The organism is Paenibacillus polysaccharolyticus, from assembly GCF_900102085.1.
Classification (GTDB): domain Bacteria; phylum Bacillota; class Bacilli; order Paenibacillales; family Paenibacillaceae; genus Paenibacillus; species Paenibacillus polysaccharolyticus.
In genome coordinates, this window is sequence record NZ_FMVM01000013.1 from 1 (window position 1) to 230,686 (window position 230,686).

Genomic DNA, 230,686 nt, shown 5'->3' on the forward strand with positions numbered 1-230,686 from the left:
CAGTTTATAAGCAAGGCTTTCTATGCTTTTTGTGAAGAAACCGGCTTGGAGCATGAACGGACGCCCATTCGAACTCCCAATAAGAATGCCTTTATTGAATCATTTCATAGTGTTCTGGAACGAGAATGTTACCAGCGACATTGCTTTGAAAGCTATGAAGAAGCCTTTTCCGAAGTGGATCGATACATCTGTTACTACAATAAAGACCGCATTCACGGCAGCCTGTACGATTGGTCGCCGACAGATTACCTGCGCCTGGTCAACGATGGAATCATAGAGCCCAAATCCATTGCATTATGATGCGTTAATCTGAGAAAAAGCTAGCTTGTGTCCAATATTAAGGGGTTGAACCGGTACGGAGCTTATTTCCTGAAAATGTAGTCTTTTCACCCTGTTTTCCCCGGTTTGAATGGAAATAAGGCTTCTGGTGATCGTTAGAATATGAAATGACTAAAAATTGCACAGATAAGTTTCGTGGTGATCGTTAGCGGTTAGCCGCGAGAGTTACCACTAATTTTTCACAGGACTGTTCCATTGTCTGCAGGAATCATTACGCAAAAACTGAAGCTTCATTTGTTCAATGACTTCTCAGCTATTCCTCAACTACATCCTCCATCTACTTACCTCATTTAATTACCTCATTCAATTACTTCATCTACTGAACTCATCTAGCTCGTACTGCGAATTTCCCAGCACGCAGTGCTCTGCTTCATGCGAGGGTGGTCAGCCACATCCCCACTTACTTGTCTTCATCCATATTGCCCATCTCGGTCAGCACCGTTGGCTGGTATCCATTACGACGGTTCCACAGCCACATGATGGCAAAGCCGGCAGCTCCGATGAGTGAGAAGAAGACACCGATGTTGTACATTACCTCTGCACCGAAGCTCTGGAATAGCCAACCGCCAAACAGCCCGGCAATGACGCCGGAGAGACCACCCCAAGCCATCGTATACACCGCTTGCCCGGAGGAGCGGTAAGGCCGTGGAATAAACAGCATCGTCAGTTGTGTGCCCACATAGAAATAACCGCCAAAGGTGACCGAGTGCATGAGTTGAATAAAGACAACCTCCATCGGGTTGTTAGCCAGTGCCATGAGCTGCCAGCGAAGAGCAAACAACAGGCTGACCAGAATCAGAGAGCCCAGTAGTATGCTCATTTTGCGTTTCAGTAACCGATCCAGCAACAGGAACACACCCACTTCGAGAATAGAGGATGTGAAGATGGCCCAGCCGACCATCTGTTTGTCGCCACCCATCTCTACAATATAAAGAGACATAAATGTACTGTTCATGGCATTGGGTACCGAAACGAGCACCCCAAGGCCGATAAAGATCATAAAATACGGATTAAACATCACTTTGCCGAACCGCCGAAACGTCACAATCGGGGTATCGGAAGCAATGGGCTGCCTTGGCAGAAGTACAGAGAATATAAACGCTACAGCAATCATACATGCAAAAATAATGGACACACTGCTCACGCCAAAGCGGTCAATAACCGGCCCGGCAGCAACTGCAGTCAGCGCCCAACCTAGAGAGCCCCAGAGCCGAAAGGATCCGAATTTCTGACCTGTACCGTCGATATAACCGAGAATCAGGCTGTTGGTTTGAGCGAATAAGGGACTTTGGAAAAAATAAAAGAAAATCATGGCTACATAGATCCAGGCATACGAGGGCGCATAAAATACACCCTGTGCAAGCACAAAGGTGCCTCCCATCATCATCATTAGCACAATACGGATATTGCGCGACTTATCGCTCCAGAATCCCCAGAACGGATTGGCAAACAGAGATACAAAAGGACCGATGGCCATGAGGCTTCCAATCTCCAGTTTGGTCATACCAATCTCTTGAAGATAGAGCTGCAGGAATCCGGCAAAGATCGAAATGGCTCCGTAGATGAAAAAGTTATATAGTTTCAAAGAGGTCAGCGAGGAAGTGCCTCTCACAGGTGCAGATCTGTCCAATTGAGCCATTCCTTTCCGAATCGAATCATATTGTTCAATGTATCATTTGTTGAAAGGGGATTCAACGTATAGAATATATGAATTAAAGGTATGTCCTATCCCATAACGGATGTAACGAAATGTATAATATGGATATGTGCTTTATAAGTTCGGTGTAATATTGCACGAATAGAAAACTCAGGTTCTGACGGGAAGAGGAGAGTGCTATGGACGCTGAAAAATGGACAGGCATTATATTGGCAGGTGGATTATCCAGCCGAATGGGAACGAACAAAGCACTACTCGAACTGAATGGTTCAGCCGTGTTAACTCATATAAACAATGCGATCAGACCCGCCGTATCCCGGGTTGTTGTTGCAGCGGGGCCGAGCGAAGCAATTTACACCGCACTAGGGGATGAAGACTTCGAATGCGTACAGGATGCTTACCCGGGCAAGGGGCCACTTGCGGGGCTCCACGCAGCACTCAATGCCTCCCAGACAGAGTGGAATCTGGTCAGTGCCTGTGACATGCCGCTTCTGCAAACCTCTTTTTTCAATGGAATGAAGAGGCTCACAGTACAGTATCCAACATGCAACGCCATCGTTCCGCGAGTAGAAGGACGCATTCATCCCCTTGCAGGGGTTTACCACATACATGTGCTTCCCGAGCTAGAACAGTGCCTTATTCATGACCGGTTGCGTGTCATTCGCTGGCTGGAAGAGATCGGTTGCCATTTTGCCGAAATAGACGAACTGGAGCAAGTAGGTATTGAACATGCCGCACTACAATTGAGCAATATGAATACTCCCGAAGAATTCGAAATTATACGAATTCATCTTCAGCGTTCGGAGTTTCCTTCTGGAGGTTGAGCAACGGGATTCAGGCTATTCTCTGCATGTTGATTTCGATAGAGTAGAGGGCTTTGGCCTGTCCAGCGTTTGAATTGTCTACTGAAATGAGACAAATGGGTGTAACCAAGTTTGATGGCAATCTCCCCAAGCGAAAGATCAGGTTGCTCGATCAACACCTTGGCCTCTTGCAGTTTCAGGCTGGACAGGTAGGCCCGCGGAGAATGACCAAATACTTTGCGAAAAACCTGTAAACCATATCCCGGACTAATGCCAAACGACGAAATGATCTGCTCGACTTTGACCGAAGATACATTGTCGTCCCGTGATCGTAACTGGGCATGGAAAGCCTGCTTGATCGCTTCAGCGATCGCTCCTGCGTAATGCATGGCGGTCGGAGCAGGGGCATGAGCAGCATCAACCGAGATCGTGGACTCGGGTGTATTCTCTGCTGCTTGAGATAACAGCGCAAACAGTTCGAACATCCGTGCTTGCATGAGTAATTTGTCTGTGGACGAATAAGCCTCGGCTGTATTAATCATGCTCATCCAGCTTTCAAGCACGGCTCTTATTTTCATATTATCTCCCGTACCGGCGGCATAGATTCTGCTACGCTGGGACATGAGTTTTAAGGTGAATACCGGATCATCCACGTTAAAATGTGCGCTAAAATAGGTCATACCCTCCGCAGAAATACATGTATTGGTATGTTTGAATCCGGGCGGAATGAGCAGAATAGAGCCTTCATCCACCGTATACGTGTAGCCATGAATCACACTTTCCTGCGTTCCCTGAATGATCAGAATGATCTCAAAGCCCGGATGTGTCTCCTCAGGCATAGCCCACCTATATGGAACTTGCTGGCTATGAGCGCCATAAAATTTGATGTTACAATCGATAATTGGAAGCCAGTGAGCCAGCGTATGGTATGGCATCTCTCGAAGCTGCGAACGGATATCCATGACATTCACCTCGGAAAAGGGTAAAAAATACTCGCCTTGTGCCATCGGCACTATGCATGTACTTCATTATAATCAGTTTAACACGGACATCCTAATATATCGGGATATGCATGTGTATCAACAGATAATAAACAACGAATAAAACGATACTAGCATTAATGTAAACGCTACCATTAGAAGCGGGAACATGTCAACTTACCTTATGCACTCAAAGGAGACTATTTCATGGACAAATTATTATACGGCGTAGCCTATTATGATGAATATATGCCATATGAAAGACTGGACAAGGACATTCTGATGATGAAGGATGCTGGGATCAATGTTGTACGCATCGCCGAATCAACGTGGAGTACCCATGAACCCCAAAATGGCGTGTTTGATTTCACTTCCGTCGATCGGGTACTGGATGCCATGCATGCGGCCGGAATTCATGTCATCGTAGGCACGCCAACGTATGCTGTTCCGACGTGGATGGTGAAGGAGCACCCGGACGTGCTTGCAACAACCGCACAGGGACCTGGAAAATATGGAGCAAGACAGATTATGGACATCACGCATCCGACGTATCTGTTTTATGCAGAGCGCATCATTCGTAAGCTGATCTCACGCGTGAGTAAACATCCGGCTGTCATTGGATATCAGACAGATAATGAAACGAAGCACTACAACACAGCTGGAGACAACGTGCAGTTACAGTTTGTTAAATATATGCGGAACAAGTTTAGCTCGCTGGACGAGCTAAACAAGGAGTTTGGACTGGACTACTGGAGTAACCGCATCAATAGCTGGGAAGACTTCCCTTCCGTTGTGGGTACGATTAACGGTAGCCTGGGAGCAGAGTTTGCCAAGTTCCAGCGGCAATTGGTCACGGATTTCTTGGCTTGGCAAGTAGGGATTGTGAATGAGTACAAACAGGAAGGCCAGTTTGTTACCCAGAACTTTGACTTTGAATGGCGCGGGTATTCCTACGGCATTCAGGGGGATGTGGATCATTTTGCAGCATCCCGACCTTTTGACATCACCAGTGTAGATATCTATCATCCTTCCCAAGACGAGTTAACCGGCATTGAGATTTCGTTCGGAGGAGATGTGGCGCGTTCCACCAAACAATCCAACTACCTTGTTCTGGAGACCGAAGCACAGGCCTTCTGGCATTGGGTTCCTTATCCGGGCCAACTGCGATTACAGGCATTCAGTCATCTGGCTTCTGGGGCTAACATGGTTGCCTACTGGCATTGGCACTCGCTGCACAATTCGTTTGAGACCTACTGGAAAGGCCTGCTAAGCCATGATTTCGAACCGAATCCGGTGTATAACGAAGCGCAGACAATTGGCCGCGATTTTGCTCGCCTGAGTCCTAAGCTGGTGAATCTGAAGAAAACAAATCGGGTGGCTTTACTGTTCAGTAACGAGGCGTTAACCTCCATCAAGTGGTTTGGCTTTAACTTTACCAGTGACAAGAACTACAACGACGTTGTGCGCTGGATGTACGATGAGCTGTATAAAATGAACATTGGCTGCGATCTTATCGATCCTTCCGTGGAGAGTTATGCAGATTATGATGTGCTAGTGGTGCCTGCTCTGTATGCGGCTACGGATGCGTTGCTGGAAAAATTAAACCAATTTGTACAGGACGGCGGACATATCGTGTACTCGTTCAAGAGCGGTTTTGCCAATGAGCATATCAAAGTTCGTTCTTCACGTCAGCCCGGACTGATCAGTGAAGCATGTGGCATTAGCTACAACTTGTTTGTTGAGCCAAAGCATGTTGGGCTACGCGATGATCCATTTGGCGTAGGTGAGGAGCATAATCAGGTACACACCTGGATGGAGCTCATTACACCGACGACTGCGGAGGTACTCGCTTGGTATGATCATCCACATTGGGGAGAGTATGCGGCGATCACGCAAAATAACTACGGTAAAGGCAAAGCAACATACGTTGGCTGTTATACGAGCGCTGCCGTCATTCGCAAGGTGCTGGAACGTGTGATGAAGGACGCGGGTGTATGGGGGGCGGATCAGGAGCTTGCTTTTCCAATCATTGTGAAGACGGGTTTGAACGATCATGGGCATACCATCCGCTACTATTTCAACTATTCGGATGAGCCGGTTTCCTTCAAGAATCCGTATAGCGAAGGGACAGAGCTATTATCAGGAGATTCGATTGCCGCTGGGCAGGAGATCAAGCTGGAACGATGGGGCGTACGCATTATCGAACAGAACTAGGGAATAATAGAAAAACCTGAAAAAGCGAAGCGTTCGCCTAAAAGCTTTCTGCAAGAAAGCTCCATCGGAAGCATACGCTTATCACCGGATTTTCCCTTTTGGAAAAAGGAATCAAAAAAATTTGGGGATAACCGCTACTCTCCAGGTTATTCTGTCATCGGAGTGGCCTGTGTAAAATCTTGGTTCAACATTCACTTCATATTTTCCGAAAAAAATAACAAGACCATGGCGCCCTCGCTTTGAAGCTGGGGCGTTTGTCTTATTTTAGCTCAGGAGTGGATGCGCTGTGTTTAACGAATTCTACCGTCGGCTGATAGACCCTTTCAAGCGCAGCATTCGTAATAAATTGATACTGACCATGACCCTGGTCGCTGTACTGCCAGTCATTGTGATAACTGCGGTAGCCGCGGAGAATGCGCGTTCCTCCATGGAAGCCGAGGTTATGGATACGAACCGGGTCAATATGAATTGGGCCTCTGTCTATCTGGCAGAACAGTTTACCCGCATGAATAATATCATTTATTCTATTCAGATCAGTGATGAGCTACATCAGTATTTGGCGTTGGGCCAGGAAGCTCCTGCTTCCAGCCGTTTTGACGAACAAAAGGCTGTTTTTAATATGCTGAACAGTGTGTACTATTCTGCTGGCAATTATGTGTTTGGGGTCGAACTGTACTTGAAGGAGCAGGACACCCTGTTCACCTTCAATTCTATGGAATCCCGAATTAAGACGGTTGCGGATATTCCCCAAGGGTATCATAAGCTTTTTACGGAGCATAAAGATTTTACAATTATTAATGATCCGGTAGATCCGCAAAAGTTCCATATGACTCGTAGCATGAACCGTTTTGAGGATCAGGCTCAGATCGGAGCAATCGGTCTGGAGATCAAGTGGGCCGAGTTTAACCAGACGCTTGAACTGCTCGACAGCAGGGGAGATTATACCGCCTATATCGGAGACAGTTCAGGTCATCCGGTATATCAGCCGAACTCCTCCATCCAGCCATCGGATGAAGCGTTGAAGAAGCTGAGCGAAACGAAGAATAACGCGGGTTTTATTCGTACAGCACAGGAATATATTTTCTATCACGATATTGAGTCGACAGGGCTACGGGTGATTAAAATCGTACCGGATCATGTCATTAACGAGAGTGCACTGGAAACGATGAAGTATGGGCTAGTTGTGGGCGGAGTGGCAACGGTCGTGTCTGTTGCTCTGGCGGCACTGGTCGCTTGGCGAACCTCTAAACCTATTGTCAGACTGGCGAATTCAATGAAGGGTATCCAGTTGATCAAGGATCGTAAAGTAGAGCGTAGCGGACGAGTGGATGAGATTGGCCTACTGGAGAAAAATCTGCACGGTATGGCTAGTCGAATTCGGGAGCATATCCGGGATAACTATTTGATGAATCTGGAGAAACAGACAGCCGAGCTCAAAGCACTACAATCCCAGATTCATCCCCACTTTCTGCAAAATACATTACAAATGATCGGTGGCATGGTCTATTCGCAAAAGCCGGCAGATAGCTACAAGGTGATCCGGGCATTAAGCGAGATGTTCCGCTATATTGTACGGGCACCGGACGGCCTTGTCCCTCTGCAATCCGAACTGGATCAATTGGAGCATTATATGCTGATTCAGAAGCAACGTTTTGCCACCCGGCTTGAATATAAGCTGGAAATTACGGGAGAACTCCGAGAGTGTTATATTCCGAAGTTATCCTTACAGCCTATTGTAGAAAATGCATTTTTGCACGGGCTGGAGAAAAAGCCTGGGGAGTGGAAGCTAGGCATCGAAGTGCTCTGTGATCCACAGCAGGGTAGGGTGACGATTCAAATTTGTGATAATGGCATGGGTATGGAGCCGGACAGGCTCGTAGAGATGCAATCCAAACTGGAACGCATTACGCGGTATACCGATCGGGTATGGAACTCAGGCACGAGTATTGGACTGCTCAATGCCGCATCACGAATGGTGATGCATTTTGGACCCGATTACGGTATGCGTATGGAAAGTAAACTTGGGCAGGGAACAAAAGTGATCGTAACGATCCCCTGCACAACAGGAGGCGAGCCCTTGTGAGCAAGGAGATCTATAGAGTGTTGCTGGTGGATGATGAGCCGTGGAATCGCGATATTTTACGTAATCTTGGTGAATGGGATGAGCTCGGCTTGGTGGTCTGCGGTGAAGCAGAGGATGGAGAACAGGCGATACAGATGGTCAAGACGTTGCAACCTCATCTTATTATTACGGACATGCGTATGCCTGGATCGGATGGTGTCGAGCTGATGCAGACGCTGAGCAGTCAGTACCCGGAGATTAAGGTTGTTGTGGTGAGCGGTTATGATGATTTTAATTATGCCAAACACGCTCTGCGGTATCGTGCAGCTGACTACCTGCTGAAACCGGTGAATCCGGATGAACTAAATGCTACGCTGGCGAAATGTAGTCATGAACTGGATAAAGCTGCTACGGCACCGGAAGTGTGGGAAGCTTATCCGGCTTCATTCGCGGGTGAATTCTCTCTGTTCCAGCAGCAAGCACGTCTGCGCTTCAACGACTTGAACCTGACGAGCCTGCGGGAATGGTTTCATCAATTAGAGCAGAAGCTGGAACAAAACGAGGTTCGCAGACCTCGCCAGCTTGGACGTGCGGTTTATGAGCTGCAGAATATACTGGACGAGCTATGTGTGTCCAATGGGCTGTTCGATCGTCCGGAAGAGGGACTATTGCCTCCTGCAGCAGCGCTGGGTTCGATCCGGGCGGCTGTGGAATGGATCTCCGCTTCCTATTATCAGGCGCTGGAACAATTAATTGCCCAGCGTAAGTATAAGAACAAGCTGAACCTCGAAGAGGTAAAGCAATATATGCAGCAACACTGCATGGAGATGATTACGCTGGAGCAGCTTGCCCAGATCTTTTTTGTCAGTAAGGAATATTTGAGCAAAGCTTTCAAGAAAGAATATGACGTGAACGTGACCGATTATGTGGTTCAACTTCGGATGACCAAAGCCAAAGAGTGGGTGATGGATGATCAGATTCCATTCAAACATATCGCCGAGATGACGGGGTATGAAGATGTGTCCTACTTCTATCGGGTATTCAAAAAGCACTTTGGTGTGTCACCCGGAGAGATGCGCAAAGGCCAGCATAAGTTGCCTAACCCATTCCCCGAATGAATCATTCGGGGAATGTTGCTTGAATTAAGGTTTAAAATAATCCAATGGAAGAGTCTAATTTTGTCCAATGGAGCGCTTACATTTGGCGATATATAATGAGCCTATGAAAGACAAACCAGTCACACCGGGAGGTCATAAGAGATGAAAGTATGGAAAAGCGTTGTAAGTGCGGCACTGGTCAGCGTTCTGCTCGCAGGCTGCGGCTCGAATGCAGGCACGGATAATGAACAGAACGAAGTCAAAGCTGGCAGCACCGTAAACCTCAAAGTATTCGTTGCTCAACCAAGGCTGAAAGAACATTACGATAAATATATAGAACAGTTCAAAGCCAAGGAAAAAGCAGACAAAAACATTGAAGTGAATGTGCAACTGGAGATGCCGCCAGCAGATAATGCACCTCAGATTTTGAAAACAAGACTTGCTTCCAATGATGCACCAGACGTATTCGCTCTGCACGCGGTGAATGAGATTCCGCCTTTCAGCAAAGCTGGATATCTCGAAGACTTGTCTAACCAACCTTTTGTAGATAAATTGCTGGATTCGGTCAAACCTTCGGTAACGGATGCAAGCGGCAAAGTCGTTGCGGTTCCACTGGAAACCTTGTCATGGGGTTATCTGTACAACAAAGATATCTTTAAAGAACAAGGGCTTGAGGTTCCAACAACGTTGACAGAAATGAAAGCGGTTGTAGAGAAGCTGAAAGCAGCTGGCATTACACCGTTTGAGCTGTCTTACAAAGAAGCTTGGGTTCCGCAATTATTCCTGCCACTCACTGTAGGGGCGCTGACACAAACGGAGCACAAAGACTTCGTGGAAAAAATGAACAAGGACGAAGCTTCCTTCTCCGATATGAAAGCACTGTTTGATGTGTTTGATCTCGTTAATGCGAACGGAACGGATAAAGCGCTTGAAGTTGGAGCCGATGACGGCGCTGCCGCTTATGCTACAGGCAAAGCAGCGATGTGGATTCAAGGACCTTGGTACGCAGAAACGATTCTGAAGTCCAACCCTGACGTTAATTTTGGTGTAGCTCCAATGCCGCTGAACGATAATCCGGATGATACGAAAATCAACCTGAGCACATCCACTTCACTAGCTGTATCGTCATCAAGTAAAAACAAAGAAGTGGCACTCGACTTTGTAAACTACATTCTCGATGACAAGGATTCAAGTGCATTCTATGAAGCGCTCAAGTTTAATCCGGTTGCCAAAGTGCATACGTTCAAGAGCTTCCCGTGGGTAGACGACGCCCTGAAATATGTTAATGAAGGCAAAGCTTATCAAGATCCAAAGATTCCACAAGCCGTGAAGGATGAGTCTGGTAAAGCTCTTCAAGGGTACTACTCCGGACAGTTGAATCAACAGCAGGTGATCGATGCGCTCGACAAAGCGTGGAAATCCTACAATAAAGTCAATAAATAAGAGCGGGATGCTTAACAAGTAAGCGCCTGAACGATCAACAAGGTTGAGCTGTAAGAAAGCAGTACCTGCGTTTGTTGACAAAATCTCGTTTGGTTCCGTATTAAGCTCGGGGTTTTGTCAACAAATTAGCGGTACTTTATTTCGTAACAGTCTCGAAGCAGATGAAACGGCTGGCTGAACGATCTTCGTTCCCCCGTTAACCTTCATCCGCTGTGCAAAAAGGGGGAGAAGTTATGGCTACGAATGTGTTCAAAAAGTATCTTTCATTGCTCGCGTTCACAGCGCCGGCCTTTGTAATCTATGCGATATTCCTGCTGTACCCGACGTTTAGCGGGATGTTCTACAGCTTGACGGATTGGAACGGGTTAAACCGTGACTACAGCTTTATCGGGCTGGGGAACTTTGTGGAATTGTTTAAGGAAGATCCTGACTTCCTCAACTCGCTGTGGTTTACGATGAAATATGTTATTTTTATGCTGATTTTGCAAAATGTCATTGCATTGCTGCTCGCCGTGTTCATTGAGTCGCGTACACGCAGCAAAGGGTTATTCCGCACATTGTTCTTCATGCCCAATATGATCAGTACAATCATCAGTGCATTCATGTGGACGTTCATCTTTTCCCAGGTGTTGCCGCAGCTGGCTGAGAAATTGGCCGTTTCTTTTCTCGACCAACAATGGCTCGGTGATCCGAAGTTCTCCTTCTACTCGATTCTAATCGTATCGCTTTGGAACGGTGTGGGCTATATGATGATCATCTACCTGGCTGCATTGCAGGGTGTACCGAAAAGCCTCAAGGAAGCCGCGGTCATTGACGGTGCAAATGCATTTCAAGTGTTACGTAACGTCGTACTGCCGATGATTACACACGCTATTACAATCTGTTTCTTCCTGACACTGAACGGTGCATTCAAAGTGTTCGAGGTGGTCTATGGATTGACAGGCGGCGGCCCGGGTCGGGCTACACAGGTCATCACCATGAATATCTATGAAGAAGCTTTCTCGAACAACTTCAGATACGGTTATGCCAGTGCCAAATCGGTTGTATTGTTTGCTATCGTTCTGATCTTTACACTCATCCAGATCACCGTCATGAAGAGAAAAGAGGTGGAAGCATGAGAATGCAGCGACTGAATAACTACCTGATTCGGCTGTTACTGATTCTCGGCTCTCTGGTAGCCATGCTACCGATCTACATGGCTGTGGTGAACTCATTCAAAACACAGGGTGAAATGTTCCAATCCTTTATTGCTCTGCCGACCACATTACATTGGGAGAACTACACGGATGCGTTTAACAAAATCAATCTGCTCGGCAGCTCGCTGAACTCCGCGATTGTGTCGATCCTGGGTATCGGAGGAATTGTCTTCTGTGCTTCGCTTGCAGGATACAAACTGTCACGGACTTCCGGCAGGCTTAGCAATCTGATCTTCTTCATGTTTGTCGCTTCCATGCTGGTGCCGTTCCATTCCATCATGATCCCGCTGACGCGTGTCGCGAAGGGGATGGGGGTGCAGGGAAGCACTTACGGACTGGCTCTGATCTATATCGGACTTGGTGTAAACATGGCGATCTTCCTCTATCACGGGTTTGTGAAGTCCATTCCGCGTGAACTCGAAGAATCGGCTCAGATCGATGGATGTAACGAGTTCCAGACGTTTTTTCAGATTATTTTCCCGCTGCTGCTTCCGATCACAGTGACGATTGCAATTCTGGACTTCCTGTGGATATGGAATGACTTCCTGTTACCGCTATTGATGTTGACGGATGTAAACCGGTACACACTTATCCTGTCCACAAATATGCTGTTTGGTGAGTATAACAAGGAATGGCCGTTAATTCTCTCTTCTCTGGTTTTGACTGCAATTCCGGTTATCCTGATCTATGCATTCTTCCAAAAGTTCATTATGGAGGGTATTGCGGAGGGAGCGGTCAAAGGATAAAAGTTTATAAAAATGGTATAAGAGCTTATAGCCTTGAACTACGGATATATTCCATTAGTTCAAGGCTATTTTTAGTTGACCAACAGGTATTAGAGGTGATGCAACCAGCTATAATCGTTATGCACGAAGCGAAATCTGCAACGCTCCTCAAACGGTTAAATTCATATTCGTGTGATGGTGAAAAACTACTTTTCTATCTGTATCACCATAACAAACTTAATTAAGAGCTGGAATATTGCTGTGAATGTGCTGTCGTTGTTTATATAACATACAAATTTCGACAAGTCTTTTAGCTATATAGTCCTATTTAATCTAAAACAAAGGAAAGGTAAAATTATACATGTATTAAATTTACTTTTTAGTTATTAAATGGTTTTTTTGTGCCATAAAGGGGGGAAGTAAATGACGATAACAACTTTGATTATCCTCGCAGTTATTGTTTTTGTCTTGTTTTTTTTGGTAACTATTAGATTAGTAACAAGCCTAAATCCACTTTATGTATGTCTACTAGGTATACAATTAACGTTACTAGGGATACTTCTTATAATGATTCGAGAAAACATTAATGAGGAATCCACGTTATTGTTATTATCTTCATTGTTTTTAGGTGTTGTTGGAACAGCTATACTTACAGCAGCCGTAATAAAATTCAAATCATAGTACTAGGTTGGTTTTATGTTATTTGAAGTTAACTTTAACAAATGTACGGTTATTTCAATATAGAAGGCTAGGCTTGGGGGTTAAACACACCCCAAAGCGCTGGCCTTCTTTTAGTAAGGTGGGATATGGAAGCACACTCTAAGTTATCAAGCTTCGGGCTACTTCGACAAGGACCATAAGTCCGCGCTCCATCTCATCTTGCGAAGCATAGGCATAAGAGAGCCGGATATGACTCGCATCCAGCCGATCATACAGATAACCTGGATGAATGAGTACATCTGCTTCCAGACAGGCAGAGAACAACTTGCGGGTAGACAAGGGTTCCGCTGTGAAGCGTAGCCAGATATAGAACCCGCCTTCTGGCGTTGCCCATTCTGCAATGTCATGAAAATAGCGATGCAGTAGCTCCAGCATGAAGTCTCTGCGTTTTCGGAGCTCCGGACGTAGCCGCTCCATATGAGTTGTGTGATGGCCATCTGTAAACCATACAGCCGCGGCTTCCTGTGCGAGTGAACTGGTACCGTAATCCGTCTGCATTTTGATATCGGCCAGCCTTCGAATGACGGGCACAGGACCGACAAGCCAGCCAAGGCGAAGACCTGGACTGACCGCTTTGGAGAGAGTGCCCATATGCAGCACCCGACCTTCCTGATCCATTGCCTTAAGTGGAAGAGGAGGAGGGTGATCCAGCCAAAGTTCCTGATAAGCGGCATCCTCCAAGATCGAAATGCCGGACTTGCGGGCGAGGGACATCAATTCATCCCTGCGACGGCAGCTCATCACACTGCCTGTAGGATTATGGAAGCTCGGTATGGTGTACAGTAGCGGGAAGGACTCGCTGTTATTCTCGTCGTTTCCTGAGTGCAACGTATGTATCGCATGTTCTAAATGCCCCAGATGTAATCCCTCTTCCTCCATGGCAATTCCGTTTAGCTTTAGCCCTGCCGATTGGAAGGCGTGGATGGAATATAGATAGGATGGCTTCTCTAACAAGACAGCTGATCCACGAGGCAGCAATCCCACAGAGATTAAATGCAGTGCTTGTAGAGATCCCGACACGATCAGAATCGAATCAGGTGAGGCCTGAATGCCATTAGACTGCAAATGTATGGACAACGCCTCACGAAGCGCCAGGCTGCCTTGAGGTTCGATGTAATTCAGCATACGTGTTTGGCTGGACAGGGTCTGGAGAATTTTATTAAACGCTTCGTTAGGCATCAGCTCTGGCGCGAGCTCACCTGTACCCAGCCGAATAATGCCGGGTCTGAACTCTGCCTGATTAATCTGCTGAATCTCGGGCAAATTCGGATAGTACCAGCCTTCCTGTGCAGCTTCGCTCCAGTTGGGTAAGGCGGCATGGGCCATACTGTGCCAACCGGAACCGGAGACGTAGGTACCGCCTCCGTGTCGGCCTTCAATCATGCCTGCCGCAGTCAGGTTATCCAGAGCGGTGACCAGCGTACTGCGGTTTACACCCATGGATGTTGCCAGTGTTCGCTGAGAAGGCAGACGAGTCCCAGCCGACCACTCGCCTGTTGTGATTTTTTGCCGAATATAGGCTTCAATCTGACGATAAATAGGCAAATCAAGCGCAGGGTTAGGCTGCCAAATTTGTATAGAAGATGTATTGGAATATTGACGTCCCATCAGGTAATTTCACCTCCTGTAGTTATAAAGAAAGAGTCCGTTATCGTGTTTGTATCGTCCACTATACCATTTGGTTGGGCTCCATGCCATCCAAGTGGTTGGTTACGTCTTCCCTAATTTCATTTACGCTGAAGAAAGAGATAAGGGGGATGGGCAATGGACGTTTTTATTCATGCAGTGGTGCTGGCATTTGGCTTGATCTTACCGCTGGGTGTTCAGAATGTATTTATTTTCAATCAAGGGTTAACGCAAAAGAAATACTTGCATGCACTGCCGGCTATAATTACAGCAGGGATTAGCGATACGCTGCTGATTGGAGCCGCTGTAGGGGGCATGTCTCTCATTTTGATTCAATGGCCTATACTCACCCATGTTTTATATGCGGCTGGAAGCCTGTTCTTGCTCTACATGGCATGGGGGTTATGGAAATCATCGGCTTCCTCAGATAAAGCCCCGACAGCGATGTCGGCAGGTCGGCAGATTGCTTTTGCCGCTTCGGTGTCTATTCTCAATCCGCATGCTTTGCTGGATACCGTGGCTGTCATTGGTACAAGTTCCATTCAGTATGAAGGGGGGGAGCGTATGTATTTTACGGTCACAACAATGGCTGTATCCTGGATTTGGTTTCTGGGGCTTGCCGCTGCAGGCAGCATAGTTGGCAATCATGATCGCACAGGGCATCTACGAGTTATGCTGAGCCGCGTATCCGCGCTGATTATGGTCGGAATTGCACTAATGATGTGCTGGAGGCTTTTTAACTCCTAAATCAGGTGTTCAAAGCACATGAGCAAGGTGAATCAATGAAAACTAGGGAATCGTAAAGGCTGGATGGGTGTAAGAAGGGGGCAGCCGTGCACCTGCTAGCTAACACTTCGTAGCAAAAAAGCTCCCCGTCACAGAGTCACGGGAAGCTTGATGTATCCGTTTATTCTGCTTTTAGCAGCATCGATTCAATGAACACTTTAAGATCCTGGCTTGTTGCGTTCAGATGGTCAATAATCTCACTGAACTCCGTTACAAGTTCAGACTGTGCATTGCTGGACTGTGTTATGGAGGTAATTTCCTGTTCCATCTGCTGAATGGAGGACTGCACATCCTTGAGGGAACGTTCAATGTTCACCGTCGCCTCCTTGGTTCCGGTGGACAGTTTACGCACTTCGGCGGCAACTACGCCGAACCCCGCACCTGCCGCGCCCGCGCGTGCGGCTTCGATGGCTGCATTCAGGCCAAGTAAATTCGTTTGTTCCGATACTTCACGAATAAATACGGCAACTTTGTTGACCTCACCGGAGTTCTTCACAGCAAGGCGTGTATTGTCCAAAATTTGCGTAGACGAAGCAGTTAGCTGTTCAGACTGTGCAGCAACCGTCTGCACCATCTCTGATAACCTGCCGCTGATGCCTGTAATCAGGTCGGTAAAGTGCTCCAGCTTTTCTTCGTTCTGGAGTGAAAAACCTATAGCAAGCGTTCCTGCAATCTTTCCTTCATCATCATAAAGCGGAGTGGCGGATGAAATAATGGGTGTGCCATAAAATTTGGCATCAATGCGATTGGCTGAGGTCTCCCCATGCACAAGTGCCCGGCGCAGTGTAGGGTCTTCAAGAGAGATCGGATCTCCGGCTCTGATGCCAAGATCAAGCTCGTTGCTAGGAACGTAATACCAAAACTTCTCGGTATCGGTAACGGCAATCATGATATCGTGTTCTTTCAGCATCATTTTAAAATAAGGACTTGCTGCAGTGAGTGCTTCTACGATGTTCAATAAGTTCAGCTCCTGTAGTATGTGTATATATCATCTGGGTGTATATTATACATCGTCAGATCGATTAGCCTAATTTAGGCCTAAAAAGGGCATAACGTCTATTACATTTTTTTGAAGCGTTTGAATCAAAGGAAGAGAAATATGTCGCTGACATAGGCTTTTCATCATCAAACAACACAAAAAACAGACGGGAACCTGAGGTTCTCGCCTGTTTTCTTCATGAATCATAATGAGTACAGCGATTGTTTATAATAGATGGCGTTATGTTTGCCTTCTATCCACCGATCTGCGACATGCGTCGTACCGTCGGGGTGTGGGATTGCATTTTTTTCTCCAGTGCCAGCGCCATTTCATGATTTTTCGGTTTGGTACCGAGTGCTTTCAGGAAAAGTGCAGCCATCGCATCGGGATCATCTACATAGCGGCGAACATTGTATTCATCTGACCAGTACAGACAAGCCTTGATATGTCCGTCCGCTGTAAGGCGCAGCCGATTACAGTTATCGCAGAAGTGGTCACTGACCGGATGAATAAGACCAAATGTGCCTTGGGAGCCTGTAATTTTCATATTACGTGATGGACCATTCCCGGCAGGGCCTTCGGTATTCTCAACCGTCCAGCCAGCCTCGGCACATACATCCGTTACAGCCTCCAGCGGCAGATAAGATTGGCGCCAGGAGTCGGAAGCCTGCCCGATTGGCATGTATTCAATAAATCGCACATGTAGCGGCTGATCGATCGTCATAGCGATGAAATCCTTGATTTCATCATCATTAATGCCCTTCATCAGCACGACATTCAGCTTGATCGGTGCCAGGCCCACCCCAGTAGCTGCCTCGATACCCTTCAGCACCTTATTGACATCTCCACCGCGTGTGATCATAGAGAATCGGTCAGCATGCAGGGAGTCCAGGCTAATATTAATGCGGTTCAGCCCAGCATCCTTCAAAGCCTTCGCCTGTTTGTCCAGCAGCAAGGCATTCGTGGTCAGTGCAATGTCCTCGATGCCATCAATGGCAGAGATCATGCCCACAAGTTTATGCAAATCCTTACGTACCAGGGGTTCTCCCCCCGTGAGCCGAACCTTGCGCATGCCCATCGGGGCGAGCACTTTTAGCACTTCCGTAATTTCTTCATAACTCATTATCTCATCATGCGGAGCAAACTCCATGCCTTCCGCGGGCATACAGTAGACACAGCGCAGATTGCAGCGGTCCGTAACGGAAATACGGATGTAGTCATGTATGCGGCCAAATGAATCCTGTAGCAATTCCATGCAGACCACCCTTTCAACGGTTCAGATTGGAAATCTTCTATAGTAAATGATACGACAATTGTAAAAGCAACAGTTGCATCAAATTTTAGCTATTTCTCCAATCCGCGTCAATGATGACGTCCCGTGACAGGAATTTAGGCAGGCTGATTCAATTGAAACTGGCCAACGACTTGTTGCAGGAACAGGGTAATGGCCTCCACATCATGGGAGGATTGCTGAACCTTCAACATATCCCGAATCAACGCCATCATCTCGGCTTCCACTTCGGCGGAGGTCACCCGATTTTGGTGGCTGATGGCAGCGATATTTTCCATCAAAAATACGACCTGATCGACGACTTGGGTACGCTCGGCTTCTTCAGAGCTGGCTTTTTGGAGAAGCTCCGACGCTGCTTGAACCAGCGTTGTTCCTTCGGCAAGCACCTGATCTCCTTCGGTGATTTGCTTGGAAGCTGCGCTTGCAGCCGTCGAGATCCGATCCAAAATCTGATGAATGTCCTCTGTGGAGGAGCGGGACACATCGGCCAGCTTGCGAATCTCTTCAGCGACAACCGAGAACCCGCGTCCATGCTCTCCGACACGAGCAGCTTCGATTGTCGCATTTAATGCGAGCAGATTGGTCTGTGCGGATATTTCTTCAATGACCGCCAAGGCGCGGTAGATGTCTTTCATTGTGCCAAGGAAGGAGAGAATCGTCTGGTTAGTATCCGACACGGCACTGGAGATTTGAATCATTTTATCACCGATGCGATCTACTTCCTGTCTGGCTACACCAATCTGTTCATTGGCTGAAATCTCCAGCTGTTGCAGGGTCAGTCGCATATGATCAGCGGCCAGCTTGGCTTGATCCAGGTCTTGTAATTGCATACGGGTAGCTTGAATCATTGAACCAAGCTTGAGGTTGACGCGGTCAGTAGTCACTTGGGTGGTCTCTGTAGATGCGCGCATCAGATGCTGATTATCCATCACGTCCACCGTAGCCCGCTGGACTTTGAGCATAATGCTCTCCAGAGAATCAATCATGTTATTAATCCATTTGGCCAGTTCACCTGATTCATCTTGAGCAAAAGCGTTTGTGTCCAGACGCTGGGTAAGATCACCTTTACCCTCCGCGTTCACCCGAATGAATTGACTGAGACTCCGCAAGTCCCCATGGACGCGGTTGTATTGTTTGCGATTAAGCTGGAATGCACCCAAGAATCCAAAGATGACATGAAAGCCAGCGATTGCAGCAGCGTTCCATCCGCTGCCTGTCAGCACAAAAATCAAGGCGGCAGCAAGAAGGGCCGAGAGCATAATATAGAAGCTATGCTGTTTGAATTGTCGCCATCCGATACTGCGTATGCGGTACACTTCTTCCAGATCACCTTCGCACATCATCCCCCAGCGATCCGGGCAGTGAGGGAGATGAAAGGTGATACCTTTACCGATGACGGGAATATGGCGGTAATCCGAATAACCGGGATAGGACACAAACAGATTGGAGCCATTTTGAATCGTTTTCGATACGCCCGGATGTAATTGGCCGGTAGAGGGATCGGTGAACATCAGCTCAAGCTCTGTATGCTCTTGGACAGACACGATGCCCCAATCGGTTGTTACACCGTCTTTCAGGTTTTCTCCATGTGTGAATGTTCGATCCTCGAAGCGGCTCCGAGATAGAGCAGTACCTGGCTGTAGCTCAGGTCGCAACACAGACTCGGCCATAAACAGATAGTTATCACCTGAGTCCGGATAGATGTGTCCCGATTCACGCTGAATGAGATCACCGAGTACATCGCCGGGAATACGGCTGCATAAAGCACCTGCGTACCTACCTTGTTGCACGATAGGGACAATGAACATCAGGGTAATCGCGTCATGAAACGTGGACGAGCGTGGTCCGATCTCCAGTGTGAGCGGATCAGAATACGGACCATATAGGCACTTCTGACCGTGTATAGTTGCTTGTGCATAGCTCAATCCGGGACCAAAGGACATATTCTCGTGAGGGGTATAACGCTGACCTATATGTTTCTGATATGTAGAAAATACAACTTGATGCTGCTCGTTAAGTATGAACAATTCCGTACTATCCTGGGTGCGTGCGTAGCTCGCCTTAAACCAGGTATCCAGCTTTTCTGCCTGTGCTGATCCGTGCTCCACCTCCTGGAAGTTAACCGATCCGATCTGCTGAAGCAATCGATCCAGATGACTCCAATGATCACTCGCCCAATCTATCAATAACTGTCTTCTTGTCTCCGCGATCCCTTCAAAAATGTGCTCCACATCTTCCTTCCGGTGTGCATTCAACCGATAAGACCACCACAGCGGTAACCCTTTTTTCCATCCCAGCCAATCAAACATGATGACCACCCCGAATTTTGGATTTAAAAAGATTTGAACAGCCCTCAAACATGTTGTTTTTCATGATTTTGTGGTAATTCAAGCTATCGTTGGTACAACTGTATCCCACCATTGCTTTATTACAATCTCTGTCTATATCCAACGTTATACATGAAATCTCATAGCATTACGAGTGGATATGTCATATTTTCCGAATATTTCATCAATTAATACAAATGAATATACGCTGTTTGCAGAAGAGGGCGTGGAGAGGAAATTTTATTTGTGGCAACTGCATGTTATTTCATGTCACAACAAATGTGCAAGAGATATACAACAGATATGCAAAAAAATGCTGAGAATCAATCTCATTTTACAATGTGTCACATGTACAAGCCCATACTGCACACAGTTTGTATAATGTAATTTTCGGCCAAATCGATATAGTAGTATCTAACAAGTCAACCCGTTACGTTTGTGTAGGTTAACCTTCCACCATTCAGCCTTGACGTTTGCTCCAACCATCCCATCCTTCCAAAGGAGAATGCCTATGAACTCTCCCTCTGTTGTATCTCTTCATCCATCCACAAGAGTTACCTCTGAACAACAGCTTATCGAGGTGGATCATGTTTCTGTCATCTTTGGCAGCGGTCCTCAGCAAGTAACGGCGCTATCCGATGTGACGTTCCATATTGCTCCCAATGAATTTGTCTCCTTACTGGGTCCCTCCGGCTGTGGCAAATCAACATTACTGCGAATTGTCGCTGATCTTCTACAGCCAACAACAGGCCGTGTTCGAATTGCAGGAAAGGAACCGAAGCAGGCAAGATTGCAACGGCAGTTTGGTATTGTCTTTCAGACTCCGGCTCTGTTCGATTGGCGAACGGTGCGCCACAATGTAGAATTGCCGCTTGAACTGCTAGGTACCCGGCGAAAAGAGTGTCGACGCATTAGCAGTGAACTGCTGGATATGGTTGGACTGACGAGATTTGCAGATCATTATCCATGGCAACTGAGCGGAGGGATGCAACAACGCGTGTCTATTGCACGTGCACTGGCGCTTGATCCACCCCTTCTATTAATGGATGAGCCGTTCTCTGCGCTGGATGAATTCACCAAAGAAAAATTGCAGATGGAGCTACTTGAGATTAAACGTTCCACCGGAAAAACCTTCCTCTTTGTTACCCATAGCATCCCCGAAGCAGTCTTTTTATCGGACCGCATCATCGTACTCTCTGCCCATCCGGGCCAAGTGCATTCGGTTCATTCCGTGAACCTTCCAGCCGAGCGAGAGAACCAGTTGAGGGAAACCGAACCTTTCTATCAGATGATAACGACAATTCGTAACTGTTTTCATGAGGAGCGTGATGCGACCCATGTTCCTTCGTTTACTTAAACCGGGTTACCGTGCCTGGGTGATGATCTGGATCATATCGATCTTTGTCCTTTGGGAAGGGCTGGCGTGGATGCTACATCTGTTTATGTCTCCGCAGCAGGCCACTTCTCGTTTGCCGTATCTCCACGTTGTTATGGATTCGTTCTACCGTCACTGGAACACGCTGGCGGAGCAAAGTTCGGTTACCTTTGGCAATGCTGCCATCGGTTTTGCCGGAGGAACATTGCTAGGAGCATTACTGGCACTGCTCATGAGCGCCGCAGTCTGGATTGAACGCACGTTGTCTCCTTACGTAGTGTCTTCACAGATGGTTCCGGTGATCGGGCTTGCTCCGATCGTATATGGCATTATTCATAATGCAGAGTGGGCGCGAATTGTCATGGCGGCATATGTTACCTTTTTCCCGGTGATTATCCATACTTTAAAAGGTTTGAAAAGCGCTTCTCCCCAGCATCTGGAACTCATGCGTGCCTACGGCACTTCGTGGAGGGCACGTTACGTAAAGTGTTTACTGCCTTCGGCGCTTCCTGGTCTATTCTCCGGCATGAAAATTGCGGCTCCGCTCGCAGTGACCTCCTCGATTGTCGTGGAACTGATGGGAGCACCTGATGGACTTGGCGTACTGATGGTCAGCTCGCTGTATTATGGTTCAGCACAGGCGGGTATGTTCTGGGCAACCATCATGCTTAGTATGGGCATTGGGCTCATCTCCTATCTGTTCATCAGCTTGGCTGAACACTGGCTTACTCCATGGCAGCCCGAATTCAGACCCAAAGGAGGGGAGTAGCCATGAGCGAAAGTAGCGTATTCCAGCCAAAAAGGGATGAAGGAACCACAAACGGAGTTACAGGGCATGCTCTTCCTGGCGAGAGGGGATCGAGACAACAAGCAGAACATTCGTCCTCGTCTACTGATTATTTCCGCACAAGTACTTCGCGTATTGGCATGAAGGCCGGCATGCTGCTCCGCAACCTGTTGCCTTGGCTCGCAGGAGCGATTTTTCTAACATTGTGGCAACTGCGCTTCTTTCATGTGCTGCTGTCACTGGAAGATTATCAGTTGCCCGTACCCTCCGCCATTGCTATATCCATCCGGGACAATGCCGAGATGCTCTTCCGCTATGCCATCTACAGTGGTACCGAGATGCTGGGCGGGTTTCTGATTGGCTCGCTGCTAGGGGCTCTGGCTGCGATGGGAGCTTCACTTTTTGCAAATTGTGGCAGGGCAGCCGTCACAGTCCTGTCCGCGCTGAATGCTGTTCCGATTGTGGCTCTGGCTCCGATCATGAACAACTGGTTTGGAGACGGGATTTGGTCCCGGATCGCCGTTGTATCGGTCATCACGATGGCCGCGATGGCTGTCAGCCTGTTCAAAGGGCTAACCTCTATTCAGCCGCAGTATGAAGAACTACTGAGCAGCTTGGCGGCGAGCAGGAAACAGTTTTTTTGGAAGCTAAGGATGCCTCATGCCCTGCCATCTCTCTTTGCGGGTCTGAAAATCAACATGTCGACCAGTATTATCGGCGCGATTGTAGGGGAGTTTTTTATCGCATCCCAGGGGCTGGGTTACTTGCTTTCGGATCAGATACGGCTCGCCAACATGCCGCTGGCCTGGTCCTGTATCGTCATCGCAGCGATCCTCGGCATTGTGCTCTATGAGACGGTTGTTCTGGCTGAAAAGCGCCTGCTTCACTGGAGTCGTGCGCATACGTCAGCACAGTAGACAGGTATGTACAGAAAAAGTGAGCACATAGATAAGGATTCGATTATCCCTCCAATACAATTCTGAATGCTCCGTATTCTAGCGGGAGATTCGTTCTCCGTTTCGCGTACCGTTAACAAAATCCATATATAAACAGGGGGTTGTTCTGTACATGTACAAAACGTTGAAGCCGGGTTTAGGGATGTTGATCTTGTGTGTAGTGCTGGTGCTGGCAGCATGTTCTGCAAAAAGCGAACCAGCAGCGCAGCCAGCCGCTGCAAGCTCGGGTGGTTCAGGAACCGCGGAGCAACCATTAACCAAAGTGAAGATTCAGCTTAAATGGGTACCGCAAGCACAGTTTGCCGGAATATATGCCGCGAAGGAACAAGGTTTTTTTGCAGAGGAAGGCATTGATGCGGAGATTATCCCAGGTGGCCCGGATATCGTTATTGAGCAACAGGTCGTTAATGGTGCAGCCGATGTGGGCATTACGGGAGTGGACAGCTTGCTGGTCAGCCGGGATAACGGTCTTCCCCTCGTTTCACTTGCCCAGATCTCACAGAAGAGCAGCTATCGCCTGATCGCGAAGAAGTCAGCAGGTATTACCGATCCGGCACAGATGAAGGGCAAGAAGGTCAGTACCTGGTTTGGAAGTCAGCAGTTTCAGGTGCTTGCTTTTATGGAGAAAAACGGACTTGATCCGAAAAAGGATATTGAACTGGTGAAGCAGGGCTTTACGATGGATCAGTTTTTCAATGATCAGGTGGATGTGGCTACGGCCACGATTTATAACGAATATCACGTTGTACTGGAGAGCGGTACAAAAGAATCTGATCTGGACGTGTTCAACATTGAGGATGCCGGAGTCGGCATGCTGGAGGATACGCTGATTGCCAAGAAGGACTGGGTGGAGAACAATCACGAATTGGCGGTAAAAGTAACCCGGGCTATCCTGAAAGGCTGGAACTATGCCATTGATCATCAGGATGAGACGGTAGATATCGTGATGAATAATGTGACCGAGGGCAGTACGACTCGTGAACATCAAGTAACGATGCTTGAAGAGATTGCCAAGTTGATTCGTCCGGAAGGGTTTAGCGAGAAACAAGTGGGAAGTTTTGTCGATGAATCGTTTACCCGCACGGCAGATATTGCACTGAAATACGGACTGATCAAGAAAGCAGCCAATCTGGATGAAGTACTGGAGAAGAGTATATATGAAGAGGCCGTGAAATAAGCCCGGAGGCCGGGCAGTTTGAAAGAACGGAGGATGTATAGGAGCCTTGAAATAGGCTGAGACATGGGAACATAGACTGAGGGATAAATCGATTGTTCTGGCATAGATCGAGTTGTCGGATGTACATGATCATGTGGATGGGCGTGACGTGGGAACATTGCTACACGCATCACATAGGAGAGGAGCGGGATGGATGAGTTCTGTGGATCAGCAAGCACAACGTCTGGGCGGTACGAAGGAAGAATGGCTGGAGAAGGATCGCAAATATATCTGGCACCACATCTCGCCCCATAACGATCACCCGTTGATTGCCGTTAGCGGTGAGGGGAGCTGGATTACGGATCAGGAGGGTAAACGTTACCTCGATGCCATGTCGGGCTTATGGTGCGTCAATGTAGGGCATGGACGTGAGGAGATTGCCAAACGTGCTTATGAACAGATGAAAACTCTCGCGTACATCCCGATGACACAGAGCCATGAACCGGCGATTTTACTGGCAGAGAAGCTGAATGAATGGCTAGAGGGAGAGTATCGAATCTTTTTCTCCAATTCAGGTTCGGATGCCAATGAGGTGGCTTTCAAAATAGCCCGTCAGTTCCACCATCAGAACGGTGAGCCCGCGCGTCATAAATTCATCTCTCGTCACCGTGCCTATCACGGTAACTCTATGGGGGCACTGGGCGCAACGGGGCAAGCCGCACGCAAGATCAAATACGAGCCGCTCGGTGTAGGATTCTCCCATGTTCCTCCGCCGTACTGTTACCGTTGTCCGTTTGGAAAAAGTAAGGATAGCTGTGGGCTCGAATGTGCTGCCATCTATGAGGAAGTCATTCAATGGGAAGGCCCGGAGACGGTGGCTGCCGTGATTATGGAGCCGGTGATTACCGGTGGTGGTATGATTGTTCCTCCGCCAGATTATATGCGCAGGGTACAGGACATCTGCCAGCGCTATGGCGTGCTGTTCATTGTAGATGAGGTGATCTGCGGATTTGGCCGCTCCGGGCAGAAGTTCGGTCACCAGAACTATGGTGTACAGCCGGACATCGTCACGATGGCTAAAGGCATGACCAGTGCTTATGCACCGTTATCCGCCACGGCGATAAGAGCCGACTTGTATGACTCTTTTCGGGAGCCTGGAACGGATAACCACTTTCGCCATGTGAACACATTTGGCGGGAATCCGGTATCCTGTCAGGTTGCTCTGGCAAATCTGGAGATTTTGGAAAGGGAGCAACTGGTCAGCCGGGCTGCGGAACTGGGTCAGCTGCTTGGAGATAAATTATCACCGCTACTTGAACTTCCTTCTGTAGGCGATATCCGTCTATTCGGATTCACCTGTGGCATCGAGATGATTGAGCCGGACGGTTCACCGGCGACAACGGAGAATGTCATGAAGGTGCTGGCTCATTGTAAACGGGAAGGCATCCTGATCGGCAAGAACGGAGACACGGTGCCGGGCTTTGCGAACATTTTGAACCTATCTCCGCCCTTTGTCACTACCGAAGAAGAACTGGATCTTATCGTAAGTCATTTGTTTACCGCACTTCGCAGTCTGGATGAGGTAGGCATGAGTTGATTTAATGTGTGACAAGGAGGAGAGGAAGGATGCAGGCCATAACCGGGTTATCCATTAATCAGCTGAGGCTGAATGAACATATTGAACAGTTAGCTGAGATCGGCAAGATCGGAGATACAGGGGTATGCAGGCTTGCCCTTACTCCAGAGGACATGGAGGGCATCAACCAAGTCAGATTCTGGATGGAGAAAGCAGGTCTTGTGACTCGAATGGATGCTTTCGGTAATCTGATTGGTCGCCTGGAAGGGACGGATGCAACTAGACCTATTCTGATGGTCGGTTCACATATCGACTCCCAGCCGTATGGAGGTCGTTATGACGGTGCGATCGGTGTACTCGGTGCGCTGGAGGCCGTACAGTGCCTGATTGAACAAGGCATACAGCCACGCATGCCGATTGAAGTGATTGCTTTTTGCGATGAAGAGGGATCACGGTTTAACAAAGGTTTATTTGGTTCACGAGGCATCACAAACCAGTTGGAGGAAGGAGAGCTGGATCGGGAGGATAAAAACGGGGTGACTCGCCGGGAGGCGCTGGCATCCTTCGGGTGTTCGCCCTCAGAATTCACAGCAGCGGTGTACTCTCCCGGTTCCATTGGCAGTTATCTGGAGCTACATATTGAGCAGGGACCTGTACTTGAGGCTATGAATGCTCAGATCGGTCTGGTGACAGGCATCTCGGGTCCCCTCTGGCTCACGGTGACTATGAAAGGAATGGCCGGGCATGCGGGTTCGGTGCCAATGGGGATGCGTCATGATGCACTTGTGGGTAGTGCCAAAGTGATTGCGGCCTTTGATGATCTGGTCCGTGAAGATCCGGGAGCGCCCACTGTCGGTACGGTAGGTAGTCTGAGAGTGTTTCCGAATTCAAGGAATATCATTCCTGAAGAAGTGAGCTTTACAGTAGATTTGCGTGATATGGAGATGGAGCGGCGTAATCGGCTGGAGGCCCGTTTGATGACATTGCTGGATGAAATCAGCTCCCGGTATGGTCTGACATATACGGTCACCGAGGATACCAATAGTGAACCGCGCTATTGTGCGGATTCCATGATGTCCGTCATTCGCTCTTCTGCGGAAGAGATGGGAGCAGTCATGCCTGAATTGATGAGTGGCCCGTTCCATGATGCGCTCGCTCTGTCTTATGTGTGCGATTATGGCATGATTTTTGTCCGCAGCAAGGACGGTATCAGCCATCATCCAAGTGAATATTCCTCTCCCGGGGATATTGCGTTAGGCACGGAGGTGCTCTATCGCACCATCCGCAAGATATGTACCGGTAATCCACCAAAGGAGGCGGGATAACGTTATGGCGAAAATCAGCATTGGTTTGATTCAGGCTTCCCATGAAATCGAAGGTTCGGCCCCGGTTGAAGTGCATAAGGAGGCAGCCATTCAGAAGCATATTACACTTGTACGCGAGGCGGCGGCACAAGGGGCGAAGATCATCGGATTGCAGGAAGTGTTTTACGGGCCTTACTTTTGCACAGAACAAACGCCCAAATGGTATGCATCCGCAGAGCGGGTTCCCGAAGGGCCGACCACCCGGCGTTTTCAGGAGCTGGCGAAGGAGCTTGCTGTTGTCCTTGTTTTGCCTGTGTACGAAGTAGAGGGTATTGCTTCTTATTACAATACGGCGGCGGTGATTGATGCGGATGGAACGTATCTGGGCAAATACCGCAAACATCATATTCCGCATGTCGAGGCGGGAGAGGGCACGAACGGCTTTTGGGAAAAGTATTATTTTAAACCTGGTAATCTCGGTTATCCGGTATTTGATACGGCTTACGCCAAAGTGGGCGTGTATATCTGTTATGATCGACATTTTCCTGAAGGTGCACGTTTGCTTGGGCTGGCAGGGGCAGAGATTGTTTTTAACCCATCGGCTACAGTGGCAGGCACCTCGGAGTATCTATGGAAGCTGGAACAGCCAGCCCATGCGGTAGCCAACGGATACTACGTAGCAGCAATCAACCGTGTAGGCATGGAGGCGCCATGGAACATGGGTGAGTTTTATGGGCAGTCTTATCTGGTGGACCCGAGAGGGCGCATGGTGGCGATGGGGAGCAGGGATCAGGATGAAGTGGTCATTGGCGAGATGGATACGGAGTTGATCCGTGAGGTACGTAATGTGTGGCAGTTTTACCGGGATCGCAGACCAGAGACGTATGAACATCTGGTGAGCTTGTAGATCGGATCTAGAGCGTTGTGGCAGGAAGTATAGGCTTGGCATTTGTCAGGCATATCAATGGATGGTACGGCAGAAATCTTAAATCCGCGGGAGGTGCGTGACATTGATGAACCGTTCTGGAACAGCATGGTCGGATTACGGCTGGGAAAATCGTTTTAGCGAGATGAAACCAGCCATGACCAATAAGGAAGCGATGGAAGAGTCCAACCGCTGTCTGTATTGTTACGATGCTCCATGTATTAAAGCATGTCCTACGGATATCAATATTCCTTCTTTTATCAAAAAAATAGCAACAGGACATCTCAAAGGGTCGGCTCGCACCATCATGGATGCCAATCCGGTTGGCGCGAGTTGCGCACGTGTCTGTCCTACAGAAGAGTTATGTGAGGGGGCCTGTGTGTTGAACGAGTCCTCCAAGCCGATCCGCATTGGTGATCTGCAGCGCTATGCGACAGACTGGGCAATGGAGAGGCATGAACCGCTGTTTCATGCAGCCCCGTCAAACGGGAGAAGTGTGGCTATTGTCGGGGCAGGACCGGCAGGGCTCTCCGCAGCACGCGAATTGGGCCGGGCAGGATATGATGTGACCATCTATGAAGCCAAGGCGAAAGGCGGCGGACTGAATACCTATGGCATCGTATCCTTCCGCCTGCCGGAGTCGGTCCCATTATGGGAAGTCGATCAGGTGGAGTCACTCGGAGTAAAGATTCGATACGGTGTAAGGGTTGGTGTAGATGTAGCAGCCCCCGAATTGCTGGAACAACATGAGGCTGTCATTCTCGCATGTGGGATGGGGTCGGTCCCGATGCTGGGCATTGAAGGGGAGACGCTGGAAGGCGTCTATGATGCGATTGAGCTTGTAGAATCCACCAAACAGGGGGTGCCGCCAGCGCTGCATGGTTTGAATGTAGCTGTAATTGGTGCAGGCAATACAGCAGTGGACGCAGCGACTTGTTCGGTGCGCCTGGGTGCAGAGCGAGTACAGATGTTGTATCGGCGCGGAGAGCAGCAGATGACGGCCTATGCGTTTGAGTACACTTTTGCCAAGCAAGAGGGCGTGGAGTTTCGTTGGTTTACGATGCCGGAGCGTATTCTTGGAGACGAGAATGGCCGGGTTCGAGGGATGGAGTGTGTGAAAATAGAGCTCGTGACCCCACCTGGCGGCGGACGTGCGATGCCTGTGGCGGTGGAGAATTCAACCTTTATTATCGAATGTGACACGGTGATTCGGGCTATTGGACAGAATCGTTTGCTACCACTAATTGAGGCGTTTGAACTGAAGCATCATGGAGGTGTGGTAGAAGTCGAGGCGCATACGTATCGTACCTCTCATCCTCAGGTGTTTGCGGCAGGAGACGTCATTTTTGGTCAAGGCCAAGGAGAAGCGATGGTCGTTTCAGCGGCACAACAGGGTAAATTGGTCGCTGCCACGATCATGAAAATGCTGCCTGGTTGCTCGGAAGAGAGCGCGTAAGGAAGTCTGTACGCTTTCTCAGAAACTCATCTCCACAGGACTTCATACTGGCTCCTAATCGGCTAATGATCTCCAGACACCCTATTTCTGCAAAAACAAGGCATGTGAACTTCTAACGATCACCACGAAGCTTATTTCACCCAAAACCCGCGGATTCAGGCTGGAAATGGGCAAAAACAGCAAAATAACGTTCCTACGGATCGTTAGAATTTCCAAAGGCCGAATTTTAGCTCAATAAGCGCTGTGGGGATCGTTAGATGGCTATCCTTGTTTACGTTCATCCTAACAAGCTAGATTTACTCCAAATCACATCAAGGAGGGTTCGATATGGCTGACTTATCCATCAATCTGGCGGGCATCCGGTCACCTAATCCATTCTGGCTCGCCTCAGCTCCACCAACCAATACCGGATACCAGGTACAGCGTGCGTTTGAAGCGGGCTGGGGCGGTGCGGTGTGGAAGACACTTGGCGAACCGATTATTAACACCTCCTCCCGTTTTGCGGCTGTACATTTTGGCGGTCAGCGTGTGGCAGGCTTTAACAATATTGAACTGATTTCCGATCGCCCCCTGGAGGTCAATCTGCGCGAGATCGCCGAGACGAAGAAACGTTTCCCTGACCGCGCAGTCGTGGCATCGCTGATGGTGGAACCAAAGCGGGAAAAGTGGCATGAGATTGTCAAAAAGGTCGAGGCCGCCGGCGTCGATGGCCTGGAGCTGAACTTTGGATGTCCGCACGGTATGGCAGAGCGAGGCATGGGCGCTGCATCAGGCCAACAGCCTGATCTTGTCGAGCTACAGACGATGTGGGTAAAAGAAGTGGCTACCACACCGGTCATCGTAAAGCTGACACCCAACATTACAGACATTACGGCAACAGCCCGTGCGGCTGTACGTGGTGGGGCAGATGCGATCTCACTGATCAATACAATCAATTCTCTCGCTGGTGTTGATCTGGACTCCTGGAACACCGTGCCGCATGTAGGCGGCAAGGGAGCACACGGTGGATACTGTGGCCCGGCTGTAAAACCCATCGCGCTTAACATGGTGGCAGAGTGTGCCCGTCATCCCGAAGTGGGTGTGCCGATTTCGGGTATCGGCGGCATATCCGACTGGCGCGATACGGCGGAATTTCTGCTGATGGGTGCAACGGGAGTGCAGGTATGTACGGCGGCGATGCACCATGGCTTCCGCATTGTGGAAGACATGATCGAAGGGCTGAACGATTATTTGGATGAAAAAGGACTTCAGAGTGTAGCCGAACTGGTCGGTCAAACCGTGCCGAGATACTCGGATTGGGGCAATCTGGATCTCAACTACAAGGTAGTTGCCCGCATCAATCGGGATGTATGCATCAATTGCAATAAGTGCCACATTGCCTGTGAAGACACCTCTCATCAATGTATTGATATGTTAACCGACCCGTCAGGTGCTTATCTTGAAGTAGTAGAGGAGGATTGTGTCGGCTGTAATCTGTGTTCCATCGTCTGCCCGGTGGACGGTGCGATCGAGATGATTGAGCTTGCACCAGAACAGGAGTCGGTTACCTGGAACGAACGTCAGTCGGCGATTTCCCTGCTGCAATCTGTTCATAATCCATCAGCCAAGGAGGCGATTTCATGAGTAAGCGTACATTGATTCGCGGTGGTATTTTGGTGACGGCATCGGATACCTTTGAGGCCGATATTTTAATCGCAGCAGGGAAAATAGCGCAGATCGGTATCGGGTTAATCCCTGATGATCAGACAGAAGTACTTGATGCAACAGGCTGTTATATCATACCTGGCGGCATCGATCCCCATACTCACCTCGATATGCCGTTTGGCGGCACGGTCACAGCGGATGATTTTGCTACGGGCACAACGGCCGCGGCCTTTGGTGGTACCACAACCATCATTGACTTTTGTCTGACTCAGAAAGGCCGTCGCTTATCCGAATCCCTACAAGAATGGCATCGAAAAGCCCAAGGGAAAGCTGTCATTGACTATGGATTTCATCTGATGATTGGCGAGATGAATGAGCAGGTGCTGGAAGAACTGCCGCAGATGATTGAAGAGGAGGGCGTATCGTCCTTCAAGGTGTTCATGGCTTACAAAAACCAATTTCAGGCCGATGACGGCATTCTCTTTCAGACGTTGCAAAAAGCCAAAGAATACGGTGCACTTGTGATGGTGCATGCCGAGAATGGAGATGTCATTGACCTGCTTGTGAAGCAGGCGCTCGCTGAAGGTCACACAGCACCGATTCATCATGCACTGACCCGCCCATCTATGCTGGAGGGAGAAGCAACGGGACGTGCCGCCCGTTTGGCCGCTTTGGCGGATTCACAGCTGTATGTGGTGCATGTTACTTGTGCCGAAGCCGCCGAGCAGATCGCGCGCATGCGTGAGATGGGATACCGAATCTGGGGAGAGACATGTCCGCAATATCTGACGCTGGATCAGTCCATAATGGATCAGCCGGACTTTGAGGGGGCCAAATATGTTTGGTCGCCTCCGCTCAGGGAGAAGGGACATCAGGAAGCACTATGGAATGCGCTCCAAAGCGGACAATTACAGACCATTGGTTCGGATCATTGCTCGTTTAACTTCAAGGGGCAGAAGGATCTCGGCAAAGATGACTTCAGCAAAATTCCTAACGGGGGGCCTGTCATTGAAGACCGGCTAAGTATTCTATATTCGGAAGGCGTAGCCAAAGGCCGCATATCACTCAATCAATGGGTTGATCTGTGCTCAACCAGGGCCAGCAAATTATTCGGATTATTTCCTCAGAAGGGAACCCTTGCGGTGGGTACGGATGCGGATATTGTTATTTTTGACCCTTCCGTAACCAGGGTGATTTCGGCGGAAACACATCATATGAACGTGGATTACAGCGCGTTTGAAGGCATGCAGGTACAGGGATGTCCAGTGACCGTGCTTTGTCGTGGCGAGTATGTGGTACGGGATCGGCAGTATATAGGCAATGCAGGGGCAGGAAAATATGTAAAGCGTAATAAGTATGATGCAGGAGCACCGATTCCACCGAGGCAACCGGTGACTGCGATTCATGGGGGGCGGAACTAATGTCGAAACAGATGTCGGAGCACGAAGCATTTGAACTGGAGAAGCTGGACATTGAGCGATTGGTTGAACAGGGGTATCGAATCTGTTCGGTCCGGGAACATCTGGAGGGCGCTCATGTGACATGGGCCCACCCTGATTTTCCAGGAGAGAATGTGGAGCAGCATGTGGGTACAGCCTCGGGCCGAAAGTGGTTCAGTCATATTCTCATACGTCAGCTACAGGAACAGCGTAGTGCATAGTGTAGTGTGTGATGGGGACGTTGACGGACGGCTTAGTTGCCATTTACCCATCTTAGTTCCTAAAACGTACAGACGTGCACTCTTTATACAAGTGATCCATGCACGTATTCATAGGCGTAGAGCGCAAGTTCCATGGCAACCCGTTTCTCGGGTAGAAGGTAGTCTATTCCTAAAAGTGATTCAATTTTATCCAACCGATGGTACAACGTTTGTCTGACGATAAACAGTGCACTGGCCGTCTCTTGTTTGGAGCAGCAGAGCGCCAGGTAATGTTTCAGTGTAAGGAGCAGTTGACCTCCCTTCTCCGCATCATACCGGATCAGTGGCCCCAGGTATTCCGTAATAAAATCATTCAAGTTACCGTTCTGTTTCATACTGGCGATGATGCGATAGCAGTGCAGATTACTGTAAAAGGGCTGCTCCATTACTCCGATATCTTTCTGAATACGTAACGTTTCCTTCGCGGATTCAAGACTCTCTCGCAGGCGTGGGTATTCCGAATAGTTCTGACCGATACCATACAGACCGGAGAAGAGCTGGTGAGTCTGCTCCTGCTCGTGTTGCCGAATTTGCTGAATGCAGGACCACAGATTAGATTTACGCAGAGATGCAGCCTGCGGGTCAATGACAATGAGAATGATCTGGAGATTAAGTACAGTGCTGTAGAGGGTGAAACCTTCCCGGGCAAATACGGAGCGGGCAACGATATTACGCTGAATCAGTATCTTTTGCAGTCTGAGACTGTCGTGTTGCGTAGGGTTGCTGTCGAATAAAACAACTGCGGCCTGTCCTGTGCAGAGAGCCGGATGTACGGCTGCAAGATATTCATGAATTTCTTTCGCGGAGTGATGTCCGTTTAACCAGTCAATGACCCACATATCCTCTTTATACCGCCGTTTTTCCTCCATGTACTGGGTACGCATCCAATCCTGGGCTATGGCAGCAGCACATCGCTCCAGCGCATGAAAAACGTACTCGTCGGATGGGTACGGCAGAGCTGGAGTGGGAGGTTCAGGGTCTGTGTGTTTCTGAGGGAAAAGGATAAGATCAGCAAAGGTGTACTCTAGTGCCTGAACAGGGATGCTGATTGGATTCATTGTGAGCCGACCGGAAAAAGGGTCTGATACCTCTACAGTCGAAGGGTTCGCTGTATAACCGTCAAGGGTAGTGTGATCCATCGATTCACGCTGATCCCACCACAGTTGTCTCTGCTTCTCCAGTTGCTCACGTGGGACATGAGGAATGGCCGTCGCTTCACCTTCCAGCGGATATAAGGCGACAGCATACCCGGTATTGCGTGACAGCAGACGCAGTAGCGGCTGTACACCATCCCCATTCAGCAATAGCTGATGAAAGGAGGTGGTGAGCTGATCCAGTTCCGCGACCATACGCTGATGACTGCGAATCAGGGCAAAATGCAAATCCTGTGTAATATCAATATACCGGACTTGTTCATGAAACCAGATCAGCGGGAAATCCTCCGCCTCCGCCAGTTGTTTCATCGCCTCAAGCTGTGATCGTGTATGTTCCCCGAGTTCAATGCATAACCCTGCGGCACCGCAGGCAATCAATTGTTGCAGAAAAGACAGACCATGCGACTTGCCTCCAGGCCAGCCGATCCCTGTTGTCAGCACCAATTCTCCGCCGCTCAGCAAGCCCTCAATCTCAGGAACCTCCATAATATGTACCCAGCGTACATAACGCTCCAATGCACGCTGACTGGCAAGGTACTCGGCCTTGCGAAATACAGGACGTTTCAGCATGTCTCTAATTTGGATATGAAGCGTGGTCTCTCCCACACCATCACCGCCCTTTCCCATGACTCACCTGTAAATTTGATACAAAGGATGCTGGATTCAGGGTGTTTGCTCACTGGATTTTTAAAGATAAGTATACGTGCATTTAGATAAGATGAGATTAAACCTGACGCTCATTTGGTCTGGATGACAAAAATAGTTATCCTTTTTGTTTTGTATCTAAAATGAGCATCAGATATATGTTCGAATTTTTACCATTGACACGATAAAAAATGCCCTTGATCAGGCACGGGAATCACTACAGATTCCAGTACCCGTCAAGGGCAAATTTTTGCTCGCGATCACATCTGAATCGTGGGAATAACGATAGACTGAATTAATCGACGATTTTTTTCTTTTTGAATTTCATCAGGAACTCATACACGATTGGCACGATGACCAGCGTAAGCAGTGTAGAACTGATCAGACCACCGATTACGGTAATTCCGAGTCCTTTCGAGATGATACCTGCACTTTCTTCGAGACCTGTTACCAGTGGCAACAGGGCACCGATCGTTGCGAGAGCGGTCATCAGGATTGGACGCAGACGTGTAGCTCCGGCTTCCAGCAGCGCTTCACGCGTCGTGAGTCCTTCGTTTTCCTTATGAATAACACGGTCGATCAAAACAATGGCGTTGGTAACAACAATACCGATCAACATCAATGCACCCATCATCGCGGATACGTCGAGTGTACCCCCTGCGATGAACAAACCAACCATGATTCCAATCACGGTGAATGGCAGGGAGAACAGAATCGCGAATGGTGCAAGTCCGCCGCCAAATGTCACCACGAGCACGAAGTATACAATCGCAATGGCTGCCAGCATTGCCAGACCAAGCTGTGTAAAGGTGTCATTAATCTGTTCGGTTGTACCGCCAAACTTCACTTCAACGCCATCCGGCAAGTCCAGCTTGTCGATGTTGGCTTTCAGGTTTTGCGAAGCTTTGGTCACATCGGATGCCAGAATGTTCGCTGTCACCTGTACAACCACTTTACCATCAATACGCATAATGGAGTTTGGTGAAGTGCCTTCTTCCACTTTGGCTACATCCTTGATTGGAACCTGGATGCCCAGTGGTGAAGTGACCTTTTCATTTTCAATATCCTTGATGCTGCTGAACGTTTTGTTGTCCGTTTCTACATAGACTTTGTACGTTTTGTTGTCGATATCCACTTCCGTAAGTACCGGACGTTCACGTACAGGGCTCAGTGCCATTGCCAGTTGACCCGCCGTAAGGCCGAGTTTGCTCAGCTTCTCCTGATCGGCAACGAGGGTGTACTGACCGTAGGTGTCGGAGATGGTGGTATCTGCTTTTTCAAAAGAGTCCTTTTCCGCCTGAACCAGTTTCAGGACTTCTTCAGCTACAGGTTTCAATTGCTCCACACTATCCCCGTAGATGGACAGGCTTAAGTTGCTTCCGCCAAATCCGCCGGACATGTCGAGTTCACTCCATGTGCCTTTGGTCACTTCTTTTTGCAAACCTTCAACCAGTTGTTTCTTCACATCGGTAAAATCTTTAGTGTCTTTATTGTATTGAATGTAGAAGAGTGCAGAGTTACCGCCGCCTCCACCCATGCTAGCGAGCGGGTTACCACCGCCGATGGAATATTGCATTTTCTCCAAACCTGGCTGTTTCAGTAACCATTTCTCAGCAACGAGGGCTTCTTTTTCTACATCTTCACGAAGTGAGCCCGTTTCTGGACTATAGGTGATCGTGGCGAATTTATCCTTCTGCTCTGGTAAGAAACTTGTGCCAATGAATGGGTACAGGAACAAGCTGCCGACCAATAGTAGAACCGCAATAAGAACGGTAATGATTTTGTGAGAGAGCGTCCAGTTCAACAGGCGTTTGTAGCTTTCAGCCAGTTTGCCCGGCTTCTCTTCATGGTTTTGTTTATTTTTGATTCCTTTGTGGAACAAGCTGTGTGCCAGCATTGGAACAATGGTGATCGCAACCAGCAGGGATGCGAGCAGGGCGAATACCATCGTCAGGGCGAATGGCATGAACAACTCTCCGACCATACCGCTAACGAGTGCCAGCGGCAAGAATACCGCAATCGTAACAATGGTTGAGGAGAGGATCGGAATAAACATCTCGCGAGTCGCTTCACGAACCAGATCCCGGCCTTTCAGCATCTCGTTTTTGAGTGTCAGTCTGCGGTAGATGTTCTCGATAACAACGATGGAGTCATCGACAACCCGGCCAATCGCAACTGTCATAGCTCCGAGTGTCATCATGTTCAAGGTAATGTCCATCAGATTGAGCGCCGTCAATGCCATGAGCAGGGAGAGCGGAATCGAGATAATGGAGATAATCGTTGAACGGATGTTACGCAGGAAGAGCAGGATAATCAGAATTGCGAACAGGGCACCAAATACAGCTTTGCCCAGCATCGTGTTGACGGAATCCTGGATAGGCTGACCTTGGTCAAGCAGGATCGTTAATTCTGCATTTTTGAATTGCTTTTGCAGTTCTTCGGCTTTACTTTTGACGGCCTTAACCACGTCCACCGTATTGGCATCGTTGGATTTCACTACGGAAATACCAATGGATTCCTTGCCGTTCGTGCGGGAGATGGACTCGGCTTGACCGATGACCTCAATCTTGGCAATGTCGCTCAGCTTCACGGTAGGGATACCAGCTGCATTTGCGGCACCAGCGGTTCCTGATGGGTTCGCTGCGGCAGCATTGCCACTACCCGCTTGCCCTGCCGCAGGATTGGAACCCTGCGCAGCACCAGATGCATCTTGTCCAGCTTGAGCCGATGGATCAGCGGTTTGACCTGTAGCTTGACCGGTTTGAGCACCGCCACCTTGGGAGGCCCCTTGCGCACCGGCACCCTGGCCTGTAGCACCACCAGCACCTTGGTCTGCACCAGCTCCGCTTGGTACGACTGGAATCGCTAGATTTTTCAGATCATCGAGTCCGATGATGTTGCCGTCCACAACAACGGCTTTCTGGGATTTATCCAGTTCAAATAGGCCGAGCGGCACACGAATGGATGAACCTTTAACGATTCCGTTCACCGTATCTTCACTTAGACCGAGTTCAGCCATTTTGGCTTGATCAAACGTTAATTGCACTTCTTTAACGTACTGACCGGACACTTGAACCTGAGCTACACCATCAATATCTTCTAGTGCAGGTTTGATATCCGATTCTACGAGTCGTGTCAGTTCTTCCAAATCCCCGCCGTCTTTGTCAGACAAACTGAGGGATACAACCGGGAACGAGTTAATGCTGAATTTAGAGATGGTTGGTTTCTGCACACTGTCGGGCAATTGCACCTCATTCAGTGCTTCACGAACCGTAGCTGTTGCGTTCGTCAGGTCCGTTCCATAGTCGAATTCCAGCGTGATGGATGCCGCATTCTCCATAGAAGTGGAGGTGACGGTCTTCACACCCTCGAGGTTGCGTAGCTTCTGTTCCAGCGGCTTCGTGACATCTTCTACAATACCTTCTGGAGCCGCACCCGGATCAATCGCCGTGACATTCAGAAACGGTACATTGATGTTCGGAATAGTCTCCTGCTTCATCGTCATTCCGCTGTACAAGCCTGCGAATGAGATGATGATGGTCAGAATCCAGATTGCAAACTTGTTGTTCAGTGAAAAGTTAATAATCCCTTTCATACGTTGGTTTCTTCTCCTCTCTGTTTCTCCTGTTTATGTGTGTGACGAGTCAGCCTGGATAAACCGGTTATACATGGTATCCATAATGTGCTGAAGCTCGGAGTGCATCGGTTCAAGGATAGTTATCCCTTCCAGGTTACGCATCATGCCGAGAATGATGGCACGCCTTGGCGTAAATTCCATGATCTCTTGTCTTAGTATGGCTATGGTCTCAAGCACATCATTTTTTGACTGACCGGCGGGCAGGTCGCTTGATGCGATATCTTGCATCTGTTTCAGAATATGGACGGGATGCCGCAACATGGTTGCATCTAGTTGGGGTTCAGCAATCCAGGCAGGCCACTGATCCAGCGGAATCAGAGGTTCAGGCCGATGCTGGAGGCAGCCCTGTGCTGCATAATCCATCATTTGCAAAAGATGCGTAGCCATCTTATTGACCGTAAGAGAAGGCATTTCAGTAAACCAGATTTTGACGTACGACAGGAATAGTCCATGTGTCAGAAGGATAAGATCAATCGTATAAGGCTCGATCTCGGAGCCGTATAGATCCTCCAGTTTGTTTTTGAACCAATGCAATGTACGTATCTCAATATCTCTTTGCTGAGGAGTGCAGTGCTCTTTGCGCTGTTGTTCATCATCCATCATCATACTGCGTAGTTGGACGCGCAAAAATTCCTTCAATTCCGCAACATGCGTTAGCAGCACCTCAATCTGTTTATGTAGCCGTTCTCTCGAAGTCAGGCTGCTCTCGTGTTCAATTTGGGACATCTCGTCCATAAGAATGTATACACAGTACTCCAGCGTACTGGCTTCCAGTTCCTCTTTGGATTTGAACATCAGATATAAGCTACCTTTGGACATACCACATAACTCGGCAATCTCCTGCATGGAGGTTGCTGCGCTACCCTTAGCGGAAAACAGCTTGAGCGCTGTGGTGATGACCAGTTTTCTTTTTTCATTCATCCCATGGATCGGGTTCATTAAGGGTATGTTCACCTCACTGGGAACTCTTGAGTTCTTGGATTGACTTTGTGGTCAAACTAAGTATAAACGATGTGAATGAGGGATTACAAATGTGCACGGTGTAGGGGTGTAAAAGAGCCGAAGAGTGGACTGAGAAAAGAATCGAGAGGAGAGCCCAGAAAGAATTGAGATAAGAACTGAGAGAGTACAGTACGCAAGCCGTAAAGCTGTACGCTGTACTTTTTGGAGAGGGAATGGAAGAATGTATAAAGGACGTATCGAAAACACATCAACACATCAAGAACGCATAAATCCCGCTTTAAGAACGCTTCAAAAACACATCAAAAACACATCAAAAACACATCAACACCTCAACAACGCTCTTAAGGACGACTCGAGAACATATCGAAAATTTATTCTAACGATCACAGTGGAGCTTATTTGAGCAATATTCATCCTTTTGAAATTCTAACGATCACCAGAAACCTTATTTTGTTGAAAACACAAGCTGGACGTCCATTTTCGCATCAAAATCCTGAAATAAGCTCGCCTGAGATCGTTAGAAATCTAAAACCTGTAATTTGGCCCAAATAGCGTTACTGGTGATCGTTAGAAATTAAATGCATGAACCGCGCTACTTCGGAAAAGGAAAAGAGAGAAAAAGTGAATGAATATCGAATGGAGGGAAGTAAGCCAAGCAAAACAAAGCGCAAATAGAAAGTAAACCAACATAAATCGATATAAACTAAAATAAATCAGAACAAATTAAAGAAGATATAATACAGTTCAATAAAAGAAATTAAAATAAAAAAGGAATAAATGAAAATCCAAGCAAAGCATTGCGAGTCTAAGAAAAAAGAGCAAGTGAAGTAAAGAGAAAGCAGACTATGCCCCTCCCATAAAATCGTATATAGCGATCATAATGATTACTCCCAAGAAAAAGAGATAGAAGAGTGCCAGTGCGATCAAGAACGAATAACCGGTATATGCTCCGATACGTACCAACCATTTTTTCATAAAATGCACTCCCCTTCTTTCCAATGAGCTTAATGACAAGGTCATCTCTTAGATTACATTATATCCCAAATCACCTGTTGTGTTTAAAAAATTCACCTGAAATTTGTACTTACACAAACCTACCTACACAAACCTACCTACACAAACCTACCTACACAAACCTATGTATACGAACGCACTCCACAATCGTATCTCCACAAACGCACCTCGACAAACGTACTTAAAACAATCGTACCTACAAAAAAGACGACTCCCTGAGTGAAGTCGCCTTTCTGCCTGAAGTTAATAATATCCATTATATTGCACGATAATCATTACATTACGTAATGATTTTCAATCCTACCGCTGCTACCAAAATCATTGCAATGAACAGTAGCCGCTTCGCTTCTTTACGTTCACCAAACAGAAGCATTCCCGTCACCGTACTTCCCACTGTGCCAATTCCTGTCCACACCGCGTAAGCTGTACCCATAGGGATAGATGTCATCGCGTAAGATAACAGCGAGAAGCTGAATACGAATGATACCAGCATCAGGACAATATAAGGCCATCCCTTACGCGTAGAAGCACCGTTGATGCCGATGACCCCAAAAATTTCACAAATTCCTGCACCTACAATCGCAAGCCAAGCCATTAGACGGCACCTCCTTTAACCTGTGGTTCCTGCTTCTCTTGCTGATCCGTGACGAGTTTCAGCCCAATGACACCGCAGAGCAGCAGTCCAATCAGTAGCATTTTAGCCAAACGGAACGGTTCACCAAACAGTAGCATTTCGGTCAACACCGTACCGGCTGTACCGATCCCCGTAAACACTGCGTAGACCGTACCCACAGGCAGTCGTTTAGCCGCAGCAATGATCAGGCCGAAACTAATGACAATGGCGAGTCCCGTCAATGCCCATTCCCAAGCATTCGAAGCATGTTTTAGTCCGCTAACCCACACAATTTCAATAATGCCTCCTACAAAAACGTATAACCAGTTGCGGTTCATGATGTTCAATCTCCTTCTGGCACGATAGGGCGTGCCTGTTCATTCAAGCTGTGTATACCATTCCAAAAGACAGGCCAGGAAGCATCCAGCCGTCTCTTGTACCGACGTGAGCTTCCATAGATAATTTCAACAGTAATGCCATCGAGAAAGGTCATAAAAGCAATGGCGGCCTGCTCGGCAGGAATAGGCGGAACATCCCCCTCGCGAATCGCACGTTGCAACAGCCGTGACAATGCACGCTCCATTCCGTCCAGAAATGGATATACCAGATCCATCACCTGGCCATACAGATCGGGCGGCGGATAATAACAGTTGCGTAGCATCAACCTGGCAGAGGCGTGATCCTGATACTCCTGCTCGAACCACGTCAGCAACCCCCGCAGCCGTTGTTCCAGTGGCAAGTGGGCGTGATCTCGGAAATATTCCAAGGTATGTCGCCGTACTTCATCAAATGCATACTCAAGGGTGTGCATAAACAAGTCTTCTTTACCGCTAAAATGTGCATATATCGAGGGTTTCTTAATCCCGACTTCATCAGCGATCGCTCTTAGCGAAGCCCCTTCATAGCCGTCTCTGGCAAAATGAAACAGGGATGCATCCCGGATGGAATAAGCAGTCATTTTGTTCACCTTCCTAACGGTCGTTAGGTAACATCTTTTCACACATTACATCTTCTGTCAAGCCAGGATAGAAAACAGAAAATACACCCGCCGCACATGAAACGTACAGACGGATGTATCTTGTTACAAGGATATATTTAATTATTTTGGAGCCTGGTCAGAAGGTAGTAAACCCAAGAATGAGCTGCAGTTTATACAAAATGCCTTTCAGGAAGGTGGTCTTCTCCTGGAACTCTTCCAGATTCAGAGTGAATTCGGCATCTTCATTTGTCCAAATGCGCTTGAAATAATTCGCAACGTCTAACGTAAACTTGTTGTCTGCCGGAGCTGCAATCCACACATTGTTCTCCAAATTGTAGTCATTCAGATTCCGGGGAGTGAAGTTGGTTGAGCCGCCGAGCACGATATGATCTCCAGCAGCTTTGTCAATATACATCATTTTGGTATGGTACTGTTCCTTGGTCGTGTTATACCAGCGAATCTGGATTTTGCCATTCGATTTACCATGTAATTCCGCTGCTACAGGACGATTAGGAATGCCGATCTTCTCCTGACCAAAGGCGTTTTCGTTAGGGTCAAGTACAAGCCGGATATCGGTTCCTCGCTCCGAGGCATCCAGTAAAGCCTCCAATACTTTTGGTGAAGCGATGTAGAACATCCCCATCCAAATGGTATCCCCTTTTCCCACCTGGCTCAGCTCATCCAGCAAGGCATCATTGACTTTGCCTTCGGTCACATAACGAAGGCGAACAGGCCGATCATTTTCATCGGCTTCCTCGGAAGACGGAGTGTGGGAGATTTCGTCATAGACAGGGAGCTGGCCCCCGCCCGATATATCTACAACAGCTTGCTCCGATTGAATGATATCTCCAATGATCGGGCCGGTAACCTCAAAGCCAATGTTGGAGTGATAAGCGCTAGGATCATGAATGTTACCTGATGATACAATAGCTGTTTTTTCGCTGAGAACAACCTTGCGGTGATTGGCCTTTACATTCAGCAATTTCAGATAGGAACGTAATGTAACATCCGGGCCATCTGTCGCCATCAGGTTAGGAATCCAGCCTTTACCGGACTGACCGAACCACTGGAAGAACGTACGCCAGACTGCGGAATATACCGGTGTAGAATCACGTAGTGGATCAACATTAGTGATGACGACATGAATATCGGCTTGTTTCATCTGTTCCAGTAGCGGATTGGGGGCCGAGTTATAGTTGGTGTTCACTTCATCGGTAATGAACCAGATGTCCATATCGGGATGTTGCATTTTCTTGGCAAGGAGTGCATCAGTAAACTCCTGGCTGACAGGCGGAAAGTTCTGTCCCTTGTGTTGATAATTGTTGAACAGAAACATATCCACCAGGACAAATTGCTCGGCATCCTCAACCACCTGTTTCATCCGCTGAAAAATCTGCTGTTCATGCTGCATCTGTCCGTCGGCAGAAGGGTACGTGAGGTCATGAAGGAACTCGACATTCTTCACCCGATATTCTTGACTTTCATAAGAGATGCCTGGTGGTAGCGGTTTATAGGTCTGGTAGAGCATAACAGCAATAAACCATAGGATAAGTAGTGCAATTGCTGTGCGTATGTATGGGAATTTGCCGCGGGAAGATTTGCGGTCAGAGGTATGGCGGCGCAATGGGAACAATGTTGGACTCCCCCTTTCTGTACTTGCTGACGTTTATTACCACAGGTGTAGCGATGTTGACGCAGGAGGCAGAATTCGGATGTTGTATGAGAATCATGAGAGTTTTACAGGCGAAGCATGCAATTTGGATTGGATGAATCGACAGCTGTAGGGTCGTTGTGTATAATGAACGTATTATTTTTGTAGAACGTTTATGGAGAGAAAGTAGGTAATCACGTGTATTCCATCAAACAAGTCGCTGCCATGCTGGGCATTCAGGCGGTCACGCTCCGGGCTTGGGAAAATCGTTATGATGCGGTTACCCCTGAGCGGACAGAGTCGGGTTATCGCATGTACACGGAAGAGAATGTAGCGGATCTGCGCTGGCTAAAGGAGCAGATTGATCAGCATCAGGCCAATATCTCCGAGGCTGTACGTATGTTGAAGATCAGGAAAGCTAAAAGGCCTGATTCTTCTTCACCTGCGCCGATGGTGCCCCCAGTACCCGTGATGGAAGAAGCTCATGCACAGATGGCCGATCAGATCTATGATTCCCTCTATCATTTTCAGGGCGAGCGTGCCAACGGTTTGATTGATTTTGGTTTCACGATGTACGGATATGACAGCATGTTCTACCATGTACTCGTACCGATCCTGGTTCGGGTTGGAGACGCATGGGAAGCAGGACGTGCAACGGTAGCGCAGGAACATTTCATGACGCAGTTGATCTCCCAGCGGTTTTATCAGTTTTTCCATCTGTTCCCGATCTATCCGCATCTGCCCAAAGTTCTTGCTCTCTGTCCGGAAGGGGAACATCATCAGGTTGGTTTATTGTTGTTCTCTTTATTTATGCGCAAAAATGGAGCGGAAGTCCTGTATCTCGGGGCCAATACGCCGGAAGAAGGGGTATTTCCGATTCTCCGTGAGCAGAAAATCAAACTGGTCTGTCTTTCGATTACGAGCCCCGGACTTGTGGAACCTTGTGATCAGCTGATTGACCGAATTCGGGACGAGTTCCCTCATATCCGTTTTGTGCTGGGCGGTAAAGGGTTTGAACGTGCGAAGCACGCTCGTCACCCGGAATGGATTATGCCTGAAGATTCGGCAGACTGGCAGTCCTGGATTGAACGGGAGTATTTTACGGATCGGCCACCAGGTGCCTAACAAGTGAGAGGATAACAATTGAACATAAGGCGAATGTTGATGGAATAGATTCATATAGGACATCCTTAGATCCAGCGATCAAGGGATGTTTTTTTATGGGATTATATAGATCTTTAACGTGTAAAAAACAATTAATTTGACCCGCGGGTCATTTTATGTTTTACTTGTCGTATAATATTTGTACACGATTTGTATAATGTTTTTGAGTTTACCCGATTAAAGTGTTTCATTGCGGTTTAATAATAGGTTAGGGGCTTGAGAACTAGAGATAGTCCTACATAGAAAGGTGAGTGGCATGATACCGAATCAACAACGCAAACGTGCAGCCGTCATTGGCGCAGGCCCGGGTGGGCTTGCAGCAGCCATGTTACTGTCCGGTCAGGGATATGAGGTTGATGTATACGAGAAACAGCCAGCCATTGGCGGACGATCTTCCCGTCTGGAGCTTGGTGAATATAAGTTTGACCGCGGGGCTACCTTTTTGATGATGCCTCAGTTGATTGAAGAGATGTTTGATGTGGTCGGACGCAAGCTCTCGGATTATGTAGATATGAAAGAACTGACCCCGCTGTACGCTTTGAACTTTGGAGATAAGGTGTTCACTCCTTCACGCAATCGGGAGGATACAGCAGCGCAGATCAAAGAGCTGTTCCCCGGCAATGAAGAGAATTACCTCCGGTACATGCGGGACGAAGAAGTGAAGTTTGGCAAAGTGATGCCACTGCTCCGCCGTCCGTTTGGCAAACTCACCGATTATTTACGTAAAGACGCGATTACGGCTCTACCTAAACTTGATATAAATAATACGGTTTACGGCATTCTTTCCCGGTATTTTACCGACGAACGTCTGCGCTGGGCGTTTACATTCCAGTCCAAATATTTGGGGATGTCCGCATGGGATTGTCCAGGAACATTTACGATCTTGTCATTCATCGAACACCAATATGGACTGTTTCATCCGATCGGCGGCGTGAATCGGGTATTTCAGGCGATGGCGGATGTCGTTGAAGAGAATGGCGGACGCATTCACACCCTTACACCGGTGAAACAGGTTATTGTTCGCAATGGTCGCGCCGAGGGTGTACTGCTTGAAAACGGCGAACGGATCGAAGCGGACCATGTCGTGGTCAATGCCGACTTTGCCCATGCAGTGAACCATTTGTTCGAACCTGGCGTACTTAAAAAATATACACCCGAAAAAATGAAACGGAAAAAATATTCCTGTTCCACAGCCATGTTGTATCTCGGTGTAGATGGTGAGATCGATCTGCCACATCACTCAATCTATTTTCCGGAAGATTACCGGGTGAATGTAGACGAAATTACCAAGCACAAAATTTTATCGGCAGACCCGTCTCTATATGTTCATAACCCATCCAGGCTCGATCCGACACTCGCTCCGGCAGGAAAATCTGCACTTTATGTGCTGATGCCAACACCAAACCTTACGGGAGACATCGATTGGGAGGCGGAACGAGCGAAGGTACAAGAAGACATGTTGAAGCGGCTCGAAGCGATTCCAGAACTGGCAGACATTCGTGGCCGGATCGAAGAAAGTATGCTGTTCACACCGCTGGATTGGCAGAATGAGCTGGATGTATACCAGGGGGCAACGTTTAATATGGCACATAATCTGGGCCAGATGATGTATCTGAGACCGCATAATCAGTTTGAGGAATTGGAACGCGTTTGGCTGGTGGGTGGAGGTACGCACCCGGGTAGCGGCTTGCCGACAATCTTTGAATCGGCGCGAATCAGTGTCAGATTGATTCAGGAAGAGGATGCACGAAGACGTACCAAGCCATCCTCCTACGTGAAGACTGCCCAAGCCGGAGGACAATCATGAAGCGGGCAGCTGTTGTAGGTGCCGGGATTGGAGGGCTTACCTCAGCGTTGCTGCTGAACCGTCAGGGATGGGATGTTACCGTGTACGAGCGAGGCTCTCGCGTAGGCGGACGGATAGCTTTTGAACAGGAAGGGGAATACCGGATCGATCAGGGGCCAACCATTGTCCTCCTGCCCGAGATGTTGCTTGGCATTTTGGAAGAGGCCGGTGTGGATCGCTCCAAAGTCGAGCTGCTACGCTGTGACCCGTTATACCGGGTGCATTATCACAGCGGACGTGTCATGACCAAGAAGACAGACCGGGCAGAGCAGACCGCCGAGATTGAACGGTTGTTCCCGGGAGAAGGCCGAGGATTCAACAGGTTTATGAAGGATATGGACACGTTGTTCCCCGCAGGCCGGGCAGCGTTTCTGGAACAGATGTTTCCGCGCAAAAGGGACTTCTTCACCCCTTCGCTCATGTCGCTTATGGGCAAGCTGCGTGCACACAAGAGTGTGCGGAAGGCCGTTGGGGATTATTTTGAACATGAAGAATTGCTCGATGCGTATTCGCTGCAAAGCTTGTATATCGGTGGATCGCCCTTTGGTACACCTGGGATTTATTCATTGCTTCCTTACGCCGAGCACGAATATGGCATCTGGATGGTGAAGGGCGGTTACGCGGCTCTGCCCGCTATTCTGGAGCAGGAACTGCTCTCTCGCGGCGGGAAGATCAAGCTGAACACGGAAGTCACTGGACTGGAGATCCGCAATGGAATATGCGAGGGGATTGAAACGGCTGATGGTGCTGAAAAGGTGGATGCCGTAATCTATAACGGAGATTTTCCGAATTTGAGCGGGCTGATGAAGCAGGTACCGGAAGCACCCGTGAAACGTAAGCCGTATCGCCCTTCATCGGGGTGTGTGCTGATTTACGCCGGAGTAGATAAACGGTGGGAGGATGCCACAACGCATCAGTTTTTCTTGCCACCAAGCCTGGATGGTAGCTTGCGCCAAGTTTTCAACGAGCGCCGCATTCCCGCGAAGCCATCGTTTTACGTCTTCAATCCGGCTGCAGTGGACGAGACCGCTGCACCTCCAGGGCAGAGTGTACTGTATTTCCTCATTCCGGTACCGGACGCAGAAGGCGTGAACTGGGAACAAGAGAGTGAAGCGCTGGCAGAACGTGTGCTGGAAGAAGCAGAAGAACGAGGATTCCCGGGACTCCGTGCAGCATTGCAATGGAAAAAAGTACGTACACCTGCTGACGCCGCGCGTGATGGCTTATACGGTGGAGGAAGCTTTGGCATTGCACCTGTCCTGTTTCAGTCGGGTGTGTATCGACCGCAGCCCAAGCCGTTCTCGAAGATACAAGGTTTATATGCTGCCGGAGCATCGGTACATCCAGGAGGCGGCGTGCCCATTGTCATGCAAGGCGCTAGGATGGCTGTCAATCAACTCATGAAGGAGATGGGGAAATGAACGAAGCGATTTTAAGCAGGTGTGAAGAGTTGATGCAGAAGGGCTCCTCGTCTTTTTATCAGGCGTTTAAGGGCCTGCCCAGTCCCCGCCGTGAGGCGGTATATGTCATCTATGCGTTTTGCCGCATGATTGATGACAGTGTGGATGAGCCGGAGCAATCAACGTATACGATCCATGAGATTCGTGAATTATTTGAACACCTCGAAGAAGCGGAGGGGCACTTTATTTGGCCGGCACTGAGATGGCTGTTCAGCAGCTTCCCTCATCTGGACAAAGGCCCGTTTTTTCGTCAGATGGAGGGCCAATTAACGGATCTGGAAGTGACCCACTATACAACGCTGGAACAGCTGGAGCACTATTGTTATCTGGTTGCCGGAACCGTAGGCGAGATGCTGCTACCTGTGCTCCGTAATGATAACGGTTCGGAAGTAGCGATGAATGGTATCGCACTAGGCAAAGGCATGCAGATTGTGAACATTATTCGGGATGTGGGTGAAGACCGGGCCAGAATGCGCCGTTATGTACCGCTGGAGATTATGGAGAAACACGGATACTCCGAACAGGACTGGGAAGACGGCATTGTGGATGAACGATTTATCGCCATCATTCAGGATCTGAAAGCAGCAGCGCTGAACTGGTTCCGGATCGGCATGGATCGTTTGGACACCTATCCGGTTGAAAGTGCCTTTTCGATTGAGTTAGCCGCGGCCTTCTATTCAACGATCCTGCACGCCGTGGAGCGTAACGACTACGATGTGTACACGAAACGAGCATATGTCAGCGATGAATTGAAACTGGAGATGCTGGGCGCGATTGTGAAACGGTATCCGATGTTGGCGTATCAAGCTTCCCGAATGGCGGTATCCTGATGGTTCAGTGGGTGTACTGGGTATGGTACGCCATTGGTGCCATCCTCATGCTTACGATTGGTGTGCCTGAGGCGTTATCCTTCTCTAATGGGCTATTTCTTGTATTCTACGCGTTGTATGTGCTTGACCTTATATATCAGCAATATCGCCGATCTGACCTGTCCGACCAGTCAGTCAAGTGGCTACGGCCCGACCTCTGGATAGCGTCCTTTATCATCTGGCTGGGCGGTATGGGTGTGGAATGGATCGGTGTACATACACACTGGCCTTTTGGCGAGTATGCCTATTCCGACTTCTTTGGCATCCATCTGTTCAGTGTACCGGTAACACTTGGATTCGCCTGGATCGCAGTCGTTGGCAACTCGGCGCTGATTAGCGGCGGTGGATCGACCTGGGGTGGGAAGTTGGTGCGAGCCCTCAAAACGGGATTTTGGGCAATTGTGCTGGATTTTGTACTCGATCCTGTAGCTCATGCAAGGGGATTTTGGGAATGGCAGGCTCCAGGAGGGTTCTACGGTGTTCCGTGGACAAACTACATCAGCTGGTTCATTATGGGAGCATTTCTGTCTCTCTTTTTGCCGGCCATGCCAAAGGATCGGCATTCCCTACTGCGGGCAAAATGGCTGTACCAACTGTTTATCCTTCTGTTTGGCCTGCTTGCGTTAAAAGAAGGCATAACAGGCAGTTTCATAATTGCCATCGCAGGTGTGCTGCTTGCCGAGGGGAGCTGGCTGTATGATTCGCGCCGTAAAGTCCAAAGCGTTTGACCGAGTCTTCTCGCTGTACAACCATTATTATTTGTTGCGTAGACGTTTTCGTTCGTTTACGCTCTCGGGTTCGCTCGATCCACAAATCGTAGATCGTAGGGGCTTGGATGGAGTGTTGCCTATAGCGCCGGATCAGCCTGTTGTCTATTTTATGAACCACAGCTCATGGTGGGATGGACTGCTACTGTATCATGCCGCGAAGCAAACTTCGCGCGGGGATCATTATGTGATGATGGAGGAGCGGCAGCTTCGGCAGTATGCTTTTTTTCGCAAACTCGGAGCGTATTCAATCAACAAGGACAGTGCATCGGGTGTGCGGACATCGTTGCAATATACGAATGAGTTGCTGGCTTCTGGCAAAAGGGTCTGGATATTCCCGCAGGGTGAAATTCTGCATCAGGAGGCTCGGCCGATTCAATTTCGTCCGGGCATTGGACTCGTGCTACGTCGTTTTCCGCAGGCTATTGCCGTGCCAGTTACCTTATGTCATGGCATGGTTCAGCATGACCTGCCTGAAATTTCAATGAAGGCTGGCTTGCCGATTGTGGAAGATTGGAAAACGTGGAAAAGTGAAGAGATTGCTCATCGGTTGGGATGTGTGCTGGAGCAACAACTGAATGATCATAGAGCAACGTTAATTCGGCTTGGACAAGGAAGTCTGCCAGATGCACAGCCTCTGATTCGGGGAATTCGCTCCACTAGTGAAAAATACGATGCGGCACGAAAGCGGGTGAACCGATAACATGAGTGAGAGTATGAATGCATCTGAGATATTGTGGATGTGTCTGGTGGGAGGGTTGCTACTGCAATTGCTCTTTGCGGTGTGGAATGCCGCTTGCCTGCCTAAAGTACGATCATTCCGTAAGATGAATATCGTGCCATCCGATCAGCTTGTTTCGGTATTGATACCCGCTCGAAATGAACGAATACATATTGAAGCATGTTTGGAAAGTGTGCTTGCCAGCGATACGAAGGGTTTTCGTATGGAAGTGCTGGTGCTGGACGACCGCTCCGAAGATGAAACCGCCGCTTTGGTTCAGGCGATTGCCGAGCGAGATTCACGCGTACGTTTGCTTCGGGGTACTGAACTACCTGCGGGCTGGATGGGAAAATCCTACGCCTGTCACCGATTGGTTCAGGAAGCCCAAGGAGACTGGTTTATGTTCGTGGATGCGGACGTTCGGGTCAAGCCGGATGCCATTCGGCAGACTTTTGCTGCCGGGTGCGCGCAGGGCGGCGGGCTGGTTACCGGCTTCCCGTATCAGGTTGCGAAGACCTGGATGGAAAAGCTTGTTGTGCCCATGATGATGTTTACGATCATCAGCCATCTTCCTATTTTTATGATACGAAGGTCAGCAAGTCCGATGTTTGTCGCCGCTACGGGGGCTTTTTTGCTCATTCATCGAACAAGTTATGAAGCATCCGGCGGTCATGCAGCGATTCAAGGGCATCTGGTGGACGACATGAGTCTCGCCAAAGCGGTGAAACGTGCCGGTCATCCCATGATGCTGGCGGATGTCCATGATGTGACGAGTACGCGGATGTATCAGAACGGTGCAGAAGTATGGAACGGATATAAGAAAAATATGTATGAAGGCATGGGGCGCAAGGACGTGCTGTTGCTTGGGACGATGCTGATGTACTTTGTGATGTATATTGTGCCGCCATTGGGTCTGGTTATAGGGCTAATAACGGGCAGTGAAACGTCATTTCTCTATGGTTTCATAGGCACATTGCTTGGCATGGCCGTAAAACGGGTATCCGATCATATCGGAGGTCAGCCGTGGTGGCTTGCTCTTTTTCAACCGATCAGCATGGCGTGTGTGATTGCTATTGGTCTGGCCTCACGGCAGGCAGGTCGATCTGGTAAAGGGTATGTATGGAAAGGCAGGCGTTATAGCTGATGCAGAGTGTACAGGAGAATGGAAATGGTGACGGTTCAGAAGATACAGAGAGAGACCAAGGTATAGGAGAAGGTAGTAAAGGGGTAGGAATGTTGCTGGGAAAAGAGATGAAAATGGATAACGGGCACCGGGCGGAGGCCTCAAACGGGAACTTGAAACAGGATGTCATTATAATCGGGGCAGGCTTCGGCGGTCTATCCTGTGCGATTCGCCTTGCTACGGCGGGCTTGCGAGTAACCATTCTGGAGCGTCAGGCGCATGTGGGCGGCAAGTTGCAACAGATCCAGCAGGACGGGTATCATTTTGACCGCGGGCCGAGCACGATTACGATGCCGGATGCGTTTCGCTCGGTTTTTGATCAGGCAGGCGTGGTGATGGAGAACTATGTGCAGTTGTACGAGCTGGAGCCTAGAACACGTAATGTTTTTGCGGATGGAACAGTGGTCGATCTGTCTAGAAATCGCGGCTGGATGAAAGAGCAGATTGCTGTGTACAGTCCGGAGGATGCCTTGCGTTATGATGCGTTTATGGATGAATCTGCCGCATTGTATGCGGAGGCGAATCGTCATTTCCTCGGTAAGTTGCTACTAAATCCGTCTGATAAATACAACCTTCAAATGTTGCGCAGTCTGCTTCGGGTGCGGCCTACAGTCAGGCTGGATAAGTTGTTACGCAGGTATTTCAGCCATCCACACACACTCGCCATGTTCGGGCGGTACGCCACGTATGTAGGATCATCTCCGTATCTGTCGCCTTCTATTTTTGCCATGATGGGTCATGTGGAAGCAGAGGTGGGCATCTACGGGGTCAAAGGCGGAACGTATCAGCTGATTGAAGGCATGACCCGGCTTGCGCAGGAAAAAGGCGTGCGGATTCTGACGGGTGTAGAAGTGCATCAGATCGTGACTCGGCATGGCAAGGTGATCGGCGTGGATACGGATCGGGGCTTTATGGAAGCAGAACAGGTCGTGGCTAATGGAGATGTGCTTAGTGTAAACAGGTTACTGCTCGCGCCGGAGCATCGGAAACGAATGAGTGATGCTCGGATTGCCAAGTACGAACCTTCCATCTCAGGATTCGTAACCCTAGCGGGAGTGCGCAGAAAGTACGATCAGTTATTACATCACACGGTCTTTTTTCCAGAGCAGTATAAGCTGGAGTTTGATGATATTTTCCGTGATCGCAGGATGCCTTCAGATCCAACGATATACATCTGTTACTCGGGTTATTCCGAAGCAGGTATGGCTCCGGAAGGGGCCAGCAATCTGTTCATTCTGGTGAATGCACCGTATTTGTCTCAAGCGTGGAACTGGGAAGAGCAGAAATATCGTTACGGTGAGTTTGTGCTGGAACAATTGGAGGCGCGTGGTATTGGCGGGTTGATGCAATCGGAAGTGTTAATTTGTTACACACCGCAACATATTGAACGGGATACACTCGCTCATCAAGGGTCGATCTATGGCATTTCCTCCAATTCGGTGAAACAGACTTTTATGCGACCAGGCAATCAGAGCAAAGATGTTCAAGGGCTCTGGTACGTTGGCGGTACAACTCATCCTGGCGGCGGAACCCCGATTGTTACGCTGTCCGGCCAGCTTGTGGGGGAGCGACTTGCAACGGAGCTGGGAAGGTAGAGCAAGCGTGTGGAGGAACAGGTTTGCTGGAAATTGATGAATTTGATGAACTGAATAAGGCAGACCGGGGCTGACAAGACCCTAATGAGATAAAATAGATGCTCCGAAACTCTAATGAATTCATGTTTGAGATCATGGGGTTTTGGAGTGTCCTTTCATTAGGTTGAGAGGAACGGTATACTGGATAGAGTTGTCCATTGCAACCGCATTTTACATAGAAAAAAGAGTTACAGAGCAACTCAGCATGGGGTAGGGAACAGGAAGCAACACAACTCAGATGGAGCCTACCCTGCACATCATTCTCACATAGGAGGTCTCATCATGAACGAACAAGAGCGAGCCGGCAGACGGCTGCTGCCCGAAGTGGCAACGGGAGAACGGAAGCTGGAGCACGTGCGCCTCTGTCTGGAGGAGAATGTGGCAGGAGAAGGCATAACGAGCGGACTGGAGAAGTATGCGTTTCGTCATCATCCGCTGCCGGAGTTGGATTTTGAAGATGTGAATCTGGACGCTTCGTTCCTAGGCAAAAAAATGCGTACACCCTTGCTCATCAGCTCGATGACGGGTGGAAGCAAGACCACAGGCGCGATCAATGAGCGCCTTGCACGGGTAGCGAACGCCAGAGGCTGGGCGCTCGGGGTAGGCTCGATCCGGGCTGCCGTGGAGCAGCCGGAACTCGCAAGCACATTTGATGTCCGTAGCTGGGCACCGGACATCCCGGTCATCGCGAACCTGGGCGCGGTTCAGCTGAACTATGGCTTCAGCACGGCTGATTTCCAGCGTGCCGTGGATATCGCCGGCGCGGATCTGCTTGTGCTGCATCTGAACACGCTGCAGGAAGTATTCCAGCCCGAAGGCAATACGAACTTCAGCGGTCTGTACCAACGAATCGAGAAATTGTGTCGTGAGCTGGACGTGCCTGTCGGTGTTAAGGAAGTTGGTTTTGGCATCGATGGCGTGACGGCACAGCGACTGTACGAAGCGGGCGTAGCCTTCATCGATGTGGCTGGCGCAGGTGGTACAAGCTGGGTACAGGTGGAGAAGTATCGCAACAATAACCCGGTACGCCGGGCGGCTGCTGAAGCTTTTGCCGATTGGGGCATTCCGACAGCCGAATGCATCCAGGATGTGCGCGCACTGAACCCCGATGGGGCGCTGATCGGTAGCGGCGGACTGTACACTGGCGTGGATGCTGCCAAAGCATTCGCGCTCGGTGCCGACCTCGCAGGTTTTGGTCGCTCCTTGCTCGAATCCGCCGTCACCTCCGACGAAGCACTGTCCGAGCGGCTGGAGCAGGTCGAATTCGAGCTACGCACCGTCATGTTTGGCATTGGCGCAGGTAGCATCGCAGAGGTGAAGCAGACAGAACGTCTGGTTGAGCGGCGGTAATGTTGTTGGGGTCGGGCGACATGGATGCCGAGGACTCAGAGTGCGGAAGCGAAGGTTGGATAGCGGAGTGGCTGTATTGACTCAGAGGCTCTAACGATCTCACAGAACCTTATTTCGCGCATTTTGCGGTGTTTGACAATCTAACGATCACCAGAAGCGTTATTTGTGTGAAATTCCGCAAAAATGAGTGAAAAACGTAGCTTTTCAAGTAAATAAGCTCCCTGGTGATCGTTAGAATCTCAAAGTGACCAAAAATGGGCAAATAGCGTCGCTGGTGATCGTTAGAATGATTCGAGTCCCATCGTAGTAATCGCAGATCGTTCTAAATCTGCTCAATTAAAATAGGGCGTTTTTTTTTTGCATATTAAAGTAAAATATTTACAAGTTAAATATTGATGATACTTACCAAAATATTGTATGATCGCATTAAGCTTCATTTCATGGGAAGGCGGTGTCCCGTTGAGCGAAAAAGCTACAATTCGTGACCATTTAGAACATTTTTTGAAAAGGAATCGAATGACCATCAATCGCTTTTCCGAGATTTCTGGCGTGAATTCCGGGACATTGAGCGGTACGTTGAAAGGGAATCGTCCGATAGGCTTAAATCAATTGGATCGCATTACGGCTGGCATTGGGATGCCTGAAGGCGAATTATATGAACTATACATACATGAGTATTTAGTAGACTCTACCCTGGATTGGAGAAGGCTCAGACCTTTTTTATATCGTTGTGCAGAGCTAGGCCATATAACACATATGGAGACAGCGGTGAACTATGTGATGGATAACCTTTCCTATGTGCCTCTGTTGTTTGAGCTGGCAGAGCAGTTGCATAGCGAAGGCAAGATGGAGGCTTGTAAACCGCTCTATCGCTGTGTTGCTGAGAGTGAGAAGTTGCAACATTCGGAACGTCTGGCTTTATGCCAATATCGTCTGTTTTCGATAGGACTTTCGAATGACCAGGTTAATAATCTTACGCTAGCCACAAGGTTCGAACTATTTGTAGAACGTCTTGATGAGCAATACCAATTCGATGCGCTGAATGAACTGATCAATGTGTATGCATCCTTGCGCCGCTGGGACAAAGTGAAAGAATTCGCTGACCAGTTACAGATCAAAGCTTTTATTCAATATGATGCCAAGAAAACATTACGAGAAGTAGAGACCAGAACCAAAAAGAAGATTGTGTATTATGCTTTGTATTCGTATCTTGCGCTTGCTGAGGTCAGTTATCAACATGGAAAATACAAGGAAACGCTTCAGTATGTCTCAAAATACGCTGATTACAGCTGGATTAAAGAGCCCACAGAAGAGGAAAAGATGGTAATTCTTCAGTTTCAGGATTGGTCAGAAGGGAATAACTACTATTTCAGATTGCTGTCGGGTGAAACAGAGTTGATTCCAGATTATTTAACGTATATCTCTGATCGCAAAAAAGAAATATTTCCTGCGCTATGCGCCATCGTGACCGCAGCAAATCGATATAATGTCAATATTGACGATGTACTTGAGCAGTATCAATCTCATCTGGATTACGAGGAACAGAGCAGTCGCTTCGGAAAAATGAGCAAACAATACACCAATGATCAGTATGGTATTTTGCTGGCAGGGTTGGGTACGTACTATTTAAGAAATAACCACTATGACAGAGGCGTAGCTTACATTCGCCAAGGCATGGAATTTGCGATTGAAAATATGAATAAAGATGGGCTTCTCGATTGTTTGGGACTTTTTGATGATTTGCAGTACGTGGTCACTGGACTCGGGGTCAAGCCAAGTGCCGAAATGCTTATTCAAAAGATTCAGAGATTATACAGTCCCGAACGATGAGTGGGTACAACAAGGAAAGATTAGATTATGCTAAGTAAAAAGTAACAAGGAACGTATCCACATGTATGTATAGGCCTAGGGGCGATCTCCACAGGTCTAAAGAAATTAGATTTGTTGCATCCTGATGCATCCTCCGTTTTGAAATTCCTTATACGACAGTTGCTTAGATTGTCCAAGGGTGTTTCAGAAAAGGGTGTTTTTTGTCGTTTTCACTGTTGGAGTTTATTTGAATTTATGTTAATTAGCAGGATGTCCTACAATGGTACAGCAGGGAGGGGTGTTATGGAGCAGAACGAACTCAAACTGCGGATCGAAGAAGCGAGGGAGAGACTCCATCAGATCAAAACGGAGTACGGCGAGCTTCTTCACCCTCAGGTGATCCACCAATCTATGGTGCTGGATGAACTTATTAATATGTACAATCATGTTAAAAGGATAAAGCCGATGGAGTAATCCATCGACCTCTGGGCGAGAAACTTTGGCCGGTCGCTCGCCCTTCTATTTTAACATAGGTAGATGTGTAGAATGAGAAACATTCAATTTAAGTACAATTTTCCTTCACAGTTATATTCTCATTAGTTATCGTGATGAGGGAGGTTCCTGACACAGATTCTGTATATCCACAGGCTGTTTTTGTATAGGTTTTGCCGCGACTGTCCTTAAGTATGACGTAGACGGAGCTTTCGCCTAGAAATTGCATCTTTGGAGTAAACTTTACTTTTTTTCCGCTAACGATTTCTTCGCTAAAGGTATAGAGCAGATCGGAATCTTCTGTTTTATCTGCTGTGCTCGCATCGAGAACGGGTTGATTCAAATGGGTTATGCCTGTCTTAATCTGAGTAATGTCATAGTCTGACTGATTATCAATCGTAATTCTGAGTTTGCGGAACGGATCGATGGCATTTAGAAAGCTCATCGCTACAATGGTACCCAGTGCAAGGAACAGGCCAAGGGCAATCATTAGTTTTAGTTTGGAAAAGGGACGACGTGGTTTGGTGTGCATGGTTAAACCGTCCTTTCTATTCGATTGTTGTATACGGGTGTCTCGTATTAAAGATATAAACGCAGGGATGCATGCAAAAGTTGGTGCAGGAGCATTATTTTACAGTGTATGTTCAAACAATAAGGTACAATATGAAGGAGAACGAGCAGAGCAATAAGATAAATGTGTGGAAACGTGTAAAGTCGATTAGGATGAGTGCTCAACATAAGAAGTTGAAGCGCTTGGAATAAGGTTCATTTAATGTGGTTCATGTGATGAGGTACTTGAAGAGGTGCTGATTTGTAAGTGTACTTGAACTGTACATAAAGTTCATACGTAGGCCATCGTAACAATCACACTCAAGTGATCACAACTAGATCAGGAGGAAATAACATGGAACTGTCTCCCATGAATACGGAACAATTTGCGAGTTTTCGCAGACGTTCAATTGAAGATTTTGCACAGGAAAAAGTAGAAGCAGGAACGTGGGCGCCAGAAGAAGCGCTACAACGGGCAGAGGAGTCATATGAACGTTATCTGCCGGAAGGATTAGAGACGCCAGGGGCATATGTGTTCAATCTGATGCATCCGGTGGACGGCATTGTCGGATACCTCTGGTTTAATATTACGGAGAATAACCGGGGGAAAGAAGCCTTTCTGCTGGATATCGTGGTGGAAGAAGCGTATCGCGGCAAAGGATACGGCACAGAAACGATGGATGCACTCGAAAAGACCGCGCGAAGTCTTGGGGTGGATCGCATCGGGCTGCATGTGTTTGGACATAATGAGCGGGCAAGCAGCCTGTATCGCAAGATGGGCTATGAAGTGACAGACTTGACGATGTACAAGGAAATCAAAGGCTAGCAGGAACCAGGGATTTGAAGATGGAGATGGCTGCGGGTGAATCGGCGAAGTTCCTTGATGCCTTGGGGTTTGTCATATATAATGGATAGGATTATCCATACCGAACAAGTAATGAATGAGGAGTTGTCATATACATGGCTTTGAAAGCAGGAATCGTTGGTTTGCCGAACGTTGGTAAATCTACATTGTTTAATGCAATTACACAAGCAGGTGCCGAGTCTGCAAACTATCCGTTTTGTACGATTGACCCGAACGTGGGGATCGTTGAAGTACCGGACGAGCGTTTGGACAAATTGACAGAACTCGTTGTACCGAAAAAAACAGTGCCTACCGCATTTGAGTTTGTTGATATCGCAGGTCTGGTACGCGGAGCTTCCAAAGGTGAAGGCCTGGGTAACAAGTTCCTTGCCCACATCCGTGAAGTGGATGCGATTGTGCACGTTGTTCGTTGTTTCGTAGACGAGAACATCACTCACGTCGATGGCAAGATTGATCCTGTAAGTGACATTCAGACGATTAACCTGGAGTTGATCCTGGCGGACATCGAGAGTGTTGAGAAAAAAATCGACCGTTCCAAGAAAAACATGAAGGGTGGCAACAAAACGGCTGCTCAAGAAGTGGAAGTATTGGAGAAAGTCAAAGCGGTCCTTTATGAAGACAAGCCTGCACGTAGCATGGAGCTGACAGACGAAGAGCGTCTGATCGTACGTGACCTTCACTTGCTTACGCTGAAACCCGTTCTGTATGCGGCCAATGTGGCTGAAGACGAAATCGGTGATGTAGCGAACAATGCATATGTGCAAAAGGTACGTGAGTTCGCAGCTGCTGAAAATGCTGAAGTGGTGCCGATCAGTGCAAAAGTGGAGGAAGAAATCTCCGAACTGGAAGGCGATGATAAACAAATGTTCCTGGAAGAGCTCGGGATCGAGGATTCCGGTCTGAACTTGCTTATCAAAGCGGCTTATAAATTGCTCGGATTGTATACGTACTTTACAGCGGGTGTACAAGAGGTTCGTGCATGGACCATCCGTAAAGGAACAAAAGCGCCTGGCGCAGCGGGTGTCATTCACACAGACTTCGAACGCGGATTCATCCGTGCAGAGGTTGTTTCTTATGACGATCTGGTTGCTGCAGGTTCCATGAACGGTGCCAAAGAGCGCGGTCAACTGCGTCTGGAAGGTAAAGAGTACGTGGTAAATGACGGCGACGTGATGCATTTCCGTTTCAACGTTTAATCTTCAAAAAAGATTCAAGACGGGGTAGCCTTCTGAGGCTTACCGGTTAAAATAAAGAACAGCACCTCTCTGGTTTCTCAGAGAATGGTGCTGTTTTTGTTTGCATTTTACTCCGAAACAACGGTCAGTATATGCAAGGTTGATTCCGTTTTCACTGGATTGTTTACCCATGATGGATATAATAAAAGAAAGAAGGACCTTTGGAGGAGGTGGCAAGAGTGGATATAACGTCCCGGTGTGTTCGATACGATCCTATGCTTGTAGAAAAAGCGAATTTAGCCGAAGAAACACAGGAGTTATTGCTTCATTCTGGCTTGCCACAGCTTACGTTGGACGGTGAAGATGTACTTGGTATTAGGTTTAATCCATTGCCGGATAAGGGGTTAATGAGGACATCGGATGATCTCAAGACGCTCTTCCCCATCGGTTATGAATGGGATGAGCAGACGGTCATTCTTGGGCTGGAAGCTGGAACGGGCATACTGTATAGAGTCGATGTGCAGAGTGGAGAGTATGCTGTAATGAATAGCAGCATCCATCTGTTTCTGGCGTTTCTGAGCAGGTACACGGTAATCGTAGAGGAGCACTCCAAAGCCTATGAGCCCACGGTCATGACACTGGAACAAGCGGAAGCGAAGCTGGAAGCATTTCGACGCGGAGAGATTAAACCTCGTTCAACGCAAAAAGAGCAGTCCGGAAAAGATGAAGCAGTGAAGCAACTCCGTTTATTTTATACAGAGAAAGACCCTGTAAGTTTGCTTGATGAAGAAACATGGTGGAGTGTTGTGCTGGAGCAGTTGGAGGACGAATTGCTCTAGCCAGAGGCATAAGCATATGCTATAATTAAGAGTCGTATACCCATGATAAAATCTTTGTTTTAATCGATGAGATGAGACAAGGGCTTTTGGCGGTAGGCGATTTCTTTATATCACTTTAAAAGTAAAGGATTTGATGACGTTGTAGCGAGGTTATACGTCGATCATATAACACAGAATTCGAATGAGATGCTGCGGTCAGGGGATTCAGAAGAATCCTGTGGTTTGTGGAATTTTGAATGATAGATATATACAGCAAGTGTGCATGTTGTTTCGTTATGAAATACGGCATGTGCAAAGACAAAATAAAACGTGAGGTGACTATACATGTTGGATAAATTGCAGGCATTGGCCGATCGTTATGACAAGCTGAGCGAGCTTTTGTGTGACCCGGATGTAGCTAGTGATAACAAAAAGCTGCGTGAATATTCGAAGGAGCAATCCGATCTTCAGCCGACATACGATGCGTACAATGAGTACAAACAGGTAAGCGAGGATCTGGAAGCTGCGAAGGAAATGCAAGGAGAGAAGCTGGATGACGAGATGCGCGAGATGGTCAAAATGGAAATTGATGAACTGTCTGCTCGCCAGAAAGAACTGGATGATCTGATTCGTGTACTCATGCTACCCAAAGATCCGAATGACGACAAAAACGTTATTGTGGAAATTCGCGGCGCGGCTGGTGGAGATGAAGCGGCATTGTTTGCGGCTGATCTGTACCGGATGTATACCCGTTATGCGGATGCACAAGGCTGGAAAGTCGAGCTGATGGATGTGAACACGAACGATCTCGGTGGATTCAAAGAGGTTGTATTCATGATCAACGGACGCGGCGCGTACAGCAAAATGAAATACGAGAGCGGTGCACACCGTGTACAACGTATCCCGACAACGGAATCCGGTGGACGGATTCATACATCGACTTCAACCGTTGCGGTAATGCCGGAAGCGGAAGATTTTGATATCGAAATTCATGATAAAGACATTCGTGTGGATACGTTCTGTTCCAGTGGTGCCGGTGGACAATCGGTTAACACAACGAAATCGGCAGTACGGGTAACTCACGTGCCAACAGGTATCGTAGCAACGTGTCAGGATGGTAAATCCCAGAACTCCAACAAAGAAAAAGCGTTGCAAGTTCTGCGTACACGTATCTTTGATATGAAACGGATGGAAGAAGAAGCGAAAATCTCCGTAGAGCGCAAAAGCAAAGTGGGAACGGGTGACCGCAGTGAGCGGATCCGTACGTACAACTTCCCGCAAAGCCGTGTAACCGATCACCGCATCGGTCTGACGATGCACAAGCTGGATCAAATCATGAACGGTGAGATTGAAGATATCTTGTCTGCACTGACGATTGCTCAGCAGACCGAGATGATGGATAGAGGAGAATAATCTGTGACAGGCGGACCGTTTGTAATGACGCCGGAGCAGAGTTGCCGGGAAGCCTTCGTAGAGGCTTCCTCTTTTTTGGAGAAGTGCGGCGTGTACGAGCCGCACAACAATGCACGGCTGCTGCTGGAGCATGTACTGGGCGTCTATGGCGCCCAGTATTACATGATGCAGCCGGAGCCGTTCCCCAGCGGGCTGCGTAGCCGCTGGGAAGACGCCGTCACGCGCAAGGCTGCGGGTGAGCCGGCGCAGTACATTATCGGCAGCCAGGAATTCTACGGGCTGCCGTTCGAGGTCACGCCGGCCGTGCTGATTCCGCGGCCGGAGACCGAGCTGCTGGTCGAAGCTGTGCTACGCGCAGCAGACCGTGTGTTTGCCGGCGACGGCGGTGCCGTGTGCGCCGTCGACATTGGCACGGGCAGCGGCGCCATCGCGGTCACGATGGCTTCGCTTCGCCCGCAGTGGCAGGTGTCCGCCGGGGACCTCTCGGCGGATGCCCTGCACGTGGCCGCGCGCAACGCGGCCGCGAACGGCGTGCAGATCGACTTCCGTGAAGGCGATCTGCTTGCACCGTTCGCTGGGGAGCGGTTGGACATCCTGGTGTCCAACCCGCCCTACATCCCGGCGGGAGATATCGCCGGGTTACAGCAGGAGGTGCGCGATCATGAGCCGCGCCTCGCTCTGGATGGCGGTCCGGACGGGCTCGCCCCGTACCGCATCATGATAGAGCAGCTGAATCTGTTGCCTGCGCCGCCGCAGATTGTCGGTTTTGAGCTGGGCATGGGCCAGGCTCACGACGTGGCGGCTTTGCTGGAATCGGCGGGGCACTGGCCGGAGATTATCATCGTTCCCGACCTTGCCGGAATTGAGCGGCATGTCCTGGGTGTTCGACCTTCGGAACAGGTGACAAAAATGTAAGGCACGTAAGTTTTCTTTTTGCCGCGAAATCCTCTACAATGGGGTATGCCGAAGATTTTCTGAATGCTTGGAGGAACATAAAGACATGCTGCACAAATTCAAAAAGATCGACTACTCCATCGTTTTTATTTTGGTGATCCTGATGGTCATTAGTATCATGGCCATTTACAGTACTACGTTTGGTCGTCCAAAGGTTGAGGGATTCTCCAAAAATATGATTGTATTTTATGTTTTGGGTTTTGTTGTTTTTTTCGGAATGTCCATGATCAACTATAAATTTATCGTCAAAAATTATTTATATATCTATGGGCTGGGTCTGTTACTGTTAGTTCTGGTTTTGTTCATTGGTAATGAGTATTACGGAGCCCAAGGTTGGCTTTCGATTGGCGGAATCAGTCTTCAGCCTTCGGAGTTGTTCAAGCTATGTCTGATTGTCATGTTATCGACACTGCTCGCCAGGAAGAAGAACAGGCCTTTGTTTTTTGGGCGAGATGTCATTCCGATCAGTTTGTGTGTGCTGCCGCCCTTGCTGCTTGTATTGTTGCAAAATGACCTGGGTGCGGTACTCAGCTATATTTTTATCTGGATCGGTTTATTATGGATCGGCAATATCAAATTTTCACATGCATTGATTGGTTTTGTACTGGCGGTAAGTGCTATCGTTGCTGGCATACAGGCATACATTCATTATCATGATGAAATTACAAGTTTCCTCAAAGATATTAAACGTGCACACTGGGCAGAACGGTTCGACCCGTGGCTTGTGCCTGAACTGACATCGAGAGACGTCTTGTGGCAAACGTACAATGCCAAACTTGCCATTGGTTCTGGTGGGGTTACGGGTAAAGGCTACATGGAGGGTACCACCATTCAATCCAATCGGGTACCTCTGGCCTATGCAGACTCGATTTTTGTACAGATTGGTGAAGAGTTTGGCTTTGTTGGCGCATCGGTACTTCTTTTATTGTATTTCATCCTGATTCATAGGCTAGTCTTAATCGCTTTGGAATGTAAGGATCGCGTAGGTGCTTATTTGATTGTAGGTATTATTGCGATGATTCTGTATCAGGTCTTTGTCAATATCGGGCCGTTTATCGGACTCATGCCACTGACAGGTATCACCTTGCCATTCATTAGTTATGGAGGAACATCACTGCTCATTAACATGATCAGTATGGGCATTGCCATGAGTATCAAGGTACACACCGAAGAGAATGAAGATATCCTGGGAGCAGCGGAGCAACCGAGTATTACGGAACTGATCTTGAAGCTGTTCAGACGCAAACCTGCGCAACAGGAGCAACCGGAACAGTGAACATGAATGTTTACAGAAATATTGAAAAAGAAGTCAGATCAACCTTGGAATCGTTCTTCCCGGCATTCGCTGAGGAACGGACTTTCAAGGTTTTTTGCTTTAAAATCAACCGGATTTCCATTCTCCCATCCAATTAGGTACAATGGTAATATTGATCATTATTGGTAAAGTGCGATGTGTGAACTAGGGGGATATTCAAACATCATGTGGAAAACGGTAAAGAAGCTGGATGGCGTCATTCTTTTTGTTCTGTTGTTGTTAATGGCGATTAGTATACTTGCGATTTATAGTGGAACACGCTTTGATCCCAAACTCGCGAATCATCATGTGAAAACAATCTATTTCTACGTGGTTGGGTTCATTGCAGTCATCGGGATTGGTTTGTTTAATTACAAATTGTACGTAAAATACGCTTTTCTTCTATATGGTATAGGCATTGTTTTCTTGATCCTGGCCAATGTGCTTGGAAGTACGTTGAATAACGCGAATGGCTGGCTGAAAATCACGGAAAGCATTTCGTTTCAACCTGCGGAATTGTTCAAAATGATCCTTGTTCTATTTCTTGCCCATTTAATTGTGAAGCGTAAACGTGGGGAGCTCGGGTTCTGGAGAGATGTCGTACCGATTGGGCTCTGGACGTTTATTCCGTTCGCACTGGTTATGGCTCAGAATGACCTGGGTAACGCTCTCGGTTATGTGGTCATTCTGGTTGCTATTTTATGGATTGGCAATATAAAGCTGAAACATGCGTTAATCGGGCTGGCGATTGTGGGTGCTTTCTTTATTGGTTTCATCAAATCGTATACCTTCTACCATGATGAAATATTCGCCTTTTTGGAAAAGATCAAACGGGAGCACTGGGCTGAACGGATCGATCCGTGGCTTGTACCCGAGAAAGCTACAGCCAAAGCGATGTGGCATACAAAAAATGCAGGACTTGCCATCGGATCGGGCGGGATTATGGGCAAGGGTTTTTTGGAAGGAACTTCGGTTCAAAGCGGACGTGTGCCGTATACGTATTCGGATTCCATCTTTGTGGTGGTCGCGGAGGAATTTGGTTTTGTCGGAGCTTCGCTCTTAATCCTGTTATATTTTATCCTTATCCACCGGATGGTGTTAATCGCACTGGAGTGCAAAGAAAGGGCCGGACCCATTATCATTGTGGGTATTATCGGGATGTTACTCTATCAGGTGTTTGAAAATGTAGGTGCATTCCTTGGCCTCATGCCTCTAACGGGCATTACCCTGCCGTTCATTAGTTATGGCGGTACGTCTTTGCTGATCAACATGGCCTGTATTGGGCTGGTGATGAGCATTAAGTTGTATGGTGATGAAGACGAGGATGAATGGTTTCCAGAGGAGCAATCACCATCATGGATGCAGCGGATTCGGAGTCTGATGAAAAAGAAAAAAGAGAATAGCGCGATGTAGTTGTGTTTTTCACGAGTTGGAGGAATTATTCAGATTAAAGTAGCATCTAATCCATTACTGTCTTCGAAAGAAAGCTTAGTGGTCACTAAGCTTTTTTTATATGCCCGAGAAGAGATGGTTTAGGGGCATTTCGTAGAATAAATGAGTGCTGAAATCATCTCCTTTTAGTAAGGAATCTCTTTTCGCAACCGGCATAATGAGTATATCTGTGTTTCTTTCCCGATCTATAAAGCCAATTCATCCGTTTCTATGAAAAGTTTTAATAGATTTCTGGTTTGTACTAGGTTTACTTCTTCCTCTACCGGGCATACTGATAGACATGAGAGAGTTGCAGCTGGATATCGGAACCGAGGGGGAGAACGGGATGAACAGACGAATTGGTAAAGAAATTGGACTTATCCTTGTATGTCTTATGATGATCATTATGATGTGGGAAGGTCAGAAAACCGATGCGGCTGTTGCTGCTACTACTATTCCGGAGCAATCGATCCGTTTGCGGATTCTAGCGAATTCCGATGCGGCGGGAGATCAGCTCGTGAAACGTGAGATTCGGGATGCGGTCGTTGCACAGATGGGCGAATGGGTTGGGGCGCTGGAAAATCCGCAAAGTCTGGAGCAGGCTCGGTATGTCATTCGTGAACATCTGTCCGAGATTGAGAATCGGGTAGGAGAAGAGCTAATGAAACGTGGTCTAACTTATGATTATCAGGTGGAGCTTGGCACGGTTCCTTTTCCAACAAAGCTGTATGGGGGTACGGTATACCCTGCTGGCGAGTATGAAGCGGTACGGATTACGCTGGGCGAAGGCAAAGGGCAGAACTGGTGGTGTGTACTGTTCCCGCCACTCTGTTTCATCGATGCAAGTACAGGGGACGCGCTGGCTAAACCAACGACAACGACAGTCTCTGCCTCAGCTGCGGATGCTGTAGAGGTGAAAGCAACTGTGCAAGGTGAAACGCCTGAAGCGAGATTCTTCCTGTGGGATGTGGCTGTGAAAATATGGGATTGGGTAGCAACTTTATTCGCCTAACAACGAATATGAGACATATTAAAAAGCAGTACAATATAGAATAAAAAACTAAGGGATGGAAGTTTCGTTGCAAATGTGCAGGGAGCTTCCTTTTCTACATGAACAGGATATGCGGGAGAAGTACCCTATGGTTGGATCGAACCTGTAACGTTATAGATATGGTATACTTATATGTACTGAAATTGAACCTACTTGAAGTTTAGGGATGATGATATATATGAGCAGAGAGCACGAAAAGGTACAACAACCCTCGTTAGAGGACAAGCATGATCATGCGGCGGTAGAGAGAGCTGAGGTGGAACACAATACAGCCTTTTGGGATGTCAGAGCACTTTTGCATGAGCAGAGTGAGGGCGAGAACATAAATGTGCACGTTCAAGAGATTTCCCCAGTATCGGATGTGAAAAAGGGGAGCGCCGCCCGCGAAGCGGCGCTCGCTGACTTGCAGGCTGCCGCGGCCTGCCTTCGTCAAGGGGGGACGGTTGCCTTCCCGACCGAGACGGTCTACGGCCTCGGCGCAGACGCTCGCAGCACGGAAGCAGTGGAGGCGGTATTTGCCGCCAAAGGGCGGCCATCCGACAATCCGCTGATTGTGCATATCGCGCACCGTGACCAGCTGCATGAACTGGTCACTGAGGTGAATGCAACAGCGGAAGCGCTGATGGCGGCCTTCTGGCCGGGCCCGCTGACGCTGGTGCTGCCGGTTAGGCCAGGGGCGGTGTCCCCGCGGGTCACTGCCGGGCTGGACACGGTGGCCGTGCGCATGCCGGACCACCCGGTGGCGCTGCCACTCATTGCGGCGGCGGCATGCCCCGTGGCTGCGCCAAGTGCGAACCGCTCCGGGCGGCCTAGCCCAACCCTCGCCGCACATGTGCGGGAGGATCTGGATGGCCGCATCGGCGGCATTGTGGACGGCGGCCCCACGGGAGTGGGCGTCGAGTCCACCGTGGTGCAGGCCGGTGACGACGGTACCGTCACCATCCTGCGCCCTGGCGGCATCACGGCGGAACAGCTGTCCGCCGTAGCCGCCCGTGTCGCCACGGACCCGGCGCTTCTCGCCGAAGGGTCCGGTGGCGACAGCACTAGCCCGGCGCCGCGCTCGCCGGGCATGAAGTACACGCACTACGCACCCGCAGGGGCGCTGTGCGTCGTAGAGGGGCCGCCCGCAGCGGTGGCGGCCTGGACCCGCGCCGCCCTGGCGGAGGCGGCACAGCGCGGGGAGCGTACCGCGGTGCTGGCGTTCACCGAGCACGTGGAGCAGTACCGCGCCGATGCCGTATTCTCGCTGGGTAACGCCAGCGAGCTACAGGAAGCTGCGCGCAGGCTATACGCCGCGCTGCGCAGCTGCGATGAGCAGGGAGCCACATATATTGTGGCGGAAGCCTGCTCGCGCGAAGGGCTGGGAGCAGCCGTCATGAACCGGCTGCTCAAGGCGGCAGGCAACCAACTTATTCAAGTTGGCTGAGCCGCCTACCTAAACGCTCCTGCCCACAGGATCAGGAGCGAGCCTCAACTTTTGCAAGCATTCATCTCGCTTGCATGCAGTCGTCACGTTTAACGTCCCAATCTACTATTTTCATATTAGCAAGGGCGCCCTTGATCTGTTTTTTCTCCGAAAGCTGTATCCATACTTCTTAGCTCCGTTTCCCTGTAACCGTCATGTTTGAGTTCTTGTCCGCATATCGTGTACAAGAACCTTATGTGACTTGGGGGTATGAGGATGTGGGATGTGTCTGCCCATGTAGGGCAGTTGGTAACCATTCTGATTATGGCGGTTGCGCTGGGGCTTGATGCATTCTCGCTGGGCATCGGCATTGGCATGAAGGGTATACGGCTACGTGATGTACTGAAAATTAGCACCGTTACGGCACTGTTTCATGTCATCATGCCGCTTGCTGGCATGTATATGGGGAAGTATGTCAGTTCCTTGCTGGGCAATATTACGAATTATGCAGCAGGCGGCCTGCTGGTACTGTTAGGTGCTCACATGATTTTGAATGCATTTCGTGAAGGGGAAACCAAGCTGGTCGATCATCGATCTTTGCTGGGTATTCTTTTGTTTTCGCTTAGTGTCAGCGTAGATTCATTCTCTGTCGGGGTATCGCTCGGTATGTTCAGCAGTGATCTTGTCCTGACGATCTTGGCCTTTGGTTTCTGCGGTGGTTTGATGTCGATCATGGGGCTGCTCCTGGGACGTAGGGTAAGTCAGAATTTGGGCGATTACGGTGAAGCTGTAGGTGGGGCGATCTTGCTTGCCTTTGGACTTTTGTTTATATTTTAAAAAATAAAGCGGTTGAACGATAAGATAGGTAGTTCACATCTTGATTATATGGGGAGGCTATCACAATGAAACATATTTTGTTTGTATGTACAGGAAACACGTGCCGCAGCCCCATGGCAGAAGGGCTTCTGCGGAAACTTGCAGCCGAGCGCGGTATCGAGGTACATGTTCGTTCAGCAGGTGTGGCTGCATCGTCAGGCATGCCGATATCACGTCATGCCGAAGCAGTTTTGAAGGATCATCAGGCAGAGGGTCCATCCCAGTCTACACAGCTTAGTGAAGCGTTGGTCGAATGGGCAGATCTGATTCTGACGTTAACCCGCAGTCATAAGCAACATGTGATGCAGGTGTTCCCGAATTCCATTCAGAAGACCTACACGCTGAAGGAATATGCCGAGAATGATACACAAGTGCTTCAAGATCTGGAGGAATTGGACAGCCTGTTTGCTACACTGGAGATGAAACGGGCCCTGGGCCAGGAAATTCTGGCCTCGGAGAGGGAGCGTGCAATCGAAATTCGGCAGCGTATTCCGAGTTTTGATATCTCTGATCCGTTTGGTGGTAGCCGGGACGATTACAATATTGCGGCAGCAGAGATTCGTACAGCGTTATCCAAGCTTCTGGATAAGCTTGAATAATTCAGCTGTACAGAGACAAGATACAGAAACAGAACATGGAATGTAAATTAACCGTTGATTTTAAAGTGGGGTTGATTTATGATGAAGGGGAAAACAGGGATCCGGTGTAACTGGCGACGAAGTGGGCACAACCACAATGGAGCACCGGAACAAACGGCCGGTCGCCTGGGCAAAAGAGCAATTCTGCGATACCCGCAGACTGCTCTTTTTTTCGTCTTTCATCTGATTTTTCGCTATAATAGTACCTGAAATGCCATGCAACGTATGTGTAGAGCAAACCTTCACTATATAAGTTGAACGATTCTTTTACACTTTAACGGAGAGGACAGAAAAAAACTGGAAAAGCGGAGCGGTCGCCTTTATCACCGGATTTTCCCCTTTAGAAAAGGGAAGCGAAAAAATCTGGGGATAACAGCGATTGGAAGGTTATTCTGTCATTGGAGTGGACTGTGTAAAAAAAGCTTTAGTTCAACTTGTATAGATAGCGGGCATGATTTTATCGGGAGGCGATAGGATGACTATTGAACTGGATTCAGAACAACCCGGATTGCAACAACAGACAGCATCAATCCTGCGCGAACTGGCGACAGCCGGTAAACTTGGCTCTGGCCATGTTGTTGTTATTGGCACGAGTACAAGTGAAGTTGCAGGTCAGCGCATCGGAACAAGTGGTGCCGTCGACGTGGCAGATCAGTTGCTTGCAGGTATTCGCGAGGTGCAGACAGAGTTTGGTTTCGACACTGTATTTCAGTGCTGTGAGCACCTGAACCGGGCGCTTGTGATGGAACGTAGGTTGCTTGAGCGGCTTGGACTGACAGAGGTTGGCGCTGTACCTGTGCCGAAAGCTGGTGGTTCCATGGCATCTACCGCCTATCGTTCACTGTCCGATCCATGTCTGGCTGAGCATGTCCAAGCCCATGCAGGTATGGATATCGGGGAGACTATGATTGGCATGCATCTTCGCCATGTTGCGGTTCCTTTTCGGACATCGCTTCGTTACATTGGAGAGGCTCGTGTTACAGCAGCACTTACACGTCCGAAACTGATTGGCGGCGAACGTGCGGTTTATCGAATGGAAGAACAACCTGATTCGACCTTTTGTGACTAACGTATAAAGTGAAATGATGTTTACACGTAAACGGAGAGTGCAACACCAATCTGGAGAAGCGAAGCGTTCACGTTTATCACCGAATTTCCCCTTTATCAAAGGGGTTCAAAGAAATTTGGGGATAACAGTGATCGTAAGATGGTGATGCAATCGAAGTCAGGAGTGTAACCTGAAGGCTCGCTTTATAACTTCATTATAATTTAGGAGGAATTTAATCATGGAACAATTGCGTAAAAATGACCCTGCAGTATTGGAAGCGATGAATCTTGAACTGAAACGTCAACAGAACAACATCGAGCTGATCGCATCCGAGAACATCGTAAGTGAAGCGGTAATTGAAGCACTCGGCTCCGTTCTGACGAATAAGTACGCTGAAGGTTATCCAGGCAAACGTTACTATGGTGGCTGTGAGCATGTCGATATCGTTGAAGATATCGCGCGTGATCGTGCGAAAGAACTGTTTGGTGCAGAACATGCGAACGTGCAACCGCACTCCGGTGCACAAGCGAACATGGCTGTATATCTGGCAGCATTGAAGCCTGGTGATACCGTTCTGGGTATGAACCTGGCACATGGCGGTCACTTGACCCATGGTAGCCCGGTTAATGCTTCTGGTTTGCTTTACAACTTCGTTGCGTATGGTGTTCAAGAAGATACATTCCTCATTGATTATGATGAAGTTCGCAAAGCAGCATTCAAACATCGTCCTCGTCTGATCGTAGCAGGTGCAAGTGCATACCCACGTACGATTGATTTTGAAAAGCTGGCTTCCATCGCCAATGATGTTGGCGCGCTGTTCATGGTTGATATGGCACACATCGCAGGACTTGTTGCAGCTGGACTGCATCCTAACCCGGTGCCACATGCACACTTCGTTACAACAACAACACACAAAACATTGCGCGGACCACGTGGCGGTATGATCCTGTGCCGCAAGTCATGGGCAGCTGCCATTGATAAAGCGGTATTCCCAGGTTCCCAAGGTGGACCTTTGATGCACGTGATCGCTTCAAAAGCTGTAGCGTTCGGTGAAGCATTGCAACCTTCGTTCAAAACGTATGCTCAGAACGTGGTGAAAAACGCACAGGTGCTGGCTGAAACATTGATCGCTGAAGGATTGAACATTGTATCCGGCGGTACAGACAATCACTTGATGCTGATTGATACTCGTAGCGTAAACATCACGGGTAAAGAAGCGGAACATGTGCTTGATTCCATCGGTATTACAGTGAACAAAAACGCGATTCCATTCGATCCAACAAGCCCGTTCATTACAAGCGGTATCCGTATTGGTACACCTGCTGCGACTTCCCGTGGTATGGACGAGAAAGCAATGGTAGCAATCGGTAAGATCATTGCGAAAACTCTTAAAAATCCAAAAGATACAGCAACACTTGATCAGGCACGCGCAGAAGTGACTGCACTGACGGATCAATACCCACTCTACACCGACCTTAAATACTAGTATTACTTATAAATATTGCTCTGCTGTTTGGTTTTGAAGGTTGTTAAAATGGAATACAGAGGAACGAAGTGAGCAGAATGAGGCCGTAGAAGCGAAGCGCTCGCATTTATTCCCGAATTTTTACCTACCTAAGGTGATTCATAAAATTCGGGGATAACGGCGATCGAAGGAGCATTCTGGTGGCGGAGTGGTATTGTATTACAAAAGAGCATCTTTAGTGTTCACGCGTATTTTGAGCATTCAACTCACACAACAGCACGAGCAAACAGGACCGGATGAATCATTTTCCGGTCCTGTTTTTGTAGGATTTGCTTTTCTGTAATGATTAGGTGCCCTTTGATGGTGTAATTCAGTGTGGGTGATGATATAATATACAGGATTTATCGAGCCTGTGAATGACGGCTAGGTATATTTGGAAATGCTTAACTCATGAAGAACTTACCGGAGGGACAATTTAATGGGAAAATTAGTAATATGTGATCACCCCCTGATTCAACACAAACTGACGTTTATACGCGACATGCGTACGAATACGAAAGATTTTCGTGAATTGGTTGATGAAGTAGCAACATTAATGGCTTACGAGATTACAAGAGATGTTGAGTTGGAATCCATTGATGTACAAACGCCTGTAGCTGCGACACAAGGAAAAGTAATTTCTGGACGTATGCTTGGACTGGTACCGATTCTGCGTGCGGGACTAGGGATGCTGGATGGCGTTGTGAAGTTGTTGCCAGCGGCAAAAGTAGGACATGTTGGTTTGTTCCGTGACCCGGAAACACTGCAACCGGTTGAATACTACACCAAGCTGCCTACAGATGTGACTGAACGTCAACTTATTGTGATTGACCCGATGCTTGCAACAGGGGGATCGGCAATCGCAGCGATTGACGTGCTCAAAAAGCGCGGATGCACTCAGATCAAAATGATGAACCTGGTCGCAGCGCCAGAGGGCGTAAAAGCAGTACAAGATGCACATCCAGATGTAGACATCTATGTAGCTGCGCTTGACGACCGTCTGGATGATCACGGATATATCGTGCCAGGACTTGGCGATGCGGGAGACCGTTTGTACGGAACGAAATAAGCATATTTTCATGCGGATTAGAAAAGGAGCTTTGCTCAAATGTCCAAAAAAATTAAAGTGATGACTATTTTCGGGGTGCGTCCAGAAGCGATCAAGATGGCTCCGCTGATTCTGGAATTGCAGAAACATCCCGACTCTATTGAGTCGATTGTTTGCGTAACTGCGCAACATCGCCAGATGCTGGATCAGGTTCTTGAAGTTTTCGACATTCATCCCGATTATGATCTGGATGTCATGAAAGATCGTCAGACCCTGAACGAAATCACCATTCGTGTTCTTGGCGGTCTGGAGCCGGTTTTGCGTGAAGCCAAGCCAGATATCGTGCTCGTTCACGGTGATACGTTGACTACATTTGTAGCCAGCTATGCAGCCTTCCTGCAACAGATTCAGGTCGGACACGTGGAAGCCGGTCTGCGGACGTGGAATAAGCTGTCACCTTACCCGGAAGAGATGAACCGCCAGTTGACGGGTGTTTTGGCCGATCTGCATTTTGCGCCAACGGACTGGTCTTCTTCCAATCTTGCCAAGGAAAATAAACCGGAGTCTAGTACCTACGTCACAGGCAACACGGTAACAGATGTGTTTCAATATACAGTACGGGAGGATTACAAACACCCGGTACTTGATTGGGCCCAAGGCAAACGCCTGGTGCTGATGACTGCTCATCGCCGCGAATCTCAAGGCGAGCCTCACCGCAACATTTTCCAGGCCGTCAAACGTATTGCTGACGAATTTGAAGATATTGCCATCGTGTACCCGGTGCACCCTAGTCCTGCTGTGAAGGAGCCGGCTCACGCGATTTTGGGGAATCATCCCCGTATTCAGTTAATTGATCCGCTAGACGTAGTGGATTTGCATAACTTTTACCCGCACACTCACTTGATCCTGACTGATTCAGGCGGTTTGCAGGAAGAAGCGCCTTCGTTTGGTGTGCCTGTTCTTGTATTGCGCGATACTACAGAGCGCCCGGAAGGCATCGAAGCAGGTACGCTGGAATTGGTAGGGACAGAAGAGGAACGTGTATATGAACGGACCAAGGCTCTGCTTACGGATGAAGCACTGTATGCAAGCATGAGTCAAGCTGCTAATCCATACGGTGATGGACATGCATCGGAAAGAATTGTCAATGCGATTTTGCACCATTTTGGCGTAAAAAGTGAGCGTCCGGAATCATTTCACAGAAAGTTCAAAAAATAATTCACATTTTCTGTTGGATTTATAGAGGGGATAGCATACAGTTAAACTGTACGGTTTACGCGGGTTTATGGGCTTTCTTAAGCTGTAGACCCGTCGTTTCTCCCTTTAAAACGCTAAAATCAATCAATTGACAAAGGCTCTCATCATTCAGTAAAATTAACTGGGATTGCAAGGGTGGCGTGGAAAATGGCCGATTCGAACAAACCAAATTCATCCCGTAACCATGATGATAAGGTCTGGAAAGCAATGGGACTCGTGACAGCTTTTGGGATCGAGATTGCCTTGCTCGCTGTTGCCGGATATTACGCTGGCTCGTGGTTGGACAGGACCATTGGAGGCAACGGAATATGGATCGCCGTAAGCGTTCTCTTTTTTCTTGCGGCAGGCGGGGTAAGCATTTACTTTATTGCTAAAAAATTCATGGGGGAAAGTGATGAGTGAACTAGCCAGATATCGCAGATGGATGACCGTTTCCGTCATGTACATTCTCATGATTTGTTTTCTGACGGCTGCATTTGCACCTCGTTTGGAAACGATTGCTTTGGGACTGGCCCTGGGTGTTAGCATCAGTTTGATTAATGCATTTTACCTGGGCTACAAGGTGAGGAAGATGTCCGATGATGCGGCAGAAGGTAATCTGAAGCGTGTGAACCTGGGATTTTTGACAAGAGCGGCGCTCGCAGTGCTTGGTATTTACATATCGATGCGCTTTCCGCAGTACTTCAATACATATGCGGTTGCAGGCGGTCTGGCCATTGCGCAATTTTCCCTATTAATTATAGGGATCATCATGTCCCGCAAAGCAGAGTGATTTTGAGTGTGGCAACTTTCAGGTAGAGAAAGGGGTGAGAAAAAAATATGCATGAAGCTCCAGTGATTATGCTTGGTGGATTTCATCTGGACTTGTCCGTACTATTGATGTTGATTGTAACCAGCGCCATTGTCTTCATATTTGCCATCATCGCTACACGGAACCTGTCGGTGGATAATCCGGGAAAGCTGCAAAACTTTATGGAGTGGGCTGTTGAGTTCGTTCGTAATCTGATATCCAGTACGATGGACATGAAGAAAGGCAAACACTTTATTTCTCTCGCACTTACGATGATTTTGTTCATCTTCGTAGGAAATATGCTTGGGCTTCCATTCCAGGCCGTTACCGATGTTAAGGATGTTAATGCAGCTACCGTTTTCGGGAAACCAATCGTTACAGCGGTTGAGGCTTATGAAAAGGCTCACGCGAAGGACCCAGAAGCGCATCCACATATCGAGCTGGCTTGGTTCAAATCACCAACAGCTGACTTGTCCGTAACGATGGGACTAGCTCTTGTAGCCTTCCTCGTAGCACATGGACTTGGACTGTTCAAGAACACTAGAGGTTATCTGAAGCACTATGTGCAACCGTACGCGTTGTTCCTTCCGATTAATATTATCGAGACTGCGTCCAAGTTGCTCACGCACGGCATGCGTTTGTTCGCGAATATTTTTGCGGGTGAGGTGCTGATTGCAACCATCCTCAAACTGACCAGCTTTAAAGTGCTGGGCGCTATTTTCGCAATACCGCTACTTGCAGTGTGGCAAGGTTTCAGTATCTTTATCGGCGGGATTCAAGCTTTCGTTTTCGTCATTCTAATGATGGTGTACATTTCACAGACCATCGAAACGCACGAAGAACATTAAGTTTTAGACCTGCGGGGATCTCTCCATCAGGCTGAACAATAAAATTGATTTATAATTTTAAGGAGGATATACAAATGGGAGCAATGGCATTAATCGCAGCAGCAATTGTTGCAGGATTGGGCGCTTTCGGCGCAGGTATCGGTAACGGTATGGTAATCAGCAAAACAGTGGAAGGGATCGCGCGTCAACCAGAAGCGAAATCCACACTGCAAACAACAATGTTCATCGGGGTAGGTTTGATCGAGGTATTGCCGATCATCGGTGTGGTACTCGCATTCATGTTCTACGGTGCTGCTTAAGACATAACACAGTACGGCGGGGAAGGCTGTAGCCCTCCGCGCCTTCTTTTTAGCTAGGAACTTATCCTGTAAGGGATAACGGTTTAGGATACCTCCAGGAAGGAGTGAACAGATTGAGTTTCTTATGGGAAAATACGCTTCTTGCGATTATCGCATTTTTGGTTTTATACTGGCTGCTTAGCCGTTATGCTTTCGGTCCGTTGTTCTCCATCATGGAAAAGCGTCGTGAACTCGTAATGAGCCAGATGAATGAGGCTGCTCAGACTCGGGAACAGGCGATTGCTTATGTGGAGGAGCAAAAACAGGCTCTGGAACAAGCGCGCAAAGAAGCTCACGACATTATTGAACAATCCAGACAAACGGGTGGCAAGCAGGCTGAATCCATTCTGGCTGATGCCAAAGCTGAAGCAACTCGTCTCAAAGACGATGCTGTACGTGAAATTGAGAGCGAGAAGAACAAAGCGGTTGCCGCTCTTCGCAGCGAACTGGGTACTGCTTCCGTTCAGATTGCTTCCAGATTGATCAAAAAAGAAGTTGAGAACGGTCCAGCACAAGAGGAACTTGTGAACCAATACCTCAATGAGGTAGGGGGCCGACAATGAGCCGCGATACGATTGTTGCCAAGCGTTATGCAAAAGCATTGTTCGAAGTTGCTCTTCAGCAGCAGCAAGTGCTTGAAGTTGAACAGGAACTGCGTGCCGTTGTCAGTGGATTAACCGGAGATCAAGAGATTATCAAATTTATTGTTTCTCCAAACATCTCTGATGAAGCCAAGCGAAATGTGCTTCATGCAAGCCTTGATGGCAAAGTGTCCGAACCTGTCCTTCGCACGGTTTTGCTTCTGATTGAGCGTGGCCGCGTGGAATTGTTGCAAGACCTGTTGGATGATTATGTGAGAATCGAAGGGGATTCCCTTGGAATCGCCGATGCTCGCGTATACTCGACCTATGCATTGAAGGAAGAAGAGAAAGAAGCGGTAGCCCGTGAGTTCGGTGGCCGTGTGAATAAAAAGATCCGTATCGAGAACATTGTTGATCCTGCACTGCTGGGCGGATTGAAAGTCGCCATTGGCGATACGATCTATGACGGCAGCTTGGCTGGCAAGCTCGAACGTCTTGAGCAGTCTTTTAACAGACGAGTACAGTAGATTGGGGTGAGGACACTTGAGTATCAAACCAGAAGAAATCAGTACATTAATTAAAAGTCAGATTGAACAATATAAGACTGATATCGATGTAGTCGAAGTTGGTACAGTTATTGAGGTTGGTGACGGGATCGCCCGTGTATACGGACTCGAGAATGTCATGTCCAACGAGTTGGTTGAGTTCCCAAGCGGTGTAATGGGCCTCGCCATGAACGTAGAAGAAAGCAATGTCGGTGTCGTTATCCTGGGACCTTACTATGATATTCGTGAGGGCGACCAAGTGAAACGGACTGGTCAAATCATGCAGGTGCCTGTAGGCGAAGCATTGATTGGACGTGTCGTGAACCCGCTTGGTATTCCAGTGGATGGCAAAGGGCCAATCGCTACAACGGAATTCCGTCCGGTTGAAGGTAAAGCACCAGGCGTAATGGATCGTAAATCCGTTCATGAGCCGATGCAAACAGGAATTAAAGCCATCGATGCAATGGTACCAATCGGTCGCGGACAACGTGAGTTGATCATCGGTGACCGTCAAACAGGTAAAACATCGATTGCCATTGATGCGATCCTGAACCAAAAAGGTAGCGGCATGAAGTGTATCTATGTGGCTATTGGTCAGAAGCAGTCTACGGTTGCACAAGTTGTGGAAACTCTTCGTCGTAAAGGCGCAATGGAGTACACCATTGTTGTAACAGCAGCAGCTTCCGATCCATCACCACTCTTGTACATCGCACCGTACTCCGGTTGTTCGATGGGTGAGTATTTCATGTATAAAGGCGAGCACGTCCTGGTTATCTATGATGACTTGACTAAACAAGCTTCTGCTTATCGTGAGTTGTCCTTGTTGCTCCGTCGTCCACCGGGCCGTGAGGCTTATCCGGGTGACGTCTTCTACCTGCACTCCCGTTTGCTGGAGCGTGCTGCGAAGCTGAACGATGAACTGGGTGGTGGTTCTTTAACCGCACTGCCGTTCATTGAAACACAAGCTTCCGATGTATCTGCTTATATTCCAACGAACGTAATCTCCATCACGGATGGACAGATCTTCTTGGAAGCTGACTTGTTCAATGCTGGACAACGTCCGGCGATCAACGTTGGTATCTCTGTATCCCGTGTCGGTGGTTCTGCTCAGATCAAAGCGATGAAAAAGGTTGCAGGTTCCCTGCGTCTTGACCTCGCTCAATATCGTGAGCTTCAAGCGTTCTCCCAGTTCGGTTCCGATCTGGATAAAGCGACTCAGGCTCGTCTGAATCGTGGTGCACGTATGATGGAAATTCTGAAGCAAGGTGTTAACCAGCCGTTGCCTGTAGAACAACAGGTTGTCAGCTTGTACACTGCAGTTAAAGGATTCCTTGATGAGATTCCAACAGGTGATGTTACTCGTTTTGAGCATGAGTTCCTTGCGTTCATGGAGAGCAACCACCCGGAAATTCTGGGATCGATTCGTGAAACGAAAGAATTGACAGCAGACAATGAAAATGCACTCAAAGGTGCAATCGAGAAGTTCAGAAAGAGCTTCGCAGTCTCTGTCTAAATAGATGATTGTAGCTGCGGAGTTGTCTAACCGATTCCGCATGTCTGCATGCAAAACTTTGACTCAGTCAAAGCAGGAATATGCTTACGAAGTAGTTTTGACTATGTCAAAACTTTAAGGTGGTGAAATCATGGCAAAAGGCATGCGCGAAATTAAGCGGCAAATTAAAAGCGTACAAAGCACAAAGCAGATCACCAAAGCAATGGAGATGGTTGCAGCTGCAAAACTGCGTAAAGCGCAGGAAAAAGCAGAGGCCGCACGTCCTTATTCAGAGAAGTTGAAAGAAGTTGTGGCGAGCATTGCCTCCAGCACCCAAGGTATTCAGCACCCGATGCTGGAAAGCCGTCCGGTCAAAAAGACAGCGTATCTGATCATTACGTCAGATCGGGGTCTTGCAGGTGGATACAATGCGAACGTTCTGCGTCAGGTGAGTCAGACTCTGAAAGAGCGTCACAACTCCCAGGACGAGTACGAATTATTCGTTATTGGTCGTAAAGGGCGTGACTATTTCAGAAGACGCGAAATAGCTATGGCTTCCACAACTACAGATCTGTCGGACTCACCTTCATTCGCAGATATCAAATCCATCGCTCATGAGGCAGTTCATGGATTTGAACTGGCTGATTTTGATGAATTGTACATTTGTTATAACCGCTTTGTAAATGCGTTGACCCAGATTCCGACAATGGAGAAACTTCTCCCTATGGAAACACCTGAGTTAACTCCTGCGGATGGACCGACTGCGAGCTACGAGTATGAACCGTCAGCTGAGGCTGTGCTGGAAGTTTTGCTTCCGCGTTATGCGGAAACATTGATCTACGGTGCACTGTTGAATGGTAAAGCGAGTGAACTGGGTGCGAAGATGACAGCAATGGGTAATGCAACCAAAAATGCATCGAAACTCATTAACGATCTGTCATTGACTTATAACCGTGCCCGTCAAGCAGCGATTACGCAGGAGATTACGGAAATTGTGGCAGGTGCCAACGCAGCACAAGGCTAACCGTTTTTTATTTAATGAAGGCTTGCACTGCAAAAATGAACGAACGGAATTTTGTTTTTGCCAAAGTAGCAGGCTTGTAGGAGGGGAACGTTAAGATGAACAAAGGACGCGTTGTGAGCATCATGGGTCCGGTTGTTGACGTCGAGTTTGATCGCGGCGGTCTGCCGGAAATCCTCAATGCCATTACGATCACTACAGTAAACGAGAGCGGTGTGAGTGTAAATCTTACACTCGAAGCTTCGAAACATCTGGGTGACAACCGTGTACGTTGTATCGCGATGTCCTCCACGGACGGTCTCGTACGTGGCATGGAAGCCGTAGATACTGGAGCTCCAATCTCTGTACCTGTCGGTGAAGCGACACTGGGCCGTGTATTTAACGTACTTGGCGAAGCGATCGATACTGGCGGTACAGTTGTATCTGAACATAAAAACCCGATTCACCGCTCTGCTCCTGCATTCGATGAATTGACTACCCAAGCGGAAATGCTTGAAACAGGTATCAAAGTTATCGACTTGCTGGCTCCTTACGCAAAAGGTGGTAAGATCGGTCTGTTTGGTGGTGCCGGTGTAGGTAAAACGGTAACCATTCAGGAATTGATCAACAACATTGCGCAAGAACACGGCGGTATCTCCGTATTTGCCGGTGTTGGTGAGCGTACCCGTGAAGGTAATGACTTGTATCACGAGATGAGTGATTCCGGCGTTATCAACAAAACAGCAATGGTCTTCGGACAAATGAACGAGCCACCAGGCGCACGTCTTCGTGTAGCCCTCACAGGTTTGACCATGGCGGAATATTTCCGTGATGAAGAAGGCCGTGACGTGTTGCTCTTTATCGATAACATCTTCCGTTTCACCCAAGCGGGTTCAGAAGTATCTGCCTTGCTTGGACGTATGCCATCCGCGGTAGGTTACCAGCCTACGCTGGCAACAGAAATGGGTCAATTGCAAGAGCGTATCACTTCAACGAAAAAAGGATCGGTTACATCCATCCAGGCGATCTACGTGCCTGCGGATGACTACACTGACCCGGCTCCTGCAACAACGTTTGCTCACTTGGATGCAACAACAAACCTGGAGCGTAAAATCTCCGAGATGGGTATCTACCCAGCCGTAGATCCACTCGCATCCAGCTCCCGGATCTTGTCTCCTGAAGTTGTTGGCGAAGAGCACTATAGTGTCGCACAAGGCGTTAAACGTATCTTGGCACGTTATAACGAACTTCAAGATATCATCGCAATCCTGGGTATGGACGAGCTCAGCGAAGAAGACAGAGCGCTCGTATATCGTGCGCGTAAAATTCAACGTTTCTTGTCCCAGCCTTTCCACGTTGCTGAAGCATTTAACGGTATTCCGGGTAAATACGTTCCGGTTAAAGAAACAGTGCGCAGCTTTAAAGAGATTCTCGAAGGCAAGCATGACGATCTGCCGGAAGCAGCATTCCTCTTCGTGGGTACGATTGAAGAGGCAGTGGAGAAAGCTAAAACACTGGTATAATCTGAGTCCAGGATTGTCCTTATGAAGCGAGCTATCCTTCGGATAGTTTCAGGAGGGATGGAATTGAGCACCTTTTTGTTGGAGATCGTAACGCCTGAGCGTCTCGTCTATTCACAGCAAGTGGATAGCGTCATCGCTCGCGGTATTGAAGGGGAACTGGGGATTCTCCCTGGTCATATCCCGATGGTCACACCTTTACAGATTGCACCGATCACGATCAAAAACGGAAAAGAGAATAAGCAAGTCGCCATCGGCGGCGGCTTTATCGAAGTCCGCAAAGATAAGGTTGTTGTACTCGCAGAGAGTGCCGAATTCCCGGAAAGCATCGATGTGGATCGTGCGCGTGCGGCCAAAGAGCGGGCAGAACGCCGGCTTGCCAGCCAAAGCAACCAGGATCACTTTGATCACCGTCGTGCAGAGATTGCTTTGCAAAAAGCGGTTAACCGGATCAACGTATTTGGCAAATAAAGTAACTTATGGAGCCCGGCGGCATTGTCTGCCGGGTTCTTTTACTCTTTTATGAAGAAATAATGATAGAAATAAAAAAGTGGAATACGATGATGAATTGCCACTACGCTATTTATGGATTTGAACGTTAGAGAGTTTTCTCTTTATATAGTATGAATAGCTTCAAATAATTAGATTCACATTTCAATGATCAGGTGAATAAGATGTAGGACTTAAGTAGTATGGGCATATCACCCTGATAGAACTAATTTTACGAGATTCAGTAGAATTATTTCCGAGGAAATGACAGAATCGATATCGTTATAACGCTATTTTATGTCGTTTTAGTCACCCATTACTGGCGGATAAAAATTAAAATTTTTTTTGAAGTGGAAATCAATGTAGTTGACAAGTAATAGTGAAACAGCCTATATTCCTTAGAGTCAGCAGATGCAGGAAGTAGGGCGCTAGATGTCCATCATCTTGCAGAGTTGAATTGTTGTTGCTTGATCAGGTATGCATCAGAGATCTTGTCAATTCGAGGGGGACCTGACAGTAGAACAGAGATATTTTTCTGGTTTTCGCTCATTCCTGTGTACTAACAAGTTATGGGGGTTAGGCATATGATATGCCGATCGCTGCAACAATCAAGGTGGAGGTAAGAAGATATGGGTAATGATCTGGCGAATCAGGTGAACCAGACATTGAGCACAAACAGCCTGATCTCAATTGTCGTTTCTCTTATATGTATAGCGATTACATGGTGGTCATTGCAAAATCTGAAATTGGATTTAGTGATCAGACAGCCGAAAGGTCCTCAGGGGAGACTGTTACATTTGTTGCTGGCCATTATTCTAGGGCATGCCGTTGCTGGCTTTGTTATTGATTATTTGTCCTGGACTCAAATGTTAAGAAATTTGTTTTAATGTTGAGATGGTTGGTTAATCATCTGTTAGGTTCTTCAAGCGGCTCATTGTCGAATAACATCGATTAATTGTGTTAACAATTAGAGTATGAGCTGTCGGCCAAAATATAAGAAAGAAATGTGAACGTTTAACTGACCAAATTTGAATTGTTTATGTAAAAAATGCTTGTATCGAACAATTCAACAATGTTATGATGGAAGTTAGGGAATTCACAATTTTTCACTAATTATGTAGGTTATAAAGGGGATATCCGGTAGTTACCGGCTAAAAACCATCCCAATTGGTCTGTTCTGATGCTAAGATGGCCTTTTTAATGACTTTTCAAGCCATAAAGCAGGATGTACAGTACACATGGTATCATCGATATGAATTATACAAACCAATTCTTTTCTGATCAGACATCTGTGCTTACATGCCAGAATATGTCGAAATTCCACACACAGCAACAGTCCTTTCTATCACAGTGGGGCTTACGTATTCCGGAATGAGGAAAAGGGAATAAAAGCGCGGAGGGAACCATGATGAGCAAATTTATCGTCCGCGGTGGCAAAAGGTTGACCGGAAGTGTCAAAGTTAGCGGCGCTAAAAATTCTGTTCTTCCGATCATCGCTGCCTCTCTCTTAGGGGAAGAAGGACAAAGCGTTATTATTGACGCACCTCCTCTAGACGATGTGATGACGATTAACAAAGTGTTGGAATCGCTAGGAGCGGGAGTTACATACCGGGACGAAGTGATTACCGTAAATGCGGAGAACCTTACTTCCTGTGAAGCCCCGTATGAATGGGTTAGTAAAATGCGGGCGTCTTTTCTGGTCATGGGGCCTTTGCTGACGCGTTTGGGTAAAACAAGAATCTCATTGCCTGGTGGATGTGCCATCGGTACACGACCGATTGATCAGCATCTCAAAGGGTTTGAAGCCATGGGAGCCGAGATTAGCTTGGGCCAAGGTTATATCGAAGCACGTAGCCAAGGACGGTTGCGCGGGGCGAAAATTTATCTGGATGTGGCTTCTGTAGGTGCCACTCAAAATATTATGATGGCTGCAACTTTGGCCGAAGGTGTTACGGTTCTGGAGAATGCGGCGAAAGAACCTGAGATTGTCGATCTGGCTAACTTCCTGAACGGGATGGGTGCAAAGGTTCGCGGAGCCGGTACGGGCGTTATTCGTATCGAAGGCGTTGAGAAACTGTCTGGTGTTAAGCATACGGTAATTCCAGATCGTATTGAAGCAGGAACGTATATGGCTGCCGCAGCAATCTCTGGTGGTGACGTATACGTTGAAGGTGCGATCTCTGATCACTTGGGTTCCGTTATTGCTAAACTTGAAGAAATGGGTGTAACAGTACAGCCTGACGAGAATGGCGTGCGTGTTATTGCAGACCGTCCACTCAAAGCAGTGGATGTCAAAACGTTACCATACCCAGGATTCCCGACAGATATGCAATCCCAAATGATGGCTTTATTGCTGGCATCCGAAGGAACGAGTGTTGTGACTGAAACGGTTTTTGAGAACCGCTTTATGCATGTTGATGAGTTCCAACTGATGAACGCAGAAATCAAAGTTGAAGGAAGATCCTCCATCATTACAGGCAATGCTAAGCTGAAAGGTGCTAAAGTGACAGCTACAGACCTGCGTGCAGGGGCTGCTCTGATCATTGCTGGCTTGGTCGCTGAAGGCACAACTGAGGTAGGTGGTGTACATCACATCGACCGTGGTTATGTACATTTGGCAGAAAAGTTAAATGGCCTCGGGGCAGATATCTACCGAATTTCGGTGGAGGAGCCTAAGCTGGATGCAGTTAAGGCGCCTAGCGAAAAGGTTGAGGAAGAAGTTCCTATGTTTAAAGTACAACCAACTTGGGTGTAAACCCTCGTTTATATCACATAGCGTTATTTCTGTATAGCTACCCTACTGTGGAGAATACAGGAACAAGATCAAACGTATCGTATCTGTTTGATGAAGCTGAGCCTCCGGGCTTGGCTTTTTTTTGTTCTTTTTACAAGTTCAAACGATATATGAGGATGGTCTGTTAAGGACCTGATTCTATTAATACCTGATCCTAACTTTGTATAACATAACATCTAGGCTTATATCTATTTTGACCATATGAAAGAGCGGGTGTTCCATACCCATTGATCGGGATGCACTGTGTAAACCGCGTAGTAGCAATGCTTTCAGGTATCTACTTATACAAAGGAAGAGGTGCTCATTAAATAACAACGGTTCGCGTTTCTCTTAAATCCGGTTCTATCAGATCGAGTGGAGTCATATCTTAAACTATGGATTTGAGAAAAAAACCAGCCATGACCTGGTCATCGACAACGGAGGGGTATCACGGATGAAAGAAGCTCGTGTACAACTAAAAGTACCTCTTGCCCCGCGGCCCGGAATGCAGGGATCAGAGGAGAATTTAATTCAGGATGCAGAGAAAGACAGGTTGAATCCTGAGAAGAAGAGAGGTGCCCCGTTACAGATGGCAAAGGTGCAAATCGTAATGGGGAGCAAGCAAGAAACGATACATGCTAAACGTAGGGGATTGTCTACGGAGGAACTGAAACAGGAAACTACAGAGCATATAAATATCCCGCTTATTGAGTTGGATGCGTTTCGTAAGGTCAGACGTCGTCGTATGCGTGCATTCGGTCGCCGTCACGGCTGGGGACGCCACCCAGGGCGTTGGCAGCCCGCAGTAGCGGTATCAGTACTGCTTGTTCTAGCGATATGCATTCCGGTCATCCTGGTGTGGCCGCGAGCAGGAGAACAGGTAAAATCTACGCCTGCTTCTACAGGTGTGAACGCTGGTACCGGTCTACAGTCTCCTAATCCTGTGCCCGCATTACCTGTAAGCTATCCTGAGCCGAATGTGCGTGTTTACTTGTCTGCTACCGGGACAACGTTGGAATTACCACTTGAGACATATGTGACGGGAGTAGTTGCTGCTGAGATGCCAGCTGACTTCGAGCTAGAAGCGTTAAAAGCACAAGCGATAGCTGCTCGCACATTTATCGTGAGAAGACTTGCTGCAAACGATACAAGTGGTGTACCTTCAGGCACAGCAGATGTCACGGATACGATTAGTCATCAGGTCTTCATTCCACCCGATCAGGTCAAGGCGGATTGGACAAGGTTAGGTAAAGCAAAGGAATGGGAAAAACTTCAGCAGGCCGTTCGTGAAAGTCGCGACGCAGTTATGACGTATCAGGGTCGTGCGATCACAGCATCCTTTTTCTCAACCAGCAATGGATATACAGAAAATGCAGAGGATGTGTGGGGCAACGTTGTTCCCTATTTGAAAAGTGTAGCTAGTCCCTGGGATAAACAGCTTGCACCAGGTTTTGAAGAAACAATTACGATGAAGCGCAGTGAAATTTTGCAGAAGATGAACCTGGATGCAATTCCGGTGTCAGCAGATAAGAATGGTTCCTGGATCAAAGTGTTATCTACGACCAAGGGGCATCGTATTAAAGAAATGCAGATTGCAGGTGAAACGTTCAGTGGCCCGGAAGTTCGCAAACGCCTCGGACTCAGATCCAGCCAGTTCAGCTGGAGAACAACAGGCGATGAAGTGCAGATTACAACGTATGGTTACGGCCATGGAGTGGGTATGAGTCAATGGGGAGCAAATGGTATGGCGCAGGAGGGGCACACGGCTACAGAGATTCTGAAACATTATTACACGGGAATCTCATTCGGACAGGCATCCAAGATGCTAGCCTCAAAGCAGGGGAAGTGAGTATAGTGAGTGGTTCTCTACCAACCTCCCGTTCCGGAGCTTTTAAGATTTGGCTATATATGTGGAAAGTGAGAGCGTACGGGGAGAGCAGGGGACAGAAAAGACCTGTAGAAGCGAAGCTGAAAGCTTTTTAAAAAAAGCTGCATCGGAAGCATAAACTTGCCTTTACTACCGGATTTCACCTTTGAAGAAGGGGAGATCGAAGAAATTCGGTAGTAACAGCGGTCGGAAGGTTTTCTGGCCCCGGAGCGGCGCACGCACTATCACTTTACGCATATATAGCACTCTTTGAAAGCTGCGTGAAAATTTTTAGAGTCGCGCGTGTATAAAAGAGTTGCACCCGGTAACACTTGTTACTGAGGTGATCAAGATGAATGAAAACAACAAAAAATCAATCCAAGAAGAAACTCCTAAAACAACTCAAGGAGTACCGGCAGCTCAGCCCTCTTCATGGAGAAAAGCAATGTCCAAACGTTGGGTTTTCCCGGCAGTCTACATCGCAGCAGCAGGCATTATACTAACTCTAGTGTGGGTCTATCAGGGAACAGGCGGCAAAGCGCTGAACCCGGACTCTCCTAAAGAATCAGTAGAAACAGGCGCAGCGAGCAACGAGGGAGCCGTTACAGGTGGGGATCAGGAAAGTGTGGAAGTTGTTGCAAAGTCGGAAAATTTTGTTTGGCCAGTAGCATCTCCTTCCGAGATCTCGGTTGTGAAACCATTCTATGACAACGAGGCTTCAAGTGAAGAGCATGAAGCAGCGATGGTCCAGTACAATGACACATTTATTCCGAATACGGGTGTCGATCTGGCACGCGGTGATAACAAATCATTTGAAGTCAAAGCAGCACTCAGCGGTAAAGTTACACGTGTTGAGCAAAATCCGCTTACAGGTCAAGTGGTGGAGATTACTCACAGCGATAACCTGAAAACCGTATACCAAAGCCTTGCGGACGTCAAAGTAAAACAGGACGATGAAGTGAAGCAAGGAGATGCGATTGCATCTGCTGGTGTGAGTGAGCTTGGAAAAAACCTAGGAAATCACCTTCACTTTGAAGTTTATGAAGATGGTCAGCCTGTAAACCCGCAAGGATATCTTCCGGAAAAGTAAATGATTTTTACCGCACTAACATGATGGGCAGGGGTGAATAACCTCTGCTTTTTTTATGCTTTTCAGAAAATAATGGGACCTTCGAAGCTTGTCACACCTCTAAACCGCGAATATATAGGCATGCTCCTCATATAATGTACCAAACTATCCACACAGTAGGGAGGCGGGAGCGTGCACGATTACATCAAGGAACGGACCATCAAAATTGGTCGCTGCATTGTTGAGACGAGAAATACGGTCCGTACCATTGCCAAAGAATTCGGCGTGTCAAAGAGTACTGTGCATAAGGATCTGACGGAGCGTCTGCCGGAAATTAACCCTGATCTTGCTGACCAGGTGAAACACATTTTGGAATACCATAAGTCGATCCGTCATTTGCGGGGCGGTGAAGCGACCAAAATCAAGTACAAAAAAACGAGTGGAAAAAAACGTGAGGTGCTGGCTTCCGCCAAATCATAAGCAAGTTCTTTGAGAACTAGGCCAAAAAGCTCACAGCATGGATTGAATCCCTCCCCTGAAGTATGATATGTTAAAAGCTGGTACAGGATCGAATTATGACATCTTATCAGCCCGATTTTTACATATATATGTTGCACTTTGTCGAACGAGCGGTGACGTGATAAGAGACACTTTTTCACAGGATACGCTGACCAAATAATATCACTTTGGGGGCTCTTTTATGTTTAGCAAGGATATCGGTATTGATCTTGGCACGGCAAACGTGCTTATTCACGTGAAAGGAAGCGGAGTTGTTCTCAATGAACCTTCCGTCGTGACCATTGAAAGCGATACGAAGCGGGTCCTTGCTGTCGGGGAAGAGGCGCGTCGTATGGTGGGGCGTACGCCGGGTAACATTGTTGCCATTAGACCGCTGCGCGATGGCGTTATTGCGGACTTCGAAATTACGGAAGCCATGCTTAGACATTTCATTAGTCGTGTAGGGGCAAGAAGCTGGTACAGCCACCCGCGAATTTTGATCTGTGCACCAACGAATATCACTTCTGTAGAGCAGAAGGCCATCCGCGAAGCAGCGGAGCGCAGCGGTGCCAAAGAAGTATTTCTGGAAGAAGAGCCGAAAGCGGCTGCGATCGGGGCAGGTATGGATATTTTCCAACCGAGCGGCAATATGGTCGTGGATATCGGCGGCGGAACGACTGACGTTGCAGTCCTGTCTATGGGCGACGTAGTCACCGCCTCTTCTATTAAAGTTGCGGGGGACAAGTTCGACGAAGCGATTATCAAGTTTATTAAAGCAAAATACAAACTCATGATCGGAGAACGTACAGCCGAAGATATCAAAATCGCAATTGGTACCGTTAACCCTGCGGGTCTTCAAGCTGAGATGGATGTTCGCGGCCGTGATATGGTAACCGGTCTGCCGGTTACAGTTACTGTGTCAGGTAGTGAAGTGCAGGAAGCGCTATGGGATTCCGTGCAATCCATTATCGTTGCAGCCAAGTCGGTACTGGAGCGCACACCACCTGAACTGTCTGCGGACATTATTGATCGTGGTGTCGTTTTGACTGGTGGAGGTGCATTGCTGAACGGATTGGATGAACTGTTGTCCAATGAATTGCATGTTCCGGTATGGGTTGCAGAGGATCCGATGCACTGCGTTGTAAAAGGAACAGGCATTATGCTGAATAATTTGGATCAAGTAGTTAAGAAAAAGTTCTAGTTTGCCGATATAAAAAGCAGGTAGGTTCACCGAAAAGGTGAACAGAACGGACAAACAGCTACCTGCGTTGCAGGGACAAGCGTTTAAGGAGAGGGGTTCATTCATGTTAAGAGGTCTGTACACCGCTGCTGCGGGAATGATTACAGAGCAACGCCGCCACGACACTGCTACACAGAATATCGTAAATATGAACACAACGGGATACAAACAGGTGAATAGCGTAAACCGCTCCTTCCCGGAAATGCTCATTACTTTAACGGGCGGGGATGCGAATCTTCCAACAAAGCGGCTGGGCAAACTCAACTCGGGCGTATTTGCTGAGGAAAGCTTATCCATGAATGTTCAAGGCGCTCTTATGGAAACGAAACGTACAAGTGATTTTGCAATCTCATCGAATTTGAGTATGAATGATCCGCAGACCAATCAACCCATTCGGTTTGATGCTTCTGGCAAGTTTGTACGAGCAGATGGAACGGTCACGTACCAGCCGCAAGCATACTTTACCGTTCGAGATGCACAGGGAAACACGCGTTATACACGTGATGGTCATCTGGATGTTAATGGAACAGGGCAACTTCTCAGTTCTACCGGTTCTCAGGTGCTGGACAGTAATGGGCAACCGGTTGTATTGACAGGTCCTGTGGATCAATTTAAAGTGGATGAGCAAGGCCGCCTTGTTAATGCGGTTACAGGTGTTCCAACAGGCGTTACGCTTGGAATCAGTATTATTGACCAGCCGAATCAGCTTGTTCGTCAAGGTGACGGTAATTTTAGTCTGAATGAAGATAATGGTGCAACGGCTCGGACGATGAATGCTACTGATATTGTGCAGATTCATCAAGGTTATCTGGAAGGGTCGAATGTAGACGCCTCTCAGGCTACCGTTGACATGAATGCGGCATTTCGTGCCTATGAAGCGAACCAGAAGGTCGTTCAGTTCTATGACCGCAGTTTGGAAAAGGCTGTTAACGAAGTTGGTCGTGTCTAACGCCAATTGTAATTGTAACCATATTACCGCGTAGTGATGGGCGATAAGCCCTTTGCGGAGCAAAGCAGGGGAGGTAAAATCACCGCATGAATAATTCCATGATTAGTGCTAAGGTGTCGATGACTGCGATTCAGCAACGGCTGGATGTCATTTCCGATAATATTGCCAACGTGAATACGGCAGGCTATAAAAGTAAACAGGCAAACTTCGAAGATGTATTGACCCGTATACAGCAACAAGATGATAAGTATAAGCAGGATGGGCGTTCGACACCGATGGGGTATAACCTTGGTTTTGGAGCACGTCTGGTCAATCTCACCAGAGATATGTCCCAAGGTAGCATGCAGGAGACAGGTAACCCGACAGACCTAGCTATCGAGGGCAATGCGATGTTTGCTGTTCAGGCAGATGGTCAGAAAGTATGGACACGTCAAGGTGCATTCCACTTTGTGCCAGATATGCGTCCAAAAGCGAATCCGAACGACCCTGACCTGATGGTGCTTGTCAATGGCGATGGAAATTTTGCTCTGAATCGTCAGGGAGAGCCGATGACGGCTCCAATGAACAGCACAGTTGCATTTGATGAGAAAGGTAATCTGCTGATACGTCAGGGTAATGGTAATGCCGTGATTTCAGGACAGCTACAGATGGTGGATATTGAGCGTCCTGAAGGACTTGTGCAATTAGCGGACAACCTCTTTGGTTTAGGTGCTGGGTTAACCGAGAATGACGTATTCGGGGCTAATGCAGCAACACGTGTACCTCAGGCATCGATCCGCACTGGTTTCCTTGAGCAATCCAACGTAGATATGACACAGGAGATGGCGTTGCTCATGCAAGGTCAGAGGACTTATCAACTGGCGGCACGGGCGCTCACGTCTAGTGATTCCATGGCGGGTCTTGCCAATAATATGAGAGCATAAAGGTGAATGGGATGACAGAAACACAGCAGCAGAACAGCAAGCCGGAGCAGAAGGAAGTCAAGAAGAAAAAGAAGAGTTGGTGGCGCATCGCAAGATGGTTTCTGATTCCGCTTTTGCTTGTTCTTGCCCTCGCTGGCGGAATGGTCGCTGGGTATGTGGTACTGGGCAAACAGGATATCGGTTCCGTATGGCAATGGAGTACCTGGAAACATGTCTATGATCTGGTATTTGCTCCATAAGATAACGAGTTCAGCGAAAACTCCTGCGCAGGCAGGAGTTTTCTTTTTGGTGTTGAAAACAGTATAATGATGGATGACGTTTAACGTCAGAAGAGGCCTCCCCTGCGAAAGACATTGCTTGTCATCGCGAAGAGAGACCCCTTATCTCAACCTTCACTACTGCAGTCATGAAGGATATTACTAGTGTTAACCCTAAAACAACATTTCATACAACATTAAAAATGAAACTCATTTTATATGAGGATCGACTTGATCATGCTCGTTTAATGTTTTCCGCACTACAGTAAGTGGAGGGAAGAGAATTGTTCAAAAGAAGCAAAGCGCTCGCGTTTGTCACAGAATTTTACCCTTTATAATGGGATCAAAAAAATTCAGGGACAATGGCGATCATAGAACAATCTCTTTCCGAAACGACGCTATTGCGCCGGCATTATTGCATGTTGGAGAGCCTTGTATAAACACCCCGAGAGGAGATTAAATTGTGTTAGATATCAAACAAATTCAATCCATTATCCCACATCGCCCGCCGTTTCTGTTGGTGGACAGAATTTTAGAGATGGAGGATGGCAAACGTGCTGTCGGTTTGAAAAACGTAACGATTAATGAACCGTTCTTCATTGGACATTTCCCTGAGTATCCGGTAATGCCAGGCGTATTGATCACAGAAGCGTTGGCTCAGGTTGGCGCGGCAGCTATGCTGAATTTAGAAGCAAACAAAGGCAAAATTGGTTTCTTGGCGGGACTCGACAATTTCCGGTTCCGTGGCCAAGTTGTGCCTGGGGATACGTTGATTCTGGAAGTGGAAATTACACGTCTTAAAGGCTCGATTGGTAAAGGTCAAGCTACTGCCCGCGTGGATGACAAAATTGTCGCTGAAGGCGAAATCATGTTTGCACTGTCAGACCCAAGCTGATTACATAGGCATGTATATATCATGCAGATAAGTTGTACTAATTCTTTACACTTAAACGGAGAGGACAGAGAAAACCTGAAAAAGCGAAGCGTTCGCCTTTATCACCGGATTTTTGCCTTTTAGAAAAGGGAATACAAAAAATATGGGGATAACAGCAATTGGAAGGTTGCTCTGTCATTGGAGTGGACGTGTAAATATCTTTAGTCCAACTTATGACTACGCTGAACAGCTACGTGCATAAATAGAATTTTTATATAGACGGAAGGGGCTTATTGGATATGGAACAGTTAAGCGCAGCAGCAGCCGAGACGTTACAACAATGGTTGGAGGATGCTTCTATTGATGAAGCAACGAAACAGGAGCTTCGGGATCTGAAGGATCAACCCAAAGAGCTGGAGGAGCGTTTCTACAGAAATCTGGAGTTTGGTACAGGTGGATTGCGCGGTGTTATTGGTGCCGGTAGCAACCGGATGAACAAATATACGGTCGGTCGTGCTACACAAGGCTTTGCCCGTTATTTGCTGGAGCAGCATGGGGACAAGGAAGGCAAACCTTCGGTTGTCATCGCACATGACTCCCGTCATTTCTCACCTGAATTCTCGCTGGATGCGGCGCTGGTACTGGCGGCTAATGGTATCGTAGCCAAGCTGTATCCTTCCCTGCGTTCTACACCACAGTTGTCTTTCAGTGTGCGTCACCTGCAAGCTACAGGTGGTATCGTTGTAACAGCAAGCCATAACCCGCCAGAATACAACGGATACAAAGTGTACAACCATGAAGGCGGACAATTGGTGCCGCATGAAGCAGAGCAAGTCATTCAATACATTCAAGAGGTGCCTTCTCTTGCAGATGTGAAAAAAATGACACGCGAAGAAGCCGAAGCACAAGGTTTGCTGGTTTGGCTTGGTGAAGAAAACGATCAGGCATTCGTAGACACCGTGGCAAGCCGCAGTCTAAGCCGTGAGCTGATTCAATCCGGCATCGGCCGTGATTTCAAAATCGTATATACACCGTTACACGGTACAGGCAATCTTCCGGTTCGCCGCGTACTGGAGCAGATCGGATTCGAACAGTTGTATATTGTCGCTGAACAAGAGCAGCCGGATGCTGAATTTTCCACAGTGAAGTCCCCTAACCCGGAAGAGCGCGAAGCGTTCACACTGGCAATGAAGCTGGGCGAATCCGTAGGCGCAGACATTCTGATCGGTACAGATCCGGATGCAGACCGTATGGGTGCTGTCGTAAAAGACAAGGATGGCAAATATTTCGTCTTGTCCGGTAACCAATCGGGTGCCATTATGGTACACTATCTGCTCAGTCGTCTCCAAGAGACAGGCGCGCTGCCAAGCAACGGTGCAGTAATTAAAACGATTGTAACGAGTGAGATGGGGGCAGTTATCGCTCAGCATTACGGTGCAGAAGTGATGAACACCCTGACAGGCTTTAAATATATCGGTGAAAAAATGAACCAGTTCGAAGCAACCGGAAGTCATACTTTCCTCTTCGGATATGAAGAGAGTTATGGCTACCTCTCCGGCAACTATGCCCGTGACAAGGATGCTGTCCTTGCCTCGATGTTGATTGCCGAAGCGGCTGCTTACTATAAGAGTCAAGGCAAAACACTCTACGATGTGTTGCAGGAGTTGTACAACCAGTTCGGATTCTTCCTCGAAAAACTGGAGTCCCGCACGCTGAAAGGCAAAGACGGAGTCGCACAGATTCAGGCGAAAATGACCGACTGGCGTTCTAATCCGCCGAAGGAAGTTGCGGGCATCGCTGTGCAAGATGTGCTGGACTACTCTTTGGGTCTGGACGGCCTACCGAAGGAGAACGTGCTGAAATTTATTTTGGCAGACGGATCATGGTTCTGCCTGCGTCCTTCCGGTACAGAGCCGAAGATCAAAGTGTACTTCGCTGTGCGCGGTGAGAGCTTGCAAGATGCAGAGAGCCAGATCGAACGTCTGGTTTCGGAAGTTATGTCGCGTGTAGACGCGCAATAAAACAAATGGTACTGTAAGAAAAAGATGCAGAAGGCCTCTCCGCACCGTAAGGTTGGTTGGCGGAGGGGTTTTTCTTTGAAATAAAATGGATCGTGTGCTGGCATATTAGAGAGTGTGTCAACACATGCTGAACGTAAGAATTATAAGAGCAGAACGGGCATTTGGTTCCAACAACTGAGGAGGTACACGTAGTGCGTCAAAAATGGCTTTATTGGAATAACGCTTCCCGGAAGTGGTTGTGGCTCATCGTTATTATTGGTTTGGTGGCGTCCATCCCGGTCATCCGTGACCGGGTGCAGACAGAATCTTCTACAAACAAAGTAGAACTGGTCTTCAACTACCGAGGACTCTTGGATATTTCCGCGTATCAGGCTCACCCGCAAGATTTCATTGATCAACAAATGACACGTCTGAAAGACGCTGGTGTGACAACGATGGCTGTGTTTGAGAGTACGCTGGACGAACTCAAAAAAACACGCCGATTGATGGTTTACTCAGGTCAGGATCTTGCGAATATGACCAAAGAAGTGATTCCTTCCAATGCGAACTATACCTATGTATTGTTCACATCTGAAGAGAATGCGCAGACTTATACCCCTATTATTGAACAAACGTTCGCTGAGCGTCAGATCCCGGTTCAACCTTGGGAGTATGAAGGTCGCAGCGGCTTAATATTGCAGACACCGCCGGAGAATGCCAACATGCAGCCGATGCAGCCTGACCCGGTTGCGGTGAAAATGCTGCGTGATAAAGGTTTTCATATTTTACCCCGTATCTCCGACACGGTACCTTATAACCAACAATCGATGGAACGTTTGCTAACCTTCTTCGAAGAGAATGGCGTAACACGTATCCTGTTTGATGGGGATGCAGTGAAAGGGTACAATGATAATGCAGAGATGAAAAGTCTGGATCAGTTTGCCCAGCTTCTGAACAAACATCATATTGGTCTGGCGGCGATTGAAAATCTGAAGAAGCCACAGGCAGGATTCCAGACGCTGGCTTACAAAATTGATTACAACGTAACTCGTCTCTATTCACTAAGCGACTCCGATGCGAATCTGAAAGAAGATACCATTGCCGACCGTTTTGTACTGGCAACCAAAGACCGTAATATTCGCATGATTTATATGAACGCTTCACCTAGCCGGAATACGGCCAAAGCTGAGATCACCGACCCGATCGAAAATTTGATCAAAAGTTTGGGTGAGCCAGGACATGCCGTTGAACGTATGGCCAAACACGGCTTTGAGCTTGGACAGGCTGAAGCATTTACTGTTAAAGATTCGTCTATTCAACGGTATGCAAAGCTGATCGCTCTTATCGGAGCAATCGCTTTGATCACACTGATGGTTTCATATTTTGCACCTGTATTCACCATTGCAGTGTTCCTGCTTGGACTAGTAGGAAGCGCGGGTCTGTTCCTGTTGAAACCTACATTGCTGGAGCAAGGAATCGCCTTGCTGGCGGCCATTTCCGCACCAACTATTGCGATGGTACTGGCGGTTCGTACAGTGAATGCAACACAACTGCGTCAACCGGATGCCCCTGCGGGTCGTCGTTTGGCACAGACCCTTGTTTTATATGTAAGAACATCGATCATTTCGTTCGTAGCTGTACCATTTGTGATCGCATTATTGAATAGCATTACGTACAGCCTGGTTATTAACCAGTTCCGTGGAGTCAGCTTGTTGCACTTCGCTCCGATTGGTCTGGTTGCGATCTATATTATATTCTATCGTGGTTCCGGTTCAATCTCTGTGAAACAAGTGAAAGACATGCTTCGTATGCCGATCAACATTTTGATGGTTGTACTGGCGCTTGTTGCTGCTGCTGTTGGATATTATTATTTGAGCCGTACAGGGAACGCTGGTTCCGTTACACCATTTGAGATGTTCCTGCGTACCACGCTGGAAGATACGTTTGGCGTTCGGCCTAGATTCAAAGAATTTGTACTGGGACACCCGCTGTTTATCGTAGGCGTGTTCGCCGCTTTAAAATACCGTAAAGTGATTTTTGCGCTAATCATCGCCACGATGGGTCAATTGTCTATGGTCGATACGTTTGCGCATATTCATACACCAGCTGTACTGTCACTGATTCGTGGGGTGATGGGACTCGGACTTGGCTTGATCTTTGGTATCATTGCTGTGGGTGTGTGGCAAGTCGCGGAAGGATGTTGGAAAAAATGGTCACCACTTCTAAAAAGTTAGTCATCTCAGGATACTATGGATTTAACAACAGCGGAGATGAAGCTGTACTGAAATCCATTCTGACTGCCCTCCAAGAAGAGAGCCAGCGGTCCAATGTTACCATTGAACCAATTGTGCTCTCCATTAATCCGGAGTGGACAACCTCGATGTATGGCGTTCGTGCTGTACATCGCATGAAGCTGAAGGAAGTTCGTGAGGCACTGAAGGAAAGTGACGGACTTATCAGTGGCGGCGGAAGTCTGCTGCAGGATGCAACTGGATTGAAGTCCATTCCTTATTATCTGGGTGTGATCAAGCTCGCTCAGTGGTTGAAAAAACCTACATTTATCTATGCGCAGGGTATTGGCCCTGTTCACCGTAAAATCTTTAACCCGATGATCAAATCGGTATTTAAATCCTGTACCTATGTATCGGTTCGAGACGAGCAATCCGCAGATTATCTGCGTCGTCTTGGACTGAAGTGGAATCAGATTCATGTCGTGCCTGACCCAGTGATGGGTTTACCCTTGCCGGATACAGCATCACCAGTCCGGGATGAAGCGGCCCCTTCCACTGCTGGGGAACAACCAACTCATGCCAAACTACCGGTGATCGGAGTGTCTGTTCGGTTCTGGGAATCGGATCGTAAGGAATTGACGGCTATTGCGGCTGGATTGAAGAAGCTGGCTACGAAAAAGGCTGTCCATCTGCGCTTTATGCCGTTTCATCTGCCCGATGATGTGCAGGCATCCCGTTTCATTATGGAAATGATTGATGATGTGACAAGCAAAGGTAGTGAAATTAGTATTACGGACGATCTTACTGATCCTCAACAAATGCTGGAGGAAGTCAGTCGCTGTGATCTGATGATCGGCATGCGTCTGCATAGTTTAATCTACGCAGCTTCACAGTATGTCCCACCTGTGGGTATCTCGTATGATCCCAAAATCGATCAGTTCCTGCTTCGACTGGAAAGTGAGCCTGCAGGCAATACCAGTTCACTGGATGGGGATAAATTTGCAGAAACGGTTGCTGGATTGCTGGAACATCGTTCACAATGGTTGAAGCAACATGAAGATCGTATTACTGCATTGAAGCAGGAGGCCGTAGAGCCTGCCAAGCAAATTATTACCTATTTAGGCCGCAAAGGATGAGATAACAATGAGTCAGACCGGATCTATTCCTACCGTTTCCATCTATGGTATCCCCTTTTCCAAACTAACGATGAAAGAAACGGTACAGGTGCTTGAAGAAGCCGTGTTGTCGAAACAGCCGCATCAGGTTATCACTGCCAATCCAATTATGGTTATGGCTGCGCTAGAAAATCCCGCAATTATGAAGGTGATGAAGGATGCGGAGATGATTGTTCCGGACGGAACCGGCGTGGTATGGGCTGCCGGCTACTGCGGTGATCCTGTAGCAGAACGAGTGCCCGGCTTTGAACTTTTACATGAATTGTTGCGGGTTGGAGAAAACTATCGGTGGGGCGTGTATTTGCTTGGTTCGACTCCTGAAGTGATTCAAGAAACGGCAGTTCGGTTACAACAGCAGTATCCGGCTATTCGTATTGTGGGTTACCGCGATGGTTTCTTCGGTTCGGATGAGGATGAACAGGTGGTGGCCTCTATTCGGCAGGCTGAACCTGATCTGTTATTCGTCGCTCGCGGAGCGGATACCCAAGAACCTTGGATTCACAAATACAAGCATGCATTGCAAGTTCCTGTCATGATGGGGGTTGGCGGTAGCTTTGATATCATCTCGGGCAAAATGAAACGGGCACCTAAACTGTTCCAAAAGTTAAGACTGGAATGGTTCTATCGTCTGCTTCGTGAACCTAGCCGGGCTGGACGGATGCTTGCGCTCCCGAAATTCGCATTGAAAGTGATGCGGGACAAAGAAAACGTGACAAAAGTCCGATAAAAGCAGGTAATTACGAGATAAATGCTTGTTTTTGCTAGAAATTGAGGATAGCTTTTCAGAAATGATCAGCGTATAATTCATTCCGGCACATACGTGTGTCACTCGAATGAAAACATTCTTTGATTGCACTAGGCACTCCCGCTAAAGGAGCTGTTACACTTCATTACTACGATTGCAAGAGAACCTTCGATCGCCCTTATCCCCAAATTTCTATTTATCCTTGTTCAAGGATGAAATTCGGTGATAAAAGCGAACGCTTCGCTTCTACAGGTTTTCCCTTGCACTCTTCGTACCGTGTAACTGTTGCCTCAGAATCAACAATAAATTTTCATCAAAAGTGAAAAACAATGTTTCTTTATATATAGAAAAAGAGAACAGGGGATTTATAATTTTTCTGAAGGTATTATAATTGGGGGTCGAATGTTCAAATGGTAGCGATCTTTATCATTGGATTTCTGGTGTCAATGGGACTTGCTTTAGCTCTTACACCACTTGTTAAAAAGTTCGCAGTCCGCATCGGTGCAATGGATACACCGAATGCACGTAAAGTGCATACACGTATTATGCCGCGTCTTGGCGGATTGGGTATTTTTCTGGCATTTATTATTACGGTTGCTGCGTTGCTTCCGTTTGTCTCCGCTTGGTTTACAACTCGCGATATGAGTTTTGTCAGTGCATTTCTGGTCGGAGGCTCCATCATTGTATTGATTGGTGCGCTGGATGACCGTTTTGAATTGTCTGCCAAAGTGAAACTGCTTGGACAGATCGTGGCTGCGTCCGTCGTTGTATTTGGATTTAACATCCGCGTAGACTTCGTGAACATTCCGTTTCAGGATGCGTATTCTTCACTCGAAACGTGGGTGTCTATTCCGCTGACGATTCTGTGGATCGTTGGTGTAACCAACGCGATTAATCTGATTGACGGACTGGATGGTTTGGCTGCCGGTGTATCAGGGATTGCCATTGGTACCATTGCAGTGATGTCTTTCCTGATGGGTAATACGATGATTGCTCTGATGTGTCTGGTATTGCTCGGTAGCATTATCGGGTTCTTGTTCTTTAACTTCCACCCAGCGAAAATATTCATGGGAGATACCGGTTCACTATTCCTTGGTTTCTCCCTGGCGATGCTTTCGATGCTCGGATTTAAACAGATTGCAGTCGTGTCCTTCATTACACCGCTGATTATTATCGGTGTACCGCTCTCGGATACATTGTTCGCGATTATTCGCCGTGCGGTGCAACGGAAACCGATCTTCTCACCGGATAAAGGTCACCTGCATCATTGCTTGCGTGAGCTTGGATTCAGCCATCGTCAGACCGTACTGATTATCTATGGTATTGCTGCGTTCTTCGGTGTGCTGGCTATTATCCAGTCTTCGGCTGCGATGTTTGAAGCTAACTGGGTAACCTTTGTTGTGATCTGTATCATGATGTTCTTCCTGCAAGTTGGGGCAGAAGTCATTGGACTTGTAAGTAAAACGAGAAAACCAGTGATTAACTTCCTGATGCGTATGCGTGTGAAGCTTAATCCACAGACCCGTTCGAAATCCTAAAAAATTATTTCGTTTCCTGCTATCGTTCAATATTCTAATACTAGACCCTTGCCTTATCCCGATTGGGATAAGGTTTTTTGTTTTTTTTGAGATTTTTACTAAATAATTGGAACCTTTTTGCCGATAAATACTGGTAACTGACTTAAAAAGAGGAGAGATGATACGTAATGCAACAAAAGAAACGGCCGTTGATTTGGATCATGTTGGTCACCATGGTGCTCTCGTTGTTCCCACAAGGTCTATTCGGTGGGTCCGTTGCTTCGGCTGCCAACGCACTGACTACCTACTTTACACCAGATAATACCGCCATTAGTCAAACGGCGGATTTGAACATTGAAGACTCAGCAAATGCTAGATTTTTGACTCGGGATCGAGCTTATCAGACGACTCAGGGGACAATTACAATAACAGGTGCATACGCTTTTGTATCCAAAGATACGATGCGTGTCAAAGTCGAACAGCTTAACTCGGTTAGTGCACCGAGCAACAAAACGAAATGGGAGCCTGATGCTACCCGTTCCAATACCACTGCAGTAACTGCGAGTACGAGCGGTAATAACAACTTTACGGCAAACAACATCACCTTGTTTCCGGGTTTTAACCGGATTACCTTCACAGGAACTCAAGGATCAGTAGAACGTTCAGATACGTTTTATGTGCTGTATGATCAGGTTCCATTTATCCAGGATTTTAAAATCTTTACGGACCCAAGTACAGGTTCCAATACATCCTATGGTTTGAATGAAGGTGCGCAGACAGTTGTCAATACACAGTTTGTGTCTGTTCAAGGTAAAGTGCAAAATGCAATTAAAGTAACTGTTTCATTGAATGGTGGAGAAGAACTCGATTCGTCTTTGCTTCAAAACGGAACATTTTTCACGCCACAGTTAAAACTGACTGCTGGTTTGAATAATCTGAAATTTAGAATTGCCAACGGTTCGGATTCTATCCTTACCGAACGTGCAGTGTATTACTACGACAAGGATCAGCCATTCTCTACGCTCAACGTTTCATTAACGAGCGGTGGAACTACAGATACGAAATCGCTACTGAACAATATCCCGACATTTTCGAATGCAGCTACCGAAGCCAAGCTTGAAGTTCAGATGGTGCTTCCTTATATCGCAAGCAATAGCTCATTTAAGGATTCAGGATCGTTCACAGTCAATGGAACAACGATGACGTTCAGCAACGCAACGGAAACCATTATTCCCGGTCCGGATGGGTCAACGCCTGAATACCGAATCGTTACATTCACAACCGATAATGCGTATCCGTTACAAACATCAACCACAACACCAGCTGAAATTTTAAAGAATCAAACGGTTAACGCCGTTGTAGGGCATGGAACATTTAGCTCTGGATATCAAGGGAAGTTTACTTATGCTCCAGGTGTTAAAGCTATTACCAATATGTACTATCTTCCAGATTATAGTGGTGGTGCAGTAACCAATAAAGTACCACTGGACAATGCACAGATTGCTACAGCAGATTTTTATATTATGGTGGAGTCTAGCCAAGCTATTGCAGGCGAAATCGTAAAAGGTGAATACCTCCCAACCGGAACAACCAAGTTGACGATTGAGGGAGCACCAACAGGAACGAATGCGCCTACCGGTCTTTCAAACAATCAAGCGGTCTACTTGGTAAAAAATGTGGCCAATGGCACGCAGAAAATTCGTTTTTATTATGGAAATCCTGATCCACATTACGATGTTACCGTATCGTATGCTGCCAAAAGCTATATTTACGTAGCCAACTTGTATGATGGACAGAACTATACATTCAATTCAAAAACGACCCAGTCCTTAACGGTCAATGGTGAGTTCGTTGGATTCAGTACACTTGTATCTCCTCCATTCACAAGTCAATTATTTGTGAATGGTGTAGCCAGAACTCCTGCTGGTTTCCCGGGCACCAACGGTAAGTTCTCCTTCCCGTTGACTATTGGGGGTACGGGAGAACTTGTATATGGAGAGAATACCATCACCATTACAGGCACGGATAAAGACGGTGCAGGTAAGACTAAGGTCATTGAGAAAAAAATCAGAATTTACATTTCAGACAGCAATGTGTCCAATATTGATAAATTCATGCCGGTCCCTGTTCCAACGGATGGTCGTGTGGAATTCAGCAAGGCAGATGTTAGTGTATACACCCCTGAAGAGATGGTCAATATCTTCAAAGTGACGCCGGACTTCATTATTCGTGATGGAAAGTATGTAACGAGTAAGGATAGATATGACCTGGTGTTTAAGGGTGGCGGTGCCACTATTGCAAATCTGTACTCTGGTTCCAAGCTGATCTACAGCTATCCGATTCCAGCAACGGATACAGGAGATCCAAACAAGGCAACTCAAGATGGTCATATTGCTGACTTTGCGGGGAATCAGGATGAATTCATGATTCGGATCCGGAACTATATCTTTGATGCACCAGGTAGCCATGTGTACACATTAGAGCTGATCAACAGCACGGGAGCCAGAACGACACAACGGTTGGAGATCTTAAGAGAACCATCTTCTTATCGTATCTTGTCTCCTGTAGCGACAGTAGGACAACAGATTGTCGTTAACAAAAACTATGTACATTTTGATATTGAAGCTGAGGGTGCAACACAGGTATTGATTGGTAAGGAAGCGGCTGTTAAACGTCCGGATATGGATAACCGTTTTGTCCTGGATTATGTAGGATTGTCTCCGGATAAAAACAATGCGATCAAAATTCAGATTACGCGAGAAGGCGGTAAGATTAACGATACGGTTAACGTGTTCTATACAAGCACCGTTGGAGTAGATGCACAGTATATGGCTCCGAAAGTGGCTAACAAATATTCTGCATTTAATAAGAAGCTGGAATTGTCGTTCCCGAAAGGAACCATTCTGCAATCCGCTTCCAAATCAAGCAGTGGTGTAATCAAGTTCTACCCGGACAATAAAATTCTGTTTGGTATTGCTGATCCGAAGGACGGCGTACTGGAACGAAAAAATGATTACGGCTTTAATATTGGACAGGCAGATCCACGCAGTACGGGAGGTTTGTCACCAATCACAGTTCCGACGATTTTGACAGAGATGTTTAACTCCAACCTGACGACAAGCAACTTTGTTCCAGTATCCGATACTTACTGGATTAATGGAGGAATTGGTGAACTTGGAGATAAAGGGACAAGCGGATATAAGCCAGGAACCAATGGGGTAACACCGTACTCTCTAGAAGGAAGCTTTACACAATTCCCGACAGAACGGATATTGGTGCCTTCTAACCGAGGTACGTTGACTCTTGCCTACGATCCTTCGATTGTAGATGAAGTAGGTTCGACCATTAGCGTATTCCGTTACTCCGATAAGAGCAACATCGGACAGTGGGAACCGATTGGTGGAGCTGTGGATACGAAGAAACATACCGTTACCGTTTCTTTCGACGAGTTTGGTTATTACAAAGTAATGAAGCAAAGTAAGAGCTACCCGGATATTACGAACCACCCGTGGGCAAGAAATATCCTTAATGCTCTGTATTCCAAAGGCATCATGAACAATTTGCGCTTTAACGCTTTTGGTGCAGATGATCAGACGACACGTGGTGAGTTTGCTACCCTGTTGGTCAAAGGTTTGGATATTCCATTGAAGTATTCGAATATACAGACCTTCTCAGACGTTTCGCCAACAACCAGAAGTGATACGTGGGATTATGCTTCTATTGAGACAGCAGCCAAAGCAGGGATCATTACAGGACTCAGTGATGGATTCTTTGGTGTGGAAGATCCAATTACACGTGAGCAAGCGGCAGTAATGATCGCACGAGCGATGAGCATGAAGCTTGCTGCGAATGATAGTAAGCTCGCGGGGACATTGTCTAAATCCTTCCAGGATTCTAATCAGATTGAGTACTATGCCCGTCCTTCGGTGCAGGCTGTATCCAAGGCAAAAATCATGGAAGGCAGCCCCGTGCAGGGCAATGCCAAATCATTCCTCTTCAATCCGAAAGGTAACCTGACTCGTGCTGAAGCAGGTAAAATTGCTGTAGAATTGTTCAAGAAAGGTACCAAACTTTTCCCTAAAACGCTAAGCTAATTTATCCGATATGGAAATGTTTTAGGAAGAACCTGTCCCTTTAACAAGAAGGGGCAGGTTCTTTTTATGGGTAAATATGAGATTGTATAGAATGCATTTATAATAGAAGGAAACAGTTTTTTACCAATAACTATTTTTGTAATTTGCTAGAGATTAAGATACAATAGCGGTAAATACACAATGATCTAGAGGGTGAAGTTAGCTTATGAAACCGATTTATTCCAAGGCCCAACTGGGCTACATGAAGGCAAAGACACAGTTTGAGAAGCAGGCAGTCTTTCTAGAGAAAAAACTAGAAGATACACGTAAGACTCAGGAGATCTCCCAGGAAGTAATGGAAGGGCTTGTTCAGACGACCGGCTTCCATGATGCGTATAATAATCTGGTTCTAGCGGAAAACGAATTGATCGAATGGTCTCATACCACAATGAAACATGAGAAGACGTATCGTGAGAACCGTATCGCGATTGATGACATGTATTTGAAACTAAATAGTGATCCCAAAATGCGTGCACAGATTATTGATTTAGCAATGAAGATTCGATAATCTACAAAATTAAAACATGAAAGAGGGCCAATGGGCTCTCTTTTTTTATTTTGAATATTGTGGAATTTGTCGCTTCATTGTCATAAACAGCGGGTATAAATAAACGTCCGTCTCATTTCTGAAAACTTCATGTCGCAGATATTAAACCAGCAAAGTGGCGCTGTGACTGGTTTTGAACATGCTAGAAACCTGCGCTGCATCAACACATAAATAAATTCAAAACTTTTTTTAAAGAATGCGCAACTTTTTGAGATCTACTGCGTTTAAGATGTAGAGTCAAAAACATTGGGGAACTTACCAAGAATGACCTCGTGAAGAATCTTGTCTATTTATTAGAAAAAATTGCTTTACGGCACGAGAGACCCATTGTATAATACGTAAGGTAGGATTAGGAAACTACTCTATTTACGTGTGATTCTATTATTATTCTAGGTAACAAGTTTCTGTGATATGCTCACAGACATCATTTATATTAACTTGCTCAGAACTCTGGAAAGGGGGTGCAACAATATATGAGGAACACGAGCGACCCTATTAAAGAAAATTCAAATGTTATGAACACCCAAGGAGGAGAAAAAAAGGTTATGAAGAAAATTTTATCCGTAGCATTGTCTACAGCAATGGCATTCTCAATGTTTGCTTCTGTAGCATTCGGTGATACAGCAGTTTCCCCGCAACAACAGTTTGACGCATTGAAAGCAAAAGGTATCTTCGAAGGCTTCCCTAACGGTACAGCTGGATTGGATCAAGAGATGACTCGCGGTCAATTCGCAAAAGTTATCACTAAATTGCTCGGTTTGAAAGAAGTAACTGGTCAATTGTCTTACAAAGACAAAAACTACACAGCTAAAAACTGGGCTGTACCTTACATCGAAGCAGTAACTGCTGCGGGTATCATGCAAGGTAAAGACACAACTAAAAAAATCTTTGACTTCAACGGTAAAGTGACAATCGCTGAAATGGCGACGATCCTTACTCGTGCGCTTGACCTGGAAGTTCCAGCTGAAACAAACAACAATGCTCCAGAATGGGCTAAAAAAGACGTTCAAGCAGCAATCAACGCTGGTCTGGTAGATGCTAACGCTAACTTCACAGCTAACGCTTCCCGCCAATTGCTGGTAGGTGCAGCTTATGCAGTGGATCAAGCTCAAAGCTTGAAAGTTTCTTCTTACGAAGTAAGCGAAGCTGGTAAAGTCGTTACTTTCAAAATCAGCGATGGTGAATCCGTTAAAGTAACTTTGGATAAAGCTCTTGAAGCTAACAAAGAAACTGAAGTGAAATTCACTTACAAAGAAAAGCAATTCACTGAGAAAGTTACTTACAAAACAACTGCAGCTCAAGCTGTAGCTTCTGCAACTGCTACAAACTTGAAAGAAATCACAGTTAAATTTGATGGTACTGTAGATCAAATTTCTGCTGAAAGCAAAAACAACTATGTTGTTAGTGGAGTATCTTTTAAAAGCGCTACGTTGTCCGATGACAAAACAACTGTAACTTTGTTGGTAGACCAAAGCTCTTCTGCTTTGACAAACCAAAGAGTAACTAGCTTGCAGGTTAACAACGTTAAAAATTCTGATGCTACTAAAACTATCACACAAAAAGTTGAGTTTACTCCACTTGATGTTGCAGTTCCAGAAGTAAAAGAAGTTAAAGCGTTGGGAACTAAAGCTTTCAAAGTAGTATTCAGCGAACCAGTTAAACCTGAAAGTGTTATCTCTTCTTCATTCCGCGTAGATAACAACGTAATCGCTGCTTCTGTGAAATATGTTTATCCTAACACTGCAATCGTAACTACAGACTTGTCTGCTGGCGAGCACACATTGCGCGTAAGTGGTGTTCAAGATTACTCCGGTCTGAGTATCGTTCCAGTAGAAACTAAATTCACTGCAGCTGTAGATACAGAAGCACCTAAAGTGGTTTCTGTTAAATCTAACGACTTGAAAGAAGTTACTGTAGAATTCGATGAAACAGTGAAAAGCGTTGCAAGTGCATATGCTAACACTACGGGCAACACTGCTCAATCCATCGAAATCAACGACAACAAAGTAACATTGAAATTCAACAATCCGTTGAATGTATCTGAGAATACAGTTTATCTGACTGCAGTTTCTGACTACAGCAATAACTCTGCTTCTGTTGATGCAAAAGTAACTCCAACATTGGATACTGTTCGTCCAACAGTTGTAGGTACTGAGTTCAAAATGGAAAATGGAAACTACTTCGCTGAGATTCAATTCAGCAAATCTTTACAAAATGATCCAAACAGATCTGACAGAGCTACAAATCCAGAAAATTATGTTCTGAAAGATGCTGATGGTAAAGTTGTAACTGTTACAGGATTGAACTCTAAAGGTAACCCTGTAATTGCTCCAACTTACAATTCTACTGATAAAAAAGTTAGAGTTAATCTGGGTAGCAGCTTGAAAGATGATGCAACTTACACATTGACTGTATCTGGTATCGCTGATACTGCTTACATCGGAAATGTATTGTTGCCTTACACTGCTACGTTGAATGCAAATACTGCACAAAACGGTAAAGTAACTCGTGTTTGGTCTTCTTTCACTGATAACACTCGTTACGTTTATGTTCAATTCAATAAAACATTAGCTACTAGTGGCGAAGGTAATGCTCTTGAAGCAGCTAAATACACTGTTTCTTCAGTACTGAATGGAGCTGCTACTCCATCTTACCAAATCGCAAAAGAGAACAATGACATCAACTTGATCTCTACAAACACTGTTCGTATTGCGACTACTGGAAGTGGTATTCCTACTGGTTTTGATTGGAGTAAAGCAGTTGTTACTGCAAGCTACATTAAAGATTCCGAAGGTAAATATTTCAACAACGGTTCTTACAATGTTGGAGACAAAGTAACTGATTCTAAAGTTGCAGTTACTGGTGACGTGTATGCTACTAGTCACAATGAAATCAAAGTTAAATTTGATGCAGCATTGTCAAGTGTTAACTTGGGAGACTTCCAAGTTAACGGTGTGAAATCTCAACCAACTTCTTATACTTTGGCTGACAACAATAAAACACTGTTGCTGAAATTTGCTGATAATGCAGTTCCAGTTAATGCAGCTAATGTAACACTTGAGATTATTAACACTCAAACTCAAGATGCTTTTGGTAACAAAATCACAGCAACTGGTGCTACTCCAATCGTAGTTAAAGATGGTATTGCACCAACAGTTTCTTTGAATGATATCACTAAAGATGCTGCAGGTACTGCTATTACTATCATTGTTGACGGATCTGAAAGCCTGGCTGCAGATTTGGTTAACTACAATCAAAACTACATCAATGGACTCTTCACTGTTGATGCAGGTACTGGTGTGAAAATCACTAATGTTCAAGCTCTAGTTGGAGCTAACACTATCACTATTACAGCAACTGCTGATACTAATGTATCTGGTAAAGTTGTAAATGTTAAATTTGATGGTGCTAAAAACAAAGCAGCTGAAGCTATCACTGATGGACGCGGTAACGCACTTGGTGAGTTCACATTTGGTAAACAACTTGCTAGTAACTAATAGTAATTAGTTGATTTCTGGAACAACCTTGCATCTTTATAGATGCAAGGTTGTTTTTGTTTACATTATGATTTAGGAAGTTCAATAATTCGCCTGATCTTCAATATGAAAATGTTGTAGATTGAGTAAGTGTGACTTATTTGTTCTCAGAGAGATCTGACTTTATTTGATCAGGAACTCTTATTTTAAATGGGTACATACGAAGATTTTGATCTATTATTTATGAATGAGTACTCTTTTTCTTAAATTAGCATTATTAGATAATTCACAACAACATCGTAACTTTCTTCCCTTCCCAAACGTTTATACTATATAGCAACAAGCAACTTATGGGAGGTTTGGAAGTGGATCAAAAGAAAATGGTTGTGAGCTTGCTCGCAAGTGCAATGTTGATCAGTTCAACGGTTGGTACAGTGATGGCTGCCAATACAACAACGAAATCATCTGCCAGCAGTAGCGATAGTAAAACAACAACACCGAAAAAACAGGTTGTACATACCTTGGGGAACCTGGCCCCTGTTAAAGTGACTGCACGAAGTACTGTAAGATTAACGGATGTGAATATTCTGGCTCAGGATGATGGGAACGTCGTGACATATACGCTATCGTATCAGAATAATGACAGTAAACCTCTAATGATGATTGATTATTGGAGTAAGGTAAAGACGAGTGGAGGCACAGTGTTCTCCCCTAAACTGATCGCGAAGGATCAGGAAAAGAAATCAATTTCCCCTGGTTCCACGGTAGAACTGACTTATGTCATGAAAGCAGGACGTGAAGTAAAGATCAGTGACCTGAACTTCCTCATCGTGAAATGGGATTTTAGTCAAGCCAACTATGAGCGAACACTGGGCAAGTTTAATGTGCCCGCTTCCTATAGCATTACTACACCCGTGGGTAAACCGAAGACGGTTCGTCTGAGTGACTCTGCGGTGAAAGTTAAAGTTTCTGGCATCAAAGTCTATCCAGGTGAAGATAAGAAACAGTATGTGAAAATTGGTGTGAATTTAAACAATATTAGTTATAAATTATTGGAGAATCCAAATATCAAGTGGATTTTGCGTACACCAGGTGGAGCTAATTACCCGTTAACGCCAGATAAAGACAGTGCTACGGTGAGTATTCAAGCACAGGCGAACAAATCTCTTGGTCTGATGGCTTCTCTTCCTACATCGGTGAAACTGCAAAAGTCTGAGTTGCTGCTTGTCGAAGAGCAGGGTGAAGAGAAAAGTGTGCTTCCTGTGGCCGCTTTGCAACTGCCTGAGGCAAGTAAAAGCAATGTTGAAGTAACGGCAAATCAGGCGAATATTATTTCGATTGATGGACAGCCTCTCTCGACGTTGCTGAGCTCATCCAGAGTGCGTGTAGAAGATGAGGAATATACGTTGAACATGCAGATGGTACTCAAAAACGAAGGGAAAAAGGCCATCAAGGTACCAACGTATTCCTTCGAAGTACGTACAGCCGATGGAACGATTAATCCCATTGAGACGAAAGCATTGGATAATTTAAAATTAAACCCAGGCGATATCAAAACGATTAAGCTGAGTGGAACATTCCAAGGGGATGGTGACACGAGCAAGATGAAGTTGTATGTGATGAGCCCTAAGGATAAGACCGAGGGCACGGATACGACAACGGCAACTCCAGCGAACGGATTGGTCTTCTCTTATCCTGTTGGGGTCTATATTTTGCCTGAATCACCATCTGGCGGAGATGCTCTGACTACAGAAACAGTCATCAAAAACAATAAAGGTACATTTGGCGTATCAATCGGTTCGTTACAACGTCTGCCGTGGTTGGATAGCGATATTATTGCCGCAAAGGTAACGATTCGCAATGCATCAACCAAAACGGTACAACTTCCTGAACTGGAAGCGATGTTTACAATAGATTCGGCTCAAATCGATGGAGATAAAAAGTTAATTTACACGCAATCCGGCAAACTGTTAGGCGCAGGTATGACAACTGAAGCTTATCTGTTAACTAAAATCCCATCGGATCTGCGGATGTCTCGTCTGGAACTCAGCTTGAATGAAAAGGTGAGTGAAGAAGAAACAAACGAATGGATTACACTTAATACTTCTGGATTCATCCAAGCAGTGTCCTATGTCTCTAACGGTAAAACGTACACATCCGGTTCGGGGGATAAAGAGACGGAAATGGGTGCTCGTAGAACAATTCGTTATCCAGGGGCATCATCCGATATCGTGTATACCGAATTTGAGATGACCAATAAATCACTCCGTCAGAGTGGACTTGGCAAGCTGGTAGCTTACTATAAATCAGCAGATGGTCAGTACTATAGAGCTACAGCGAAACAATCCGAGCGTCTACCGGGACCTGGACAAAAATCGATTGTAACCTTCTGGGCTAAATTGCCGAAATCCGTTACATTCTCTGACTTGAAGCTGGTTGTAGGTGAAGGGGTTGCTGATGGCAAGTTTGTAACTGGTGAAGGGGAAGCGACGGCTTACGTGAACGCTATGGCATTTGAGGTTCCGCCAGTCTCCATTAATGTGCAGACTTCCCTAAGTAATATAGACCTGTATCCGTATAACCTTACTGCCAATATTGTACGTGCTTATCTGGCAGGCACCACGTCTGTACAGATTGAGATGAATTACACACTCACTCGTAACGAAGAGACAGAGATGGCTGAGAATGAACACAAATTGATTATTACATTCACTGATCAAACAGGGAAGACATATGAAAAAGAACTGACTGTGGGCACAGATATCAAGGTAGGTAAGAACCAAACTATTACATGGAGCATTGAGGATAGCATTTTCGAGAAGCTTCGTGGTGGTTCGTATCGTATTAGTCTAGATGACCAGTTCCAAGGACAGCGCATTCGTCTAGCAGAGCAAAGCTATGGTTACGATGTGACAAAACTTCCAAAGGAAGAACCGATCATTAATTTTGATTCTAAATGATTACATTTTGAATCAAGGTTATGGAAAAGAAGCAGTATTTAAATTATGTACTGTATAGTAAACCTCGCTTCCCCATGCAGGGGAGCGAGGTTTTACTTGTCCCATCTGACCTTTTTCTCTATAGTTAAAGTTAATAGATTACCAGAGGAGGAACAAATTACAGATGAAACCTTATATGAAAGTCTCTTTGGCTGCACTGGCGATTGGTGTTGGCGTGTGGGTCGGGGCGGTATATAACGATACGGCGATTGGTGCGGGCACGAGTCAACCGGGAACCGCAGATGATCCGGTGGTAACGAAGAGTTATGTGGATCAGCAGATTGCAAAAGCGCTAGGTGGCGGAGCTACTACAAGTCCAGGCGCGTCCACTGGCAACAATGGATCGACGGGAACAGGCAACACAGGTGGATCAAGTACTGATCCGGGGTTGCCGCCGCTGGTATCAGGTACAACCGATGCCGTAGAGATTGTAACCGTGAAGCCGGGTCAACAGCTCCTCGGCAAATCTGGCGCGGAGTTCATTGTACGTAGCGGTAAAGCCGTGATTGTCAGTGAGGGTACGAACGGTGTAGCCGATCTGACGGACGGGGTGGACCTGACGAATGGGCAGGCAGCGCCGACCAATCACCTGCTTTCTTTTCCAAGGGACGGACGTGGCATTACGGTTCTGGATGGTAACAAATACAGCCTCACGGTCATGGTACGCGGTGGATATACGTTGAAATAGGTTGTGTAGTTTGGTACGGAATTATTCTCTTTTATTTGCAGTCTATTGCTCAGATTAACCAGTTCTAACAATCATTAATACGGCTAGCCGGGCAAGTTCCTGCTCACTCTATACTTGTAGACAACCAACAACGGAGGTGCAGGAACAATGGCTAGAAGTAATAAGAAGGTCGTACCGGAAAGTCGTCAAATGCTCGATCAGATGAAGTACGAAATTGCTGCCGAGTTTGGTTTGAATGTTGGATATGGTGGTCGTAGCAGTTTAGCTGGCGCAGATACGGAGTTCGGTGGAGAACTTGGCGCGATCAGCGATCATTCCTATGGGCAGTACAAAGGCTGGGGACATCTCACTTCGCGGGAGAATGGATCGGTCGGTGGAGAGATTACGAAACGCTTGATTCGTCAGGCAGAACAGCACCTCTAGAACTCATACGTAACGTACCCTGAATTGACACCACTTGACAAATACGATAAGATGGCAGTTGAGGTATGCAACCTTTTCCACTAGGGAAAGGTTGATTTTTTGTTAAGGCAATTACCTGAAAAATCCTTGTCTTCGTTATTGCGGATCAGTGTCCTTATTATACTGTAAGCTTCTTCGAGGGTATAGTGAACGAATCGCCGTTATGTTTTGTTCGGGCAATCGCCATACTATAGTTATGGGAGGTTGAAACTTCATGTCTATTAAAGGCCGACATCTATTTACATCAGAGTCTGTAACCGAAGGACATCCGGATAAAATCTGCGATCAGATCTCGGACGCCGTATTGGACGCGTTTCTTGCGAACGATCCAAACGCTCGTGTAGCGTGCGAAGTTTCGGTAGCAACAGGTCTTGTGCTTGTTATTGGTGAGATCAGCTCTGCGTCTGAATATGTGGACATTCCGGCAATTGTACGGAATACAGTAAAAGAAATTGGGTACACTCGTGCCAAGTACGGTTTTGATTATAATACATGTGCGGTACTGACATCACTCAATGAACAGTCCGCTGATATTGCACAAGGTGTTAATGCCGCGCTGGAGCATCGTGATCCAGAGCAAATGGCACGTGAAACAGAGAACATTGGTGCAGGTGACCAAGGTTTGATGTTTGGTTTTGCAACGAACGAAACACCGGAGCTAATGCCGTTACCCATCGCATTGTCTCACCGTATTGCACGCCGTCTGGCGGAAGTGCGTAAGAACGGTACGCTGGATTACCTTCGTCCGGATGGTAAGACACAAGTGACGATCGAATACGACGGTGACAAACCGGTACGTGTGGACACGATCGTTGTATCTACACAGCATGCGGAAGAGACAACACTGGAACAAATCCAGAAAGACATCAAAGAGCAGGTCATCCTGCCTGTTGTCCCAGCAGAGTTGCTGGATGAGCAGACGAAATATTTTATTAACCCTACAGGGCGTTTCGTTATTGGCGGACCTCAAGGGGATGCAGGACTGACTGGACGTAAAATCATTGTTGATACATATGGTGGTTATGCACGTCATGGCGGTGGTGCGTTCTCAGGTAAAGATCCGACAAAAGTAGACCGTTCTGCAGCTTATGCCGCTCGTTATGTAGCGAAGAACCTGGTTGCTGCGGGTCTGGCTGACAAAGTGGAGATTCAGCTCGCTTATGCGATTGGTGTAGCGAATCCGGTATCCATTAACGTGGACACATACGGAACAGGCAAAGTTAGCGAAGAGAAGCTGGTGGAACTGGTGCGAGACAATTTCGACCTTCGTCCAGCTGGCATCATTCGTATGCTGGATCTGCGTCGTCCGATCTACAGACAAACGGCTGCTTACGGTCACTTTGGCCGTACAGATCTCGATGTACCTTGGGAACAAGTGGACAAAGCAGAACTCTTGAAAACACAAGCGGGTCTGTAATACGTCAGGCAAATATAAAGCTCTTGGTTCCGTTTAGGAACCAGGGCTTTTTTTGTCATGAGCTCCTGAGAATCTTATTAAATAATAGACTCTTCTAGCCTAGTAATCTTAAAGACAAGTAAGCCCAATAAATTATAAATTAAATGTAATATATATCCAAATAACTAACAGATATTCCTTCTGTGGCCGACATACATATAGAGGTCTGTACATCAGACATAAGGATTAAGGATTAGGGGGAAGGATAGGTGTTTGTGAAAAATTGGGCCCGTAAGGGATGGATTACACTATTAATCGTGATGTTAATGACACAGGGTTTGCTAGGCGGCTGGATAGGTGGAAATACAGCTTATGCCGCAGATGACTTGGCTGCGAAGGGAATTAGCGCCACATTACCTTTGTTAAATGCAACACAGGCAGACGGAACACAGCCGCTGAAGATTGAATTTACAAACCCGGTGAGAAAAGTAGCGAATACGCAAGAGCTAATCATTATCCGCCGACTTTCGGATAACTCGGTTGTGCGTAGTATCAATGTTGGTGACCCGACTGTAAGTATTACACCTGATAATGTGGCTGTTGATCCAGATCTGGGAAAGGTGGTCACAATTACGCCTAGTCCTGCATTGCCAGGTGGAAGTTTCTATGTCTCTATTGGTAATCGATCTTTTGTATATGCGGATGGCCAAACTTTTTTTGAAGGACTGGATAAGGAGTGGACCTTCCATGTCGCTACTGCAAGTCCGGCCAAACTGTTGAATCGAACACCGCAAACGGCATCTACGGGCGTATCGCCTTCAGCAAATCTCACATTGACCTTTGATCAAGCGATGTCTAGAGGTACCGGGAAACTACAGATTTATCAAGGGAATGAATTGTTTGAAGAGGTGGATGCGAACTCTTCGCAAATTAGTTTTAACAGCTCACAAACCATTGTGACGATTGACCCTGTTCGAAACTGGGCAAATAATAGCACCGTATACATAGCTATACCCGAAGGTTTTTTCCGTGATGCGCTTGGGAATGACACGGCTGCGATCCAGCGAATCGACTGGGGATTCAGTGTGATCTCCGATCCATCGGCTATCACAGTGGCTTCTTTGTCTCCAGCAAATGGAGCAACAGGCATAGCTCTTACGACGGAACTAAACGTAACCTTCACCCAAGAATTGGATACCAATTATTCCGCTCAAGCCATCCTGAGAAGTTCAAACGGCGGTACGGTGAACGCAACAACGATCATTAACAGCTCCAACAACCGTCAGCTGCGTATCATTCCGCAATCCAGCCTGACGAGTAACACAACGTATACGGTGGATATTCCGGGTAACGTCTTCCGGGATCGGTCCGGCAATCTGTTTACAGGCCTAACGGGGACAACCTCGTGGACGTTCAGAACCTTGTCTGTTGACACGACACCACCGGTGCTCAAAACAGCAAAAATGTACAGCAATACGATTATTCGTTTGACGTATGATGAATGGTTATCTACGTTTGACCTGTTGCCTTCCAGCTTTGCAGTGACGGTCAATGGAGATAATCGCAGTGTAAGTACGGCGTATGTTTCAGGGGATAGCGTGTATGTTGTGCTGGATACAGGTGTCGCTGTAGGACAAGTTGTGAAAGTAGCTTATACCGTCCCGACGACAACTTCACGTAGAGTTCAAGACTTGTCCCTGAACTCTGCGGTCTCCTTCTCGGCACGAGATGTAGAGAATGGACTGGACTCGATCATGTCCAAACCTCGTGAAGGTGTGGCATATACAAACAGCATCGTTCTCTACTATCCGGAGACGGTATATATTAACTCCAGTGATGCGTATAAACAGTTCAGTGTTACTGCCGATGGCAAAACCATTGGCGTAAGCAGCATCTCAACCAACACTAGCTCACAGATTACGTTGAACCTTAGTTCTTCAATTAGCAATGGTGAGGTGGTACGAGTATCGTATCAGCCAGGTGACCAGCCTGTAAAAGATAGCCGCGGGCAGCCGCTTGCAGGTTTCAGCGGTTTCTATGTGCGGAACAGTAATGATTCAAAGCCGCCTGTATTCCAGAAGGCTGAAGTTAATGCTAATAAGCTGTGGATGTATTACAATGAGCCGCTAAGCCGGTTAAACAAACCGATGAATAATCAATACTCGGTACTGGCAGACGGCAAAGCGATCTTTGTTAACAATGTAGACATTGATGATGATCTGGTGACACTAACGCTGACAACTCCAGTGACAAGTACGCAAGTGGTGACGTTATCTTATGTACCGGGAACCTCTCGCTTGACGGATATGGCTAACAATCAGGCCGCTTTACTGGATCTTGTACCTGTGACACAGACCTTCGGAAACGGTACAATTCTGTCCGGTATTCTGCAGGGAGATACGGTCCAGATTAACTTCCGAAACACATTAAAATCAGAAGCTGTACTGACTCCCTCGCAATTTAAAGTACAGTCTGGCAATGAAATCATTCCGGTTAGCTCCGCCTCGGTTAATGGGTCTGTTGTGACGGTTAAACTGTCCAAAGCTGCTCAGACCGGACAGGTTGCTACAGTGACGTACACCCCAGATGGTGTTCAGCTTAGAGATGCTTTGAATACAGAAGTGGCTGCGTTCGGACCATTGACGTTGCAAGAGAAGACAGCGACTACGACGCCAACAGATAATACATCGTTAGGACTCCCAGCGTGGCTGACGGAACGTAATGCAAATAACTCCGGTTTTGCTCAAAGTATGTTAATTCTAAGTACAGATGCAGCAACAGCTAAGATGGCATCATCTCGTTATAACCGAACAATACAGCAGTACACACTGGACGAAAATAAACTTGAACAGGCGTTCAATTATGCCTCGAACAGCTTTAAGTTGAATCAACCGATCATATTCGAAGTCCCAACGACGAGTGAAGCAGCCTATGTGGGTATTCCATTCCACAAGCTATCCCAACTGGCAGGCAAATATCGTGCAGGTACGATCGGTGTCAAATATAAAGACAATGTATGGATGGTCCCTCTTGCAGATCTGAAGTTTGTAACAATGGGACAAAGTGCGGGAATCACAACGGCTCCAGGGACAGCGACCCTGTACGTACAGATGGAGCCTGTGCCAAGACTTTCAGCAGGTGCCATGGACTTCATGTTATCCAGATCCAACGCACAGAGTCTGGGAGAAGCAACAGAAACCTATGTTACGCTCTTTAATGGAAACACGGGGAAGAGTGTAGAGCAAAATATTAAAAGTGAATATTTAACGAAGGTGCCTGGAAACACATCTACACTGTTAACCACCTTGACAGCGATTGACCCCAACTCACAATCGTTATCGTATATACCGACAGCTTATCGAACCTCTTCGACAGGGATCGTAGCACGTGGTTTGTTGGATGGAAACCGCGTGATTGCACCGATCACCCATCTGGTCAGCTTCCCTAAAGCATCGGACTGGTCTAGGGAAGCGTTAACGGAACTCGCTTCCAAATGGATTATCACTTCAGATAATCTGGACAAGTATAATACCAAAACGAATATCACTCGTGCCGAGTTTGCTGAACTTGTTGCAAGAGGTTTGGGACTCAAACCGGATGCATCTGCAACATCATTTACGGACCTTGGCAGAAAACCTGAGACCAATGGATATATTGGTGCTGCAGTAAAGGCAAAGATTATTCAAGGGGTAGGCAATGGGAAGTTCCAGCCAAACAGCCCGGTCACGCGTGAACAAATGGCGATTATGCTCGTCAAAGCAATGGATTTCGTAGGCCAGCCTCCGGCACTTCAGGAAAAGGCAGAGGATACGCTCAAGGTATTTAAGGATAAAGCCAAGATCAAAGCCAAGGATTCGGTAGCCAAAGCCGTGCAAACAGGAATCATCCAAGGGCATCTCGATGAGACCTTCAAGCCTACGGGTAAGGCGACCAGAGAACAAGCGGCGGTCATGTTAAAACGGATGTTGGATCGGATTGGTTATCTGTAAACATATAAAGCTGGATTTAAACCCATTCAATTATGAAGGTTTAAATATTAATATGCAGGATGATTCCCAGGTATGGAGGTTTACTCTATACCTGGGTCTTTTTTTACCAGAAAAGCCCTTAATATTCATGATTAACGTAACTTTTTCTACAAAAAACAGTCTATTAATAGAAGGGTATGCTAGGGATCACGCTGTGAGACTGTCACTAGGCAGGATCTGTGTGATATCTAAGATTGATATACAAGATGGGAGAGACGTTTCAAACATGCTGGGGAAACATGGGAAACAGCTGGAAGGCGTTAAGTACAATAAGGCAAAGAAATGGGCAATTGTAACACTGGCTGGTGTGATCTGGATTGCGCCTGTGATGAGTGCAGGAGGACAGATGTGGTCAGGGACTTCGTGGCAATCCGTAGCCGCGGCCGCATCGACGAATACGAGCAAGCTGGGCGAAGAGATTTTGACTTCGGGTGCGAAGCTCATGAAATACAGATATACGACAACACGTTCAGGTTCGAAGGTAAATGTGCTTGCCGATGTGATCCAGGTAGACTTGCAAAATCCATACGTGAAACTGGATGTAATGACAGGCAAGGGAAATAAATTAAACAGTAAACAAAGCACTGGCGGTATGGCGAAGGAAAACGGCGCGGTCGCTGCGGTGAACGGAGATTATTTTAACGTATCCGGAGAAATGTCACCGATCGGCGGTCAAGTTTCTGACGGTGTATTGGTGTCTACGCCTTCGGAACTGAAGGGCATGTATGCTCTCACGGTAACCAAAGATGGCAAGCCCATGATTGATGAATATTCATTTGACGGCACAGTAAAGGCGCAGGATGGTTCAACATTCGCTCTGCGTGGGATAAATAAGGAGGACTATACGGTTGAAACGGGAGCGGGTACATACAGCCATGTGAACTCCATGTATATTTATACACCTGCATGGACGTCGACCAAACGTCCGAATGATCCTTCCACAACGCCGACGGAGGTACTCGTTCAGAATGGTGTCATCACGCAAATTTCGGATAAAAAGGCATTAAATATGACCGTACCGCCGGACGGGTATATCCTCCGTGCACATGGTACAGCGGCAACATGGGTCATGAGTCACCTGTCTGTTGGACAAACAGTTGGAGCAGATTACAAGTTGGTTGCCAAAACGACAGGACAGTCTGTTGACCCGAATAATCTGGAAATGATGATTGGCGGTCATACAATTCTGGTAAACGGAGGTCAGGCTGCTTCCTTCTCGCGGAATATTGCTTCTTCCGGCATAGGTGGTGTTCGTGCCAGAACCGCGGTAGGATATTCTCAGGATGGGCGGTATGTATATATTATTGCAGCCGAGAAAAACGGCAACAGCAGCGGCATGTCCTTGACCGAATTACAGTCATTTATGACCAGTATCGGGGTATGGAAAGGCATGAATCTGGATGGCGGCGGATCAACGACAATGGTTACACGTCCACTGGGTGAACAATCCGCAAGTCTCACATTTAACACCGAGTACGGTACCGAGCAACGTCAAGTTGTAAATACACTTGGAGTATTCTCGACGGCACCTGAAGGCAAGTTGAAAGGTTTTGCGGTGAGCGGCAACCAGACGTTGCTCGCAGGTCAGGAAGGAAAGTACTCTGCAAAAGGCTATGACACGTACTACAACCCGATCTCGACAGGCAATATTCCGTTGACCTGGAAATCCAGCAATAACGGCATTGTCAGCGTTAGCAACGGAACGATTAAAGGTGTGAAGCCGGGTACAGCAACGCTGACGGCAACAAGTAGCGGAGCGTCTTCCTCTATCAAAGTAACGGTGCTGGGTGGTAACGAGCTGGCTTCCTTAACTGCCGGATCTGGTCTTGGCTCACTCCAAGCGGGAACTACACTCTCGATTCCAGTGACAGCTACAACAAAGAGCGGACAAAGCGTGACGGTACCGGCCGATTCCCTGACATGGGAATTCATTGGATTTAAAGGAAAAGTGTCAGGTGACCAGTTGACGGTATCGTCTGTAAATGATGGAGCACAGGTTGGTTATGCAATCGGCCGATATGATGGTTACAGCACGGTTGTTGTACTCTCTGCAGCAGCGAGCGAAACGATCTGGGAAAATTTCGAAAACGCGAACTATCCGATTAACTTCACAACAAATGTAGCAGGGGTGACAGGCTCGGCCGCAGTCGTGGCAGGAACCGGTGAGAAGGCAGGCTCAAAGGTACTGCAACTCAGTTACGATATGACGGGCGGAACCGGTAAAATGTATGCTTATGCTCAGCTGAACGGTTCAACAGGCAGAGACGTATCAGCAGCCGCAACGTCCATGTCGATGGATGTGATGGGTGACAAGAGTCTGAACTGGCTACGTGCAGAATTTACGGATGCTAAAGGCAAAACGGTATATGCCGATCTGGCTAAAGTCATCGACTGGAATGGATGGAAGAAGGTTAATGTTGACCTGAATGGACTGAACATCGCTTATCCGGCGAAACTGAAACGTGTGTATGTCGTGAATGTAGAAGATGGACAGGATGAGCGTGCAATGACGGGAACGATTGCGTTCGACAACATTGCGTTCACCATGCCTTCCAAATCCAGCGAAGTTGGATTGCCTACAGGTACAGCTTCACTGGTACTTGGACAGAAGTCTATGACAGTAAACGGGACAAAAAAGACCATTGATGCAACACCGGTTCTTAAGAATGGAACTACGTATGTACCGATCAAACATGTACTGGATGCCTTTGGCGGACAGGCGAACTGGGACGGTAAAAATCAGCGGATTACAGTAATCCGCGGCAGCAAACTGATCGATCTGGTGGTAGGTCAGAAAGAATTTGTTCTCAATGGCAAAAGACAGAGCGCAACGGTTGCACCTTACGTAAGTGGGGGCAGGACTTTAGTCCCTCTCAGACTCGTTTCCGAGCAACTTGGGTTGACTGTAAAATGGGAACAGAACACGAAGACCGTTACCATCTCATCGTGATATGGTATGATATATACCGGAAACGATAGAAATGGAGTCGAACAAACGTGGATTTACAAGCCGATGCCATAGACCGCGTCATAAAAAACGCCATACAAGTCATGGAAAACAGCAAATATCAAATGTTTGAAATCATGGACTCCACTCGTGATGAGCTGAAGACGCTCAATGAAGAGTTGAAGTCGGTGCTGAAGGAAACGGCGGAAACGATCGAGAAAGTAGATCAATTGGAGCTGAATTACCGCCGTTCCCGGATCCGGCTTACAGAGGTGAGCCGCGACTTTGTCCGCTATTCGGAGCATGATATCAAGCAGGCGTATGAAAAAGCGACACAGCTACAGCTGGATCTGATGATTTATCGTGAGAAGGAAATGTATCTAAAGGCCCGTCGGGATGATCTGCAGAAGCGTGCCAAAAATGTGGAGGCTTCTGTAGAACGTGCCGAGACAATTGGTTCGCAGATGGGCGTTGTGCTAGAATACTTGTCAGGAGAGCTGGGTCAGGTGACCCGGATTATCGAGTCTGCCAAGAATCGACAAATGATTGGTTTGAAAATAATTTTGGCCCAGGAGGAAGAGCGGAAACGTATTGCCCGCGAGATTCATGACGGGCCTGCGCAGATGCTTGCTAATCTAGTGCTTAGGACGGAAATTGTAGAAAGAATGCTCATGAAGCAGGATTTTAAGATGGTTCAGGCCGAAATAGTAGATTTGAAAGGCCAGGTTCGTTCAAGTCTTGAAGAAATGAGAAAAGTTATATTCAATCTGCGTCCTATGGCACTGGATGATCTGGGATTGATTCCAACGCTTCGAAAGTATGTGCAGGATTTTGAAGTAAAAACAAAAATTCGGTCGCTTTTTGAAACAAGAGGCAAGGAACATCGTCTCTCATCTGCAATGGAGGCTGCAATCTATCGTCTCGTGCAGGAAGGTCTGTCTAATGCTGCCAAGCATGCTTATCCCACATATGTTGTCGTAGAAATTACATACCAGGCTCAGCTCGTCAAAATTGTCGTTCAGGACAATGGGCTTGGGTTCAAACCGGAGCTTCTTGCCAAGAAAAGCAAGGATCACAACCACTTCGGTCTGATCGGGATGAGAGAACGGGTTGAACTGTTAGAAGGAAGAATAGAGATTGAATCCGCAGAGAACCAGGGAACCAAAATAGTCATTCATATCCCGACAAACGTGGATAAGGGAAAGGAGTAGCAGGATGGAAAACCGTGATACTGGAAAAACATCAATTAAAGTTCTCTTGGCTGATGATCATCAGCTGTTCCGAGAGGGCTTGAAACGCATTTTAAATATGGAGGACGACATTGAGGTCATCGGGGAATGTGGCGATGGCATTCAAGTGCTCGAATTCTGTAATCAGGATAAACCCGATATCGTTCTGATGGACATTAACATGCCTGTAGAGAACGGCGTCGAAGCCACTGAGAAGCTGCGCGAGCTGTTCCCGGATGTAAAAGTTATTATTTTGTCCATTCATGATGATGAAAGTTATGTATTCGAAACACTCCGTAAGGGAGCCAACGGATATTTGCTGAAGGATATGGAAGCAGAGTCGCTGATCAACGCGATTCGTTCCGTTCATGAAGGGCATGCATTTATTCATCCTAAAGTAACGGGCAAACTGATTATGCAACTTCGTCGTATGACGTATCTTAACGAAACAGGTGCGATGAGCGAAGGCGCTTCGAAGGAAGCAGGCGTTAAATTTGTTGCTGGAGACAATAACCCGCTGACACGTCGTGAAGCTGAGGTATTGCGTTTAATGGCTGAGGGTAAGAGCAACAAGATGATTGGTGAATTTTTGTTCATCAGTGAAAAAACAGTGAAAAACCATGTCAGCAGCATTCTGCAGAAGATGGAAGTGGACGACCGTACACAGGCCGTTATTAACTCCATCAAATATGGCTGGGTTACACTCTAATTCTAATAATTGTTATACAGGTATCTACTCGCGCCCTATCCAGTTTGGATTGGTTTGCGGGTTGATGGACTTTATCACTGTACATGAACACAGTGTAAGGGTGTCCTGAACATTGGTTCAGGCGAGCGCCGACTGGTTGTTTGACTGTAACCCTTCGGAATACGCTGCATATACTGCGGTATACAGGGATGTTCGCCATGGGTGAACATGACCTTCCGAGGAGGTGCAGTTGCCATGGTTGCTCATCTGACTATGATTCTGCTCATATACTTCCTGGCGGCAATGGCCGTTCATCTTATGCACCAGCGCCATACTTCCCGCCCGGAGTCCGAAGGCTTCGAGCAGATTTTGCTCATTCCTTCCAATCAGGTAGGACGGATTGAAGGCATTATTCGATCACTTTGTCTGGAATTATTATATCGCGGCAAGAGCTTTACATTAACGGTGGTCGCCGAGCAACAAGAGGCAGAGACGATAACCATTATTGAGAAGATGATGCAAAGGCAAGGCATGGAGTTGTCTTATCTGCCTGCTGTGCCAGCAGAACTTGAACATACCGGGCAGAGGAATGGTGACTATCGCCTCATTGATCTGCGTAGGTCCAATGATGAAGCTGGGTGCAGATAATCCTCACATTTTACACGTTTGCAGACGTTGATATGCCGATTCGATATGAGAAAGATTACAGCTTGAGGCTGTAATCTTTTTTTTGTAATTGTAGCCAAGTCTGCCTTTAAATTGAATATGGGTTTTATTGCAATCTATGGTTAAAGACTGGATTTATCACTACAAATGACGCTGAAGAAGCATTTTGAAGTCAGACGTCTTAACTTAGAAGTATAGACTGATAAAACTGGAAAAAGTTGCGCATATACAAAGGAAAAATTCCAAACTTTTAAATGAGTTAATACGTGACGTTAAGGTTGTCTTGACGGACAGAATGCAAAACCATATACTTGATTTATATGGAAATTGAGGAAGAGAAGGGTCGAACTAAGTAGCTGAAGGAACGGGATACGGTGAGGTTGAAATTCGAAATGCTTTAGAAGATGGTCATCGTATGAATAATTATAATCACTGTGATATGCAGAATGGACATGAAGCACATGCTCCGGCGAAGCCGTCGGTCAGCATGTGCTTTTTTTGTTTTTCGGATACGAACAGGGGAGGGAAGACGCGATGCAGGTTGGGGTTTACGTGTACCGGGCGGAGGAAGAGTGGGATATGGTCATGTCTCTCGACATTCAGGTGGATGTCATGTGGTGGCTTGAGGGCATGAGTGAAAGGCATGTGCAACAATGGCTGGTGTTAAGCATGTATCTTCCGTTAAGTCAGGCTTCGTGGCTGGTAGATCAATTCGTACCCGAGCGTAGCATGGATATGTGGCGTATGGAGGCGTGGCAAAGCTACTTCAATACCAAGCTGGACTTGTATGAGCATCTCTCGGGTGAAATAGAGGCAAGGAGAGTGTTGGTCGAACAGGCGGAGGCAGGGAAATGGAAGAATGGAAATGGATTGGACAGAGGGGAGAACGATAAAAGGGGAAAAGGAATTGGTAGGGATGGAGGGAAAGGGACTGCAGCTATGCGTGCAGTTAGGGTGGGCGGGATGCCGAAGCCATATCCCGCCGAGTATTGGGCTCAGCTGGAGCAGTGCGCAGCTCTGCTGGCTGAGCGGATGAGCGGCCGCCAATTACTGGCGGCCGAGGCCGAGGCGCTGCTGGCGGCGGAGCCCGCCATGCCGCCAGGGGGCTGGCGCGCGGCTGCGCAGCTCGCGCGCTTGCATGGGCGGCTGCAGCTCACAGCCGCCCTCGAAGGGCCTGCCACGCGCCGCAGGTTCGCGTGGCTCGGCCGCGCGCGAAGCGCGCCCCGCTGCCACCGCTGTGGCAGCGAAGCCAGGCAGCGCGTGCCCTGCGCTGCCTGCGGCCTGGCGGCGTGCGCCTACTGCGAGGCATGCCTCGCGCTAGGGCGTAGCCGTGCTTGTGCGCTGCTGCTACGCAGTGCAGCGCAAGGGGCCGTGCCCGCACGCGGCGAAGCATCGCGTGGCACGGCCCTGGCCCCCACCGGCGGCGGACTCGCCCGGTGGGGGCTAAGCGCAGCGCAGAGCGCGGCAGCAGCCGCGGCGCTCGCGTTTTTGGCCCGGCCGCCCGCAGGGGATGGGCCGGGGCGGTTCTTGCTCTGGGCCGTGACCGGGGCCGGCAAGACCGAGATGATTTTTCCACTAATCCAGCACACCCTGGATCATGGGGGACGAGCATTGGTCGCTACACCGCGCAGGGATGTTGTACTGGAGCTGGCTCCGCGCCTTGCCAAAGCATTCCCGGACACCTCGCTCGCAACGCTGTATGGCGGAAGTTCGGAGCGCTGGAAAGACGCGCAGCTTACTCTGGCCACCACACACCAGCTTATGCGTTTTTACCAAGGTTTTGATCTGGTGATCATCGACGAACTTGATGCATTTCCTTATCATAACGATCCCATGCTGGCCCACGCCGCTACATCTTGCTGTAAACCGGAGGGGCATTTTATTTATTTGTCCGCTACGCCGCCAACCCGTTTGCAACGTGAGGTCGCTTTGGGCAAACTTGCTCATGCCAAAGTGCCTGTCCGCTTCCATCGACATCCGCTACCTGTACCGAAGCTGATCAACATGTCTACTATGGCACAATGCATCAAACGCAAACAACTTCCAGCTACCATCGTGAGTAGCATTCGTACTTCCTTACAACGTGATGCTCAGGTGTTTGTTTTTGTAACGCGTATCGCCCAGATTGAGGCCTTTGTGCTCCTGATGCGTCGGACTTTTCCTGGGATCTCAATTGAAGGCACTTCATCGCAGGATGCGGAGCGGGCTGCCAAAGTCATTGCATTTCGTGAACGCTCCATCCGTCTGCTCGTGACAACCACCATCTTGGAGCGAGGCGTGACGATCCCGCGTAGCGATGTGTTTATTCTGGATGCAGACAACGGACTTTTTGACGAGGCTTCGCTCGTACAGATGGCAGGCCGGGCAGGGCGCTCCCTGGATGATCCGGCAGGCCGTGTCGTATTTGCTGCATCCCGCCGTACTCGTTCCCAAGTGAAAGCTGTATCCCAGATCCGCAAAATGAACGCTATTGCCCGTCGCAAACGTTACCTCCGTACGCCAGCTCCAAGATCATAGTCATCATTACATCAACATACACAACTGAACTTGAATAAGCTCACTACAGACTAATCGTTGATGCGAACCATTATTTACGCCAGTATCCACCTTCAAACAAAACCATTCCATCGCTACACAAGCACTAGTGGTCTTCACACTACTAACCGAACGTGTATTACATACTTTATGCTCGCTACGTCGTCTCGTTATTCCGTTTAGAGAGGAGAAGCACATCATGTTCAGTTATATTTCTCATATCTCCGAGCATGTTCAGCGTTTAACCGGACAACTCCATAAGCTGCTTGGCCCGCCGGGTTCACCATGTTTGACTTGTGGAACCCGTGCAGTGTTGTCCTCACGTTATCCCGGGATATGTTCGCGTTGTGTACAGCAGATTCCATGGATTCGTTCGATCCGTTGCCAGCGCTGTGGGCGTGGTGTAGGATGCCCTGACTGTGTGCGCCCGCATATGCAGAATCGCTCTTTCTTCTGCAATCGTAGCGCCGTCCAGTATAACGATCTAATGAAAGATTGGATAAGCATGTACAAATTTCGAGGCTATGAGCGCTACGCTCCGCTACTAACTGCTATGTTAACTCAAGCTTTTCAAGCGATGAGTGAAGAACTGACTCTTATATGTGAAAAAGAAACCGGGAAGCCGCTATGGCGACCGGATGCGGTCACGTATGTGCCCGTGAGCGACGAGCGTCTGGCCGAACGCGGCTTTAATCAGGCGGAGCGGCTGGCAACAGAGCTTGCCATCACCGCTGGTTTGCCCTGTGTTGATCTGTTGCAACGCCAGATCAACACAGGGAAACAAAGCTTCAAGTCTCGCGCCGAGCGATTCGAGACGATGAAACATGCCTTTTCTATCAAGCTTGATGAATTTGATTTCAGCCTGCTCAAGAATTACAGCAAGCCGTTTAAATTACTTTTAATTGATGACATCTACACGACCGGAAGTACGTTAGACGCTTGTGGGCATGTCATTTTACATGCCGCAAGTAAAGCCGGCGTGACGGTGGAGATTTATACACTCACACTAGCACGGTCTTGAGGTTTTGTTGTTATTTCCCCCTAAATAGTTAGGGGAAACTGTGAAGTAGATATCAGAAGCTAAGATAACCTTGTAAAATATGGGGTCCAACTTTAAAAAAAATTTCATATTCACGCAATCTAACCATTGTATATTTGTAAATATGCTATGGACTTCATATGAGAAAATAAGGTAATGTATAGATATTATCTAGTCGGAATAGGAAGTTTGAGAGGGGAGTTTTAGCGATGAATTTAGGGAATTGTCCTCGTTGCGGAAGATTGTATGCATTGAATTTTCGTGATGTGTGCTCGAACTGTATCAAGGAAATGGAGCAGGAATACCAGATCTGTGTAGACTATTTGCGCGAGAATAAAGGCGCCAACATACAGGAATTGTCGGATGCGACAGAAGTCTCAATCAAAACCATCACGAAGTTTATCCGAGAGGGACGGATTTCCATCGAAAACGCCCCGAATATGATGTATCCTTGTGAAGTGTGCGGAATGCTGATTCGTGAAGGCCATATGTGCGATTCCTGCCGTACTCGACTAACGAAAGACTTGGCTGGGGCTGCTCGTGAAGTAGGTCAGAAGGATAACAACCCAATAGGCGGACGAACCTACAATGCCGTCGACAAACTGCGCAATTAATAGGAACGTGGTCTTAAATACGAATAATGCTATAACAAATGTTTTGAAACGTACCGATAAACTTATTAAAGATTATCGGTTTTTTTTATTATCCTACTCATTTCGAACACATAAAGATAAAGAAAGAAATACGTATATCAACGAAAAAAATCAGGTGAAAGGAAGTGCACTTCGAATGAAAATCAATGAACCGAGTCGAATTGGAGCCATCAATTCATATCAGAGGAATGTTGAGTCCAATCAGCAGGCTGAGAACAAGAAAAGCCGCCGCAAGGATGAAGTATCCATTTCTCCGGAGGCGATGAAGATGCTTGAAGAACAAGGACGTACACAAGATGCAGGACGGTTGCAACGCATTCAGGAGTTGAAAGAGCAGGTAAGCTCAGGAACATACCAGGTAGACAGTAGCAAGCTTGCTGACAAGCTGCTACCGTATTTCAAGTCTTTTGATAAGGAATAGGTGATTAGGTAATGGCAGCACTGGACAGATTAATTGCAGTTTTAGAGCAGATGGAGCAAAGTCACCGTGATATGCTGGAGCTAAGTCAAGTTAAACGAGAAGTTATCGTCAAAAATGATGTAGACCAGCTTATTGCTATCATGAATAAGGAATCCAAGTTTATGAAACAGCAGGAGCCGCTTGAAACAGAACGACTACATGCTGTTCATGAACTACTTCAGGAGCGTGGCATCAAGTCGATGCTGAACCTGAATATTACCGAGATTTCCAAGCTGATCTTTGATCCGGCTGACAAACAGCGATTGTTTGAAGTTCAGAAGAGGCTGGCGGGAACATTACAAGAATTGAAAGAGATTAATCAACTCAATCAAAAGCTGATCGAGCAATCATTAATGTTTATTGATTTATCTATGGACATGTTTGCTTCGAGACCTGAACAGGATGCAACTTATCAGCATCCTGCTGATAAACACGGCAATCCAGGGCGAATCGGTCTGTTCGACACGCGTGCCTGATTAATAGGGGGAAACCAGGTGACATCTACATTTCATTCAATCGAAACGGCTAAACGCAGTTTGTTTACACAGACGGCCGCTCTTAGCACAACAGGCCATAACGTAGCCAACGCCAACACGGAAGGATACTCACGTCAGAAGGTGAACATGCAGGCTTCCATTCCTATGGAGCCGTTTGCATTTTTGCACAGCACAGCACCAGGACAACTCGGAACAGGAGTAGAGTTCGACTCGATCACACGTGTTCGCGAGAAGTTTCTGGATGACCAGTATCGAAACGAAAATACCAACTTTGGGAGTTGGTCGATTCAGCGAGATACACTGGAAAAACTCGAGGCGATTGTAAATGAGCCATCGGACACGGGTTTCCGGACGGTTATGGATAATTTCTATAAATCCTGGTCCGATCTGAGTAAAAACCCGGAAGACGTTACGGCTCGACGGATTGTTAAAGAGACGACACTGGCTCTTACAGATGCGATGAACCAGATTAGTCGCCAATTGGACGCTCTAAGTCAGGATTTGGACAGCAATATTGCGGTCAAGAGTAATGAAATCCAAGGTTATTTGGGTAATATTGCGAACCTTAACAGTGCAATTGTAAAGGTAGAGTCCCTAGGGGATAATGCAAACGACCTACGTGACCAACGTGACTTAATGGCAGACAAGCTTTCCAAAATTATGAATATTACCGTCACGGATTCGCCACAGGGTTATCAGGTTCAAATGAATGGACAAGAGCTTGTGACTGGCGGAGTGGTACAAACAGTGGTAGATTCAGCGTTTTTGAATAACGCATATACAGCTGGTACGCTCACCAACGGTGAGGTTCATGGCATGATCAAATCCAGAGATACGCTGGTGAGTGACTACCGTAAACAAATGGATGAGCTAGCGAATACGTTAGCTAACGGGGATATCGAGATCACAATACCTGCAGGTTCTGTACTACCTGATAATACCGTTCTGAATAATGTTACATACACAGGAGCGACACGAACATTGGCTAGTGATCTGAAGGTCACTGTCAAAGGTTTAAACGGATTGCATCAGCTTGGGTATAGTCTGGATGGTACGAACAATGGAGGATTACCTTTCTTTACTGCGGCTGGAGGTGGAACCGCAATTACAGCCGGGAATATCTCCTTGAATGCCGCCATAGTGGCTGATCCAAACAAGATTGCAACTTCACTTCGAACAACAACGAATGCATCTGGAACAGAAACGATAATCAAAGGGAATAATACACTGGCTAATCTGATGGCTAATCTTAAAGACACGCCGATGAAATCAGCTGACGGTTTGCGTAATGCAACAATCGGGGCTCAATTTAGCGCGATAGTAGGTCAACTCGGTGTACAGTCTCAGGAAGCAGCTCGCCAAACATCGAATTCGGAATTTTTGGTCGAACAGGTCAACACGAGACGCCAATCGGTCAGTGGAGTATCGCTGGATGAAGAGATGTCGAATATGATTAAATTCCAGCATGCATACAGTGCTTCAGCGCGCTTTATGACGGCATATGACCAATTATTAGAGAAATTAATTAATTCTACAGGTACAGTAGGCAGATAAACATAGAGAGGAGTGAGTAAATTAAAATGAGAGTTACCAATAACATGTTGAGTTCACAGTTGATTCTTAACCTGAACCGCAATGCACAGCAAATGAACACTACTCAAACTCAATTGGCAACAGGGCGTAAGATTAATAAGCCTTCAGATGATCCGGTTGGTATTACTTATTCTCTCCGGTACCGTGCGGAACTATCATCCAATGAGCAATATCAGAAAAATGTGGATAGCGCGATATCTTGGCTGGATTTCAATGATACCGTTATGGATCAGGCCGGTAGTGTGGTACAGCGTTTGAGAGAATTGACAGTTCAAGCGGCAACGGGAACGAATCCACAGTCGGCTCTGGACAGCATCAATGAAGAAGTCAAACAACTCAAAGCACAGCTCATAGATATCTCAAATAGCACACTAAACGGAAAGTATGTTTTTAACGGCGAAACCTATGACGTTAAGCCATACGATTTTCCTGCAAATCCGGATGGATCATTTGACACATCTGGCGCTGCTTCAGTTCTTACTGATACAGGCAAGATTAATTTTATTGTCGGTGAAGCTGTTCAACTCCCGATCAATGTCACGGGCAATGAGGTATTTGGAAACGCAGCTGAGGCAGATAACCTGTTTGTGATCTTTAATACTATTAGTCAGGCTCTGGCTAGTGGAGATCAGAAGGAATTGTCTAATCAACTAAACAATATTGATACGCGGACCAATAAAATGCTTTCTATTCGAGCTGAAATTGGTGCAAAAACAAATCGTATAGAACTGATGCAAGGTAGATTGAGTGATCTTGAAGTGAATTTGTCCGATCTACAGTCCAAGGTTGAGGATGCGGATTATGCTGAATTGTCCATCAAATCTAAAATCCAGGAGAATATTTACAACGCTTCTCTATCTACAGGAGCGAAAATCATATCCCAATCTTTGGTTGACTTTCTGAGATAAAGGGGAGATCCTCTTGTGAGTATTATTCCAATGCTGCAAATCCAGACAACGCCTACAGTACTTCATATAGATGCGGACATGGGGCAGTATTCCATCCGGCAACCGAAAGCAGATGTAGAGCTCCATACGAAGCCTGGGAAGTTAACGATACAAAGCCATCCGATAGATCTTAATATCGATCAGTCCAAGGCCTTCTCGGCCTATCATGGAGGGAATATGATTGATATGAATGCCCGGATCTATTCAGGCATTCAGCAGATTTTTCTGCAAAATATGGCCGAGCGTGTACAGCAAGGAAATGAACTGGCGGCAATTCATAAGCCAGGTAATACGATTGCCAACATTGTCGGGACGAACTGGCAAGCCAAACCGTTTCCAGAGACGCGTACACCGGCATCTATGGATAATGTGAGCATTCGTGTTAACACGAGAGCGCCTGACGTTCGTTTTGAAGCAGGAGAATCGGAAATGAATGTCACCGTGAACAAACCTGAGATCGAGTATCAACGCGGGAAACTGGATATCTATGTACAACAATATGCTTCCATACAGTATATCCCGCCTTCAATAGATATCGGATTATAAGTTATACTATAGAGCTATAGACGGTTGTAAGCATCCGCTATAGTTTTTTTTATCTAAAATTATTATCGCCAGGGAGGCGTTTATCATTTTTATTGAGACAAGTAATTGGGGTAAGATTGAAGTCGATGAGCAAAGTATTTATGAGTTCTCCAGAGGTCTGCCTGGATTTGAAGATGAGACTACGTTTGCTTTAATTCCTTGGGAAGAGACACCTTTCAGCTATTTACAATCAGTGAAGGAGAAAGAACTTTCATTTTTGGTGGTTAGCCCGTTTGAATTTAAACAGGATTACAGCTTTGAACTGAGCGATGAAGATAAAGAAGAATTGGAGATTGAGGAAGAAGTTGCTGTATTCTCGATCGTTACGATTCATTCCGAGATTACGAAATCAACCATGAATTTGCTGGCTCCAGTAGTCATCAATCCCGTCAAGAGAGTAGGGAAGCAGGTTGTCCTTCTCCAATCGGACTATATGACCAGACATCTCATCTGGACGGAAGAATTAACGACGACAGAGGGGGGAGCCTGATATGTTAGTATTGTCACGTAAAAAGGGCGAGTCGATAATCATTCAGGATAACATCGAGGTAACCGTTCTCGCAGTAGAAGGGGACACGGTACGAATCGGTATATCTGCTCCCAAACAGATTGATATCTTTCGAAAAGAGGTATATGCGTCTATCCAGGAAGCTAACCGGGAATCAGCTAAACCGGATGCTCCCAGCGTTGCAGCTTTTATGGAGCTACTGCAAGGAATAGAGAACAAAAAAAAATAAAAATATTCCAATTTACTATAAAGAGTTCTTCACTTCCTGTCGATATATAGTTTAGACGCTGCTTCAGCAGGGCGGCCGACCTTAATGTCGCGGCGTTTACCACATGGATGTGGAACTAACTTATTTTCAGGGAGGAAATTTCTAATGATTATCAACCACAATATCGCTGCAATGAACACACACCGTCAACTGGGTGCAAACACAACAAACACAAACAAAGCAATTGAAAAATTGTCTTCCGGTCTGCGTATCAACCGTGCTGGTGACGATGCTGCAGGTTTGGCAATTTCCGAAAAAATGCGCGGTCAAATCCGCGGTTTGGATATGGCTACTAAAAATGCTCAAGACAGCATTTCCTTGATCCAAACAGCTGAGGGTGCGTTGAACGAAACTCACTCCATCCTGCAACGTATGCGTGAGCTTGCAGTACAATCTTCCAACGATACAAACACAGATAAAGACCGTACTGCATTGCAAGATGAAGTAAACGAGTTGGCGAAAGAGATCACTCGTATCTCTAATACAACTGAGTTCAACACTAAGAAATTGCTTAACGGTTTTGCGGACAGCGGTTCTTCTGTAACAAGTGCTGCTAACCTGAGCTTCCACATTGGTGCAAACGCTGACCAAAACATCTCTTTGACAATCAAAGCGATGGATGCTGCAAGCCTGGGCGTTGGCGCAGCTACTGGATCCACTTCCGCAACTGGTGCAACAGCTGCAGCAGTAACTGGTGGTATCAGCATCTCCAGCGCAACTTCTGCAAATGCTGCAATCACAACAATCAACAATGCGATTGAAACAGTTTCCACTGAGCGTGCTAAACTGGGTGCTTACCAAAACCGTTTGGAGCACACAATCAACAACTTGGGAACAACTTCCGAGAACTTGTCTGCTGCTGAATCCCGTATTCGTGACGTAGACATGGCAAAAGAAATGATGAACCAAACGAAAAACAACATCTTGGCTCAAGCTTCCCAAGCGATGTTGGCACAAGCAAACCAACAGCCGCAAGCTGTTCTGCAATTGTTGCGTTAATTTTAACTCAGCATTTATTGGTAAAAAAGGTTGTCGATTTTCACATCGACAACCTTTTTTACTATGCCTCGTCTAATAATCAGAATCTAAGTGTGCATGACATGTTATTAGAAATTAGAACTGTCTTTGTTTAATTTGAGTGTTCTATTGAAATAGATTATGGATAGTGTTTTAACAAACATTAACAAGAAAAATATAGAGCAGAGGAAGCTCGGTATACTGTTGCATATACCTCATGCTCATTCATATAAATTGAAATTCAGGTATGATGAAGTGTTATGGATCTATAATTTACGATGTGATGTCATTGATTGAATTAAATACTACTAATGAAGAGACGAGTGGATCTAATGGACAAAACGATTTCCCTTTGCATGATTGTTAAAAATGAACAGAAGTACTTAGAGAAGTGCCTAGAGAGTGTAAAGCAAATTGTTAGTGAGATTATTATCGTGGATACAGGCTCGACGGATGAAACATTAGATATCGCCAAGAAATATACCCCCAATATATATTCCTTCAATTGGGTGAATGATTTCTCTGTTGCGAGAAATTATGCGATCGAGCAGGCAAAATCAGATTATATTCTTGTGATGGATGCAGATGAATATTTTGATGCAGATGTAAATCTACAGGAGGAATTAAAGAAAGACTACGATTATTATGTATTTAATATTAATAATCATATGAAATTTAATCAATCATTTATACACACAGCTGTGAGGTTGTTCCGGAACAACATTGGCTTAAAATATGAAAATAGATTGCATGAGCATCTTAACATACTGGACGATAACTCTAAATACCGTGGTGTTATGTCGGTATCGACAATTCAGCATGTAGGATACATGGATGAGGAAATATTGGAAGAGAAGAAACATAAGCGTAATCTGCCTTTAATGAAACTGGAAGTTCAGGAGAATCCTACAGCCTACAACCTATATAATATGGGGAAAACCTATTTTGGTATGAATGATTTTAAAAAAGCGGTTACTTATTTTCAAAAATCGTACTCGCTGGGCAAGGACAAAGTATATATCCCTGAGCTGCTCACAAAGTTATCATTTGCACTTCATGAGACCGGTCAATTTGAGGATGCCGTTGGTATACTAGTGGATGCCACGAGAATCTTCCCTTCAGAAACGGAGATGAAATACATTCAAGGTATTATATATGCGAGGAATGGATATTTCAAAGACGCCGAAACGTGTTTCCATGAATGTATTAAATTAGGCGATCAAGGTACGATGGTTACCGAGGGTAGCGGAGGATATATGGCGCATCTTCAATTGGCGGATATGTATGAGAAAACGAACCAATTGGATAAAAGTTACTTGGAGAGAATTAACGCGATGAGGGTAAAAGGGAACACTGCGCATGTGTTGCAGGATTACTTACAGTTCAGCCTTAAAATAAATCAATCTGCGGACGAGTGCAAACAGATTATAGAGGAACACTATAAACTGAACACCATAGAAGATCTCCAGAATTTAATGAATACTTTGTACAGTTTGCGTCATCCGTTGTTGAACCACTACTTGAGCAAATTCAACATCACAACGGAGCCGCATATTCATACGATTGCCAAGATATATAGTAAAGACAAGAATCTAATGAGAACAGCCTTAGAAGATATTAATAACTTGGGCAATAGAGAAAATATACAAGATGTTCTACTGATGGCCTATATATTTAAGGACAAGAGTGTAATGGATAAAATTCAATTTGCAATGAATTTTGGCGTCAAAGAGATGAAAATAATCAAACAACTCTTTGAAGATGAAAAGTTGACAGGCTCTATTACTAAACCGTTGCAAAATGTTCTATTTACACTTTGTAAACAATTGATCATGATTGAGGAGTTTGAACTATTCCAGGAGCTGACTCAAAAACTGATAGATAATGATTCTAAAAATGTTTTGAATATATGTAAAATTCTCAGCGAGTATAGATTTGACGAGTTAGCGATTGATATGTTGGTTGGTGTGTATAGGGAATCACCAAATCATCCGGGAATTGTAAGGCTTTTAGGGGATTTGTGTTTCCGAAACAACTATTTTGAAGATGCAGAATTGTTCTATACCAAATTATTGAACTTAGACTCCAGTTATGAAACATACGAGCGGAATTTTAGGCTTTACGAAAATAATAATGATCAAGAAGCTATGATGAAAATGAGAAAAGAAATGATGGAGAAATTCCCTTCAGCTGCTTGGGTTCAACCCGGGTATGATACTCGTATTTTGTCATCTAACTGAGTCCATCACTAAGATCAAATCTTAATTTTACTATAATTCTCTACATTCTCACTTAAAGATTACCGATAAATATAATAAATAATTCCATCGGGGGATGAACGATGAATCTACAGTTTTCACTTTCTACCAATGTGACTGGGACTTCTTCAGCTACAAATAACACATCAGTTGAGCCTCGGAGTAATAAGGACAGCATGTTATTACAATCGGTTAGAAACGGAACGGATTTATCCAAATTGGAACGGCAAGGAATGAATATTCCACCTGGCGATGAACAACTCATCAAAGCCATTGATAAGGCCGTTAAAGCTCTTCAGGGCCCAACAACGACCCTAGAGATGAGTGTACACGAGAAAACGCATCAAATTCTCGTTAAGGTTCTTAATAAGGAAACTGGAGAGGTTCTTCGAGAGATCCCACCTGAGAAAACACTGGATCTAGTTGCCAAAATGATGGAAATTGCAGGGATTGTGATCGACGAAAAGGTGTAGGAGGGTGAAATGAATGGTATCAAGAATTAATGGCTTTTCAGGTATGGATGTCGACAGTATGGTCAAATCGTTGATGTCAGTAAAGCGTGTCCCTCTAGATAAATTAAAGCAACAGAAGCAAATTTTCGATTGGACTCGCGACAGCTATAGAGAACTAAACAGTAAAATTGTACAAATGAGTAATAAATTATTTGATATGAGTAGTAAATCGGAATTGCTAAATACTCAAAAATCAACGGTGAGTGGGAATTCTACAGCTGTCAAAGCTGAAGCCAATGCAGATGCAAGCAATGTTTCCTTGGAAGTCAAGGTCACTAAGCTTGCTGAGAAGGCAATTATGAAAAGTTCAGTTGAGCTGCAGGTTGGTGGAACAAAAGCTACGCGAGCAACAACTCTGGCCGATCTTACTGGAAGTGCAACTCCGGGAACGTATGATTTGAATATTAACGATAAAACGGTCCAATTTGGCAGCACGGATTCAATAGCTGTTGTGATAGCAAGAATTAACTCAGAGGTTCCAACAGTGAATGCAACTTTTGATGAAATTAGTGGTAAGTTTACAATCACACATAAGGAATTTGGTAAAGCAATAACCGATACGGATAGTAATAAATTATCTAAGACTAGCTCGTTGTTAGGAGCACTGAAACTTGATGCTCCGGCTAACTTTGGAACAGGTGGGAAGGTAAACTATACTGAAGGAGAAGTTACCGTTACAAGCGGGTTAGGTGGTACTGAAACGTATAAGCCATCCACAGACAGTCTCACGGTTAATGGAGTTAAATTGACTTTTTTGGAAGTCACAGGTGCTACCAACTCCAAAATCACAACCCAGTCTGATCCTACCAAGGCTGTAGAGACCATTAAATCATTTGTGGATTCGTATAATGAATTACTAGGACTGATGAATTCCAAAATATCAGAACAAACTTATCGTGACTTTAAACCTTTAACAGATGAACAACGCGAGTCCATGAAGGAAGATGATATTAAAAAATGGGAAGAAAAGGCTAAGAGTGGTATCCTGAAAAATGATGGTATTCTCAGTGATACTGTAACCACCATGAGAATGATTATTAGCAATAATCTTAAAGGTCTTAGCGAAGCCGGAATCACGACAGGGCAATATTATGAGAAGGGGCAATTGAAAATTGATGAAGCTAAGTTAACAGCAGCTTTAACGGCGAATCCGGATAAGGTTTTATCTATTTTCCGCGGTTCTGCCTCCGATCTTAATGGCAAGCCTATTTTTGGTGAAATAAGAGGAAAGTTAAATGAAACGTTGGATATGTTTACGAAAAAAGTAGGTACATCCAAATTTGATACGAATGCTTCCATGGCTTTGAAAACAGAAAGTATTATGGGAGAACAATTAAAAGATTATAATAATCGTATCTCAAACTTGGAGCGGAAAATGACGAATTGGGAAACGCGATATTATAAACAATTTACAGCGATGGAGAAAGCAATGAGTCAGTTCCAATCCCAATCTTCCAGTTTGGCAAGCTACTTTAAGTAAAAGAGGAGGAAGGATTTGAAATGATTAAATCTCCTTATGAGAAATATAAACAGAATTCAGTACAGACCTCAACACCAGGTCAGCTGGTGATCATGTTATATGATGGGGCCATTCGCTTTGTTAAAGCAGGATTGGATGGCATACAAACGAAAGATTACTACAAAGCAAATGTGAACTTAGGTAAAGCTCAGACAATTGTTAGTGAACTAATGTCAACCTTGAATCAATCCTACCCGGTAGCTAAAGATTTGTTTGCTTTATACGAGTATACGAATCATTTGCTTATTCAGGCGAATATTAAAAAGAATTCGAGTCTGGGTGAGGAAGCATTAGGGTATTTACAAGAGCTAAGAGAAACCTGGGTCGTGATCAATAAACAGACCGCAGGAACAATGTAGTATGGAAAGCAAAGATCAGATAAACCAGCTGATAGATGAACTCGCGATATTAACAGATGCTTTCGTAAAAGAAATCAACACAAAATCATCAGATGAGACTGAAGCTTTTGTGAATGAACGTCAGTCGATCGTAGAACGTCTAATAAGGTTGGGCGGGCCTGCTAAGGCAAATCAAGAACAACATACGAAGCTGAATCATATTCTTGCTTATGATGCGTTGATTGAGTCTCATATGTTAGCGTTAAAAGATGAGGCTCAGCAGTGGTTGATGCAGCGGAATGCAGCACGTAGTCAACGTAACCTCTATGAAGCCAAGTATGCAGCAGATAGTTACCTTATGGATAAAAGAAAATAATCTTTTACAAAAAGATCAGGGGTTCAGATGAACTCTTGGTCTCTTTTTTAATTCATGTTAAAAATAAATATGCGCAACAAAAAATAGTATATTCGTTTTTGATGATTTATACTTAGTTGAAACAGTCCAACGTGAAACTTTCAACATTTCCCCCTATAAATCTACAAAAAATACCAAGAAAACATTTTCTTTACCAATTGACAATGGATAAGTTTAGGTGATATCATCTGAGTTGTGGGCTAGGGTCTTGGCCAGAGCTTCACTTCATTTGATGACGAAGGGAATGTTAGTGCATGCAAGGTAAAGTAAAATGGTTCAACGCAGAAAAAGGTTACGGTTTCATTGAGACTGAAGACGGCGGCGACGTATTCGTACACTTCTCCGCAATTCAATCCGAAGGCTTCAAAACTTTGGAAGAAGGTCAATCCGTTGAATTCGACATCGTCGAAGGCGCACGTGGACCGCAAGCAGCTAACGTAATCAAATTATAATCATCCGGACAATCCGACCTACATATATGGTTAGATGGTTACCAAATTGAATTATCGCTAGCATCAGACTCCGGTGATCCGGGGTCTTTTTTTGTAATGATAGAGTTTAAAATATAGGCAAGTTGATCCCTCCATTACCGGACAAAACGGGGGTAGTTTAAGGGTCGGGATAAGCTAGTTCTACATAACAGATTGAGTAACCTTAAAAACGGTTAAATAGATGATCAAGCGCCCGATGTACAATCCGGTTAAATCTGTGATTTTGCTCGAAAATGGCGAAAAATCACGAAATATGGCGTTAAACTTACGTTGGTTGATGTGACTGGAGCAGATGTCATTATTCGGTCACCGGGAGTTTTTACATGGCGCTTACATTCGTGTTATAATGAAGTGGCAAAGATAAAGGAGGAGTGCCCTATGAATTTAAGTATTCGAGGTCAACAAATCGAGGTTACCGAAGCTTTGAAAGATTATGTCGACAAAAAGTTGAGTAGACTCGAGAAGTATTTCGATGCACCCCTTACCTCTGACGGTGCCGTTACACTGAGCACAACTAGAGGCTTGCATACAGTTGAGGTGACGATTCCTTTGAAGGGCTTTGTGCTCCGTGCTGAAGATGAGAGCGATGATATGTACGCATCCATTGACGCCGTTGTGGACAAGTTGGAACGTCAAATTCGCAAACACAAAACGAAAATTAACCGTAAATTCCGTCAGGAAGGTAGCCTGAAGACTCTCTTCGTAGAAGATCCGACAGGCACAGTGGCTACAGCCGAACTGGACACGGATACGGATGATGATTTGGAAGTTGTACGTACGAAACGTTTTATGTTAAAACCAATGGATGTGGAAGAGGCAATCCTCCAGATGAACATGGTTGGTCATAACTTCTTCGTATTTTCCAACATCGAGAATGAGGAAGTAAGCGTCGTTTACAAACGGAACGATGGCAAGTATGGCTTGATTGAGCAAGGTTAAGTACTTACAGCATCGCTTCAATTGAATAGATAGCCCTAGTATTGAATATAAGCAGGAGCCTATGCTTCCTGAATCGAACTTAACGAGAGCTTCCATCCTTCAAGGGATGGGGCTCTTTTGTGCGTAGCGACTTTATCGGAACATGGAAATAAAATGATGAAACTATTCGCTATATTGTTGCGTCTAATAGATTAGGAGTCAGCAGGAAAATCAAAACAAAAGTAGAATTATAAAAGTTAAAATGAATTTTGATATTAAATTCCATATTTCCCACAAATGATCGATTGATCCTTGCAACATCTCGGGAAATAAAACAGTCCATTTGCCACTTCCGATAACGACTATGATTTTTTGCACTAAAACTCGGTTTATACGGGGGATGAAGTTCTAAGAAGTCTGCTACGGCGTGTTGCGGCGACCCTTACAAACTGTTACAATTTATGCAAAGAGAATCATTGTCCTGATGAGGAATTGTCAACGAATGATCGCTAATCATAATCAATGACAGACACAGCACCATGAACATGATTCAATAGCTCGAATTCTGGCATGTATTCCATAAACCAGAGCCGGGTGAATACGATCAGCTTCATGAGTAACTGTGGCAAGCCTGGAGTTGATTCATCTCATATGTTTTTTTGTTTGTTACCCCCAGGGGGAAATGGATCAACAATCCATCCGATGGTGTCGTATGGCGGCAGCAGGGGGTCTATTCTGTTTTGCACGAAAGGGGTATACCATGTTAGGACTTGTCAAAAAGATCTTCGGAGACATGAACGAGCGTGATGTGAAACGTCTGATGAAGACGGTCGATGTGATCAATAAACTGGAACCACAATTTCAGGCATTGTCTGATGAGCAGTTGAAAGGCAAAACGGAGGAATTCCGTGCCCGGATTGAAAAGGGAGAAACGACGGATGAACTTCTTCCTGAAGCATTTGCAACCGTACGTGAGGCATCACGCCGCGTATTGGGCAAACGTCATTATGATGTACAAATGCTTGGCGGGATTGCGCTGCACGAAGGCCGTATTTCTGAGATGAAAACGGGTGAAGGTAAAACACTGGTAGGAACACTGCCGGTATATTTGAATGCATTGATGTCCAAAGGTGTACACGTAGTCACAGTCAATGACTATTTGGCGCAACGGGATAGCCAGGAGATGGGACAAATCTATGAATTCCTGGGTATGTCAGTTGGGGTTAACCTCAGCGGTATGGACCATGCACTGAAACAGCATGCATATGCATGTGACATTACGTATGGTACGAACAATGAATTCGGGTTCGACTACCTTCGTGACAACATGGTGCTGTACAAAGAGCAAATGGTACAACGTCCATTGTTCTTCTGTATCATTGACGAAGTAGACTCGATCCTCGTCGATGAGGCACGTACACCATTGATCATTTCCGGACAAGCTCAGAAATCGACCGATCTGTACTATGCAGCGGACCGCTTTGTGAAACGTCTTGTGCCGGAAGAAGATTTCACGGTGGATATCAAAGTGAAATCCGTAGCGCTGACTGAGGGTGGCGTAGCCAAAGCGGAGAAAGCTTTTGGTATTGAGAACTTGTATGATCATGCCAACGTGACGCTGAACCACCACATTGTACAGGCTCTGAAAGCTAACGTCATTATGCGCCGTGATGTGGATTATGTTGTTTCAGATGAAGAAGTCATGATTGTTGATGAATTCACTGGCCGTCTGATGGCTGGCCGTCGCTACAGTGATGGATTGCATCAAGCGATTGAAGCCAAAGAAGGCATTGAGGTTCAGAACGAGAGCATGACGCTGGCAACAATCACATTCCAGAACTACTTCCGGATGTACCGTAAACTTGCGGGGATGACAGGTACAGCAAAAACAGAGGAAGAAGAGTTCAAGAAAATCTATGGACTTGAAGTATTGCAGATTCCGACGAATCGTCCAAACAAACGGGATGATATGGCGGATGTGGTCTACAAGAGCATTGATGGCAAGTTCAAAGCGGTTGTGGAAGAGATTGTAGAGCGCCACAGCAAAAATCAACCGGTTCTGGTGGGTACGGTATCCATTGAGAACTCGGAGCGTCTATCGGACATGCTGAAACGTCGCGGCATCAGACACCAGGTCTTGAATGCGAAGTTCCACGCGGAAGAAGCTGAAATCATCTCTGGCGCGGGTCAAGCGGGTGCAGTAACGATTGCAACGAACATGGCCGGTCGGGGTACAGATATTATTTTGGGTGAAGGTGTGGCTGAAGTTGGCGGCCTTCATATCATCGGTACAGAGCGCCACGAATCACGCCGGATTGATAACCAGTTGCGTGGTCGTGCGGGACGTCAGGGTGACCCGGGTTCCACACAGTTTTACCTGTCACTGGGCGATGAATTGATGAAACGTTTCGGTGCGGACAACGTGCTCAACATGATGGAGCGTCTTGGTTTTGAAGAAGATCAACCGATCGAGAGCCGCATGATTACACGTGCTGTAGAATCTGCGCAGAAGCGGGTTGAAGGTAATAACTTTGACGTACGTAAAGTGGTACTCCAGTATGATGATGTCATGAACCAACAACGTGAGATTATCTACAAACAGCGTCGTGAGGTATTGGAGTCTGAAAATATTAAACAAATCGTTATGGATATGATCAAACCTTCCATTGAACGTATCGTTGAAGCACACTGCAGTGACGAGATTCCGGAGAACTGGGAGCTGCAAGAGGTTGCGGACTTCATGAACAGCAAATTGCTGGATGAAGGCTCGATTACCAAAGATGACCTTTGGGGCAAAGAAGCTGAAGAGATCATTGAGTATCTGTTCGAGAAAGTACAGAACAAGTACAATGCCCGTGAAGAACGTATCGGTGAAGATATGGTTCGTGAATTCGAAAAAGTGGTTGTGCTTCGTGCAGTAGACAGCAAGTGGATGGATCACATTGATGCGATGGATCAATTGCGCCAAGGTATTCACCTCCGTGCATACGGTGGTACAGACCCACTTCGTGAGTACCAATTCGAAGGTTTCGAGATGTTCCATCAGATGATCGCTTCGATTCAGGAAGAAGTTGCGACGTATGTGATGAAAGCACAGATCGAAAGCAACCAGGAGCGTCAGGCCGTAGTGGACGAGAGTCAGATCTCGACAAGCGGTGAACCTGCTGAGAAACGTCCGGTGAAAGTTTCTGACCAAATCGGCCGTAATGATCCTTGTCCGTGTGGCAGTGGCAAAAAGTTTAAACACTGTCATGGTCAAGAGTAGTTTTCGTTTCATTCCTTTTATCGAAGTACCCAATGTAAGATAGGTTAGTTTAATCTATATCGTTTCACTTATACGGCTCCTTGCAGCCGGGGGTTCAATAAGATAAAGTGGAGGATGCATATCCGATAATCGGTGCATATGAATAATCATATGATGCTGATTGAGGGGTGACGTGCCTGCTGGTAACAGTATGCGCAAGCCTCACGGTATATTGTATCCGAGACTTGATCTTGATTATTGAACTTCCCGGATGCGGGGAGCTTATCTTAATGAAAAGAGGAATTGCACATGATCGATCCAAGCGTGAAGCAGGACCTGCGTGAAATAGGCAAGAAATTAACAAACCTTAGGGGGTCTCTTTGACTTAGATCTCAAGCAAGAGATGATTGAGAACTTTGAAGAGAAGATGTCAGCTCCAGACTTCTGGGATGACAATGAGAAAGCGCAAGCCGTCATTGCAGAGATGAACGCAGTGAAAGGTTCGGTAGATCAGTACGCGAAGTTGCAACAGGATTATGATGATGCATTGATGATGGCTGAGCTGGCTGATGAAGAAGGCGACGAAGAGCTCGCTACGGAGATTGGTAACAGTGTCGCTGCAATTGTAGGCAAACTGGAAGAGTTTGAATTACAACTTCTCCTGAACCAGCCGTATGACAAGATGAATGCGATTCTGGAGCTTCATCCAGGCGCTGGTGGTACCGAGTCGCAGGACTGGGGTCAGATGCTGCTCCGTATGTACACACGCTGGGCAGAGAAACGGGGCTTCAAGGTTGAGGTGCTGGATTATCTTCCGGGTGATGAAGCGGGGATCAAGAGTGTGACGTTGTCCATCAAAGGGCATAACGCATACGGTTATCTGAAAGCAGAGAAGGGGGTTCACCGTCTGGTGCGGATCTCTCCTTTTGACTCATCAGGCCGTAGACATACTTCCTTCGTATCTTGTGATGTGGTGCCGGAGATCGACGATACCATCGAGATCGACATTCGTACCGAAGACCTTAAGATCGATACGTATCGTGCAAGCGGTGCGGGTGGACAGCATATTAACACTACCGATTCCGCTGTACGGATTACACATATTCCAACCGGAGTGGTTGTGACCTGTCAGAACGAACGTTCACAGATCAAAAACCGTGAGCGTGCGATGACGATGCTTCGTTCCAAATTGTATGAGCGCAAAATTGAAGAGCAGAAAAAAGAACTGGACGAAATCCGAGGGGACCAGTCGGATATTTCGTGGGGAAGCCAGATTCGCTCCTATGTATTCCATCCCTATAGTATGGTAAAGGATCACCGTACAAGCGTAGAGACAGGTAATACAGGAGCAGTGATGGACGGCGACCTCGATGCATTCATCGACGGTTATTTGCGTAGCCAAATTAAAGTAGAAAACGATTAATTCAAGTTCCTGTATGGACCCGTGCGCTGAGGCGCATGCTGGTGTATACAGGGGCTTTTTTTTGAACAATTTTAAGAAATGTTAAGAAGATTATGGATACGTTATATAAAAGGAGCGCGCGACAACATGCAAGAGCAACAACATTCATATCCTCAACGCAAAAAGAGGTTAACCACCTTCATTCCCCTGAATGGACCATGGCGGAACGTCATCGATACCCTGTTTATTATTGTGGGTTCGTTTTTGATTGCCGTAGCCTTTAATTTATTTTTATTGCCCAATCAAATCGCTTCAGGTGGTGTATCGGGTTTATCCATCCTCGGAGACGAGTGGTTGGGCTGGGAACCGGCATATACCCAATGGGCGATTAACATCCCGTTATTAATTGCAGGTTTCCTGTTGATTGGTAAACAATATGGTGTGCGTTCCATCCTTGGAAGCATTGTGTTGCCGCTCTTTGTATATTTGACGAGTCATTGGGAGATTCCGACGGCTAATCCGTTGCTCGGCTCTCTGTATGGGGGCATTGGTGTGGGGCTCGGGATTGGGATCGTGTACCGGGGCAGAGGCTCAACCGGGGGCATGAGTATTCTGGCTCGCATTGTGCAAAAATACAGTGGACTCAGTTACTCGCTATGTGTTGTCATCATGGATGCAACCGTCATTATTTTGGCAGCCTTTGTGCTGTCGCTGGAGCAGTCTCTGTATGCATTAATCGGGTTGTACGTTACGGGTAAAGTCATTGATGCCGTCGAGATGGGACTTGGATACTCCAAGGTGGCATATATCATCTCCAACCAGACAGAACCGATTACCAAAGTCATTCTGGCCGATCTGGATCGTGGTCTGACCAAGCTGGAGGCCAAAGGTGGATATACGGATGACCAGCGAACGGTGCTAATGGTAGTCGTGGGACAAAATGAAGTGCCGAGACTGAAAGCGCTGATCCGGTCTGTGGACCCGGGAGCGTTTGTCATCATTAGTAATGCGCATGAGGTGCTTGGTGAAGGCTTTAAGCGCGGTGAGCATATTTAAGGTTTAAAAGCATGAGGTAGGTATAAAAAAGCAGATCCTCTCTTTACCCCGATTACGGGGAAGGGAGGTTCTGCTTTTATTTTTTAGAATATAGGATCTAGACTAGGCAGGTTTTCCTGTATAAGCAAAACAACCAAACTAACTAAAATTTACACATCAACGGAGATGACAGAAAAAATCTGTAGAAGCGAAGCGGTCGCCTTTATCACCGGATTTTCCCCTTTAGTAAAGGGAATTAAAAAATCTGGGGATAACAGCGATTGGAAGATTATTCTGTCATCGTAGTGTCTGTGTAAATTATGTTCTGTTATTTATATAGGTTTCTGCCGAGTTTACAAGATTGGAGACAGCAGACGAGAAATAGCTTCTTTGAAACGTATCATAAAACTGCGATTTTGGTATTCTTCCAGCGATAACTCTCGTGATACATGCAGATCATGTTCGAACGTCTGTACAAGTGTCGTTGCAATGGCCTCATCATACATAAAGGCATTGACCTCAAAGTTCAACCGGAAACTGCGGTAGTCGATATTGGCAGTTCCAACCGAAGCGACCAAACTATCAATAATCAATGTTTTGGCGTGGATAAACCCATTATCGTAGATAAATACTTTAGCCCCTACTTTTAGCAACTCCCCGATATAAGACAGCGTGGCCCAATATACAAACGCATGATCCGGTTTATTGGGAATCATAATACGAACATCGATACCCGACAGGCAGGCAAGGCGTATCGCTTCGAATACACTGGCATCCGGGATAAAATACGGGGTTTGAATAAGAATCGAATGTTTGGCACCATTAATCATTTTCAGGTAGCTGTTCTTGATGTGCTCGATCTCGGCGTCAGGACCACTGGATACAATCTGCATGGCGGTCTGACCTGAACCCTCAATTTGAGGGAAATGAGAGGGAACATACGGCGTGTCATGTTGTTTGGAAGCTTCGTTCCAGTCGAGCAGGAAACGTGTTTGCAGCGCATGCACCGCATTACCTCGAATACGAAGGTGGGTATCGCGCCAGTAGCCGAATTTCGAATTGAGTCCGAGATATTCATCCCCAACGTTGAAGCCGCCAGTATAACCGAGATTACCATCGATGATAACGATTTTGCGGTGGTTACGGTAATTCATCCGTAGGTTGATCAGACTGAATTTGGATGGGAAAAAGACTTCTACAAGTCCACCCGCTTCACGCAGTTCTTTGAAAAATCGATTTCTTACCCGTCGCGAGCCCAGCGCGTCGTACAGCAGACGAACCTTCACGCCTTCACGCGCCTTACGGATCAGAGCGTCCCGAATCCGTTTGCCGAGGCTATCCCCACGATAAATGTAATATTGCACATGCACATGATCTTGTGCCGCCTCGATGTCATCGAGAAGCCGTTGGAACTTGTCTGTTCCATCGGTGATGATCTCAACGGCGTTATGCTCTGTCAGGAGTGCCCCATTTTGTTTGAGGTTCATATAAATCATGTCTTGGCTATTTTCTGTTGCCTTGTTGGAGAAAGGCGTGCGATTATCCTGCAGCTGGGCAAGCTGCGCCTCGATTCGTTCCTCCAAGCCAAGCTTCTTGCGCTCTTTCCATTGAAAGAGGCGATAGCGAGTCAGATTCTGACCCGTCAATAGATAAAGGATGAACCCGAAGACCGGAATAAAGTTCAATACCAGCAGCCAAGCCCAGGAAGCACTGGCATCCTTGCGTTCAAAGAAAACGACTGCGGCAGCGAAGATAATATTCAGTCCCAGGAGCACAATAAGTAATATGGATTCGATATGCACTGTAGTCCCCCATGTCTCATAATGACCTTCGGAGTCCAGTTCAATGTGACCTTAATTAAAAAGGGTATGTGTATGAACAGGACTCTGTATGTAATGTTTCCTTCTACTATGTATTTTAACAGAAGAATCCTTGTTCGTCCCTAAGGTAAAAAGTTATCGTTCGGATTTGTTGGGAATCCGTGTAAAATTCATGATAGATGGTTGTATTTATATAACTAGAGTCGTATAATAATACACAAATATGCATAGAAGCGACGGAATTGTCTGCTCAAGCTTTGATGATACGTATGAACGAGATGTTTGCACAAAAAACGGAGAGGACAGAAACAAACCTGGAAAGCGAAGCGGTCGCTTTTATAACTGGATTTTCCCTTTAAGAAAGGGGATGAAAAAATCCGGGGATAACAGCGAATGAAAGGTTGTTCTGTCATTGAAGTGCTAGTGCAAATTTCTCGTCATCATTCAGAGAGCTTTGAGCAAGGCAGAAGTAGCGCATACAACAGGATTGGGGGAGCGAGAGTGAATAACAAATTAAGAGTGGCAATCGTCGGTTCCACCGGCTACGGCGGGGTGGAACTGATTCGTTTTTTTCAGAATCATCCGCAAGTTGAAATTACATCGGTAATCTCTTCATCGAGCAGCGGGGAGTCCATCGCCGATGGGTTTCCGCATTTGACGGACGTGATTCGCAGGCCACTCGACGGTGTCGATCCGGCAGAGATCGCAAGTCGTGCAGATCTCGTATTCACCGCGACCCCGTCTGGCGTAAGCGCGAAGCTCGTACCGAGTCTGCTGGAAGCAGGACTGAAAGTGATCGACCTGTCGGGTGATTTCCGTTTGAAAGACGGATCGGTGTATGAGCAATGGTATAAACACCCTGCACCGTCAGCAGAATTGCTGGAGAAGGCCGTATACGGTATGGCTGAGGTGTATGGAGATGAAGTGAAAGGTAAGGATTTTATATCCAATCCTGGCTGTTATCCAACAGCTACGTTGCTGGGTCTGATTCCTGCGGTGGAAGCGGGATGGATTGATCCATCGACCATCATTATTGATGCGAAATCAGGTGTATCGGGTGCAGGGCGCGGAACGAGTCTGACCAACCATTATGCAGAAATGAATGAAAATTTTAAAGCGTACAAATTGAATAAACATCAGCATATCCCTGAGATCGAGCAAGTGCTCGGCAATATCACCGGAAGCTTGGTGACGGTAACTTTTACAACACAGCTTGTGCCGATGACACGCGGCATTATGAGTACGATGTATGCAAAGCTGACGGGCGAGCATAGTGATCAGGAGATTGTGGACTTATATCGTAAATATTATGAAAACAGACCTTTTGTACGTGTACGTGAACCGGGTATTTGGCCTTCGACAAAAGAAGTGTCTGGATCGAACTATTGTGATATCGGATTTTCGGTAGACCCGCGCACAGGACGTTTGACGATCATTTCGGTGATCGACAACCTGGTGAAGGGTGCATCCGGGCAAGCGATTCAAAATATGAACCTGATGATGGGATGGGAGGAAAACCTCGGGCTGAACATGACACCAGTATATCCATAACATGTGGCTTGTGAACATCGTAGGGGGAGCGCGCGAAGAAGCGGTGTTCCATCTAAAAGTCATAAGGCATGGGTATAAGTTGTGGGAGTTTCAGTTGAAGCAGGCGGTTGATCAGCATATGGCTGAACGCATACGGGGGATATGATATGGGAACAAAAGTGGAGCATCAAACTTTTACCGTAGTTGAAAATGGAACCATTGTTACGCCAGGCGGATTCTCGGCAGGAGGACTGCACTGTGGTCTGAAAAAAACATCACGCAACGACATCGGAGCGATTCGATGTGATATCCCTGCGACAGCTGCAGCGGTTTACACGACGAACGTGTTTCAGGCTGCTCCGCTCAAAGTCACTCGGGAAAGTCTGAGCAACGGACGGTTGCAAGCAGTGATTGTAAATAGCGGTAATGCCAATGCATGTACAGGGCAGCAGGGTGAAGAGGATGCGTATGCGATGCGTGCGGCAGCGGCTCGTGAACTGGGCGTGGCTGAAGAGGACGTGGCTGTGGCTTCTACGGGGGTCATCGGTGAATTGCTGAAGATGGATGCGGTACATTCGGGCATCAAGGCGCTTCCGGAACAGCTGGGCAAAGAAGCAAACGAAGCAGAACAATTTTCACAAGCGATTCTGACTACCGATCTGGTGAAAAAGGAAGCTTGCGTCTCCGTCGTAGTTGGCGGCAAGACGGTAACAATTGCGGGAGCGGCCAAAGGCTCGGGGATGATTCATCCGAATATGGCCACGATGCTGGCATTTATGACCTCGGACGCGGTCATCGGAGCAGAAGCGTTGCAGCGCCTGCTGCGCCAAGCGACCAACCATACATTTAACATGATTACCGTAGACGGTGATACCAGCACAAACGATATGCTCGTAGCAATGTCTAGCGGTTATGCAGGTAATGAAGAACTGACGATGGATCACCCGGATTGGGAGGCCTTTGCTGCCGGGTTCACATATGTATGCCAAGTGCTTGCCAAAGCGATTGCGCGTGATGGTGAAGGAGCAACCAAGCTGGTGGAAGTGGAAGTGACGGGTGCGGTTAGTGATGAATCTGCACAAGCCATTGCCAAAACGGTAATCGGTTCAAGCCTGGTGAAATCTGCGATGTTTGGAGCTGATGCAAACTGGGGCCGAATTATCGCTGCTGTAGGCCGTGCAGGCCAGCCGGTGAACCCGGATACGGTGGATATCCGTCTCGGTGACATCTCTGTGCTCGCACAGTCTCGTCCTGTTGTGTTTGATGAAGAAGCAGCACTGGCATATTTGCAGACGGATACGGTACGCATTGTAGTGGACCTGCATCACGGTGAAGGCAACGCTGTAGCGTGGGGATGCGACCTGACGTATGACTATGTGCGAATTAATGCAGCATATCGCACGTAAGTAGAAGTTTTGTTATAGATATGATTGTCTTAATTCATGCTCGAGCTCATTGATGTGAGTCCCGTCATGAAATCATATTTACCTGAACATTTGTTAAAGTATCTGAACGTTATTAAAGGTACTGAACTTGCAGCTTCATCTCTTAGAAAGCTGCGTACCATCATAGATGTAAAAATGTTTATAAGGATTAAACTTTTAAATATAAAAAATAAACGAATATAGTGGAAGAGGCGGAATCGATTCTGTAGAAGCGTAGCGTTCGCATTTGTCTCCGGGTTTTCCCTTTGGAAAAGGGGAATCGAAAAACCTGGAGACAACGGCGATCGAAAGAACGATCCGATTCTGGAACGGCTAACGTTTATCTATATCTTTTATATAGGTGTTAATCCTTTATAACCCCATAAGAAAGGAGTCTTGCCCCGTGAATTCAACCATGCCAACCGGCAGTACTGCAACGGAAGCAGGTACGGAAAAACAGATGTTTGTGATGAAATGTGGAGGCAGTACACTGGCTGCATTGCCAGAGTCTTTCTTTGCGGATCTGCGTGATTTGCAGACCTCGGGAAACGGCCCGGTCATCGTTCATGGCGGCGGCCCGGCAATCTCTGATAACTTGGCGAAGCTTGGGATCGAAACCGAATTTGTAAATGGTTTGCGTAAGACCACTGAGCCTGTATTGGACGTTGTAGAAATGGTGCTGGCAGGTAGCATTAACAAACAGATCGTCCGTTTGATCCAGCGTGTAGGCGGTCAGGCTTTGGGTGTATCTGGTGTCGATGGCGGTCTCATTCAAGCGAAACCGGTAGCAAACCATGCCGAAATCGGCTGGGTTGGTGATGTAACAAGCGTCAAAGCAGAGATTATCCAGGGGATCGTAAACATGGGCTATATGCCCGTTATTGCACCCGTAGGTGTGGATGCGAGCGGACAGCGCTACAACATTAATGCCGATACGGCTGCTGGAGCGGTAGCGTCTCATCTAGGCGTAAGTCGAATGATCGTCGTGACAGACGTACCAGGCATTATGAAGACGATTGGTGGCGAGAAAAAAGTACTGCCATCCGTATCCGTTCAAGAGATCGAGGATATGATTCAAACCGGCGAAATCTACGGCGGCATGATCCCGAAGGTACGCGCAGCAATTGCGTGTATCCACGGCGAGGTGCGCGAGGTTATTATCGTGGACGGCAGCGAGCCGCAGATCCTGAGCCGTGTGCTTGGCGGAGAGACGATCGGTACACGAATTATCCGAATGCAGTAGATGTAATACGAAATTCAGACTTTAGTTTTTTTTAATTATAAAAAAGAATTTGTACACGGCGTTTTTATGAATCTTCATAACACAATAACGAAGAGTTCAGTACAGACCTGAAAGCGATAGAGCATAACGAAGAGGACAGAATTAAACCTGGAAAAGCGAAGCGCTCGCCTTTATCACCGGATTTTCCCTTTAGGAAAGGGAATCAAAAAAATCTGGGGATAACAGCGATTGAAAGGTTATTCTGTCATCGGAGTGGTTGGTGCGATAAGAGCTTGAAGATGATTTTGGAACCGGAGTGACCAGTGTTATGTTTTGGATTCACCTTATGCGTGTACGAATCGACAAGGAGTGATATGGTCATGGCAAAAGGCAACGAACAGCCAGGTTCTGGCACAGCCGTAGCAGGAGTAGCAGCAAAAGGTGCAACGGCACCGACGGAAAGCTCACTTTTTCAAACGTATGCACGGTATCCAATTAGCTTGGTCAAAGGTAAAGGCAGTTGGTTATGGGACGATCAGGGGAACCGCTATCTCGATTTCATGTGCGGACTTGCTGTGACGAGCCTGGGCCATGCACCGGAGAAAGTCGGAGCGAAGTTGAAAGCTCAAATCGATGAGCTGTGGCACGTATCTAACTTGTTCCAGATTCCAGGACAGGAAAAGGCAGCAGCCTTGCTGACAGCCAACACCTGCGCTGACGCGGTCTTTTTCTGCAACAGCGGCGCTGAAGCGAACGAAGCGGCGATCAAAGTGGCACGTCGTTATCAGCAGAAGGTGAAGGGTGAAGATCGGTACGAAGTGATTACCTTTGCTCAATCGTTCCATGGACGGACATTGGCAACACTGACGGCAACCGGGCAGGATAAGGTGAAAGAAGGATTTTTGCCACTGCCAGCTGGATTTGTAACTGTGCCTTTGCATGATATTCCTGCACTTGAAGCGGCGATTGGACCGAAGACCGCAGCGATTATGCTGGAGATGGTTCAGGCCGAGGGTGGAGTATATCCGGTGGAGCCGGAATTTGTGAAGCATGTGCGTAAACTGTGTGACGAACACGGCTTGCTCATGATCGTGGACGAAGTACAGACAGGAATGGGACGTACAGGCAAGCTGTTTGCTCACGAGCATTATGGTGTTGAGCCGGACGTGTTCACGGTTGCGAAGGGTATAGGCAGTGGATTCCCTGTTGGCGCAATGTTGGGGAAAGGCTTCCTGCGTGATGCATTTACACCGGGTAGCCATGCAACGACGTTTGGTGGCACACCGCTTGCTTCCTCCGTTGTTATTGCGACGATTGAGACGATGCTGGAAGATCGTTTGCCAGAGCGTGCAGCCGAGATGGGCGACTATTTGATGACGTCCTTGCGCAATCGTTTGGCAGGCAACTCATTCGTGAAAGAAGTGCGCGGTATGGGTTTGCTGGTCGGCATTGAGTGCGCAGAGCCGATCGGTGATATCGTATTGGCAGGACAGAAACGCGGCATTTTGTTTGTCTCGGCTGGGCCAAATGTGATTCGTTTGCTTCCTAACCTGTATGTAAGTAAAGAAGAAATCGACGAGGCTGTGTCCCTGGTGGCGACGTTGATTGAGGAGTATGTAGCGGCGAAAGCTTGATCCCTTGATGATAAAATAATGTACTGAACCGGGGCTATCACGGCCCCCGGCGCAGATTAAAGTGAAAGAATCCCTGTAGCCGCATGGTGCTCAAGCGCAGAAGTAGCAGAGGCTGACGATCCATCCGCGGTACAGATTGAATGGGAATTTGCTCTACCTAAGCTGATATGGAGAGGGTTAATTCAGCCGAGCCAAGTCAGCCAAGGACTGTAGAACTTCTGCCCGTGCGGGTGCAGGGAACCGGAAATGAGGAGGAACCAATAATGGCAGTACAGCACACAGACAAGGTCCAGAAAATTGATTTGAGAGGCCGGGATTTCATTGAATTCACGGACTATACAGCAGAAGAAATTCGTTACCTGCTTGATCTCGCGATTGAGATTAAAGGCAAGCAAAAAAGCGGTGTACCGTTCCAGCCCCTGAAGGGCAAAACGATCGGACTTATTTTTGAAAAATCATCGACACGTACGCGTGTATCCTTTGAAGTCGGTATGTTCCAGTTGGGCGGACACGCGCTTTTCCTGAGCAAAAACGACATTCAGCTGGGACGCGGCGAAACGACGCATGATACGGCTAAGGTACTGTCTCGTTATCTTGACGGCATCATGATCCGTACGTTTGGACACCATAATGTGATTGAACTGGCAGAACACGCGGATGTTCCAGTAATCAATGGACTGAGTGATGCAGCACACCCATGTCAGGTACTGGCGGATTTCCAAACGGTGCTGGAGCATAAAGGCAAACTGGCGGGTCTGAAAATGGCTTATGTCGGCGATGGCAACAACATGGCACACTCTCTGATGCTCGGTGCAGCGAAAATGGGGATGCATGTTGCAGTAGCCACTCCGGAAGGATATGAGCCGGACAGCACCGTGGTCGAGCAAGCTCGTGCGATTGCACAGGAGAGTGGCTCCGAAGTAGTCGTAACCTACAGTGCACAGGAAGCCGTGAAAGATGCTGATATTGTGTATACGGATGTATGGGCGAGCATGGGCTTTGAAGAGGAGCAAAAGATTCGTGAGCAGGCGTTTGCGGCGTATCAGGTCGATGAGGAATTGATGAAAGGTGCGAAGCCGGATTACATGTTCCTGCACTGCTTGCCAGCACACCGCGGTGAAGAAGTGAGCGCAGGTGTCATTGACGGCCCGAACTCGCTGATCTTTGATCAGGCAGAGAACCGTCTGCATGCACAAAAAGCACTGATGGCCGCTTTGATGAGCGAATAGTCGCGATTTGCGGCAATGGCTTGATTTTACACGCCAATTTGGCGATGATAGATGCAATATAGTAATTGATCTTGGGGAGGACCATATCACATGGCTAAGGAAAAAATCGTACTCGCCTATTCCGGCGGACTAGACACATCTGTAATTTTGAAATGGCTGAAAGAAACGTATGATGCAGAGATTATCGCGTTTACCGCGGATATCGGTCAGAAGGATGAACTCGACGGACTCGAAGAAAAAGCACTCGCTACGGGCGCTTCCAAAGTATACATCGATGATCTGCGCGACGAATTCGCGAAAGATTTCATCTATCCCATGTTCCAAGCAGGTGCCCTTTATGAAGGTCAATACCTGCTTGGTACAAGTATCGCGCGTCCGCTTATCGCTAAACGTATGGTGGATATCGCGCGTGCAGAAGGCGCTACAGCGATCGCTCACGGCGCTACGGGTAAAGGAAATGATCAGGTTCGTTTTGAGCTGAACGCAGCTGCACTGACACCGGACATTCAAGTGATCGCGCCTTGGCGTCTGGAAGAGTTCCGCAATCAGTTCCCGGGACGTGCAGAAATGATCGCTTACGCTGAAAAACATGGCATTCCGGTTACTGCTTCTGCGGCGAAACCTTATTCCACGGACCGCAACCTGCTGCATATCAGCTATGAGAGCGGTGTGCTTGAAGATCCTTGGTTCGACCCAAGCGCGGACGAAAACAAAGATATGTTCCTGCTGAGCAGCGCACCTGAGGATGCACCGGACCAACCGGAGTACCTCGAACTGGAGTTTGAACAAGGTGACTGTGTTGCCCTGAACGGCGAGCGTCTGAGCCCACTGCAAGTGATGGAGCAACTGAATGAACTGGGCGGCAAACACGGTATCGGCCGTGTGGACATGGTAGAGAATCGTTTTGTCGGCATGAAGAGCCGCGGCGTATACGAAACACCGGGTGGAACGATCCTGTTCACGGCACATCGCAAAATGGAATCCATTACGATGGATCGTGAAGTGATGAACCTGCGTGACAGCTTGATTACACGTTACAGCACACTCGTATATAACGGGTTCTGGTTTGCACCGGAACGTCTGGCACTGCAAGCTCTGGTAACGGAAAGCCAGAAGAACGTAACCGGTACGGTTCGTGTGAAACTGTACAAAGGAAATGTTATTGGCGCAGGCGTGAAAAGCCCTGTCAGCCTGTACAATCCGGACATTGCTACCATGGAAGCTGATCCATCTGAAGCTTATGACCAAGGTGATGCAACAGGCTTTATCCGCCTGAACGCACTGCGTTTGAAAGTACATTCCGGTGTGGAACAAAACAAAAAATAATTCACGGCGTGTGGTTCACGCTACATCATAATTACTGACAAGGCAGGCCGTTCTTGCACATTCTGGCAGGGGCGGCTTTGTCCATGAGCGAAAGGGGATACTCACTGTGAGCAAGCTGTGGGGAGGACGTTTTACGAAGCAAACCAACCATCTGGTTGAAGAATATACCGCATCCATTAATTTTGACAAAGCATTGGCGGAAGAAGATATTCAAGGCAGTTTGGCCCATGTGACGATGCTGGGCAAATGCGGTATTTTGCCGGCTGAAGATGTGGAAACGATCAAAGAAGGCCTGATTACCGTTTTGCATAAAATCCGTGCAGGTGAAGTGGAATTCTCCGTATCAGATGAAGACATCCACATGAATATTGAGAAAAATCTGATTGAAACGATTGGCCCTGTCGGCGGTAAACTGCATACAGGTCGTAGCCGGAATGACCAGGTGGCAACCGATATGCACTTGTATCTGCGTGAACGTGTCGTAGGTTTTGTTGGCATGTTACATGCTTTGCAGGAGGCGCTAATTGGACAGGCTAAAGACAATCTGGATACGATTGTACCGGGTTATACCCATTTACAACGTGCACAGCCGATTCTGTTTGCACACCACTTGATGGCCTATGTATCCATGTTCCAGCGTGATGCGGAGCGTCTGATGGACAGCTACAAACGGATTAATGTACTGCCACTTGGTGCAGGGGCACTTGCGGGCACAACGTTCCCGATTGATCGTCATTTTGTAGCAGAGCAGCTTGGCTTTGATGGAGTATATGAGAATAGTCTGGATGCGGTAAGTGACCGTGACTTTATCGTGGAGTTTCTGGCCGCCGCTTCCCTGATCATGACTCACTTGTCCCGTCTGAGTGAAGAGCTGGTGCTGTGGAGCAGCACGGAGTTTGGTTTTGTAGAGCTGGATGATGCGTTCTGCACAGGCAGTAGCATTATGCCGCAGAAGAAGAACCCAGATGTACCTGAGCTTGTTCGTGGTAAAACAGGACGTGTATACGGCAATCTGATCGGGTTGTTGACCGTGCTGAAATCTCTTCCGCTGGCTTACAACAAGGATATGCAGGAAGACAAAGAAGGTATGTTTGATACGGTAGCAACACTTGAAGGGGCGCTTCAGTTGTTTGCTCCAATGATCGCTACGATGAAAGTAAACAAGGATCGTATGCGTCAAGCGGTAAACCAGGACTTCTCCAATGCAACGGATATTGCGGATTTCCTCGTCGGAGAGGGTCTGCCTTTCCGTCAAGCACATGAGGTGATTGGTAAAACGGTATTGTACTGCATCCAGAACGGCAAATATTTGCTTGATCTGACGATTGATGAATTCAAACAATTTTCACCGCTGTTTGATGACCGCATCTATGCTGTGTTACAGCCTGAAGCAGTAGTTAACGCTCGTAACGTATACGGTGGAACAGCGTCTAATCAGGTCGCGGAAGCTATTTCTCGTAGTGAGAAGCTGCTGGGACAGACGGAGCAATGGATCGAGAATCGGGGTTAACACCTAGGGGCAGTACTCAGTGAAGATCTGACGATGATCTGAATGGGATAGGATGTTACACTGATTGTGATCAATGGGAACTAAAAGAAGCATGTTCAAGAGATGTACTCTCGGACATGCTTCTTTTTTAGGTTTCCTACTGCCTTATGGCCTCTGCCAGCTACCTTCGTTTACAGAAGGTAGCACCTTGCCATCCTGCACAACGATATGTCCGCGGATGATTGTACCTGCCAGACTCGACGGGAAAGTATGCCCGATATAGAGGCTCTGTTTATGCTTGGCATAATAGTTTTCTTCCGTCACGGTGAATGCTTCATTCAGGTTTACGATGGCAAGGTCTGCATCCATTCCGATGGCGATACTGCCCTTACGATCTGCAAGTTCAAAACGTGTTGCCGGATTCGAAGCTGTCCAAGCAGCGACGTGCTCTAATGGAATGTTGTGGGCTAATGCAAGTTCCAGAGCAGAGAGTAGTGTGAATTGTCCACCACTGATTCCGCCCCATGCCTGAAAGAGATTATAATCTTTCGGATCTTTCATCTCGTAAGGGCATGGTGAATGATCGGAAGATAGCATATCGAATTTACCTTCTGCCAGGAGGGAAATCAGCCTCTGCTGTTCATCTGCTTCCCGGAGTGGAGGTGCACATTTGGCGATAGTCCCTTTTTCACGCAGGCTATCGTGGTTGAAGAGCAGGTAATGTGCGCAAGTTTCTACCGTGACATTCATACCACGGGCTTTTGCCGCCTCAATTTTAGCCACGGCTGCTGCGGAACTGATATGAACAAAATGCAGGGCGCAGCCTGTAATTTCGGAGTAGTAGAGTGCGCGTTCAACCGCCTCGACTTCTGCGAGGATGGGCCTTGTCTCCAGATAATCATCGGCGCTGACGAGTCCTGCCGCTTCCTTTTCAGCTTTCAGCCAGTTTGTTATTGCCGCGCTTTCCGAATGCAGAGCCAGAATTTTGCCGAGAGCTGCAATCTTTTTCATGCCCGTCAGCAGTGTCATGTCGTCTACCGCTTCGAACTCTTTATTACCTGTGGTCGACAAGAAGGCTTTAAACCCAATGACACCAGATTCGGCTAATGGCTGCAAGTCATCTTCGTTGCCAGGTACGAGCCCGCCCCAGAGGCCGAAATCAACGATAGATTTTTCATTGCCGATGCGGGCTTTCTCCAGCAGTGCTTCCTCCGTGACTGTGGAAGGGATTCCGTTGAGTGGCATATCGAAAAAGGTTGTACAGCCACCTGCGGCCATCATCGCTGATCCGGTGGTGAAGCCTTCCCAGTGCTCCCTTCCTGGTTCGCTGAAATGCACGTGTATATCAATCATGCCTGGGAGTACATGCTGTCCGGTGGCATTCCACTCGTGTGTAGTTTCACCTTCAAGTGTAGCGGTAATCGCCGCAATCTTGCCATTTTTCACACCGATATCAACTTGTGTGACTCCGTCTGGCAACACTACATTTCCGCCACGTATGATCAGATCATAATGTTCCATATCCATCCCTCTCCTCTTTGCTGGTATTTTCATTGTATGGCTCGGATCGTTGAGTCAGGCCTGGGTTTTATTCGTATTTACTCGTAGATCGTACCTTTCTTGAATGAAGAGCCTTTAAAAGCAAATTTGCTAAGTAACAGGTATGCAAGGCCAGCCGTGATGAAGCCGATGATCCAGCCGATGTCAACGAGCAGGAAGGCTGCTCCAGCTCCGATGAGCATAGCTAACAAGGCGCTTGGGTTATACCCTTTGAAGGAGCCGTTATCCAGATATAACTCTGCTGTATCGACCTTTTGTTTTCGCAAGATGTAATATTCGACTAGCATGATCGCTACAATGGGGCCCAGGAATGCGGAATAGATCAGAATAAATGTATTCAAACCTTGAGCCGAGGAATCCTGTACGAGTACCCATGGGAACGAACAGAGGGCGAGCAAGCCGGTGATGACAACAGATGCTTTGTATTTAAGCTTGGTAACAAGCGAGATGACGTAAGCGGGTGGTACGATGTTAGCGACCATATTAACGGCAACTGCACCAATAACGATGAAGGCTGAGACGAATACGGTGATATATGAGTTGTCCACAATAACAGCAAAGGCCTTGACTGGATTAGAGATGCCTGTTGCTGCGGCCATCATTGCACCGATCGTCAGAACGAATCCATAAGCGATAACGATCGGGAAGAAGTAGAGCATACTACGCTTTTTGTCACTCATGCCGCTCTTCAGCTCACGAGAATAATCACCTGCGCTTAGGAAGATGGCTGCGTAGTTTCCAAGGAATACCATGATGAAAGCAAAGAATGGAAGTCCCCATGTCCCTTTGGCATTCACCCAATTTTCGGTAATGGCTGTGCTGTGGGAGTTAAGTAATAAGGTGAATACATAGACGAGTGCAAGCATAATAACGACGGAAGCGAGAGTTTCAACCCACTTGATTGCGTGAAAGCCATAAAGTGACAGGACAATCTGAACGGCCTGTAGCAAGATAAAACAAACAGGAATACTGTCTAAGCTGCCACCGCTTAATACTTTGACAATTTCATTCAAAGCCGTTGCTCCGACCCAGCTCTGGAAGCCGTACCACACGATGGCGGGCACACCACGTAAAAATGAGGAGATGATCGATCCTTTGATGCCAAAGGACATTCGCAGTTGAACAACATAGGGGATGCCTGTTCGATAACCAAACCGGTCATTGATCGCAAAGATCACGGAAATAATACCAATGGCAATCATCGCAGCTACAAATGTCTGAAACACATTGAGCGTGGCGACACCAGCAACAATGAGGCTCGCTCCGAGGGTCATGTTACCGAGGTTCACGCCATCTCCGATCCACATGAACATGTAGGGTACTGATCCGATTGTTCTCTCGCTCTCCTGTTTCGGTTTTAAGGAGTCGTCGATGCTGATTTCTTCATGTAGCTGCGTCTGTTTCAGTACTTGTCCTGCCAAATTCGTTGACATATCTGCCCCACTCCTCTTTGATATGGGGTGCCGCAAGGCTGGTTGATCTCTGAATTAACGAGTCGTTCCATCCATTCCTGTCTGCACACCACAGATGATATAAAACATGTAAGATAAAATAACTTAATAATGTTATGTATCCTTACTTGTTCTTTGTATCTCTTATTTTATCATCTTGTTTGTACAATTCATTGACAAAAACGTAGATTGTTCTCGTAATTTCTGTTGAATTTGTATGAAAAAATATGACGTGGTATGTGATGTTAGGATGAAATGGTGTAAAAAACGCATTTTTGTGTTCAAAACATCTTACAATGTTCGGGTTTCGCTCTCTATCCTATTATCTAGTTTCCGAAGTCCATCAATCTGACAGCTAACCACATCGCCTGGTTGAATGGTGACTGATCCCGGGGTGCCTGTTAAGATGACATCACCCGGATGAAGTGTCATCACGTTCGACAGAAAAGAAATCAGGTACGCAGGAGAAAAGATCATATGATTAACGGTATTGCTGTGGGCAACATGACCATTGTGCACCGTTTGAATCTCAAGTTCGTTCAAATTTTCGTATTCTTCAGGCGTTGAGAGAGAAGAGCCAAGGCTTAGGAATGTGTCAAAACTTTTGGCACGCTGCATAAACCGGGGGTTGCGGGCATGAATATCCTTGGCAGTCATATCAAGTGAGGTCGTGTAACCTGCTATAACGTCCATTGCCTGCTCCTCACCAATGCCTTTGCATGTTTGTCCGATGACAATCGCGAGTTCTGCCTCAGCGGTGATCTGTCCCGCTCCAACAGGCAGACGAATCATTTCCCCGGAGCCGATCAGGGATGAATCAGGTTTGAGAAAGATAACAGGTTCATCTTCGGGTGGGCGTCCAGATAGTTCGATGGCTTTGTCCCAATAGTTCATGCCTACACCAATGATTTTCCTTGGACGGCGATATAGCGCACGATAGGATACGTCACTGGCGGGCAGAGAAGCCAGTGAAGCAAGTTGTCCGTGTTCATTGCAGTACCAGTTACGTAGTGCGGTGAATTGATTTTTTTGCAGCAAAGTAAACAGATCTGTATCCCAGCTTGTGCCGAATTGCTCGTTCAGCCAAGCCAGTGGAGTAATGCCTCGATCCGTCCAAAATGCCACTTGTTCTCGCCCTTTATCTTCAATCGTTACAAGTTTCATCGGCACACCTCTTCCGCAAACTGTTTTGCCGTCCAATGCAATAACCTAAGATCTGTGTTCGTACCACCGATAAAAGATAACCCGAGGGGCAGTCCATCGAGACGGTGAACTGGAACTGTAACCTGGGGCAGGCCGGAAAGGCCGGCGATACAGGAGAGTTGCATTGTTTTGGCACGGTAAGCTTCTGCTTCAGGACCTTTCAATCCCAGAAGGGGAGCCGGGCCCGGTGCGGTTGGAATGGCAAGCAGACCCTCTTCTCCTAACAAGTCAACGAGGTTACGCCGTACGCGAGCGCGCAACTTCACTTCGGCCTCGCTAGCAGACTTTTCAAGGGAGCAAGCCCACTCAAAACGTTCTGCGATTCCTGGGCCAAATGTCGGGCGTTCTTTTGTCAGCCAGTCGCTGTGTTCGTGCGCAATTTCCAGCCCTTGAAGAACACGGAACGCCGCTGACCAGTCTGCCAAGCTCTCGCCGGGTTCGGTTAGATTAATGCATTGATAACCTTCCGGCTGCCATCCCTCAATTCCGTGTAATGTTGAGAGCAAAAGCGAACAATCTTCAGCTTCTGGCAGCTCCCATGCTTCTGTCGCTATGAAGAACTGAGTGAACGGCTTCGTATCTAATTCAGTTGTAATTTCTGATCCATTTTCCTTCAAAAGAAGCTTTTTTTTCAGTAGCGCGTTGCCTACGTTGCGTAAAATAGTTACATCCTGACTCATCCAGCCAACTGTATCAAAGCTATGTGCAAGAGGAATGACCCCCTCTGTCGATACAGCTCCATGCGTTGGGCGGAAGCCGTATAGTCCGCAATACGAAGAGGGGATGCGTACGGACCCACCCGTATCCGTTCCGATGGCGAAATCGACCAGTCCCGCCGCTGCTGCAACGGCAGACCCACTCGATGAACCGCCTGGAATCCGATCCGAAGCGAGGGGATTGGTTGGTGTGCCGTAGTGAGCATTTTCCCCATTCAGACTGTACATCAATTCATCTGTCTGTGTTGAGCCTTCGAGAATTGCGCCATTCTCCAGCAGGGTAAGCAATGCAGGGGCAGTAGAGGTTGCAGGATCATGTGTGCGAAGCCAATCCGGATTGCCTGCTCCGCTTGTTTCTCCCTGAATATTGAAAACATCTTTGACTGCAAAGGTTAGTCCACTTAGTGAGCCAGCTTGATTAGCTGGCAGTCTGATGTCTGCATTAACGTATGCCCCCCAGTGATTAGGCTGGAGCGCATCGGTTGTTTTTTTTGGACCCGTTTTCATTGCAGATGTTTCTGTCTGTTCCTGATTTGAATGATTCATTAGTTATTCCCCTTTCGTTCTTATACTAGGGCTTAGTGCACTCAGGGAGGAGCGGGAGTGGACTTGGTTCAATAACAAAGCCAGTAAAATACCTACCAAAAGCCCGTTTCCGAGCAGTGGACGTAGCAATGGGGGTAATGTTGTAAAAATTTCCGACGGTAATCCCATAACGATAATACCTATGAATAATGGCGCAGCCGTCCGGTAGAGGTTTGCCGCATCCATATGAAGCTGTCCGAAATACTGGAGTGAAGAACCTAACAGGCGAAGGTATGTCACGAATAGTATAGCGCTTCCGATACTGAGCGGAAGTTGTGTCAGTAAACCGGTGACGGCTGGAATCAGGCCGATAGCTGCAAACATCAGACCCCCAATAACAAACGGAAGTCTTTCTCGCATACGGGTTTGTTGGAGAAAGCCGACAGAACTAACATATGGAGCGTATGGAACGAGTCCGAGCGCACCTGATATCACTGCAAGGATGCCACTGATTGTAAAAGAACGTTTATACTGGCTGCTGGCCGCTTCGTGTTCATAGATAGCATCCGTACCTTTCAGGGCACCAAATGTGTTTGAAGTGTTGATTAAACCGGCAATCACGGCGATCGCGATTACGCCAGTGTTCAATCCACCCGTAGGTTCCCCAAGCGGGAACCAGACTGCATCGAGTGTTCCTGAATTGGATGTTCCCCCAGAGCTGCCGAAGATAAATACATGTAATGCCCAGCCGCCCAAAATACCAATCAGCAAAGCATACTGCGCTATGGCTGGCCGTGCTTTTATGGATAAGACAGCAACCAAAACAGCCACTGCTGCGGCTAGTAGGAAGACGGCAGGTTGGATAACGTTCGCCTTGTCGGAAGAGCCTGATGAAATACCAAGCATACCTTCGAGAAAAATGATATTCAGTCGGCAACCAAGTAAGAACATAAATACAGCCATGACTCCTGGTGTAAATAATTTCGATAAAGGCGTAGCCAGACCGCATAAGCCAATCAGGATTGTGATCACACCCGAGATCAGAATGCCGACGGCGAGACTACCCCCGAGTTCCGTCAAGGATATACCAAGGGAGGGGGCGGATGCGCTAAGGCTCAGGATGACACCCCACCATAACCCCGACTGTCCTTCCATGACGGATCTTTGATGTCCAAGCCATGCTTGTACAGCACATGCGATTCCGGTGAGGATGAATGAACACTGGATCAGAAATTGAATTCGTTCCTGTGGCAATGCAAATGCCGCCCCAACTGTAATAGGTATAACTACCGTATTGGTAAATAAGAAAAACAGCCATTGCAGCCCGCCCAGACCGGAGCGGAGCCAGTTGATTTTAAGCATGTGTCACCTTCCGTGTGGAGCCTCGTTGAGAATGTTTCCCGTGCACATAGGTAATCCATGATGCAGTTGATGTATCTTAACGAAGTCTGAATTGTACAAAAGGATTCCGGCAGTTCCCGGAATCCTTTCAATATTAATAAATAGCCTTGATTCTAATTGACCAATAACAGTGCTCCTATGCGATGTTTAAATCCCTCGGCGCTTTATTCTGCTTGCTCGTAAACGTCAAGGGCCTCTTGCACCCCGCGTCCGATCACAATCGGAGCTTTATGCCGGATTAACACAGCTTCCAGAGCGGATAGGACGAATAGTACGTTTTCTTTCCGACAACTGTAACCCATGGTGCCGATTCTCCAGATCTGTCCATGCAACGGTCCGAATGAGCTAGCGATCTCAATGCCGAACTGGGTCAGAAGTGTAGTTCGTACAGACTCGCCATCAATACCTGCAGGAATTTTCACACAGGTGACGACTGGAAGCTTCCATGCTTTATCGTTGAACAGCTCCAGACCCATGCCTCGTATACCTGCCATCAGTGCTTTTTCATGCAATCGATGACGTTCGAAGCGTGTTTCAAGTCCTTCTTCCAGCAGGATGCGCAAGCCTTCACGCAGTGCGTACAGCATGGATGTTGCCTCTGTATGATGATTCAGCCGTCGTGGCCCCCAGTAATCTTGCAACTGGCTCAGATCAAAGTAATTACTGCGGATTGGATGTGCGACATCCCGGCGATCACTCTCAAGTGCAACACCACGTTCTACTTTTTTCCGACTTGCCAGAATGCGTTCAACCCGCTCGTTGTAAGTTACAGGAGCCATGCCAGAAGGGACGGATATGCACTTTTGGGTGCCGCCAATCACGGCATCGAGTTGCCATTCATCTACTTTGACGTGGGCGCCGCCAATGGAAGCAACAGCATCAACGACCGTTAATACACCAAGTTCTCGGCAAGCTGGACCGATCTGGTCCAGTGGCTGCATGCAACCTGTTGAAGTCTCGCCATGTACGATGGCTAAAATTTTCGGCTGAACTCGTTTTACCTCATCGATTACTGCTTGTTGGTCGAATACTTCTCCCCATGGGCATTCCATGAGATGGAGTTCTGCGCCGTGACGTTCGGCAATTTCAGTCAGCAGATGTCCGAAGCGTCCGAAGATAGGAACAAGCACTTTGTCCCCTGGCTCGATCAGGCTGCACAGCACGGCTTCCAGACCGGAACGTGAAGTGCCATCAACCGGAAAGGCCCACTGGTTCGTCGTTTGGAATGTCTGCCGCAACATGTCCATCGTTTCGTTCATCATTCGGGTGAATTCCGGATCGAATTGGCCCAGAATGGGTGTTGCCATGGCTCTTAAAACTCTCGGGTCAACCTCGACTGGTCCTGGGGTCATAATGGTTCTCAAAGGTGCATGAATTTCCCGGTACTGTGTCATCTCGTCATCGCCTCCTGGTTCTAGTTGTTCATTCAATATGCCAGCTTATATAACAGGTCGATTAACAGGCGAACTCCGCGCTGCAAATCTTCCGTATGGGTGAATTCAGCAGGGGAGTGGCTAATGCCGCCCTGGCTTGGAACGAATAATAATCCTGTTGCACAATACGTGCCGAAAATCTGTGAGTCATGTCCTGCGCCACTTGTCATTCTTTTGTATGAAATACCTTCGCTTTTTAAAATGTCCTCAGCCGTTTGGTTTAACGTGCAATCCATCGCAACGGGAGGTTCATCCATCCACTTATGGCAAGCGACCGTTGTTCCATGTTCAGAGGCGACGGTCTCGAAGTCACTGAAGCATGCCTCGCAAAATTGCTCAATGATCTTGGCATCACTGTGACGAACATCCAGGCTAAAGGTGACCTCGCGTGCAATGACATTACCTACATTCGGTTTAACTTCCATGCGTCCAACGGTGGCGACAAGTCCAGACTCATGGGCTTTGGCCCGATGCATCAATATTCGGATCAACTCGGCTGAAGTAAACATCGCATCACGACGCCACTGCATAGGTGTTGTCCCGGCATGGTTGCTCTCACCGTATACCGTAATGTTATAACGGCGTTGCCCCACGATGTGACTGACGATGCCGATTGATTTCTCTTCGCGTTCAAGCACCTGGCCTTGTTCGATGTGCAGTTCAATAAAACATTCCAGGTCTTTGCGTGTTGGCTGAGCATGAAGTCCGAGTCCGAATCCTGCCTCGTGCATGGCCTGTTCGAAGGGGATTCCGTTTACATCGTTGATGTGGTGGATGGCCTCGCGCTCTTTTACTCCCGTTATGTTGCCTGAGCCCCAATAAGTCATTGGGAAACGACTGCCTTCTTCTTCACACAACGATACCACTTCAATAGGTTTGAGTGGCTGACCATAATGTGTGAGCAAATGTTCCACAGCAATGAGTGCTGCAATGATCCCATAGGCTCCGTCATATTTGCCACCGCCGATCACGGTGTCGACATGAGACCCGGTTAACACTACGTTTGCTTCAGGATTACGTCCAGAGAGCCGACCAAACAAATTGCCGACATCGTCATAGCGTGCGGATAAACCAAGTTGTTCTATTTTAGCTTGAATCGCCTTCTGAGCTGCGCTCCAAGCCGGGTCATAGAGCAAACGGGTTACACCGCCGCTGTTGTCTTTTCCGTACGAAGCCAGCCATTCGACCATCTCTTCGATCTGCTTAGACAAGGCAGATGGTTTTGGTTGTTCAATCATCAAGTGCAGTATCCCCCATTCCGGCAACGCTAGCTTTCCGACCGATGTTAGATTAATTAACTTGGCATTGCGTTTAATTCATCGTAAAATAAAAAAAATTAAAAAGCATTCACGAAAATGTAGAAGAATAGCTGAATTCGTTGTGCATGTTAACCATAGGGGTGGAGAAGGATGAAAATGAGTGACCTGCTGAAGCTGGGTGTATTCAACGGCACAATCGTGGTAGGGGGAAGTGGTGGTTTGAATCGGGAGGTTCATACCGTCAATATGATGGATGCTCCTGATATTATTCCGTACTTGAAAAGAAATGAGTTACTGATTACGACGGCTTTTCATTTCAAGGATGACCTGCCGGCTCTGCTTGAACTGATTCGTGAGATGGGGCAACAGGAATGTGCAGGACTGGGTATCAAAAGCAAAAGATTTCTCGGCAACATTCCTGAATCCGCAGTTCAGCTGGCAAACGAGTTGGATCTGCCTCTGGTGGAACTGCCTGTTGATCCTTCGCTAGGTGATATTGTCAACAAATCGCTGAGCCATATCCTCGATGTGCGAACAACGGAGTTGCATAATGCCATACAGACCCATCGCCAGTTCACCCAACAAATTATGAGCGGTCAAGGTATACCTAAGCTGCTTGATCAATTATCTGCTTTGCTGCGATTTCCTGTATATTTGCTCGGGCCGTATCTGCAGCCAATCTTCGGCCGAGTTCCTGCTAAAACGGTTGTACAACTGGAGATGTTATTATCTGGCGGTGGTCAAATTCATGTAGCGCCTTCCGTGTTCTCGGCATTTTCCTTGTTAGGTGAGGAACGTGAAACGTTAACATTATTTCCCGTATACACCCATAGACAAGTGCATTTCCTGTGTATTACCGGTTTCATATCACCTGCTGAACGTTCAAGCATTCTGACCATTGAACAGGCAACGAATGTGATTGCGTTTGAATTAATGAAGGATAATGCATTGAAGCAGAATCGGCGCCGGATCCAGAATGAGTTTTTTACTAACTTTATTGGAGGGGTCTTCTCGAGCAACGAGGAGATTGCAAACCGGGCAAGGGAATTCGGACTGTCCAGCGATCAACGATACCTTTGTGTAGTCGGCAAGCTGAATAGCAAGGATCGAGCGACGTCATTCATGCAGTATAAGGCAGAACAGGATCAGATTGCTGAACATCTTCAAGGGGAGTTAGCACACTTCCGCCATCCTATATATTTGTTCACCCATGACCGATCCTATGTGCTACTTATGCCGCTGGTTGAAGAGTGGGAGATGGTCAAACCTTCCTTTATCGAGTTACTGGAACGTCTGCAACGTAAAATTGCCATGTATTACGAATCGGAGCTGTCATTTGGTCTTAGCAGTTATGCCCAGCCACTTAGCCAGATTCCTTTATCTTTTAAAGAGGCGAATGAAGCTCTCTATTTCGGGAGTATATCGGGAAAAATACGCTTTATCGAAATGTATCAGCCGAAGGAAGTATCTGAAATTTTGCGTTTGATCCCCCATGATCATCTGAGAAAATTTTATGTGGATACGATGCAAGGATTCGAAGATGAGACACTTAAGGATCACCATATGTTGCTTCATACATTGTCTGTATATCTGGAAACGCATTGTCATCTTGCCGAGACGGCAAAGCGGCTTTATATTCACCGGAATACTGTAATTTATCGACTGGAAAAATGCGAAGAGATTATCGGTCGTAGCCTGAAAGACCCGGAGGAGACATTGCGTCTTCGGATGGCCTTTCGGATCAAAGCGTTGCTACCAGAAGAAGGAAAAGCGGCGTATTGATAGAGTGACCTAATATGATTACAAGCAGGCTGAGATAAACTGTACCCCCAGGTTAGTTAAATTAACCGAGGAGGCTCAGTCCACTTTAAGCCTGCTTTTTTAGTTGGCAATTAATACAGGAGAGGGAGGCCTCTCTTATGTGCCTCAGTCTCTTTTAGACAGTGGTAACCACTTCAACACATTCTGAATTTTCATGTCCCAGTAACCCCATTCATGTTCCCCGGGTTCTTCCTCATAAGTTAACTTGAAGTCTGTCTCGGCGCAGGCTTTACGGAATGTCTGATTATCTTCATACAGAAAATCCTCTGTTCCACAGCATTGATAGAGGAGTGGTCGTGGAGCCGGGTTATGTTTACTCTCCTGGAGCAAATGGATTAAATCGTTCTCTGAGCCTGCAAATTGAGGCCCGAAGATACGTAACAGTTCGGCCTGCCGTAAAGCGGATGGGGCGTCGTTGCTCAAATGAGCGGCCATGTCAAGAGCACCCGAAAGACTTGCCGCCGCAGCGTATTGATCCGGTTTTCGCAGAGCCAGCTTGAAGGCACCGTATCCGCCCATGGATAGGCCAGCAACGAAATTATCTTCGCGTTTCGGTGACAGCGGGAAGAAGGAGCGCGCGAGTTTAGGCAATTCCTCACTAATGAATGTCCAGTATTGTCCTCCCTCTGCCATGTCCGTGTAGAAACTGCGATGAACCTGAGGCATAACGACCGCAATTCCGAGTGAAGCGACATAACGTTCAATCGAAGTGCGGCGTAGCCAGATGGAATCGTCATCGGACATCCCGTGAAGCAAATACAGGGTTGGGTGCAGACCAGAACCAGTGACGTTTTCCATTCCGATCTGATTGTGGGTCTGCTGTGGCAGAATCACATGCATGCTTGTACTTAATCCGAGGGCATCTGAGTAGAAATCACATTTAATGAGTGCCATACCGAAAAGTAACCCCTTTCATAAATGGAAGTCGAATAAGGATGTTATTATGCCATGGAAAAGGTGAGAAAACTGAAATATATCAGCTTATATTCCAAGGTTATACCCAAAATAAAGTAAACGCAATGATAGGTTATAAAACGTATTCGATATCTGCGTAAATAATCTTTGTATAATCCATATTCTGGACAAAACAAAGAAATAAATAAACAAAGAATAGATTATTTCATCACATATGACCCTCGTATCTTTACAACGTAACAATGTTTTGTTACACTAACTTTAATGAAAAGGGGGTCCTGAAATTGACGGATGATTTGATCTCCAAAAAAGAGCTACTTGACCTGACAGGCATTTCATACGGTCAATTATATCGTTGGAAACGAAAAAACCTGATTCCTGAGGAGTGGTTTATTCGAAAGTCTTCTTTTACGGGACAGGAAACATTTTTTCCTAAACAGCAGATTTTACAGCGGATCGACAAGATTGTTCATATGAAAGACGGGTTGTCGCTGGATGAACTGGCAGATGTGTTCTCGCCAACACTTGGTGAGGTGGAGATGTCAGACCAACAACTGCTGGATCGAAACATTGTTTCACTAGCTTCGCTTGATCTGTTAAACGAGGCTGGTCGCCAGCAGTCATTATATGGTCTCGAACAGATTATGATGCTTTATGTGCTTGAAAAGCTGCTTCTCAGCGGGGATATCACTCAGCAGGAGGGGTTACTCCTGATTGATGTAATGTCTGAACACTATTACCGGTTTCGTGACCGTGCTAGTGAATTGCTGCTTATTCGCAAGATGGGCGTACCTGCCTTTATGGTGGTGAACTCGGGAGCTGAACTTTATTTTGATCAAGGGGTAAAAGTGGTACTTCGCATTCCGCTTGCAACGTTCATGGAAGAATTGAAACTTAAATTGGGCTGAGGGGGATTTTACGAATGGAAGAACGTCACTTAAGAAATGATTTGAATGTCACAGGCTCTCGCAAAACAACAGGCGGTTCTTATCACCGAGTGAATATTGACGGTATGGCTAAACTGGATGGTGATCTGGATTGTTCCTCCCTAAGCGTTAACGGGACGCTGAAAATCTACGGTTCCCTCGTCTCCGAGAGCACAACGATCAACGGAATGGCCAAAGTGGAGGGAGAACTGCGGACCCAATCTCTAGATGTCAATGGAACATTGGGAGTTCATGGTGCAGCGCGTGCCGAGAGTACGATGGTTAACGGAATGTGTACCATTAATGGTCCATTGGTCAGCAATCGGGTACGTGTGGATGGCATGACCACGATTAATGGAGACTTATCTACGCCTGAGTTTACTGTGAACGGAAAGTGTAATGTGCGCGGTAGAGTGGACAGTGAGCGTATTGATATCGGTGGTATGGCGACGATTGATGGAGATGTGCAGGGTGAAGTGATCAACGTTCAGGGCAATATTAAAGTGGGCGGACTACTTAATGCGGACAGTGTGGAGATTCGTTTATACACGTCCTCTTCAGCAAGAGAAGTAGGCGGTGAGCGTATCGATATTCGGCGCAAGGAACGCAGCGGATTATGGAAAGCGCTCGGATTGGGCGGTGCGCCATCCTTCAGGGCTCAATTGATCGAGGGCGATGAGATTGTACTGGAAGATACCGAAGCGGATACGGTTCGAGGGAGTCGAGTCCATATTGGGCGCGGCTGTAATATCCGGTTTGTGGAGTACTCTGGCGAACTATCCGTTGATCCGGAAGCGAAGGTGGGCAACAGCGAGCGAATTTAGCCAAGAGGCAAGATGCAAGAGACGGCTCGTATAATCTTATAAAAGTAGAACTTATGGTTATCCCCCCAAGGTAGAAGGTTTTGCCATAAAGCAATCGGTCCTTGGACTGATTGCTTGTTACTTCTTTTCGGATATACTAATGCAGTCATATGAATAGAACGGGAATGGAGAGATTAACAACAATGGCTGCGCGTAACAATAAAATTGGATTTGTGCTGGCAGGTTTGCTGCTCAGCATCTTAATGGCCTCTATGGATAATACCATTGTGGCTACGGCCATGGGGGATATTGTGGGTAAGCTCGGCGGGCTCGACAAGTTCGTCTGGGTAACTTCTGCCTACATGGTGGCTGAGATGGCAGGTATGCCGATTTTCGGTAAACTGTCGGATATGTATGGACGTAAAAAGTTTTTTGTCTTCGGGATCATCGTATTTATGCTTGGCTCCGCTTTGTGTGGAACTGCGACATCCATCGTGGAACTGACGATGTACAGAGCAATTCAAGGGATTGGTGCAGGAGCACTGGTGCCGATTGCGTTCACGATTATGTTTGATGTCGTTGCGCCTGAATCGCGGGGGAAGCTGGGTGGTCTGTTTGGGGCAGTGTTCGGTCTTTCGAGTGTATTCGGGCCGCTTCTAGGTGCGTACATTACAGAGTATGCCACATGGGAATGGGTGTTTTACATCAATCTGCCGCTCGGTTTGATTGCATTTCTGTTTATCGCATTTTTCTATAAGGAATCTCACCAGCATCAGTCACAGCAGATTGACTGGCTGGGTGCCATTACACTTATCGGTGCTGTGGTTTGCCTGATCTTTGCGCTGGAGCTGGGTGGCAAGACGTTTGCTTGGGACTCTGCACAGATCTTGGGGCTGTTTGCCGGATTTATCGTGCTGGCGTTGATTTTCTTGTATGCAGAAACGAAGGCCAAAGAGCCAATTATTTCATTCGGTATGTTCCGCAAGCGGGTGTACTGGTCAAGTAACGTCATTGCCATGTTCAGTGGCGCTGCGTTTATTACGGCATCGGTATATATCCCGATTTTCATCCAGGGCGTACTCGGTGGTAAAGCAACCAACTCGGGTCTTGTCCTTCTGCCTATGATGCTGGGTTCCGTCGTGACGGCTTCTATGGGCGGTGTGCTCATGACCAAAACGAAATACCGCAATATTATGATTCCAACGCTGGCATTGCTTGTAGTGGGTCTGGGGTTGCTCACGACATTGGATGAAGGTTCATCCCTATGGACAATTCGGGTATACATGGTCATGATTGGCCTTGGTGTCGGTGCATCCTTCTCTGTACTTAGTAATGCAGCTATGAATGCCTTCGAACCGCAAAGACGCGGTGCTGCCAGTTCAACGCTGAACTTTCTGCGTTCCTTGGGCATGACGATGGGCATCACGATCTTTGGCATTGTACAGAGTCAAGTGTTTACGCGCAAAATGACAGACAGCATGGCTGGTGCCGCTGGAGAAGCTGGTGCAACGGCTGGAGCACCTGCAGGTGGTCTGCCTGCCGGGATGGATCTGACCGATCCGCATGCACTGTTATCACCGGAGCTACGTCAAGGGATTCCTCCACAGGTGCTGGATTCCATCACACATGCGTTATCCTCTTCCATTGTACAGCTGTTTGCCTGGGCGGTTATTCCAGCAGCCCTCGCTTTGATCGCTTCCTTCTTCATGGGGAAAGAGAAGATGGTTGTAGGAGAAGAGCAACACGAGTATACAGGTGGTCACTAAAGCAGAGGAGAGCGAAGCCAAGCCATGATTAAACCGCTTTATTTCAACCAGTGACCTAGTATCAGTCTTAAGTTATAACTCCATGTAATTTAAGCGAACACAGACTATGATTATAGAGGGTTTCATCAAATCATGAACTTAAGCACAAGTCTCATATCCCATATTGGGGTATGAGACTTGTGCTTTTTGCTTCTACACTTCATTCTTTAGAGGGTTTTTAAGACTTATATTTGCCTACTTCAATATATAGGTTGAACTTTCATTTACACAATAACGGAGAGGACAGAAAAAACCTGAAGAAGCGAAGCGCTCGCCTTTATCCCCGGATTTTCCCCTCTGGAAAAGGGAATCCAAAAAATCCGGGGATAACAGCGATCGGAAGGTTATTCTGTCCTTGGAGTGTTCCGTGTAAACAACATGTATTTCAACTTATATTTCCACCTGAATTTAAGGCTGATTCCCCTCACGAATGCCATCCTCCACCACGGAAGGTTGCTGTGGATCAGGCATGCTAATATGACCTGAGCGGGCAATCAGACGGCTTTGTGCTTTGTAGGTGTCACGTGAGATTGTTTTGGTTTCAACGACTTTGCCATCAACTCGCTTCGTGCGTACCGTCTCAACGATGTACCCGGGCTGTCCATTCTGAAGCACTTGCTGGGCCCCTTCGGGTAACACGTTACTGGATACATACTTTACAGGTACACTGAGCGTTTCAATCGTACGAGACTCCAGCGCATAACTGACGTTCTCGGGGAATGTGCCGAAAAACTTCACCACCATGCGCCCGCCTTGCACCTTGGCATGGATCAACAGGGATTTCTCGGTGCTGTTTCGAAAACGAAAGTTAATGGCGCCCGAGGCAAAGGTGGCATCTAACCCTTTCGGTATATATTTAACAGGCAACGAGTGATTACGCCGTTCCACAATATCCAGCCCCGTTAGCAGAGCGGCATTATATACGGTGCTGGATACCTGACAGATTCCTCCGCCAATTCCGGGCATCAGCCTGCCATTCACGATGACCGGTGCTTCCCGAAAACCATATTCCTTCTCCGCTTTGCGAATCACCTTTTCATAGTCGAACACACCTCCAGGCGGCAAAATCATCCCGTTGATGGCCTGAGCCGCCGCGCTGACGTTATGTATCCGACCTTGACTACTGTTTCCCAGCCCTGTGGAAAATTGAATGATTTTTCGCTCGATGCCTTCCTGCTTTAGTGAATCGATCGTTACCTCTGGTTTCAAGGTGTATAGAGGTAAAAGAATGCGGATGGGTTCTGGTTTTACTCCATCCATCACATCGCTCAGCTCCCTGTGCAACTTGGTCTGCATGAGGGTGCTAAGTGTTTTCCAATCAATCCGGCGCACGCTTTTCTCCGGAATGTACTGCACTTGATCATTGGCGGTGATGCGGCGGACGGCTTCGGTCGGCGTACCGAAGGTTTCTTTTTCCCAGGCAGGGCTAAGCAATTGTTGAAAGGTTTGTTCGTTGTAGTTCATATCCAAAGAGAAGGTCTGGGGAAATTGATACCGTGCATACGCGCGTTCCCACAGGTTCCCCTCATCCAGCTGTTGTACTGCGGCCTTGAAGCTGTCTGCACTGTAACTCACTCCTAGTTCGGCGGCAGTATGTGACATCGTTATCGGGTTTGGTTCAGTCACTTCCAGTGTGACAGGCCAGTCCTGTAATTGTTGAATGCGAGTGTGCAGTTCTGCCAGTACCTCTTTGCGATGTTTGCCATCGATGGCCCAGCCGCTAATCTGTACCCCTTTTGGCAAAGTAGGCTGGTTTACGTACATATAGAGCAATCCATAGGACGCGGAGCCGATCAAGAGCAGGGAGAACAGGGCGATGACCGTTACATGTATTTTTTTCATAACCAAACGCTCCTTTTGGCTTCTGTTGTTCCGGAATTCGTAACACTCTCTATCTATATGATCCAAGGGTGGAAAACTTTCGGGTACTCAATAGGTAACAAATTTGTTACAATAAACTTCATATGAATCCATGCTTCACCAGCAAAAGAGGGACAGGATGGATTTTTCCTGATGAATTTCAGGTCTTTTTAAAGGAAATGCCGGGATTGTGTCGAAATCATAATGGCTAACTATGTGAGCAGGAAGTGATGATGTGATAGAAATGCAGGACGTGTGGAAGACCTACGCCAATGGTACCCACGCATTACAAGGGGTGTCGGTGAAGATCGACCGCAATGAATTTGTCTATATCGTTGGTCCATCCGGTGCAGGCAAATCGACATTCATGAAATTGATGTACAGAGAAGAAGTGCCAACCAAAGGGCAAATATCCATTAACGGATTTAATATTGGCAAGTTGAAACCACGAAAAATTCCTTATGTGCGGCGTAATATCGGTGTTGTATTTCAGGATTTCCGCCTGTTACCGAAGATGACAGCATATGAGAACGTGGCATTTGCTATGGAAGTTATTGAAGCGCCGAAGCGTCACATCAAGAAAAGGGTTATGGAAGTGCTCGATCTGGTGGGATTACGCAACAAGGCCAACCGCGAACCTTCACAACTCTCCGGCGGGGAACAGCAACGGATTGCGATCGCACGGGCGATTGTCAACAATCCTTCCGTCATTATTGCGGACGAGCCTACAGGGAATCTGGACCCGGAGACGTCATGGGGCATTATGCAACTGCTGGACGAGATCAATTTCCGGGGCACAACGATTGTAATGGCAACACACAACAAAGATATTGTTAATACGATGCGTAAACGGGTTATCGCCATTGAACGCGGACAGATTGTACGGGATCAGATGAGAGGGGAATACGGTTATGAATTTTAGTACTCTCTTGCGACATCTGCGGGAGGGCTTCAAGAACGTATTCCGCAATGGCTGGATGTCAGTGGCCTCCGTCATGTCGATTATCGTCTCTCTGTTTATTCTTGGCGTGTTTATGTTGCTTGTGCTTAACGTGAACTCTATGGCCAATCAGGTAGACAGCCAGGTAGAGATCAGTACGTTTCTGGAGCTGAATGTGGACGAGAACCTGCGCAATGTCATTGGTCAGGAGATCAGTGCCATGCCTGAAGTCAGCGAGATTCGAATTGTTCCGAAGGATGAAGGATTAAAAGAATTTCGTGAACGTCTAGGCGAAAATGCGGATAATGTTCTCGGTGGTTTCGATGTAGATAACAATCCATTGCCAGATACGATTGAAGTTAAAGTAATTGAACCGGAAACGGTCAATTTTGTCGCGCAGAAGATTGAAGCATTGAACGAGAAACATGCCGAGAAGCCGATCATGAAAGTGAACTACGGCAAGGAAACGGTAGATGTGTTATTCAAATTCACGAAGCTTGTTCGTAATATCGGATTTATTTTTGTCGGGGGACTGGGCCTGATGTCGATGTTCCTGATCTCGAATACGATTCGCGTAACGATTCTGGCGCGCCGCCGGGAGATTGGCATTATGAAACTGGTGGGTGCAACCAACACCTTTATCCGCTGGCCTTTCTTTATTGAAGGGGCGTTAATTGGACTAATCGGTTCCGTTATCACGGTCGCGGTTCTGTTCTTCGGATACAGTCAACTGATGTCAACGATTGGTCAGGATGTCTTCATGCAGATGCTGAATCTAATTCCACTCAGCGAAATCTGGCCACTGATGGGAACGTTACTGATTGGGCTTGGTGTGCTCGTAGGCATTTTGGGCAGTACACTGTCCATTCGCAAGTCGCTCAAAGTGTAGAAAATGTCGAAAAGAATGGAAAAACAGGTTCATTATTGAACGCTGTTTGACGATATGTAGAAAAGACGCAACTGTTGTTTTGATGAAAGAAAGCAAAGAACATGCTGTTCACCACCTGTGCAGGTTGCTTTCTTGTGAATTCATAGGATGGGGGATCATCATTTTGAAAAAAACCGCTTCGCTGCTGGCCTTTATGTTACTGGCCGGTATGACGTTTCAACCTTCTGACGGATATGCCAAGAATAGCATCAGCGATATTGATCAACAGATTCAGCAACTGGAGAGCAAGGCGGCTTCCGCCAAGCAGGAGCAAAAAAAGGCTGCGGCCAATAAACAGGAAGCGCAACATTACAAGAACAAAACCAATGCTTACCTTAAGGTTGTCTTGGAACAGATCAATGTCGTTAGTGATGAGCTGGCCAGTGTATCGTTGCAGATTGAAAATACGGAGGAAGATCTTCGTACAACGAAAAAAGATCTGCAAGCAGCAGAAGACCGGATCGTCGCAAGAGAAAAACTGCTAGAGTCACGTGTACGCCTGATGTATACGGATGGGGCAGTATCCTACCTTGATGTCCTTTTATCTTCCACCAGCTTTACCGATTTTCTGACCCGTGCGGACTCGCTTAAAACGATTGTGGATCAGGATCAGCATCTCTTGGATGAACATAAAAAGGACAAGCAACTTGTGGTAGAGAAAAAGGCAGATTTGGACCGACAATATGCGGAGGCCAAAAGCCTGTATTCACAGAAGAAACAGCGCAAGTCGCAGCTGAACGATAAAGAGAAAGAAAAGCAGGTGCTCCTGGCTTCATATGATGCTAAAATTGAACAATCCGAAGAGTTGACGGCTGAGCAGGAAGCTGTGTTGATGCAGATTGCTGGCAAACGCTCAGCTCTGTTACAGGAGAAAAATAAATTGCGTGAGCAACAGGCCGCAGCTGCAGCCAAAGCTCGGGCCCAAGCTGCGGCACGTGCCAAAGCAGCAGCCAAGGCGCCAACACGTGTAAGTTCAAGCGGCAACAGTGAGGTAACTTATTCGTCAGGTAGCGGTATTTTTGCAAGACCGGTGTCTGGTGGACGCATTTCTTCACCGTTCGGTCCGCGAATTCACCCGATTACAGGGGAAGTAGGCAAACTGCATGCAGGTGTCGATTTTGCCGTTCCAGTAGGCACATCCGTTCATGCGGCTTCCGGCGGGATTGTCATTATGGCTGAATGGTATAGTGGCTATGGCTACACGGTTATTATTGATCATGGCGGAGGTCTGTGGTCATTGTACGGCCATTTGCGTGAAGGTGGATTCAAGGTCAGCAAGGGAGATACGGTAAATAAAGGCGATACGATTGCCGAGTCTGGCAATACAGGGAACTCAACTGGGCCTCACTTGCACTTTGAAGTGCGTGATAATGGAACAGCTGTGAATCCGATGAACTATTTGTAGATTGTCTGATTTAATGCGTTGCAACTTATATAGTTTAAACTTCGAATGGAAAAATCATAATCCGTACAAGCTAGACATATACTAAGCTGGCATGTTCAGGGAATGATTCGGGGCATTCCGAATCGGATGCGCTTCAAAACTAAAGGCGGTGACAAACGGATGATGAAAAAAAGATCGGCGCTGCTGTTCGTTATTTTGGGACTGCTTGGCGGGAGTCTGTTAACCATCGTGTTAATGACTTACCCGGGCATTACAAGCCAGGTAAAACCCGGCGAAGGACTGCTGGCAAGTGTAACCGGCAGCTCGCAGCAGAAAAACGATTTAAAGAAGATTGAAACCGCAATGGATTTGATCTCCAGTAACTATTATAAAGATGTCGACCGTACCAAGTTGATTGATGGTGCGATTAACGGCATGATGGAATCTCTCGGTGATCCCTACTCCAACTATATGGGACAGGAAACAGCTGCCCAGTTTGAAGAGTCTATCGAAGGTTCATTTACCGGTATTGGTGCAGAGGTTTCCTCGCAAGACGGTAATGTCGTTGTCGTTTCCCCAATCAAAGGCTCACCTGCTGAAAAAGCAGGTATCCGTGCGAAAGACATCATTATGTCCGTTAACGGCGAATCGCTTCAAGGACTTGAGCTCAACAAAGCGGTTAACAAGATTAGAGGTCCAAAGGGTAGCGAAGCCAAAGTACAGGTGAAACGTGCGGGATCGACAGAGCCGATTGAATTCACGATTGTTCGTGATGATATTGATCTGGAAACCGTCTATGCACATATGGAAGATGGCGGTATTGGTGTCATAAACATTACGCAGTTCTCACTGAATACAGGTGAACGCTTTAAGGAAGAACTTGCTAAGCTGGAGAAGCAAAATATGAAAGGCCTGATTATCGATGTACGGAATGACCCGGGCGGTGTACTACAAGTCGTTATCGATATAGCAGAACAGTTTGTACCGAAAGGTAAAGTCATCGTTCAGGTTGAAGATAAAAATGGCAAGAAGGAACAAAGTAAATCGAATGGATCAGCCAAACCTTATCCTATTACCGTCTTGATGAACAAAGGTAGCGCGAGTGCTTCCGAAATCCTGGCAGGAGCTTTGCAACAATCTGCTGGTGCTACACTCGTGGGTGAGAATTCATTTGGTAAAGGAACCGTACAGACCAGCTATGATAAACAGATGGGCGACGGTAGCCTGCTGAAGATTACGATCGCCAAGTGGCTGACACCAAACGGTACCTGGATTCATGAAAAAGGCATCAAACCGGATATTGCAGTGAACCAGCCAGACTATTTCTCGGTTGCGCCGATTAATAAAGAGAAGTTGCCACTGAAATATGACAGCAATAGCATGGATGTGAAGAGTGCGCAGACGATGCTGAGAGGACTTGACTTCAAGCCGGATCGTGTAGACGGATACTACGACCAGAAGACCGAAGAAGCCGTCAAGGCGTTCCAGAAGAAAAAAGGCATTCAGATTACTGGCCAAATCGATGAGAAAACGGCAGAGTCTCTGGAAGCATCTCTGATTGAACGTATTGCCAATCCTCAATATGATGCACAGCTGAAACGCGCGATCGAAAATGTCTCAAAGGATATTTCGTCCGCTGTGTCGAAGCCATAAAGAAGGCTGATTTTCAGCCTTCTTTTTTTCTGAACCGGCTGAAGGAGAGGAGTGAAATGCTACAATGGAATGGGTATGGCCTTGGTTAACTGTATTAGGGGAAGCAATGTTACAGTTGTTGATTCAGCCGTTTTATTATATGGCAGTGATTCTGATTGCTTTAATTTATCATCGTCAGTTGCTCCAGGAACGGAAACTCTTCCATGTACGTATGCAGAGTTCGATCACGCAGGCGATTCGAGCGGTTCTCGGGGGAATTGTCATTGGTGTAATTGTGTCCATGATATCTCTTTTCCTGGGCACTTATCTTACGCTGGGAAGTCTGATTAGCATATGGATTGCAGCATTGGTCTTAGCACTTATTCGTATCCGTTATTTATGTTTCGCCTATGCGGCAGGGGCACTGGGAGTACTGCAATTTGCTTTGAATGTGGCTTCCAGCTGGCAACCTTCCGGTATGCTTGGACAAGCTGTGGAGACGGTGCGTGCATTGGACATGCCTGCATTGCTCGTGCTGGCTGCATTGCTGCATTTTGGCGAAGCTATACTGGCACGAATGCAGGGTGTATCTATGGCCTCACCGTTTCTGATGGAAGGTAAACGCGGGAAGTTGGTAGGCGGATATCAGATGCAACTCTTCTGGGCGGTTCCGCTACTAATTCTTGTTCCGACAACCGGAGGTATCACAGAACTGGCGTGGACTCCGCTACTTCATGCAGGTCAGGGCTACACGCTAATGGCACTACCCATCTTGCTGGGATTTAGCGAAAATACACAAAGTATGCTACCTGGGCGTAAACTCCAGGTTTCAGCTAAACGTTTGATGCTGTATAGCTTGGCATTACTTGTATTCAGTCTGCTTGCCGTATGGTGGTCACCATTGACAGTGATTGCAGCCTTGGTAGCTTTTGCCGGACATGAACTCCTGGTGTGGTACAGCGCATTGGAAGAGCAGCAACTTAGTCCTGCATTTGTTCACCCTCAGCATGGACTTAAGGTACTTAGTGTGATTCCAGAGAGTCCTGCAGCAGAGCTCGGAATTGAGGCAGGGGAGACATTGTATAAAGTGAACGGTATACTCGTTCATTCTCCCGAAGAGCTACACCGGGCACTGCGGATGAATCCGGCTTTTTGCAAGCTGGAGGTGCGTAATCATCAAGGAGAGAGCAAGTTTATGCAACGAGCGATTTACGAAGGCGAGCACCACCAGCTTGGTGTGATTATGGCACCGGATAAACATGAAGCATGGGCAGTTCAGCCACGTCCGGTGACGTTGTTTCATGTGGTTACGCTCAAATTATTCACACGCCGGAAAGAGCAACAGCGTATCGACGAAGCTCCACTGGCTTTACCACCAGCCCCTGTAGTGAGTGACAAAGGGTCAGTCGAAATGTAATAAAAGGTACTTCCAAACGCCTTGGCTGGCGTGAGGAAGTACCTTTTTGCTTTATTTTCTCAAAATAAAAATGGCGATTTGGGTGCGATCACGCAAATGCAGCTTACCCAGGATTTCAGTTACATAGTTTTTGACGGTACCCTCGCTGAGAAACAGTTTAGTGGCAATTTCTTTGTTGGATAGTCCTTCTGATATAGCTTCGGCAACGGAAAGCTCCATGCGTGTAAGCCCGTGCGTTTCAAGTGGCTCGTTTACCGGAGGAGAAGCTGGCGTTCGGAGCAAACCCGCGAGTTTGCGTGCAATATCCGGGTGGATCAGCATATCCCCGTTATAGACGGTTTTGATGCCCTGTACGATCCGGTCAGGAGGGACGTTTTTGAGTAGATAACCACTCGCTCCGTTCTGTATAGCTTGAATGATATATTCATCGTCGTCAAAGGTTGTCAGCATCAGTACCTGGATATCGGGGAAACGGGTTTTGATCAAAAGAGTTCCTTCGACCCCATCACATTCGGGCATACGTATATCCATGAGTACAACATCTGCAGCTGTTCCTGATTCAAGGCAGGCAAGTGCCTCCGTCCCATTGGAAGCCGTACCTGTAATGTGGATATCCGCATCGAGGCCGAGCACCACGTTCAGGCTTTCCCGGATGAAGGGATCGTCATCGACAAGGAGGACTTGAATCATTGAAGGTTGCTCGGACAATGTTTTCTGAGTGCTATTGTTCGGTTCTGGCATGAGCATATTCCTTTCCGTTTTACAGTAAATTCATTTTGTTTGTAATGGGGATTCGAGTGATAACGGTATATGGGGCGGTGGGTTGAACCTCAATGGTACCTCCAATGAACTGTGTACGCTGACGCATACCCTCATGCCCAAGGCCTGTTGTTACACTTGTATCTAAAAGGGAGTGCATGCTGCCATCATTACTGATGCTCATACGAATCTCCTGATGCCCAAAAGCCAGTTGCAAACGAATGGAAGTGGCCTTTCCATGTTTAATGGCATTCGTTACAGCTTCTTTGGCGTTTTTGTACAACACAATCTGCGTACTTGGATAGAGAGTGTGTGGCTGACCAATAATCTCGTAATGAGTCTGTATCCCTGTATCGCGACCGACTTCTTCTAATAGACGATCCAAAGCGTAGGCATCGGATGCATGAAAATCAGGACGAAGTTTATGAAGGGTGTTACGCATATCATCCATACTTGCAGCCAGCTGATCTCGAATCTGCTTGACCATTTCAGTACCCTGTTCGTTATTCAAAGGTAGCGTGAGCAAGGCAGCTTCTGACATCATTTTGGTGCGTATTAGCCGATGTCCGATATCATCATGAAGCTGACGGGATATTCGAATACGCTCTTCTGCCTGAGCCGCATCTTCTAATTGTTTGGAAAATGACAGCAATTGTGCACGCGTCTCTTGTAGCTCATAATGCTTATGCCGTAGCTCGTCATACACATGCTCCAGTTGCTTGCGACCGTTTGCAGCTTTGGCTCCTTGCCAGGAGAGCGCTGCTGTCATCCATAAGAGCAAGTTTACGCCAATGCTCAGCTTCACAGAGTCCGAGAGCCAGCTAATGGTGTTCATTTGAACTTCCATGGCTCTAAGACTGAGCGTAGTTGGAGTTGCAACATGCCAATACAGTGCGAGATTTGTTGTAATCAGCTGAATCCCTAGAATGAACCATCTTACAGATCCACCGAGCCGATACATATAAACATAGAGAACCGATAGAGAGATGAAAATCATAAAGGGGCCGTATAGCGCGATCAACCAGCTGGCCCACATTATTTCTGCCAGAAATAACAGTGATTGCTGTGCGCCTGAACGGGTAAAGCGGTTCGCTACAGCGAGTAAGATCGAGATGAGGATGTAAAAGGTGTACAATGCTTCGCCATGTAAAGGTAGGGTCAAACTGAAAAACACAGCAGGTACAACCAATAAACCATATTGCAGGAATCCCAAGGGCATATGTAGATGACATCCTTTTTTAACATAATGGAGAATAAGACGATAACGCATCCTTGATTATAACATAGGCCACCGCCACATCAGGAGATGACTTAAGTCACCTTTGAATGATGACTTTATGTACCTTCGCCAAGGGGAGACATTCGATACAATAGACTTAGAAATATTGCGGTAAGAGCTCATATGGGAGGGGCATACGTAGATGAACATATTGGAAATGGATCACGTTGTAAAACGGTATGGCAGTAAGTTATCGGTGGATCACCTCAACTTAAGTGTGCAAAAGGGAGAGATTTTTGGTCTGCTTGGCCCGAATGGAGCGGGAAAAAGCACCACCATTAGCATGATTGCAGGTCTGCTCAGCATGGATCAGGGAGAGATCAGACTGGATGGCATATCGGTGAAGGAGCGACCACTCGATGTGAAGCGTAAGATTGGACTGGTTCCGCAAGATTTGGCTTTGTATGAAACGATGAGTGCCGCGGATAATGTTACTTTTTTTGCCCGGCTCTATGGATTACGAGGGAAGAAGCTCAAAGAAAGAGTGCAGGAATCTCTTGAATTTGTTGGTTTGCAAGATAAGGCCAAGGATGCTCCATCCACCTTCTCGGGCGGCATGAAACGCAGACTCAACATCGCATGTGCGCTCAGTCACAGGCCGGATCTGATCATTATGGATGAGCCTACCGTGGGCATTGATCCACAATCCCGCAATCACATTCTTGAATCGGTGCGAACGCTCAACAAGATGGGCTCGACCATTATCTATACAAGTCATTATATGGAGGAGGTTGCAGCGATCAGTAATCGGGTAGCTATCATGGATCAAGGCCGGATTATTGCTTGTGGAACCGAGGCCGAGTTAAGGGAACGCGTTGCATCGGAGGAAAAAATTGTACTTACCACTTCCGGCATGGATGCCGGTGCTGTGGAAGAACTTAAACTTCACCCGCGTGTACGGGCAGTAGAAGTCACCGAAGACACAATAACGATTATGCTACCTTCCGCACAGCAGGCACTGCAAGATATGCTGTTTATTTGCAGTAAACATGACATATCCATTCAATCCCTCCAGGTCGAAGAACCGGATCTCGAGACGCTTTTCCTCAATCTGACCGGGCGTACGCTTCGAGACTAGGAGGAGATGGCATGAGCATATGGCATATTTGTATCTTTGAACTCAGACGTATTTTGAAAATTCGTTCTGTAGTGATTAATCTGTTCATTCTGCCTTTATTATTAATTTTCATCTTGGGAACGGCATTATCGAGCGCGATGGGAACAGGAAAAGATACGACGCCTGATACGTTGCGCGTGGGGATTGTGCAATCAAATGAAGCGGCATCCTCTCCGGTAGGTGAAGCCCTGAAAGCCTTTGTGGCTGCACCTGAAGTAGCCCAAATGATAAAAGTGAAAAACATGTCTTCACAGGACGAAACGGTTGATGCCTTAAAACAAGGAGATCTTGATTTTGCGGTGATCATGACTTCGGATATGGTGCAACAATGGATGGCAGGAAAAACCGTTAAGCTACAATGGATACTTGGAAAAGACAATACACTTAATGTGGTGGGGCAGACCGTATTCACTAGCTTTACGGATGAGTTGAATCGACAGGCTGCCATTGCAAAAGTCCTTGGGCCAGAAACGGTGATGGCGATTTCAATGCAAAATGGCACTGGATTGCCATCAGCACAGCCGAATATTAAGGTCAGTAGCCCGGGGAATTCCGGTCAATCCTACAGCGCTTCACAGTATTACGCAGCAGCCATGCTGGCGATGTTTATGCTGTACTCTGGCATGACCACCGTTAACAGCCTGTTTACGGAGCGCGACAAACAAACGCTCGCGCGTCTTCAGGCAACGCCAGTAGGCAATGGAGTCATCTTTGCTGGCAAAGTTGCAGGTAACAGTTTGCTTGCCTTTTTACAAGCAATCATTATTATCGTCATGACCAACCTATTATTTGGCGTGAATTGGGGTGGTCATCCGTGGTTGATTGTACTGATCTGTATACTTATTACGCTGGCGTCAATGACCTTGGGCATTATTGTAGCCTTGGTTAGTAAAAGTGCTGCTTCAGCTACTGCATTAATGCAGGGGATTATCATCGTGATGACTTTTATTAGCGGCGGGTTTACTCCGATCGCCATCGATTTTGTACAGCGCATTAGCGAATTCACGGTGAATCATTGGGCGCTTCAAAGTTTTCTTAGTATGATGCTGGGTGCAACTTTGCAAGAGGTCATGCACAATATTTTCATGCTTGGGGCCGTGTGTGCAGTGCTAGCAGCCGCTGCTGCAGTGATATACAGAAAGGTTGGATATCGTTATGAATAGTCTGCATATCGCTTGGTTAATGATCCGGAGAACACTGGGACGTAAACGTGGGTTTGTTGCATTTTTACTGCTACCATGCCTTGTTGTGACAGGTGCAGTTGCTCTTTTTGGAAGTGAGCAGGCCAGTCGTGCGGTTGTTTCTTATGTCAATATGGATGAGGGGATCGCTGGATCATGGATGATCAAAGAGCTCGCTCGTACGAAGGACTACAGCTTCAAAGCTGCGAGTAACGAGACAGAAGTGAAATCGGATATCGTTCGCCAAAAAGCAAGCATGGGAATTGTAATTCCCGCCAATTACACCGAATCGCTGTTACAGGGGAAGCCCGTGGAGATCCAGTGGATTGAAATGCGTGTCAGCGAAAGCTCATACATCCTACGAGCAGCCGCCGAAGGGGTTTCGGATGGGTTGAAACAATCTGCTACTGCGGTACAAACATCTGCTGTCCTGTCGTCTTCTAACGCTGACGCTAAGAATCAGGAGAGGAAACTCGAACAGATTCTGCAAGAGATTGGGAGGCATCAACTATCTGGAGAAGCATTACATCTGCAGCTATATCCAAAGCCAGGGTTAAACAACGTCACCGGATTCACGATCATGTTCATGATGGGACTGTTAACGAGCGCGGTGGCTGTTATTATGGACGACCGAAAGCAACGTACGATGGCTCGAATGTATACCGCTCCAGTCAGGTCATATGAGATCGCGCTAGGAAACTTTCTGGGTAGTCTGGCGATTGGAGTCATCCAGATTATGCTCGTGCTCGGTATAAGCCGTTGGATGCTGCATTATGATGCAGGGATTCCGTTTGGTATTCACTTTCTGATTCTTGGAGCATTTATGCTGGTATCGATGGGATTAGCGAGTGCCGTGAGTGGCCTGATCCGTGAATCGAAAAATGCCAGTATGTTGAACTCGCTCATCATTGTACCAACTTGTATGATTGGGGGTTGTTTCTGGCCGTTATCCATCATGCCGGAGTATATGCAGAAGCTGGCGAACTTCGTACCGCAAAAATGGACGATTCAGGCAGTCGAAACGATGTCTGCCGGAGGTAAACTGGCTGACATCACCTTGCCCTTACTGATCCTCTTCGCCATGGCTGTGATCCTGCTGGCTGTCGGTTCAGTGATTCTTCGTCCCAATCAACCGGGTATGGATGCGTAAATTGGTGGCGGCGTAAATAGGAAAAGAGATAGAGGGAGTCAGTTAGGAGTTAAGAGTTAAAGCAAGAGCAAGAGTAGGGGTAACGGTAATTTAGAATACAGTCAAAAAAGCACGTTTCACGGGATGAATACCGTCAAACGTGCTTTTTACTGAGTTGTATTTTTTGTAACATGACTTCGTATAGTCGGTTAATAGAGGCAGAGGTCAGGCATGTATTTTTTGCGGGATAACTGACTATGGCTGTAATTGGCGAAGCACCGTGATTTCAACCCGGCGGTTCTTCTGTCTTCCAGCTGCTGTTGTATTGTCTCCGGTTGGTCTGGTATCCGCATACCCTGCATATTGGAAGTGGTCGGGGTCGAGTTTCTCCTGATCGATGAAAAAGCGTAGTACTGATAACGCACGTTCACCGGACAACTCCCAGTTATCCTTGTACGCGGAATTGGCTCCTATTGGAATGTTATCCGTGTGTCCCTCAATACTGACCACCATTTGAAGATTACGAAACAAACTGGCGAGTTTGCTAAGTGTAGGTGCAGCATCTTTTTTCAAGGCAGCTTGTCCTTGATCAAACAGGAAACGATCACTGAGCGTAATGGAGATACCTTGCGGTTTGTCTGCCACGAAAATTTGATTATCCAGTTTATTATCTTCGATATATTGGGTAATCACATTGAACAGATTTTGTAATTCCTGTTCCTGAGTCCTGAATTGTTCTTCCCGCTCCGTGAGCGGACGGTTGCTATCATCAGGGGTATCTTTGTCCGAATCTGATGACGAATCTTGATCATCCTCTGAGCTTCCATGGGGGGGCTTGGTGATGGTTTGACCCGGTGTATCCCCGAGTCCGTCCCCCAGTTCAAGTATGGAGTCGGATTTATTAAAAGTGCTTTGAAGGGATTGGGTCACGACGTCGTATTTACCGGTATCCAGATTGCTCATGGCGTACATGATGACGAAAAAAATCAGTAGTAACGTAATGAGATCCGCATAGGTAATCATCCAGCGATCCCGATGGTCAGCAGCTTCGCGTTTGGCACGCCGTTTACTGCGACGACTCATCTAATCCCTCCTTTGCGAGCGGAGATTGCAAGACCTGGCGGTGCGAGAGTGTAAAAGACTCTAGCCGTTTGCGAACGAGCTGTGGATTTTCGCCATTTTGAATGGCAAGCACTCCTTCAAGCATCATCTCCATTTCTTGCACCTCGTCAGCACCTCTGGATTTGATTTTGGAAGCGATAGGTAAAAAGATCAGGTTAGCACTGGCAACTCCATATAGAGTGGCTGTAAAGGCAACGGCAATGGCTGGTCCGAGTCCGGTTGGATCGGTTAAGCTTCCGAGTACCTGAATAAGTCCCATTACGGTTCCGATGATCCCCATCGTTGGGGCATAACCACCGGCAGATTCGAATATTTTGGCATAATTCTCATGTTTCTGCTCTACAGAATCAATTTCCATCTCGAGAATCTGCCGAACAACATCCGGGTCTGTACCGTCGACAACCATCTGAATGCCATCTTGTAAAAAGGGATGGGGATGATCCACAACTCTGCGTTCCAGAGCAAGCACACCGGATCTGCGGGCAATGGATGACATCTCGATCAGTTCTTCGACCCATTGTTTGGAATCCTGAGCACGACGTCCAAAGGCCATGCGTAAAGCAGCAGGGATCGTTCGCAGACGATGTGCAGGGAAGCTGGCTACAACGGCAGCGATGGTGCCGCCGAACACGATTAGAGCAGCTGTTTTTTGTAACAGGCCGGACATATGGCCGCCTTCCCACAAAAAACCGCTGATAACTGCGGCAATTCCGGCAATTATACCGATAAGTGTCGCAATATCCATAAATTAACCCACTCCTATCTTCATTTCACGTTTGCATCACTAAAACGAACAAGGTATAATTGAACGGGAACAAATATTCCTATTACTATAAGTTTTCCCAACTGGAAATTCGGGGAACTTCGACAATATATAGTGACTATTATTTTAGACGATAGGGTGAGATACGGCAATGAGCGATATTATTATGAGCGACAAAACGTTCGAAATCGAGTCAGAGTTTTCTCCCCAGGGTGATCAGCCTGCAGCCATTCAGGAATTGGTGAAGGGTGTTCAGGAAGGGAAGAGATACCAGACGCTTTTGGGTGCAACGGGTACGGGTAAGACGTTTACCATTGCACAGACTATTGCCAAGCTACAGCGGCCCACGTTGATTATTGCGCACAATAAGACACTGGCAGCACAGCTGGCGAGTGAATTCAAAGAATTTTTTCCGAATAACATGGTTGAGTATTTTGTCAGTTATTACGACTACTACCAACCAGAAGCCTATATTCCTTCCTCAGATACGTATATCGAGAAGGATTCGAGTATTAATGAAGAGATTGATAAGTTGCGACATGCCGCGACCAGTTCCTTGTTCGAACGTCGTGATGTCATTATCGTAGCAAGTGTATCCTGTATATATGGTTTGGGATCACCTCATGACTATTCCAGTATGTTGTTGTCTCTGCGGGTTGGAATGGAGAAACCACGTAATCAGATTCTGTCCCGTCTTGTAGAGATACAGTATCAGCGGAATGATATTAACTTTGTCCGTGGCACGTTCCGTGTCCGTGGCGATGTTATTGAGATTTTCCCGGCTTCCAAGGGTGAACATGCCATTCGAGTGGAGTTGTTCGGGGATGAGATCGAGAAAATTACCGAGATTGACGTCTTAACCGGAGAATTAATTGGTGAGCGCGAGCATATTGCTATTTTCCCGGCATCTCACTTCGTAACCCAAGAAGAAACGATGCGTGTGGCACTGGTGAACATCGAACGTGAATTGGAAGAACGGCTTGAAGTATTGCGTGAGCAAGGCAAGTTGCTGGAAGCACAGCGACTGGAGCAGCGTACACGTTACGATATCGAGATGATGAAGGAAGTCGGGTTCTGCTCAGGGATCGAGAACTACTCCGGGCCGCTGACCTTCCGTGAACGCGGGGATACGCCATACACCCTGATGGACTACTTCCCGGATGATATGTTGATCGTGGTGGATGAGTCTCACGTTACATTGCCGCAGATCCGTGCGATGTACAATGGTGACCAAGCGAGGAAGACGGTGTTGGTGGATCACGGTTTCCGTTTGCCTTCTGCACTGGATAACCGTCCGCTGAAGTTTGAAGAGTTTGAAGAAAAGATGAACCAGATCATCTATGTATCGGCGACACCAGGGCCTTACGAGATTGAGCATACCGATACGATGGTTCAGCAGATTATTCGTCCTACTGGCCTGCTTGATCCTGTTATTGAGTTGCGTCCAACGAAAGGACAGATCGATGATCTGATTGCAGAGATTAACGACCGGATTGCCAAAGACGAGCGGGTGCTGATTACTACGCTGACCAAGAAGATGTCGGAAGACCTGACGGATTACCTGAAGGAAGTTGGCATCAAGGTCAGATATCTGCACTCGGAGATCAAAACACTGGAACGGATGTCCATTCTGCGTGATCTGAGGCTGGGTACCTTCCATGTATTGATTGGAATTAACTTGCTGCGGGAAGGTCTGGATTTGCCGGAAGTTTCATTGGTCGCTATTCTGGATGCGGATAAGGAAGGTTTCCTGCGTTCTGAGCGTTCTCTGATTCAGACAATCGGGCGTGCCGCAAGGAACAGTGAGGGTAAAGTTATTTTGTATGGTGACAAAGTAACGGATTCCATGGATAAAGCGATAAAAGAGACCGAGAGACGCCGTACCATTCAGATGGAGTACAATGAAAAACACGGCATTACACCGCAGACCATTCGCAAAAAAGTGCGTGATGTCATTGAGGCAACGAAGGTTGCTGAATCCAAAAACGAGTATCTGACTGGCGCCGCCGAGAAGATGTCGAAGAAGGAGCGCCAGTCGCTTATTCAGCGTCTGGAAGCGGAGATGAAAGATGCAGCCAAAAACTTGCAGTTTGAGCGTGCCGCCGAGCTTCGTGATGCATTGCTGGAATTGCGAGCAGAATAGATATAAGTCGATATTGATTGAACTTGGATGATAAGAGAGAACGGCCAGTTTGGCCGTTCTCTTATTGAGTAGATTGAAGTAAATAAATGTATCTATTGACCCGATAATAAGACATGTTGAAATCGTAAAATCAGGTCTATACTGATAAAAATGACGAATTTGGTTAAGAGGTTTATATGTAAGTTGAACAAATCATTTACACAGAAACGGAGAGGACAGAAAAGACCTGAAAAAGCGGAGCGTTCGCCTTTATCAACAGATTTTCCCCCTTAATAAGTGGGGATTAAAAAAAAACTGGGGATAACAGCGATTGGAAGGTTAGTCTGTCATTGGAGTGTACACGTGTAAAAATCTATAGTTCAACTTATATAGAATAGAAAAGCAATGAGAGGATGAATACCATTGGCGAGCGAGAACATTGTCATCAAAGGCGCACGAGCGCATAACTTAAAAAACATCGATATTACCATTCCGCGTGACCGCTTTGTCGTATTGACCGGTTTGAGCGGATCAGGCAAGTCCTCGCTGGCTTTTGATACGATATATGCCGAAGGACAACGGCGTTATGTAGAATCATTGTCTGCCTATGCACGTCAGTTTTTAGGTCAGATGGAGAAACCGGATGTCGATTCGATTGAGGGGTTATCGCCTGCGATCTCCATTGATCAGAAAACAACAAGTCGTAACCCGCGTTCCACAGTAGGAACCGTTACTGAAATTTATGATTATCTGCGTCTCCTGTTTGCTCGTGTGGGTCATCCACATTGTCCGGATCACGGGATCGAAATTACATCCCAAACCGTAGAACAGATGGTGGATCGTATCATGCAATACCCTGAACGTACCCGGTTGCAGATTCTGGCTCCAATTGTTGCGGGACGCAAAGGAGAGCACAAAAGTGTTTTTGCCGATGTATCTAAACAAGGGTTTGTCCGTGTACGGGTTAATGGGGAATTACGAGACCTGTCAGAGGATATCCAGCTAGAGAAAAATAAAAAACATACCATCGATGTTGTCGTTGACCGGATCGTTGTGAAGGATGATGTTCAAGCTCGATTGGCAGATTCCATTGAAACGGCACTTAATCTGTCTGGCGGGCAGCTGCTCGTGGATATTATCGGTGAAGAAGAACTGCGCTTCAGTTCCAACTTTGCTTGTCCGGTGTGTGGATTCAGTATTGATGAGCTTGCGCCTCGGATGTTCTCTTTTAATAGTCCATTTGGTGCATGTCCGGATTGTGATGGTTTGGGTGTCAAAATGATTGTTGACCCGGACCTTCTTGTGCCGGATCGCAGTAAATCGATTGAAGAAGGAGCGTTTGATGCCTGGACAGGAGGAACGTCCACGTATTATCCGCAGTTTCTCAAATCCGTATGCGAACATTTCAACATCCCGCAAGATGTTCCAGTTGAGGATCTACCTGCTGATCAGATGAACAAGCTAATGCAAGGAACAGGATCTGAGAAAATTCGTTTCCGTTATGAAAATGACTTCGGACAGCGCAAAGAAGCATTAGTTACGTTTGAAGGGATCGTTAATAATCTGGAACGCCGTTATCGCGAAACAGCCTCGGAAGGTATACGTGAGTTCATTGAAGGATATATGAGTGCCAAGCCTTGTGGTACATGTAAAGGGCAACGACTGAAACGAGAGAGTCTTGCCGTAACCATTAATGATCACAACATGGCTTATGTAACTAGTTTGTCCATCGGTGAAGCCGGACGTTTCTTTGAGTCGCTGCAACTGACCGAAAAAGAACAGACCATTGCCAAACTGATTTTAAAAGAAATCAACAGCCGTTTGGGTTTTCTCGTTAACGTAGGTCTGGATTACCTTACGCTAAGCCGTGCTGCTGGAACGTTATCCGGTGGTGAAGCACAACGGATCAGACTAGCGACTCAAATCGGTTCCAGCCTGATGGGCGTGCTCTACATTCTGGACGAGCCAAGTATCGGACTGCATCAACGGGATAATGATCGTTTGATCTCCACGCTTGCACATATGCGGGATATCGGGAACACATTGATCGTTGTCGAACATGATGAAGATACGATGATGGCGGCGGACTATATTATCGACATTGGTCCAGGTGCAGGTATTCACGGCGGGACAGTCATGTCACAAGGTACACCTGAGGAGATCATGAATGACGAGAATTCGTTGACAGGTCAGTACCTCAGTGGCAAGAAGTTTATTCCGATTCGTACCGAACGCCGAAGTGTTGGCGATCGCTGGTTGGAAGTGCGCGGAGCCAAAGAGAACAACTTGAAGAATCTGAATGTAAAGATTCCGGTGGGTGTGTTTACCGCTGTAACGGGAGTGTCCGGTTCAGGTAAATCTACACTGATCAACGAAATTTTGTACAAAACGCTGGCACGTGATTTGAACCGTGCACGAGTACGTCCGGGGCAACACAAGGAGATTCGTGGTCTGGAGCATATCGATAAAGTTATTGATATCGATCAGTCCCCGATCGGACGAACTCCACGTTCTAATCCGGCAACCTATACCGGTGTATTTGACGACATTCGTGACCTGTTTGCACAGACCAATGAAGCAAAAGTACGCGGATATAAAAAAGGCCGGTTTAGCTTTAATATCAAAGGTGGACGCTGCGAAGCCTGCCGTGGAGATGGAATTATAAAAATCGAGATGCACTTCTTGCCGGATGTATATGTGCCGTGTGAGGTTTGCAAAGGCAAACGTTACAACCGCGAAACACTTGAAGTGAAGTACAAAAACAAAAATATTGCCGATGTGCTTGAAATGACCGTGGAGGATGCAACTCAGTTTTTCGAGAACATTCCAAAAATTCATCGCAAAATGCAAACGTTGCTTGATGTAGGCCTCGGTTACATCAATCTCGGTCAACCTGCAACAACACTGTCCGGTGGTGAAGCACAGCGTGTGAAGCTTGCTTCCGAGCTGTATCGCCGTAGTACTGGCAAGACGATCTATATTCTGGATGAGCCTACGACTGGTCTGCACGTCGATGATATCGACCGACTGCTTAACGTATTGCATCGTCTCGTTGATTCCGGTGAATCGGTGCTTGTCATTGAGCATAATCTAGATGTGATCAAAACAGCCGATTATATCGTTGACCTGGGTCCAGAAGGTGGAAGCGGCGGCGGTACAATTGTAGCAACAGGAACACCAGAGGATATTATTAAAGTGCAGGAATCCTATACGGGTAAGTATCTAAAACCTGTACTGGAGCGCGATACAGAGCGGAGCAGAGCTCTGCAACTGGCGGAGTAGTCAGCGTAAGAGTAAGAGCGTAGCAAATCTGTAAATTGAATTACTTATAGTCAATTACTCAGATGCTCTGTGTCGTGTGTGACACTCTACACCGTGGAGTTGTGAGATTTCTTGCACGGCACGCGACACCAGAGCGCGGTGCTATGCTGTAGGACCGCTTAATTAGATACTGAGTTGGAATAAAAATGTAAGCCTTCTTTACCTGGCAAATAGGCTGTGGATGATAGTCCACCGCCTTTTCTAGGGTAAGGAAGGTTTTTTTGATGTTAAAGAAGAGGATAGATTGAGGGAAATTGCAATGTGTGTTTAAAAAAATGAAATGATTCCACGAAGTTGTAACTTTATTGGGGAGAAGTGAGAGGCGTTATAAAAATTAAGGGGATTTTGAGAAGTGTTAAGAATCGTTGAGAAGCATTAAGGAGTAAGTTGGTGTGTTAATTGTATGAATTATTGCGCTAAGTATCTAACGATCACAGGTGAGCTTATTTGAGCAAAATAAGGTGAATCAGAATTCTAACGATCACCAGTGACGTTATTTCATCGAAAAAGCGAGAAATAGGCTGTTTTTCGACGATTGTGAGTGAAATAGCGTTTCTCATGATCGTTAGATTTTGATACAGGTGATAATCGCCCAAATAAGCTCCCTGGTGATCGTTAGAGCTGGGAGGTTGAGGTAACTGGCTCTGTCACCTACCCTGGCTCTTTTTACATCTTGTTGCTACCCGTGTCTGTCATCCATTAGCTGTTGATAAGAATGTTTAATGAAAGTGTTTACATATTAGACTGGATAAGCTTTTGCGAGCAAATCGGTCAATCTGGATTTTTTTCATTTTTCTGGATGATAGGGCTTGCATTACTAACAGGGTACAGATAACATAGAGGAAGAGTTTAGGGTATGTGTTGGTTGTTCAACTATGGTGAGGAGGTCTGTCTATCCATGCTGCTTGCAGAGGCTGCCACAGCGAGTACATCGAATTTTAATGCATTTGATATTTTTGTGATCTTGTTTACGATTCTGATTTTTATCGGATTGGTTCGGCTCCTTCGGGCACCGAAGAAAAATTTGTTTGCTATCGGGTTTACAGTTGTCAGTCTGCTGGTATTTTTGATGACAGACTACGCGATGATCACAGGCTGGTTTGGTTAATAGCACTATTAAGATGTATAGAAATAAGACCATGCAATAGTCATTTCGAACACTTTCCATGATGAATATGGAAGGTGTTTTTTCATGTCTGTATTCTCCGAAGGGAGGAAACTGAGAGAGTCTGATTATGTCGAAAAATAGCGAAAATTAAAACGATTGTATAGCCATAATTTGTATGATACATTGAAGGATACCGATATTGCAGATGAGAGAGAAGATAGATTCGGCCAGGAATCGGCTGTCCAGTCGCGCAAGAAGGATGTATAGAGTAGAGAGGGTCAGGTGAAGTCATGATAAGGTTAGTAAAACGGGCAACAGCCATGATGATGGTTGTTGTGCTCTCCATTGGTGTGATGACGGCGACGGCTGGTGCAGCAGCATCCAAGACAGGCATGCAAGCCAAGGTGATCGACGGCCAGGTGTATGTGAATACGAAAGATTTGGTTAAGATGTTCGGTGGCAGTGGACAATACGATGCCAAATCAGGAACGTATACGTATAAGGGAAGCGAAGCCATTCCCAAAGTGATTGAGAAGGTATCTCCGTCTGTGGTTGGGATTATAGGTAAAACGACGGAAAACCAGAACAGATCGGCAAACGATCGTTATAATCTGGCACATGGCACAGGAGTTATCATTCGCGCTAATGGATGGATTGTGACGAACGCCCACGTGGTTGATCAGTTGGTAGATCCCGTCGTTGTCACGACAGACGGGAATACATATAACATTACAGAATCGTTCAGTGATCCGTTAAGTGACCTTGCGCTGATTAAAATTAACGCTAAAGCACTCAAACCTGCGGTCTTTGCTAAAGCTTCACAAGCGGCTGTGGGCGAAACGGTAATTGCGATCGGCACGCCGATCTCCTTTTCATTGCGTAACTCAGCTACGGTTGGCGTGATCAGCGGTCTGAACCGTGGGGTGGAAGCATCCTACCGCTTAATTCAAACAGACACGGCGATTAATCCCGGAAATAGTGGAGGGCCGCTCGTTAACTTAAAGGGAGAAGTCGTCGGTATTAACTCCATGAAATTCTCTGCCGTGGGCATTGAGAGCATGGGTTTCTCTATTCCTGTAGACACCGTGAACTTTGTCATCAATCAATTTTTTAAATATGGAACGATCAAACGGGCAAGTCTCGGATTACAGATGGAAGAGAGCTGGTCGGCCATTGTAGGTCTGCCTGCGGAAGATCCGTTGACGGTTACGAGTGTATTGAGTCCGGAAGCGAAGAAAGCCAAGATCAAGGAAGGGGATGCCATCTACAGCGTTGCGGGCAAACGTGTATCTTCGGTAGTCGATATCAATGAGCTACTCAAAGCCTACTTACCTGGACAAAAGGTAAAGCTGCTGGTGCAAACGGACGGAGACATCGTTACCCGCACATTGACACTTGTGGATCGAGCCTCTCTTGAGGAGCCGTCCGATGATTCGCTTTTAACCGATGAAGAACAATAAGCCTGGCAAGCAACCCGAATTGAGAGAGGACGAATGAACGGAATGAAGAAGTCATGGTTACGCGTGCTGAGCACGGGTGTATTAGCAGGGATGTTGCTGGCAAGCACAGCTCTGCCAGTATGGGCAGCTGATGATGTTATTACCAATGAGCTGCGTGTCAAAGCAGGAAGTACAAGTGCTTTTATGAATGGCAAGAAACAAAACATCACGAAACCCCTCACGATTAAAGGCGTGACATTGGTGCCTGTCGGCGTATTCAAAAAAGCCTTTGGCAGTGAAGTGCGGCTGGAGAAAAATGATGTCATCAAAATCAAGGAAGGTCCACACGTTGTGGCCTTGAGAATAGACAGTTCCATCGCATGGATTGACGGTGCCAAAGTGGAGATGGGGACTGCCCCCAAAATGGTGAATGGTGTGTTAATGGTTCCTCTTCGCCCGGTTGCGGCAGGAATCGGTGCAACGATTGCGCCGAACAGTTCGGGAGAGATCGTCATTCGTTTGCTTCAAACGGGTGAGGGTGTGGATGAGGACGGCATCGACCTGGACAAAGGGAAAACGAGAATTGGAAACAGCTATTATGGCTGGTCGATTCATTATCCAGCCGATCTTCTGGTGTTGCAAACGAATGAACAGGAACGCATGATGACCTTTGGCGCTACGGATGAAAGTTATTTTCTCGAAGTGTATGTGAGTGACCAGAATGTGGTACTGGATGCGGATGACTTACTGACACAACTCGTGCAGGTGGCTAAACAGGCAGGAGATACGGTACTGGACCGTGAAGCGGTATCTAAAGGAAACAATCCTTATGCAAGAGTTGTCGTCAAAGATGCGGATGGCGTGTTGTGGGAGTTACGCCAGTACATTCATGACGGTCGTCAATATGATGTCTACTTGGCGGATTATGAGGCGATTAATTATAAAGATCTGGGCAAACATGCCTCATTGCTCAACTCTTTTGAACCAAGCTATTCGCAGTCAGATCGAACCATTAAGGATCTTTCCACGGTGGAGGACGACATGCGTGCGGCATGGAATGATGATTACGGAATTGAATTAAAGGTTCCAGCGGGCTGGTCCATGGACAATAATAATATGGTTTATAAAGATAAAGACGGTGCTTATTTGCAACTTCGAGTGACTTCAGCCAAGTCCGGTGCAACGGTGAAGGACTGGAGTGATCAGCTCGAGAAGTGGATGCGTGAAACCTTTACAGCCGAGAGTTATCAGCAGATTGGTTCATTTACAACGGAAATCTCTGGCGAAACTGCCGAGGTGAATGAATTCCGTTATAACTTCGGGTCAGGATGGCAGACGGAATATGATGTGCTTTTGCAGAAGAACGGGTATCGTTACTACGCGGAGTATACGTTCCCTGAAGGACAGGCCGCAGACCGAGCATGGTTTGAACGAATTATGAAAAGTGTAGAGATTGATTTTGACACGGTAAAAGATAATTTCGGTCAGCTGGATGAAGATCCATATCTGACAGATAAAATGAAAACGATCACGCGTACGTCCAAAAACTATCATTACAGCGTGGATATTCCGCGCTACTGGACGCCGTATAGTGATCGGTTTGAAAGCTCACCTGTCGTTTATACCTTCACGGGTGGCAACTTCTCCATTGCAGCCACAGAGGACAAGTCGATTGAGATGACGGTTAGTCAGCTGAGAGAGGCCTATGCAGAGGCAGCCAAAACGCGAAAAAGCTTTAATCTGATCCGCAGCGAGCAACTGACCTTTGCAGGTGTACCGGCATTCTCCTTCACGTACCATGAAGTGGATAAGGGTGTGCCGTATACAGGTCGTCAGATTGTTTTTGAAAAGGATGGAATCACGTATACGATCACGAGTGGTCTGAACGACGCGAATCGTACGCAAGTGCAGGCAGCCATGCTGGAAAAAGCAGTGAACTCATTTACTTTTATTAAATAACAATAGATGTGTAGAAATTGCCGGAGGGTTAAGAACCTTCCGGTTTTTTTTCTTTGGCTGTGACTTCACAATGAATGGCATAAGGTGTAAATATGTTGAGAATGAGTGGAATCTCTATGGAAAAATGATGAAAATGACAAACGGTTTTTTCAGGAAACCGTAGAAGAGTCGGTGCAGAAGTGGTACACTATACTAGTTCAGGAGTTATTACTGCTGATTTGAGAAATAGAGAGACTGTAGGCCTTGATTTCAGGCAATACAGACATAATGTATAGATATAGTGATACTTGACGTTGACAGCAATGCAGGCGTACCGAAATACAGGTACCAAGGGAAGAACACTGGCTGAGGCCGGTATGGGGAGGATCTACATGAAAACAGCAACAATACGAAGAGAAGACGTTGAGCTTCTGGCACCTGCAGGGGACTGGGATTGCATGCGTTCGGCGGTAGCCAACGGAGCGGATGCGATTTTCTTCGGGGTCGAAAAATTCAATGCAAGGGCACGAGCGAACAATTTCCGTATGGACGAGCTACCGGAGATTATGGCGTTTTTGCACAGTTACGGCGTAAAAGGGTTCCTGACCTTTAATATATTGATCTTTGAAAATGAGTTGAAAGATGCCAAAGAACTCATCGATGCCTGCGTAGATGCGGGTGTGGATGCTGTGATCGTACAGGATCTGGGTCTGGTCAAAATGATTCGTGAGATTTCGCCGGACTTTCCGATTCACGGTTCCACGCAGATGACGATTACGTCGCCTGAAGCGGTAGAGTTTACCAAGCCGTTTGACATGGAACGTGTCGTACTTGGACGGGAAAACAATTTGAAGCAGATTCAAAAGATTGGTGATCAAGCGAAACTTCCGATGGAAGTATTCGTGCATGGCGCACTTTGCGTATCCTATTCGGGTCAGTGTCTGACTTCCGAAATGTGGGGCGGACGTTCCGCGAACCGTGGAGAATGTGCGCAGGCGTGCCGTCTGCCGTACGATCTGATGGTGGATGGTGTTCACCAGCCGATGGGGGATGTGGCGTATCTGCTATCGCCGAAAGATCTGGCAGCCATTGATATCATGCCGGAATTGATTGAAGCAGGCGTAACGTCTTTCAAAATCGAAGGTCGACTCAAAACGCCAGAGTACGTAGCGAACGTAGTTAGTAAATATCGTAAAGCCATTGACCGTTATTTTGACGGTGACAATACACGGACAAGCAAAGAAGAGATTCGTGAGTTGCAACAGAGCTTCTCGCGTGGATTCACACATGGTTTCCTGGACGGCACGAATAACAAACAGCTGGTAGACGGGACGTTCCCGAAAAGCCGTGGCGTTTACCTGGGGCGTGTAGATCAAGTGCTGCGTGATGGTGTTGTGCTGAAACTGGATGCACCCGTGAAACGTGGAGACGGCATTGTATTTGATGCTGGTGATCCAACGAAGAAAGAAGAAGGCGGACGTGTATATGATGTACGCCGCAAAGGTGTGAAGATCGAAGGCGAAGCCGGCGAAGGCTGGATCGTGGACATCGTGCCAGGCCGCAGTGATGTGGATCTGCGTCGTGTGAAAGTCGGCGATAAGGTATGGAAAACCAATGACCCTGCGCTCGACAAACGTTTGCGTCAAAGCTTTGAGACCGACAAACCTTACCGTGTCTTCCCGGTCAAAGTGAAAGTCATCGGCAGCCCGGGGCAACCGCTCAGCACGTGGTGGACCGACGTGCAGAAGGGAACGACCGTGCGCGTGGATTCGGAGATGGAACTGGACATTGCCCAGAAACGTCCGATGACCCATGAATTGCTCGAGGAGCAATTCGGACGTCTCGGCGGCACCGTGTTCCAGCTTGAGGAACTGGACGTCAATCTGCACGGTGACGTCATCATTCCGATGCGCGAGTTGAACAATATTCGCCGTCAGGCGGTCGAACAACTCGCGGGCGAGCGCCCGAAACCGCCCGTCTACGTGAAACGGGTGGTGGACGTGTACGGCGATGCGGCACAACCGGCATCGCCAGTGGCTCGCGGTCAAGCAGAGCTGACCGCGCTGTGCCGCAGCCTGCCACAAGTGGAGGCAGCGCTGGAAGCTGGCGTCGGCATGATCTACGCCGACTTTGAGTTTATCAAGCAATTCCCGGCAGCCGTGGAAGCTGTACATGCTGCAGGTCGTAAAATCGCGCTGGCTACGCCGCGTATTCATATGCCTGGCGAGAACGGCTATCACAACAATATCTTGCGTTTGGAGCCGGATGCGGTACTCGTTCGTAATACAGGTGCGCTTTACTTCTACCTGCGTCACCGTAGAATGAATCCGGACGCGAAGCATCCGCAGCTGATCGGGGACTTCTCCTTGAACATCGCCAACCACAAGGCAGTGGAATTGTTCCTGGAAGCAGGGTGCGACTGGATCACGCCGTCGTATGACCTGAACATTCAGCAGATGGTTGATCTGCTCGGTAACTCCCGTACAAGTCAGACCGAAGTGGTTATCCATCAGCATTTGCCGATGTTCCACACGGAGCACTGTGTGTACTGTACGTTTATGAGTGAAGGAACGGACTATACGAACTGTGGACGCCCTTGCGAAGAGAAACGGGCTTCCTTGCAAGACCGAATTGGTATGTCTCACCCCGTACGCGTGGATGAAGGGTGCCGTAACACGGTGTATAACGCAGTTGAGCAGTCCGGTGCAGAGTATCTTACGAATTTCATGGATCTCGGAGTATCCCGTTACCGGGTAGAGTTCCTGGAAGAGACGCCGGAGCAGGTGAAGGAAGTTATTGACCTGTACAACCGTGCACTGCGTGGCGAGATCAGCGGTACACAAGTATGGAAAACCCTGAAAGCAACGAATCAGCTGGGCGTTACACGCGGCCAACTGGTGAAATAAAACGGAACAACAAGCTATATAAGTTGAACTATTTTTTTACACAAAAACGGAGAGGACAGAAAAAACCTGAAAAAGCGAAGCGTTAGCCTTTATCACCGGATTTTCCCTTTTAGGAAAGGGAATCAAAAAAATCTGGGGATAACAGTGATTGGAAGGTTATTCTGTCATCGAAGTGCACGTGTAAACAACTGTGTTTCAACTTAATAAGCAACCCCAATCTCTGCTTTACGGAGCTCTTGGGGTTTTTTCTATAAAAGCGGCATCGGCAACCAAGGAGGTGTGAAGCGTGGCTCCATTTACGATGATGGATATCAAATTGCTGTGCGGGGTCACGGCATTCAAACACGGTGAAGAATATCAACAGTCTGGCAGGATTGGCAAGCTGGCTGTGAGTGAAGACGGACGTCATTATCAAGCTGTTGTTCGGGGGACGGAAGCCTACGAAGTGAAGGTAGACCTGGACGATGCGGGAGAGATTGAAGCGCATTGCAACTGCCCGGCGTACGGCAACTATTATGACTACTGCAAACATATCGCGGCTGTTCTGCTTGTTATTCATGAACGTGAGGACATGCCAGAGCCATCCAGTGGCAGAGGGACACCGTCAAAAGTGGGCACACTGGTCGAAGAAGAGAAATGGGAACGGCCTTATTCAGATTTAATATCTACTGCACAAGGTCAGCAATCGCAGCAACTGGGCCAACCACATCAACCGCAACAGCACAAGCCGCAGACATTGTCCCCTTCTCCTTTTGCACAGGCAGGTCGTCCAAGTTCAGCCTCAGGCTGGGGCCGCTCTGCGGATAAACCGTCCTACCGCACAGCAGACCAGATTTTATCCATGTTTGCGAAGGATCGCAGATTGACGCATGAACGGGAGTCAAAATACACAGCACCGGTTACCCGCTCTATGCTACGAGAAGAATTACAGGTACAGTTCATCTGTAAGCTGGTACATGTGCATAAAGGTGGAGCCAAGCTGGCGCTTGAATTAAAAGTGGGCAACAAACGACTCTATGTCGTGCAGAAGGTCAAGCAGTTCCTGAACTGTATTGAAAAGGGCGAGCCCATGTCCTTCACCAAGCTGTTTCATTATGATCCGCTGCTACATGTGTTTCGGGCGGAAGATCAGGCTATCCTTTCCATGCTCATTCGTATGAGACAGAGTGAAGAGGCATACCGTGAATCGATTTCCGGTTATCTGGGTGCTTCGGACGGTCGCGATATCCTGATCGCTCCAATTGTCTGGAAGCCACTGCTGGAGTTGCTTATGCAAGCGGATAGCCGCATGGAGGGCACAGGCCTGGCAAACGGTCCGTTAACCCTAAGCGAGGGAGCATTGCCTCTATTTTACCGGATCGCAGAGGGGGCGAATGAAGGGTATCAGCTGGAGGTGTCAGGACTGCGTGAGTTGATTCTGCTTCCGGCATATGATGCGGCGGTTGTTGAAGGGCAGCTCTATATGTTAGAACCGACGCAGATGAGAAGTCTGGAGGACCTGAACCGTGCGCTCACATCCTACGGCATTAAAGAAAGCATTGATATCTCGTCACAGCAGGTGGATGAGTTTGTGCAGCATGTTGTACCGGAACTGCGGACATTGGGGCATCTGTCGATTGATTCCCATGTGCGCGAACAGATTGCCGAACCCGAGTTGTTACCGAAATTGTATATCGACTTTTACCGGGAACGCATTACAGCACGTCTGGAATTCGATTATGGCGTCATGGTTATTAACCCGCTGGCAGAGTATTTAATTAACGAGGAAGAAAAGAAAGTCATCTTGATCCGTGACCGCTTCAAGGAACGCAATCTCATCGAGAGACTGGATCGTTCTTTTCTGGAGCGGGAGGGGAGTGTCTGGGCAAGCGAGCGTGAGGACGCCATCTATGATGTGATGTATCACCTGTTGCCTGAGTTTGAGAAGCTGGCCGATATCTATATGCCGAATGCTGTGAAAGCGATGATGCCAACGTATCCGGTACCGCCGAAGGTTCGTGCTGATCTGGGAAAAGGACTGGACTGGCTGGAGATTTCCTTCGAGATGGAGGGAGTCGACGAGCAGGAGTTGCAAGAACTGATGCGCAGCATTGTGGAAAAGAAAGCTTTCTTCCGCCTGCGAAGCGGTGTCTTTCTGTCACTTGAAAATGATGGCGCGAGCAGCTTCGCTCACATGGCTGACGCGCTTGGACTGGAAGCAAAGGATATCCAGAGCAGCCATATCCGGTTGCCTGCTGTGAGAGCGTTGCAGCTTCCGGGCAGAGATGAAGTTTCGGGTCATGTGAAATGGGGAGGATCGCTCAAACGTTTCCTAGATGATCTGCGTGATCCGGACCGGATGGACTTTCCGTTGCCTCAGACGCTGGCGCCCGTGCTGCGGGATTACCAGGCAAGCGGGTATCAGTGGCTTCGTACGCTCGCACATTACCGGTTTGGCGGCATTCTGGCAGATGATATGGGACTGGGTAAAACACTGCAAAGTATCGCCTACATCACAGCTTCATTACAGGAGAGACCCGTGTATGAGCAGGGACAAGAGGCAGGGCTACCAGCTGATAAACACAACTCCATTTCTAATAATTGGACCATGGATGGGTCTAAGCAGGCTTACTTGGCTAACGTCAGTGGAACGATAGATGATGCATGGCACACCTCGCAGCAAGACAGTCTGACCATACGCACGCGAATGACACATCCGCCGGTATTGGTTGTTGCGCCTGCTTCATTAACTTACAACTGGGCGAATGAGTTTGCACGGTTTGCTCCGCATTTGAATGTATTGATCGCCGCAGGACAGAAGGATGAACGCGCCAGCATGCTGGCGGATATGGACAAGGCGGATGTGATCGTGACATCGTATCCGTTGCTACGACGTGATCTGGATACGTATTTGGGAAGAACCTTCCATACCCTGATTCTGGACGAGGCACAGGCAGTCAAAAATGCATCGTCCCAGACAGCGCAAGCCGTCAAACAAATTCAGGCGCCGCGCCGTTTTACCCTGACAGGTACACCTGTCGAGAATTCACTGGATGAACTATGGTCTATTTTTGAAGCCGTATTTCCGGGTTTATTCCCGAGCTACAGAAGATTTCGTGACTTGCCGCCAGAACGCATCTCGCGTATGGTTCGTCCGTTCATTCTCCGTCGCTTGAAGAAAGATGTATTGGAAGAATTGCCGGATCGGATTGAGACGGTGCAACGCTCTGAGCTGACGGTCGAACAGAAAAAGCTTTACGCAGCGTATCTCTCTCAGCTTCAGGATGAGACCACAAAGGACATGGAAGACAACGGTTTCCAGAAAAATCGGATCAAAATTTTGGCCGGTATCACTCGCCTGCGTCAGTTATGTTGTCACCCGGCACTATTTGTGGACGGATATCAAGGGGATTCCGGGAAAATGGAGCAACTGCTGGAGACCGTCCAGGACTGTCTGGCCGCTGGCAAACGCATTCTGATCTTCTCCCAGTTTGCAAGTATGCTTAACCTCATTCGTCAGACTCTTACAGCGCAAGGCAACAGCTTGTTTTATCTGGATGGACAAACCCCTGCCCAGAGTCGTGTAGACATGTGTCGCAGGTTTAATGAGGGAGAAGCTGAACTGTTTCTGATCTCGCTCAAGGCTGGTGGAACCGGACTGAACCTGACGGGAGCCGATACCGTCATATTATATGATCTGTGGTGGAATCCCGCCGTGGAGGAACAGGCGATTGGAAGAGCTCATCGTATGGGGCAGAAACAAGTGGTTCAGGTGATTCGTCTTGTGACGGAGGGCACGATTGAAGAGAAGATTTTGGAGTTGCAACAGCGGAAAAAGGATTTGATTGCTGAGGTCATTGAACCGGGCGATGGAGGATCAACGACATTATCCGAGCAGGATATTCGCGAGTTGTTAATGGTATAGAGGAAACTCGATTTTTATACAACGATGGTTAATAAAATGTGGTAATGTATAGAGAAATGCTTCACTTTTATCAAGCTATTAATCGTAATATCCCTACACTAATTTGATTCAGCTAAAGGAGTGTTTTCTATACGTATCCGCAAAGCGATTATTCCAGCCGCTGGACTGGGAACCAGGTTCCTGCCTGCCACCAAAGCCATGCCGAAAGAAATGCTGCCCATTGTGGACAAGCCAACCATTCAATATATTATTGAAGAAGCCGTTGCCTCAGGAATTGAAGATATTATTATCGTGACAGGGAAAGGGAAGCGGGCGATCGAGGACCACTTTGATTATTCCTTTGAACTTGAACAGAATCTCGTCGATAAAAAAAAGTGGGAGTTGCTAAGTGAGGTCCGAAAATCGTCAGAAATGGCAGATATTCATTATATTCGTCAAAAAGAACCTAAAGGCTTGGGTCACGCCATCTGGTGTGCTCGCAAGTTCATTGGTAACGAGCCTTTTGCTGTGCTTCTTGGAGACGATATCGTAGAATCTGACAAGCCTTGCTTGCAACAAATGATGGAAGTTTATGATGAATTACAGTCTCCCATTGTTGGCGTACAGCCTGTAGAATGGAACAATGTTTCTCGTTACGGTATTGTGGACGGAGAGTTGCTAGCTCGTACGGATGAACGCGTCTTTAGAGCACAACGTTTGATTGAAAAGCCGAAAACGGAGGATTCTCCTTCGAATCTGGCGATTATGGGCCGTTATATTCTTACTCCCGACATTTTTGAAATCTTGGGCAGGCAGTCTGCCGGTGTAGGCGGAGAGATTCAGTTGACGGATGCTTTATCCCGTCTGAACGAGCAAAGACAGATTCTCGCGTATCATTTTGATGGCTTACGCCATGATGTGGGTGAGAAGTTAGGTTTCATTGAAACATCCATTCACTATGCGTTACAGCGTCCCGATCTGCGGGAGGATTTACTGAAGTATTTGAAAGATATCGTGGTATCAGACTGATTATTGAATCAATTCCTGTACTTACGTTATCAATCTACTATTTCTTTATGATGTTTCTACTATGGACAAGACAAAAAAAAGGTTTGCCCTATAAGGCAAACCTTTTTTCTATAAGATGATAACAAAAAATGTGGATGATTCTAATTAAAAGTTAATTCAGCAATTCGTTTAATTTCGTCTGCTTCACTAGGCGAGATGGCAATCAGTTTATTATATAGAGTCTCGTCTATTTTAAATTCTCGTTTAAGTGAAGCGAGGTACCAACGAGCAATTTCAAGATTTGTCGCATCCGTCAGATCTTCCGCAATTCCCGTTTTAAGTACAGCGGTAGCACCTGAGAGATCGTTGGACATATACTTCATTTTACCAGCATTGAGAATCATCGTTGGGGTAACTTGGAATGGCTGACCTTGAAGCTGTCCTTTAGGGAGAGTTTTAAGGTGCTCCACTCCATCTACTACATGCTGATATGCCTCAATTCCCGAAGTGAAATAAGCATTCTTTTTTGTAGTATCCCCTTGTCCAAGTGCCTGATACCCCAGATCGAATGATCGGCTGATCAATTGCTCATACCAGTCCATATCCCAAATATAGTTGCTTGCATATTCTTTTCGTAGCGTATACGCTTGGTCATTTTCGCCTTTCAATTCGTATATGCCAATGAGTTGTTTTACCATACCTTTATTATATGGTTCTGCTTCGAGGCCACGCTGCAACAATTGCACGGCTTCTGTGTAGAATTGCTCATCTTTCGTTTGCGTGTAGCCTTGTTGATAAAGTGATGCTAGAAGCATTAGTGAATCTGGATGTGTGCTACGGATGGACAAATCCTTGTCCAGCGGAGCTTTGATTTGCCGGAAATCTTGACTGCTCCTCGCGAGCTCGTTACCTTCAATCGCATAATGATTAGCTTGTAGGAATCGAACAGAAACGATGAGAAGCACAATGATCGCTATTCCAGCAATTATACTGTACACTCCGCGTGCCGCAGCTTCTCCCATTTTTAAACGACGAGTTGGTTGAGGCTCAATCGCGGCACTCATGCCTCCAAGACCAAGGAATACCAGCATTCCAATAAAGACATAACTCATGTTGAAATCAAGAAGACTGAGCACGAGGATGGACATGGAAAGAATAAAGTATACGAAATGTGATTCGCGATCCTCTTCATTCCGTCTGACATACGATCGTACATATTGATAGAAAACATATAGTATAAACGCCATAAATACTAGAAATCCAACGAGGCCAACTTCGACAAGATATTGCATGAAAAAGTTATGTGCCTGGGCACTGACATAAGGATTGTTCTGGTACTTTTCATACAGTGCAGTCCATGCCCCGCCACCGGCCCCGATGACAGGATAATCGGCAAATAGTTTCGTGGCATCTTTGTAGAATGTGATACGCTCGAGCACACTGTGTTGCTGGAAGTTGATATTCTCAAGTCGTGTGCTAATACTGTCAGGCAAAATGTTACGCACGCCCGTACCGAGCAATAGTCCAGCAATCACAACGGTTAGAACTACAGAACCTAGCGGAATCCATACACTGGATGCTTTTCGAGCTGACCAAGATTGAAGCTTAGCTTCCAACATAGGGGCTACAAAACGCTGAATCGCCCAACACAACAATGCAACAACAAGCGAGGCTCCAATAAGGATGGCCCAGCTCTTGGCTGCAAGAGAACCTGTGAACTGCTTTTGAAGTTCAATTCCTGCAGTGTTAATCGGGTTTAAAACCAACAGCGTGCCAATTGCCGATACGGCACAATAGATAAACCATAGAATTTGTTTGGTTGGTTTAAGCAAAAGCAGCAGGATAACAAATACGATAGGCAACATTACAAGTCCTGTACGAGAGAGCGTCAGCAGCAATGATAGGATAATGGGAACAAGCATGAAGCCATGCAACAGTTGTGAGAATATTCTTTTGGAACGAATCATGCTGAAGATGGAAATGAACAGAAATGCCATTAGAAATGCTGCGTATGTATTGGGATACTGAAACACGGACGCAAGCCGGGCACCGTTGGAGTCGTTCCAGATGGCTTGGTTGTATACACCATTGATTACGCCCGCGGAAAACCATCCAACTAACTTACCTGCAAAACTAAAGGCTCCTAGCCAATTTAACAAACCAAATCCGACAATAACATATGCAATTCCTATTAAGGAAGATTGTATGATATGATTGATTTTGTTGTTTTGAAGCAGGTACATCGTCATCACAAAAATCATGGCATAGATACATTGGATGAGAATCATATTATTTGCCAAGTATTCTGATGCTGCATTAATGAGTGATAGTACATAGGTAAGAGGGAGTAATATAACGGCTACTTTGAGCCAATCTTGCTGTGTTTCTAACTTCATCTCTTTAAAGTAGATTACCACCCAAAGGATGAACAGGAGGGTTGTAATGGCAACAGCCCAATAAATGGGTGCCTCAAATTGCAGCAATTGACCATTAAATAGCGCAACCTGGAACGCGGACCAGAGTAAAAATAAGATAAGTCCTATGGACAATGGCCATAGGAGCATCGATGCCGAATTGGCTGTAGCTTTACTCGACGTTTTCATTTGTTTTCCGTATACTGGATTCGACAAGGTTTGAGTCTCCTTTTCTTGTAGATACGACATTATTTTAGCATAGATCGATTTCCTAGGGCTAATTGCAGACTGAATTTTCAGTGTGAAATATAATTTGTGTAAGGTGGGAATATGGATAAATACTTGAGTTATTATACGAATTTCAAAAAATATAATTATCTTTTAATATTACTAACCCAAAACCACATTAGTAAAAAATATAGGGGTTCTGTGCTGGGTATCTTCTGGAGTCTTCTTAATCCTTTACTACAGATGATTGTACTTACTCTAATTTTTTCATCATTTTTCGGAAATCAAATTTCAAATTTTCCGTTATATATGATATCGGCAAGATTAGTTTTTGAATTTTTTTCGACAGCTACTAATGGAACTATGAAATCAATAGTGGATTCTTCTGACCTTATAAAAAAAGTCTATATACCAAAATATTTAATTACAAGTTCTAAAGTGTTAGCTGAATTTATTATTTTTTTAATATCTTTGATTGATTTATTAATTGTAATATTTATCACAGGCGCAGATATTAACATTAATTTTATTTATGTACCATTATATCTGCTACTACTTTTTATTTTTACAACTGGTGTGAGTTTAGTGCTTTCTACAATAACAATCTTTTTCAGGGACATTGAGCATCTTTATAGTGTGTTCGTCATGACTCTAATGTATTTCTCAGCAATTTTTTATCCTGCAGAAATTGTTCCAGAGAAATACAGATTTATATTAGAGATGAACCCCTTATATCAATTCATTAGTGGGTTTAGGCAGATAGTTTATTATGGGCAACCTATCGAATTATATAATTTATTATATTGTATAGTTGCTGGAATCGTTAGTTTATCTATTGGGCTTTTCGTTTTTGAGAAGAACCAACATAAATTTATATTGCATTTATAGGGTGATGACATGGAAGAATTAGCAATAAAAATGAAAAATGTAACCATGACTTACAAACTGACCGAAGAGAAAATTGACAGTTTTAAGGAGTTCTTCGTCAAATTTCTACAAAGAAAAATAAAATATAAAGAATTCTATGCGGTGAAGACTTTAAACTTAGAGATAAAAAAAGGTGAACGCTTGGGAATCATTGGTCACAATGGAGCTGGAAAAAGTACTCTACTGAAACTTATATCTGGTGTTGTAAAACCTACTTCAGGAGAAGTTATTGTTAATGGAACTATTGCTCCCCTGTTAGAGTTAGGAGCAGGTTTCGATCCAGATCTTACGGGGAAAAGGAATATATATTTAAATGGTGCAATACTAGGAAAAAGCAAAAAAGTTTTAGATGAAAAGCTTAAAGAGATAATTGAATATGCTGATTTAGGTGAATTTATTAATGTACCTGTTAAAAATTATTCATCAGGAATGAGAGCTCGCCTAGGATTCGCTGTTGCTACACAAATCAATCCAGATATTTTGATTGTGGATGAAATTCTTGGTGTGGGTGATCAGAATTTTAGAGATAAAAGTACAGCCAAGATGAAAGAACTGATCAATAGCGGGAAAACTGTATTATTGGTATCGCATAGTTTGGATCAAATTCAGGAGCTGACGGAAAAGGTTATTTGGCTACAAAATGGAGAGATAAAAGAGTATGGGGCTTCATCATTAGTTTGTGAGAATTACAAAAAATATATGAGCAACACCAAATAGAGTAGTTAGAAAACACTCTAATGAATTATCTGATTTAGATAAAGATCACTTGGTTTCATATGATGTGATAATTATTTTGGGGGAACTATGTAATGGATACAACTTCGAAAGAAGAAATTGAAAAATTATATAATCTGGTTGATCAATATGAAACAGTTTCCTTTGATGTTTATGATACTGCTTTATTAAGAAACGTGCTCTACCCTATTGATATATTTGATATTGTCCAAAGGAAAATTTCGGAAGAGGGGATGACTCTTTGCAATTTCAAAGAATTGAGAATCAAATCAGAGGAAGCAGTGAGAAACGAATCATCAAAAGAGGATATTTCAATTGAAGATATCTATTCGAAACTCGAGTTACTGGTGGGAGATATAGACGTAGAACATGTAAAAAAAACGGAATTGGACATAGAAATAGAATTTACTATTGCTAATTCTCTAATGAGAAACGTGTACAATTATGCACTTTCTAAAGGTAAATCACTTTACTTTATTTCTGATATGTACCTTCCTCAGGTCTTTATTCATGACTTACTCGTTAATCTAGGATATAAGGATTTTACATTGTTTGTATCTAATGAAGTTGAGAAGTGTAAAGGTACAGGAAGTCTTTATGAGTACATCTCTGAAATAGAGGGGGTAGATAAAGAATCTTGGTTGCATATTGGAGATAATTATGTATCGGATTGTAAAGTTGCAAATGATCATGGTATTAATACTTATTATTATAAGGCATTAAGAGAAAGATATCCATTTCAAGCTTCATATAGTTTAGAGTACTCAATAATGAAGGCCATACAAATCAATAAAATAGGGATATCTGAAGGTATTGATTATTGGGAGAAATTTGGAATAAACATCGTTTCGTCAATATTCTGGGGATTTACAAATTGGTTGATAAAAGATGTTCAGAAGAATGGTAAAGATAATCTTTACTTTTTATCAAGGGATGGATATATACCTTATAAAGTTTATGAAAAATTGAAGGAAGTTATTATAGATCTTCCACCTGCAAAGTATTTACATGCTTCAAGACGTGTTTATCAATTTCCAAATATTCTAAATATGAACCGAAAAGATGCCTTAGATTTGCTAACTGCTTTTAACTCGGCGCTTGGTCAAAAAATAACATTAGATGAAATATTTAGTAATATTGGTATAGAAATGAGAAAGTACACCTCTCTTATTCAAGAGTATGGCTTCTCGGATATTAAAGATGAATTAAGAAATGAAATGCAACGAGAGCAATTGAAGAAAATTTTAGAAAAATTATTTCCGGAAGTAATTAGAATATTTGAAGGTGAGAAAGAGACTTTAATTGAATATCTCAAGCAAAATGGAGTTTTTGATTTTGATGAGATTAATATAGTAGATATTGGTTGGAGAGGTTCTACTCATAAAGCTATAAAAGATATAACAGGAAAAAAGGTAGAGGGATATTACTTGGGATTCTCTGACAACGTTTATGACGAGATTAAGTCTAACGTGAAAGGTTATGCTTTTGAAGGTTTAAAGCCTAAAGAATATCGAACGAAAATAATGGATAATGTGATGATGTTTGAAATTGTTTTTTCATCTCCTCACGGTTCTTTAATTAAACTTGAGAGAGATAGGGGGGGGATAGTCCCTCGTTTTAAGAAAGAAGACGAATCTCAAAAGTATTTAGAAAAGATTGAAAAAGGGGTTATGAAAGCAACAGACTTATATATAAAATACTTTCCATATATTCATAGTGTTGAAGTAAGTGATAGCCTTAACGACTATTTTGATTTTATAGACAGGAAAGACTATGAAGATCTTTTGGAATTTAGTCATTTATCAACTTCTGTTGGAATTGGAAATACTCAGAGTACACAATTATTTGTTACTTCTGTTAATTTGAAACATTACGGAGATCGTAAACGGGAATTTAACCTTAAGGCTCGAAAAAACTTATGGAAGAATGCTCTAATTATATACGGAAGCGCCGAAGACTTGAAAAAAGGAAGATTTCAGTTAGATTTTGATATTTTCGAAAATTTGGATTGGTTTATAAAAGAAAGGTTTCTAAAAGGACTAAGAAACCCTCGTAAAGTGTATAAATATATTTTAAGAAAAATGAGGAAGTGGTAAAAAGTGATTAAAAAAATTAAAGATAAAATGTTCTACTACGTAGTTGAAAGAAATCCACATATTTTGCAAGAATATCAACAATATAGATGGAGGAATGATAAATTTCATGAGGAAAACAGATTGAAATCCTGGTTTTATTTATTGGATCTTAATTTTAAACATAGGATACTGAAGATTCCTCATCGTTTAGAATCTCCCCCGATTCAACAGTCGAAATTACCCTATTTAGATGGGGCTGAATCTGAGAGTCATTATAGACCTTTGGCACATCACTTTGCTTATGAATTACTTATGTATGATGTAATTTCTTTTGATATTTTTGATACGTTATTGTTGAGGCCGTTTGATGATCCTAAAAAGCTATTTATGTTGTTAGGTGAAAAGCATGATTATGTCGATTTTATGACCATACGTGTAAAGGCTGAACAAGAAGCGCGTGAAAATGCAAATCACAAGAAAGGCAATAGAGAAGTGAATATTTATGATATTTATGAAATTATAGAGAGAAACACTGGAATTGATAAAGAGTATGGTATTCAAGTGGAGCTAGATGTTGAGCTTGAACTTTGTTATGCAAATCCATATATGAAGCGAGTTTTTGAAATATTAAAATCTCAAGGTAAAAGAATGATTGCAACCTCAGACATGTATCTGCCAGAAAATATGATTAGACAGTTGCTTGAAAAATGCGATTACAATGGATTCGAAGATGTATTTGTGTCATGTGATTATAATTGTAGCAAAAGAGATACTTATCTGTTTAGAATTGTTAAAAATAAAATAGGTGCTAACACAAGGGTCGTGCATATTGGAGATAATTATATCCCGGATGTAGTAAGTGCTCAACAAGTTGGTTTTGATGCAAAGTACTATGAAAATGTTAATGAAGTTGGAGGGAAATATAGGGCAGATGGAATGTCGGAATTAGTAAGCTCTGCTTATTCAGGTATCGTTAACGCTCATTTGCACAATGGATTAAAAAAGTATAGCCCACACTATGAGTACGGATTTACTTATGGTGGATTATACGTATTTGGTTATTGTAATTGGATATATAATCAAGCAAAAAAGAAGAATGTAGAGAAAGTGTTATTTTTATCGAGAGACGGATATATTTATCATCAGGTATTTAGATATTTTTTCAATGATATGCCGAGCGAATACGCGCTTTGGTCTAGAATCGCAAATACAAAATATACTGCGGAAAAAAACAAAGATGATTTTTTAACCCGTATGGTAAGGCAAAAAGCAAACACGACTTTTGACATAACGATATCCTCGTTGCTCGATTCATTCAAACTATCTATATTAGAATCAAAATTGGAAGAGTTCGGATTGAAAAAATCTGAGATCGTAAATAACGGAAATGTAAAACAAATTGAGAATCTTATTGTTAAATATTGGGGCGACATATTAGAGAGTGTAGAGCACGATCTGGAAGAACTAAAAAACTATTTTGAGTATTTAATAGCCGGGCATCAGAATGTCGCTATTGTTGATGTTGGGTGGATTGGCTCAGGTGCAAGAGGTATTAAATATCTTATTGAAGATAAGTGGAAACTAGGATGCAAAGTGTCAAGTTTTGTTGCAGCAAGTACACACTACAACCACAGTGCTATCATAAATCAATTGATGTCTGAGGAGACGGATGTCTATATTTTCTCTAGGATGAAAAATCGAAATTTATATGATTTCCATTTGCACACTAATAATAAAACCAATAACATTTACTTTGAATTATTTACTCAAGCTTGTTCACCTTCTTTTTCTGGCATTAATGCGAATGAGACTGATGGTTTGAAATTTGAGTTCGATGTTCCTGAAGTGGAAAATTATGAAGTTATTGAACAAATTCATGAGGGTATTATGGATTTTGCCAAAATATATGGAGAAACATTCAATAAGTTTAAATATGTTTATAATATTTCTGGATATGATGCGTACTTACCTTTTAGGATGATAACTAAAGATCTAAAATTTATCAAGAAGTTTTATAGGGGATTCTCCTTCTCACGATTTGTTGGAGCGGATACTGAAAATCAGCGTACTGAAAATTTGGGAGAAATACTAGATAAATCTAATCTTTAAAAGAGAGAAGGGGAAAGTTTGATTTTATATCATGCTATTAATAGCTATCAGTTGTTAACTTGTATGATTCACTGCAAGTTAAATCATGAAAAAGATGAGAAAATAATAATTATTTCTAATTTTTTAACAAGAAAACACTCCAATTATATACAATTGGAGAATTTAGGTTTTAATAAAGTAATAGTTTTAAATGAAGTTCCAGAAAACGTTTCTGATATTGAGGAATATTTTGATGATATTTTCAAAAATAATTCTATTTCTATCAATCATTTTAATGATATTTACGTGAGTGGTGCGAATGGATTTTTTGGTATATACCTGTGCAAACGAAATATAGAGTTCAATTTATTTGAAGAATCTAGTGGGATAATTAGTAGGCCTGAATTGTTGATTAACATCGAAGAGAACTTGTCATTGAAGACGATTGATCTTTGTAAAACATACGGTTTGTATGATGGGAAAAACAAATTGATAAAAGATGTATATTGTAATATAAATGCTCAACTAGAAGGATTTTATGAAGAAAAAGCTAAACATTTCGGTGTAATTGAAGAATTGCATCGTCTATCATCAGATCAAAGAAATGATATTATCGCATTTTTCGGTTCGAAATCAAGTTATGGGAAAGCAAAAGAATCTGTTTTAGTACTAACCCAACATTTCGCTAATTTGAAAATAATGTCTTTTGAAGATCAAATTTTGATTTATCAGTATTTAGTTGACTACTTTTGTGAAAAGACACAAGTTGTATTTAAACCACATCCTGATGATCTTTTGTACTATAAAAAGTTATTTCCCGAAAGTACAGTTATTCAAGAGAAGTTTCCATCTGAACTAATACCTTTCATATGGGATGAAAAACCCAATACGATCATGACAATTAGTTCGTCAGGCATTGCAAATTTGAAAGATGATTTTGAGAAAATGATCTTATTTAACAGTGAGTTTGAGAGAGAGTTTAAAAATATTCATAAATACTACATTACTTTGAAATATCTAAATCTTATTAATAATAATAATGAATCGCTAATCTTTGGTGTCGGAGTGAATGAAAATCTAATACAAAACTTGGTGAATTTCTCTGATGTTGATTTCAAGAATATTGAAATTAGTTCAATTAATAGCATGTTTGACATTCCGGAAAATAGTATTTTATTGATTGATGATATAGAAGATTATGAAATGGAAGATATTCACAACTTTTTGAAATGTATCAGAAAAGATATTGTGATATTTTTCCTTGATTGTAAAAATGAATATAAATATTATAGCCTTGATAACAAACATTTATTTGATTTTGAGGCGGTAATTCCAATTGTTATTGAAAAAAATAAAATTAAAGTTGATGAATTTTATGAAAATGAAAAAGAAGAAGTTATTTATCTATATTCGAGGAAAGAGGGCATCAATTATATGATAGATGAATTTGTTCCAAAAAAAATATTATCCAATACTGGAATTGAGCTGGCTGTAAGAAAGTTTACAGAAGAAGAATTGAAAATTAAAATTTTGGAAGGCAGATTAGAGGCTACTGAAAAGCGGTTGTTACATTATATAAAATTGACTGAAGAATTATCAACTCAACTCCAATCCTATAATAAGTGAGGGATGTAACTATGAAAATAGCGGCAGTTATTCCAGCTCGTTTTAATTCTACAAGATTCCCAGGCAAACCACTCGCTTTGATAAGTGGGAGACCAATGATTTGGTGGGTGCATACGCAAGTTAAAAAAGTGGGAAGGTTTGATGATGTTTTTGTTGCAACTGATGATGATCGAATTAAAAATTATTGTGAAGAAAATAATATTAAAGTTGTTATGACGTCAGATCAGCATCCCAATCACATTTTTCGTATACATGAGATATCTGAATTGTTAAACTTCGACTATTATGTTTGTATTAATGGTGATGAACCGATGATAGAACCGCAAATAATTGAATCAATATTAGAGCCGATTAAAAACGGTGAGAAAATATTTGCTTTGAATTTGATGACTGCCATTAAAGAACCGACTCAAGCTATAGATTTTGCGAAAATTAAAATTGTTACGGATGAGAACGGATATGGAATATATATGTCTAGAAGTCCTGTGCCATATCCTAGAGGGAGTAGTTTATATAAATTCAAAAAATATGTGGGAGTAGAATGTTTCACAAAGGAGGCTCTAGATTTTTATGTTGGCTCTCCTATGTCTACTCTTGAGAAAATTGAAGATATAGATCATTTAAGATTTATTGAAAATGGTAAGAAGATTAAATTTATTGAAGTAGAGTCTGAAACCTTATCGGTAGATACACCAAAAGATTTAGACAAAGTTATTGATCTTATATGCGGGAAAGAGGATTGAAAATTGAATATTAAAATACTGGATTGCACACTTAGAGATGGAGGATATATAAATGAATGGAATTTCAAATATCATAATATTAAAGCCATCATTAACGGACTCACTGAAGCAAACGTTGACATTGTAGAATGTGGTTTTTTAGAGGATTCAAGTCTGTATGATATAAATCTTAGTCTTTTTAGTGATATTAATCAGATCAAACATATGCTTCCCTTAAAGAGAAATGATACAGAGTATGTAGCAATGACACGCTTTGGAAATCTAAATATCAATAATCTGGATATTTGTGACGGTACTTCCATTAGCGGTTTAAGGATAACATTTCATATTGATGAGATATCAGAAGCTATGGAGTTCTGCAGGCAGGTGAAAGATAAAGGATATAAAGTTTTTGTGCAGCCTGTAGGAACTACTAGTTATTCAGATGAAGAACTACTATCCTTAATTAAGGCAGTAAACGAGTTAAACCCGTACTCGTTTTATATTGTTGATACTTTGGGAATTATGACTAAAAATGATGTGCACAGAATGTTTTATCTTGTGGATAATAATTTAATTCAAGATATAACAGTAGGTTTTCATTCTCACAATAATCTGCAACTTTCTTTTTCCAATGCTCAAGAATTGATTTCATTCCAAACCAAAAGAACGATTGTAATTGATTCATCCGTATATGGGATGGGAAGAGGAGCTGGAAATCTAAATACAGAGCTTATTGCACAGCATATAAACAAAGAGATTAAAGAAACATATCGTATAGATAAGATTCTCGAGATTGTTGACGAGTATATCGCAAATATAAAATCTCAATTTGATTGGGGTTATTCGGTACCTTATTATCTAGCAGCAATTCATAATTGTCATCCTAATTATGCTAGCTTTTTCATAAATAAAAAAACTCTTCAGGTAAGTTTGATTGCAAAAATACTTGACATGATTCCTGCAGAAAGAAGAGAGCTATATGATGAAAAATTGGTTGAAACCTTATATAGTGAATTCCAGACAAGATGGATTGATGACAAAGAATCATTAAAAACATTAAGTGAAGAACTAAGTTACAGAAGAGTGTTAATTATTGCACCGGGGAAGAACTCATTAGACTTTAATGGAAAGATATCTCAGTACATTTCTGATTTTAGTCCTATCATCATTTCAGTTCAGTTTATTCCCGATAAATTCACCCCAGACTTTCTTTTTTTTAGTAATAGGAAAAGGTTTAATCATTTCGTAGCAGAACAGAATCTGATGTATAGAAATTATAAATTAATAACTACCTCTAACATTGAACAAGAGGATCAGATCAGTGACTATACCTTGAATTACTCAAGTTTGTTAAATGGCTATTCACGTATAAGGGATAATTCAACATTAATGATCCTCCAACTTTTAGCTATGATGAATGTGGATGAAATTGTCCTAGCAGGTTTTGATGGTTACAATGTCCACTCGAAAAATAATTATATTAACGAGAGTATGGAGACATTATTAAGTGAGAGTATATTAAAAGAGATCAATGAGCAAATATCGAACTACCTTAGCAATTTTCAAGATGAAAATGATTTGAAAGTTACTAGTATAACCCCATCTATATTTGTTTAATTAAATTGAATCCTGAATAATTATGAAATGTCTGATATATTATCATGAAAATTCATATGGAGGGGTAAGTTTGAAAGCCATAATTCTTGCAGGCGGGACAGGTTCCCGCCTTTTTCCTTTAACGAAGGTCACTAATAAACACCTGCTCCCCGTAGGAAAGTATCCGATGATCTTCCATTCTGCATATAAATTAAAACAAGCTGGCCTTACCGACATTATGGTGATTACAGGAAAAGAACATATGGGGGATGTCGTAAATCTCCTCGGTAGCGGAAGTGATATAGGTGTCTCATTCACTTATCGAGTGCAAGATGAAGCAGGGGGAATAGCTCAAGCACTTGGATTGGCAGAACAATTCGTCGGAGATGAGAAGATGGTTGTCATCTTGGGAGATAACGTATTTGAAGACAATATTGAGGTTTACGTAGACAACTTTCGTACTCAAAACTCTGGAGCTAAAATATTGATCCAGGCTGTTTCTGATCCTCGACGTTTCGGAGTACCTGAATTGGATGGTAAGCGGATCATTTCAATCGAAGAAAAGCCACAGAATCCTAAAAGCAATTATGCGGTTACAGGCATATATATGTTTGATAGCAATGTATTTGACATTATCAAAACTCTGAAGCCCTCCTCCCGAGGTGAACTGGAGATTACAGATGTTAATAATGCATATATTGAACGAGGAAATCTGACCTATGACATACTTAAGGGATGGTGGACTGACGCAGGCACACATGCATCATTGGCTCGAGCCAATGAATTAGCGCAGGAGCTTACTTTTGGTGATGAGTTTGGAAAGTTAAAGATATAAATTAGAAGGGATGGCGAACGATCTGAATATCACTCCTTCCAAATTAAACGGTGCTTTATTAATTGAACCCGTAGTTCACGGTGATCATCGGGGCTTTTTCATGGAAAGTTATAACGATAACGTCATGAAACAAAACGGGCTTCACTATGATTTTATTCAAGATAACCAATCTTTGTCTGCTCAACCCGGGGTACTTCGTGGCTTGCATTATCAGTTGAATCCGAAAGCTCAAACCAAGCTGATTCGTGTTATTTCCGGCGCGATCTACGATGTTATCGTAGATATACGTAAAGGGTCCCCAACGTTTGGTCAATGGGAAGGTTTTATTCTCAGCCAGCATAATCATCGTCAATTGCTGGTTCCAAAAGGGTTTGCTCACGGTTTTTGTACTTTGGTTCCAGACACCCAAGTCTTGTACAAAGTAGACGAATACTATTCCCCGGAGCATGATCGCGGCATATTATGGAGTGACCCGGCACTAGGAATTGATTGGCCTACGTCCAATCCGGTCTTGTCCGACAAGGATCAGAGGCATCCATTGCTGAAGGACGCGGATATCAATTTTAATTTTTGAAGTGAAGTAATTAGGAGGTTCCCATCCCATGAAACTGCTCGTTACCGGCGGCGCCGGATTTATTGGAAGTAATTTCGTTATGTATATGCTTGAGCAGTACCCGGACTATGAAATCGTCAATGTAGATGCACTTACCTATGCGGGTAATTTGGAGAATTTAAAATCTCTTGAGGGTAACAAGCGACATACCTTTATCAAAGCAGATATTACGGATGCTGCCCAGATGGATCGTTTGATTGGCCAGGGTGTAGATGTAGTGGTTAACTTTGCAGCAGAATCACACGTGGATCGCAGCATACTGGAACCGGATGTTTTTGTGCGTACGAATGTGAATGGAACCCAGGCACTGCTTGAAGGGGCTAAAAAACACAATATTACCAAGTTCGTTCAGGTATCGACGGATGAGGTGTATGGTTCTTTAGGTCCAACCGGTTTGTTTACAGAGGGTACTCCTCTTCAACCTAACAGCCCTTACTCTGCTTCCAAAGCAGGAGGAGATATGCTGGTGCGTGCTTACCACGAAACCTTTGGTTTGCCTGTAAACATTACGCGTTGCTCTAACAATTATGGCCCGCTTCAGTTCCCGGAGAAGCTCATTCCGCTTATGATCTCGCGTGCGCTGAACGATGAAGCTCTGCCTGTATACGGAGATGGCTTGAACATTCGGGATTGGCTTTATGTGGAGGATCATTGCAGTGCGATTGATCTTGTTATTCACAAGGGACGTATCGGTGAAGTCTATAATATTGGCGGTAACAACGAGCGGACGAACATACACATTGTGAAGACTATCTTGGAGCAGCTAGGAAAACCTGAGTCTCTAATCCAATATGTACAGGATCGTCTGGGACATGACCGGCGTTATGGTATCGACCCAACCAAAACGATGACCGAACTTGGCTGGAAGCCTAAGCATAACTTCGAGACAGGAATTAAGGAAACAATTCAGTGGTATTTGGATAACAAGGATTGGTGGACTCGTATTCAATCTGGTGCCTATCAGGAGTACTATGAGAAACAGTACGGAGCTCGTTTAGGAGACGATAAGGCATGAAGGTTCTCGTAACAGGTGCAAGTGGCCAGCTTGGACGTGATGTTGTGCTTCTTTTAGAAAAAGAGGGGCATGACATTCTCGCTTGTGATCGTGACCAGATGGATATAACCAATCAAGCTCAATGTAACGAGGTTATATCTTCATATCATCCAGAGGTCATTATACATTGTGCAGCGTATACTGCGGTGGATGCAGCAGAGACCGATACGGATGGTGCATACAAGGTGAATGCAGTAGGCACACGTAACGTGGCTGTAGCTGCAGAGAAAGTCGGAGCCAAGCTGATTTATATCAGTACAGATTACGTCTTCGATGGTCAATCGACTACTCCTTATCAGGAATACGATGATACGAATCCTCGAAGCGTATATGGCAAATCCAAACGAGCCGGAGAGTGGCTGGTACAATCATTGTGCTCTAAATGGTTTGTAGTACGAACATCTTGGGTGTATGGCCTTCACGGTAATAATTTCGTCAAAACCATGTTGAAGCTGGGTCAGGAGAAACCGAAATTTCAGGTTGTTCATGATCAAAAAGGTTCGCCCACATATACTGTGGACTTGGCTTTTTTCCTTATCGAACTAATGGGAACAGAGATGTATGGGATATATCATGCTTCTAACTGTGGGGAGTGTACCTGGTATGAGTTTACCCAAGCTATATTTGAGGAAGCTCAAACTGTTGTCGGGGTTTCCATTCAAGCTGAATTGGAACCTTGCACAACAGAGCAGTTTCCAAGGCCAGCTCCTAGACCTGTTAATTCAGTAATGGATCACTTGTCGATTCGTACTAACGGTTTAACGGATCTCCGCCCTTGGCGGGAAGGTTTACGTGATTTTATCCGTTCTATGTCATAACCAAAACAAATCTATTACTCAATAATGAACTCTCGCTCTTGTATTTCCGGGCGGGAGTTTTCGTATATAATAAAAAGAAAAGTTTAAATTTGAGGTGCAGAGTGAACCAATCTAAAGTATGTGTCATGCTTTCTACATATAACGGTACAAAGTATATTGAGGAACAACTTGAAAGTTTGATTGCACAACGCCACATCGAGATGGATATTTACATCCGGGATGATGGCTCTTCCGACGGAACTCTCCTGAAAATCCGTAAATTTGCTGAATCTATTCCCCAGGAGATCGGAATCCATATTTTTGAAGGTGAGAATGTAGGTGTAATCGGAAGCTTCTTTGAACTGATGCGTTTAACGCAGCCGAAATATGATTTTTATGCCTTTTGTGATCAGGACGATGTGTGGCAGCCTTACAAACTCAGCAGAGCTGTTGAACAACTTCAATCAAGGTCATCTGATATTCCACTGATGTATTGTTCTTCTACCCAGATGGTGGATCAAGAGTTGAATCATTTAAACATATGGCCTCAGCTTCCTCCGAAACCGCTCAGTATGTGCAATGCTTTGGTCGAAAATTGTTGTGTGGGTTGTACCATGGTTCTGAATTCAGTTACATTCGAGCATCTCAGAATGAATCTCCCCTCCGATCAAACAAGTATCATTATGCATGATTGGTGGATATATCTTTTCGTTGCCTCTTTTGGTGAAGTAATTTTCGATAAGGAGCCAATGATATTGTATCGACAGCATCAAGGGAATGTCCTTGGTGGCAGCAATGATAAACTTTTTACAAAATGGAAGAACAGATGGAATCGTTTTATGAATGGAAAGAATCATTATATTTTAAGTAAACAGGCAAGTGCATTTTTTGAGATATATAAGGATCAGTTATCTACACAACAGCAAGAAGACATACAACATTTTTTGTTTCAGAGGGATCGTAGTTTGCATTATAGAATCAGTTATGTCCTGAATATGCCATTCTACCGTCAAGCCTTTCTGGATAACCTTGTTCTCAAACTCATATATGTAATGAAGAAGGTTTGAAGTTGTAACTTGAATCTACTTTAAGTCCCTTCTGATGCCAACATATGCTATACTTTCAATAGTTAAACATGAGACGAAGTCAGGAGTTTTCAAAATGATTCATACAGCCGATGCTTCACCAAACGAAGTATCACATGTAAATAAAAATGATAAGGTTGACGTTAGCATTATCATCGTTAACTACAATACACGCCAACTGACCTTGGATTGTTTGGCCTCAGTTTATGCGTCTCAGACCTCTTACCAATATGAGGTTATTGTCGTAGATAATGCTTCACGGGATGATTCGGTTGGGGCTATTCAACATGCTTATCCGAATGTGCGAATGATTGCTAACTCTGCGAACACAGGCTTTGCTGTAGCCAATAATCAAGGAATGGACATTGCCGGCGGACACTACATTCTGCTCCTTAATTCTGACACGGTTGTTCAGCCAGATACGCTGCATACGATGGTCTATTTTATGGATTGCCATCCCGAAATGGGGGCCTCGGGTTGTAAAGTCATTCTTCCTGACGGCTCACTGGATAAAGCCTGCAAAAGAGGATTTCCCACACCATCTGCGTCATTCTACTACGCGTTTGGGCTTTCACGGATTTTTCCGGATCGGCCGAAGTTTAATCAATACCAATTGGGGCATCTTAGTCCAGACGATGAATATCCAGTAGATTGTCTGGTTGGTGCATTTATGTTGGTACGTCGTGAGACCATTGAGCAGATTGGTGGATTAGACGAGACATTTTTTATGTATGGTGAAGATATCGACTGGTGTTATCGTATCAAAGAGGCAGGGTGGGGCATTTATTACTATCCGCGTACATATATTGTTCATTATAAGGGTGGTAGTGCCCGTCGCAAACCTTTGAAAATTACGTATGAGTTTCATAGAGCAATGTGGGTGTTCCACCGTAAGCACTACGCTAAGAAACATAATCCACTGATGAACGGAGCCGTATGGATGGGCATATCTTTAAAGTTTACGTTATCCCTCCTGCGTAACTGGGTATCTCTGCCTTCTCGTTCGAAGAGAACTGTTACACCGACGAGAACGGAAAACGAAGTATCATCCGAGGTGAAATCATGATTCGGCGTAATCAACGGTTTTTAACTCAATTGTATATCGCATCGGACTTTGTTGTTATCCAGCTTTCATTTTTGCTCGCATGGTGGTTGAAATTTGAAAGTGATCTATTAACAAATCAGAATCCGCTACCGATCGAAAAATATTTGATGTGGAGCCTAGTGTACGCAGTCCTTGCTATAGTAGCAGGTCTGTTATCTTCACTTTATGTACCTAAACGCAAAAAGCGCTTTGTCGATGAACTTTGGAAGATTATCCAGTCTCATGGCATAGCCTTCTTCATGCTGCTAAGCCTAATGTTCTTTTTCAAAGAAATAAATATCTCACGTGCATATCTCGCAATGTATATGATCGGTAATGTGTCCTTCACATTGATTTATCGTTACATGGTGAAGTTGCAATTAAAACACTTGCGCAAAAAAGGCTTTAACCGTCAGTTTGTGCTAATCCTTGGGGCAGGTTCACTTGGAAAACGCTTCTATGACAATCTCAAAAGTTATCCTGAACTTGGATATGAAGTTACGGGGTTTCTGGATGATTACAGACATTGGGATGAAGTGGAACAAAAGAGATACAGCCCTATTCTCGGGAAAATCGACGAGCTGGAGGAATTTTTGTCAACCCACTATGTAGATGAGGTTATTCTGGCTTTGCCGCTGGATGCACATGATAAATATTCGCATATTATCAATGTGTGTGAGAAGGCTGGAGTGCGCACACTGATTATTCCGGATTTCTTTGATTATCTACCGGCACGCCCTCACTTTGATAACTTTGCAGGTATGCCGATGATTAATGTGCGTGACATTCCGCTGGATATTACCATTAATCGTCTTATGAAACGTACGTTTGATATTATGTTTTCGCTCGCGGCAATCATCTTTACATCTCCTATTATGCTCATTGTAGCGTTGGGGGTGCGTTTGACCTCGGCAGGGCCGGTGATCTTTAAACAGGAGCGTGTTGGACTTAATAGACGTAATTTCATGATGTATAAGTTCCGTTCTATGAAGGCGATGCCTGAAGGTTTGGAAGATACAGGATGGTCAACTCAAAATGATCCACGTCGGACCGGATTTGGAACGTTTATAAGGCGAACGAGTTTAGATGAGTTGCCTCAATTTTTCAATGTGTTGTTAGGACATATGAGCGTAGTGGGTCCGAGACCGGAGCGACCGTATTATGTCAATCAGTTTCGAGATGAAATTCCTAAGTATATGATTAAACATCATGTTCGCCCAGGCATTACGGGATTAGCGCAGAGTAAGGGATTACGAGGAGATACCTCTATTGAGGATCGGATTGAACAGGATATTTTTTATATTGAAAACTGGTCTTTATTATTTGATATTAAGATTATATGGGAAACCATTCGCAATGGTTTGAAAAATGCATATTGAGTTTTATGTTAGTCTCACACTAGTGAAAGTCGCCTTAGGGCGGCTTTTTTGTTTTGCCCCTGCTTTATTCGGGTAGTTAGTTACCAAAAAGTAATGTTACACAACATGTACCGTCGTTAATAGTAAGTGAACAGCAATAATTAATTTGTGCTACTTGTAAACTACTTTGACTAATACGTCTGCAAAGGATGTGTAAATGATATGAAACGTATTGCCGCCGTTTTGATCCTGTTGCTCGTTACTGTAGGTACACTCTTTTGGGCACATGACAGTCAAAGTGAGGAGCAACGTGATGGATTTGCAAACTATCGATTAATCGCCCATGCGATGGGCAGTATTCGGGAACAGCCTTACACCAACGCGTATGAAGCGATGATTGCCAATTATGAAAAAGGTACACGGGTATTCGAAATAGACTTCATGCTCACTTTGGATCGCGTAGCTGTAGCCAGACATGAGTGGACGGCTAACATGAGCAAAATGCTGGGACAGGATGAAGAGTTGCCAGAGCATAAGCAGGCCGGGGCGCTTACACACGATGAATTCATGAACACACCGATTCTTGGCATGTACCAGCCAATGGATGCCGATGGAATTATGAAAGTGTTATCCAAGTACCCGGATATGTATATTGTAACGGATACCAAAGAGCAGAAGGACGAAGATATTCAGCAAGTGCTTCGATCATTGGTTAATGCAGCGAAGAAACATGATTCGTCAGCTCTAAGCCGAGTCGTGGTACAGATTTATAATGAACCTATGCTTGAAAAAGTAAAGGAGGTTTACAACTTCCCGTCCATTATCTACACGTTATACGCTACACAAGATACAGAGAGCCAAGTTGTTGATTTTGTGCAAAATAACGATATTGATGCTGTAACGATGCCGGAATATAAAGTAAACCAGAACTTTGTCGCTAAGCTGAAAAAGGCTGGGGCAGTCACCTATGTGCATACCATTAATGATACCCAGCAGGTGGCCAATTATGAAAAATGGGGTGTGTATGGGGTGTACTCCGATGTCCTGACAGAGCAGGAAATGGAAGAAATGAATACAAGGTTTGCTTGGAAACCTTAAATCATTCAAGACCCAGAAGAGACTCAATATATGCTAAAAAACATTTGTAAGAGAATCAAATTTTAAGACATAGACTTTTTAGGGATGGAAACAGCAAAAAAGTCTGTGTTTTTTTCTGTTCGCCTTTTATACGAACATTGACACCTACTGTCTGCTGACTTAGACTTAGTTTACAAGCTTTTTAGGATGCAGAAGAACCTCTGGAGGAATGTTCGTTGATAGACATGATTAAGCAGTGGAGACACGTATTTAAGCTCGACCCCGACAGGGAAATTACCGATGAGGCATTGGATCAGGTATGCATGTCTGGAACGGATGCTATTATCGTGGGTGGATCATCAGGTATTACGTATGATAATACGGTAGATCTGATGTCCCGGGTGCGTCGCTATGAACTGCCCTGTGTGTTGGAAGTATCCGATCTGGAGGCAGTTGTGCCTGGGTTTGACGGGTATCTGATCCCGATGGTGCTGAACACAACGGACAGCAGATGGATTATTGGACAGCACCAGCAGGCTATCGAGCGTTATGGCTATTTAATTCCTTGGGATTTGCTGATTGCCGAGGGGTATATTGTGCTTCATTCGGACTCGACTGTGGCGAGGTTAACCGGAGCAGATACGGAACTGACGACAGAGGCTGCGGTTGCTTACGCTCAAGCTGGAGAACGGTTACTGAACCTGCCCATTATATATATGGAGTACAGCGGAACTTTCGGGGATATGGAGCTGGTTGGCGAGACACATAGACAATTGGAGCGATCACATCTCATTTATGGCGGTGGAATTGATACAGCAGAGAAAGCAAGACAAGCTGCCCAAGTTGCGGATACCATTGTTGTTGGGAATATTGTGTACAGCCATTTGAGCCAAGCATTGGAAACGGTACAAGCTGTGAAAGGCGATCGAAGTAACACCTGACCGGTTTAGTTTACCATTCCCCCACATCCCCTTTAGAATCTGTTAAAATAGATCTTTGTCCCTTTATTGATTTCATTTCATTTAAGTAATATTGCTTTCAGGTGCCTAAATCTCTTTCCGCCCATGTGCATTATGATTTATGTTTACACAGGAACGGAGAGTACAGGAGTAATCTGAAGAAACGAAGACTCCCGTTAAACAAACTGAAGATTTATTACAGTTTTCTTGGTGTTTTTACCTACCCACAAAGTATATGGCGACTATGTTTACACGAGAACGGAGAGGACAGAAATAAGCTGGAGAAGCGGAGCTAAAAGCTTTCTGAAAGAAAGCTACATCGGAAGCATAAGCTTCGCCTTTATTACCGGATATTCACCTTTAGAAAATAGTTTAAAAAATCCGGGAATAACAGCGATTGAAAGCTTATTCTGTCATCGGAGTGACAAGTGTAACCGCAGGACCCACTTATACGACCAACTAATGAAAGGAGCATGCATGCATGCAACCTGTAAATATACATGACGCCGTAGCACGGCTGAACACTCCTCAGCGGCAAGCTGTTGAGGCAACGGATGGGCCATTGCTTATTATGGCTGGTGCGGGCTCGGGTAAAACCAGAGTACTGACACACCGGATTGCCTATCTGATCGCAACACGGAAAGCACCTCCGTGGGGCATTTTGGCGATTACGTTTACGAATAAAGCTGCTCGGGAGATGCAGGATCGGGTATCCCAACTGGTAGGCGGATCTCAAGGCCGCGATATTTGGGTATCCACGTTTCACTCCATGTGTGTGCGCATCTTGCGCCGTGACATTGAACGGATCGGTTTTACATCGAACTTTAGTATTTTGGACTCATCCGACCAGTTATCCGTTATTCGTAGCTGTATGAAAGATCAGAACATCGATACGAAAAAGTTCGAACCCAAAGCTGTTCAGGCGATGATGAGCACGGCCAAAAATGAACTGATCAGTCCAGAGCAATACGAGAAACAGGCGGGCGACTATTTTGAAGGCATTGTAGCCAAGGTATATACGATGTACCAGAAACGTCTCAGAGCCAACAACTCACTCGACTTCGACGACCTGATCATGGCAACCATTCAACTGTTCAAAGAAGTGCCGGAAGTGCTCGATTTTTACCAAAAGAAATTCCAATACATTCACGTCGATGAGTATCAGGATACGAACCGTGCACAGTACATGTTGTGCCGCATGCTGGCTGACAGCCACCACCGTATCTGCGTCGTAGGGGATAGTGACCAGTCGATCTATCGCTGGCGTGGGGCGGATATTACCAACATCCTTAACTTTGAAAAAGATTACCCGGAAGCACAGACGATCCTGCTCGAGCAGAATTATCGTTCGACTTCCAACATCCTGAATGCGGCGAATGAAGTCATCGGCCTGAATACCGGCCGCAAACCGAAGAAGCTGTGGACGGATAAAGAAGGTGGATCAAAGATCAAGGTATACCGTGCCGATTCCGAGCATGATGAGGGGTATTTTGTAACCTCCGAGATTAGTAAAAATGTGAAGAATGGCAAATCCTATCAGCATCATGCGATTCTGTACCGTACCAATGCTCAGTCCCGGGTTATCGAGGAAATTTTGATCAAGTCTGATATTCCGTATCAGATTGTCGGCGGCATCAAGTTCTATGATCGGAAAGAGATCAAGGACATTTTGGCTTATCTGCGCCTGCTGTCCAACCCGGATGATGATATCAGTTTGACCCGGATTATTAATGTGCCGAAGCGTAGCATCGGAGATACGACAGTAGCCAAGCTGGCTGCAGCGGCTGGAGAACGCGGGGTTTCCATTTTCCGTGTACTGCAAGTGGTTGATGATCTCGGTTTCGCTGGTCGCACGCGTAATGCACTGGTGGAGTTCTATGATATGATCGCAGCTCTGCACCAGATGGTTGAATATCTGTCCGTGACTGAACTGACCGAGAAGATTCTGGAGATGAGCCAGTATCGTGACGAGATGCAGAAGGAAAATACGATTGAATCACGAGCAAGACTGGAGAATATCGAAGAGTTCCTGTCGGTAACGATGGAGTTTGAGAAAAATAATGAAGACAAAACGCTCGTTTCGTTTCTCACCGATCTGGCACTCATTGCAGATATCGACAGCATGAACGATGACGAAGAGGATCAAAGCGATGCGGTCACGTTGATGACGATGCACAGTGCCAAAGGTCTGGAGTTCCCTGTTGTCTTTATCGTAGGTATGGAGGAAGGGGTTTTCCCTCACAGCCGGGCTTTTATGGATAATGAAGAGCTGGAGGAGGAACGTCGTCTGGCTTACGTGGGGATTACACGGGCTGAGGAACAGTTATTCCTCTCGTGTGCGCAGATGCGGACCTTGTTTGGGCGTACAACGGCCAATCCGCCATCCCGTTTCCTGGATGAAATCCCGGATGAGCTTAAAGAAGATACTTCCATTGCACGCGACCGTTACCGCCGAGGAACCAGCACAGGCGGAGGTTCATATGGAGGACGTGGTTTAGGCTCCAGTGGTGGAAGCAATTTCGGCGGCGCTGCAAGTGCGTCCAAGCTGTTTGAGCAACAAAGCCGAAGTGGTTCATCCGCAACAGCTTCATCTGGGCCAACGTCCCGGGTAACTACGAGTACATCCCGTCCAACCTTTGCGGCACCAACATCGGCTTCAAAATCGGCCTCATCCGAAAGTGCGGCAGGATTTAAGGCAGGCGACAAAGTGCAACACGGCAAATGGGGGACAGGTACCATCGTTGCAGTAAAAGGCAGTGGTAATGATACCGAACTGCAGATTGCATTCCCGGCTCCAGTCGGCGTGAAACGTCTACTCGCTGGATTTGCCCCGATTACCAAAGTGGAATAAGAATAAACGGCCTATTGTATGATACTGGACTGACATGAACATCGATTCTGCCATGTCTCTCGATTACAATAGGCATGTTCGTTCTACATATATTAAATATACGGAGGGATGGCCCAATATGGACCCGATGCACCGGATGGAGCAACTCGTTACCGAGCTGAACCAGCACAACTATCAGTACTACACGATGGATCAGCCGCAGATCAGTGATAAGGAG

General features: G+C 46.1%; 179 protein-coding genes and 1 riboswitch (1 of these 180 cut by a window edge). Of the genes, 149 read left to right on the plus strand and 30 right to left on the minus strand.

The window, feature by feature from the left end; translation table 11 throughout:
• On the plus strand, positions 1 to 300 hold a 300-nt coding region (locus tag BLQ13_RS18290; RefSeq protein ID WP_139168922.1), incomplete at its 5' end, for an integrase core domain-containing protein.
• A 439-nt stretch (positions 301 to 739) separates the two neighbouring features.
• On the opposite strand, the gene BLQ13_RS18295 is transcribed toward BLQ13_RS18290, so the two are convergent.
• Positions 740 to 1,978 (minus strand): MFS transporter, encoded by a 1,239-nt coding sequence (locus tag BLQ13_RS18295; protein WP_090922741.1) that lies wholly within the window; start codon positions 1,976 to 1,978, stop codon positions 740 to 742.
• 197 nt (positions 1,979 to 2,175) lie between these two features.
• On the opposite strand from BLQ13_RS18295, the gene BLQ13_RS18300 reads away from it, so the two are divergent.
• On the plus strand, positions 2,176 to 2,820 hold the full coding sequence (locus BLQ13_RS18300) for a molybdenum cofactor guanylyltransferase (RefSeq protein WP_090922743.1): 645 nt from the start codon (positions 2,176 to 2,178) through the stop codon (positions 2,818 to 2,820).
• Here BLQ13_RS18300 and BLQ13_RS18305 read toward each other — a convergent pair.
• Positions 2,790 to 3,761, minus strand: coding sequence for an AraC family transcriptional regulator (locus BLQ13_RS18305; RefSeq protein ID WP_090922745.1), 972 nt, complete (start codon positions 3,759 to 3,761; stop codon positions 2,790 to 2,792). The two genes, BLQ13_RS18300 and BLQ13_RS18305, sit on opposite strands and share 31 nt — an antisense overlap.
• A gap of 225 nt (positions 3,762 to 3,986) precedes the next feature.
• Between BLQ13_RS18305 and BLQ13_RS18310 the strand changes: the two genes are divergently transcribed.
• The 6 genes from BLQ13_RS18310 (at position 3,987) to BLQ13_RS18335 (ending at position 12,537) form a co-directional block, all read left to right on the plus strand.
• Positions 3,987 to 5,993, plus strand: a complete 2,007-nt coding sequence (locus BLQ13_RS18310; RefSeq protein WP_090922747.1) for a beta-galactosidase — start codon at positions 3,987 to 3,989, stop codon at positions 5,991 to 5,993.
• A 286-nt stretch (positions 5,994 to 6,279) separates the two neighbouring features.
• Entirely contained in the window at positions 6,280 to 8,076 is a 1,797-nt protein-coding gene (locus tag BLQ13_RS18315) for a sensor histidine kinase (protein WP_090922749.1), read from the plus strand.
• Positions 8,073 to 9,173, plus strand: coding sequence for a response regulator (locus BLQ13_RS18320; protein ID WP_244159374.1), 1,101 nt, complete (start codon positions 8,073 to 8,075; stop codon positions 9,171 to 9,173). The genes BLQ13_RS18315 and BLQ13_RS18320 overlap by 4 nt, the downstream gene beginning before the upstream one ends.
• Before the next feature lie 141 nt (positions 9,174 to 9,314).
• Positions 9,315 to 10,595, plus strand: coding sequence for an ABC transporter substrate-binding protein (locus tag BLQ13_RS18325; RefSeq protein WP_090922751.1), 1,281 nt, complete (start codon positions 9,315 to 9,317; stop codon positions 10,593 to 10,595).
• A gap of 233 nt (positions 10,596 to 10,828) precedes the next feature.
• Entirely contained in the window at positions 10,829 to 11,713 is an 885-nt protein-coding gene (locus tag BLQ13_RS18330; protein WP_090922752.1) for a carbohydrate ABC transporter permease, read from the plus strand.
• Complete coding sequence (locus BLQ13_RS18335) at positions 11,710 to 12,537, plus strand: carbohydrate ABC transporter permease (RefSeq protein ID WP_090922754.1); 828 nt, start codon at positions 11,710 to 11,712, stop codon at positions 12,535 to 12,537. The genes BLQ13_RS18330 and BLQ13_RS18335 overlap by 4 nt, the downstream gene beginning before the upstream one ends.
• Before the next feature lie 798 nt (positions 12,538 to 13,335).
• On the opposite strand, the gene BLQ13_RS18345 is transcribed toward BLQ13_RS18335, so the two are convergent.
• Positions 13,336 to 14,844 carry an aminotransferase-like domain-containing protein gene (locus BLQ13_RS18345; RefSeq protein WP_090922758.1) on the minus strand — a complete coding sequence of 503 codons (1,509 nt, stop codon included), beginning with the start codon at positions 14,842 to 14,844 and terminating at the stop codon, positions 13,336 to 13,338.
• 156 nt (positions 14,845 to 15,000) lie between these two features.
• Between BLQ13_RS18345 and BLQ13_RS18350 the strand changes: the two genes are divergently transcribed.
• On the plus strand, positions 15,001 to 15,609 hold the full coding sequence (locus BLQ13_RS18350; protein WP_090922760.1) for a LysE/ArgO family amino acid transporter: 609 nt from the start codon (positions 15,001 to 15,003) through the stop codon (positions 15,607 to 15,609).
• Between the two features lie 160 nt (positions 15,610 to 15,769).
• Here BLQ13_RS18350 and BLQ13_RS29040 read toward each other — a convergent pair whose 3' ends face one another.
• The 3 genes from BLQ13_RS29040 to BLQ13_RS18365 form a co-directional block, all read right to left on the minus strand.
• Complete coding sequence (locus tag BLQ13_RS29040; protein WP_090922762.1) at positions 15,770 to 16,606, minus strand: methyl-accepting chemotaxis protein; 837 nt, start codon at positions 16,604 to 16,606, stop codon at positions 15,770 to 15,772.
• Positions 16,607 to 16,880: 274 nt separating this feature from the next.
• Positions 16,881 to 17,882, minus strand: a complete 1,002-nt coding sequence (moaA, locus tag BLQ13_RS18360) for a GTP 3',8-cyclase MoaA (protein ID WP_090922764.1) — start codon at positions 17,880 to 17,882, stop codon at positions 16,881 to 16,883.
• A 134-nt stretch (positions 17,883 to 18,016) separates the two neighbouring features.
• Positions 18,017 to 20,227, minus strand: coding sequence for a methyl-accepting chemotaxis protein (locus BLQ13_RS18365; RefSeq protein ID WP_090922766.1), 2,211 nt, complete (start codon positions 20,225 to 20,227; stop codon positions 18,017 to 18,019).
• Positions 20,228 to 20,756: 529 nt separating this feature from the next.
• Here BLQ13_RS18365 and BLQ13_RS18370 point away from each other — a divergent pair.
• The 11 genes from BLQ13_RS18370 to BLQ13_RS18420 all read left to right on the plus strand — a co-directional run bounded on the left by BLQ13_RS18370 (position 20,757) and on the right by BLQ13_RS18420 (position 33,084).
• On the plus strand, positions 20,757 to 21,602 hold the full coding sequence (locus BLQ13_RS18370; protein ID WP_154959397.1) for an ABC transporter ATP-binding protein: 846 nt from the start codon (positions 20,757 to 20,759) through the stop codon (positions 21,600 to 21,602).
• On the plus strand, positions 21,583 to 22,389 hold the full coding sequence (locus tag BLQ13_RS18375) for an ABC transporter permease (RefSeq protein ID WP_090922769.1): 807 nt from the start codon (positions 21,583 to 21,585) through the stop codon (positions 22,387 to 22,389). Before BLQ13_RS18370 ends, BLQ13_RS18375 begins: the two co-directional genes overlap by 20 nt.
• 2 nt (positions 22,390 to 22,391) lie before the next feature.
• Positions 22,392 to 23,324: an ABC transporter permease gene (locus BLQ13_RS18380; RefSeq protein WP_244159375.1), complete on the plus strand. Its 933-nt coding sequence runs from the start codon at positions 22,392 to 22,394 to the stop codon at positions 23,322 to 23,324.
• Between the two features lie 151 nt (positions 23,325 to 23,475).
• Entirely contained in the window at positions 23,476 to 24,540 is a 1,065-nt protein-coding gene (locus BLQ13_RS18385) for an ABC transporter substrate-binding protein (RefSeq protein ID WP_090922771.1), read from the plus strand.
• 193 nt (positions 24,541 to 24,733) lie between these two features.
• Positions 24,734 to 26,116, plus strand: coding sequence for an aspartate aminotransferase family protein (locus BLQ13_RS18390; RefSeq protein ID WP_090922773.1), 1,383 nt, complete (start codon positions 24,734 to 24,736; stop codon positions 26,114 to 26,116).
• Between the two features lie 29 nt (positions 26,117 to 26,145).
• Positions 26,146 to 27,420 carry a M20 family metallo-hydrolase gene (locus tag BLQ13_RS18395; RefSeq protein ID WP_090922775.1) on the plus strand — a complete coding sequence of 425 codons (1,275 nt, stop codon included), beginning with the start codon at positions 26,146 to 26,148 and terminating at the stop codon, positions 27,418 to 27,420.
• A gap of 4 nt (positions 27,421 to 27,424) precedes the next feature.
• Positions 27,425 to 28,306: a nitrilase-related carbon-nitrogen hydrolase gene (locus tag BLQ13_RS18400; protein WP_090922776.1), complete on the plus strand. Its 882-nt coding sequence runs from the start codon at positions 27,425 to 27,427 to the stop codon at positions 28,304 to 28,306.
• A 106-nt stretch (positions 28,307 to 28,412) separates the two neighbouring features.
• A complete protein-coding gene (locus BLQ13_RS18405) occupies positions 28,413 to 29,780 on the plus strand; it encodes an NAD(P)-dependent oxidoreductase (RefSeq protein ID WP_090922778.1) in 1,368 nt (455 codons plus the stop codon).
• A gap of 327 nt (positions 29,781 to 30,107) precedes the next feature.
• A complete protein-coding gene (preA, locus tag BLQ13_RS18410; protein ID WP_090922780.1) occupies positions 30,108 to 31,403 on the plus strand; it encodes an NAD-dependent dihydropyrimidine dehydrogenase subunit PreA in 1,296 nt (431 codons plus the stop codon).
• Entirely contained in the window at positions 31,400 to 32,845 is a 1,446-nt protein-coding gene (hydA, locus tag BLQ13_RS18415; RefSeq protein ID WP_090922782.1) for a dihydropyrimidinase, read from the plus strand. Before preA ends, hydA begins: the two co-directional genes overlap by 4 nt.
• The gene (locus tag BLQ13_RS18420; RefSeq protein ID WP_244159376.1) at positions 32,845 to 33,084 is read left to right on the plus strand and encodes a hypothetical protein; all 240 of its coding nucleotides are present in this window, start codon (positions 32,845 to 32,847) and stop codon (positions 33,082 to 33,084) included. Before hydA ends, BLQ13_RS18420 begins: the two co-directional genes overlap by 1 nt.
• A gap of 83 nt (positions 33,085 to 33,167) precedes the next feature.
• On the opposite strand, the gene BLQ13_RS18425 is transcribed toward BLQ13_RS18420, so the two are convergent.
• The 8 genes from BLQ13_RS18425 to BLQ13_RS18455 form a co-directional block, all read right to left on the minus strand.
• The gene (locus tag BLQ13_RS18425) at positions 33,168 to 34,904 is read right to left on the minus strand and encodes a PucR family transcriptional regulator (RefSeq protein WP_090922784.1); all 1,737 of its coding nucleotides are present in this window, start codon (positions 34,902 to 34,904) and stop codon (positions 33,168 to 33,170) included.
• 313 nt (positions 34,905 to 35,217) lie between these two features.
• Complete coding sequence (locus tag BLQ13_RS18430; protein WP_090922786.1) at positions 35,218 to 38,517, minus strand: efflux RND transporter permease subunit; 3,300 nt, start codon at positions 38,515 to 38,517, stop codon at positions 35,218 to 35,220.
• 33 nt (positions 38,518 to 38,550) lie between these two features.
• A complete protein-coding gene (locus tag BLQ13_RS18435; RefSeq protein WP_090922788.1) occupies positions 38,551 to 39,498 on the minus strand; it encodes a TetR/AcrR family transcriptional regulator in 948 nt (315 codons plus the stop codon).
• A gap of 867 nt (positions 39,499 to 40,365) precedes the next feature.
• Entirely contained in the window at positions 40,366 to 40,497 is a 132-nt protein-coding gene (locus BLQ13_RS29045; protein ID WP_276326753.1) for a hypothetical protein, read from the minus strand.
• Positions 40,498 to 40,816: 319 nt separating this feature from the next.
• Positions 40,817 to 41,131 carry a DMT family transporter gene (locus tag BLQ13_RS18440; protein ID WP_090922789.1) on the minus strand — a complete coding sequence of 105 codons (315 nt, stop codon included), beginning with the start codon at positions 41,129 to 41,131 and terminating at the stop codon, positions 40,817 to 40,819.
• Entirely contained in the window at positions 41,131 to 41,487 is a 357-nt protein-coding gene (locus BLQ13_RS18445) for a DMT family transporter (protein ID WP_090922791.1), read from the minus strand. The genes BLQ13_RS18440 and BLQ13_RS18445 overlap by 1 nt, the downstream gene beginning before the upstream one ends.
• A gap of 5 nt (positions 41,488 to 41,492) precedes the next feature.
• Positions 41,493 to 42,107, minus strand: a complete 615-nt coding sequence (locus BLQ13_RS18450; RefSeq protein ID WP_090922793.1) for a TetR/AcrR family transcriptional regulator — start codon at positions 42,105 to 42,107, stop codon at positions 41,493 to 41,495.
• 157 nt (positions 42,108 to 42,264) lie between these two features.
• On the minus strand, positions 42,265 to 43,761 hold the full coding sequence (locus BLQ13_RS18455) for a phospholipase D family protein (RefSeq protein WP_244159377.1): 1,497 nt from the start codon (positions 43,759 to 43,761) through the stop codon (positions 42,265 to 42,267).
• 216 nt (positions 43,762 to 43,977) lie between these two features.
• On the opposite strand from BLQ13_RS18455, the gene BLQ13_RS18460 reads away from it, so the two are divergent.
• The 11 genes from BLQ13_RS18460 (at position 43,978) to BLQ13_RS18510 (ending at position 57,056) form a co-directional block, all read left to right on the plus strand.
• A complete protein-coding gene (locus tag BLQ13_RS18460) occupies positions 43,978 to 44,904 on the plus strand; it encodes a MerR family transcriptional regulator (RefSeq protein ID WP_090922795.1) in 927 nt (308 codons plus the stop codon).
• A 295-nt stretch (positions 44,905 to 45,199) separates the two neighbouring features.
• A complete protein-coding gene (locus BLQ13_RS18465) occupies positions 45,200 to 46,750 on the plus strand; it encodes a phytoene desaturase family protein (protein ID WP_090922797.1) in 1,551 nt (516 codons plus the stop codon).
• Positions 46,747 to 48,210 (plus strand): phytoene desaturase family protein, encoded by a 1,464-nt coding sequence (locus tag BLQ13_RS18470; RefSeq protein WP_090922799.1) that lies wholly within the window; start codon positions 46,747 to 46,749, stop codon positions 48,208 to 48,210. The genes BLQ13_RS18465 and BLQ13_RS18470 overlap by 4 nt, the downstream gene beginning before the upstream one ends.
• Positions 48,207 to 49,079, plus strand: coding sequence for a phytoene/squalene synthase family protein (locus BLQ13_RS18475; protein WP_090922801.1), 873 nt, complete (start codon positions 48,207 to 48,209; stop codon positions 49,077 to 49,079). The genes BLQ13_RS18470 and BLQ13_RS18475 overlap by 4 nt, the downstream gene beginning before the upstream one ends.
• On the plus strand, positions 49,079 to 49,846 hold the full coding sequence (locus BLQ13_RS18480) for a carotenoid biosynthesis protein (RefSeq protein ID WP_090922803.1): 768 nt from the start codon (positions 49,079 to 49,081) through the stop codon (positions 49,844 to 49,846). The genes BLQ13_RS18475 and BLQ13_RS18480 overlap by 1 nt, the downstream gene beginning before the upstream one ends.
• The gene (locus BLQ13_RS18485) at positions 49,815 to 50,588 is read left to right on the plus strand and encodes a lysophospholipid acyltransferase family protein (RefSeq protein ID WP_090922805.1); all 774 of its coding nucleotides are present in this window, start codon (positions 49,815 to 49,817) and stop codon (positions 50,586 to 50,588) included. The genes BLQ13_RS18480 and BLQ13_RS18485 overlap by 32 nt, the downstream gene beginning before the upstream one ends.
• Position 50,589: 1 nt before the next feature.
• Positions 50,590 to 51,750, plus strand: a complete 1,161-nt coding sequence (locus BLQ13_RS18490) for a glycosyltransferase family 2 protein (RefSeq protein WP_244159378.1) — start codon at positions 50,590 to 50,592, stop codon at positions 51,748 to 51,750.
• A gap of 113 nt (positions 51,751 to 51,863) precedes the next feature.
• Complete coding sequence (locus BLQ13_RS18495; RefSeq protein ID WP_167375783.1) at positions 51,864 to 53,384, plus strand: phytoene desaturase family protein; 1,521 nt, start codon at positions 51,864 to 51,866, stop codon at positions 53,382 to 53,384.
• 321 nt (positions 53,385 to 53,705) lie between these two features.
• Complete coding sequence (gene fni / locus BLQ13_RS18500; RefSeq protein ID WP_090922807.1) at positions 53,706 to 54,773, plus strand: type 2 isopentenyl-diphosphate Delta-isomerase; 1,068 nt, start codon at positions 53,706 to 53,708, stop codon at positions 54,771 to 54,773.
• A gap of 459 nt (positions 54,774 to 55,232) precedes the next feature.
• Complete coding sequence (locus BLQ13_RS18505; protein WP_090922809.1) at positions 55,233 to 56,603, plus strand: helix-turn-helix domain-containing protein; 1,371 nt, start codon at positions 55,233 to 55,235, stop codon at positions 56,601 to 56,603.
• A gap of 282 nt (positions 56,604 to 56,885) precedes the next feature.
• On the plus strand, positions 56,886 to 57,056 hold the full coding sequence (locus BLQ13_RS18510; RefSeq protein WP_090922811.1) for an aspartyl-phosphate phosphatase Spo0E family protein: 171 nt from the start codon (positions 56,886 to 56,888) through the stop codon (positions 57,054 to 57,056).
• A gap of 88 nt (positions 57,057 to 57,144) precedes the next feature.
• On the opposite strand, the gene BLQ13_RS18515 is transcribed toward BLQ13_RS18510, so the two are convergent.
• A complete protein-coding gene (locus tag BLQ13_RS18515; RefSeq protein WP_090922813.1) occupies positions 57,145 to 57,606 on the minus strand; it encodes a hypothetical protein in 462 nt (153 codons plus the stop codon).
• Positions 57,607 to 57,978: 372 nt separating this feature from the next.
• Between BLQ13_RS18515 and BLQ13_RS18520 the strand changes: the two genes are divergently transcribed.
• The 73 genes from BLQ13_RS18520 to BLQ13_RS18880 all read left to right on the plus strand — a co-directional run bounded on the left by BLQ13_RS18520 (position 57,979) and on the right by BLQ13_RS18880 (position 145,635).
• A complete protein-coding gene (locus BLQ13_RS18520) occupies positions 57,979 to 58,449 on the plus strand; it encodes a GNAT family N-acetyltransferase (RefSeq protein WP_090922815.1) in 471 nt (156 codons plus the stop codon).
• 134 nt (positions 58,450 to 58,583) lie between these two features.
• Positions 58,584 to 59,684, plus strand: coding sequence for a redox-regulated ATPase YchF (ychF, locus tag BLQ13_RS18525; protein WP_090922817.1), 1,101 nt, complete (start codon positions 58,584 to 58,586; stop codon positions 59,682 to 59,684).
• A gap of 218 nt (positions 59,685 to 59,902) precedes the next feature.
• Complete coding sequence (locus tag BLQ13_RS18530) at positions 59,903 to 60,502, plus strand: SUKH-4 family immunity protein (RefSeq protein WP_090922819.1); 600 nt, start codon at positions 59,903 to 59,905, stop codon at positions 60,500 to 60,502.
• Between the two features lie 324 nt (positions 60,503 to 60,826).
• The gene (gene prfA, locus BLQ13_RS18535) at positions 60,827 to 61,894 is read left to right on the plus strand and encodes a peptide chain release factor 1 (RefSeq protein ID WP_090922822.1); all 1,068 of its coding nucleotides are present in this window, start codon (positions 60,827 to 60,829) and stop codon (positions 61,892 to 61,894) included.
• A 24-nt stretch (positions 61,895 to 61,918) separates the two neighbouring features.
• Entirely contained in the window at positions 61,919 to 62,809 is an 891-nt protein-coding gene (prmC, locus tag BLQ13_RS18540) for a peptide chain release factor N(5)-glutamine methyltransferase (protein ID WP_090923069.1), read from the plus strand.
• Between the two features lie 85 nt (positions 62,810 to 62,894).
• Entirely contained in the window at positions 62,895 to 64,124 is a 1,230-nt protein-coding gene (locus BLQ13_RS18545) for an FtsW/RodA/SpoVE family cell cycle protein (RefSeq protein WP_090922823.1), read from the plus strand.
• A 204-nt stretch (positions 64,125 to 64,328) separates the two neighbouring features.
• The gene (locus BLQ13_RS18550) at positions 64,329 to 65,555 is read left to right on the plus strand and encodes an FtsW/RodA/SpoVE family cell cycle protein (RefSeq protein WP_090922825.1); all 1,227 of its coding nucleotides are present in this window, start codon (positions 64,329 to 64,331) and stop codon (positions 65,553 to 65,555) included.
• Between the two features lie 364 nt (positions 65,556 to 65,919).
• A complete protein-coding gene (gene spoIIR, locus BLQ13_RS18555) occupies positions 65,920 to 66,585 on the plus strand; it encodes a stage II sporulation protein R (RefSeq protein ID WP_090922827.1) in 666 nt (221 codons plus the stop codon).
• Positions 66,586 to 66,790: 205 nt separating this feature from the next.
• The gene (locus BLQ13_RS18560; RefSeq protein WP_244159379.1) at positions 66,791 to 68,050 is read left to right on the plus strand and encodes an L-threonylcarbamoyladenylate synthase; all 1,260 of its coding nucleotides are present in this window, start codon (positions 66,791 to 66,793) and stop codon (positions 68,048 to 68,050) included.
• Positions 68,051 to 68,305: 255 nt separating this feature from the next.
• The gene (locus BLQ13_RS18565; RefSeq protein WP_090922831.1) at positions 68,306 to 68,866 is read left to right on the plus strand and encodes a manganese efflux pump MntP; all 561 of its coding nucleotides are present in this window, start codon (positions 68,306 to 68,308) and stop codon (positions 68,864 to 68,866) included.
• 65 nt (positions 68,867 to 68,931) lie between these two features.
• Complete coding sequence (locus BLQ13_RS18570) at positions 68,932 to 69,504, plus strand: low molecular weight protein arginine phosphatase (RefSeq protein ID WP_090922833.1); 573 nt, start codon at positions 68,932 to 68,934, stop codon at positions 69,502 to 69,504.
• Between the two features lie 96 nt (positions 69,505 to 69,600).
• Positions 69,601 to 69,682: riboswitch (ZMP/ZTP riboswitch) on the plus strand.
• A 336-nt stretch (positions 69,683 to 70,018) separates the two neighbouring features.
• The gene (locus BLQ13_RS18575) at positions 70,019 to 70,612 is read left to right on the plus strand and encodes a TIGR01440 family protein (RefSeq protein ID WP_090922835.1); all 594 of its coding nucleotides are present in this window, start codon (positions 70,019 to 70,021) and stop codon (positions 70,610 to 70,612) included.
• A 217-nt stretch (positions 70,613 to 70,829) separates the two neighbouring features.
• Positions 70,830 to 72,077, plus strand: coding sequence for a serine hydroxymethyltransferase (locus BLQ13_RS18580; RefSeq protein WP_167375780.1), 1,248 nt, complete (start codon positions 70,830 to 70,832; stop codon positions 72,075 to 72,077).
• A 457-nt stretch (positions 72,078 to 72,534) separates the two neighbouring features.
• Positions 72,535 to 73,164 carry a uracil phosphoribosyltransferase gene (gene upp / locus BLQ13_RS18585; protein WP_090922856.1) on the plus strand — a complete coding sequence of 210 codons (630 nt, stop codon included), beginning with the start codon at positions 72,535 to 72,537 and terminating at the stop codon, positions 73,162 to 73,164.
• Positions 73,165 to 73,203: 39 nt separating this feature from the next.
• Positions 73,204 to 74,361: a non-hydrolyzing UDP-N-acetylglucosamine 2-epimerase gene (gene wecB, locus BLQ13_RS18590; RefSeq protein WP_090922858.1), complete on the plus strand. Its 1,158-nt coding sequence runs from the start codon at positions 73,204 to 73,206 to the stop codon at positions 74,359 to 74,361.
• Positions 74,362 to 74,547: 186 nt separating this feature from the next.
• Entirely contained in the window at positions 74,548 to 74,802 is a 255-nt protein-coding gene (locus tag BLQ13_RS18595; protein ID WP_090922860.1) for an AtpZ/AtpI family protein, read from the plus strand.
• Positions 74,795 to 75,172, plus strand: coding sequence for an ATP synthase subunit I (locus BLQ13_RS18600; protein WP_090922862.1), 378 nt, complete (start codon positions 74,795 to 74,797; stop codon positions 75,170 to 75,172). The genes BLQ13_RS18595 and BLQ13_RS18600 overlap by 8 nt, the downstream gene beginning before the upstream one ends.
• 47 nt (positions 75,173 to 75,219) lie before the next feature.
• Positions 75,220 to 76,038, plus strand: coding sequence for a F0F1 ATP synthase subunit A (gene atpB, locus BLQ13_RS18605; RefSeq protein ID WP_090922864.1), 819 nt, complete (start codon positions 75,220 to 75,222; stop codon positions 76,036 to 76,038).
• A gap of 74 nt (positions 76,039 to 76,112) precedes the next feature.
• Positions 76,113 to 76,337 carry a F0F1 ATP synthase subunit C gene (gene atpE, locus BLQ13_RS18610; RefSeq protein WP_090922866.1) on the plus strand — a complete coding sequence of 75 codons (225 nt, stop codon included), beginning with the start codon at positions 76,113 to 76,115 and terminating at the stop codon, positions 76,335 to 76,337.
• A gap of 113 nt (positions 76,338 to 76,450) precedes the next feature.
• The gene (atpF, locus tag BLQ13_RS18615) at positions 76,451 to 76,939 is read left to right on the plus strand and encodes a F0F1 ATP synthase subunit B (RefSeq protein ID WP_090922868.1); all 489 of its coding nucleotides are present in this window, start codon (positions 76,451 to 76,453) and stop codon (positions 76,937 to 76,939) included.
• Positions 76,936 to 77,484 (plus strand): F0F1 ATP synthase subunit delta, encoded by a 549-nt coding sequence (locus BLQ13_RS18620; RefSeq protein ID WP_090922870.1) that lies wholly within the window; start codon positions 76,936 to 76,938, stop codon positions 77,482 to 77,484. Before atpF ends, BLQ13_RS18620 begins: the two co-directional genes overlap by 4 nt.
• 16 nt (positions 77,485 to 77,500) lie before the next feature.
• Positions 77,501 to 79,015 (plus strand): F0F1 ATP synthase subunit alpha, encoded by a 1,515-nt coding sequence (atpA, locus tag BLQ13_RS18625; protein ID WP_090922872.1) that lies wholly within the window; start codon positions 77,501 to 77,503, stop codon positions 79,013 to 79,015.
• Between the two features lie 130 nt (positions 79,016 to 79,145).
• On the plus strand, positions 79,146 to 80,018 hold the full coding sequence (gene atpG / locus BLQ13_RS18630) for an ATP synthase F1 subunit gamma (protein WP_090922874.1): 873 nt from the start codon (positions 79,146 to 79,148) through the stop codon (positions 80,016 to 80,018).
• Positions 80,019 to 80,113: 95 nt separating this feature from the next.
• Complete coding sequence (gene atpD / locus BLQ13_RS18635) at positions 80,114 to 81,517, plus strand: F0F1 ATP synthase subunit beta (RefSeq protein ID WP_090922876.1); 1,404 nt, start codon at positions 80,114 to 80,116, stop codon at positions 81,515 to 81,517.
• A 63-nt stretch (positions 81,518 to 81,580) separates the two neighbouring features.
• Positions 81,581 to 81,985 (plus strand): F0F1 ATP synthase subunit epsilon, encoded by a 405-nt coding sequence (locus BLQ13_RS18640; RefSeq protein WP_090922878.1) that lies wholly within the window; start codon positions 81,581 to 81,583, stop codon positions 81,983 to 81,985.
• A gap of 647 nt (positions 81,986 to 82,632) precedes the next feature.
• Positions 82,633 to 82,890, plus strand: a complete 258-nt coding sequence (locus tag BLQ13_RS18645) for a DUF1146 family protein (protein WP_090922880.1) — start codon at positions 82,633 to 82,635, stop codon at positions 82,888 to 82,890.
• Between the two features lie 521 nt (positions 82,891 to 83,411).
• Positions 83,412 to 84,758 (plus strand): UDP-N-acetylglucosamine 1-carboxyvinyltransferase, encoded by a 1,347-nt coding sequence (murA, locus tag BLQ13_RS18650; protein ID WP_090922882.1) that lies wholly within the window; start codon positions 83,412 to 83,414, stop codon positions 84,756 to 84,758.
• Positions 84,759 to 85,230: 472 nt separating this feature from the next.
• On the plus strand, positions 85,231 to 86,625 hold the full coding sequence (gene spoIID / locus BLQ13_RS18655) for a stage II sporulation protein D (RefSeq protein ID WP_090922883.1): 1,395 nt from the start codon (positions 85,231 to 85,233) through the stop codon (positions 86,623 to 86,625).
• A 370-nt stretch (positions 86,626 to 86,995) separates the two neighbouring features.
• A complete protein-coding gene (locus BLQ13_RS18660; RefSeq protein WP_090922885.1) occupies positions 86,996 to 87,733 on the plus strand; it encodes a stage II sporulation protein SpoIIQ in 738 nt (245 codons plus the stop codon).
• Positions 87,734 to 87,904: 171 nt separating this feature from the next.
• Positions 87,905 to 88,192 (plus strand): sporulation transcriptional regulator SpoIIID, encoded by a 288-nt coding sequence (gene spoIIID, locus BLQ13_RS18665; RefSeq protein WP_024632710.1) that lies wholly within the window; start codon positions 87,905 to 87,907, stop codon positions 88,190 to 88,192.
• A 220-nt stretch (positions 88,193 to 88,412) separates the two neighbouring features.
• The gene (mreB, locus tag BLQ13_RS18670; protein ID WP_090922887.1) at positions 88,413 to 89,411 is read left to right on the plus strand and encodes a rod shape-determining protein; all 999 of its coding nucleotides are present in this window, start codon (positions 88,413 to 88,415) and stop codon (positions 89,409 to 89,411) included.
• 103 nt (positions 89,412 to 89,514) lie between these two features.
• A complete protein-coding gene (locus BLQ13_RS18675) occupies positions 89,515 to 90,399 on the plus strand; it encodes a flagellar hook-basal body protein (RefSeq protein ID WP_090922889.1) in 885 nt (294 codons plus the stop codon).
• Positions 90,400 to 90,485: 86 nt separating this feature from the next.
• Positions 90,486 to 91,322 carry a flagellar hook-basal body protein gene (locus tag BLQ13_RS18680; protein ID WP_090922891.1) on the plus strand — a complete coding sequence of 279 codons (837 nt, stop codon included), beginning with the start codon at positions 90,486 to 90,488 and terminating at the stop codon, positions 91,320 to 91,322.
• An 11-nt stretch (positions 91,323 to 91,333) separates the two neighbouring features.
• Entirely contained in the window at positions 91,334 to 91,561 is a 228-nt protein-coding gene (locus BLQ13_RS18685) for a DNA-directed RNA polymerase subunit beta (RefSeq protein ID WP_090923070.1), read from the plus strand.
• 481 nt (positions 91,562 to 92,042) lie between these two features.
• Positions 92,043 to 92,474, plus strand: coding sequence for a 3-hydroxyacyl-ACP dehydratase FabZ (gene fabZ / locus BLQ13_RS18690; RefSeq protein WP_090922893.1), 432 nt, complete (start codon positions 92,043 to 92,045; stop codon positions 92,472 to 92,474).
• A 278-nt stretch (positions 92,475 to 92,752) separates the two neighbouring features.
• Complete coding sequence (locus BLQ13_RS18695; RefSeq protein ID WP_090922895.1) at positions 92,753 to 94,474, plus strand: phospho-sugar mutase; 1,722 nt, start codon at positions 92,753 to 92,755, stop codon at positions 94,472 to 94,474.
• A 191-nt stretch (positions 94,475 to 94,665) separates the two neighbouring features.
• Positions 94,666 to 96,687 (plus strand): DUF5693 family protein, encoded by a 2,022-nt coding sequence (locus BLQ13_RS18700; RefSeq protein WP_090922897.1) that lies wholly within the window; start codon positions 94,666 to 94,668, stop codon positions 96,685 to 96,687.
• Positions 96,663 to 97,820: a polysaccharide pyruvyl transferase CsaB gene (csaB, locus tag BLQ13_RS18705; RefSeq protein WP_090922899.1), complete on the plus strand. Its 1,158-nt coding sequence runs from the start codon at positions 96,663 to 96,665 to the stop codon at positions 97,818 to 97,820. Before BLQ13_RS18700 ends, csaB begins: the two co-directional genes overlap by 25 nt.
• Positions 97,821 to 97,827: 7 nt before the next feature.
• A complete protein-coding gene (locus tag BLQ13_RS18710) occupies positions 97,828 to 98,586 on the plus strand; it encodes a WecB/TagA/CpsF family glycosyltransferase (RefSeq protein WP_090922901.1) in 759 nt (252 codons plus the stop codon).
• A 428-nt stretch (positions 98,587 to 99,014) separates the two neighbouring features.
• Positions 99,015 to 100,142: a glycosyltransferase family 4 protein gene (locus tag BLQ13_RS18715; protein WP_090922903.1), complete on the plus strand. Its 1,128-nt coding sequence runs from the start codon at positions 99,015 to 99,017 to the stop codon at positions 100,140 to 100,142.
• Between the two features lie 167 nt (positions 100,143 to 100,309).
• Entirely contained in the window at positions 100,310 to 104,215 is a 3,906-nt protein-coding gene (locus tag BLQ13_RS18720; protein WP_090922906.1) for an S-layer homology domain-containing protein, read from the plus strand.
• Between the two features lie 205 nt (positions 104,216 to 104,420).
• On the plus strand, positions 104,421 to 104,762 hold the full coding sequence (locus tag BLQ13_RS18725) for a hypothetical protein (RefSeq protein ID WP_090922908.1): 342 nt from the start codon (positions 104,421 to 104,423) through the stop codon (positions 104,760 to 104,762).
• Positions 104,763 to 105,274: 512 nt separating this feature from the next.
• Complete coding sequence (locus tag BLQ13_RS18730) at positions 105,275 to 108,298, plus strand: S-layer homology domain-containing protein (protein WP_090922910.1); 3,024 nt, start codon at positions 105,275 to 105,277, stop codon at positions 108,296 to 108,298.
• Between the two features lie 344 nt (positions 108,299 to 108,642).
• On the plus strand, positions 108,643 to 111,237 hold the full coding sequence (locus BLQ13_RS18735; RefSeq protein WP_090922912.1) for a hypothetical protein: 2,595 nt from the start codon (positions 108,643 to 108,645) through the stop codon (positions 111,235 to 111,237).
• Between the two features lie 163 nt (positions 111,238 to 111,400).
• Positions 111,401 to 111,964 (plus strand): hypothetical protein, encoded by a 564-nt coding sequence (locus tag BLQ13_RS18740; protein WP_090922914.1) that lies wholly within the window; start codon positions 111,401 to 111,403, stop codon positions 111,962 to 111,964.
• Between the two features lie 147 nt (positions 111,965 to 112,111).
• Positions 112,112 to 112,387: an alpha/beta-type small acid-soluble spore protein gene (locus BLQ13_RS18745; protein ID WP_090922916.1), complete on the plus strand. Its 276-nt coding sequence runs from the start codon at positions 112,112 to 112,114 to the stop codon at positions 112,385 to 112,387.
• A 253-nt stretch (positions 112,388 to 112,640) separates the two neighbouring features.
• Positions 112,641 to 113,843: a methionine adenosyltransferase gene (gene metK / locus BLQ13_RS18750; RefSeq protein ID WP_090922918.1), complete on the plus strand. Its 1,203-nt coding sequence runs from the start codon at positions 112,641 to 112,643 to the stop codon at positions 113,841 to 113,843.
• 248 nt (positions 113,844 to 114,091) lie between these two features.
• Positions 114,092 to 117,811 (plus strand): SwmB domain-containing protein, encoded by a 3,720-nt coding sequence (locus tag BLQ13_RS18755; protein ID WP_090922921.1) that lies wholly within the window; start codon positions 114,092 to 114,094, stop codon positions 117,809 to 117,811.
• Positions 117,812 to 118,076: 265 nt separating this feature from the next.
• Complete coding sequence (locus BLQ13_RS18760; protein WP_090922923.1) at positions 118,077 to 120,800, plus strand: stalk domain-containing protein; 2,724 nt, start codon at positions 118,077 to 118,079, stop codon at positions 120,798 to 120,800.
• Positions 120,801 to 120,847: 47 nt separating this feature from the next.
• Entirely contained in the window at positions 120,848 to 122,008 is a 1,161-nt protein-coding gene (locus BLQ13_RS18765) for a sensor histidine kinase (RefSeq protein WP_090922925.1), read from the plus strand.
• Positions 122,009 to 122,012: 4 nt separating this feature from the next.
• Positions 122,013 to 122,735, plus strand: coding sequence for a response regulator transcription factor (locus tag BLQ13_RS18770; RefSeq protein WP_063567747.1), 723 nt, complete (start codon positions 122,013 to 122,015; stop codon positions 122,733 to 122,735).
• A 234-nt stretch (positions 122,736 to 122,969) separates the two neighbouring features.
• Complete coding sequence (locus tag BLQ13_RS18775) at positions 122,970 to 123,362, plus strand: hypothetical protein (protein ID WP_090922927.1); 393 nt, start codon at positions 122,970 to 122,972, stop codon at positions 123,360 to 123,362.
• A gap of 630 nt (positions 123,363 to 123,992) precedes the next feature.
• Positions 123,993 to 125,897 carry a helicase-related protein gene (locus tag BLQ13_RS29105; RefSeq protein WP_420848948.1) on the plus strand — a complete coding sequence of 635 codons (1,905 nt, stop codon included), beginning with the start codon at positions 123,993 to 123,995 and terminating at the stop codon, positions 125,895 to 125,897.
• A gap of 217 nt (positions 125,898 to 126,114) precedes the next feature.
• Positions 126,115 to 126,936 carry a ComF family protein gene (locus BLQ13_RS18785; RefSeq protein WP_090922931.1) on the plus strand — a complete coding sequence of 274 codons (822 nt, stop codon included), beginning with the start codon at positions 126,115 to 126,117 and terminating at the stop codon, positions 126,934 to 126,936.
• Positions 126,937 to 127,163: 227 nt separating this feature from the next.
• A complete protein-coding gene (locus BLQ13_RS18790; RefSeq protein ID WP_090922933.1) occupies positions 127,164 to 127,568 on the plus strand; it encodes a TIGR03826 family flagellar region protein in 405 nt (134 codons plus the stop codon).
• A gap of 175 nt (positions 127,569 to 127,743) precedes the next feature.
• The gene (flgM, locus tag BLQ13_RS18795) at positions 127,744 to 128,028 is read left to right on the plus strand and encodes a flagellar biosynthesis anti-sigma factor FlgM (RefSeq protein WP_090923072.1); all 285 of its coding nucleotides are present in this window, start codon (positions 127,744 to 127,746) and stop codon (positions 128,026 to 128,028) included.
• Positions 128,029 to 128,039: 11 nt separating this feature from the next.
• Positions 128,040 to 128,543 carry a flagellar protein FlgN gene (locus BLQ13_RS18800; RefSeq protein ID WP_090922934.1) on the plus strand — a complete coding sequence of 168 codons (504 nt, stop codon included), beginning with the start codon at positions 128,040 to 128,042 and terminating at the stop codon, positions 128,541 to 128,543.
• An 18-nt stretch (positions 128,544 to 128,561) separates the two neighbouring features.
• Entirely contained in the window at positions 128,562 to 130,118 is a 1,557-nt protein-coding gene (flgK, locus tag BLQ13_RS18805; protein ID WP_090922936.1) for a flagellar hook-associated protein FlgK, read from the plus strand.
• Between the two features lie 26 nt (positions 130,119 to 130,144).
• Positions 130,145 to 131,065 (plus strand): flagellar hook-associated protein FlgL, encoded by a 921-nt coding sequence (flgL, locus tag BLQ13_RS18810; RefSeq protein ID WP_090922938.1) that lies wholly within the window; start codon positions 130,145 to 130,147, stop codon positions 131,063 to 131,065.
• Between the two features lie 15 nt (positions 131,066 to 131,080).
• Positions 131,081 to 131,650: a DUF6470 family protein gene (locus tag BLQ13_RS18815; protein ID WP_090922939.1), complete on the plus strand. Its 570-nt coding sequence runs from the start codon at positions 131,081 to 131,083 to the stop codon at positions 131,648 to 131,650.
• 115 nt (positions 131,651 to 131,765) lie between these two features.
• Positions 131,766 to 132,179, plus strand: a complete 414-nt coding sequence (fliW, locus tag BLQ13_RS18820; RefSeq protein WP_261769502.1) for a flagellar assembly protein FliW — start codon at positions 131,766 to 131,768, stop codon at positions 132,177 to 132,179.
• A gap of 1 nt (position 132,180) precedes the next feature.
• Positions 132,181 to 132,426, plus strand: a complete 246-nt coding sequence (gene csrA, locus BLQ13_RS18825; protein WP_090922943.1) for a carbon storage regulator CsrA — start codon at positions 132,181 to 132,183, stop codon at positions 132,424 to 132,426.
• 144 nt (positions 132,427 to 132,570) lie between these two features.
• Positions 132,571 to 133,464: a flagellin Hag gene (gene hag, locus BLQ13_RS18830; protein WP_090922944.1), complete on the plus strand. Its 894-nt coding sequence runs from the start codon at positions 132,571 to 132,573 to the stop codon at positions 133,462 to 133,464.
• Between the two features lie 350 nt (positions 133,465 to 133,814).
• Positions 133,815 to 135,722, plus strand: coding sequence for a glycosyltransferase (locus BLQ13_RS18835; protein WP_167375781.1), 1,908 nt, complete (start codon positions 133,815 to 133,817; stop codon positions 135,720 to 135,722).
• A gap of 101 nt (positions 135,723 to 135,823) precedes the next feature.
• Entirely contained in the window at positions 135,824 to 136,213 is a 390-nt protein-coding gene (locus tag BLQ13_RS18840; RefSeq protein ID WP_090922947.1) for a flagellar protein FlaG, read from the plus strand.
• Between the two features lie 13 nt (positions 136,214 to 136,226).
• The gene (fliD, locus tag BLQ13_RS18845; RefSeq protein WP_090922949.1) at positions 136,227 to 137,732 is read left to right on the plus strand and encodes a flagellar filament capping protein FliD; all 1,506 of its coding nucleotides are present in this window, start codon (positions 136,227 to 136,229) and stop codon (positions 137,730 to 137,732) included.
• A gap of 20 nt (positions 137,733 to 137,752) precedes the next feature.
• A complete protein-coding gene (gene fliS / locus BLQ13_RS18850) occupies positions 137,753 to 138,130 on the plus strand; it encodes a flagellar export chaperone FliS (RefSeq protein ID WP_090922951.1) in 378 nt (125 codons plus the stop codon).
• 1 nt (position 138,131) lies between these two features.
• Positions 138,132 to 138,485: a flagellar protein FliT gene (fliT, locus tag BLQ13_RS18855; protein ID WP_090922953.1), complete on the plus strand. Its 354-nt coding sequence runs from the start codon at positions 138,132 to 138,134 to the stop codon at positions 138,483 to 138,485.
• Positions 138,486 to 138,778: 293 nt separating this feature from the next.
• Positions 138,779 to 138,976: a cold shock domain-containing protein gene (locus BLQ13_RS18860; protein WP_024631599.1), complete on the plus strand. Its 198-nt coding sequence runs from the start codon at positions 138,779 to 138,781 to the stop codon at positions 138,974 to 138,976.
• A gap of 417 nt (positions 138,977 to 139,393) precedes the next feature.
• A complete protein-coding gene (gene hpf, locus BLQ13_RS18865) occupies positions 139,394 to 139,954 on the plus strand; it encodes a ribosome hibernation-promoting factor, HPF/YfiA family (RefSeq protein ID WP_090922954.1) in 561 nt (186 codons plus the stop codon).
• Positions 139,955 to 140,693: 739 nt separating this feature from the next.
• A complete protein-coding gene (gene secA / locus BLQ13_RS18870) occupies positions 140,694 to 143,198 on the plus strand; it encodes a preprotein translocase subunit SecA (RefSeq protein ID WP_090923074.1) in 2,505 nt (834 codons plus the stop codon).
• Positions 143,199 to 143,486: 288 nt separating this feature from the next.
• Positions 143,487 to 144,600 (plus strand): peptide chain release factor 2 gene (gene prfB, locus BLQ13_RS18875; protein WP_139168923.1). Its coding sequence is split into 2 segments (ribosomal slippage): positions 143,487 to 143,558 and positions 143,560 to 144,600, totalling 1,113 coding nucleotides; the frame shifts between segments, so codons are not numbered across the junction.
• A 126-nt stretch (positions 144,601 to 144,726) separates the two neighbouring features.
• Positions 144,727 to 145,635, plus strand: a complete 909-nt coding sequence (locus tag BLQ13_RS18880) for a YitT family protein (RefSeq protein WP_090922958.1) — start codon at positions 144,727 to 144,729, stop codon at positions 145,633 to 145,635.
• Positions 145,636 to 145,967: 332 nt separating this feature from the next.
• Here the strand turns inward: BLQ13_RS18880 and cls are convergent, their stop codons facing one another.
• On the minus strand, positions 145,968 to 147,416 hold the full coding sequence (cls, locus tag BLQ13_RS18885; protein WP_090922960.1) for a cardiolipin synthase: 1,449 nt from the start codon (positions 147,414 to 147,416) through the stop codon (positions 145,968 to 145,970).
• 519 nt (positions 147,417 to 147,935) lie between these two features.
• On the opposite strand from cls, the gene argC reads away from it, so the two are divergent.
• The 7 genes from argC (at position 147,936) to argH (ending at position 157,309) form a co-directional block, all read left to right on the plus strand.
• A complete protein-coding gene (argC, locus tag BLQ13_RS18890) occupies positions 147,936 to 148,985 on the plus strand; it encodes an N-acetyl-gamma-glutamyl-phosphate reductase (RefSeq protein ID WP_090923076.1) in 1,050 nt (349 codons plus the stop codon).
• Between the two features lie 146 nt (positions 148,986 to 149,131).
• Positions 149,132 to 150,370: a bifunctional glutamate N-acetyltransferase/amino-acid acetyltransferase ArgJ gene (gene argJ, locus BLQ13_RS18895; RefSeq protein ID WP_090922962.1), complete on the plus strand. Its 1,239-nt coding sequence runs from the start codon at positions 149,132 to 149,134 to the stop codon at positions 150,368 to 150,370.
• A 433-nt stretch (positions 150,371 to 150,803) separates the two neighbouring features.
• The gene (gene argB / locus BLQ13_RS18900; protein WP_090923078.1) at positions 150,804 to 151,631 is read left to right on the plus strand and encodes an acetylglutamate kinase; all 828 of its coding nucleotides are present in this window, start codon (positions 150,804 to 150,806) and stop codon (positions 151,629 to 151,631) included.
• Between the two features lie 359 nt (positions 151,632 to 151,990).
• Complete coding sequence (locus tag BLQ13_RS18905) at positions 151,991 to 153,244, plus strand: aspartate aminotransferase family protein (RefSeq protein WP_090922964.1); 1,254 nt, start codon at positions 151,991 to 151,993, stop codon at positions 153,242 to 153,244.
• A 263-nt stretch (positions 153,245 to 153,507) separates the two neighbouring features.
• A complete protein-coding gene (gene argF / locus BLQ13_RS18910; RefSeq protein ID WP_090922966.1) occupies positions 153,508 to 154,473 on the plus strand; it encodes an ornithine carbamoyltransferase in 966 nt (321 codons plus the stop codon).
• Between the two features lie 90 nt (positions 154,474 to 154,563).
• Positions 154,564 to 155,799: an argininosuccinate synthase gene (locus BLQ13_RS18915; protein ID WP_090922968.1), complete on the plus strand. Its 1,236-nt coding sequence runs from the start codon at positions 154,564 to 154,566 to the stop codon at positions 155,797 to 155,799.
• A gap of 106 nt (positions 155,800 to 155,905) precedes the next feature.
• Positions 155,906 to 157,309 carry an argininosuccinate lyase gene (gene argH / locus BLQ13_RS18920; protein WP_090922970.1) on the plus strand — a complete coding sequence of 468 codons (1,404 nt, stop codon included), beginning with the start codon at positions 155,906 to 155,908 and terminating at the stop codon, positions 157,307 to 157,309.
• 144 nt (positions 157,310 to 157,453) lie between these two features.
• Here the strand turns inward: argH and BLQ13_RS18925 are convergent, their stop codons facing one another.
• The 7 genes from BLQ13_RS18925 to allC all read right to left on the minus strand — a co-directional run bounded on the left by BLQ13_RS18925 (position 157,454) and on the right by allC (position 166,815).
• On the minus strand, positions 157,454 to 158,809 hold the full coding sequence (locus BLQ13_RS18925) for an allantoinase (RefSeq protein ID WP_090922972.1): 1,356 nt from the start codon (positions 158,807 to 158,809) through the stop codon (positions 157,454 to 157,456).
• Between the two features lie 77 nt (positions 158,810 to 158,886).
• The gene (locus BLQ13_RS18930; RefSeq protein ID WP_090922973.1) at positions 158,887 to 160,281 is read right to left on the minus strand and encodes an NCS1 family transporter; all 1,395 of its coding nucleotides are present in this window, start codon (positions 160,279 to 160,281) and stop codon (positions 158,887 to 158,889) included.
• Between the two features lie 309 nt (positions 160,282 to 160,590).
• Entirely contained in the window at positions 160,591 to 161,463 is an 873-nt protein-coding gene (locus BLQ13_RS18935) for a fumarylacetoacetate hydrolase family protein (RefSeq protein ID WP_090922974.1), read from the minus strand.
• Positions 161,460 to 162,725: an amidase gene (locus BLQ13_RS18940; RefSeq protein ID WP_090923079.1), complete on the minus strand. Its 1,266-nt coding sequence runs from the start codon at positions 162,723 to 162,725 to the stop codon at positions 161,460 to 161,462. Before BLQ13_RS18940 ends, BLQ13_RS18935 begins: the two co-directional genes overlap by 4 nt.
• A gap of 42 nt (positions 162,726 to 162,767) precedes the next feature.
• A complete protein-coding gene (locus tag BLQ13_RS18945; protein ID WP_090922977.1) occupies positions 162,768 to 164,105 on the minus strand; it encodes a uracil/xanthine transporter in 1,338 nt (445 codons plus the stop codon).
• Between the two features lie 203 nt (positions 164,106 to 164,308).
• On the minus strand, positions 164,309 to 165,538 hold the full coding sequence (locus BLQ13_RS18950) for a pyridoxal-phosphate-dependent aminotransferase family protein (RefSeq protein ID WP_090922979.1): 1,230 nt from the start codon (positions 165,536 to 165,538) through the stop codon (positions 164,309 to 164,311).
• Positions 165,539 to 165,570: 32 nt separating this feature from the next.
• Positions 165,571 to 166,815 (minus strand): allantoate deiminase, encoded by a 1,245-nt coding sequence (gene allC, locus BLQ13_RS18955; protein WP_090922981.1) that lies wholly within the window; start codon positions 166,813 to 166,815, stop codon positions 165,571 to 165,573.
• 171 nt (positions 166,816 to 166,986) lie between these two features.
• Here allC and BLQ13_RS18960 point away from each other — a divergent pair, with 171 nt between their 5' ends.
• Positions 166,987 to 168,618 carry a PucR family transcriptional regulator gene (locus tag BLQ13_RS18960; protein ID WP_090922983.1) on the plus strand — a complete coding sequence of 544 codons (1,632 nt, stop codon included), beginning with the start codon at positions 166,987 to 166,989 and terminating at the stop codon, positions 168,616 to 168,618.
• Between the two features lie 144 nt (positions 168,619 to 168,762).
• Here the strand turns inward: BLQ13_RS18960 and BLQ13_RS18965 are convergent, their stop codons facing one another.
• On the minus strand, positions 168,763 to 169,551 hold the full coding sequence (locus tag BLQ13_RS18965; protein ID WP_090922985.1) for an alpha/beta hydrolase: 789 nt from the start codon (positions 169,549 to 169,551) through the stop codon (positions 168,763 to 168,765).
• 305 nt (positions 169,552 to 169,856) lie between these two features.
• Between BLQ13_RS18965 and BLQ13_RS18970 the strand changes: the two genes are divergently transcribed.
• The 3 genes from BLQ13_RS18970 to BLQ13_RS18980 all read left to right on the plus strand — a co-directional run bounded on the left by BLQ13_RS18970 (position 169,857) and on the right by BLQ13_RS18980 (position 173,067).
• The gene (locus BLQ13_RS18970; protein ID WP_090922987.1) at positions 169,857 to 170,480 is read left to right on the plus strand and encodes a YhbD family protein; all 624 of its coding nucleotides are present in this window, start codon (positions 169,857 to 169,859) and stop codon (positions 170,478 to 170,480) included.
• 14 nt (positions 170,481 to 170,494) lie between these two features.
• Entirely contained in the window at positions 170,495 to 171,322 is an 828-nt protein-coding gene (locus BLQ13_RS18975) for a polymer-forming cytoskeletal protein (protein ID WP_090922989.1), read from the plus strand.
• Between the two features lie 182 nt (positions 171,323 to 171,504).
• The gene (locus BLQ13_RS18980; RefSeq protein WP_090922991.1) at positions 171,505 to 173,067 is read left to right on the plus strand and encodes an MDR family MFS transporter; all 1,563 of its coding nucleotides are present in this window, start codon (positions 171,505 to 171,507) and stop codon (positions 173,065 to 173,067) included.
• 447 nt (positions 173,068 to 173,514) lie between these two features.
• Here the strand turns inward: BLQ13_RS18980 and BLQ13_RS18985 are convergent, their stop codons facing one another.
• Entirely contained in the window at positions 173,515 to 174,948 is a 1,434-nt protein-coding gene (locus BLQ13_RS18985) for a VanW family protein (protein ID WP_090922992.1), read from the minus strand.
• 253 nt (positions 174,949 to 175,201) lie between these two features.
• Between BLQ13_RS18985 and ftsE the strand changes: the two genes are divergently transcribed.
• The 5 genes from ftsE to BLQ13_RS19010 all read left to right on the plus strand — a co-directional run bounded on the left by ftsE (position 175,202) and on the right by BLQ13_RS19010 (position 181,267).
• Positions 175,202 to 175,888, plus strand: coding sequence for a cell division ATP-binding protein FtsE (ftsE, locus tag BLQ13_RS18990; RefSeq protein ID WP_090922994.1), 687 nt, complete (start codon positions 175,202 to 175,204; stop codon positions 175,886 to 175,888).
• Positions 175,878 to 176,795, plus strand: coding sequence for a permease-like cell division protein FtsX (gene ftsX, locus BLQ13_RS18995; protein WP_090922996.1), 918 nt, complete (start codon positions 175,878 to 175,880; stop codon positions 176,793 to 176,795). The genes ftsE and ftsX overlap by 11 nt, the downstream gene beginning before the upstream one ends.
• A gap of 163 nt (positions 176,796 to 176,958) precedes the next feature.
• On the plus strand, positions 176,959 to 178,239 hold the full coding sequence (locus tag BLQ13_RS19000) for a murein hydrolase activator EnvC family protein (RefSeq protein ID WP_090922998.1): 1,281 nt from the start codon (positions 176,959 to 176,961) through the stop codon (positions 178,237 to 178,239).
• A gap of 159 nt (positions 178,240 to 178,398) precedes the next feature.
• Positions 178,399 to 179,871 carry a S41 family peptidase gene (locus BLQ13_RS19005; RefSeq protein ID WP_090923081.1) on the plus strand — a complete coding sequence of 491 codons (1,473 nt, stop codon included), beginning with the start codon at positions 178,399 to 178,401 and terminating at the stop codon, positions 179,869 to 179,871.
• Between the two features lie 64 nt (positions 179,872 to 179,935).
• Positions 179,936 to 181,267 carry a PDZ domain-containing protein gene (locus BLQ13_RS19010; protein ID WP_090923000.1) on the plus strand — a complete coding sequence of 444 codons (1,332 nt, stop codon included), beginning with the start codon at positions 179,936 to 179,938 and terminating at the stop codon, positions 181,265 to 181,267.
• A 51-nt stretch (positions 181,268 to 181,318) separates the two neighbouring features.
• Here the strand turns inward: BLQ13_RS19010 and BLQ13_RS19015 are convergent, their stop codons facing one another.
• Positions 181,319 to 181,957, minus strand: coding sequence for a response regulator transcription factor (locus BLQ13_RS19015; protein WP_090923083.1), 639 nt, complete (start codon positions 181,955 to 181,957; stop codon positions 181,319 to 181,321).
• Positions 181,958 to 182,027: 70 nt separating this feature from the next.
• Positions 182,028 to 183,245, minus strand: coding sequence for a sensor histidine kinase (locus BLQ13_RS19020; protein WP_167375782.1), 1,218 nt, complete (start codon positions 183,243 to 183,245; stop codon positions 182,028 to 182,030).
• Between the two features lie 202 nt (positions 183,246 to 183,447).
• Here BLQ13_RS19020 and BLQ13_RS19025 point away from each other — a divergent pair, with 202 nt between their 5' ends.
• The 3 genes from BLQ13_RS19025 to BLQ13_RS19035 are packed head-to-tail and all read left to right on the plus strand — an operon-like array spanning position 183,448 to position 186,753.
• On the plus strand, positions 183,448 to 184,383 hold the full coding sequence (locus tag BLQ13_RS19025; RefSeq protein WP_090923002.1) for an ABC transporter ATP-binding protein: 936 nt from the start codon (positions 183,448 to 183,450) through the stop codon (positions 184,381 to 184,383).
• Positions 184,384 to 184,394: 11 nt separating this feature from the next.
• Complete coding sequence (locus BLQ13_RS19030) at positions 184,395 to 185,585, plus strand: ABC transporter permease (RefSeq protein ID WP_090923004.1); 1,191 nt, start codon at positions 184,395 to 184,397, stop codon at positions 185,583 to 185,585.
• Positions 185,578 to 186,753, plus strand: a complete 1,176-nt coding sequence (locus tag BLQ13_RS19035; RefSeq protein ID WP_090923006.1) for an ABC transporter permease — start codon at positions 185,578 to 185,580, stop codon at positions 186,751 to 186,753. Before BLQ13_RS19030 ends, BLQ13_RS19035 begins: the two co-directional genes overlap by 8 nt.
• A gap of 234 nt (positions 186,754 to 186,987) precedes the next feature.
• On the opposite strand, the gene BLQ13_RS19040 is transcribed toward BLQ13_RS19035, so the two are convergent.
• Both BLQ13_RS19040 and BLQ13_RS19045 read right to left on the minus strand, forming a co-directional pair.
• Complete coding sequence (locus BLQ13_RS19040; RefSeq protein WP_090923008.1) at positions 186,988 to 187,815, minus strand: flagellar motor protein MotB; 828 nt, start codon at positions 187,813 to 187,815, stop codon at positions 186,988 to 186,990.
• Positions 187,799 to 188,599 (minus strand): flagellar motor protein, encoded by an 801-nt coding sequence (locus BLQ13_RS19045; protein WP_090923009.1) that lies wholly within the window; start codon positions 188,597 to 188,599, stop codon positions 187,799 to 187,801. The genes BLQ13_RS19040 and BLQ13_RS19045 overlap by 17 nt, the downstream gene beginning before the upstream one ends.
• Before the next feature lie 169 nt (positions 188,600 to 188,768).
• On the opposite strand from BLQ13_RS19045, the gene uvrB reads away from it, so the two are divergent.
• From uvrB to galU, 8 genes are all read left to right on the plus strand, one after another.
• Positions 188,769 to 190,760, plus strand: coding sequence for an excinuclease ABC subunit UvrB (gene uvrB, locus BLQ13_RS19050; RefSeq protein WP_090923011.1), 1,992 nt, complete (start codon positions 188,769 to 188,771; stop codon positions 190,758 to 190,760).
• A 402-nt stretch (positions 190,761 to 191,162) separates the two neighbouring features.
• Positions 191,163 to 194,021 carry an excinuclease ABC subunit UvrA gene (uvrA, locus tag BLQ13_RS19055; RefSeq protein ID WP_090923013.1) on the plus strand — a complete coding sequence of 953 codons (2,859 nt, stop codon included), beginning with the start codon at positions 191,163 to 191,165 and terminating at the stop codon, positions 194,019 to 194,021.
• A gap of 937 nt (positions 194,022 to 194,958) precedes the next feature.
• Complete coding sequence (locus tag BLQ13_RS19060; protein WP_090923015.1) at positions 194,959 to 195,168, plus strand: hypothetical protein; 210 nt, start codon at positions 194,959 to 194,961, stop codon at positions 195,166 to 195,168.
• A gap of 290 nt (positions 195,169 to 195,458) precedes the next feature.
• Entirely contained in the window at positions 195,459 to 196,628 is a 1,170-nt protein-coding gene (locus tag BLQ13_RS19065; RefSeq protein ID WP_090923016.1) for a S1C family serine protease, read from the plus strand.
• Between the two features lie 42 nt (positions 196,629 to 196,670).
• Positions 196,671 to 198,566 (plus strand): stalk domain-containing protein, encoded by a 1,896-nt coding sequence (locus tag BLQ13_RS19070; protein WP_244159380.1) that lies wholly within the window; start codon positions 196,671 to 196,673, stop codon positions 198,564 to 198,566.
• A 371-nt stretch (positions 198,567 to 198,937) separates the two neighbouring features.
• On the plus strand, positions 198,938 to 201,451 hold the full coding sequence (locus BLQ13_RS19075) for a U32 family peptidase (RefSeq protein WP_090923020.1): 2,514 nt from the start codon (positions 198,938 to 198,940) through the stop codon (positions 201,449 to 201,451).
• Positions 201,452 to 201,737: 286 nt separating this feature from the next.
• Positions 201,738 to 205,355: a DEAD/DEAH box helicase gene (locus BLQ13_RS19080; protein WP_090923022.1), complete on the plus strand. Its 3,618-nt coding sequence runs from the start codon at positions 201,738 to 201,740 to the stop codon at positions 205,353 to 205,355.
• Positions 205,356 to 205,484: 129 nt separating this feature from the next.
• Positions 205,485 to 206,363, plus strand: a complete 879-nt coding sequence (galU, locus tag BLQ13_RS19085; protein ID WP_090923085.1) for a UTP--glucose-1-phosphate uridylyltransferase GalU — start codon at positions 205,485 to 205,487, stop codon at positions 206,361 to 206,363.
• Positions 206,364 to 206,503: 140 nt separating this feature from the next.
• Here galU and BLQ13_RS19090 read toward each other — a convergent pair whose 3' ends face one another.
• Positions 206,504 to 208,972: an O-antigen ligase family protein gene (locus BLQ13_RS19090; RefSeq protein ID WP_090923024.1), complete on the minus strand. Its 2,469-nt coding sequence runs from the start codon at positions 208,970 to 208,972 to the stop codon at positions 206,504 to 206,506.
• 114 nt (positions 208,973 to 209,086) lie between these two features.
• Between BLQ13_RS19090 and BLQ13_RS19095 the strand changes: the two genes are divergently transcribed.
• From BLQ13_RS19095 to ligA, 18 genes are all read left to right on the plus strand, one after another.
• Positions 209,087 to 209,872 (plus strand): ABC transporter permease, encoded by a 786-nt coding sequence (locus tag BLQ13_RS19095; RefSeq protein WP_090923026.1) that lies wholly within the window; start codon positions 209,087 to 209,089, stop codon positions 209,870 to 209,872.
• Between the two features lie 9 nt (positions 209,873 to 209,881).
• Entirely contained in the window at positions 209,882 to 210,628 is a 747-nt protein-coding gene (locus BLQ13_RS19100; RefSeq protein WP_090923028.1) for an ABC transporter ATP-binding protein, read from the plus strand.
• A 92-nt stretch (positions 210,629 to 210,720) separates the two neighbouring features.
• Positions 210,721 to 212,742 carry a hypothetical protein gene (locus BLQ13_RS19105; protein WP_090923030.1) on the plus strand — a complete coding sequence of 674 codons (2,022 nt, stop codon included), beginning with the start codon at positions 210,721 to 210,723 and terminating at the stop codon, positions 212,740 to 212,742.
• A gap of 3 nt (positions 212,743 to 212,745) precedes the next feature.
• Positions 212,746 to 214,830 (plus strand): HAD family hydrolase, encoded by a 2,085-nt coding sequence (locus tag BLQ13_RS19110; RefSeq protein ID WP_090923032.1) that lies wholly within the window; start codon positions 212,746 to 212,748, stop codon positions 214,828 to 214,830.
• A gap of 18 nt (positions 214,831 to 214,848) precedes the next feature.
• On the plus strand, positions 214,849 to 216,435 hold the full coding sequence (locus tag BLQ13_RS19115; protein ID WP_090923034.1) for a hypothetical protein: 1,587 nt from the start codon (positions 214,849 to 214,851) through the stop codon (positions 216,433 to 216,435).
• Positions 216,436 to 216,446: 11 nt separating this feature from the next.
• Positions 216,447 to 217,178, plus strand: a complete 732-nt coding sequence (locus tag BLQ13_RS19120) for a 3-deoxy-manno-octulosonate cytidylyltransferase (protein WP_090923036.1) — start codon at positions 216,447 to 216,449, stop codon at positions 217,176 to 217,178.
• A gap of 3 nt (positions 217,179 to 217,181) precedes the next feature.
• Positions 217,182 to 218,777 carry an aldolase catalytic domain-containing protein gene (locus BLQ13_RS19125; protein ID WP_090923038.1) on the plus strand — a complete coding sequence of 532 codons (1,596 nt, stop codon included), beginning with the start codon at positions 217,182 to 217,184 and terminating at the stop codon, positions 218,775 to 218,777.
• Between the two features lie 70 nt (positions 218,778 to 218,847).
• Positions 218,848 to 219,591 carry a sugar phosphate nucleotidyltransferase gene (locus BLQ13_RS19130; protein ID WP_090923039.1) on the plus strand — a complete coding sequence of 248 codons (744 nt, stop codon included), beginning with the start codon at positions 218,848 to 218,850 and terminating at the stop codon, positions 219,589 to 219,591.
• A gap of 10 nt (positions 219,592 to 219,601) precedes the next feature.
• Positions 219,602 to 220,165 carry a dTDP-4-dehydrorhamnose 3,5-epimerase gene (gene rfbC, locus BLQ13_RS19135; protein ID WP_090923041.1) on the plus strand — a complete coding sequence of 188 codons (564 nt, stop codon included), beginning with the start codon at positions 219,602 to 219,604 and terminating at the stop codon, positions 220,163 to 220,165.
• A gap of 28 nt (positions 220,166 to 220,193) precedes the next feature.
• Positions 220,194 to 221,219: a dTDP-glucose 4,6-dehydratase gene (gene rfbB / locus BLQ13_RS19140; protein WP_090923043.1), complete on the plus strand. Its 1,026-nt coding sequence runs from the start codon at positions 220,194 to 220,196 to the stop codon at positions 221,217 to 221,219.
• Positions 221,216 to 222,076, plus strand: coding sequence for a dTDP-4-dehydrorhamnose reductase (gene rfbD / locus BLQ13_RS19145; RefSeq protein ID WP_090923045.1), 861 nt, complete (start codon positions 221,216 to 221,218; stop codon positions 222,074 to 222,076). The genes rfbB and rfbD overlap by 4 nt, the downstream gene beginning before the upstream one ends.
• 101 nt (positions 222,077 to 222,177) lie before the next feature.
• The gene (locus tag BLQ13_RS19150) at positions 222,178 to 223,122 is read left to right on the plus strand and encodes a glycosyltransferase family 2 protein (RefSeq protein WP_244159381.1); all 945 of its coding nucleotides are present in this window, start codon (positions 222,178 to 222,180) and stop codon (positions 223,120 to 223,122) included.
• Positions 223,123 to 223,216: 94 nt separating this feature from the next.
• Positions 223,217 to 224,206, plus strand: a complete 990-nt coding sequence (locus BLQ13_RS19155; protein WP_090923047.1) for a glycosyltransferase family 2 protein — start codon at positions 223,217 to 223,219, stop codon at positions 224,204 to 224,206.
• Positions 224,203 to 225,603, plus strand: coding sequence for an undecaprenyl-phosphate glucose phosphotransferase (locus tag BLQ13_RS19160; protein ID WP_090923049.1), 1,401 nt, complete (start codon positions 224,203 to 224,205; stop codon positions 225,601 to 225,603). The genes BLQ13_RS19155 and BLQ13_RS19160 overlap by 4 nt, the downstream gene beginning before the upstream one ends.
• Positions 225,604 to 225,804: 201 nt before the next feature.
• Complete coding sequence (locus BLQ13_RS19165) at positions 225,805 to 226,680, plus strand: phosphatidylinositol-specific phospholipase C/glycerophosphodiester phosphodiesterase family protein (RefSeq protein WP_090923051.1); 876 nt, start codon at positions 225,805 to 225,807, stop codon at positions 226,678 to 226,680.
• Between the two features lie 215 nt (positions 226,681 to 226,895).
• Complete coding sequence (gene pcrB, locus BLQ13_RS19170) at positions 226,896 to 227,600, plus strand: heptaprenylglyceryl phosphate synthase (protein ID WP_090923053.1); 705 nt, start codon at positions 226,896 to 226,898, stop codon at positions 227,598 to 227,600.
• 499 nt (positions 227,601 to 228,099) lie between these two features.
• On the plus strand, positions 228,100 to 230,469 hold the full coding sequence (gene pcrA / locus BLQ13_RS19175) for a DNA helicase PcrA (protein WP_090923054.1): 2,370 nt from the start codon (positions 228,100 to 228,102) through the stop codon (positions 230,467 to 230,469).
• Positions 230,470 to 230,587: 118 nt separating this feature from the next.
• On the plus strand, positions 230,588 to 230,686 hold the beginning of the coding sequence (gene ligA / locus BLQ13_RS19180; protein ID WP_090923057.1) for an NAD-dependent DNA ligase LigA. It continues 1,914 nt past the right edge of the window; 99 of the gene's 2,013 nt are visible here — the first part of the coding sequence; it begins with the start codon at positions 230,588 to 230,590; the stop codon falls past the right edge of the window.

Excerpts from the sequence above, each read along its gene's own strand:
- BLQ13_RS18480 (WP_090922803.1), top strand. The coding sequence starts at position 49,079 with ATGGTTCAGTGGGTGTACTGGGTATGGTACGCCATTGGTGCCATCCTC.
- BLQ13_RS19020 (WP_167375782.1), bottom strand. The coding sequence starts at position 183,245 with ATGCCCTTGGGATTCCTGCAATATGGTTTATTGGTTGTACCTGCTGTG.
- pcrA (WP_090923054.1), top strand. The coding sequence starts at position 228,100 with ATGCAACCTGTAAATATACATGACGCCGTAGCACGGCTGAACACTCCT.
- BLQ13_RS18385 (WP_090922771.1), top strand. The coding sequence starts at position 23,476 with ATGTACAAAACGTTGAAGCCGGGTTTAGGGATGTTGATCTTGTGTGTA.
- BLQ13_RS18785 (WP_090922931.1), top strand. The coding sequence starts at position 126,115 with ATGTTCAGTTATATTTCTCATATCTCCGAGCATGTTCAGCGTTTAACC.
- BLQ13_RS18985 (WP_090922992.1), bottom strand. The coding sequence starts at position 174,948 with ATGAAAAAAATACATGTAACGGTCATCGCCCTGTTCTCCCTGCTCTTG.
- BLQ13_RS19155 (WP_090923047.1), top strand. The coding sequence starts at position 223,217 with ATGATTCATACAGCCGATGCTTCACCAAACGAAGTATCACATGTAAAT.
- hydA (WP_090922782.1), top strand. The coding sequence starts at position 31,400 with ATGAGTAAGCGTACATTGATTCGCGGTGGTATTTTGGTGACGGCATCG.
- BLQ13_RS18330 (WP_090922752.1), top strand. The coding sequence starts at position 10,829 with ATGGCTACGAATGTGTTCAAAAAGTATCTTTCATTGCTCGCGTTCACA.
- BLQ13_RS18960 (WP_090922983.1), top strand. The coding sequence starts at position 166,987 with ATGAAAATGAGTGACCTGCTGAAGCTGGGTGTATTCAACGGCACAATC.
- BLQ13_RS18490 (WP_244159378.1), top strand. The coding sequence starts at position 50,590 with ATGAGTGAGAGTATGAATGCATCTGAGATATTGTGGATGTGTCTGGTG.
- BLQ13_RS18430 (WP_090922786.1), bottom strand. The coding sequence starts at position 38,517 with ATGAAAGGGATTATTAACTTTTCACTGAACAACAAGTTTGCAATCTGG.
- BLQ13_RS18575 (WP_090922835.1), top strand. The coding sequence starts at position 70,019 with ATGACTATTGAACTGGATTCAGAACAACCCGGATTGCAACAACAGACA.
- fliD (WP_090922949.1), top strand. The coding sequence starts at position 136,227 with ATGGTATCAAGAATTAATGGCTTTTCAGGTATGGATGTCGACAGTATG.
- BLQ13_RS18295 (WP_090922741.1), bottom strand. The coding sequence starts at position 1,978 with ATGGCTCAATTGGACAGATCTGCACCTGTGAGAGGCACTTCCTCGCTG.
- BLQ13_RS18915 (WP_090922968.1), top strand. The coding sequence starts at position 154,564 with ATGGCTAAGGAAAAAATCGTACTCGCCTATTCCGGCGGACTAGACACA.
- BLQ13_RS18675 (WP_090922889.1), top strand. The coding sequence starts at position 89,515 with ATGTTAAGAGGTCTGTACACCGCTGCTGCGGGAATGATTACAGAGCAA.
- BLQ13_RS18345 (WP_090922758.1), bottom strand. The coding sequence starts at position 14,844 with ATGGGACGTCAATATTCCAATACATCTTCTATACAAATTTGGCAGCCT.
- BLQ13_RS18435 (WP_090922788.1), bottom strand. The coding sequence starts at position 39,498 with ATGAACCCGATCCATGGGATGAATGAAAAAAGAAAACTGGTCATCACC.
- BLQ13_RS18510 (WP_090922811.1), top strand. The coding sequence starts at position 56,886 with ATGGAGCAGAACGAACTCAAACTGCGGATCGAAGAAGCGAGGGAGAGA.
- BLQ13_RS18835 (WP_167375781.1), top strand. The coding sequence starts at position 133,815 with ATGGACAAAACGATTTCCCTTTGCATGATTGTTAAAAATGAACAGAAG.
- BLQ13_RS18560 (WP_244159379.1), top strand. The coding sequence starts at position 66,791 with ATGATGATATATATGAGCAGAGAGCACGAAAAGGTACAACAACCCTCG.
- BLQ13_RS18305 (WP_090922745.1), bottom strand. The coding sequence starts at position 3,761 with ATGGATATCCGTTCGCAGCTTCGAGAGATGCCATACCATACGCTGGCT.
- BLQ13_RS18645 (WP_090922880.1), top strand. The coding sequence starts at position 82,633 with ATGGGTAATGATCTGGCGAATCAGGTGAACCAGACATTGAGCACAAAC.
- spoIIR (WP_090922827.1), top strand. The coding sequence starts at position 65,920 with ATGAACAGACGAATTGGTAAAGAAATTGGACTTATCCTTGTATGTCTT.
- BLQ13_RS18300 (WP_090922743.1), top strand. The coding sequence starts at position 2,176 with ATGGACGCTGAAAAATGGACAGGCATTATATTGGCAGGTGGATTATCC.
- rfbB (WP_090923043.1), top strand. The coding sequence starts at position 220,194 with ATGAAACTGCTCGTTACCGGCGGCGCCGGATTTATTGGAAGTAATTTC.
- prmC (WP_090923069.1), top strand. The coding sequence starts at position 61,919 with ATGACGCCGGAGCAGAGTTGCCGGGAAGCCTTCGTAGAGGCTTCCTCT.
- hpf (WP_090922954.1), top strand. The coding sequence starts at position 139,394 with ATGAATTTAAGTATTCGAGGTCAACAAATCGAGGTTACCGAAGCTTTG.
- BLQ13_RS18565 (WP_090922831.1), top strand. The coding sequence starts at position 68,306 with ATGTGGGATGTGTCTGCCCATGTAGGGCAGTTGGTAACCATTCTGATT.
- csaB (WP_090922899.1), top strand. The coding sequence starts at position 96,663 with ATGGTCACCACTTCTAAAAAGTTAGTCATCTCAGGATACTATGGATTT.
- BLQ13_RS18495 (WP_167375783.1), top strand. The coding sequence starts at position 51,864 with ATGGATAACGGGCACCGGGCGGAGGCCTCAAACGGGAACTTGAAACAG.
- BLQ13_RS18440 (WP_090922789.1), bottom strand. The coding sequence starts at position 41,131 with ATGGCTTGGCTTGCGATTGTAGGTGCAGGAATTTGTGAAATTTTTGGG.
- fni (WP_090922807.1), top strand. The coding sequence starts at position 53,706 with ATGAACGAACAAGAGCGAGCCGGCAGACGGCTGCTGCCCGAAGTGGCA.
- fliT (WP_090922953.1), top strand. The coding sequence starts at position 138,132 with ATGGAAAGCAAAGATCAGATAAACCAGCTGATAGATGAACTCGCGATA.
- BLQ13_RS18660 (WP_090922885.1), top strand. The coding sequence starts at position 86,996 with ATGAATGAAAACAACAAAAAATCAATCCAAGAAGAAACTCCTAAAACA.
- BLQ13_RS19045 (WP_090923009.1), bottom strand. The coding sequence starts at position 188,599 with ATGGATATTGCGACACTTATCGGTATAATTGCCGGAATTGCCGCAGTT.
- BLQ13_RS18715 (WP_090922903.1), top strand. The coding sequence starts at position 99,015 with ATGGTAGCGATCTTTATCATTGGATTTCTGGTGTCAATGGGACTTGCT.
- BLQ13_RS18420 (WP_244159376.1), top strand. The coding sequence starts at position 32,845 with ATGTCGAAACAGATGTCGGAGCACGAAGCATTTGAACTGGAGAAGCTG.
- BLQ13_RS18470 (WP_090922799.1), top strand. The coding sequence starts at position 46,747 with ATGAAGCGGGCAGCTGTTGTAGGTGCCGGGATTGGAGGGCTTACCTCA.
- BLQ13_RS19160 (WP_090923049.1), top strand. The coding sequence starts at position 224,203 with ATGATTCGGCGTAATCAACGGTTTTTAACTCAATTGTATATCGCATCG.
- ychF (WP_090922817.1), top strand. The coding sequence starts at position 58,584 with ATGGCTTTGAAAGCAGGAATCGTTGGTTTGCCGAACGTTGGTAAATCT.
- atpG (WP_090922874.1), top strand. The coding sequence starts at position 79,146 with ATGGCAAAAGGCATGCGCGAAATTAAGCGGCAAATTAAAAGCGTACAA.
- BLQ13_RS18945 (WP_090922977.1), bottom strand. The coding sequence starts at position 164,105 with ATGCTTAAAATCAACTGGCTCCGCTCCGGTCTGGGCGGGCTGCAATGG.
- BLQ13_RS18775 (WP_090922927.1), top strand. The coding sequence starts at position 122,970 with ATGGTTGCTCATCTGACTATGATTCTGCTCATATACTTCCTGGCGGCA.
- BLQ13_RS18425 (WP_090922784.1), bottom strand. The coding sequence starts at position 34,904 with ATGGGAAAGGGCGGTGATGGTGTGGGAGAGACCACGCTTCATATCCAA.
- BLQ13_RS18390 (WP_090922773.1), top strand. The coding sequence starts at position 24,734 with ATGAGTTCTGTGGATCAGCAAGCACAACGTCTGGGCGGTACGAAGGAA.
- BLQ13_RS18520 (WP_090922815.1), top strand. The coding sequence starts at position 57,979 with ATGGAACTGTCTCCCATGAATACGGAACAATTTGCGAGTTTTCGCAGA.
- BLQ13_RS18395 (WP_090922775.1), top strand. The coding sequence starts at position 26,146 with ATGCAGGCCATAACCGGGTTATCCATTAATCAGCTGAGGCTGAATGAA.
- BLQ13_RS18695 (WP_090922895.1), top strand. The coding sequence starts at position 92,753 with ATGGAACAGTTAAGCGCAGCAGCAGCCGAGACGTTACAACAATGGTTG.
- BLQ13_RS18595 (WP_090922860.1), top strand. The coding sequence starts at position 74,548 with ATGGCCGATTCGAACAAACCAAATTCATCCCGTAACCATGATGATAAG.
- BLQ13_RS18800 (WP_090922934.1), top strand. The coding sequence starts at position 128,040 with ATGGCAGCACTGGACAGATTAATTGCAGTTTTAGAGCAGATGGAGCAA.
- moaA (WP_090922764.1), bottom strand. The coding sequence starts at position 17,882 with ATGGAATTGCTACAGGATTCATTTGGCCGCATACATGACTACATCCGT.
- BLQ13_RS19100 (WP_090923028.1), top strand. The coding sequence starts at position 209,882 with ATGGAAGAATTAGCAATAAAAATGAAAAATGTAACCATGACTTACAAA.
- BLQ13_RS29045 (WP_276326753.1), bottom strand. The coding sequence starts at position 40,497 with ATGAAAAAATGGTTGGTACGTATCGGAGCATATACCGGTTATTCGTTC.
- argB (WP_090923078.1), top strand. The coding sequence starts at position 150,804 with ATGCCAACCGGCAGTACTGCAACGGAAGCAGGTACGGAAAAACAGATG.
- argF (WP_090922966.1), top strand. The coding sequence starts at position 153,508 with ATGGCAGTACAGCACACAGACAAGGTCCAGAAAATTGATTTGAGAGGC.
- BLQ13_RS19010 (WP_090923000.1), top strand. The coding sequence starts at position 179,936 with ATGGAATGGGTATGGCCTTGGTTAACTGTATTAGGGGAAGCAATGTTA.
- BLQ13_RS18925 (WP_090922972.1), bottom strand. The coding sequence starts at position 158,809 with ATGGAACATTATGATCTGATCATACGTGGCGGAAATGTAGTGTTGCCA.
- BLQ13_RS18570 (WP_090922833.1), top strand. The coding sequence starts at position 68,932 with ATGAAACATATTTTGTTTGTATGTACAGGAAACACGTGCCGCAGCCCC.
- atpE (WP_090922866.1), top strand. The coding sequence starts at position 76,113 with ATGGGAGCAATGGCATTAATCGCAGCAGCAATTGTTGCAGGATTGGGC.
- preA (WP_090922780.1), top strand. The coding sequence starts at position 30,108 with ATGGCTGACTTATCCATCAATCTGGCGGGCATCCGGTCACCTAATCCA.
- BLQ13_RS18975 (WP_090922989.1), top strand. The coding sequence starts at position 170,495 with ATGGAAGAACGTCACTTAAGAAATGATTTGAATGTCACAGGCTCTCGC.
- secA (WP_090923074.1), top strand. The coding sequence starts at position 140,694 with ATGTTAGGACTTGTCAAAAAGATCTTCGGAGACATGAACGAGCGTGAT.
- BLQ13_RS18790 (WP_090922933.1), top strand. The coding sequence starts at position 127,164 with ATGAATTTAGGGAATTGTCCTCGTTGCGGAAGATTGTATGCATTGAAT.
- atpB (WP_090922864.1), top strand. The coding sequence starts at position 75,220 with ATGCATGAAGCTCCAGTGATTATGCTTGGTGGATTTCATCTGGACTTG.
- BLQ13_RS18730 (WP_090922910.1), top strand. The coding sequence starts at position 105,275 with ATGAGGAACACGAGCGACCCTATTAAAGAAAATTCAAATGTTATGAAC.
- BLQ13_RS18310 (WP_090922747.1), top strand. The coding sequence starts at position 3,987 with ATGGACAAATTATTATACGGCGTAGCCTATTATGATGAATATATGCCA.
- BLQ13_RS18725 (WP_090922908.1), top strand. The coding sequence starts at position 104,421 with ATGAAACCGATTTATTCCAAGGCCCAACTGGGCTACATGAAGGCAAAG.
- argJ (WP_090922962.1), top strand. The coding sequence starts at position 149,132 with ATGGGAACAAAAGTGGAGCATCAAACTTTTACCGTAGTTGAAAATGGA.
- BLQ13_RS19105 (WP_090923030.1), top strand. The coding sequence starts at position 210,721 with ATGGATACAACTTCGAAAGAAGAAATTGAAAAATTATATAATCTGGTT.
- BLQ13_RS18680 (WP_090922891.1), top strand. The coding sequence starts at position 90,486 with ATGAATAATTCCATGATTAGTGCTAAGGTGTCGATGACTGCGATTCAG.
- BLQ13_RS18965 (WP_090922985.1), bottom strand. The coding sequence starts at position 169,551 with ATGGCACTCATTAAATGTGATTTCTACTCAGATGCCCTCGGATTAAGT.
- hag (WP_090922944.1), top strand. The coding sequence starts at position 132,571 with ATGATTATCAACCACAATATCGCTGCAATGAACACACACCGTCAACTG.
- BLQ13_RS18980 (WP_090922991.1), top strand. The coding sequence starts at position 171,505 with ATGGCTGCGCGTAACAATAAAATTGGATTTGTGCTGGCAGGTTTGCTG.
- flgL (WP_090922938.1), top strand. The coding sequence starts at position 130,145 with ATGAGAGTTACCAATAACATGTTGAGTTCACAGTTGATTCTTAACCTG.
- BLQ13_RS19035 (WP_090923006.1), top strand. The coding sequence starts at position 185,578 with ATGAATAGTCTGCATATCGCTTGGTTAATGATCCGGAGAACACTGGGA.
- BLQ13_RS18335 (WP_090922754.1), top strand. The coding sequence starts at position 11,710 with ATGAGAATGCAGCGACTGAATAACTACCTGATTCGGCTGTTACTGATT.
- BLQ13_RS19095 (WP_090923026.1), top strand. The coding sequence starts at position 209,087 with ATGGATAAATACTTGAGTTATTATACGAATTTCAAAAAATATAATTAT.
- mreB (WP_090922887.1), top strand. The coding sequence starts at position 88,413 with ATGTTTAGCAAGGATATCGGTATTGATCTTGGCACGGCAAACGTGCTT.
- BLQ13_RS18860 (WP_024631599.1), top strand. The coding sequence starts at position 138,779 with ATGCAAGGTAAAGTAAAATGGTTCAACGCAGAAAAAGGTTACGGTTTC.
- BLQ13_RS18485 (WP_090922805.1), top strand. The coding sequence starts at position 49,815 with ATGATTCGCGCCGTAAAGTCCAAAGCGTTTGACCGAGTCTTCTCGCTG.
- BLQ13_RS18365 (WP_090922766.1), bottom strand. The coding sequence starts at position 20,227 with ATGTTTGATTGGCTGGGATGGAAAAAAGGGTTACCGCTGTGGTGGTCT.
- rfbD (WP_090923045.1), top strand. The coding sequence starts at position 221,216 with ATGAAGGTTCTCGTAACAGGTGCAAGTGGCCAGCTTGGACGTGATGTT.
- upp (WP_090922856.1), top strand. The coding sequence starts at position 72,535 with ATGGGAAAATTAGTAATATGTGATCACCCCCTGATTCAACACAAACTG.
- BLQ13_RS18350 (WP_090922760.1), top strand. The coding sequence starts at position 15,001 with ATGGACGTTTTTATTCATGCAGTGGTGCTGGCATTTGGCTTGATCTTA.
- BLQ13_RS18375 (WP_090922769.1), top strand. The coding sequence starts at position 21,583 with ATGTTCCTTCGTTTACTTAAACCGGGTTACCGTGCCTGGGTGATGATC.
- BLQ13_RS19040 (WP_090923008.1), bottom strand. The coding sequence starts at position 187,815 with ATGAGTCGTCGCAGTAAACGGCGTGCCAAACGCGAAGCTGCTGACCAT.
- BLQ13_RS18720 (WP_090922906.1), top strand. The coding sequence starts at position 100,310 with ATGCAACAAAAGAAACGGCCGTTGATTTGGATCATGTTGGTCACCATG.
- spoIID (WP_090922883.1), top strand. The coding sequence starts at position 85,231 with ATGAAAGAAGCTCGTGTACAACTAAAAGTACCTCTTGCCCCGCGGCCC.
- BLQ13_RS18475 (WP_090922801.1), top strand. The coding sequence starts at position 48,207 with ATGAACGAAGCGATTTTAAGCAGGTGTGAAGAGTTGATGCAGAAGGGC.
- BLQ13_RS18445 (WP_090922791.1), bottom strand. The coding sequence starts at position 41,487 with ATGAACCGCAACTGGTTATACGTTTTTGTAGGAGGCATTATTGAAATT.
- BLQ13_RS18685 (WP_090923070.1), top strand. The coding sequence starts at position 91,334 with ATGACAGAAACACAGCAGCAGAACAGCAAGCCGGAGCAGAAGGAAGTC.
- BLQ13_RS18940 (WP_090923079.1), bottom strand. The coding sequence starts at position 162,725 with ATGAAAACGGGTCCAAAAAAAACAACCGATGCGCTCCAGCCTAATCAC.
- uvrB (WP_090923011.1), top strand. The coding sequence starts at position 188,769 with ATGAGCGATATTATTATGAGCGACAAAACGTTCGAAATCGAGTCAGAG.
- BLQ13_RS19075 (WP_090923020.1), top strand. The coding sequence starts at position 198,938 with ATGAAAACAGCAACAATACGAAGAGAAGACGTTGAGCTTCTGGCACCT.
- BLQ13_RS18950 (WP_090922979.1), bottom strand. The coding sequence starts at position 165,538 with ATGACACAGTACCGGGAAATTCATGCACCTTTGAGAACCATTATGACC.
- wecB (WP_090922858.1), top strand. The coding sequence starts at position 73,204 with ATGTCCAAAAAAATTAAAGTGATGACTATTTTCGGGGTGCGTCCAGAA.
- BLQ13_RS18380 (WP_244159375.1), top strand. The coding sequence starts at position 22,392 with ATGAGCGAAAGTAGCGTATTCCAGCCAAAAAGGGATGAAGGAACCACA.
- BLQ13_RS18405 (WP_090922778.1), top strand. The coding sequence starts at position 28,413 with ATGAACCGTTCTGGAACAGCATGGTCGGATTACGGCTGGGAAAATCGT.
- BLQ13_RS19060 (WP_090923015.1), top strand. The coding sequence starts at position 194,959 with ATGCTGCTTGCAGAGGCTGCCACAGCGAGTACATCGAATTTTAATGCA.
- BLQ13_RS18840 (WP_090922947.1), top strand. The coding sequence starts at position 135,824 with ATGAATCTACAGTTTTCACTTTCTACCAATGTGACTGGGACTTCTTCA.
- BLQ13_RS18325 (WP_090922751.1), top strand. The coding sequence starts at position 9,315 with ATGAAAGTATGGAAAAGCGTTGTAAGTGCGGCACTGGTCAGCGTTCTG.
- BLQ13_RS19070 (WP_244159380.1), top strand. The coding sequence starts at position 196,671 with ATGAAGAAGTCATGGTTACGCGTGCTGAGCACGGGTGTATTAGCAGGG.
- ftsX (WP_090922996.1), top strand. The coding sequence starts at position 175,878 with ATGAATTTTAGTACTCTCTTGCGACATCTGCGGGAGGGCTTCAAGAAC.
- BLQ13_RS18620 (WP_090922870.1), top strand. The coding sequence starts at position 76,936 with ATGAGCCGCGATACGATTGTTGCCAAGCGTTATGCAAAAGCATTGTTC.
- csrA (WP_090922943.1), top strand. The coding sequence starts at position 132,181 with ATGTTAGTATTGTCACGTAAAAAGGGCGAGTCGATAATCATTCAGGAT.
- BLQ13_RS18740 (WP_090922914.1), top strand. The coding sequence starts at position 111,401 with ATGAAACCTTATATGAAAGTCTCTTTGGCTGCACTGGCGATTGGTGTT.
- BLQ13_RS19005 (WP_090923081.1), top strand. The coding sequence starts at position 178,399 with ATGATGAAAAAAAGATCGGCGCTGCTGTTCGTTATTTTGGGACTGCTT.
- BLQ13_RS19015 (WP_090923083.1), bottom strand. The coding sequence starts at position 181,957 with ATGATTCAAGTCCTCCTTGTCGATGACGATCCCTTCATCCGGGAAAGC.
- rfbC (WP_090923041.1), top strand. The coding sequence starts at position 219,602 with ATGGCGAACGATCTGAATATCACTCCTTCCAAATTAAACGGTGCTTTA.
- BLQ13_RS18515 (WP_090922813.1), bottom strand. The coding sequence starts at position 57,606 with ATGCACACCAAACCACGTCGTCCCTTTTCCAAACTAAAACTAATGATT.
- BLQ13_RS29105 (WP_420848948.1), top strand. The coding sequence starts at position 123,993 with ATGTGGTGGCTTGAGGGCATGAGTGAAAGGCATGTGCAACAATGGCTG.
- BLQ13_RS18465 (WP_090922797.1), top strand. The coding sequence starts at position 45,200 with ATGATACCGAATCAACAACGCAAACGTGCAGCCGTCATTGGCGCAGGC.
- BLQ13_RS18770 (WP_063567747.1), top strand. The coding sequence starts at position 122,013 with ATGGAAAACCGTGATACTGGAAAAACATCAATTAAAGTTCTCTTGGCT.
- BLQ13_RS18550 (WP_090922825.1), top strand. The coding sequence starts at position 64,329 with ATGTGGAAAACGGTAAAGAAGCTGGATGGCGTCATTCTTTTTGTTCTG.
- BLQ13_RS18600 (WP_090922862.1), top strand. The coding sequence starts at position 74,795 with ATGAGTGAACTAGCCAGATATCGCAGATGGATGACCGTTTCCGTCATG.
- BLQ13_RS18935 (WP_090922974.1), bottom strand. The coding sequence starts at position 161,463 with ATGAAACTTGTAACGATTGAAGATAAAGGGCGAGAACAAGTGGCATTT.
- BLQ13_RS18545 (WP_090922823.1), top strand. The coding sequence starts at position 62,895 with ATGCTGCACAAATTCAAAAAGATCGACTACTCCATCGTTTTTATTTTG.
- prfA (WP_090922822.1), top strand. The coding sequence starts at position 60,827 with ATGTTGGATAAATTGCAGGCATTGGCCGATCGTTATGACAAGCTGAGC.
- BLQ13_RS18710 (WP_090922901.1), top strand. The coding sequence starts at position 97,828 with ATGAGTCAGACCGGATCTATTCCTACCGTTTCCATCTATGGTATCCCC.
- BLQ13_RS19165 (WP_090923051.1), top strand. The coding sequence starts at position 225,805 with ATGAAACGTATTGCCGCCGTTTTGATCCTGTTGCTCGTTACTGTAGGT.
- BLQ13_RS19120 (WP_090923036.1), top strand. The coding sequence starts at position 216,447 with ATGAAAATAGCGGCAGTTATTCCAGCTCGTTTTAATTCTACAAGATTC.
- allC (WP_090922981.1), bottom strand. The coding sequence starts at position 166,815 with ATGATTGAACAACCAAAACCATCTGCCTTGTCTAAGCAGATCGAAGAG.
- metK (WP_090922918.1), top strand. The coding sequence starts at position 112,641 with ATGTCTATTAAAGGCCGACATCTATTTACATCAGAGTCTGTAACCGAA.
- fliS (WP_090922951.1), top strand. The coding sequence starts at position 137,753 with ATGATTAAATCTCCTTATGAGAAATATAAACAGAATTCAGTACAGACC.
- flgM (WP_090923072.1), top strand. The coding sequence starts at position 127,744 with ATGAAAATCAATGAACCGAGTCGAATTGGAGCCATCAATTCATATCAG.
- BLQ13_RS18370 (WP_154959397.1), top strand. The coding sequence starts at position 20,757 with ATGAACTCTCCCTCTGTTGTATCTCTTCATCCATCCACAAGAGTTACC.
- BLQ13_RS19025 (WP_090923002.1), top strand. The coding sequence starts at position 183,448 with ATGAACATATTGGAAATGGATCACGTTGTAAAACGGTATGGCAGTAAG.
- BLQ13_RS18760 (WP_090922923.1), top strand. The coding sequence starts at position 118,077 with ATGCTGGGGAAACATGGGAAACAGCTGGAAGGCGTTAAGTACAATAAG.
- BLQ13_RS18930 (WP_090922973.1), bottom strand. The coding sequence starts at position 160,281 with ATGTCAACGAATTTGGCAGGACAAGTACTGAAACAGACGCAGCTACAT.
- BLQ13_RS18580 (WP_167375780.1), top strand. The coding sequence starts at position 70,830 with ATGGAACAATTGCGTAAAAATGACCCTGCAGTATTGGAAGCGATGAAT.
- BLQ13_RS18905 (WP_090922964.1), top strand. The coding sequence starts at position 151,991 with ATGGCAAAAGGCAACGAACAGCCAGGTTCTGGCACAGCCGTAGCAGGA.
- BLQ13_RS18400 (WP_090922776.1), top strand. The coding sequence starts at position 27,425 with ATGGCGAAAATCAGCATTGGTTTGATTCAGGCTTCCCATGAAATCGAA.
- BLQ13_RS19030 (WP_090923004.1), top strand. The coding sequence starts at position 184,395 with ATGAGCATATGGCATATTTGTATCTTTGAACTCAGACGTATTTTGAAA.
- BLQ13_RS18880 (WP_090922958.1), top strand. The coding sequence starts at position 144,727 with ATGCAAGAGCAACAACATTCATATCCTCAACGCAAAAAGAGGTTAACC.
- BLQ13_RS19065 (WP_090923016.1), top strand. The coding sequence starts at position 195,459 with ATGATAAGGTTAGTAAAACGGGCAACAGCCATGATGATGGTTGTTGTG.
- murA (WP_090922882.1), top strand. The coding sequence starts at position 83,412 with ATGAGCAAATTTATCGTCCGCGGTGGCAAAAGGTTGACCGGAAGTGTC.
- atpD (WP_090922876.1), top strand. The coding sequence starts at position 80,114 with ATGAACAAAGGACGCGTTGTGAGCATCATGGGTCCGGTTGTTGACGTC.
- BLQ13_RS18745 (WP_090922916.1), top strand. The coding sequence starts at position 112,112 with ATGGCTAGAAGTAATAAGAAGGTCGTACCGGAAAGTCGTCAAATGCTC.
- BLQ13_RS18450 (WP_090922793.1), bottom strand. The coding sequence starts at position 42,107 with ATGACTGCTTATTCCATCCGGGATGCATCCCTGTTTCATTTTGCCAGA.